Source organism: Nonomuraea sp. NPDC054003 (assembly GCF_055585125.1).
In genome coordinates this window covers 1-224,751 of record NZ_JBVJKR010000011.1, presented here as the reverse complement: position 1 = coordinate 224,751, position 224,751 = coordinate 1, and the positions used below count along the sequence as shown (strand labels likewise).

General features: G+C 70.6%; 226 protein-coding genes and 2 pseudogenes (1 of these 228 only partly in view). 91 read left to right on the top strand and 137 right to left on the bottom strand.

The window, feature by feature from the left end; translation table 11 throughout:
- The 3 genes in view from ACZ6YG_RS28560 to ACZ6YG_RS28550 are tightly spaced (each overlapping or abutting the next) and all read left to right on the top strand, a layout consistent with a single transcriptional unit that may run on beyond the window.
- Positions 1-100 carry the final stretch of an ArsR/SmtB family transcription factor gene (locus ACZ6YG_RS28560; RefSeq protein WP_148036966.1) on the top strand. The gene continues 230 nt to the left of window position 1, outside the view, so the window shows 100 of its 330 coding nt (coding positions 231-330); its start codon lies beyond the left edge, outside the window; it ends in the stop codon at positions 98-100.
- Positions 97-567, top strand: coding sequence for an SRPBCC domain-containing protein (locus ACZ6YG_RS28555; RefSeq protein ID WP_466019679.1), 471 nt, complete (start codon positions 97-99; stop codon positions 565-567). Before ACZ6YG_RS28560 ends, ACZ6YG_RS28555 begins: the two co-directional genes overlap by 4 nt.
- Positions 564-1,190 (top strand): dihydrofolate reductase family protein, encoded by a 627-nt coding sequence (locus ACZ6YG_RS28550; protein ID WP_397198530.1) that lies wholly within the window; start codon positions 564-566, stop codon positions 1,188-1,190. The genes ACZ6YG_RS28555 and ACZ6YG_RS28550 overlap by 4 nt, the downstream gene beginning before the upstream one ends.
- A 20-nt stretch (positions 1,191-1,210) precedes the next feature.
- Here ACZ6YG_RS28550 and ACZ6YG_RS28545 read toward each other — a convergent pair whose 3' ends face one another.
- Positions 1,211-1,825: a TetR/AcrR family transcriptional regulator gene (locus ACZ6YG_RS28545; protein ID WP_397198531.1), complete on the bottom strand. Its 615-nt coding sequence runs from the start codon at positions 1,823-1,825 to the stop codon at positions 1,211-1,213.
- Between the two features lie 102 nt (positions 1,826-1,927).
- On the opposite strand from ACZ6YG_RS28545, the gene ACZ6YG_RS28540 reads away from it, so the two are divergent.
- The 7 genes from ACZ6YG_RS28540 to ACZ6YG_RS28510 all read left to right on the top strand — a co-directional run bounded on the left by ACZ6YG_RS28540 (position 1,928) and on the right by ACZ6YG_RS28510 (position 9,696).
- Entirely contained in the window at positions 1,928-2,929 is a 1,002-nt protein-coding gene (locus ACZ6YG_RS28540; protein ID WP_466019678.1) for a hypothetical protein, read from the top strand.
- A gap of 394 nt (positions 2,930-3,323) precedes the next feature.
- A complete protein-coding gene (locus tag ACZ6YG_RS28535) occupies positions 3,324-4,334 on the top strand; it encodes an NAD(P)-dependent alcohol dehydrogenase (protein WP_466019677.1) in 1,011 nt (336 codons plus the stop codon).
- A 48-nt stretch (positions 4,335-4,382) separates the two neighbouring features.
- Positions 4,383-6,182 carry a glycoside hydrolase family 15 protein gene (locus tag ACZ6YG_RS28530; RefSeq protein WP_466019676.1) on the top strand — a complete coding sequence of 600 codons (1,800 nt, stop codon included), beginning with the start codon at positions 4,383-4,385 and terminating at the stop codon, positions 6,180-6,182.
- Entirely contained in the window at positions 6,179-7,666 is a 1,488-nt protein-coding gene (locus tag ACZ6YG_RS28525; RefSeq protein ID WP_148036959.1) for a glucose-6-phosphate dehydrogenase, read from the top strand. The genes ACZ6YG_RS28530 and ACZ6YG_RS28525 overlap by 4 nt, the downstream gene beginning before the upstream one ends.
- Positions 7,569-7,823 carry a dihydroxy-acid dehydratase domain-containing protein gene (locus ACZ6YG_RS28520; protein ID WP_466019675.1) on the top strand — a complete coding sequence of 85 codons (255 nt, stop codon included), beginning with the start codon at positions 7,569-7,571 and terminating at the stop codon, positions 7,821-7,823. Before ACZ6YG_RS28525 ends, ACZ6YG_RS28520 begins: the two co-directional genes overlap by 98 nt.
- Before the next feature lie 245 nt (positions 7,824-8,068).
- On the top strand, positions 8,069-9,043 hold the full coding sequence (locus ACZ6YG_RS28515) for an NAD(P)/FAD-dependent oxidoreductase (protein WP_466019674.1): 975 nt from the start codon (positions 8,069-8,071) through the stop codon (positions 9,041-9,043).
- 17 nt (positions 9,044-9,060) lie between these two features.
- Positions 9,061-9,696, top strand: a complete 636-nt coding sequence (locus tag ACZ6YG_RS28510) for a class I SAM-dependent methyltransferase (RefSeq protein WP_466019673.1) — start codon at positions 9,061-9,063, stop codon at positions 9,694-9,696.
- Here the strand turns inward: ACZ6YG_RS28510 and ACZ6YG_RS28505 are convergent.
- Positions 9,666-10,238 carry a dihydrofolate reductase family protein gene (locus ACZ6YG_RS28505; RefSeq protein WP_148036955.1) on the bottom strand — a complete coding sequence of 191 codons (573 nt, stop codon included), beginning with the start codon at positions 10,236-10,238 and terminating at the stop codon, positions 9,666-9,668. The two genes, ACZ6YG_RS28510 and ACZ6YG_RS28505, sit on opposite strands and share 31 nt — an antisense overlap.
- A 52-nt stretch (positions 10,239-10,290) precedes the next feature.
- Positions 10,291-11,685 (bottom strand): NAD(P)H-quinone dehydrogenase, encoded by a 1,395-nt coding sequence (locus tag ACZ6YG_RS28500; RefSeq protein WP_148036954.1) that lies wholly within the window; start codon positions 11,683-11,685, stop codon positions 10,291-10,293.
- Positions 11,686-11,756: 71 nt separating this feature from the next.
- On the opposite strand from ACZ6YG_RS28500, the gene ACZ6YG_RS28495 reads away from it, so the two are divergent.
- From ACZ6YG_RS28495 to ACZ6YG_RS28460, 8 genes are all read left to right on the top strand, one after another.
- Positions 11,757-12,209 (top strand): gamma-glutamylcyclotransferase family protein, encoded by a 453-nt coding sequence (locus tag ACZ6YG_RS28495; protein WP_148036953.1) that lies wholly within the window; start codon positions 11,757-11,759, stop codon positions 12,207-12,209.
- Positions 12,210-12,291: 82 nt separating this feature from the next.
- Positions 12,292-13,596 carry a M20/M25/M40 family metallo-hydrolase gene (locus ACZ6YG_RS28490; RefSeq protein WP_397198534.1) on the top strand — a complete coding sequence of 435 codons (1,305 nt, stop codon included), beginning with the start codon at positions 12,292-12,294 and terminating at the stop codon, positions 13,594-13,596.
- 1 nt (position 13,597) lies between these two features.
- Complete coding sequence (locus ACZ6YG_RS28485) at positions 13,598-14,401, top strand: purine-nucleoside phosphorylase (protein ID WP_397198535.1); 804 nt, start codon at positions 13,598-13,600, stop codon at positions 14,399-14,401.
- Positions 14,398-16,032: a phospho-sugar mutase gene (locus ACZ6YG_RS28480; RefSeq protein ID WP_466019672.1), complete on the top strand. Its 1,635-nt coding sequence runs from the start codon at positions 14,398-14,400 to the stop codon at positions 16,030-16,032. The genes ACZ6YG_RS28485 and ACZ6YG_RS28480 overlap by 4 nt, the downstream gene beginning before the upstream one ends.
- Positions 16,033-16,109: 77 nt before the next feature.
- Positions 16,110-17,507: an ATP-binding protein gene (locus ACZ6YG_RS28475; protein WP_466019671.1), complete on the top strand. Its 1,398-nt coding sequence runs from the start codon at positions 16,110-16,112 to the stop codon at positions 17,505-17,507.
- A gap of 192 nt (positions 17,508-17,699) precedes the next feature.
- Positions 17,700-18,374 (top strand): TetR/AcrR family transcriptional regulator, encoded by a 675-nt coding sequence (locus ACZ6YG_RS28470; RefSeq protein WP_148036950.1) that lies wholly within the window; start codon positions 17,700-17,702, stop codon positions 18,372-18,374.
- Positions 18,367-19,857 (top strand): AMP-binding protein, encoded by a 1,491-nt coding sequence (locus ACZ6YG_RS28465; protein ID WP_466019670.1) that lies wholly within the window; start codon positions 18,367-18,369, stop codon positions 19,855-19,857. The genes ACZ6YG_RS28470 and ACZ6YG_RS28465 overlap by 8 nt, the downstream gene beginning before the upstream one ends.
- Positions 19,854-20,585, top strand: a complete 732-nt coding sequence (locus ACZ6YG_RS28460) for an enoyl-CoA hydratase/isomerase family protein (RefSeq protein WP_466019669.1) — start codon at positions 19,854-19,856, stop codon at positions 20,583-20,585. The genes ACZ6YG_RS28465 and ACZ6YG_RS28460 overlap by 4 nt, the downstream gene beginning before the upstream one ends.
- Positions 20,586-20,682: 97 nt before the next feature.
- Here ACZ6YG_RS28460 and ACZ6YG_RS28455 read toward each other — a convergent pair whose 3' ends face one another.
- The 8 genes from ACZ6YG_RS28455 to ACZ6YG_RS28420 all read right to left on the bottom strand — a co-directional run bounded on the left by ACZ6YG_RS28455 (position 20,683) and on the right by ACZ6YG_RS28420 (position 26,515).
- Positions 20,683-21,171 (bottom strand): PIN-like domain-containing protein, encoded by a 489-nt coding sequence (locus ACZ6YG_RS28455; RefSeq protein ID WP_364225424.1) that lies wholly within the window; start codon positions 21,169-21,171, stop codon positions 20,683-20,685.
- The gene (locus ACZ6YG_RS28450; protein WP_148036948.1) at positions 21,104-21,772 is read right to left on the bottom strand and encodes a DUF433 domain-containing protein; all 669 of its coding nucleotides are present in this window, start codon (positions 21,770-21,772) and stop codon (positions 21,104-21,106) included. The genes ACZ6YG_RS28455 and ACZ6YG_RS28450 overlap by 68 nt, the downstream gene beginning before the upstream one ends.
- A gap of 220 nt (positions 21,773-21,992) precedes the next feature.
- Positions 21,993-22,838, bottom strand: a complete 846-nt coding sequence (locus ACZ6YG_RS28445; RefSeq protein ID WP_397198540.1) for a hypothetical protein — start codon at positions 22,836-22,838, stop codon at positions 21,993-21,995.
- A 141-nt stretch (positions 22,839-22,979) separates the two neighbouring features.
- The gene (locus ACZ6YG_RS28440; protein WP_397198541.1) at positions 22,980-23,486 is read right to left on the bottom strand and encodes a hypothetical protein; all 507 of its coding nucleotides are present in this window, start codon (positions 23,484-23,486) and stop codon (positions 22,980-22,982) included.
- A 397-nt stretch (positions 23,487-23,883) separates the two neighbouring features.
- Positions 23,884-24,495, bottom strand: a complete 612-nt coding sequence (locus ACZ6YG_RS28435) for a hypothetical protein (RefSeq protein ID WP_271278907.1) — start codon at positions 24,493-24,495, stop codon at positions 23,884-23,886.
- Positions 24,492-25,565: an adenosine deaminase gene (locus ACZ6YG_RS28430; RefSeq protein WP_466019668.1), complete on the bottom strand. Its 1,074-nt coding sequence runs from the start codon at positions 25,563-25,565 to the stop codon at positions 24,492-24,494. Before ACZ6YG_RS28430 ends, ACZ6YG_RS28435 begins: the two co-directional genes overlap by 4 nt.
- A 16-nt stretch (positions 25,566-25,581) precedes the next feature.
- Positions 25,582-25,935 (bottom strand): cupin domain-containing protein, encoded by a 354-nt coding sequence (locus ACZ6YG_RS28425; protein ID WP_148036943.1) that lies wholly within the window; start codon positions 25,933-25,935, stop codon positions 25,582-25,584.
- 4 nt (positions 25,936-25,939) lie between these two features.
- A complete protein-coding gene (locus ACZ6YG_RS28420; protein WP_466019667.1) occupies positions 25,940-26,515 on the bottom strand; it encodes an AMIN-like domain-containing (lipo)protein in 576 nt (191 codons plus the stop codon).
- Between the two features lie 166 nt (positions 26,516-26,681).
- Between ACZ6YG_RS28420 and ACZ6YG_RS28415 the strand changes: the two genes are divergently transcribed.
- On the top strand, positions 26,682-27,071 hold the full coding sequence (locus ACZ6YG_RS28415) for a MarR family winged helix-turn-helix transcriptional regulator (RefSeq protein ID WP_148036941.1): 390 nt from the start codon (positions 26,682-26,684) through the stop codon (positions 27,069-27,071).
- 32 nt (positions 27,072-27,103) lie between these two features.
- Entirely contained in the window at positions 27,104-28,102 is a 999-nt protein-coding gene (locus ACZ6YG_RS28410; RefSeq protein WP_466019666.1) for a hypothetical protein, read from the top strand.
- Between the two features lie 44 nt (positions 28,103-28,146).
- Here ACZ6YG_RS28410 and ACZ6YG_RS28405 read toward each other — a convergent pair whose 3' ends face one another.
- From ACZ6YG_RS28405 to ACZ6YG_RS28380, 6 genes are all read right to left on the bottom strand, one after another.
- The gene (locus tag ACZ6YG_RS28405) at positions 28,147-29,421 is read right to left on the bottom strand and encodes a thymidine phosphorylase (protein ID WP_466019665.1); all 1,275 of its coding nucleotides are present in this window, start codon (positions 29,419-29,421) and stop codon (positions 28,147-28,149) included.
- A complete protein-coding gene (locus ACZ6YG_RS28400) occupies positions 29,421-29,816 on the bottom strand; it encodes a cytidine deaminase (RefSeq protein ID WP_148036938.1) in 396 nt (131 codons plus the stop codon). The genes ACZ6YG_RS28405 and ACZ6YG_RS28400 overlap by 1 nt, the downstream gene beginning before the upstream one ends.
- Positions 29,813-31,075, bottom strand: a complete 1,263-nt coding sequence (locus ACZ6YG_RS28395; protein ID WP_466019664.1) for an ABC transporter permease — start codon at positions 31,073-31,075, stop codon at positions 29,813-29,815. Before ACZ6YG_RS28395 ends, ACZ6YG_RS28400 begins: the two co-directional genes overlap by 4 nt.
- Positions 31,072-32,211, bottom strand: a complete 1,140-nt coding sequence (locus ACZ6YG_RS28390; RefSeq protein ID WP_466019663.1) for an ABC transporter permease — start codon at positions 32,209-32,211, stop codon at positions 31,072-31,074. Before ACZ6YG_RS28390 ends, ACZ6YG_RS28395 begins: the two co-directional genes overlap by 4 nt.
- Positions 32,211-33,755 (bottom strand): ABC transporter ATP-binding protein, encoded by a 1,545-nt coding sequence (locus ACZ6YG_RS28385; RefSeq protein WP_148036935.1) that lies wholly within the window; start codon positions 33,753-33,755, stop codon positions 32,211-32,213. Before ACZ6YG_RS28385 ends, ACZ6YG_RS28390 begins: the two co-directional genes overlap by 1 nt.
- Before the next feature lie 87 nt (positions 33,756-33,842).
- Positions 33,843-34,916 (bottom strand): BMP family lipoprotein, encoded by a 1,074-nt coding sequence (locus ACZ6YG_RS28380; RefSeq protein WP_148036934.1) that lies wholly within the window; start codon positions 34,914-34,916, stop codon positions 33,843-33,845.
- Positions 34,917-35,193: 277 nt separating this feature from the next.
- Here ACZ6YG_RS28380 and ACZ6YG_RS28375 point away from each other — a divergent pair, with 277 nt between their 5' ends.
- Positions 35,194-37,080 carry a Xaa-Pro dipeptidyl-peptidase gene (locus tag ACZ6YG_RS28375; protein WP_466019662.1) on the top strand — a complete coding sequence of 629 codons (1,887 nt, stop codon included), beginning with the start codon at positions 35,194-35,196 and terminating at the stop codon, positions 37,078-37,080.
- A 51-nt stretch (positions 37,081-37,131) separates the two neighbouring features.
- Here the strand turns inward: ACZ6YG_RS28375 and ACZ6YG_RS28370 are convergent, their stop codons facing one another.
- The gene (locus ACZ6YG_RS28370) at positions 37,132-38,367 is read right to left on the bottom strand and encodes a M20 family metallopeptidase (RefSeq protein WP_148036932.1); all 1,236 of its coding nucleotides are present in this window, start codon (positions 38,365-38,367) and stop codon (positions 37,132-37,134) included.
- 506 nt (positions 38,368-38,873) lie between these two features.
- Here ACZ6YG_RS28370 and ACZ6YG_RS28365 point away from each other — a divergent pair.
- Together ACZ6YG_RS28365 and ACZ6YG_RS28360 are read left to right on the top strand one after the other, a co-directional pair.
- On the top strand, positions 38,874-40,262 hold the full coding sequence (locus tag ACZ6YG_RS28365; protein WP_466019661.1) for a peptide ligase PGM1-related protein: 1,389 nt from the start codon (positions 38,874-38,876) through the stop codon (positions 40,260-40,262).
- 60 nt (positions 40,263-40,322) lie between these two features.
- Positions 40,323-41,669 (top strand): PP2C family protein-serine/threonine phosphatase, encoded by a 1,347-nt coding sequence (locus ACZ6YG_RS28360; protein ID WP_219545195.1) that lies wholly within the window; start codon positions 40,323-40,325, stop codon positions 41,667-41,669.
- On the opposite strand, the gene ACZ6YG_RS28355 is transcribed toward ACZ6YG_RS28360, so the two are convergent.
- Entirely contained in the window at positions 41,646-41,864 is a 219-nt protein-coding gene (locus tag ACZ6YG_RS28355; protein ID WP_466019660.1) for an SCO4848 family membrane protein, read from the bottom strand. The two genes, ACZ6YG_RS28360 and ACZ6YG_RS28355, sit on opposite strands and share 24 nt — an antisense overlap.
- 89 nt (positions 41,865-41,953) lie before the next feature.
- Here ACZ6YG_RS28355 and ACZ6YG_RS28350 point away from each other — a divergent pair, with 89 nt between their 5' ends.
- On the top strand, positions 41,954-43,072 hold the full coding sequence (locus tag ACZ6YG_RS28350) for a D-alanyl-D-alanine carboxypeptidase family protein (RefSeq protein WP_466019659.1): 1,119 nt from the start codon (positions 41,954-41,956) through the stop codon (positions 43,070-43,072).
- On the opposite strand, the gene ACZ6YG_RS28345 is transcribed toward ACZ6YG_RS28350, so the two are convergent.
- Positions 43,067-44,017 (bottom strand): YihY/virulence factor BrkB family protein, encoded by a 951-nt coding sequence (locus tag ACZ6YG_RS28345; RefSeq protein ID WP_466019658.1) that lies wholly within the window; start codon positions 44,015-44,017, stop codon positions 43,067-43,069. The two genes, ACZ6YG_RS28350 and ACZ6YG_RS28345, sit on opposite strands and share 6 nt — an antisense overlap.
- A 101-nt stretch (positions 44,018-44,118) precedes the next feature.
- On the opposite strand from ACZ6YG_RS28345, the gene ACZ6YG_RS28340 reads away from it, so the two are divergent.
- From ACZ6YG_RS28340 to ACZ6YG_RS28320, 5 genes are all read left to right on the top strand, one after another.
- On the top strand, positions 44,119-44,313 hold the full coding sequence (locus tag ACZ6YG_RS28340) for a hypothetical protein (protein ID WP_397198592.1): 195 nt from the start codon (positions 44,119-44,121) through the stop codon (positions 44,311-44,313).
- Positions 44,314-44,342: 29 nt separating this feature from the next.
- Complete coding sequence (locus tag ACZ6YG_RS28335; protein WP_466019657.1) at positions 44,343-44,771, top strand: MarR family winged helix-turn-helix transcriptional regulator; 429 nt, start codon at positions 44,343-44,345, stop codon at positions 44,769-44,771.
- Between the two features lie 127 nt (positions 44,772-44,898).
- Positions 44,899-45,366, top strand: a complete 468-nt coding sequence (locus ACZ6YG_RS28330; RefSeq protein ID WP_397198551.1) for an SRPBCC domain-containing protein — start codon at positions 44,899-44,901, stop codon at positions 45,364-45,366.
- Entirely contained in the window at positions 45,367-46,158 is a 792-nt protein-coding gene (locus tag ACZ6YG_RS28325) for an SRPBCC domain-containing protein (RefSeq protein ID WP_271276607.1), read from the top strand. It abuts the gene before it with no gap.
- Between the two features lie 283 nt (positions 46,159-46,441).
- Positions 46,442-46,582 carry a hypothetical protein gene (locus ACZ6YG_RS28320; protein ID WP_364225385.1) on the top strand — a complete coding sequence of 47 codons (141 nt, stop codon included), beginning with the start codon at positions 46,442-46,444 and terminating at the stop codon, positions 46,580-46,582.
- Positions 46,583-47,065: 483 nt separating this feature from the next.
- Here ACZ6YG_RS28320 and trpS read toward each other — a convergent pair whose 3' ends face one another.
- Both trpS and ACZ6YG_RS28310 read right to left on the bottom strand, forming a co-directional pair.
- On the bottom strand, positions 47,066-48,070 hold the full coding sequence (gene trpS, locus ACZ6YG_RS28315) for a tryptophan--tRNA ligase (protein ID WP_148036924.1): 1,005 nt from the start codon (positions 48,068-48,070) through the stop codon (positions 47,066-47,068).
- 14 nt (positions 48,071-48,084) lie between these two features.
- Entirely contained in the window at positions 48,085-49,398 is a 1,314-nt protein-coding gene (locus tag ACZ6YG_RS28310; protein WP_271276609.1) for a hemolysin family protein, read from the bottom strand.
- 86 nt (positions 49,399-49,484) lie between these two features.
- On the opposite strand from ACZ6YG_RS28310, the gene galE reads away from it, so the two are divergent.
- On the top strand, positions 49,485-50,432 hold the full coding sequence (gene galE, locus ACZ6YG_RS28305; RefSeq protein ID WP_466019656.1) for a UDP-glucose 4-epimerase GalE: 948 nt from the start codon (positions 49,485-49,487) through the stop codon (positions 50,430-50,432).
- 59 nt (positions 50,433-50,491) lie between these two features.
- Positions 50,492-50,641 carry a hypothetical protein gene (locus tag ACZ6YG_RS28300; RefSeq protein WP_271276611.1) on the top strand — a complete coding sequence of 50 codons (150 nt, stop codon included), beginning with the start codon at positions 50,492-50,494 and terminating at the stop codon, positions 50,639-50,641.
- Positions 50,642-50,686: 45 nt separating this feature from the next.
- On the opposite strand, the gene ACZ6YG_RS28295 is transcribed toward ACZ6YG_RS28300, so the two are convergent.
- From ACZ6YG_RS28295 to ACZ6YG_RS28285, 3 genes are all read right to left on the bottom strand, one after another.
- Positions 50,687-51,661 carry a malate dehydrogenase gene (locus ACZ6YG_RS28295; protein WP_148036921.1) on the bottom strand — a complete coding sequence of 325 codons (975 nt, stop codon included), beginning with the start codon at positions 51,659-51,661 and terminating at the stop codon, positions 50,687-50,689.
- Positions 51,662-51,716: 55 nt separating this feature from the next.
- Complete coding sequence (locus ACZ6YG_RS28290; protein WP_466019655.1) at positions 51,717-53,789, bottom strand: serine/threonine-protein kinase; 2,073 nt, start codon at positions 53,787-53,789, stop codon at positions 51,717-51,719.
- Positions 53,790-53,897: 108 nt separating this feature from the next.
- A complete protein-coding gene (locus ACZ6YG_RS28285; protein WP_271276613.1) occupies positions 53,898-54,440 on the bottom strand; it encodes a hypothetical protein in 543 nt (180 codons plus the stop codon).
- Between the two features lie 254 nt (positions 54,441-54,694).
- Between ACZ6YG_RS28285 and ACZ6YG_RS28280 the strand changes: the two genes are divergently transcribed.
- Both ACZ6YG_RS28280 and ACZ6YG_RS28275 read left to right on the top strand, forming a co-directional pair.
- The gene (locus tag ACZ6YG_RS28280) at positions 54,695-56,227 is read left to right on the top strand and encodes a hypothetical protein (protein WP_466019654.1); all 1,533 of its coding nucleotides are present in this window, start codon (positions 54,695-54,697) and stop codon (positions 56,225-56,227) included.
- Positions 56,224-57,282, top strand: coding sequence for a hypothetical protein (locus ACZ6YG_RS28275; protein ID WP_466019653.1), 1,059 nt, complete (start codon positions 56,224-56,226; stop codon positions 57,280-57,282). The genes ACZ6YG_RS28280 and ACZ6YG_RS28275 overlap by 4 nt, the downstream gene beginning before the upstream one ends.
- Here ACZ6YG_RS28275 and ACZ6YG_RS28270 read toward each other — a convergent pair.
- The 4 genes from ACZ6YG_RS28270 to ACZ6YG_RS28255 all read right to left on the bottom strand — a co-directional run bounded on the left by ACZ6YG_RS28270 (position 57,279) and on the right by ACZ6YG_RS28255 (position 61,123).
- Complete coding sequence (locus ACZ6YG_RS28270) at positions 57,279-58,280, bottom strand: polysaccharide deacetylase family protein (RefSeq protein WP_466019652.1); 1,002 nt, start codon at positions 58,278-58,280, stop codon at positions 57,279-57,281. The two genes, ACZ6YG_RS28275 and ACZ6YG_RS28270, sit on opposite strands and share 4 nt — an antisense overlap.
- Positions 58,281-58,433: 153 nt before the next feature.
- Positions 58,434-59,648: an NADP-dependent isocitrate dehydrogenase gene (locus tag ACZ6YG_RS28265; protein ID WP_148036915.1), complete on the bottom strand. Its 1,215-nt coding sequence runs from the start codon at positions 59,646-59,648 to the stop codon at positions 58,434-58,436.
- Between the two features lie 51 nt (positions 59,649-59,699).
- Complete coding sequence (locus tag ACZ6YG_RS28260; RefSeq protein ID WP_148036914.1) at positions 59,700-60,005, bottom strand: DUF3017 domain-containing protein; 306 nt, start codon at positions 60,003-60,005, stop codon at positions 59,700-59,702.
- On the bottom strand, positions 60,002-61,123 hold the full coding sequence (locus tag ACZ6YG_RS28255) for a citrate/2-methylcitrate synthase (RefSeq protein ID WP_148036913.1): 1,122 nt from the start codon (positions 61,121-61,123) through the stop codon (positions 60,002-60,004). Before ACZ6YG_RS28255 ends, ACZ6YG_RS28260 begins: the two co-directional genes overlap by 4 nt.
- Before the next feature lie 181 nt (positions 61,124-61,304).
- On the opposite strand from ACZ6YG_RS28255, the gene ACZ6YG_RS28250 reads away from it, so the two are divergent.
- Entirely contained in the window at positions 61,305-61,946 is a 642-nt protein-coding gene (locus tag ACZ6YG_RS28250; protein WP_148036912.1) for an FHA domain-containing protein, read from the top strand.
- On the opposite strand, the gene ACZ6YG_RS28245 is transcribed toward ACZ6YG_RS28250, so the two are convergent.
- Entirely contained in the window at positions 61,920-63,041 is a 1,122-nt protein-coding gene (locus ACZ6YG_RS28245) for an anhydro-N-acetylmuramic acid kinase (protein WP_466019651.1), read from the bottom strand. The two genes, ACZ6YG_RS28250 and ACZ6YG_RS28245, sit on opposite strands and share 27 nt — an antisense overlap.
- A gap of 4 nt (positions 63,042-63,045) precedes the next feature.
- Positions 63,046-64,575 carry a glycoside hydrolase family 10-like protein gene (locus ACZ6YG_RS28240; protein ID WP_148036910.1) on the bottom strand — a complete coding sequence of 510 codons (1,530 nt, stop codon included), beginning with the start codon at positions 64,573-64,575 and terminating at the stop codon, positions 63,046-63,048.
- A gap of 88 nt (positions 64,576-64,663) precedes the next feature.
- Here ACZ6YG_RS28240 and ACZ6YG_RS28235 point away from each other — a divergent pair, with 88 nt between their 5' ends.
- Together ACZ6YG_RS28235 and ACZ6YG_RS28230 are read left to right on the top strand one after the other, a co-directional pair.
- A complete protein-coding gene (locus ACZ6YG_RS28235) occupies positions 64,664-66,094 on the top strand; it encodes a glycoside hydrolase family 3 protein (protein ID WP_466019650.1) in 1,431 nt (476 codons plus the stop codon).
- Positions 66,091-66,960 carry a MurR/RpiR family transcriptional regulator gene (locus ACZ6YG_RS28230; RefSeq protein ID WP_148036908.1) on the top strand — a complete coding sequence of 290 codons (870 nt, stop codon included), beginning with the start codon at positions 66,091-66,093 and terminating at the stop codon, positions 66,958-66,960. Before ACZ6YG_RS28235 ends, ACZ6YG_RS28230 begins: the two co-directional genes overlap by 4 nt.
- Positions 66,961-66,982: 22 nt before the next feature.
- Here the strand turns inward: ACZ6YG_RS28230 and ACZ6YG_RS28225 are convergent, their stop codons facing one another.
- From ACZ6YG_RS28225 to ACZ6YG_RS28215, 3 genes are all read right to left on the bottom strand, one after another.
- Positions 66,983-67,765: an IclR family transcriptional regulator gene (locus ACZ6YG_RS28225; RefSeq protein WP_466019649.1), complete on the bottom strand. Its 783-nt coding sequence runs from the start codon at positions 67,763-67,765 to the stop codon at positions 66,983-66,985.
- 97 nt (positions 67,766-67,862) lie between these two features.
- A complete protein-coding gene (locus tag ACZ6YG_RS28220) occupies positions 67,863-68,837 on the bottom strand; it encodes a DUF8094 domain-containing protein (RefSeq protein WP_466019648.1) in 975 nt (324 codons plus the stop codon).
- 129 nt (positions 68,838-68,966) lie between these two features.
- Entirely contained in the window at positions 68,967-69,818 is an 852-nt protein-coding gene (locus ACZ6YG_RS28215; protein ID WP_148036905.1) for a bifunctional methylenetetrahydrofolate dehydrogenase/methenyltetrahydrofolate cyclohydrolase, read from the bottom strand.
- Between the two features lie 115 nt (positions 69,819-69,933).
- On the opposite strand from ACZ6YG_RS28215, the gene ACZ6YG_RS28210 reads away from it, so the two are divergent.
- The 3 genes from ACZ6YG_RS28210 to ACZ6YG_RS28200 are packed head-to-tail and all read left to right on the top strand — an operon-like array spanning position 69,934 to position 76,036.
- Entirely contained in the window at positions 69,934-74,325 is a 4,392-nt protein-coding gene (locus tag ACZ6YG_RS28210) for a glycoside hydrolase family 38 N-terminal domain-containing protein (RefSeq protein WP_466019647.1), read from the top strand.
- Positions 74,322-75,110, top strand: coding sequence for a DUF7158 domain-containing protein (locus tag ACZ6YG_RS28205; protein ID WP_466019646.1), 789 nt, complete (start codon positions 74,322-74,324; stop codon positions 75,108-75,110). Before ACZ6YG_RS28210 ends, ACZ6YG_RS28205 begins: the two co-directional genes overlap by 4 nt.
- Positions 75,107-76,036, top strand: coding sequence for an ROK family protein (locus ACZ6YG_RS28200; RefSeq protein WP_466019645.1), 930 nt, complete (start codon positions 75,107-75,109; stop codon positions 76,034-76,036). The genes ACZ6YG_RS28205 and ACZ6YG_RS28200 overlap by 4 nt, the downstream gene beginning before the upstream one ends.
- Here the strand turns inward: ACZ6YG_RS28200 and ACZ6YG_RS28195 are convergent.
- The 3 genes from ACZ6YG_RS28195 to purN form a co-directional block, all read right to left on the bottom strand.
- Positions 76,015-76,197: a hypothetical protein gene (locus ACZ6YG_RS28195; protein ID WP_148036901.1), complete on the bottom strand. Its 183-nt coding sequence runs from the start codon at positions 76,195-76,197 to the stop codon at positions 76,015-76,017. The two genes, ACZ6YG_RS28200 and ACZ6YG_RS28195, sit on opposite strands and share 22 nt — an antisense overlap.
- A gap of 118 nt (positions 76,198-76,315) precedes the next feature.
- A complete protein-coding gene (gene purH, locus ACZ6YG_RS28190; RefSeq protein WP_466019644.1) occupies positions 76,316-77,857 on the bottom strand; it encodes a bifunctional phosphoribosylaminoimidazolecarboxamide formyltransferase/IMP cyclohydrolase in 1,542 nt (513 codons plus the stop codon).
- Positions 77,854-78,483 (bottom strand): phosphoribosylglycinamide formyltransferase, encoded by a 630-nt coding sequence (gene purN, locus ACZ6YG_RS28185; RefSeq protein ID WP_261809073.1) that lies wholly within the window; start codon positions 78,481-78,483, stop codon positions 77,854-77,856. Before purN ends, purH begins: the two co-directional genes overlap by 4 nt.
- 76 nt (positions 78,484-78,559) lie before the next feature.
- Here purN and ACZ6YG_RS28180 point away from each other — a divergent pair, with 76 nt between their 5' ends.
- Positions 78,560-78,979, top strand: coding sequence for a hypothetical protein (locus tag ACZ6YG_RS28180; protein ID WP_261809072.1), 420 nt, complete (start codon positions 78,560-78,562; stop codon positions 78,977-78,979).
- Here the strand turns inward: ACZ6YG_RS28180 and ACZ6YG_RS28175 are convergent, their stop codons facing one another.
- The 3 genes from ACZ6YG_RS28175 to sucC form a co-directional block, all read right to left on the bottom strand.
- Entirely contained in the window at positions 78,980-80,605 is a 1,626-nt protein-coding gene (locus tag ACZ6YG_RS28175) for a cell division protein PerM (protein WP_148036898.1), read from the bottom strand.
- A 165-nt stretch (positions 80,606-80,770) separates the two neighbouring features.
- On the bottom strand, positions 80,771-81,646 hold the full coding sequence (gene sucD, locus ACZ6YG_RS28170; RefSeq protein WP_466019643.1) for a succinate--CoA ligase subunit alpha: 876 nt from the start codon (positions 81,644-81,646) through the stop codon (positions 80,771-80,773).
- A gap of 3 nt (positions 81,647-81,649) precedes the next feature.
- Positions 81,650-82,831, bottom strand: coding sequence for an ADP-forming succinate--CoA ligase subunit beta (gene sucC / locus ACZ6YG_RS28165; RefSeq protein ID WP_148036896.1), 1,182 nt, complete (start codon positions 82,829-82,831; stop codon positions 81,650-81,652).
- Positions 82,832-83,101: 270 nt separating this feature from the next.
- On the opposite strand from sucC, the gene ACZ6YG_RS28160 reads away from it, so the two are divergent.
- Positions 83,102-83,926: a hypothetical protein gene (locus ACZ6YG_RS28160; protein WP_466019642.1), complete on the top strand. Its 825-nt coding sequence runs from the start codon at positions 83,102-83,104 to the stop codon at positions 83,924-83,926.
- 350 nt (positions 83,927-84,276) lie between these two features.
- A complete protein-coding gene (locus tag ACZ6YG_RS28155; RefSeq protein WP_466019641.1) occupies positions 84,277-85,236 on the top strand; it encodes a L,D-transpeptidase in 960 nt (319 codons plus the stop codon).
- Between the two features lie 9 nt (positions 85,237-85,245).
- Here ACZ6YG_RS28155 and pcrA read toward each other — a convergent pair whose 3' ends face one another.
- On the bottom strand, positions 85,246-87,468 hold the full coding sequence (gene pcrA, locus ACZ6YG_RS28150) for a DNA helicase PcrA (RefSeq protein WP_148037301.1): 2,223 nt from the start codon (positions 87,466-87,468) through the stop codon (positions 85,246-85,248).
- A 124-nt stretch (positions 87,469-87,592) separates the two neighbouring features.
- Here pcrA and ACZ6YG_RS28145 point away from each other — a divergent pair, with 124 nt between their 5' ends.
- On the top strand, positions 87,593-88,312 hold the full coding sequence (locus ACZ6YG_RS28145; protein WP_219545169.1) for a PIG-L deacetylase family protein: 720 nt from the start codon (positions 87,593-87,595) through the stop codon (positions 88,310-88,312).
- A gap of 6 nt (positions 88,313-88,318) precedes the next feature.
- Here the strand turns inward: ACZ6YG_RS28145 and ACZ6YG_RS28140 are convergent, their stop codons facing one another.
- From ACZ6YG_RS28140 to ACZ6YG_RS28100, 9 genes are all read right to left on the bottom strand, one after another.
- Entirely contained in the window at positions 88,319-88,747 is a 429-nt protein-coding gene (locus tag ACZ6YG_RS28140) for a PIN domain nuclease (protein WP_148036891.1), read from the bottom strand.
- Entirely contained in the window at positions 88,729-88,953 is a 225-nt protein-coding gene (locus tag ACZ6YG_RS28135) for a type II toxin-antitoxin system VapB family antitoxin (protein ID WP_148036890.1), read from the bottom strand. The genes ACZ6YG_RS28140 and ACZ6YG_RS28135 overlap by 19 nt, the downstream gene beginning before the upstream one ends.
- Positions 88,954-89,148: 195 nt before the next feature.
- Positions 89,149-90,135 carry a DUF2804 domain-containing protein gene (locus ACZ6YG_RS28130; protein ID WP_148036889.1) on the bottom strand — a complete coding sequence of 329 codons (987 nt, stop codon included), beginning with the start codon at positions 90,133-90,135 and terminating at the stop codon, positions 89,149-89,151.
- Positions 90,135-90,845, bottom strand: a complete 711-nt coding sequence (locus ACZ6YG_RS28125) for a CPBP family intramembrane glutamic endopeptidase (protein ID WP_466019640.1) — start codon at positions 90,843-90,845, stop codon at positions 90,135-90,137. Before ACZ6YG_RS28125 ends, ACZ6YG_RS28130 begins: the two co-directional genes overlap by 1 nt.
- Before the next feature lie 43 nt (positions 90,846-90,888).
- Positions 90,889-91,146: a WhiB family transcriptional regulator gene (locus ACZ6YG_RS28120; RefSeq protein ID WP_219545166.1), complete on the bottom strand. Its 258-nt coding sequence runs from the start codon at positions 91,144-91,146 to the stop codon at positions 90,889-90,891.
- 75 nt (positions 91,147-91,221) lie between these two features.
- Positions 91,222-91,875, bottom strand: coding sequence for a neutral zinc metallopeptidase (locus ACZ6YG_RS28115; RefSeq protein WP_148036886.1), 654 nt, complete (start codon positions 91,873-91,875; stop codon positions 91,222-91,224).
- Between the two features lie 5 nt (positions 91,876-91,880).
- Positions 91,881-93,344 carry a glutamate-cysteine ligase family protein gene (locus tag ACZ6YG_RS28110; RefSeq protein ID WP_148036885.1) on the bottom strand — a complete coding sequence of 488 codons (1,464 nt, stop codon included), beginning with the start codon at positions 93,342-93,344 and terminating at the stop codon, positions 91,881-91,883.
- Between the two features lie 156 nt (positions 93,345-93,500).
- Positions 93,501-94,133 (bottom strand): response regulator, encoded by a 633-nt coding sequence (locus tag ACZ6YG_RS28105; protein ID WP_148036884.1) that lies wholly within the window; start codon positions 94,131-94,133, stop codon positions 93,501-93,503.
- A complete protein-coding gene (locus tag ACZ6YG_RS28100) occupies positions 94,130-95,338 on the bottom strand; it encodes an ATP-binding protein (RefSeq protein ID WP_148036883.1) in 1,209 nt (402 codons plus the stop codon). Before ACZ6YG_RS28100 ends, ACZ6YG_RS28105 begins: the two co-directional genes overlap by 4 nt.
- 112 nt (positions 95,339-95,450) lie before the next feature.
- On the opposite strand from ACZ6YG_RS28100, the gene ACZ6YG_RS28095 reads away from it, so the two are divergent.
- The 8 genes from ACZ6YG_RS28095 to ACZ6YG_RS28060 all read left to right on the top strand — a co-directional run bounded on the left by ACZ6YG_RS28095 (position 95,451) and on the right by ACZ6YG_RS28060 (position 106,337).
- On the top strand, positions 95,451-97,730 hold the full coding sequence (locus tag ACZ6YG_RS28095; protein ID WP_466019639.1) for a PspC domain-containing protein: 2,280 nt from the start codon (positions 95,451-95,453) through the stop codon (positions 97,728-97,730).
- Entirely contained in the window at positions 97,720-97,923 is a 204-nt protein-coding gene (locus ACZ6YG_RS28090; RefSeq protein ID WP_148036881.1) for a hypothetical protein, read from the top strand. Before ACZ6YG_RS28095 ends, ACZ6YG_RS28090 begins: the two co-directional genes overlap by 11 nt.
- A gap of 75 nt (positions 97,924-97,998) precedes the next feature.
- On the top strand, positions 97,999-98,481 hold the full coding sequence (locus ACZ6YG_RS28085; RefSeq protein ID WP_148036880.1) for a (2Fe-2S)-binding protein: 483 nt from the start codon (positions 97,999-98,001) through the stop codon (positions 98,479-98,481).
- Positions 98,478-100,805, top strand: coding sequence for a xanthine dehydrogenase family protein molybdopterin-binding subunit (locus ACZ6YG_RS28080; RefSeq protein WP_466019638.1), 2,328 nt, complete (start codon positions 98,478-98,480; stop codon positions 100,803-100,805). The genes ACZ6YG_RS28085 and ACZ6YG_RS28080 overlap by 4 nt, the downstream gene beginning before the upstream one ends.
- A complete protein-coding gene (locus tag ACZ6YG_RS28075; protein WP_148036878.1) occupies positions 100,802-101,656 on the top strand; it encodes an FAD binding domain-containing protein in 855 nt (284 codons plus the stop codon). The genes ACZ6YG_RS28080 and ACZ6YG_RS28075 overlap by 4 nt, the downstream gene beginning before the upstream one ends.
- Positions 101,657-101,729: 73 nt before the next feature.
- Positions 101,730-102,425 (top strand): SRPBCC family protein, encoded by a 696-nt coding sequence (locus tag ACZ6YG_RS28070; RefSeq protein ID WP_271274739.1) that lies wholly within the window; start codon positions 101,730-101,732, stop codon positions 102,423-102,425.
- An 88-nt stretch (positions 102,426-102,513) separates the two neighbouring features.
- Positions 102,514-105,276 carry a bifunctional glycosyltransferase/CDP-glycerol:glycerophosphate glycerophosphotransferase gene (locus tag ACZ6YG_RS28065; RefSeq protein WP_466019637.1) on the top strand — a complete coding sequence of 921 codons (2,763 nt, stop codon included), beginning with the start codon at positions 102,514-102,516 and terminating at the stop codon, positions 105,274-105,276.
- The gene (locus ACZ6YG_RS28060) at positions 105,273-106,337 is read left to right on the top strand and encodes a glycosyltransferase (RefSeq protein ID WP_148036876.1); all 1,065 of its coding nucleotides are present in this window, start codon (positions 105,273-105,275) and stop codon (positions 106,335-106,337) included. The genes ACZ6YG_RS28065 and ACZ6YG_RS28060 overlap by 4 nt, the downstream gene beginning before the upstream one ends.
- Before the next feature lie 80 nt (positions 106,338-106,417).
- Here ACZ6YG_RS28060 and ACZ6YG_RS28055 read toward each other — a convergent pair whose 3' ends face one another.
- The 3 genes from ACZ6YG_RS28055 to ACZ6YG_RS28045 form a co-directional block, all read right to left on the bottom strand.
- A complete protein-coding gene (locus ACZ6YG_RS28055) occupies positions 106,418-107,464 on the bottom strand; it encodes a sulfotransferase family protein (RefSeq protein WP_219545158.1) in 1,047 nt (348 codons plus the stop codon).
- Between the two features lie 21 nt (positions 107,465-107,485).
- Positions 107,486-108,292: a CDP-alcohol phosphatidyltransferase family protein gene (locus ACZ6YG_RS28050; RefSeq protein WP_187281624.1), complete on the bottom strand. Its 807-nt coding sequence runs from the start codon at positions 108,290-108,292 to the stop codon at positions 107,486-107,488.
- A gap of 98 nt (positions 108,293-108,390) precedes the next feature.
- A complete protein-coding gene (locus ACZ6YG_RS28045; RefSeq protein WP_466019636.1) occupies positions 108,391-110,037 on the bottom strand; it encodes a hypothetical protein in 1,647 nt (548 codons plus the stop codon).
- A 254-nt stretch (positions 110,038-110,291) separates the two neighbouring features.
- On the opposite strand from ACZ6YG_RS28045, the gene ACZ6YG_RS28040 reads away from it, so the two are divergent.
- The gene (locus ACZ6YG_RS28040; RefSeq protein WP_219545156.1) at positions 110,292-111,473 is read left to right on the top strand and encodes an acyl-CoA reductase; all 1,182 of its coding nucleotides are present in this window, start codon (positions 110,292-110,294) and stop codon (positions 111,471-111,473) included.
- Positions 111,474-111,571: 98 nt separating this feature from the next.
- The gene (locus tag ACZ6YG_RS28035) at positions 111,572-112,246 is read left to right on the top strand and encodes a polysaccharide deacetylase family protein (protein WP_466019635.1); all 675 of its coding nucleotides are present in this window, start codon (positions 111,572-111,574) and stop codon (positions 112,244-112,246) included.
- Here the strand turns inward: ACZ6YG_RS28035 and ACZ6YG_RS28030 are convergent.
- The 5 genes from ACZ6YG_RS28030 to ACZ6YG_RS28010 all read right to left on the bottom strand — a co-directional run bounded on the left by ACZ6YG_RS28030 (position 112,237) and on the right by ACZ6YG_RS28010 (position 122,170).
- Positions 112,237-113,118, bottom strand: a complete 882-nt coding sequence (locus tag ACZ6YG_RS28030) for a hypothetical protein (protein ID WP_466019634.1) — start codon at positions 113,116-113,118, stop codon at positions 112,237-112,239. The two genes, ACZ6YG_RS28035 and ACZ6YG_RS28030, sit on opposite strands and share 10 nt — an antisense overlap.
- Positions 113,119-113,232: 114 nt before the next feature.
- Complete coding sequence (locus tag ACZ6YG_RS28025) at positions 113,233-113,709, bottom strand: ester cyclase (RefSeq protein ID WP_466019633.1); 477 nt, start codon at positions 113,707-113,709, stop codon at positions 113,233-113,235.
- A gap of 404 nt (positions 113,710-114,113) precedes the next feature.
- Positions 114,114-118,022 carry a S8 family peptidase gene (locus ACZ6YG_RS28020; protein ID WP_466019632.1) on the bottom strand — a complete coding sequence of 1,303 codons (3,909 nt, stop codon included), beginning with the start codon at positions 118,020-118,022 and terminating at the stop codon, positions 114,114-114,116.
- Between the two features lie 206 nt (positions 118,023-118,228).
- Entirely contained in the window at positions 118,229-121,132 is a 2,904-nt protein-coding gene (locus tag ACZ6YG_RS28015) for an ATP-binding protein (protein WP_466019631.1), read from the bottom strand.
- A gap of 84 nt (positions 121,133-121,216) precedes the next feature.
- The gene (locus ACZ6YG_RS28010) at positions 121,217-122,170 is read right to left on the bottom strand and encodes a LysR family transcriptional regulator (RefSeq protein ID WP_466019630.1); all 954 of its coding nucleotides are present in this window, start codon (positions 122,168-122,170) and stop codon (positions 121,217-121,219) included.
- A gap of 114 nt (positions 122,171-122,284) precedes the next feature.
- Between ACZ6YG_RS28010 and ACZ6YG_RS28005 the strand changes: the two genes are divergently transcribed.
- The 3 genes from ACZ6YG_RS28005 to ACZ6YG_RS27995 all read left to right on the top strand — a co-directional run bounded on the left by ACZ6YG_RS28005 (position 122,285) and on the right by ACZ6YG_RS27995 (position 127,011).
- Positions 122,285-124,465, top strand: coding sequence for a M9 family metallopeptidase (locus ACZ6YG_RS28005; RefSeq protein ID WP_466019629.1), 2,181 nt, complete (start codon positions 122,285-122,287; stop codon positions 124,463-124,465).
- A gap of 201 nt (positions 124,466-124,666) precedes the next feature.
- The gene (locus ACZ6YG_RS28000) at positions 124,667-125,668 is read left to right on the top strand and encodes a zinc-binding dehydrogenase (RefSeq protein WP_466019628.1); all 1,002 of its coding nucleotides are present in this window, start codon (positions 124,667-124,669) and stop codon (positions 125,666-125,668) included.
- Positions 125,669-126,363: 695 nt separating this feature from the next.
- Positions 126,364-127,011 carry a hypothetical protein gene (locus tag ACZ6YG_RS27995; RefSeq protein ID WP_466019627.1) on the top strand — a complete coding sequence of 216 codons (648 nt, stop codon included), beginning with the start codon at positions 126,364-126,366 and terminating at the stop codon, positions 127,009-127,011.
- 91 nt (positions 127,012-127,102) lie between these two features.
- Here ACZ6YG_RS27995 and ACZ6YG_RS27990 read toward each other — a convergent pair whose 3' ends face one another.
- Entirely contained in the window at positions 127,103-127,939 is an 837-nt protein-coding gene (locus ACZ6YG_RS27990) for a PhzF family phenazine biosynthesis protein (protein WP_466019626.1), read from the bottom strand.
- A gap of 156 nt (positions 127,940-128,095) precedes the next feature.
- On the opposite strand from ACZ6YG_RS27990, the gene ACZ6YG_RS27985 reads away from it, so the two are divergent.
- Complete coding sequence (locus ACZ6YG_RS27985; protein ID WP_466019625.1) at positions 128,096-128,503, top strand: archease; 408 nt, start codon at positions 128,096-128,098, stop codon at positions 128,501-128,503.
- Positions 128,504-128,512: 9 nt separating this feature from the next.
- Here ACZ6YG_RS27985 and ACZ6YG_RS27980 read toward each other — a convergent pair whose 3' ends face one another.
- Both ACZ6YG_RS27980 and ACZ6YG_RS27975 read right to left on the bottom strand, forming a co-directional pair.
- Positions 128,513-128,965 (bottom strand): ATP-binding protein, encoded by a 453-nt coding sequence (locus ACZ6YG_RS27980; RefSeq protein WP_466019624.1) that lies wholly within the window; start codon positions 128,963-128,965, stop codon positions 128,513-128,515.
- Positions 128,962-129,219 carry a hypothetical protein gene (locus tag ACZ6YG_RS27975; RefSeq protein WP_466019623.1) on the bottom strand — a complete coding sequence of 86 codons (258 nt, stop codon included), beginning with the start codon at positions 129,217-129,219 and terminating at the stop codon, positions 128,962-128,964. The genes ACZ6YG_RS27980 and ACZ6YG_RS27975 overlap by 4 nt, the downstream gene beginning before the upstream one ends.
- 286 nt (positions 129,220-129,505) lie before the next feature.
- Here ACZ6YG_RS27975 and ACZ6YG_RS27970 point away from each other — a divergent pair, with 286 nt between their 5' ends.
- The 4 genes from ACZ6YG_RS27970 (at position 129,506) to ACZ6YG_RS27955 (ending at position 132,545) form a co-directional block, all read left to right on the top strand.
- On the top strand, positions 129,506-130,363 hold the full coding sequence (locus tag ACZ6YG_RS27970) for a helix-turn-helix domain-containing protein (RefSeq protein ID WP_466019622.1): 858 nt from the start codon (positions 129,506-129,508) through the stop codon (positions 130,361-130,363).
- 38 nt (positions 130,364-130,401) lie between these two features.
- Positions 130,402-130,638: a DUF397 domain-containing protein gene (locus ACZ6YG_RS27965; RefSeq protein WP_466019621.1), complete on the top strand. Its 237-nt coding sequence runs from the start codon at positions 130,402-130,404 to the stop codon at positions 130,636-130,638.
- Positions 130,639-130,984: 346 nt separating this feature from the next.
- Complete coding sequence (locus ACZ6YG_RS27960; protein ID WP_219545142.1) at positions 130,985-131,833, top strand: hypothetical protein; 849 nt, start codon at positions 130,985-130,987, stop codon at positions 131,831-131,833.
- 94 nt (positions 131,834-131,927) lie between these two features.
- On the top strand, positions 131,928-132,545 hold the full coding sequence (locus ACZ6YG_RS27955; protein WP_466019620.1) for a protein-L-isoaspartate(D-aspartate) O-methyltransferase: 618 nt from the start codon (positions 131,928-131,930) through the stop codon (positions 132,543-132,545).
- Between the two features lie 15 nt (positions 132,546-132,560).
- Here the strand turns inward: ACZ6YG_RS27955 and ACZ6YG_RS27950 are convergent, their stop codons facing one another.
- The gene (locus tag ACZ6YG_RS27950; RefSeq protein ID WP_466019619.1) at positions 132,561-133,535 is read right to left on the bottom strand and encodes a CapA family protein; all 975 of its coding nucleotides are present in this window, start codon (positions 133,533-133,535) and stop codon (positions 132,561-132,563) included.
- A 124-nt stretch (positions 133,536-133,659) separates the two neighbouring features.
- Between ACZ6YG_RS27950 and ACZ6YG_RS27945 the strand changes: the two genes are divergently transcribed.
- The gene (locus ACZ6YG_RS27945; RefSeq protein WP_148036854.1) at positions 133,660-134,094 is read left to right on the top strand and encodes a CBS domain-containing protein; all 435 of its coding nucleotides are present in this window, start codon (positions 133,660-133,662) and stop codon (positions 134,092-134,094) included.
- Between the two features lie 100 nt (positions 134,095-134,194).
- On the opposite strand, the pseudogene ACZ6YG_RS27940 reads toward ACZ6YG_RS27945, so the two are convergent.
- From ACZ6YG_RS27940 to ACZ6YG_RS27910, 7 genes and pseudogenes are all read right to left on the bottom strand, one after another.
- Positions 134,195-134,527 (bottom strand): annotated as a pseudogene (locus ACZ6YG_RS27940) (GMP synthase (glutamine-hydrolyzing)); the annotation flags it as partial.
- 81 nt (positions 134,528-134,608) lie between these two features.
- Positions 134,609-135,463, bottom strand: coding sequence for a nucleotidyl transferase AbiEii/AbiGii toxin family protein (locus ACZ6YG_RS27935; protein WP_466019618.1), 855 nt, complete (start codon positions 135,461-135,463; stop codon positions 134,609-134,611).
- Positions 135,460-136,062, bottom strand: a complete 603-nt coding sequence (locus ACZ6YG_RS27930; RefSeq protein ID WP_466019617.1) for a type IV toxin-antitoxin system AbiEi family antitoxin domain-containing protein — start codon at positions 136,060-136,062, stop codon at positions 135,460-135,462. Before ACZ6YG_RS27930 ends, ACZ6YG_RS27935 begins: the two co-directional genes overlap by 4 nt.
- A gap of 134 nt (positions 136,063-136,196) precedes the next feature.
- Complete coding sequence (gene guaA / locus ACZ6YG_RS27925; RefSeq protein WP_396991028.1) at positions 136,197-137,768, bottom strand: glutamine-hydrolyzing GMP synthase; 1,572 nt, start codon at positions 137,766-137,768, stop codon at positions 136,197-136,199.
- Positions 137,769-137,777: 9 nt separating this feature from the next.
- A complete protein-coding gene (locus ACZ6YG_RS27920; RefSeq protein ID WP_466019616.1) occupies positions 137,778-139,268 on the bottom strand; it encodes a DUF885 family protein in 1,491 nt (496 codons plus the stop codon).
- Positions 139,269-139,278: 10 nt separating this feature from the next.
- Positions 139,279-140,025 (bottom strand): N-acetyltransferase, encoded by a 747-nt coding sequence (locus tag ACZ6YG_RS27915; protein ID WP_466019615.1) that lies wholly within the window; start codon positions 140,023-140,025, stop codon positions 139,279-139,281.
- 12 nt (positions 140,026-140,037) lie between these two features.
- Positions 140,038-140,511, bottom strand: a complete 474-nt coding sequence (locus tag ACZ6YG_RS27910) for an Lrp/AsnC family transcriptional regulator (RefSeq protein ID WP_148036850.1) — start codon at positions 140,509-140,511, stop codon at positions 140,038-140,040.
- 64 nt (positions 140,512-140,575) lie between these two features.
- Between ACZ6YG_RS27910 and ACZ6YG_RS27905 the strand changes: the two genes are divergently transcribed.
- Positions 140,576-141,931 (top strand): pyridoxal phosphate-dependent decarboxylase family protein, encoded by a 1,356-nt coding sequence (locus ACZ6YG_RS27905; protein ID WP_466019614.1) that lies wholly within the window; start codon positions 140,576-140,578, stop codon positions 141,929-141,931.
- Here ACZ6YG_RS27905 and ACZ6YG_RS27900 read toward each other — a convergent pair.
- Together ACZ6YG_RS27900 and ACZ6YG_RS27895 are read right to left on the bottom strand one after the other, a co-directional pair.
- Complete coding sequence (locus ACZ6YG_RS27900) at positions 141,921-143,597, bottom strand: FAD-dependent oxidoreductase (protein WP_466019613.1); 1,677 nt, start codon at positions 143,595-143,597, stop codon at positions 141,921-141,923. The genes ACZ6YG_RS27905 and ACZ6YG_RS27900 overlap by 11 nt on opposite strands.
- Positions 143,579-145,081 carry a succinic semialdehyde dehydrogenase gene (locus tag ACZ6YG_RS27895; RefSeq protein WP_466019612.1) on the bottom strand — a complete coding sequence of 501 codons (1,503 nt, stop codon included), beginning with the start codon at positions 145,079-145,081 and terminating at the stop codon, positions 143,579-143,581. The genes ACZ6YG_RS27900 and ACZ6YG_RS27895 overlap by 19 nt, the downstream gene beginning before the upstream one ends.
- A 118-nt stretch (positions 145,082-145,199) precedes the next feature.
- Here ACZ6YG_RS27895 and ACZ6YG_RS27890 point away from each other — a divergent pair, with 118 nt between their 5' ends.
- Positions 145,200-147,125: a beta-propeller domain-containing protein gene (locus ACZ6YG_RS27890; RefSeq protein WP_466019611.1), complete on the top strand. Its 1,926-nt coding sequence runs from the start codon at positions 145,200-145,202 to the stop codon at positions 147,123-147,125.
- Here ACZ6YG_RS27890 and ACZ6YG_RS27885 read toward each other — a convergent pair.
- Positions 147,120-148,850: a glycerol-3-phosphate dehydrogenase/oxidase gene (locus ACZ6YG_RS27885; protein ID WP_466019610.1), complete on the bottom strand. Its 1,731-nt coding sequence runs from the start codon at positions 148,848-148,850 to the stop codon at positions 147,120-147,122. The two genes, ACZ6YG_RS27890 and ACZ6YG_RS27885, sit on opposite strands and share 6 nt — an antisense overlap.
- Before the next feature lie 44 nt (positions 148,851-148,894).
- On the bottom strand, positions 148,895-149,665 hold the full coding sequence (locus ACZ6YG_RS27880) for a DeoR/GlpR family DNA-binding transcription regulator (protein WP_148036845.1): 771 nt from the start codon (positions 149,663-149,665) through the stop codon (positions 148,895-148,897).
- Positions 149,666-149,792: 127 nt separating this feature from the next.
- On the opposite strand from ACZ6YG_RS27880, the gene ACZ6YG_RS27875 reads away from it, so the two are divergent.
- Genes ACZ6YG_RS27875 through ACZ6YG_RS27860 form a run of 4 tightly spaced genes read left to right on the top strand, consistent with a single transcriptional unit; the run spans position 149,793 to position 153,538 of the window.
- Positions 149,793-150,665 (top strand): SIS domain-containing protein, encoded by an 873-nt coding sequence (locus ACZ6YG_RS27875; RefSeq protein ID WP_466019609.1) that lies wholly within the window; start codon positions 149,793-149,795, stop codon positions 150,663-150,665.
- Positions 150,662-151,795: an N-acetylglucosamine-6-phosphate deacetylase gene (nagA, locus tag ACZ6YG_RS27870; protein ID WP_466019608.1), complete on the top strand. Its 1,134-nt coding sequence runs from the start codon at positions 150,662-150,664 to the stop codon at positions 151,793-151,795. The genes ACZ6YG_RS27875 and nagA overlap by 4 nt, the downstream gene beginning before the upstream one ends.
- Positions 151,795-152,697, top strand: coding sequence for a 1-phosphofructokinase family hexose kinase (locus ACZ6YG_RS27865; protein WP_466019607.1), 903 nt, complete (start codon positions 151,795-151,797; stop codon positions 152,695-152,697). The genes nagA and ACZ6YG_RS27865 overlap by 1 nt, the downstream gene beginning before the upstream one ends.
- A gap of 13 nt (positions 152,698-152,710) precedes the next feature.
- On the top strand, positions 152,711-153,538 hold the full coding sequence (locus tag ACZ6YG_RS27860; protein ID WP_219545128.1) for a class II fructose-bisphosphate aldolase: 828 nt from the start codon (positions 152,711-152,713) through the stop codon (positions 153,536-153,538).
- A 22-nt stretch (positions 153,539-153,560) separates the two neighbouring features.
- Here the strand turns inward: ACZ6YG_RS27860 and ACZ6YG_RS27855 are convergent, their stop codons facing one another.
- Positions 153,561-154,523, bottom strand: coding sequence for a DsbA family oxidoreductase (locus ACZ6YG_RS27855; RefSeq protein ID WP_466019606.1), 963 nt, complete (start codon positions 154,521-154,523; stop codon positions 153,561-153,563).
- A gap of 57 nt (positions 154,524-154,580) precedes the next feature.
- Here ACZ6YG_RS27855 and ACZ6YG_RS27850 point away from each other — a divergent pair, with 57 nt between their 5' ends.
- The 9 genes and pseudogenes from ACZ6YG_RS27850 to ACZ6YG_RS27810 all read left to right on the top strand — a co-directional run bounded on the left by ACZ6YG_RS27850 (position 154,581) and on the right by ACZ6YG_RS27810 (position 158,872).
- Positions 154,581-155,147: a TetR/AcrR family transcriptional regulator gene (locus ACZ6YG_RS27850; RefSeq protein WP_466019605.1), complete on the top strand. Its 567-nt coding sequence runs from the start codon at positions 154,581-154,583 to the stop codon at positions 155,145-155,147.
- A gap of 5 nt (positions 155,148-155,152) precedes the next feature.
- On the top strand, positions 155,153-155,527 hold the full coding sequence (locus ACZ6YG_RS27845; protein ID WP_364225226.1) for a VOC family protein: 375 nt from the start codon (positions 155,153-155,155) through the stop codon (positions 155,525-155,527).
- Between the two features lie 53 nt (positions 155,528-155,580).
- The gene (locus ACZ6YG_RS27840) at positions 155,581-155,928 is read left to right on the top strand and encodes an ArsR/SmtB family transcription factor (RefSeq protein ID WP_397199766.1); all 348 of its coding nucleotides are present in this window, start codon (positions 155,581-155,583) and stop codon (positions 155,926-155,928) included.
- A complete protein-coding gene (locus ACZ6YG_RS27835; protein ID WP_364225220.1) occupies positions 155,925-156,374 on the top strand; it encodes an SRPBCC family protein in 450 nt (149 codons plus the stop codon). The genes ACZ6YG_RS27840 and ACZ6YG_RS27835 overlap by 4 nt, the downstream gene beginning before the upstream one ends.
- Positions 156,375-156,376: 2 nt before the next feature.
- Positions 156,377-157,162 (top strand): alpha/beta fold hydrolase, encoded by a 786-nt coding sequence (locus ACZ6YG_RS27830; protein WP_466019604.1) that lies wholly within the window; start codon positions 156,377-156,379, stop codon positions 157,160-157,162.
- A 29-nt stretch (positions 157,163-157,191) separates the two neighbouring features.
- Positions 157,192-157,428 carry a hypothetical protein gene (locus tag ACZ6YG_RS27825; protein ID WP_148036834.1) on the top strand — a complete coding sequence of 79 codons (237 nt, stop codon included), beginning with the start codon at positions 157,192-157,194 and terminating at the stop codon, positions 157,426-157,428.
- Positions 157,314-157,631: pseudogene (locus ACZ6YG_RS27820) on the top strand (Clp protease N-terminal domain-containing protein); the annotation flags it as partial. The gene ACZ6YG_RS27825 and the pseudogene ACZ6YG_RS27820, both read left to right, overlap by 115 nt.
- 72 nt (positions 157,632-157,703) lie before the next feature.
- Positions 157,704-157,895 (top strand): hypothetical protein, encoded by a 192-nt coding sequence (locus ACZ6YG_RS27815; RefSeq protein ID WP_466019603.1) that lies wholly within the window; start codon positions 157,704-157,706, stop codon positions 157,893-157,895.
- Positions 157,892-158,872: a serine hydrolase domain-containing protein gene (locus tag ACZ6YG_RS27810; protein ID WP_466019602.1), complete on the top strand. Its 981-nt coding sequence runs from the start codon at positions 157,892-157,894 to the stop codon at positions 158,870-158,872. Before ACZ6YG_RS27815 ends, ACZ6YG_RS27810 begins: the two co-directional genes overlap by 4 nt.
- Before the next feature lie 12 nt (positions 158,873-158,884).
- Here the strand turns inward: ACZ6YG_RS27810 and ACZ6YG_RS27805 are convergent, their stop codons facing one another.
- Positions 158,885-159,994 carry a GuaB3 family IMP dehydrogenase-related protein gene (locus tag ACZ6YG_RS27805; protein WP_148037296.1) on the bottom strand — a complete coding sequence of 370 codons (1,110 nt, stop codon included), beginning with the start codon at positions 159,992-159,994 and terminating at the stop codon, positions 158,885-158,887.
- Between the two features lie 15 nt (positions 159,995-160,009).
- Positions 160,010-161,491: an IMP dehydrogenase gene (gene guaB, locus ACZ6YG_RS27800; RefSeq protein WP_148036831.1), complete on the bottom strand. Its 1,482-nt coding sequence runs from the start codon at positions 161,489-161,491 to the stop codon at positions 160,010-160,012.
- A gap of 397 nt (positions 161,492-161,888) precedes the next feature.
- Between guaB and ACZ6YG_RS27795 the strand changes: the two genes are divergently transcribed.
- Both ACZ6YG_RS27795 and ACZ6YG_RS27790 read left to right on the top strand, forming a co-directional pair.
- Positions 161,889-162,902 carry a helix-turn-helix transcriptional regulator gene (locus ACZ6YG_RS27795; protein WP_148036830.1) on the top strand — a complete coding sequence of 338 codons (1,014 nt, stop codon included), beginning with the start codon at positions 161,889-161,891 and terminating at the stop codon, positions 162,900-162,902.
- Between the two features lie 36 nt (positions 162,903-162,938).
- Positions 162,939-163,316, top strand: a complete 378-nt coding sequence (locus tag ACZ6YG_RS27790; RefSeq protein WP_148036829.1) for a DUF5319 family protein — start codon at positions 162,939-162,941, stop codon at positions 163,314-163,316.
- Here ACZ6YG_RS27790 and ACZ6YG_RS27785 read toward each other — a convergent pair.
- From ACZ6YG_RS27785 to groES, 4 genes are all read right to left on the bottom strand, one after another.
- Entirely contained in the window at positions 163,277-163,432 is a 156-nt protein-coding gene (locus ACZ6YG_RS27785; RefSeq protein ID WP_187281617.1) for a hypothetical protein, read from the bottom strand. The two genes, ACZ6YG_RS27790 and ACZ6YG_RS27785, sit on opposite strands and share 40 nt — an antisense overlap.
- Positions 163,429-164,064 carry a sigma-70 family RNA polymerase sigma factor gene (locus ACZ6YG_RS27780; RefSeq protein ID WP_148036828.1) on the bottom strand — a complete coding sequence of 212 codons (636 nt, stop codon included), beginning with the start codon at positions 164,062-164,064 and terminating at the stop codon, positions 163,429-163,431. Before ACZ6YG_RS27780 ends, ACZ6YG_RS27785 begins: the two co-directional genes overlap by 4 nt.
- 348 nt (positions 164,065-164,412) lie before the next feature.
- A complete protein-coding gene (gene groL / locus ACZ6YG_RS27775) occupies positions 164,413-166,032 on the bottom strand; it encodes a chaperonin GroEL (RefSeq protein ID WP_148036827.1) in 1,620 nt (539 codons plus the stop codon).
- A 72-nt stretch (positions 166,033-166,104) separates the two neighbouring features.
- Complete coding sequence (gene groES, locus ACZ6YG_RS27770) at positions 166,105-166,416, bottom strand: co-chaperone GroES (protein ID WP_148036826.1); 312 nt, start codon at positions 166,414-166,416, stop codon at positions 166,105-166,107.
- A 306-nt stretch (positions 166,417-166,722) separates the two neighbouring features.
- On the opposite strand from groES, the gene ACZ6YG_RS27765 reads away from it, so the two are divergent.
- The 3 genes from ACZ6YG_RS27765 (at position 166,723) to ACZ6YG_RS27755 (ending at position 170,266) form a co-directional block, all read left to right on the top strand.
- Positions 166,723-167,895 (top strand): class I SAM-dependent methyltransferase, encoded by a 1,173-nt coding sequence (locus ACZ6YG_RS27765; RefSeq protein ID WP_219545117.1) that lies wholly within the window; start codon positions 166,723-166,725, stop codon positions 167,893-167,895.
- Positions 167,896-168,086: 191 nt separating this feature from the next.
- Positions 168,087-169,706, top strand: a complete 1,620-nt coding sequence (locus tag ACZ6YG_RS27760; RefSeq protein WP_466019601.1) for a hypothetical protein — start codon at positions 168,087-168,089, stop codon at positions 169,704-169,706.
- A gap of 95 nt (positions 169,707-169,801) precedes the next feature.
- Complete coding sequence (locus tag ACZ6YG_RS27755; protein WP_466019600.1) at positions 169,802-170,266, top strand: hypothetical protein; 465 nt, start codon at positions 169,802-169,804, stop codon at positions 170,264-170,266.
- 14 nt (positions 170,267-170,280) lie between these two features.
- On the opposite strand, the gene tsaD is transcribed toward ACZ6YG_RS27755, so the two are convergent.
- From tsaD to ACZ6YG_RS27695, 12 genes are all read right to left on the bottom strand, one after another.
- Positions 170,281-171,312 (bottom strand): tRNA (adenosine(37)-N6)-threonylcarbamoyltransferase complex transferase subunit TsaD, encoded by a 1,032-nt coding sequence (tsaD, locus tag ACZ6YG_RS27750; protein ID WP_466019599.1) that lies wholly within the window; start codon positions 171,310-171,312, stop codon positions 170,281-170,283.
- A complete protein-coding gene (rimI, locus tag ACZ6YG_RS27745) occupies positions 171,305-171,736 on the bottom strand; it encodes a ribosomal protein S18-alanine N-acetyltransferase (protein ID WP_466019736.1) in 432 nt (143 codons plus the stop codon). Before rimI ends, tsaD begins: the two co-directional genes overlap by 8 nt.
- 11 nt (positions 171,737-171,747) lie before the next feature.
- Positions 171,748-172,392, bottom strand: coding sequence for a tRNA (adenosine(37)-N6)-threonylcarbamoyltransferase complex dimerization subunit type 1 TsaB (gene tsaB / locus ACZ6YG_RS27740; RefSeq protein ID WP_466019598.1), 645 nt, complete (start codon positions 172,390-172,392; stop codon positions 171,748-171,750).
- A 51-nt stretch (positions 172,393-172,443) separates the two neighbouring features.
- Complete coding sequence (locus tag ACZ6YG_RS27735; RefSeq protein ID WP_466019597.1) at positions 172,444-173,373, bottom strand: phosphotransferase; 930 nt, start codon at positions 173,371-173,373, stop codon at positions 172,444-172,446.
- Between the two features lie 31 nt (positions 173,374-173,404).
- Positions 173,405-173,938: a class F sortase gene (locus ACZ6YG_RS27730; RefSeq protein ID WP_187281616.1), complete on the bottom strand. Its 534-nt coding sequence runs from the start codon at positions 173,936-173,938 to the stop codon at positions 173,405-173,407.
- 2 nt (positions 173,939-173,940) lie between these two features.
- A complete protein-coding gene (locus tag ACZ6YG_RS27725; RefSeq protein WP_466019596.1) occupies positions 173,941-174,618 on the bottom strand; it encodes a hypothetical protein in 678 nt (225 codons plus the stop codon).
- 164 nt (positions 174,619-174,782) lie between these two features.
- A complete protein-coding gene (gene tsaE, locus ACZ6YG_RS27720; RefSeq protein ID WP_148036817.1) occupies positions 174,783-175,241 on the bottom strand; it encodes a tRNA (adenosine(37)-N6)-threonylcarbamoyltransferase complex ATPase subunit type 1 TsaE in 459 nt (152 codons plus the stop codon).
- Entirely contained in the window at positions 175,238-176,326 is a 1,089-nt protein-coding gene (locus ACZ6YG_RS27715; protein WP_466019595.1) for an alpha/beta fold hydrolase, read from the bottom strand. The genes tsaE and ACZ6YG_RS27715 overlap by 4 nt, the downstream gene beginning before the upstream one ends.
- The gene (alr, locus tag ACZ6YG_RS27710; protein WP_466019735.1) at positions 176,323-177,453 is read right to left on the bottom strand and encodes an alanine racemase; all 1,131 of its coding nucleotides are present in this window, start codon (positions 177,451-177,453) and stop codon (positions 176,323-176,325) included. Before alr ends, ACZ6YG_RS27715 begins: the two co-directional genes overlap by 4 nt.
- 120 nt (positions 177,454-177,573) lie before the next feature.
- Entirely contained in the window at positions 177,574-179,061 is a 1,488-nt protein-coding gene (locus ACZ6YG_RS27705) for an NAD(P)H-hydrate dehydratase (protein ID WP_466019594.1), read from the bottom strand.
- Between the two features lie 10 nt (positions 179,062-179,071).
- The gene (locus tag ACZ6YG_RS27700; RefSeq protein WP_148036814.1) at positions 179,072-179,422 is read right to left on the bottom strand and encodes a holo-ACP synthase; all 351 of its coding nucleotides are present in this window, start codon (positions 179,420-179,422) and stop codon (positions 179,072-179,074) included.
- Positions 179,423-179,461: 39 nt separating this feature from the next.
- Complete coding sequence (locus tag ACZ6YG_RS27695) at positions 179,462-180,874, bottom strand: alkaline phosphatase PhoX (RefSeq protein WP_466019593.1); 1,413 nt, start codon at positions 180,872-180,874, stop codon at positions 179,462-179,464.
- Positions 180,875-181,046: 172 nt separating this feature from the next.
- Between ACZ6YG_RS27695 and coaA the strand changes: the two genes are divergently transcribed.
- The 6 genes from coaA to ACZ6YG_RS27665 all read left to right on the top strand — a co-directional run bounded on the left by coaA (position 181,047) and on the right by ACZ6YG_RS27665 (position 186,855).
- Entirely contained in the window at positions 181,047-181,964 is a 918-nt protein-coding gene (coaA, locus tag ACZ6YG_RS27690) for a type I pantothenate kinase (protein WP_148036812.1), read from the top strand.
- Positions 181,965-182,072: 108 nt separating this feature from the next.
- Positions 182,073-182,981, top strand: a complete 909-nt coding sequence (locus tag ACZ6YG_RS27685; RefSeq protein ID WP_466019592.1) for an ABC transporter ATP-binding protein — start codon at positions 182,073-182,075, stop codon at positions 182,979-182,981.
- Positions 182,974-183,831, top strand: coding sequence for an ABC transporter permease (locus tag ACZ6YG_RS27680; RefSeq protein WP_148036810.1), 858 nt, complete (start codon positions 182,974-182,976; stop codon positions 183,829-183,831). The genes ACZ6YG_RS27685 and ACZ6YG_RS27680 overlap by 8 nt, the downstream gene beginning before the upstream one ends.
- Complete coding sequence (locus ACZ6YG_RS27675; RefSeq protein WP_148036809.1) at positions 183,828-184,742, top strand: ABC transporter ATP-binding protein; 915 nt, start codon at positions 183,828-183,830, stop codon at positions 184,740-184,742. The genes ACZ6YG_RS27680 and ACZ6YG_RS27675 overlap by 4 nt, the downstream gene beginning before the upstream one ends.
- A 1-nt stretch (position 184,743) precedes the next feature.
- Positions 184,744-185,460, top strand: coding sequence for an ABC transporter permease (locus ACZ6YG_RS27670; RefSeq protein WP_148036808.1), 717 nt, complete (start codon positions 184,744-184,746; stop codon positions 185,458-185,460).
- Positions 185,461-185,499: 39 nt separating this feature from the next.
- On the top strand, positions 185,500-186,855 hold the full coding sequence (locus ACZ6YG_RS27665; protein WP_271274684.1) for an AAA family ATPase: 1,356 nt from the start codon (positions 185,500-185,502) through the stop codon (positions 186,853-186,855).
- A gap of 32 nt (positions 186,856-186,887) precedes the next feature.
- On the opposite strand, the gene ACZ6YG_RS27660 is transcribed toward ACZ6YG_RS27665, so the two are convergent.
- The 4 genes from ACZ6YG_RS27660 to rplM all read right to left on the bottom strand — a co-directional run bounded on the left by ACZ6YG_RS27660 (position 186,888) and on the right by rplM (position 189,799).
- Positions 186,888-187,124, bottom strand: a complete 237-nt coding sequence (locus tag ACZ6YG_RS27660) for a hypothetical protein (protein ID WP_466019591.1) — start codon at positions 187,122-187,124, stop codon at positions 186,888-186,890.
- 236 nt (positions 187,125-187,360) lie between these two features.
- Positions 187,361-188,713, bottom strand: a complete 1,353-nt coding sequence (glmM, locus tag ACZ6YG_RS27655; RefSeq protein WP_466019590.1) for a phosphoglucosamine mutase — start codon at positions 188,711-188,713, stop codon at positions 187,361-187,363.
- A 1-nt stretch (position 188,714) separates the two neighbouring features.
- Positions 188,715-189,236, bottom strand: coding sequence for a 30S ribosomal protein S9 (rpsI, locus tag ACZ6YG_RS27650; protein WP_148036805.1), 522 nt, complete (start codon positions 189,234-189,236; stop codon positions 188,715-188,717).
- 119 nt (positions 189,237-189,355) lie between these two features.
- The gene (gene rplM, locus ACZ6YG_RS27645) at positions 189,356-189,799 is read right to left on the bottom strand and encodes a 50S ribosomal protein L13 (protein WP_148036804.1); all 444 of its coding nucleotides are present in this window, start codon (positions 189,797-189,799) and stop codon (positions 189,356-189,358) included.
- A gap of 388 nt (positions 189,800-190,187) precedes the next feature.
- On the opposite strand from rplM, the gene ACZ6YG_RS27640 reads away from it, so the two are divergent.
- A complete protein-coding gene (locus ACZ6YG_RS27640) occupies positions 190,188-190,877 on the top strand; it encodes a CAP domain-containing protein (protein ID WP_148036803.1) in 690 nt (229 codons plus the stop codon).
- Between the two features lie 24 nt (positions 190,878-190,901).
- A complete protein-coding gene (locus tag ACZ6YG_RS27635) occupies positions 190,902-192,359 on the top strand; it encodes a hypothetical protein (protein ID WP_466019589.1) in 1,458 nt (485 codons plus the stop codon).
- A gap of 467 nt (positions 192,360-192,826) precedes the next feature.
- On the opposite strand, the gene ACZ6YG_RS27630 is transcribed toward ACZ6YG_RS27635, so the two are convergent.
- A complete protein-coding gene (locus ACZ6YG_RS27630; protein WP_148036801.1) occupies positions 192,827-193,075 on the bottom strand; it encodes a hypothetical protein in 249 nt (82 codons plus the stop codon).
- A gap of 1,768 nt (positions 193,076-194,843) precedes the next feature.
- Between ACZ6YG_RS27630 and ACZ6YG_RS27625 the strand changes: the two genes are divergently transcribed.
- Positions 194,844-195,701: a hypothetical protein gene (locus tag ACZ6YG_RS27625; protein WP_219545102.1), complete on the top strand. Its 858-nt coding sequence runs from the start codon at positions 194,844-194,846 to the stop codon at positions 195,699-195,701.
- Here ACZ6YG_RS27625 and truA read toward each other — a convergent pair whose 3' ends face one another.
- From truA to ACZ6YG_RS27425, 40 genes are all read right to left on the bottom strand, one after another.
- Complete coding sequence (gene truA / locus ACZ6YG_RS27620; protein WP_271274681.1) at positions 195,702-196,565, bottom strand: tRNA pseudouridine(38-40) synthase TruA; 864 nt, start codon at positions 196,563-196,565, stop codon at positions 195,702-195,704.
- A 67-nt stretch (positions 196,566-196,632) separates the two neighbouring features.
- Entirely contained in the window at positions 196,633-197,157 is a 525-nt protein-coding gene (gene rplQ, locus ACZ6YG_RS27615; RefSeq protein ID WP_148036799.1) for a 50S ribosomal protein L17, read from the bottom strand.
- A 181-nt stretch (positions 197,158-197,338) separates the two neighbouring features.
- Positions 197,339-198,355 (bottom strand): DNA-directed RNA polymerase subunit alpha, encoded by a 1,017-nt coding sequence (locus ACZ6YG_RS27610; RefSeq protein WP_055506403.1) that lies wholly within the window; start codon positions 198,353-198,355, stop codon positions 197,339-197,341.
- 105 nt (positions 198,356-198,460) lie between these two features.
- A complete protein-coding gene (gene rpsD, locus ACZ6YG_RS27605; RefSeq protein ID WP_148036798.1) occupies positions 198,461-199,087 on the bottom strand; it encodes a 30S ribosomal protein S4 in 627 nt (208 codons plus the stop codon).
- A 23-nt stretch (positions 199,088-199,110) separates the two neighbouring features.
- Complete coding sequence (gene rpsK, locus ACZ6YG_RS27600; protein WP_020542285.1) at positions 199,111-199,515, bottom strand: 30S ribosomal protein S11; 405 nt, start codon at positions 199,513-199,515, stop codon at positions 199,111-199,113.
- Positions 199,516-199,558: 43 nt separating this feature from the next.
- Positions 199,559-199,939, bottom strand: coding sequence for a 30S ribosomal protein S13 (rpsM, locus tag ACZ6YG_RS27595; RefSeq protein WP_148036797.1), 381 nt, complete (start codon positions 199,937-199,939; stop codon positions 199,559-199,561).
- Positions 199,940-200,157: 218 nt separating this feature from the next.
- Positions 200,158-200,271 carry a 50S ribosomal protein L36 gene (rpmJ, locus tag ACZ6YG_RS27590; RefSeq protein WP_003956441.1) on the bottom strand — a complete coding sequence of 38 codons (114 nt, stop codon included), beginning with the start codon at positions 200,269-200,271 and terminating at the stop codon, positions 200,158-200,160.
- A gap of 23 nt (positions 200,272-200,294) precedes the next feature.
- Positions 200,295-200,516, bottom strand: coding sequence for a translation initiation factor IF-1 (gene infA, locus ACZ6YG_RS27585; RefSeq protein ID WP_012887858.1), 222 nt, complete (start codon positions 200,514-200,516; stop codon positions 200,295-200,297).
- Positions 200,517-200,826: 310 nt separating this feature from the next.
- A complete protein-coding gene (locus tag ACZ6YG_RS27580; protein ID WP_466019588.1) occupies positions 200,827-201,240 on the bottom strand; it encodes a hypothetical protein in 414 nt (137 codons plus the stop codon).
- A gap of 109 nt (positions 201,241-201,349) precedes the next feature.
- On the bottom strand, positions 201,350-201,775 hold the full coding sequence (locus ACZ6YG_RS27575) for a DUF1707 SHOCT-like domain-containing protein (RefSeq protein ID WP_148036795.1): 426 nt from the start codon (positions 201,773-201,775) through the stop codon (positions 201,350-201,352).
- 20 nt (positions 201,776-201,795) lie between these two features.
- Positions 201,796-202,599 (bottom strand): type I methionyl aminopeptidase, encoded by an 804-nt coding sequence (gene map, locus ACZ6YG_RS27570; RefSeq protein WP_148036794.1) that lies wholly within the window; start codon positions 202,597-202,599, stop codon positions 201,796-201,798.
- Positions 202,600-202,708: 109 nt separating this feature from the next.
- A complete protein-coding gene (locus ACZ6YG_RS27565) occupies positions 202,709-203,359 on the bottom strand; it encodes an adenylate kinase (RefSeq protein WP_148036793.1) in 651 nt (216 codons plus the stop codon).
- Positions 203,359-204,669, bottom strand: a complete 1,311-nt coding sequence (secY, locus tag ACZ6YG_RS27560) for a preprotein translocase subunit SecY (RefSeq protein ID WP_148036792.1) — start codon at positions 204,667-204,669, stop codon at positions 203,359-203,361. Before secY ends, ACZ6YG_RS27565 begins: the two co-directional genes overlap by 1 nt.
- A 167-nt stretch (positions 204,670-204,836) precedes the next feature.
- Entirely contained in the window at positions 204,837-205,292 is a 456-nt protein-coding gene (gene rplO, locus ACZ6YG_RS27555; protein ID WP_148036791.1) for a 50S ribosomal protein L15, read from the bottom strand.
- A 2-nt stretch (positions 205,293-205,294) separates the two neighbouring features.
- Positions 205,295-205,477: a 50S ribosomal protein L30 gene (gene rpmD, locus ACZ6YG_RS27550; protein ID WP_080043226.1), complete on the bottom strand. Its 183-nt coding sequence runs from the start codon at positions 205,475-205,477 to the stop codon at positions 205,295-205,297.
- Positions 205,478-205,479: 2 nt separating this feature from the next.
- Positions 205,480-206,109, bottom strand: a complete 630-nt coding sequence (gene rpsE, locus ACZ6YG_RS27545; protein ID WP_132509678.1) for a 30S ribosomal protein S5 — start codon at positions 206,107-206,109, stop codon at positions 205,480-205,482.
- Positions 206,110-206,134: 25 nt separating this feature from the next.
- On the bottom strand, positions 206,135-206,518 hold the full coding sequence (rplR, locus tag ACZ6YG_RS27540; protein ID WP_148036790.1) for a 50S ribosomal protein L18: 384 nt from the start codon (positions 206,516-206,518) through the stop codon (positions 206,135-206,137).
- Positions 206,519-206,520: 2 nt separating this feature from the next.
- Positions 206,521-207,063 (bottom strand): 50S ribosomal protein L6, encoded by a 543-nt coding sequence (gene rplF / locus ACZ6YG_RS27535; RefSeq protein ID WP_148036789.1) that lies wholly within the window; start codon positions 207,061-207,063, stop codon positions 206,521-206,523.
- Positions 207,064-207,079: 16 nt separating this feature from the next.
- On the bottom strand, positions 207,080-207,478 hold the full coding sequence (gene rpsH, locus ACZ6YG_RS27530; protein ID WP_148036788.1) for a 30S ribosomal protein S8: 399 nt from the start codon (positions 207,476-207,478) through the stop codon (positions 207,080-207,082).
- 186 nt (positions 207,479-207,664) lie between these two features.
- Positions 207,665-207,850 carry a type Z 30S ribosomal protein S14 gene (locus ACZ6YG_RS27525; protein ID WP_132337023.1) on the bottom strand — a complete coding sequence of 62 codons (186 nt, stop codon included), beginning with the start codon at positions 207,848-207,850 and terminating at the stop codon, positions 207,665-207,667.
- A 5-nt stretch (positions 207,851-207,855) separates the two neighbouring features.
- Positions 207,856-208,431 (bottom strand): 50S ribosomal protein L5, encoded by a 576-nt coding sequence (gene rplE / locus ACZ6YG_RS27520; protein WP_148036787.1) that lies wholly within the window; start codon positions 208,429-208,431, stop codon positions 207,856-207,858.
- A complete protein-coding gene (rplX, locus tag ACZ6YG_RS27515) occupies positions 208,431-208,730 on the bottom strand; it encodes a 50S ribosomal protein L24 (protein ID WP_219545196.1) in 300 nt (99 codons plus the stop codon). Before rplX ends, rplE begins: the two co-directional genes overlap by 1 nt.
- A gap of 8 nt (positions 208,731-208,738) precedes the next feature.
- Positions 208,739-209,110: a 50S ribosomal protein L14 gene (gene rplN / locus ACZ6YG_RS27510; protein WP_148036785.1), complete on the bottom strand. Its 372-nt coding sequence runs from the start codon at positions 209,108-209,110 to the stop codon at positions 208,739-208,741.
- Positions 209,111-209,368: 258 nt separating this feature from the next.
- Positions 209,369-209,668 (bottom strand): 30S ribosomal protein S17, encoded by a 300-nt coding sequence (gene rpsQ / locus ACZ6YG_RS27505; protein ID WP_148036784.1) that lies wholly within the window; start codon positions 209,666-209,668, stop codon positions 209,369-209,371.
- The gene (rpmC, locus tag ACZ6YG_RS27500; RefSeq protein WP_080047279.1) at positions 209,661-209,897 is read right to left on the bottom strand and encodes a 50S ribosomal protein L29; all 237 of its coding nucleotides are present in this window, start codon (positions 209,895-209,897) and stop codon (positions 209,661-209,663) included. Before rpmC ends, rpsQ begins: the two co-directional genes overlap by 8 nt.
- On the bottom strand, positions 209,897-210,316 hold the full coding sequence (gene rplP, locus ACZ6YG_RS27495; RefSeq protein ID WP_148036783.1) for a 50S ribosomal protein L16: 420 nt from the start codon (positions 210,314-210,316) through the stop codon (positions 209,897-209,899). Before rplP ends, rpmC begins: the two co-directional genes overlap by 1 nt.
- A gap of 2 nt (positions 210,317-210,318) precedes the next feature.
- Positions 210,319-211,152, bottom strand: a complete 834-nt coding sequence (gene rpsC, locus ACZ6YG_RS27490) for a 30S ribosomal protein S3 (protein WP_148036782.1) — start codon at positions 211,150-211,152, stop codon at positions 210,319-210,321.
- A complete protein-coding gene (gene rplV, locus ACZ6YG_RS27485; protein ID WP_148036781.1) occupies positions 211,152-211,505 on the bottom strand; it encodes a 50S ribosomal protein L22 in 354 nt (117 codons plus the stop codon). The genes rpsC and rplV overlap by 1 nt, the downstream gene beginning before the upstream one ends.
- A 29-nt stretch (positions 211,506-211,534) precedes the next feature.
- Positions 211,535-211,813, bottom strand: coding sequence for a 30S ribosomal protein S19 (gene rpsS, locus ACZ6YG_RS27480; RefSeq protein WP_030451498.1), 279 nt, complete (start codon positions 211,811-211,813; stop codon positions 211,535-211,537).
- 11 nt (positions 211,814-211,824) lie between these two features.
- Complete coding sequence (gene rplB / locus ACZ6YG_RS27475; protein ID WP_148036780.1) at positions 211,825-212,658, bottom strand: 50S ribosomal protein L2; 834 nt, start codon at positions 212,656-212,658, stop codon at positions 211,825-211,827.
- Between the two features lie 187 nt (positions 212,659-212,845).
- On the bottom strand, positions 212,846-213,148 hold the full coding sequence (rplW, locus tag ACZ6YG_RS27470; protein WP_148037290.1) for a 50S ribosomal protein L23: 303 nt from the start codon (positions 213,146-213,148) through the stop codon (positions 212,846-212,848).
- Between the two features lie 38 nt (positions 213,149-213,186).
- The gene (gene rplD, locus ACZ6YG_RS27465; RefSeq protein ID WP_148036779.1) at positions 213,187-213,843 is read right to left on the bottom strand and encodes a 50S ribosomal protein L4; all 657 of its coding nucleotides are present in this window, start codon (positions 213,841-213,843) and stop codon (positions 213,187-213,189) included.
- Positions 213,840-214,493 (bottom strand): 50S ribosomal protein L3, encoded by a 654-nt coding sequence (gene rplC / locus ACZ6YG_RS27460; RefSeq protein ID WP_148036778.1) that lies wholly within the window; start codon positions 214,491-214,493, stop codon positions 213,840-213,842. The genes rplD and rplC overlap by 4 nt, the downstream gene beginning before the upstream one ends.
- Positions 214,494-214,507: 14 nt before the next feature.
- Positions 214,508-214,816 carry a 30S ribosomal protein S10 gene (gene rpsJ / locus ACZ6YG_RS27455; protein ID WP_030912931.1) on the bottom strand — a complete coding sequence of 103 codons (309 nt, stop codon included), beginning with the start codon at positions 214,814-214,816 and terminating at the stop codon, positions 214,508-214,510.
- 261 nt (positions 214,817-215,077) lie between these two features.
- On the bottom strand, positions 215,078-216,271 hold the full coding sequence (tuf, locus tag ACZ6YG_RS27450) for an elongation factor Tu (RefSeq protein WP_219545096.1): 1,194 nt from the start codon (positions 216,269-216,271) through the stop codon (positions 215,078-215,080).
- Positions 216,272-216,381: 110 nt separating this feature from the next.
- Positions 216,382-218,430: an elongation factor G gene (fusA, locus tag ACZ6YG_RS27445; RefSeq protein WP_378525323.1), complete on the bottom strand. Its 2,049-nt coding sequence runs from the start codon at positions 218,428-218,430 to the stop codon at positions 216,382-216,384.
- Between the two features lie 90 nt (positions 218,431-218,520).
- Complete coding sequence (rpsG, locus tag ACZ6YG_RS27440) at positions 218,521-218,991, bottom strand: 30S ribosomal protein S7 (protein ID WP_055505082.1); 471 nt, start codon at positions 218,989-218,991, stop codon at positions 218,521-218,523.
- 2 nt (positions 218,992-218,993) lie between these two features.
- Positions 218,994-219,368: a 30S ribosomal protein S12 gene (gene rpsL, locus ACZ6YG_RS27435; RefSeq protein ID WP_020542315.1), complete on the bottom strand. Its 375-nt coding sequence runs from the start codon at positions 219,366-219,368 to the stop codon at positions 218,994-218,996.
- A 509-nt stretch (positions 219,369-219,877) separates the two neighbouring features.
- Positions 219,878-223,753, bottom strand: a complete 3,876-nt coding sequence (locus tag ACZ6YG_RS27430; RefSeq protein WP_148036775.1) for a DNA-directed RNA polymerase subunit beta' — start codon at positions 223,751-223,753, stop codon at positions 219,878-219,880.
- A gap of 17 nt (positions 223,754-223,770) precedes the next feature.
- Positions 223,771-224,751: DNA-directed RNA polymerase subunit beta (locus ACZ6YG_RS27425; protein WP_466019587.1), on the bottom strand; the 981-nt coding region annotated here is incomplete at its 5' end.

Below are 224,751 nucleotides of genomic sequence, written 5' to 3'. Positions count from 1 at the left end.
GCGGCTCGCCCTCGTCGACGACTGGCTCGCCGAGCAGCGCCGCGTCTGGGAGGAGCGCACCGACCGCCTCGAACGGTTCGTCACGGAGGACGACCAGTGAACCCCGATCTCGACCTCGCCCTGGAACGGATCATCCGGGCCCCGCGCGCGACCGTGTGGAGCGCCTGGACCGACCCGGCCAAGCTCGCCCGCTGGTGGGTCCCGGCCCCGTCCCGCTGCCGCGTGGACCGCCTGGACCTACGGCCCGGCGGGGCGTTCGTGACACGGCTCAGCGACGACGGCGCCGTTTTCGTACCGCATCTGGACGCGTGCTTCCTCGCCGTGGACGACCTGGAGCGGATCGTGTTCACCAACGCGATCACCAGCGCGTGGCGTCCCGCGAACCCCGACCCGGTCGCGATGACGGCCACGATCACGCTGGCCGACCACCCTGACGGGACCCTCTACCGGATGCTCGTCCGGCACGGCGACCCGGCGTCCCGCGCCCATCACGAGAAGATCGGCTTCGCCGCCGGCTGGGGCACCGTCGCCGGCCAGCTGGCCGCTTTCACGGAGGCACCGCAATGAAGATCACCCTCACCGAGTTCGTCACGCTCGACGGCGTCAGCCAGGGCCCCGGCTCGCCCGACGAGGACACCAGCGACGGCTTCACCCGCGGCGGCTGGCTGGTGCCGCACATCGACGGGACGTTCGTCCGCCGCGCCTCCGACTGGCTCGACCTCGCCGACGGCCTGCTGCTCGGCCGGCGCACCTACGAGGCGTTCGCGCGTGACTGGCCGAAGATCACCGACCCCGCCGACCCGTTCGCCGGGCGGATGAACGCGCTGCCGAAGTACGTGGTCTCGAACACCCTCACCGAGGGCGGTTGGGACCCCACGACCGTGCTCACCGGTGACCCGGTCCGTACGGTCGCCGCGCTCAAGTCACGCCCGGGACGGGAACTCCAGATCCACGGCAGCGCCCGCCTGGGCGACACGCTGCTGTCGGCCGGGCTGGTCGACACGCTCCGTCTCGTGGTCGCCCCCACGGTGCTCAGGACCGGCCGCCGTCTCCTGACCGGTGACGGCGACGCGTCCGGTTTCCGCCTGACCCATCACGAGGCGACGCCGAACGGCCTGCTGCTCCTCGAATACCGGACGACAGGCCAGGCGCCCCGGGCCGAGTACGCCGGCGTCACGGCCTTCATCTAGGAGGACGCGGCCGCCCCTCATCAGGCGGGGCCCCGGCTCCGCAGGAGCGGCAGGTAGACCTCGTCGACGATCTCGACCAGGACGTCGTCGGGCACGGTCGTGAGCCCTCGCGTGACGTACTCGTTGCGCAGCAGCGCGAGGGCCACGGTGACGACCCTCGGATGCAGGGCCTCGGGCGGCACCTCGCCGCGCGCCACCGCACGGCCCACGATCGTCAGCCAGACGCCGGACCCGCCGTCGGCGACGGCGTCGTGCAGCCGCGCCAGCAGCTCCGGCTCGTCGCCGACGCCCGCGAGCAGGCCGCGGAGGATCTCGGCCTGCGGCGAGGACAGGTCGCAGTTGACGCGGCGCAGCAGCGCCAGCGCGTCGTCACGGAGCGCTCCGGTGTCCGGCGGCCGCAGCTTCTCCGTGGCGAGCCGCTGGTAGGCGGCGACGCCCAGCGCGGCCCGGTTGGGCCAGCGGCGGTAGATCGCGTTCTTGTTGGTGCCGGCGCGGCGGGCGACCCGGTCCATGGTCAGCCCCTGATAGCCCGACTCGGAGAGCTCCTCCACGGCCGCGCGCAGGATGGCGCTCTCCAACTCGGCGCCACGACGCCTGCTCGCGGGCTTCGCCGCTGACTCTCCGGCCGCACTCACCCGCGTAGGGTACCTCACGTACCCCATTCCCGGAAATGTCTGGACTCTCGGGAGAAATTTACGGTACGTTGCGTACCCTATCGAGGGAAAGGACATACCGGCATGCGAGCCAAGGGCATCGGTTACGACACCGGGATCATTCTCGACGGCGTCGAGAACAGGCCGTTCGACCGGACGATCATGGAACGGGAGCTCCAGATCATCCGCGACGACCTCCACTGCACCGCCGTGCGCATCTTCGGCACCGAGCCGGACCGGATCGAGTTCGCCGCCCACCACGCGGCCGGCCTGGGCCTGGAGGTCTGGTTCTCGCCGTTCCCGCATCACCTCGACCGGGGAGAGCTCCTCGACCTGCTCGCCGACGCGGCCGAGCGCGCCGAGCGGGTCCGTCGCGGGGGCGCCGAGGTGGTGTTCGTCGCCGGGGCGGAGGTGAGCCTGTTCAACCGCGGGTTCGTGCCCGGTGACACCATCCAGGAGCGCGTGGGCGCCCTCCTCGCCCGGGGGCCGGAGCTGGGCCGGCTGTCCGCCCAGGTCAACGACTTCCTCAGCGAGGCCGTGTCCGTGGTGCGCGAGCGGTTCGGTGGCAAGGTCACCTACGCCTCGGTCCCCCTGGAGAACGTCGACTGGACGCCGTTCGACATCGTGTCGGTGGACGCCCACCGCTCGAAGGAGGTCGCCCACCTCTACCAGCAGGGCATCCGCTCGCTGGTCGCCCAGGACAAGCCGGTCGCGATCACCGAGTTCGGCTGCACCGCCTACCGCGGCGCGGCCGACCTCGGCGCCCGCAGCGGGGAGATCATCGAGTACGACGGCGTCATCCCGGTGGGGATCAACGGCGACTACGTCCGCGACGAGGAGGAGCAGGCCACCTACCTCCGCGAACTGCTGGACGTCTTCACCGAGGAGGGCGTCGACGCCGCCTTCGCCTGCACCTTCGTCTGCTACGGCCTGCCGCACCGCCCCGACCCCCGCAAGGACCTCGACCTGGGGAGCTGGGGCGTGGTCAAGGTCCTGGACCACGGCTCCGGCGAGACCTACCCCGGCCTGCCTTGGGAACCCAAGGCCGCCTTCGCCGCCCTCGCCGGTTACTACGGCGGGCACTGACCCACGGGCGCACATTGACTAAATGCATCGTGCATCTAGTCAACCCTGCGTCGGCGGGTGCGCGGTGTCCCTGGTCCCCACCGCGCACCCGTCCTCCGGGACGAGAGGGACCTTCCGTGAGCAGGAACCGCAGGATCTCGACCGTGACGGTGGGGGCGCTCGCGCTGACCGCCGTCATCCCGGTGACGGCGCCCGCTACGCCGCCATCTGGACGAAATGACACGACCGCGGACGATCTTCACGCGTCCGTCCGCAGGTGAGGCCCGGTTAAACCCCGAAGTTCGCAGGGTACGCCGTTGCGTGTTTCCGGCGTTCTACGCGACGCCGACACGGGGGAGCAATCGGGGGCACGATGCAAGCGTTCGTGATGAAGGGGATCGGACAGGTCGGCTTCATGGACAAACCCGTCCCCCGAGCCGGTCCCCTCGACGCCGTCGTCAGGACCACCACCGCCCTCATCTGCACCTCTGACTCCCACACCGTCGCCGGCGGCATCGGGCCACGGGAGAACCTCACCCTCGGCCACGAGGGCGTCGGCGTGGTGCACGAGGTGGGCAGCGAGGTGAAGATCTTCCGGCCGGGCGACCGCGTCCTGGCCGGCGCCATCACCCCCGACTGGGGCGATGTCGCCTCCCAGAACGGTCACCCGTCACAGTCCGGCGGACCGCTCGGCGGGTTCAAGTTCGCCAATTCCAAGGACGGCGTGTTCGCCGAGTACTTCCACGTCAACGAGGCCGACGCCAACCTGGCGAAGATCCCCGACGACGTCCCCGACGAGATGGCCGTCTACTGCGCCGACATGCTCTCCACCGGGTTCATGGGCGCGGAGCACGGCGACATCCCCATCGGCGGGACCGTCGCCGTGCTCGCCCAGGGCCCGGTGGGCCTCATGGCCACCGCGGGCGCCAGGCTGCGCGGCGCCGGCCTGGTCATCGGGGTCGAATCGGTGCCCGGCCGGCAGAAGCTCGCCCGCTACTACGGCGCCGACGAGATCGTCGACTTCACCACCGAGGACGTCGTCGAGCGCGTCCTCGACCTGACCGGGGGGCAGGGCGTGGACACCGCCATCGAAGCCCTCGGCGCGGACGGCACCTTCCAGACCGCCATCAAGATCACCAGGCCGGGCGGGACCGTATCCAACACCGGCTACTACGGGGAAGGCGAGTTCGTGCGCATCCCCCGCGTCGAGTGGGGCGTCGGGATGGCCGACAAGACGATCGCGACCGGGCTGTGCCCGGGCGGCCGGCTGCGCATGGAACGGTTGCTGCGCATCCTGGAGAACAAACGGCTCGATCCGACCCACCTGACCACCCACACGTTCCGCTTCGACGAGATGGAGCGTGGCTTCGAGGTCTCGGACAAGAAACTCGACAACGTGGTGAAAGTGCTGATCACCTTCGCGTGACGGAAGCCGGTCCCGGACATGCTCGATCTCGATCCACCCTTTCGCCCGGTGCACCACCGCGACGGCTACCTGGCGCTGGAGGACCTGGGCCTCATCGGCGACGGCACGACGGCGGCGCTGGTCGGCGTCGACGGTTCGATCCCGTGGCTGTGCCTGCCCCGCTTCGACAGCGAGCCCCTGCTGTGCGGCCTGCTGGATCACGCGCGCGGCGGCCACTTCACGCTGACCGTGGACGACCTGCGCGAGGCCCGGCAGTTCTACGAGCCGGACACCGCGGTGCTGGTGACCGAGCTGCGCGGTCCGACCGGCCTGGTCCGGATCACCGACGCGCTGGCCCTGCGGGCCGGCGCCGACCTCAGCGACGACGCGGGCAGCGGCCGGTCCGAGCTCGTCCGGTCCGCGGTCGTCCGGTCCGGGACCGTGCGCCTGCGGGCGGAGCTGGAGCCGCGCGGTGGCGGGCAGGCGCGAAGCTCTCACAGCGGTCTGGAGGTGCGCGCCTCCCGGCACCCCGGCCTGCGGCTGCACCTGCGGTCCAACCGTCCGCTGACCGGCATGCGCACCGCGTACGACCTTCAGGAGGGTGACCGCCTCGACCTGGTGCTCTCCTGGGGACGCGTGCACCGCCATCACCGGTTCGACGCCGGGACGATGCTGCGGCAGACCGCCGAGGCCTGGCGGCGCTGGATGCGCAAGTGCAGCTACCGCGGCCCGCAGGAAGCGCTGGTCCGGCGCTCGGTGATCACGCTGAAGCTGTGCGACGACTGGGCCAACGGCTCGCTGGTCGCCGCGCCCACGTCCTCCTTGCCCGCGCCGATCGGCGGGGTGCGCAACTGGGACTACCGCTACACCTGGATCCGCGACGCCGCCTACGCCGTGTTCGCGCTGCGGCGCGTCGGCATCGGGGAGGAGGCCGACGCCTTCCTCGGCTGGATACTCGACGCCTTCGAGCAGAGCCGCCGTCCACGCATCATGTACACCCTCGGCGGCGACCCCGTACCGGAGGAGATCCACGACACCGACCTGGAGGGCTACCGTCGCTCGGCGCCGGTGCGGTGGGGCAACGGCGCCGCCGACCAGCGCCAGCACGACGTCTACGGCGAGGTGCTGGACTGCGCCGACCAGTGGCTGCTCCCCGGCCGCGATCTCGAACCGGCGCTGTGGTCCGGCCTGTCGGAGCTGGCCGAGGCCGCCGCGCACACGTGGTGGCAGCCGGACCAGGGCATCTGGGAGGTACGCAGCGAAGGCCGGGTCTTCACTTATTCGACCGGGATGTGCCAGGTGGCCCTGGACCGGGCCGCGGCCATCGGTGAGCGGCTCGGCCTGTCCGGGCCGATCGCCACCTGGCGCGCCACCGCCGAGAAGCTCCGCCGGCTCATCCTGGACCAGGCGTGGAACGAGGACACGCAGGCCCTCAGCGAGCACCTCGACGGGGCCGGCGGCCTGGACGCCAGCCTGCTGGCGCTGCCGCTGCGCAAGGTCATCCCGGCCTGCCATCCCCGCATGACGGCCACGACCGCGGCCATCGCCGAACGCCTGTCGGCCGGTGACGGGCTGCTCTACCGCTACCTGCACGAGCACTCCCCCGACGGCCTGCCCGGGGATGAGGGCGCCTTCTTGCTGTGCAGCTTCTGGCTGGTCGACAACCTGATCCTGCAAGGCCACGCGGACCGGGCCGAGGACCTGTACGCGTCACTGTGCGCCCGCGCCAGCCCGGTCGGGCTGCTGCCCGAGCAGATCGACCCGTCCACGGGCGCGTTCATGGGCAACTTCCCGCAGGCGTTCAGCCACATCGGGATCATCGCCAGCGGCGTCAACCTCGCACGCATGAGAGCAGGAACCACCACATGATCAACCGACTCGTCATCCTCGGCGCGACCGGCGACCTCAACGCCCGCTACCTGCTGCCGGCCCTGGTCGCCCTGCGCTCCGCCGGGCACCTCGGCGACGGGTTCGAGCTGACCTGCGCCGACCGGTCGGACTGGTCCGTCGAGGAGTTCCGTGACTGGGCGTCCGACCAGCTCGCCCGGCACGCCGCGGACCAGCCCGGCGAGGGCGTGCGGGAGATCGCCGGGTCCATCCGGTACCGGCAGGCGGACGCCACCGACCCGGCCGACCTCGCCTCGCTGATCGCCGGTGAAGGGCCCGTCGCCCTCTATCTCGCCCTCCCACCGGCGATCTTCCCCGGCACGGTCGCCGCCCTGCGCGACGCGAACCTGCCGCCCGGCAGCCGGATCGCGCTGGAGAAACCCTTCGGCGAGGACCTGGACAGCGCGGCGGAGCTGAACCGCCTGCTGGAGGCGGTCGTGCCCGAGCAGGCGGTGTTCCGGATCGACCACTTCCTGGCCATGACCACCGTCCAGAACGTGCTCGGCGGCCGGCTGGCCAACCGCGTGCTGGAGCCCATCTGGAACAGCGCGCACATCGACGAGGTGGAGATCGTCTGGGACGAGTGCCTCACGCTGGAAGGCAGAGCGGGCTACTACGACGGTGTCGGCGCGCTCAAGGACATGGTGCAGAATCACCTGCTGCAGTTGCTGTGCCTGGTGGCCATGGAACCACCGATCAGCATCGGCGAGCGTGAGCTGCGTGACCGGAAGGTCGATGTGCTGCGCTCGGTGCGGCCCTTCACCGAGCAGGACGTGCTCCGCCGCACCCGCCGCGCGCGCTACACGGCCGGCCGGGTCGGTGATCGCGTCGTGCCCACCTACACCGACGAGGAAGGCGTGGATCCGGGGCACCGCACCGAGACCTTCGCCGAGGTGGAGCTGGAGCTCGACAGCTGGCGCTGGTCGGGCACGACCTTCCGGCTTCGCAGCGGCAAAGCGCTCAGGAATGACCGCAAGGAGATCGCGGTACGCTTCCGGCCCGTGCCTCACCTGCCCTTCGGCCACGGCGAGGCGCTGCCCAACATGCTGCGGTTCGGGCTCGACCCGGAGGGTTTCGCGCTGGATGTCACGGGCGTCGGTTCCCACGCCCAGACCCTTGTCCCGCTCACCCTGGCCGCCCAGATGGACGCACCCAGCCTGCCGGCCTACGGTCAGGTGCTGCTCGACATCCTGAGCGGGAACGCCACCCTGTCCATCCGCGGCGACGAGGCCGAAGAGGCTTGGCGTGTCCTCACACCCGTGCTGTCAGCCTGGTCGAAGGACCTCGTTCCGCTCCAGGAGTATCCGGCGGGATCCGACGGGCCCCCGAAGCAGCCAGGCCTGGTGGGACAACACGGGCAATCCGGCGATGACCGCTCGCTACCTGGAGCGTTTTCTCAACTACGGCCTCACCTCGGCGGAGCTCCAGTCGGGCCGGCCGATCATCGGCATCGCCCAGACGGGTAACGACCTGGTTCCCTGCGACCGGCACCATCTCGCCCTCGCCGACCGGGTCAAGGCCGGGATCCGTGACAGCGGCGGCATCCCGCTCGAGTTCCCCGTCCATCCCCTGCAGGAAACCGGCAACGTCCGGGCAACCCCCTCTTCGAGCTGCCCCATGTGATCGTCACACCTCATGCCGCCGAATACTCCGAGGAAGCCATCGGGACGGTGCGCCGCATCGCCGCCGAAGAGGCCATACGGGTCCTGACGGGGCAACCGGCGCGTTTCCCGGTCAACGACGTGACCGTGGGCTCCCACTCCCCGAAGAGCCCAGAGCGGGCGCCCCTCACCGCGATTTGCCGGATCAGCAAAGGCATTTGCCACGACGACGTGACCGCCCGCATAGTGTGCGCGGAGGTGGTCACGATGACCGAGCAGCTGAACGACAGCTATGACGTGGTGGTGGTCGGCGGCGGCGCCGCGGGGCTCAACGGGGCGCTGATGCTGGCGCGGGCCCGGCGGACGGTGCTGGTGGTCGACGCGGGCAGCCCGCGCAACGCCCCGGCCGAAGGCGTGCACGGGCTGCTGGCCCGGGACGGCATGCCGCCGGGTGAGCTGCTGGAGCGCGGCCGGGCGGAGGTACGCCACTACGGCGGCCAGGTGGTGACCGGCGAGGTCGAGGCCGCGGTCCGCGACGACGACGGGTTCGGGGTGACGCTGACCGACGGCCGGACGTTCCGGGCGCGCCGCCTGCTGGTCACCACCGGGCTGGTGGACGAACTGCCCGACGTGGCGGGGCTGCGGGCCAGATGGGGCCGGGATGTCGTGCACTGCCCGTACTGCCACGGCTGGGAGGTCCGCGACCGGGCCATCGGCGTGCTGGCGAGCGGGCCGATGTCCGTGCACCAGGCGCTGCTGTTCCGGCAGTGGAGCGACGACGTCACGTACTTCGCGCACACCATGCCCGCCCCCACAGGCGAGGACGCGGAGCGCCTGGCCGCGCGCGGCATCAGGGTGGTGGAGGGCGAGGTCGCGTCCCTGGAGGTCGTCGAGGACCGCCTGGTGGGAGTACGGCTGAGCGACCGCACCCTGGTGAGCCTTGAGGTCCTGGCGGTGGCGTCCCGCATGGAGGCGCGGGCTGGTTTCCTGGCCACGCTCGGGCTGCGGCCCGTCGAGCACCCGGGCGGCGCCGGTGAACACATCCCCGCCGACGCGACCGGCCGCACCGAGGTGCCGGGGGTCTGGGTCGCGGGCAACGTCACCGACCTGGTCGCCCAGGTCGGCACCGCGGCGGCGGCGGGCGCCGGCGCGGCGGCCCAGATCAACGCCGACCTCGTCGCCGAGGAGACCCGCGAGGCGGTGGCCGCCCACCGCGAGCTGACCTCGGCCGGATCCCGCTGACACCGAAAGGAACGACTGTGTCCGAAACCTTCGACAAGGCGTACTGGGACGAGCACTACGACGCTCACGCCCCGGCCGGGGCCGGTCGGCCCAACCCCTACCTGCTGGCGGCGGCCCGGGACCTCACGCCCGGCACGGCCCTGGACGCCGGCTGCGGCGAGGGAGCCGAGGCCATCTGGCTCGCCGCCCACGGCTGGCAGGTGACGGCGGTGGACATCGCCGACACCGCCCTGCACCGGGCGCGCGAGCACGCCGCGGCCGCCGGCGTCACGACCGGGATCGACTGGATCCAGGCCGACCTGACCACGTGGACGCCCGCCGAAGAGCGCTTCGACCTCGTCTGCTCCCACTACGTGCACCCGGCGGCGGCACCCGGCGACCTGTTCCGGCGGCTGGCGGCAGCGGTCGCGCCCGGCGGCACGCTGCTCCTCGTCGGCCACCACCCGTCGGACCACCACACCGCCACCACCCCTGAGGCCCACGTCGAGATCGGAGAGCTCGCCGCCGTCCTCGACCCCGGCCGATGGGACATCGCCGTCGCCGGGGACCGGTCCCGCGTCATGTCCCACGGCGGCCGCGAGATCCCTCTCCACGACACCGTCCTCCAGGCCCGCAGGCGCGGTCAGGCGGCGGGCGGGCGCCTCGGACGGTAGTGCAGGGAGACGATGCCCGAGGCGTAGGGCCTGGCCTCGGTCAGTTCCAGGTCCAGCCGGTTCAGGTCGTCGGGGAAGAGCTTGCGGCCCTCGCCGACGGCGACGGGGATCACGCGGAGCTGGAGCTCGTCGAGCAGGCCGGCGCGGATCAGCGAGCGGGCGAGAGACAGGCTGCCCCAGAGCATCATGTCCCCGCCCGGCTGCCGCTTGAGCGCGGCGACCTCCTCGGCCGCGTCGCCGCGCACCACCCGCGCCGCCTCCCAGTCACCCCACGGCGCCTCGTCCAGGGTGGCGGAGAAGACCACCTTGGGCAGGGTGTTCACCGTCTTGGCGACCGTCTCGTCGGCGGTGGGCCAGTATTGGACGAACATCCGGTACGTCTCCGCCCCCAGCAGGACGGTGTCCACGTCCGCCAGGATCCGGAGGTTGTCCTGGTCCACCTGGCTGTAGTCGGTCACGGACTCGAAGAAGCCGAGGTCCCCGTCGGGCCCGGCCACGTAGCCGTCGACCGAGACGAGCTCTTGGATGATGAGTTTGCGCACGTTTGATCAGACCACACCAGCCGACCGAAATCATCGGCCGGGCGGAGGAGAGTCAGATGTCGAGGGAGGTCTCGGGCTGCATGAGGCGGCGGGCGGCCTCGGTGATGGAGCCGGACAGCGACGGGTAGACCGCGAACGTGTGGGCGAGCTGGTCGACGGTGAGCCGCTGCTGCACCGCCACCGACACCGCCAGGATCAGCTCCGACGCCCGCGGCGCCACCACCACGCCGCCGAGCACGATCTGCGTGTTGGGGCGGCAGAACAACTTGACGAAGCCGTCGTTGAAGCCCTGCATCTTGGCCCGCGCGTTGGTGGCCAGCGGCAGCTTGACCACCTTGGCCTCGATCTCGCCCGCCTCGATGGCCCGCTGCGCCACGCCGACGGCGGCGATCTCCGGATCGGTGAAGATGTTGGACGCGACGGTGGCCAGCCGCAGCGGCTGCACGGCCTCGCCGAGGGCGTGCCAGACGGCGATGCGGCCCTGCATGGCGGCGACGGACGCGAGCATGAGCACGCCGGTGCAGTCGCCGGCCGCGTAGACGCCGGGCGCGGACGTGCGCGAGACCTTGTCGACCTTGATGAACCCGTGGTCGTCGAGCTGGACCCCGGCCTCCTCCAGGCCGATGCCGGAGGTGTTGGGGATCATGCCGACCGTCATCAGCGCGTGGGAGCCCTCGGCGGTGCGGCCGTCCTCCAGGGTCACGACCACGCCGTCGGCGGTGCGTTTGACGGAGGCGGCGCGGCTGCGGCCCATGACGTTCATGCCGCGGCGGCGGTAGACCTCTTCGAGCACCTCGGCGCCGTCGGCGTCCTCGTTGGGCATCATGCGGTCGCGGCTGGAGACCAGCGTGACCTCGGCGCCCAGCGAGCGGTAGGCGCCGGCGAACTCGGCGCCGGTGACGCCGGAGCCGATCACGATGAGGTGCTCGGGCAGCTTGTCGAGGTCGTAGAGCTGCCGCCAGGTGAGGATGCGCTCGCCGTCGGGCTCGGCGCCGGGCAGGATGCGGGGGGTCGCGCCGGTGGCCACCAGCACCACGTCGGCCCGGATCGTGCGGTCGCCGGCCTTGACCACCTGCGGGTCGACCAGCCGGCCCTGCCCCTTGATGATCTCCACGCCCTCGGCCTCGACCCGGGCCCCGATGTCGGCGGACTGGGCCTGGGCCAGCTCCTTGACCCGCTTGTTGACGAGGGGCAGGTCGACATGCGCCACGCCGACCTCGCCGTCGAGCCCGCCGTCGAAGCCGACGCCCAGCGACGGCGCGTCGAGCAGCGCCTGCTTGCGGACCGAGGTGGTGATCAGCGTCTTGGACGGCACGCAGTCGGTCAGCACGCACGCCCCGCCGGGACCGTCGCGCTCGATCATCGTGGTCTGCGCGCCTAGCTGGGCGGCCACCAGCGCCGCCTCGTAGCCGCCGGGTCCGCCACCGATGATCACGATCCTCGTCACGTACCTATTGTCCCGCATCCTCTGAGCTGCTGACGAACGGGGCGGCCACGGTCACGCTACTCTTGCATGCTGTGCCTGTTTACGCCGCCTACGGCAGCAACATGGACCCGGAGCAGATGGCCATGCGGGCCCCTCACTCTCCCGTGCGGGGCGTGGGCTGGCTGCCCGGCTGGCGCCTGACCTTCGGCGGGGAGACCCTGGGCTGGGAGGGCGCGCTCGCCACCATCGTGGAAGACCCGACGGATCACGTCTTCGTCGCCCTCTACGACGTGCCGGAGTTCGACGAGCAGTCCCTCGACCAGTGGGAGGGCGCGGCCCGCGGCCTCTACCACAAGGTCCGCCTGCGGGTGCAGACGCTCGACGGCGAGGTGGTGGCCTGGTTCTACGTCCTCGACGGCTACGAGGGCGGCCTGCCCTCGGCCCGCTATCTCGGCATCCTGGCCGACGCCGCCGAGCGCGCCGGCGCCCCCGACGACTACGTCAAGGAGCTGCGCGGACGCCCCTGCAAGTCACTCGGCGACTGACCCGGCGCATACCCCGACCCGCCCGGGTAGTGCAGACTCTCATCCAGGTCGTACCGGCCCGTTCAACCCTGGAGAAGAGATCATGACCCCTGCCGAACTCGAAGTCGCCGACCTGTGCGTGGAGCTGATCCGGGTCGACAGCAGCAACTACGGCGACGGCAGCGGCCCGGGCGAGCGGGCCGCCGCCGAGGTCGTCATGGCCAGGCTCGCGGAGGTCGGCATCGAGGCCACCTACCTGGAGAGCGCGCCCGGCAGGGGCAACGTGATCACCCGCGTCGAGGGCACGGACCCGTCGCTGCCCGCCCTGCTCGTGCACGGCCACCTGGACGTGGTCCCGGCCAACGCCGCCGACTGGACGGTCGACCCGTTCTCCGGCGAGGTGCGCGACGGCTACATCTGGGGCCGCGGCGCGGTCGACATGAAGGACATGGACGCCATGATGCTGGCCGTGCTGCGCCAGCTCACCCGCGACGGCCGCAGGCCCCGCCGCGACCTGGTGTTCGCCTGGCTGGCCGACGAGGAGGCCGGCGGCACCTTCGGCGCCAAGTACCTCACCAAGCACCACCCCGGCCTGTTCGAGGGCGTGACGGAGGCGATCAGCGAGGTCGGCGGCTACTCGCTGGAGGTCGACCCGTCGCTGCGGCTCTACCTCATCGAGACGGCCCAGAAGGGGCTGGCCTGGATGAAGCTGGTGGCCGACGGCACCGCCGGCCACGGCTCCATGCTCAACTCCGACAACGCCGTCACCGAGGTCGCCAAGGCGGTGGCCAGGATCGGCTCGCACGACTGGCCGCTCGCCTACACCCCGACCGTGCGCCGCTTCCTCGCCGAGATCGCCGACGCGTACGCGCTGCCGTTCGACGAGGACGACCCGTCGGTGCTGCTCGACCGGCTCGGCCCGCTGGTGCGGTTCGTCGGCGCCACGCTCCGCCACACCGCCAACCCGACCCAGCTCGACGCCGGCTACAAGTCCAACGTCATCCCCGGCCAGGCCAGCGCCGTCATCGACGGCCGTTTCCTGCCGGGCTTCGAGGACGACTTCTTCAAGACGATCGACTCGCTGATCGGGCCGAAGGTGCGCCGCGAGTTCGTGCACCACGACATCGCGCTGGAGACGACGTTCGACGGCGCCCTGGTCGAGTCGATGATCGCGGCGCTGAAGGCCGAGGACCCCGCCGCGCGCGCGATCCCGTACTGCATGTCAGGCGGCACCGACAACAAGACGTTCTTCGCCGACCTCGACATCCGCGGGTTCGGGTTCGTGCCGCTGCGGCTGCCGGCCGGCATGGACTTCGCCTCGATGTTCCACGGCGTCGACGAGCGGGTGCCGGTGGACGCCCTCCAGTTCGGCGTGCGGGTGCTGGAGCGCCTCCTCCTAGACTACTGACGTGAGCACCGACCCCTATTCCCTCGCCGGCGAGGCGGCCGCCGCTCTGAAGGCGGCCGCCGGTCTCGACACCTTCGACGTGGCCCTCGTGATGGGGTCGGGCTGGGTCCCGGCCGCCGACGCGATCGGGCAGGTGGTGGCCGAGGTCCCGTTCACCGACCTGCCCGGGTTCGCCGCCCCCGCCGTGGCGGGCCACGGCGGCCGCATCCGCGTCGTCCGCACCGACGCCGGCCGCCACGCGCTGATCTTCCTCGGGCGCAGTCACCTGTACGAGGGGCGCGGCGTCGACTCGGTGGTCCACGGCGTCCGCACCGCCGCGGCCGCCGGGATCCGCACGATCGTGCTGACCAACGCGGCCGGCGGGCTGCGGCCCGAGACGCAGCAGGTCGGCGACCCGGTGCTGATCAGCGACCACATCAACCTGACCGGCGCCAACCCGATCACCGGCACCACGTTCCTCGACCTGACCGAGGTCTACTCCAAGCGGCTGCGCGACCTCGTACGGGAGATCGACCCGAGCCTGTCCGAGGGCGTCTACGTCGCCTTCCGCGGCCCCACCTACGAGACGCCCGCCGAGATCCGGATGCTGCGCACGCTCGGCGGCGACCTGATCGGCATGTCCACCGTGCTGGAGGCCATCGCGGCCCGCGAGTCCGGGCTGGACGTGCTGGGCGTGTCGCTGGTCACCAACCCGGGCGCGGGCCTGGCGGGCGACCCGCTCGACCACGAGGAGGTGCTCCAGGTCGGGCGCGCCACCGCCGCCCGCATGGGGGTGCTGCTCGCGAAGGTGGTCGACCGGCTTTGACCTCTGTCGTGAGCGTGGAGGAGCGCGCCCGCGCCTGGCTGGCGCAGGACCCCGACCCCGACACCCGCGCCGAGCTGGCCGCGATGCTGGAGCGCGGCGACGCCGAGGGGCTGCGCGACCGGTTCGGGGCCAAGCTGGAGTTCGGCACCGCCGGGCTCCGCGGTGAGCTGGGCGCCGGGCCCAACCGGATGAACCGCGTCACCGTCATGCGCGCCGCGGCCGGGCTGGCCCGGGTGCTCGGCCCCGGCCGGCACGTGGTGATCGGTTACGACGCCCGCCACAAGTCCGACGTGTTCGCCCGTGACACGGCCGCCGTGCTGGAGGGCGCCGGGCTGCGCGCCTCCGTGCTGCCGCGCCCGCTGCCGACCCCGGTGCTCGCCTTCGCGGTCCGCCGTCTGGGCGCCGACGCGGGCGTGACGGTCACGGCCAGCCACAACCCGCCCCGCGACAACGGCTACAAGGTCTACTGGGGCGACGGCTCGCAGATCGTGCCGCCGATCGACGCCGAGATCTCGGCCGCGATCGACGCCGTGGAGTCCGTCTCCGAGCTGCCGCTCGGCGGCCCGGGGACCCTTCTGGACGATTCCATCGTCGACGCCTACATCGAGGCCGTCACCGCGCTGCCGCTGGGCGACGCCCGTGACCTGCGGGTCGCCTACACGCCGCTGCACGGCGTCGGCGCGGCCACGCTCGCGCGAGCCTTCGAGGCCGCCGGGTTCGAGCCTCCGCTGCCCGTGGAGGAGCAGCGCGAGCCCGACCCCGACTTCCCGACCGTGGCCTTCCCCAACCCGGAGGAGCCGGGCGCGATGGACCTCGCCGTCGCCCTGGCCGCCAAGACCGGCGCCGACCTGGTGCTGGCCAACGACCCCGACGCCGACCGGTGCGCGGTGGGCGTCCCGCTGCCCGGCGGCGGCTGCCGCATGCTCACCGGCGACGAGGTGGGCGGCCTGCTCGCCGAGCACGTCATCACCCACACCTCGGGCGAGCGCATGGTGGCCACCACGATCGTGTCCTCGACGCTGCTCGGCAAGATCGCCGGCGCCCACGGCGTCGGTTACGGCGAGACCCTGACCGGCTTCAAGTGGATCATCAAGGCCGGCCCCGGCCTGGTCTTCGGCTACGAGGAAGCCATCGGCTACAGCGTCGGCGGCGCCGCGGGGCTGCCGGTGCACGACAAGGACGGCATCGGCGCCGCCCTCACCGTGGCGGCCATCGCCGCCGGCGCCAAGCGCGCCGGCCGCACGCTGCTGGACCTCCTCGACGACCAGGCCCGCCGCTACGGCCTGCACGCCACGGCCCAGCTGTCCTTCCGGGTGAGCGACCTGGCCCTCATCACGGAGGCCATGACCCGCCTCCGCGCCACCCCGCCGGCCCGGCTCGGCGGCCGCGAGGTGACCCGGATCGACGACCTGAGCCGCGGCGACGGCGGCCTCCCCCCGACGGACGGCCTGCGCTTCCTGCTGTCGGGCGACGCCCGCGTGGTGGTCCGGCCCTCCGGCACCGAGCCCAAGCTCAAGTGCTACCTGGAGGTGGTCGTCCCGGTCACGGACGAGGTCACGCCCGCCCGCGCCCGCGCCTCCCAGGACCTGGAAACCCTGAAAGCCGACCTGACCACCGTCCTGCGGCTCTGACGGGCATCTAGGATAGGACCAAATTTGGACCCTCCACTTTTGGTGGGTCCAAATTTGGTTCTACCAGGAGGTGCAGCGTGTTCATCGGGCGTAGCCGCGAGCTGGCGGCGCTAGGGCGTTTCTTCACCAGGGTGGGCACCGGTGATCGGCCGGGGCGCGCCGTCCTCATGCGGGGTCGCCGCCGGGTCGGCAAGTCGCGGCTGGCGGAGGAGTTCATCCATCGGTCCGGTGTGCCGTCCGTCTTCTACACCGCGGCCACGGAGCCGATCAGCGAGCAGCTCGCGAGCTTCAGTGCCTCCGTCGCCACATCCGACTTGCCGGGGGCGGCGCTCTTCGGCGAGATGGTCCCTACGTCCTGGGACAGCGCGCTGAGACTCCTGGCGCAGGCGGTGCCCCAGGACTCGCCAAGCATCGTCGTCATCGACGAGCTGCCGTACATGATCGCTCAGGACCCGCATCTGGAGGGCAGACTGCAGCGGCTCTTCGACCGCGAGTTCTCCCGGCGGCCGATGCTGCTCATCCTGATCGGCTCCGATCTTTCTGTCATGGAGGCGATCAACCAGTACGACCGCCCCTTCTACATGAGGGCGTCGGACATGGTGATCCATCCGTTGACTCCGGCGGACGTGGCCGAGCGGCTTCGACTGCCGCCGGCCGAGGCCATCGACGCCTATCTCGTGACCGGCGGACTGCCGATGATCCTCGACGAGTGGCCCACGGGTGCCTCTCTCTGGGAGTACCTCGACGGCGCCATCCCCGACCCCATGTCGGCGCTCACGGTGAGCGGCGTGCGCGCCATGGCAGCGGAGTTCCCGCCTGAAGCGCAGGCCACGATGCTGCTCAAGGCCGTCGGGCCGGGGCAGCGCACGTTCTCGTCCGTCCTGCGGGCCACAGGCGGCATGCCGGCGACTTCAGCGAAGCGCGGCATGCAGATCCTGCTGGACAAGCGCATGGTGACTGCCGAGCTGCCCCTGTCCACGAAGCCCTCCAGAGAGACCCGCTACCACATCGCGGACACTCACCTCCGGTTCTGGCTGTCCTTCGTCGAGCCCGGACTGACCGAGATCGACCGGGGCCGCGGCGACCTGGCCCTGAAGCGCATCGAACGCTCATGGACCGCCTGGCGGGGGATGGCCGTGGAGCCCGTCGTCCGGGAGTCGCTGCGGCGCATGGACGACCTGCCCGAGGAGACGGGCGCCGTGGGCGGTTACTGGACGCGGACCAATGACCCGGAGATCGATCTGGTCGGCGCCGACCGGGAGCCGGTGGCCAAGCGGGTCACCCTGCTCGGGTCGATCAAGTGGCTGGAGAACCGGCCGTTCGACCACCACGACCTGACTGAACTGATCGTGCACCGGTCGAAGATGCCCGGCGCCGACGCCGACACACCGCTGTACGCGGTCTCCCGGGCGGGGTGCACCGTGGACGGGGTCCGGCACGTCACACCGGAAGAGCTCATCGAGGCGTGGCGCTGAGCCTGGACTTTGGTCTCATCCGTGAGACCGAACTCGGCGCGAGGTCTCACGGTTTCACTTGGTGAGACCAATCTTTTCGTTGGTCTCATCCGTGAGACCAAACCGCAGGCACCCGCGCTGCCACTCTAGGCAATACGGCTTTTGTCCTTTATCGTGCGGAATATCGGATCAACCGAACGTTCGGTAGGCGACATGACCCCCCTCTCCACCTACCTCACCGACCGCCACGCCGACGCCGGCCTGCGCATCAGGACGGCGGCGGTGCTGCTGTTCGCCCGCCAGGGGTACGCGGCCACGACCATCCGCGACCTCGCCCGTACCGTCGGCATGACGAACGCCGGCATCTACCACCACGTCACCAGCAAGGAAGCCCTCCTCGCCGACCTGCTCATATCCGGGCACCGCGGGCTCATCGAGGCCGCGGAGCAGGTGCTCGACGGGGTGAAGGACGCCGCCGAGCGCTTGGCCCTGCTGATCAGCTCGCTCACCGCCATCCACGCGCTGAACCCGATGACCACCCGCGTCATGGACGGCGAGCTGCGCGCCCTCACCCCCGGCTCCGCAGCCCTGGCCGAGGTCATCGCGCTGCGCGACGCGTACGAGGATCTCTGGCGGGGGGCGGTTGCCGACGGGGTCGGCGCGGGCGTCTTCCACGTCGCCGACCAGAAGCTGACCCGGCTCGCGCTCATGACCATGTGCACCGGCACCAGCGAGTGGTACCGCCCGGACGGCGACTCGACGCTGGAGCAGGTGTGCGCGGAGTTCGTGGCCATCGGGCTGGCGGCCGTCCGCGCCCCGGCCCGCCCGCTGCCGATCGCCGACTTCTCCCTGTTGCCCGAACTGCCCTGGGAGCCGCCCCGTGACTGAACCGTACCGAACGATCCCCGAGCTGGTCCGCCACGCCGCGCAGCGGTACGGCGGGCGCGAGTTCCTGCGTTTCCCCGAGGCGTCTCTGAGCTTCGCCGAGGCGGACGCCGAGTCCGACCGGCTGGCCGGGGCGCTGGCCGCGAAGGGCGTCCGCCCGGGCGACCGGGTGGCGATCATGATGGAGAACGTCCCCGGCTGGCCGCTCAGCTGGCTGGCCGTGCTCAAGGCGGGGGCGATCACCGTGCCGGTCAACGTCCGCTACCGGGCCGCCGACCTGGAGCACGTGCTGCGCGACTCGGGCGCGGTGGTGACGCTGACGACGCCGGAGCACGTCCCGCACATCCCCGGTCCCGCGTACCCTCTGGACGCCCTGGCCGGCCCGGCCGTCCCGCCCGACATCTCGCCGGACGCGGACGATATCGCGAATTTTCAGTACACCTCGGGGACCACCGGCTTCCCCAAGGCCTGCCTGCTCACCCACGACTACTGGATCCGCTGCGCCCGCATCGTCGCCGACCACGTACGGCTCCGCGACGACGACGTCATGATCATCGCGCAGGCGTACTCCTACATGGACCCGCAGTGGACCACGCTGATGTGCCTGATCGGCGGCATCCCACACGTGGTGCTCCCCCGCTTCTCCGCCTCCGGCTTCTGGCCCGCCGTCCGCGAGCACGGCGCGACGCTCACGTACGTGCTCGGCACGATGCCGCTGCTCCTGCACAAGCAGCCGCCGCACCCGCTCGACCGGGAGAACCGCATGCGCCTGGTCCTGTGCTCCGGCATCGCCCCGAACCTGCACCGCACGTTCGAGGAGCGGTGGGGCGCGCCCTGGCGGGAGCTGTACGGGTCCACCGAGAGCGGCCCCGACCTGCTCGCCGCCGTGGACGCCGCCGACACGGTGGGCACCGGCGCCATGGGCCTGCCCCCGGACGGCAAGGAGGTCAAGATCGACGAGAGTACGGGCGAGATCCTGGTCCGCGGCACGCCGATGATGAAGGGCTACTGGAACCACCCGGAGGCCACCGCCGAGGCCCTCCGCGGCGGCTGGTACCACACCGGCGACCTGGGCTTCCAGGACGAGCACGGCTACATCCACCACTCCGGCCGGCTGAAGGACATGGTGCGCAGGGGCGGCGAGAACATCTCCTGCGCCGAGGTCGAGCGCGTGCTCGGCGAGCACCCCGCCGTCCTGAACACCGCCGTCGTGCCCGTGCCCGACGACCTGTGGGGCGAGCTGCCCAAGGCGTTCGTCCAGCTCAGGCCGGACCATCCGGCCTCCAGGGAGACGGCCGTGAGCCTGGCCGAGCACGCGCGGGAACGCCTGGCCCGCTTCAAGGTCCCCGCGTTCGTGGAGTTCGTGGACGGCTTCCGGCTCACCCCGTCCGCCCGCGTCGAGAAGCGCCACCTGCTCCGCCCCGACCAGCGTGCCGGAGCGTTCGCCATCGAAGCCGCCGAAGCCGCCGAAGAGGAGAGATCATGATTGACATCACGGTCCGCGACGAGGTCGCCGTCATCACCCTGAACCGCCCCGAGAAGCTCAACGCCCTCACCGCCGGCATGCGCCGGGACCTCGCGGCGGCCGTACGCGCCCACGGCGACGGCTCGGCCCGGGGCATCGTGGTGACGGGCACCGGGCGGGCGTTCTCGTCCGGCGAGGACATCAACCAGGCCGTCGACCGGTCACTGCTGGACGAGGTCGAACTGTTCCACGACCTGACCAGGGCCGTCCTGGAGACCCGGGTGCCCGTGGTGGCCGCGGTCAACGGCCTGGCCGTGGGCGGCGCCGCCGAGTGGACGCTCTGCTTCGACGCCCGCGTCGGCACCCCCGGCGCCGAGTACTTCTGGCCGGAGAACCACATCGGCCTGTCGGTCTCCAACGCGTCGAGCCTGCTGCTGAGCCGCCTCGTCGGCGGCGGGCGGGCGCTCCGGCTGGTGCTGGACTCGTCCCGGATCAGCGCGGAGGAGGCGCAGCGGCTCGGCATCCTCGACGAGATCGTCGCCCCCGACGCCCTCCTGGACACCGCCATCGGCCTCGTCCACCGCTGGACCCTCCCCGGCACGGCCACCGGAGTCCACCTCCGCCTCCTGCGCCCGTCCCTGGAGGAGGTGGAGCGCGCCTTCGCGGCGGAGACGGAGGCGGCCAAGGAGGTCGAAGGCTCCGGCATCGCCAAGGCCGGCATGGACCGCTTCGTCAACCGCGACCGCTGACCTCAACAGAACCACGTCCCCGCTGCACATGGCCCGTAAGAGGCTCTCTTGGCCGCCTCCCCGGGCCATCGTGCGCAACAGCATGGTTCGCCATGCCTCACGTGTCGCGGCTCCTACCTCGCTTCTTACGAGCTGCCGGCGCGGTGTACGGCTCCGCGCCGCGCGTGGTGAGTCGCCATACACCGGCCCCTCTCTGACTGGCAGCGCTGCACATCGACGGCAAACACGCTGCTATCAGCTCGACGCGCTCATCGATTTTCGACTCCGCCGGCATCAAGAAGACCGACACACCGGCCTTGAGATACGCCTCGTACTCGTGCGGACGCTCGAATATCCGGAAATCCGTCGCGAGCACAGTCCAGCCTCGCTGACCTACCTTCGGCAGCCAGTCATCATCATCGGCCCCCAGCGCCTGATCCCTCGACCCGTACAACTCCGCAGGACTGTGAACGCGATAGCCGAGTCCGGTGAGCAGCCTGCGGATGGTTCGGCTGACACTGTTCTCGTCGAGGTAGAACTCAGGCGGCGTGGCCCACGAAGATGCGGGCGGCGGTTCGGACGTCCTCAACGGTGACTCCGAGCTCATCGGCTATCACCTCGAAGTCCTCCCCGGCCCTGACCATCGCGGCGACATCCGACACTCGGGTACGAGACTCCTCGAAAATAGGTTGCCCGAAAGATCTCAGCGGATCGACGACGATCTTCGAAGGCGCCCAGTGCCGCAGACGGAGCATCGCAGGGTAGCCGTCTTCCGCTCGCACGATGTACTGCAGATAGTCGGTCACGATCTCGCGGATCACCCGCTGCCCCGTGGTGCCCTCGATCAGCCCTTCCCCTTCCGGCGAAGTCTTCGAAAAGTCCCAGAGAACGTCGATGCCGTCCGTGGCCAGCTCCGGGGCGACGAGAACGTACTGCCCGAACTCTCGCTGGAGCCGCTCCAGCGCAGGACGGATCTTGCGTGGCTTCACTCCTGCGGCCCGCAGCGCATCCAGGACGTATGCCTCTGCCATGGCCACGAAGGGAACGGTGGCCATGCGATGCTCGATCGGCTGCGGAAGAACGTGCAGCAGGGGACGGCCTCTTTCGTAGCCGCGCGCCCAGTGGTTGAACGTCTGCTGGGGGATGCCGAGGAAGCGGGCGGCGTCGCTCTGGTTGAGCAGACCGGTCCGAGTCCTGATGTCGTCCATGCCGCGCACCTCCTCTTTTGCTCGCAGTCATCTTCTCTCACCGACTCGGTGGGCGCACAAGGGCCCGCCGGTTGAACTCGTTCAGGGCCGCAACATTAGCCGCACTTTCGAGGGCACCGATGGCGATTGTGGTTATCCAGTGCGCGCACGGCATCACTTTCCGTAGGGAACACGAAGGCACCGGCGCCCTCCTGGACACCGCCACAGCTCCTGAAACTGGCTATCGCACCGGCTTCAGCGCCGCCTGGAGATGCACGACGCCCTCGCCGTACTTGTCGTCCAGCCGTTGCTGCAGTTCCTCGTCGGCCACCCAGACGCCCACGACCACCTGCTCCTTCATGATGTCGACGGAGGTCGAGGTGAAGCGCTGACCAAGATCGTCGCCGATGAACTCCTGGATCTGCCGGAGCGTTTCCTCGCTGCGCTGGGCCTGGCTGACGCAGAGTGCGCCGCCCCAGCTCTCCCGGACCCACGCCTCCCGGCCGGTCAGGTCGCCCGTGAACTTCACGTTCAGCACCAGCTTGGCCGGGTCGTTGGCGTACTTCTCCGACCACTCCCGCTTACTGCCGTCGTAGCCGGGGATCGAGTCCAGATAGCTCTGGTCGAGCCACACCCCGCCCACGGCTTCCTCGTTATCCAGCCGCTGCTTAGTCACCTGGAGCGCTTCCCGGGTGGCCTTGGCGGGATCGGCCGGCCGCCAGCCACCCTCCGGGACGGGGCACGGGCTGTCCAGGCTGTGCTCCTCCGATGCGCGCTCGACCGCCGCCCCTGGTGGTTCGGTCAGGGTCAGCCGGGAGCCGTCCCAGGTGCCGACCACCCGATACCAGCCCCACTTCGTACCCCGGACGCTCTCGTGCCGCACCTTGGACCAGTCCCAGCCGACGATGTCCGGCCCGCCGCACTGGGGTGGCAGCGACGTGGCCATCTCAGCGCACAGCTGCGGCCCGTGCTCGGGGCTCTCCAGGACGGAGACGGCGTCGGCCGCGTACGTGACCGGATTGTCGGCCGCCACCCCCGTGCCGCAGGCGGCCAGCACGAAGAGGGCGGGAAAGGCGACGAAGCGCATGACCTTCAGACGCGCGAGTACGCCGCGAGGTTCGAACGGTACGGTTGTCGGCTAAATCGGTGGTGGCGCCAGGTCACCTGGCTCCCCGTCTGGGCTGTGCCGAAGATCGAGCGTCTCGCGAGGCGGCAAGCCACGTGGCCATCAGCGGGACTCAAGCGTCTCCCGGAGAATCCGCACGGCCTTCGGCCCGACCCCGTGCAGCGCGTTGAGTTCCGAGTCCGAAAGCCCGGCGACCTGGTCGAGCGTGGTGATGCCGACGTTCGCCAGCGCCCGGGTGGCCGGCCGCCCGATCGCCTTGGGCAGGTCACCGACCTCGCCCGCGCCGGCCTTGTCGGCAGTGGACGCACGGGCCGCGACCTCCGGCGGCGCGCACGCGAGCCAGGCACGCCGCACCCAGTAGTTGAGAGCCTGTCCGTTGATGTCTTTGACAGGCAGGCGCACGAAGTCACCCGTCCGCTCGGCCGTCGCGTGCTGGGACACCATGTCCTCAGCCTCGGCTCCCGGCAACCGAAGGCACACGCGGGCATCCGCATCCAGCAAGGCGAACTCCTTGCCGTCCACGGCGAACACCGGCGCGCCGTCGACAGCACTTTCGACCACGTCAGAGTTGGAAAGCGCAGCCTTGCGGAACTGGGAGACCGTTGTCACCCCTCCACCTTGGCACACCGGGCGCCGCGGAAAGCTGCCCGAAAGCCGGCTGCGCTGCTCACCCGCCAGGCCGTGTCTCCCGGGCTGTTGGCAGGTCGCAAAGACCTTCCGTGGTGGCAGCCGAGGGCTCCTGACGGGAGTTGACCCGGAGTTCGAATCAGCTGGGTTCCTGGGCAATCGGGCAGGGACCGGGGTGCGCGAGGGGGCGGTAGCTCCCTCGCCCGGGGGTGCGGGGGCCTGCCCCCGCACAGCACAGCCCGAGCCGCGTCGCGCGAAGCGCGTCCGACCGCGAGGACGATGCCGTTGTACGCCGGGGCCCGCCCGCCACAGCACACCACGAGAAGGATGCCGTTGAACGCGGGAACCACCCACCACAACGCGCCCCCGGGAAGGGCACTCAGGGCACGAGCACGGCGGCGACGATCAACCCCACCGCCACGACGAAAGCCACGATCGAGTCGTACGCCCAGGTCACGCGGACCTGCCCCACCTCGTCCTTGCGGAGTCTCGCCTGCTCGGCCCGGGAGGTGATCTGCTCCCCCACCCAGTCGGCGTGGGTCTTGCCCGCCATCGCCTCGGCCGCCGCCTGCTCGCCCTTGGTGAGCACGGGCTCGGTCTGGTAGCGGCCGTGACGGACCGGGGCGGCGCCGCGGCGCACGGCCTTGGCGCGTTCGCGGGCCGAGGTCATCGGGGTCCACAGGCGCAGCAGTTGCGAGCCGGAGTGGGAGACGTTGATCGAGTGGGACACGGTGACGTCCTCGACCGAGGCCCACGGCACGAACGTGGACCGCAGCGGGGTGCGGCCCACGAGGCCGGGCTCGGTGAGGACGGTGGCCGGGCGGATGGCGACGACGTAGACGACGGCGGTGAGCACGCCCAGCACGGCGAGCGCGACCATGGACGGCTTGCCGCTGTAGCGGAGGGTCAGGTCGATGACGTTGGCCGCGACGAACGCCACCCAGATCCAGCCGAAGACGAAGGCGGTCTTGGAACGGAAGACCTGTTTCACGGCTGCCACTTGAGTTGCGCGAATCCGGGCTTGATGACGCCGTTGATCAGCGCGAGGCGTTCGTCGAACGGCAGGAAGGCCGACTTCATCGCGTTGACCGTGAACCACTGCAGGTCGTCCCAGCCGTAGTCGAACGCCTCGATCAGCTTGGCGAACTCCTGCGACACGGTGGTGGAGCTCATCAGCCGGTTGTCGGTGTTGACCGTGACCCGGAAGTGGAGGCGGCGCAGCAGCCCGATCGGGTGGTCGGCGATGGACGCGGCGGCGCCGGTCTGCAGGTTGGAGGTGGGGCACATCTCCAGCGGGATGCGCTTGTCGCGCACGTACGCGGCCAGCCGGCCGAGCTTGGCGGTGCCGTCGCCGGAGACGGAGATGTCGTCGATGATGCGCACGCCGTGGCCGAGCCGGTCGGCGCCGCACCACTGGATGGCCTGCCAGATGGACGGCAGGCCGAAGGCCTCGCCGGCGTGGATGGTGAAGTGGGCGTTCTCCCGCTGGAGGTACTCGAACGCGTCGAGGTGGCGGGTGGGAGGGTAGCCCGCCTCGGCGCCGGCGATGTCGAAGCCGACGACGCCGACGTCGCGGTAGCGTACGGACAGCTCGGCGATCTCCATCGAGCGGGCCTGGTGGCGCATGGCGGTGAGGAGCGTGCCGACGCGGATGCCGCGCCCTTCGGACCCCTGGCGGAAGCCCTCCAGGACGGCCTGCACCACCTCGTCGAGGCTCAGCCCGTTGGTGGTGTGCTGCTCGGGGGCGAAGCGCACCTCGGCGTAGACGACGCCGTCGGCGGCCAGGTCCTCGGCGCACTCGGCGGCGACGCGGGCGAGCGACTCGGGGGCCTGCATGACGCCGACGGTGTGCTGGAACGTCTCCAGGTAGCGCTCCAGCGAGCCGGAGTCGGACGCCTCCTCGAACCACTGGCGCAGGTTGTCCGGGTCGGTGGTGGGCAGCCGGTCGTAGCCGGTGTCGCGGGCCAGGTCCACGATGGTCTCGGCGCGGAGACCACCGTCGAGATGGTCGTGCAGCAACACCTTGGGCGCGCGCCGGATCTCGTCAATCGTGGGGCTCATCCGCCCATGATACGAGTCACTCGTCGCGGTTGGCCGAATCAGGGCTGAAGGCGGGCAGGCACACCGCGACGTACTCGGCGCCTTCGTCGCCCACCCGGTAGCGGACCTTCTCGCCGGGCTCGGTCACGACGGTCTGACCGGCGGACACCTCGGTGGTGCCGCCGGCGTGCTCGACCAGGACGGTGCCGCGCAGCACGAGCGTGTATTCGGTGAAGGCCGGGGCCTGGGCGGGCTCGTCCCAGCCGGGCGGGGCGACCATGTGGGCGATGGAGATCGCCTCGTCGCCGCTGTTGACGCGGCCCACGTGCTCGTCGATGAGCTTGCCGCCCGGCACCGGGATGCGTGAAGGTCCTTCGATCTTTCTCACCACCTGGTCAGTGTGCCACGTCGACCACCAGTCTGGGCGGGGCGGCGAGCTCGGTGACCTTGAAACCCGTGACGCCGGGCGCCAGCAGGGCGATGCCGACGACGCCTTCGAAGTCGCCGGTCTTGGCGATGCCGGTGATGCCCCCGGACGCGGGCACGGTGGTGCCGTTCCAGGTGGGGGTGCCGTCCTCGGTGTGGGCGTTGGCGGGCACGAGCCGGATGTGCAGGGCGCGGCCGCCCTTCAGGTCGATCGGCCGGCCCGAGCCCTCCTCGTGCGACTCGCGGACCCAGCGCACGGTGTAGCCGGGGACGCCGCCCTGGAAGTCGACGACCACCCGGTCGAACGAGGGATGCCGGCCGAACCGCACCCCGGTGACCAGGGCGGGTTCGGCGTCGTTCCGCTCGACCCGGACGGGGGCGGTGGCGGTGGGGCCGGGGACGGGCGTGGCCGTGTGCGGCTCGGTGGCGGGCCCGGGGGACGCGGCGCTCTCCGCCGGGGTGTCCGCGGGAGGCGCCGTGCCGCAGGAGATCAGGACCGCGCCACACGCGAGGAACGCGACGGCGGCCCGTACGAACGGGGTCATGTGCACTGGATGCCCGGCGACCGCGCGTCCGATGCGCCGGCGACCTGATCGGCATCGGGGGACGCCCGGGAACCGCCGGGCACGATAGGTTCGGCGGTTTCGCGACCCTCCCGCCTGGATGCGCGTGCATCTAACCATGATCTTTACGGCGTGGTAACCTCCGCGCATGGACGAGCGGTTCGTGGTCGACACCTGGCATGACGTCCTCTCCAAACACGCCAGGGCCATGTGCGCGCTGGAGCGCGAGCTGGGCGACAAGCACGGGCTGGGGCCCAGCGAGTTCGAGGTGCTCGACCGGATGGTCAGCCATGACAGGAAGCTGCGCATCCAGGAGCTCTGCGACGAGGTCCACCTGAGCCAGAGCGCGCTCTCGCGGGTGGTGGCCCGCCTGGAGAAGGCCGCGCTCGTGTCGCGCGGCGTGTGCGACTCCGACCGGCGGGGCGTGTTCGTGCGCATCACGGAGGAGGGCCGGGCCCGTCACGCGGCGGCGCTCCCCACCCAGCGCGCCGTCCTGGCCGAGATCTTCGACGACGCCGCCACGCCACTGAGCACCTGACTCCGGCTGTCAATCGTCGCTACTCTACGGCGATGCTCCTCATTCACGGATCATTGACGCTCGCGGTGGCCGCCGCGCTCACCGTGGCCCCGGCCACGACGGCGCACGAAGCGACCAGGACCGCGGACCAGGTCTTGCGGGTCTACACCAACAACATCGAGAACCTGGTGAGGAACAACGCCGACGGCTCCTGCACCCGGATCTCGGGCCCCGACCACCTCACCTCGATGCTGGTCGACGACAACGGCAGGACGGGCACGTCCGGCGTGCGGGCTCCCGATCTCCTGATCGTGCAGCAGGTGCGCGGCACCGGCCAGGCCACGGCCTACGCCGACCAGCTCTCGGCCAAGTTCGGCTATCCGGCGGGCACCTACAGGGCGATCGTGGCCTGGGACGACCCCGAGCAGTGGGGCGGCTCCCACCACTGCAGCCAGCAGTCGCTGGGGGACCTGAAGAAGCGCCAGACCAACGGGATCATCTACAACACCAGGACGCTGGGCCTGGCCGAGACCTCCAAATACTGGAGCGCGGGCTGGCTCAAACCCGGCACGTCCTACTCCGGCGGGGCCGGGTGCACGCTCTACAAGCCGCCGAGCAACGACGACGCCGCCGCCAACAAGCACAAGTGGAAGCGCACCAGCGCCATCGCCGCGAGGTTCACGATCAAGGGGACGGGGACGTCGGTCTTCGCCGCCTCCATGCACCTGCCGGAGCAGAACGGCAAGAACGCCTGCGCGGGGCCCGGCGACCCGGGCATCGCGAACTCCGGCATCAAGGTCGGCGCGGACGCCACGAGGCTGATGAACGCCTCGGCCGTCCGCGTGATCGGGATCGACGCGAACCGCACCGGCATCGCCCGCACCACCCTCGGCGGCTTCGGCATGACCGGCTACGGGGCGAAGGCCACCATGGGCACCAGGAAGATCGACCACCTGTTCGTCAAGGGCGCCGTGCGGCCGTCACCCGTCGACCACACGGTGAACAGCACGAAGTCCAACCACCTGGCCCTGTACGCGTTCATCACGGTCTGAACCCACCCGAGCCCTGGACGGCGACGCGGCGGATCACCCGGCCGTCACGCGGTGACGCGGCCGATCACGAGGGGCAGTTGCTCCCCCGCGGTCTCGCCCACCTCGTAACCGCCGTCCAGGGCCGCCAGCGCCCGCTCGAACCGCGCCGCCTCGTCGGCGTGCAGCGTCATCAGCGGCTGCCCCCGGCGCACCGGATCGCCGGGCTTGGCGTGCAGGGTGATGCCCGCGCCCGCCGACACCGGGTCCTCCTTGCGCGCCCGGCCCGCGCCGAGCCGCCAGGCCGCCAGGCCCACCGCGTAGGCGTCGAGCCGGGCCAGCACCCCGGACGCCGGCGCCTCGACGGTCATCGTCTCGCCCGCCCGGGGCAGCGGCGCGTCCGGATCGCCGCCCTGGGCCGCGATCATGCGCCGCCAGGCGTCCATCGCCGACCCGTCGCCCAGCGCGTCGGCGGGGTCCTTGCCGGAGATCCCGGCCGCCTCCAGCATCTCCCGCGCGAGCCGTACGGTCAGCTCCACCACGTCGGAAGGCCCGCCGCCCGCGAGGACCTCGACCGACTCCTCGACCTCCAGGGCGTTGCCCACGGCCCGGCCCAGCGGCCGGTCCATGGCGGTGAGCAGCGCGACCGTGCGCACGCCCGCGTCGGTGCCGAGCGCCACCATGGTCTCGGCCAGCTCGCGGGCGCGTTCCGGGGTCTTCATGAACGCCCCGGAGCCGACCTTCACGTCGAGCACCAGCGCGCCCGTGCCTTCGGCGATCTTCTTGGACATGATCGACGAGGCGATGAGCGGGATGGACTCGACGGTGCCGGTGACGTCGCGGAGCGCGTACAGCTTCTTGTCCGCGGGCGCGAGCCCGGACCCGGCGGCGCAGACCACCGCGCCCGCCTCGCGGAGCACGCCGAGCATCTCGTCATTGGACAGCGAGGCCCGCCAGCCGGGGATCGACTCCAGCTTGTCGAGCGTGCCCCCGGTGTGGCCGAGGCCGCGCCCGGAGAGCTGCGGCACGTAGGCCCCGCAGGCGGCGACCAGCGGCGCCAGCGGCAGCGTGATCTTGTCGCCGACGCCGCCGGTGGAGTGCTTGTCGGCGGTCGGCCGGTCGAGCGCCGACCAGTCCATGCGCTCGCCGGAGCGGATCATCGCCTCGGTCCAGCCGGCGATCTCGCGCCGGTTCATGCCGTTGAGCAGGATCGCCATGGCCAGCGCGGCCATCTGCTCGTCGGCGACCGCGCCCCGGGTGTAGGCGTCGATCACCCAGTCGATCTGGGCGGCCGTCAGCTCGCCGCCGTCGCGCTTGGCGACGATGACCTCGATGGCGTCCATCACGCCATCCGGGACAGGTCGTCGGGGCCGAAGGCGTACGGCAGGATCTCGGCCATCCGCTTGGGCCCGTCGACGGTCTCGACCAGCAGGTCGGCGCCGCCGAACTCCCACAGCAGCTGACGGCAGCGCCCGCACGGCATGAGCAGCTCACCGTGGCCGTCGACGCAGGTGAAGGCCACCAGCCGGCCGCCGCCGGACGCCTGCAGCGCGGACACCAGCCCGCACTCGGCGCACAGCCCCACGCCGTAGGACGCGTTCTCCACGTTGCAGCCGGTCACCACGCGCCCGTCGTCGACCAGCGCGGCGGCGCCGACCGGGAACTTCGAGTATGGAGCGTAGGCGTGGTGCATGGCCTCCGCGGCCTCGGCGCGCAGTGACTCCCAGTCGATGCTCAATGCTGTTCCCCCCGTCGGTAGCGTACGCCGTCGGCCTTGGGCATCCGCAGCCGCTGCGACGCGACGAGGAGCACCAGCAGCGTGAGCACGTGCGGCGTGATGAAGACGAACTCGTTCGGCAGCCGGTCGACGGTCAGCCAGAGCCAGAAGAGCACGGCCGCGCCCACGACGGCGGCCCCCATCGCCGTGTAGTCCTTGACGGTCAGCGCCGACAGCCCGTCCGCCCGGCGGGCCCTGACGCCGAGGTAGATCAGCAGCAGGATCGCGCCCAGGAGCAGGAAGGACGTGATCGCCCCCTGGCTGCGCAGCTGCAGGCCGTCGGCGTACCCGAAGAGCGCGGCGCCGGCCGCGAGCCCGCCGGGCCGCCAGTTACCGAAGATCATCGCGGCGAGGCCGATGAAGCCGCGCCCGGCCGTCTGCCCCTCGACGTACTTCGTGCTGACGAAGACCAGGAACACGCCGCCCAGCCCGGCGAACGCGCCGGAGATGACCACCGCGATGTACTTGATCCGGTAGACGTTCACGCCCAGCGACTCGGCCGCCCACGGGTTCTCGCCCGCGGAGCGCAGCCGCAGCCCGAAGGAGGTGTGCCAGAGCACGAAGAACGTCAGCGGCAGCATCAGCACGGCCAGGATGACCAGCACGTTCACGTTGTGCGTGAGCCCGCGCAGGATGCCCGCCACGTCGCCGATCAGGAACCACCTGGTGCTCTCCAGGCTGCCCAGCCAGTCGGGCCCGTCCGACAGCAACGGCAGGCTCAGCTCGGGCGCCGCGGACGACATCGCGGGCGAGGTGGTGATGCCCGCGCCCGCCTGGTTGGCGGGGCTGCCCTCCTTGTAGAGCACCTCGGACAGGAACCGGGTGACGCCGGGACCGAGCAGGTTGATCGCCACGCCGCTGATGATGTGGTCGACGCCGAAGGTGACGGTCGCGATGGCGTGGATGAGGCCGCCGATCGCGCCCGCGAGCAGCCCGGCGACGAGCGCCGCGTAGGGGCCCCACTGGTAGCCGGCCCAGCCGGCGAACCACGTGCCGAGCACCATCATGCCTTCGAGGCCGATGTTGACCACGCCCGCGCGCTCGGCCCACAGGCCGCCGAGCCCGGCCAGCCCGATCGGCACCGCCAGCATGAGCGCGGCCGCGAACGTGCCGGACGAGGTGATCTCGTTGGCTCCGGTGATCAGGCGGATCAGCGCCACGAGCAGGATCGCCGCGGCGACGCCGACGAGCGCCAGATGGTACTTGCGGGTCCTGGTCATGCTGCCACCTCAACGGGAGTGTTCCTGCCGAGCGCCTGGGCGGCCCGCCGTTCCTCGCGCCGCAGCGCGATCCTGCTGGTGATCTCGTTGGCGATGACCACGAGGAGGACGATGGTGCCCTGCATGATCGTGATGACCGAGGGCGGCACGTCCGCGAACTGCAGCGGCCCCTGCGCCCGGTCGAGGAAGCCGAACAGCAGCGCGGCCACCGCGATGCCCGCGGGCTTGTTGCGGCCCAGCAGGGCCACGGCGATGCCGAGGAAGCCGAGGCCCGGGGTGAAGTTGGAGCCGAACGCGTGCTCGTCGCCGAGGATCTCGGGCAGGCCGATCAGTCCAGCGACCGCCCCGGAGAGCACCATCGCGGAGATGACCATCCGCTTCGGGTCGACGCCGGAGGCGAGCGCGGCCGGCGCGTTGAGGCCGCTGGCCTTGACCTCGAAGCCGAACCTGGTGCGCTCCAGCACCAGCCAGATCCCGACGCCGAGCAGGATCGCCACGATCAGGAAGCCCCACAGGCCGTCGCCGCGCGGCGCGGGCAGGCCGAACATCTCCAGCAGCACGTTCACGTTGGGGAACCACGCCGACTCGGGCAGCACGGGTGTGCTCGTGGTGAGCTGGCCCTCCGCCCGCTCGCCGGCGAACGGGCCGCGGACGAGGAACGCGGCCAGGTTGATCGCGATGTAGTTCAGCATGATCGTGGAGATGACCTCGTTCACCCCCCGGGTCACCTTCATCACGGCCGGGATCAGCGCGTACAGGCCGCCGGCGACCGCCGCCACGATGATGATCACCGTGATCTGGATCGGCGCGGGCGCGACGAACGTCGAGCCGACGAAGGCGGCGCAGATGGCCGCGATGCGGTACTGGCCCTCGACGCCGATGTTGAAGAGGTTCATCCGGAAGCCGATGGCCACCGCCAGCCCGGCGATGAACAGCGTCACCGCCCGGTTGAGCATGTCGGCGATGCTGGTCGACACGGCCTTCTCGGTGGCGCCGAAGTTCAGGAAAGCGGCGAACGCGTCCGCCGGGCTGGCGCCCACGGCGACGATCGCCACACTGGAGATGCCGATGGCCAGCACGATGGCCGCGACGGCGCCGGCGACGGTGAGCAGCGCCCTGAAGAGCCCCGCGGGCATCACGCCTCCTCAGTGCCGGTGATGGCACCGGTCATGTATCCGCCCAGCCGCTCTGGCGTGACGCCGGACGGGTCGAGCCGGGCGGCGAGCCGCCCTCGGTAGATCACGTACAACGTGTCGGACAGGCCGATCAGCTCGTCGAGGTCCGCCGAGATCAGCAGTACGGCCAGCCCGGCCGCGCGGGCGTTGCGCAGGTGCTCCCAGATGGCGGCCTGCGCGCCCACGTCGACGCCTCTGGTCGGGTGGGCGGCGATGAGCACCTTCGGCTCGCCGCTCATCTCGCGGCCGACGATGAGCTTCTGCTGGTTGCCGCCCGACAGGGCCAGGGCCAGCGTGTCGACGCCGGGCGTGCGGACGTCGTACGCCTCGACGATGCGCTGGGTGTCGGCCCTGGACGCGCGCCGGTTGATCCAGAACCCGCGGCGGGCCGGGGGCCTGGTCTGGTGGCCGAGCACGCGGTTCTCCCAGAGGGACGCCTCCAGCAGCAGGCCCTGGCGGTGGCGGTCCTCGGGGATGTAGCCGATGCCCGCCTCGCGGCGGCGCAGCGTGGGCCAGGCGGAGATGTCCTCGGCGCCGAGCGTGAGCCCGCCGCGCGCCTGGCGGATGCCCATGATGGCCTCGATCAGCTCGGACTGGCCGTTGCCCTCGACGCCCGCGATGCCGACGATCTCGCCCTTGCGGATCTCGAACGACACCTCGTCCAGCAGGCGCCGCCCGCCCTGCGCCTCCAGGGTCAGGCCGGACACCTTGAGCATGACGGTGTCGGTCACCGTGGACTCGCGGGTCTCCGGGGTGGGCAGCTCGCTGCCGACCATGAGCTCGGCGAGCTGGCGGGCGGTGGTGCCCGCGGGGTCGACGCCGGCGACCGTGGTGCCGCGCCGGATCACGGTGATCGCGTCGGCGATGCTGAGCACCTCGTCGAGCTTGTGCGAGATGAAGATGACGGTGAGGCCGCCGGCCTTGAGCTCGCGCAGGTTGTCGAAGAGCTCGTCGACCTCCTGCGGCACGAGCACCGCGGTCGGCTCGTCCAGGATGAGGATCCGCGCGCCGCGGTAGAGGACCTTGAGGATCTCCACCCGCTGGCGGTCGCCGACGCCCAGGTCCTCCACGAGCCGGTCGGGGTCCACCCGCAGCCCGTGGCGCTCGGCCAGCTCGTTGATGCGGCGGCGGGCGCCGGCCTTGTCGAGCACGCCGGCCGTGCCGGGCTCGGCCCCCAGCACGATGTTCTCCAGCACCGTGAAGTTGTCGGCGAGCATGAAGTGCTGGTGGACCATGCCGATGCCGACGGCGATGGCGTCGCTGGGGGTGCGGAAGGCGACCTCTTCGCCGTTGACCCTGATCGTGCCCTCGTCCGGCTTCTGCATGCCGTAGAGGATCTTCATCAGCGTCGACTTGCCGGCGCCGTTCTCCCCCACGATCGCGTGCACCGTTCCGGCGTCGACGGTGAGGCTGACGTCGTGGTTGGCCACGACACCGGGGAAGCGCTTGGTGATGCCCTCCAGCTGTACGGCTGGTGGAACCGCGGCGACGGTCTCGGCGTTCATCGGCCGCTCATTCGATCTCTCCTTGGCAGATACAGGCCGAAGGCCCGGGTCAGGGGACGCCGGGCCCTCGGGGAGGCATTCCTCAGATCACGGCTTGGTCGGGACCGTGATCTTGCCGTCGACGATGTCCTTCTGAGCGGCTTCGATCTTGTCCGCGATGTCGTCGATCTCACCGCCGGTGGTGGACAGGCCGACGCCGTCCACCTTGAGGTCGTAGATCACGTCGGTGCCGCCCTTGGCGCCACCCTGGAAGGCCTTGACGAACTCGAACACGCCCACGTCGACGCGCTTGAGCATGGAGGTCATGATGACCTCCTGGAGGTTGGTCTCCTTGACCGTCTGGCGCTGGTCGGAGTCGACGCCGATGGCCTTCTTCTTGGCCGCGGCCGCCGCCTGGAACACGCCGAGGCCGGAGTCGCCGGACGCGTGGTAGACGATCTCCGCGCCGTCCTGGTACATCTTCTCGGCCGCGACCTTGCCCTTGTCGGGGGCGCGGAAGCCGGTGAAGTCACCGTCGGGCGTGAGGTACGTCACGTCGATCTTGGCGTCGCTCTTGACCGACTTCACGCCGGCCTCGAAGCCCGCCTGGAACTTCTTGATCAGGTCGTTCTCGACACCGCCGACGAAGCCCACGTGGCCGCTCTCGGCCTTGAGCGCCGCCGCGACGCCCGCCAGGTAGGAGCCCTGCTCCTCGGCGAAGAGCAGGCCCGTCACGTTGGTGGCGTTGGAGGCCGAGTCGACGACCGCGAACTGGATCTCCGGGTACTCCTCGGCGGCCTTCTTGATGTCCTCGCCGTAGGCGAAGCCGACGCCGATGATCGGGTTGTAGCCCGCGTCGGCCAGCTGGGTCAGCAGCTCGCCGCGGTTGGAGCCGTCGGACGCCGGGCTGAGTTCCTTGATCTCCGCGCCGAGCTCGGCCTTCGCCTTCTCCAGGCCCGCGTAGGCGGCGTCGTTGAACGACTTGTCGCCGCGTCCGCCGATGTCGAACGCGAGACCGACCTTGAGCGCGCCACCCGCGGGGGCGCTGCTGCTGTCCGCGGACGGCGCGGTGCTCGCCGTCGTCTCCCCGCCGCTGCCGCTGCCGCCACAAGCCGCGGCCGCCATGAGCATGGCACCGGCCAGCGTGCCGGTCGCCAACCTGCCGAATCGCTTGCTGAGCAAGGCGACTCCTTCCATTTCCCCGGCCGTCAAACTTCATCGCAGGCGCGAAGAAATGCACGGCAACCCTGCACGGAAGATAGTTGGTTGACCAGGCCATACCAAACCGGCACACAGGGTCGCAACCGCTCCGTTATCGACCTCAAGCGGGACTGTGACCTGGCCGCGCCCTCACCCACGTCCGGAAGCTTTGCCCAATTTTGGGCCTCGCCATCCGGTCCGAGGGGATCGATCATGACAGGGCATTCCCCCAACCGGGGCAACCACTCAGGAGTCCTGCATGCACCCCTGGAAGGCAATCGCCGTGCCGCTGGCCGCGGCCATGGTGCTCACCATGGCGTCCGCGCCGCCCGCGGCATCGGCGGACACCCCCGCCGTCAAGGTCGAAGGAGGCGCGACCCAACCGGTCTTCTCCCGCGCCGACGCGATCAAACAGACGGTCTTCGTCGAGGTGGCCGGCACCGACAGCGACGACGACGGCAGCCCCGACCGGGTCGCCGTCGACATCCTGCGGCCCAAGGAGACCGACCAGGGACTCAAGGTCCCGGTCATCATGGAGGCCAGCCCGTACTACGCGGGCGGCAACGACGTCGCCAACCACGTGGTGGACGTCGACGAGCACGGCAACCCGCTGCCCAGCACCCTGCGCGGGCAGTCCAAGCTGTCGAGCGAGCCGTTCGACTCCTACTACGACAACTACTTCGTGCCCCGCGGCTACGCCGTCGCCCTGGTCGAGAACCTGGGCAGCGGCCGCGCCACCGGCTGCCCGACCACCGGCGACCGCAACGAGACGGCCGGGCCCAAGGCCGCCATCGACTGGCTCAACGGCCGCGCCAAGGCCTTCGACGCCGCCGGCAACCCGGTCGAGGCCACCTGGTCCACCGGCAAGGTCGGCATGATCGGCGTCTCGTACAACGGGACCCTGCCGAACGCGGTGGCCGCGACCGGCGTCAAGGGCCTGGAGACGATCGTGCCGATCGCCGCGATCTCCTCCTGGTACGACTACTACCGGGCCAACGGCGGCGTGGTCGCGCCCGGCGGGTTCCAGGGCGAGGACGCGGACGTGCTGGCCAAGTACGTGCTCACCAGGGAGAACGGCCAGGAGGTGTGCGGGCCGGTCATGGACCACCTGACCGCCGCCCAGGACCGGGTCACCGGCGACTACAACGACTTCTGGGACGACCGCAACTACCTCAACGACGTGCGCAAGGTGCGGGCCAGCGTCTTCCTCGTGCACGGGCTCAACGACTGGAACGTCAAGACCAAGCAGGCCGCCCAGTGGTGGTACGCGCTGGCCGAGCGGAAGGTGCCGCGCAAGATCTGGCTGCACCAGGGCACCCACATGAACCCGTTCAGCCTGCGCACCGCCGAGTGGCTGCGCCAGCTGCACGGCTGGTTCGACCACTGGCTGTACGGGATCGACAGCGGGATCATGCGTGAGCCTCAGGCCGACGTGGAGATCGCGGCCGGTCAGTGGGGTCAGCACAGGTCGTGGCCGCTGCCGGGCACCGCGCCGGTGCGGCTGTGGATGGGCTCGGACGCGAAGCTGGGCCTGCTGCCGCGACCGCTCTCGGCGCGCGAGTCGTTCGTCGACCAGAAGACCCGCACGGCGGAGCAGCTGGTGGAGAACGCCCCGGCCGCCGACCCGAACCGGCTGGCCTACCTCACCGGGACGCTGCCTACGGACGTGCGGATCTCCGGCACACCGGAGGTCACCGTGCGGGCCTCGCTGAAGAACGGCTCCTCGCCGTTCCTGACCGCGCTGCTCGTGGACTACGGCACCGACACGCGGCCCGACGGCCGGCTGCTGTCGACCGGCGAGGAGTACTGCTACGGCCAGGGCGTGCCGGGTGACACCGGCTGTACGGTGCTGCGCCGGCTGGGCACGGCCGAGACCGCGTACAAGATCGTCACCCGGGGCTGGCTGGACGTGCGCAACCGGAACCGGGCCGACCGGACGGAGCCGGTCCGCGCGGGCAAGGAGTACAGCTTCACCTGGGACTTCCAGCCCCAGGACTACCTGTTCAAGAAGGGGCACAGGATCGGCGTCGTGATCATCTCGACCGACCACGACTACACCCTGCGCTACCCGGCGGGCACCGAGGTGACGCTGTCGCCCGGCCGCTCGTCGCTGCGGCTGCCGGTGGTCTTCGGCCGGATCTCCTGACATGGGACGGCGGCGGGAGACCGGAGTCTCCCGCCGCCGGACCGTGTCTCGTCAGGCCAGCGCCGAGGTGATCTCGTCAGCGGCCGGCACGTGGGTGCTCTCGAACAGCGCGGTCAGCGCGGTCGTGGCCATGACCCGCACGCCCATCGCGATCGCCCGCTCGTCGATGTCGAACGTGCCCTGGTGGATGTCGTAGGTGACGCCGCTCTCCGGGGACCGGGTGCCGAGCCGGGCGAAGGCGCCCGGGATCGACTCGAGGTACCAAGCGAAGTCCTCGCCGCCGAGCGACTGGTGGGTGGACACCACGGCGCCCGCGCCCAGGGCGCGCTCGGCGGCCTCGGACAGCATCTGCACGCAGCCCTCGTCGTTGACCACCGGGGGCACACCGCGGGTGTATTCCATCGTGGCCTCGATGCCGTACGCGCCCGCGACCGACTCCAGCAGCGTCTTGATCAGGTCAGGTGCGGCGTGCCAGGCGTCCTCGTCGAGGCAGCGGACCGTGCCCTCGGCCACGCCGCCGTCGGGGATCGCGTTGGCGGCCGTGCCGGCCTCGACGCGGCCCCAGACGAGGCTGAGCGAGGAGCGTGGGTCGATCCGGCGCGACAGCGCGGCGGGCAGCTCGGTGAGCACCTTGGCCAGCGCGAAGACCAGGTCGGCCGTGAGGTGCGGGCGGGCGGTGTGACCGCCGGGGCCGGACACCCGGATGACGACCTTGTCGCAGGCGGAGGTGATCGGGCCGCTCTTGAGACCGAGCTGGCCGACGTCGACGCGAGGGTCGCAGTGGAGGCCGAAGATGCGGTCGACGCCGCTGATGCCGCCCTGGGCCATGACCTCGAGCGCGCCGCCGGGAAGCTCCTCGGCGGGCTGGAAGATCAGCCGCACCCGGCCGGGCAGCAGCCCCGCGGCGGCCTGCTGGGCGAGGAAGAGCGAGGCGCCGAGCAGGATCGTGGTGTGCACGTCGTGGCCGCACGCGTGGCAGGCGCCGGGGACGGTCGAACGGTAGGACACGCCCTTCTCGTCCTGCAGGGGCAGCGCGTCGATGTCGGCGCGCAGCGCGATGGTGGGGCCGTCGCCGCTTCCCACGTCGCAGATGAGGCCCGTGCCGCGCGGGAGCACCGTCGGGGTCAGCCCGGCGGCCACGAGCCGCTCCGCGACCCGCTGGGTCGTGCGGTATTCGGCGAAGGCCAGCTCAGGATGCATGTGCAGGTCGCGGCGGAACGCCACGAGATCCTGCTCGGTCTCCACCAGGAACGCGTCGAGTTCCCCTCGAAGCTCACGCCCCTGCATCAGTCACCATCCCGTCCCGTGCCGTGCGCCGTCGACTACCCGGAAATCACACGGCCAATAGCGCCGTATCGAGTACTTGTCCCAACTGTGGTCGGCTGTTCGATCGGAGCAGCCGTCCGGCGAATCGAGATTGCCGCACACCCGGAGGTCTTCGGGGATCGTCAGCGCGGGGCACGACTCTCGGTCGCCTGTTGAGGACAACCGCCACAGCCCGGATCACAGCGGTCGGCCGTGGAACCTGGCGATGCTCCGACTTTATCCCTCTCACGAGGCTTCGCGCTGACGACTACACCAAAAGTTAGCCGACGGCATGCCCGTAACCATGGACGGTCACGGAGAGTGACAGGTCAACTGACCTGAAAATAGTCACAAGGGATCACTAGATCATGACCCGCGGCCGCCACTCCCAAACGTGGTGACCGATTCCGAATCGCGTCACCTTCAGCCATGGCGATAACACTACCGCGCTGGCTGCATTTGGGAGAATTGCGTGTTTCACTCGCTATATGATCACTAACATCCCGTTCGGGGAGAAGTATGCCGGGTTGAGCATCTTCGAGCCGGGCCAGGGCACCCTGGTGGTCGTACCTTCGCTCTCCCTGCCCCAGGATGAGCTCCGCCGCATCACGGGCGCGCGATGCTACGAGGAGCGTCTGCTCTTCTTGTTGCTGACGCTGCGCGAGCCCGGGGTCGACGTGATCTACCTGTCGTCCGCGCCGATCGATCCGGCCATCGTCGACTACTACTTGGGATTCCTGCCCGATCCGGAGGAAGCCGCCAAGCGGCTCACGCTGATCAGCCTCGATACCCCGGACGCGCAGCCCCTCACCCGGACGTTACTCTCCCGTCCCGATGTCCTGGAGCGGCTGCGCGCCGCGATCGACGGCGACGCCTGGCTGGTCCCCTTCGTGCTGAGCGAGCTGGAGGAACGGCTCGCCTCGCTACTCAGCGTTCCCCTCTACGGCCCGGCCACGTCGCTGGCCTACTACGGCTCCAAGAGCGGCTCCCGGGAGATCGGAGCCGAGGCGGGAGTGCCGATGGCCCGGGGCTTCCGCGACCTCTACACGCTCGCCGAGATCGAGGACGCGATCGAGTCGCTGCCGGGCGAGCGCCTGATCGTCAAGCTGAACGACGCCTACTCCGGCCTCGGCAACGCCATCGTGCCCAGGGGCGACCTGCGGGGCACCAGCTTCGCGGCCGAGGGCGAGACCTGGGCCACCTTCGCCGCCAAGGTGCGCGAGCGCGGCGCGGTCGTCGAGGAGTTCATCGAGCACCGCCCGCTCTACCACCCGAGCGCGCTGGCCCGCATCTCCCCCGGCGGCGACTACGAGGTGGTCGCCACCCACGACCAGGTGCTCGGCGGCCCGAACAACCACGTCTACCAGGGCTGCATGTTCCCGGCCGCGCCGGAGTACCGCTCCGAGGTCGGCGACTGCGCCGGGCGCATAGCCGGAGCGCTGGCGGCCAAAGGCGTGATCGGCCTGTTCGGCATGGACTTCTTCGCCATGAAGACCGACGCCGGCTACGCGGCGCTGCTGTGCGAGATCAACCTGCGCATCGGCGGCACCACCCACCCGTACGGGGCCGCGCTGCTGACGACCGGGGCCACGTACGACCCCGGCACCGGGCTGCTGATGGCCGAGGGCCGGCCCAAGTACTACACGGCCACGGACAACTGCGCGGCCGACTGCCTGCGCGGGCGCACCCCCGGGCAGGTGCTGCGCCAGGCCGAGCGGCTCGGCCTCGGCTTCGACCACGACAGCCGCACCGGCAACGTCTTCCACCTGCTCGGCGCCATCCCCGAGCACGGCAAGCTCGGCTTCACCTCGATCGCCGACTCCCGCGAGCAGGCGGACGAGCTGCACCGCCGGACCCGACGCGCCCTCTGTGGCTGATTCCGCACCGATTCTGTGCATTAATAAACGAAGTCACGTATGGGCTGGAGGGGCGCTCCGGTGAATCCGTACTTCGTCATCAAAGACCCGCGCAGCCGCGCCGGTCTGCGTCTGAGCGCGTCCGCCACGTCCCAGGAGCGGCTGGCCTTCCTCAACGAGGCGAGCAGCCGCATCGGCAGCACGCTCGACCTCCAGCAGACGTGCCGCGAGCTGATGGACGTCGCGATCCCCCGGCTGGCCGACACCGGCGGCGTCATGGTGCAGGAGCGGCTCATCACCGAAGGCGAGTTCCCGGCCCGCGCGAAGGACGGCTCGGCCCTGGTCAGACGCGTGTCCACGGCGGTGGCGACGCACAACCCGTGGGAGTGGGACGACGCGTTCCCGGTCGACGAGGTCTGCGTCTATCCCCCGTACCTGCCGCAGGGGCAGGCCATGGCCACGGGCGAGACCGTGCTCGTGCCCAGGCTGGACCGCACCGTCGGCGAGGAGAACGCACAGGCGTTCCAGCGGCCGATCATCGCCAGGCTGCTGCCCGGGAGCTCCTTCCTCGTGGCGCCGCTGCTCGCCAGGGGCAACGTGCTCGGGTTCCTGGTGCTGCTGCGCCGCGACTGCAGCGAGCCCTTCCAGGAGTCGGACGTCCCGCTGGCCGAGGAACTGGCCGCGCGGACCGCGATCTGCATCGACAACGCCCGGCTCTACGAGCGCGAGCGGCGCACCGCGCTCATGCTGCAGCGCTCCCTCCTGCCGACCGGCCTGCAGCGGTCCCCCGGCCTGGAGATCGCCTACCGCTACCTGCCGGCGAGCGACCTGGCCGAGGTGGGCGGCGACTGGTTCGACGTGATCCCGGTGACCCCGGAGCGCACCGCGCTGGTGGTCGGCGACGTGATGGGCCACGGCATCCGCGCCGCGGCGACCATGGGCCAGCTCCGCACCGCCACCCAGACGCTGGCCAGCCTGGACCTCGACCCGTCCGAGCTGCTGTTCCGGCTCAACCACGTGGCCCAGCAGCTCAGCTCCGACCAGATCGCGACCTGCCTGTACGCGACGTACGACCGCACGTCCGGCAAGATCGCCATGGCCAGCGCGGGACACCTGCCGCCGGTGCTGGTGGAACCCGCCGGGCAGGCCGCGACCGTGCCCGTCGTCCCGGGCCTGCCGCTCGGCGTCGACGTCGAGACGTGGGAGACCTGCACCGTCGACCTGCCTCCGGGCGGCCTGCTCGCCCTCTACACCGACGGCCTGGTGGAGAGCAGGGAGCAGAGCATCGACCAGGGCCTGTCGGGTCTGTGCACGCTGCTCAGCGGTCCGCCCCGGGGGATCGAGCGGATCTGTGACCTGATCATCAACGCGCAGCGGCCGACGGACAAGCGCGACGACATCGCGCTACTGCTCGCCAAGGCCTCCTGATCGGCTCCCGCGCAGACCGCGCCACCCGATGACGCCCAGCACGATCGCCAGCACGATGTTGACGGCGATCAGGATGCCGTGCACCACGTAGAAGCCGGTCTCGTGCCCGTCCTGGAGGTTGAATCCCAGGTTGATCCACTCGAAGATCATGAACGCGGCGAGCGCGATGAGGAATCCAGCGATCTTTCGTGACATGACCATCTCTCTAGCGTCTGAAGCGGATCTTCAGGGGATGTGTCGGCACATGAGCGACAACACGAAGCTACGCTGAGTTCGCGATGTGGATGAAACTGGTGCCAGTCACGGCACTCCTCGTGGCGGTGACCTTCACCGGGGCGGCCCAGGCGTCCCCGGCCCCGACCCAGACCCCGACCCCGCCGCCGGTCGGCGGTGACCTGCTGGCCGGTCGTGGCCTGATCAAGCCCGTCGGGTTCAAGGCGCCCCCGAAGACCAAGGCGACCGCGTACGTGATCGCCGACCACGAGACGGGGCAGGTGCTGGCGGCGAAGGACCCGCACGGCCGCTACCGTCCGGCCAGCACGCTCAAGATGCTCACCGCGGCCACGCTGATCCCCAAGCTCGACAAGACCCTCAAGGTCAGGCCGAGCCGCAACGCCGTCAACCAGGAAGGCAGCGCCGTCGGCCTGCAGACCAGGCCCATCTACACGGTCGACGACCTGTTCAAGGCCCTGATGATGTCGTCCGGCAACGACGCGGCGATGGCGCTGGCCGAGGCGAACGGCGGCCTCGACAAGACCATGCGCGACATGAACGACGAGGCCAAGCGGCTGCAGGCGAACGACACCGTGGCCAAGACCCCCAGCGGCCTGGACAAGCCCGGTCAGAGCAGCTCCGCCTACGACCTGGCGCTCATCGCCAGGTCCGGCCTGTCCGACAAGGACTTCCGGCGGTACGTGAGCACCAAGACGGCCAAGTTCCCCGCGCCGAAGAAGTGGTACGAGATCAGCAACCACAACAAGCTGCTCTGGCGCTACAAGGGCATGATCGGGGTCAAGAACGGCTGGACGACGAAGGCGCAGAGCACGTTCGTCGGCGCGGCCACCCGCGACGGCCACACGATCATCGTGTCGATCATGAAGCACGAGGGCTACTTCTGGGAAGAGGTGGCCGACCTGCTCGACTGGGGCTTCGCCGCCCGGGGCAAGGCGACGCCGGTCGGCCGGCTCGTCGACCCGCTGCCCGACGAGCCGGTCCAGCAGGCGGCGCCGGTCGCCACGTCCCACGCCACTCCGTCGCCCAGCCGGAAGCCGATGATGGACGCGGCCGCGTCCGAGCAGGACGCGAGCACGCGCACGATGGGTTCCGTGGTGATCGGCGGCGGGCTGCTGTTCGGGCTGGTCTGGCTCGGCTACGGCATCCGCCGCAGGCGCAGGAGGCTATGACGGCCCGGCCGGCTCCGGCGTGCCCGCCGAGGGCACGGGCGAGGGCGCGGGCGGCGGAGCGCCTCCGGCCGTGGCGGTCCACGCGGCCACGTACAGGATGAGCCGGGTGGAGAAGTTGATCCACAGCAGCAGGCCGACCATGACCGCGAACGCGCCGTAGATCGGGTTCGACAGCGTCCTGGCGAGCAGCAGCGAGGCGAGCTGCTTGAGCACGCCGAACCCGATCGCGCCGAGCAGCGCTCCCCGGGCGAGCACCCGGAACGGCTGGACGGGCCTGGCCACCCAGCCCAGCGCGATCATGAACAGCACCCAGTCGGCGGCGACGCTGCCCGCCAGGCCGACGAGCCCCGTCAGCACCGTCACCACCGGCGAGCTGCCGCCGAACAGGAAGTTCGCCACCATCGTGGTGGCCTGCGTCGCCAGCCCGCCGACCAGCACCGACACGATGAGCGTCACGCCCAGCATGAGCAGCGACGCCAGGTCGCGCAGCTTGGCCCTGACGAACGAGAACGCCGGCGAGGTGGTCATGGAGATCTCGCGCAGCGCCCCGCGCAGCGCGTCCACCGCCCCGAGCCCCGCGTACAGCAGGCCCAGGAGGCCGATGACGCCCGCGGTCGTCTTGGCGTCCTTGATCGCCGTCAGGTCGAGCTGCCCCGCCAGGCCGGGCAGCCGCTCGGTGATCGCCGTCTCCAGCGCCCCCGCCACCGTCGCGCTGACCGTCACCACATACCCCAGCAGCGCGAACGCCAGCGCGATCAGCGGGAAGAAGGACAGGAACGCGAAGTACGTCACCCCGCCCGCCAGCCGGTCGCCGGACTGCGCCTGGTAGCGCTGGACGGTCTTGATGAGGTGGTCGACGGACGGCCTGCGCACGCGCCAGCCTTCCACCATCCGCCTGGCCCGGTTCTTGATGGACCGGATCCGCTCGGTCAGGCTCACACTCACGCCCCAGACCTGCCCTGGAGCCGACGTTCGTATCCTTTCGGCGATCATTCCGCGCCGGGGGATTTCCCGTTGGACGGACCTCTCAGGGACCTGGCGGGCCTTTGTCGATCTTCGGCGGATTGCAGGCGGCGGAGACCGTGCGCAGCGACGACTTCCGCGGCCTCCGCCTCCTGCGGCGCCGTCTGGGCGACCGGATGAAAGCGGGGTTCGTCCTCTACTGCGGGCCCGAGTCGCTGAGCTTCGGTGACGGCATGGCCTGCCTGCCCGTCTCCGCGCTGTGGACCACTCCGGCTTGACACGGGCCGCAGGGCGGGAAACTGGAAGGGTGACCACCGAGAAGGGCTCTCCGCCGCCCATCAGCCCCTCCATCATCGTGCTGACGCTGGCGCGCCGGGTCGAGACCGAGCTCGGCGCCGCTCTCGCGCCGCTCGACCTCACCGTCACCCGGCTCGGGCTGCTCGGGCACATCGCCGCCGTGCCGGGCGTGTCGTTCAGCGACCTGGCGCGCATGTCGGGCACCGCCGTGCAGAGCGTGCACTCCGCGGTGAAGGCCCTGGTCGCCGCCGGCCTCGTACGCGACAGCAACGCCCGCGCCGGCTCGGCGTCCACGATCGAGCTGACCCCCGAGGGGCGGCGGCTCCTGGCGGCGGCCGAGCAGGTCATCGGCGACGTCGACGACCTGCTGTTCGGGCCGTCGGCGGACCCGATCCAGCGACAGCTCGCCGCCGCCATCCGCGCCGCCTTCGCCTCCTGACGCGCGTTATGCCGCTGGTCGATGGCGGGGTCCGTGCGGCGGTCGCGCTCAGCTGCAACGAGAGATGAGTCGGTACGCGCGAAGGTCGCCTTGAAATATTCGCCTAGACGAATGTATTCTCCATGGCATGACCGAGAACATCGAACGAATCGTTGCCGCATCGCCTGCCCGCGTCTGGGAGCTCTGGACGACCGCGGAGGGCATCTCGTCGTGGTGGGCGCCAGAGGGCTTCCGCACTGACGTCACGAAGCTTGACCTCACGCCGGGCGGTGAGCTGGTCTACACCATGACGGCGGTGGCGCCGGAGCAGATCGCCTTCATGGAGCAGCACGGGATGCCGCTCTCGACCGAGTCCCGCAAGTACTTCACCGAGATCGCCGAACCTCACCGTCTCGCCTACCAGTCGGTTGTCGACTTCGTGCCCGACCATGAGCCGTACGAGCATCTGACGGTCGTCGAGCTCTCGTCCGTCGAGGGCGGCACGCGTATCGTCATGCAGGTCGAGCGGATGCATGACGAGGTGTGGACGCAGCGGCTGCTCGCGGGGCGCGCCAACGAGCTGGACAATCTGGCGGCCCTCGTCGCGGAGAGCTGAATGAGCGAGGGCATCCAGCCCATGCTCGCGGCGATCGCCGAGCCCACACGGTTCCGCATCGTGGAGCTGCTGTCGACGCGCGCGTGTACGGTCGGCGAAGTCGCCGAGGGCATCGGCGCGCTGCAGCCTCAGACGACCAAGCACATCCAGGCGCTCGAGGCTGCCGGCGTCATCCGGGTGCACAAGCTCGGGCGCAGGCGGGTCGCTCGACTCGACCGCGCATCCATGTCCATGCTCTCGTCGTTCTTCGGGCGGCTCGCCGTGCCCGACCCGGATGACGCCGTGCTTGAGAGCTACGAGGCGTCGATCGGGCGGGAGGAGGCTCGCCGGCCTGGCGACGACGGTGCCCGTGTCCTCACCTTCGAGCGGAAGCTGCCGTTTCCCGCGGCGGTGGTGTGGGATGCCTGGACCGACGCCGAGCAGGCCGCACAGTGGTGGGCGCCTCGTCATTTCCACGTCGACGTGTTCGACATCGCGCCGCAGGAGGGCACGCCGATCCGCTTCGTGCTGCACGAGGGGGATGGGGCGACTTACGAGTCCGTGGGCCGGGTCGTGGAGGTGCGGCCGCGCCGGCAACTGGTGTTCACGCTCGCCCCGGTCGACGCCACCGGAGTGCCGCTCTTCTCGGCCCGTCACACAGTGTCGCTGACAGAGGAGGACGGGATGACGACGGTCCGCCTCCGTATCGTGGTGTCCGAGGTCCGCGCTGAGGCGGCCCCGATGACCGCAGGGCTTGAGCCGGGGTGGAACCAGCTGCTCGACGGTCTGCGACGCTCGCTCGCCGCACGTTGACGGCTCGGTACGGTCGAGGAGGTGTGACGTGGCGACGATCGACGACGTTCGCGCACTCGGCTCCAAGCTCGGGCCTTCCTCCCGGGCTACGTGTGCAGCCGTCCGAAGTTCCGGGTCAGGCAGGTCGTCGACGTCGTTCTCCCTCGATGGACCCGTCAGGGGCTTGGATTCCCGCCTGAGGAGTGCGCGGCGTTCCCACGGGGTGCGCGCCCCCTTCGCGTATCCGCCGGAGGGGCGTCGTGCGTGCATCTGTGCTGTGCCCGCACGAACGGAGAGACCCCTGATGGGTCGCCACCGATACAAGCGCACCCCCGACCAGCCGCCTGCGCACCGCGAGCGGGAGGTGCCCGTGGTGCTCCCGCACGTCGTGATGACGATCGCCGACGACGGAGCCATGACCGTGACAGTCGATGGGCAGACGTAAGCGCTGGAGCCGTATGCGCCGCCGTGGAGTCAGGAAGCGTTCGCCGTGCTCATCGACCAACTCCTGAACCTGCGGCAGTGCCCGATCCGCGTCGAGGTCCGCGAAGCAGACGGCACCGGTCGTCCATGCCCGGCGATGACACGCGCCTGGTGACGTATCTCTCGGCCGTGGGCGCAGGTTCACTTCCGGCCTCAGGACATCAACCGACTTCTGCTGCCCGTCCCCTGCCAGGAAACCCCGATCCCAACGCCTCTGGGCAGGGAGGGGCGACAGCTCCTGGGAGGGCGCCCGAGCTGTGGAGGCGCGGACCTTTCGCGCGCCGGAGGCGCGCTTGGGAAGGACAGCCTGAGCTGGTCGCCGCGAAGCGGCTGTCGGCGAAGCCCTTGTCGCGCCGGAGGCGCTTGATGGTTTGGGCCGGGGCGTCGCGGAGCGACCGGGGGGTGAAGCGCCGGAGGCGCCCCGGGAAGAGCGGTGGGGTGCCGGCTAGGCGCCTGGGAGGAAGCCGACCCGGTCGCGGACTTCGGCCATGGTGCGCCGGGCCACCGCACGGGCGCGCTCCGCGCCCGAAGCCAGCATCCGGTCCAGCTCGGCCTCGTCGGCCAGCAGCTTCTCGGTGCGCTCGCGGATCGGGGTGAAGGCGTCGATGACCGCTTCGGCGACGTCCTTCTTGAAGGTCCCGTAACCCTGCCCGGCGTAGCGGGCGACCAGGTCGGGGATCGGCGTGCCGGTCAGCGCGGACTGGATGCGCAGCAGGTTGGAGATCCCCGGCTTGGCCTCCTCGTCGAAGCGGACCTCGGTCTCGGTGTCGGTGACCGCCCGCATGATCTTCTTGCGCAGCGGCCCCGGCTGCTCCAGGACGTCCAGGATGCCCGCGGGGCTGGAGGAGGACTTGGACATCTTGGCCGACGGGTCCTGCAGGTCGGTGATCTTCTCGACCTCTTTGAGAATGAACGGCTCGGGGATCGTGAAGGTGTCGCCGAAGCGGTGGTTGAAGCGCTGGCCGAGGTCGCGGGTGAGCTCCAGGTGCTGCTTCTGGTCGGCGCCGACGGGCACGCTGTTGGCCTGGTAGAGCAGGATGTCGGCGGCCTGCAGGATCGGGTAGGTGAACAGGCCGACGCTGGCCGCGCTCTCCCCGAACTTGGCCGACTTGTCCTTGAACTGCGTCATCCGCGCGGCCTCGCCCATGCCGGTCTGGCAGTTGAGTATCCAGGCCAGCTCGGAGTGCTCGCGGACGTGGGACTGCACGAACACGGTGGAGCGTTCCGGATCGAGCCCGGCGGCGAAGAGCTGGGCCGCGGCGACGCGGGTGCGGCGGCGCAGCGCGGCGGGCTCGGTGGGCACGGTGATCGCGTGCAGGTCCACCACGCAGTAGAAGGCGTCGTGGGTCTCCTGCAACGTGACCCATTGACGAACCGCACCCAGGTAGTTGCCCAGGTGGAAGGAGTCCGCGGTGGGCTGGATGCCGGAGAGAACACGAGGTCTGGCCATGACAGGTAATTGTGTCAGGTATCGGCTTCGGGCGGCGACTCCACGACAGGGCGGCGTTTCACCCGCACCTTGGCGATCCGGCGGCCGTCGAGCTCGATGACGGTCAGGTCGAAGCCGCTCGCCTCGACGACGTCGTTCACCTCGGGCACGTGCCCGAGCATCGCCATGACGAAGCCGGCCAGCGTCTCGTACGGGCCGTCGGGCAGGCGGATGCCGGTCTCGTCGGCGAAGTCGTTGAGGTTGGTGAGCCCGTCGATCTCCATCACTCCGGCGGGCAGGATCACGGACTGGTCCTCGACGTCGTACTCGTCCCTGATGTCGCCGATGAGCTCCTCGACCAGGTCCTCCATGGTGACGATGCCCGCGGTGCCGCCGTACTCGTCGATGACGATGCACATGTGCTGGCCCTCGTCGCGCATCTCGGAGAGCGTGTTGAGCAGCCGCTTGGACGCGGGCACGAACTTGGCCGGCCGGATCGGCACCAGCTCGCTGAGCGGCTCGGTGCGGCCGGTGAGCACGGGGTCGAGCAGGTCCCTGACGTGCACGAAGCCGATGACCTCGTCGTAGGACTCGCGGTAGACGGGGAAGCGCGAGTGGGGCAGCGCGGCGGCCAGCACCGCCGCCTCGGCCAGCGGCGTGTCGGCCTCCATGAACTCGACCTCGGTGCGCGGCAGCATGAGCTCGCGGAGCTGGCGCTTGCCTGCGGCGAACACCTCGGCGATCAGGTTGCGCTCGTCGGGGGTCAGCTCGGCGTGGCCGACGACCATGTCGCGCAGTTCCTCGGTGGTGACCTCCTCGCGGTCGGCCTGCGGGTTGCCGCCGAGCAGCCGGACGACGCCGTCGGTGGACTTGGACAGCGCCCAGATGACGGGCCGCGACAGGGCGGCGAGGCGGTCGAGGAACGGGGCGACGACCAGCGACAGTCCTTCGGCCCGCTGGAGCGCGAGTCGTTTGGGGGCGAGTTCTCCGAGCACGAGGGAGACGTACGAGATGGCCAGGGTGACGAGCACCAGGGCGAGCACGCCGGCGATGGCGACGGGCACGCCCCAGCGTTCGAGCAAGGGGCTGAGCTGCCCGCTGAGCCGGTCGGCGCCGAACGCGGCCGAGAGCATGGTGGCGACGGTGACGCCGATCTGCACGGCCGACAGGAAGCGGTTCGGGTCGCGGGCGAGCTTGGCCACGCGTTCGCCGCGGCGGCCTTGTTGGGAGAGCTTGCGCACCTGGCTCTCGCGTAGCGAGACCATGGCTATCTCGGCGGCGGCGAAGAACCCGCCGATCAGGATGAACAGCAGGACCACGGCGATGTTGGCCGCGACGGTGTCAAACATGGTGGTTGGCAGCGTATACGGGCCTCTTGCCGCGTATGCTGAACGGCAAGCCGTACAAAATCAAACATATTCGAACTGGAGTCAACATGAGGCTGCTGGTCACCGGAGGGGCAGGATACGTCGGCAGCGTCGTCGCGGCGCAGCTCGTGGAGGCGGGCCACGAGGTCGTCGTGCTCGACGACCTGTCCACCGGCCACGCGGACGCGGTGCCGGACGGCGCGACGTTCGTGCGGGCCTCGATCGAGAACGCGGGGCCGGCGCTCGACGGCGTCGACGCGGTGCTCCACTTCGCCGCCAGGTCGCTGGTCGGCGAGTCGGTGGAGAAGCCCGGACTCTACTGGGCCCACAACCTCGGCGGCACGCTGGCGCTGCTGGAGGCGATGCACGAGCGCGGCGTCCGCAAGATCGTGTTCTCCTCGACCGCGGCCACGTACGGCGAGCCCGAGCAGTCGCCGATCAGGGAGAGCGACCCCACGCGCCCGACCAACCCGTACGGCGCCTCCAAGCTGGCCGTCGACACCGCGCTGACGGCCTTCGCCGGGCTACGCGGGCTGGGCGCGGTCAGCCTGCGCTACTTCAACGTGGCCGGCGCCTACGGCCGCTACCGCGAGCGTCACGCGGTGGAGACCCACCTCATCCCGAACGTGCTCAAGGTGGCCACCGGCGAGCGCGAGTCGGTCAGCGTGTTCGGCACCGACTACCCGACGCCCGACGGCAGTTGCGTGCGCGACTACGTACACGTCGCCGACCTGGCCAGGGCCCATCTGCTGGCGCTCGGCGCCTGCCGGGAGGGCGAGCACCAGATCTACAACCTGGGCAACGGCACGGGGTTCTCGGTGCTGGAGGTGATCGAGGTCTGCCGCGAGGTCACCGGCCACGAGATCCCCGCCGTCGTCGGCCCGCGCCGGGCCGGCGACCCGGCCGTCCTGGTGGCCTCGTCGCAGCGGATCCAGCGTGAGCTGGGCTGGAAGCCGGAGCGCACCGAGCTGCGGGACATCGTCGTGGACGCCTGGGAGGCGCTTTCCGGGATTTGACCCCTATCGGCGGTCGATATGTGCTGTGATACCGAAATGTGAGGAGCTTTTCACCAAGGGTGACGAAGGTACTCTTCGGCGCCGTGCTCGTGGCGGGTTGCGCGACGGCCGCGGCCGGAGTGGTGTTCGCCACGCCGAAGCCCGTGCCGGAGCCCGTGCCGGCCATACCGGCGTCCTCGGCGAGCTGCCCGGCGCCTACCGGAGAGTGACCCGGGCGCGCGCCCGCACGGACGCGCGCCTTCTCGTGGTACGGATCAGATCAGGCCCAGCGACTTGACCGCGTCGCGCTCCTCGGCGAGCTCCCGCACCGAGGCATCGATGCGCTCACGGGAGAACGCGTCGATCTCCAGCCCCTGGATGATCTCGAACCTGCCGCCGGCCGCCCGCACCGGGAACGACGACACCAGGCCCTCGGGCACCCCGTAGGAGCCGTCGGAGACGATCGCGGCCGAGGTCCACTCGGTGCCGTTGACCCAGTCGTAGACGTGGTCGATGGCGGCGTTGGCGGCCGAGGCCGCGGAGGACGCGCCGCGGGCCTCGATGATGGCCGCGCCGCGCTTGGCGACGGTCGGGATGAACGTGTCGCGCAGCCACTCCTGGTCGACCTGCTCGGCGGCGACCTTGCCGCCCACCTCGGTGTGGAACAGGTCGGGGTACTGGGTGGCGGAGTGGTTGCCCCAGATGGTCATGTGCTTGATCTCGGTGACCGGCACCTGGAGCTTGGCGGCCAGCTGCGAGATCGCGCGGTTGTGGTCGAGGCGGGTCATCGCGGTGAACCGGTCGGCCGGCACGTCGGGGGCGTGCTGCTGGGCGATGAGCGCGTTGGTGTTGGCGGGGTTGCCGACGACGAGCACCCGGATGTCGTCGGCGGCGTGGTCGTTGATGGCCTTGCCCTGCGGCCCGAAGATGCCGCCGTTGGCGCCGAGCAGGTCGCCGCGCTCCATGCCGGCCTTCCGCGGCATGGCGCCGACCAGGAGGCCGACGCTGGTGCCGTTGAACGCCACGTTGGGATCGTCGGTGATCTCGATGCCGGACAGCAGCGGGAAGGCGCAGTCGTCGAGCTCCATGGCGGTGCCCTCGGCGGCCTTGACCGCCTGCGGGATCTCCAGCAGGCTCAGCTTGACCGGGACGTCAGGCCCGAGTAGCTGGCCCGACGCGATGCGGAACAGCAGCGCGTAGCCGATCTGTCCGGCAGCACCGGTGACGGTCACCTTGACGGGCGTGGCCATGGCCTTTCCCCTAACTCGCAAGCTGATGCGTTGACTTTCGGATGTTACCCGGTCGTCATTCGCAGGCTTCCATCGCGGGCACCTTCGTCTCCGGCTCGAACTCCACGTTGCCGAAGTGTTTCGCGAGCAGCTCCTTGACCACGCCCTTGCGGTAGAGGTCGGCCAGCACGCCGGAGATCGCCTTGCACGTCCGCGCGTCGCCCTTGCGCAGGCCGACGCCGTAGCGCTCGTCGCTGAGCCCGGCGCCGAGCAGGCGGAAGCGCACGTTCTCCCGGCCGGCGAACCCGGCCAGGATGAGGTCGTCGCCGGGCACCGCGTCCACGGTGCCGTCGAGCAGCATGTTCATGCATTCGGCGTAGTTGCCTGCGGGCACCGGGTGGACCTTCACCTTGTCCTGCACGGCGCCCACCGACGGACTGTTGACCGCGCAGATCTTCTTGCCCTTCAGGTCGCCGAGCGAGTCGATGGGGCCCCGGTGGACCAGCACGTCCCGGTGGGCCAGGTAGTAAGGGCCGGCGAAGGCGACCTCGGGGTCGTCGACGATCGAGTAGGTGGCCACCACGAGGTCCACGCTGCCCTCGGCCAGCGCGCGGACCCTGGTCGCCGGGGAGACGGCGACGAACTCGACGTCCCGGGCCCCCAGCCCTTCGGCGACGCGGCGGGCCACGTCGACGTCGAAGCCCTCGAACGCGTCGCCGCGCCGCAGCCCGACGCCCGGCAGGTCGGCCTTGACCCCGATCACGATCTTCCCGGTCGCGGCCACCTTCTCGGCGACGCTCGCGTACGAGGGCGGCAGCGGGTCCTCCGTGGAGCCGGGATCCGGGCCGAGGGCGTTCAGCGGCCAGCCCTTGACCACCGTCATCGCGGCGATCGTCGCGACCACGGCCAGCGCGGCGGCGAACGCCACCCACCACTTCGCCCGTCCCCGCTTCCTGGGCGGCGCGGGCGCCTGACCGCCTCCGGCCTCCCGCGTCGGGACCCCGACGCCCTGCGCGCCCGTGCCGCCATGGGCCGGAAGACCCTGCGCGCCCGTGCTCCCCTGAGTTCCGTGCGCGCCCGTGCCTTGCGCCGGTCCGTACGTCCCCGTAACCCCCGGAGTCCCGTACGCGCCCGTACCTGAGCTGTCGTGACCCTGGACCGCGCCGGCGGCGGCGTGGCCGGGCGGGTCCTGCGCGCCCGTGCGGCCGGAGACGGCGGGGAAGCCGGTGACGGCCGAGGCCGTGCCCGGGGCGGGGACCGAGACGCGGCTGAACGGGGTGGTGTCGTCGCCGGCCACCTGCACCCCCCGGGTCAGCAGCGCCGTGGACGCCCCCACCGTCTCGGGCTGCCCGAGCAGCCGCAGCAGGATCTGGTCGGCGGACGGCCGGTCGGCGGCCGACTTGGACAGCGCCCCCCGCACCACGCCGCGCAGCGGCTCCGGCATCATCCCCACGTCCACCTCGTGGGTGAGGATCCGGTTGAGCACGGTCGCGATCGAGTTGCCCTCGAACACGGCGACCCCGGTGGCCGCGAACGCGATCGTCGCCCCCCACGCGAACACGTCGGTGAACGGCCCGATCTCCTCGCCGGCGATCTGCTCGGGAGCCATGTAGGCGGGGGTGCCGATGGCCCGGCTGGTGATCGTCCCGGTCGAGTCGATGATGCGGGCGATGCCGAAGTCGACCACCCGCGGCCCGTCGGCGGCGATGAGGACGTTGTCGGGCTTGAGGTCGCGGTGGATGATCGAGGCGTGGTGGATGGCGGTCAGCGCGGTGGCGGTGCCGATGGCCAGCCGGTCGAGCACGGTGCCGGTGAGCGGCCCGTCGGTCTCGACGATCTCGCGCAGCGCCCGCCCGTCGATGTACTCGCTGGCGATGTATGGAGTGTCGCCGTCGAGGTCGGCCTCCATCACCCTGGCGGTGCAGAACGACGCCACCCGCTTGGCCGCCTTCAACTCACGGGCGAAGCGGGAGCGTGCGCTCTTGTCGCCGGTGAATTTCACGTGCAGCAATTTGACGGCGGCCCGCTCGCCGTGCTGGTCGACTCCGAGAAAGACGATGCCCTGCCCGCCCTCGCCGATCCTTCCGGTCAGCCGGAACGAACCCAGCTGGGTGGGATCGCCGGCCACGAGCGGCGAGATCTGCGGCATTCCACTTCCCCACGTGTCCAATGAAGCCCGACGAGGCAAACTTTACGACGTTGCGGAACTTCCCAGAGAACCGTTAACCGTTCGTGACGTCACGTTTCGCGGACACATTCACCTGTCGCAGGCCGACCGGAGGTGGAACTCCCAGCTGGACTCGCCGAAGAGCGGGTCTTCACCGGAGGAACTCGTGGTCTGGCTCCCCCACCAGCGCTCCACCCGCAGCACCAGTTCGGGGACCGTCGCCTGGGCCCGGTCGCAGTCGACGACCTCCAGGCCGAGCGTCATCGAGAGCTTCTCCCCGGAGCCGACGGTCACGGGAAAGGCGGGGCTCTCGACCTCGGCGAGCCGGATCCCGTCCGCGCGCAGGCCCACACCGGTGACGGTGACGGGGAACCAGCCGTCGTTGACGACCGTGTGCCGCAGCCGCATGCTCGTGTACCGGATCCGGTCGGCGTCGTCGCTGAGCACGGAGATGTGGGGGTCAGGTGCGCCGTGCGTCAGCCTGGGCACGGCCAGCCCGCTGACCGACGCGCCCAGCACCAGCAGCACCACGGCAGCGAGGGCGCCGAACGCGGCACTCATCCGCCGGACCTCGCGCTTACCGGCCGTCCCCGCGCTGTGATCCAGCCGGTCCCACACGTCGTCGGATATCACTCATGCACCCCTGTCACCTCGATGGGCATTCTGCTACTTTCTCCCGGGGTGACGAGGGGTATTTCGTGGGGTTAATTCTTTTTCTGGTGTTCCTGGCGGTCGCGGTCCCGCTCACACTCCGTGCCCAATCCGGGCCGGTGACCCGGGAGGCGATGAACCGTTTCTCCCGCGTACACCAGGTTGAAGTCACTCCTTACAACGGCACGGCGATTCTGCGTTATCTGCATGTCACACAAGGTCTGATGTGGGCCGGAATGGGCGTCGGATTCGCCGTCATGTTCGCGCAGGCCCCCGGAGAATCGTTCACCGTCAGCCCTTTCTGGCCGGTCACCGGATGGTTCTGCGGTTTCGCCGCGGCCGAAATGGTGCTGGCTCGCCGGGGCGGGCCTCTGGGGCGTCCGCTCGGCCTGCGGCTGGCGCCGCCGCGGGCGACCGGGCTGTGGGTGTTCGCCGCCATGGTGTCCGGCGCGATCGCGCTGGCCTCCGTGCTGCGCTCGTTCCGGACCGAGGTGGATCTCGCCGAGCGCGGCTGGGCGGTGTTCACGCTCGCCGTGGTGCTGACGGTGAACCTACTCGTCATGGGGCTGCGGCGGCGGCCGCTCCGCGCGGGGCCCGCCGACCTGGTGTCCGCCGAGCTGGCCATGCGGTCCCGGTCCGCGCGCCTGCTGCTGGCCGGCGGGACGATCGTGGCGATCTGGTCGGCGCCAGGTGGCGGCTGGTCCTCCGATCCGGAGATCATCCGCTCGCTTCTCAGCCTCGTCGTGTCGCTGCTGGCCTTCTCCATGGCGCTGCCGCCCGAACGCCTCACCCAGGCGGGCCGGCCGCTCCGGTGGCAGGTGGTCGCCGCCGTGCTGCTCACGCCCGTCCTCGCGGCCGGCTGGAACGCCGCCGCCGTCGAGCCGGACGAGCAGCCGAAGTCGCCTCTCACCGAGCCCTACGCCAACGCGGCCCTGTTCGCCTACGTCACCCCGGGTAGCCCATGGGAGATCGCCACGATGCCGGACGGCCGCGAACCGGACGACGAGTGGGACGAGAGCACCTGGGACTTCGGCGGGTTCTCGCTGGACAGGGCCGTCACCCGGCTCGCCACCGGCGACGGAGGCAGGCAGGAGGGGCCGCTGGCGCTCAGCGGCGACGGCCACCACGTCGTCTACCTCGACTCCGTCACGGACCGCCTGGTCGTCCAGCACCTGTCAGAGGCCACCCGGCGCGACCTCACGGGGCCGCTGCCCGCCCACGCCGTCCCCCGGCCGCTCCTCTCCCACCACGGCCGCCTCGCGGCGCTGGTCTCCGCCACCGGGACCGAGCTGGTCGACACCGCCACGGGTGACAGGACCGCCCTGCCCGGCGTCAGGCGCGTGCTCGGCCTCGGCCCGTACGGCGTGGTCGGCACCACCGGCCACCGCGCCCTGCCCGGCGCGCCCGGCACCGAGCTGGTCACCCTGGACCCGCGGGGCCGGGTGCGCGGCCGGGCGCCCTTCGACCCCACCCTCCCAGCCCTGGCCACCCAGGACGGACGCTCCCTGATCGTGTTCACGGACGACGAGGCCGTCACCATGGACGCGCGCACGGGCCGGGTGACCGATCGGGCGGCGTTGAAGCTGCCCCGTCACCACGGCCCGCCGGAGCCGCTGGGCTGGTCGGCGGAGGGCAGGCTCGCCGTGCTGATCGAGCCCGACGGCGACGACGGCCACTACCACCTGGTCGACCCGGGCACCGGCAGGTCGAGCCCGATGAAGGGTGTCATGGACAAGCTCGACCACGGCGTGTTCGGGCTGATCCCGTGAGCGCGCTCTGGCGGCTGTGCGTGGCCGCGGCGGCGGCGCTCGCCGCGGCGTGGCTGATCTACGGCGGCGGCCCGCCGCCGGTGGAGTTCCTGAGCCCGGAGCCGGCCCCGCCGGCCACCCCCGCCCCGGCCGCGGTGAAGCTGACCGGGCCCGCGCCCGCCCCCGTCCGGTACGCGTACGAGCCGCACTGCAACGACGGGACCGACGGCTGCCGGCACCACATCCTGGTGTCGGCGACGGGTCAGCAGTGGTGGGTGGAGGGCGCCCACGACGACGCCCCGTTCGCGCTCTCCTCCGACGGCACCCTGGTCGTCCACCCGTTGGGCGACCGGTTCGTCGCCAGGGACCTGACCACCGGCACGGTCACGAAACTGCCCGTCAAGACGGAGGAATCGGTCGGGGAGATCTTCGGCGCCCAGCAGCCGCTGCTCTCCCTCGACGGCCGCCACCTGCTCGTCCGGCACGACCACCTGGACGAGGACGTCGAGGTCGTGCTGGAGCGCCCGATGATCGTCGACATCCGGCGCGGCACCGTGCGCCGCCTGCCGAAGGGCGAGCGGGTCGCCGGCTGGACCACCGAAGGGCTCGCCCTGGTGACCGACCACCCCGCCCGCGACCTGCCCGGCTATGCCACCTCTGCCGCGTACGTGATCCGCCCCCCCGGCGGCCGGGTGGTGCGGCGCTTCACCGTGCCCGGCAACCTGGCCCACGGCCTGCCGTCACCGTCGGCCCGCACGCTGGCGACGCTCGCGAAGGAGATCGCCCCGCACGACGTGGTCAGCACCGGCATCCTGCTGACCGGCACCGAAAACGGAAAGACCCTCCGCACGATCGTGCCGCGGCTCCCGGAGGGCCTGCGGGCCGACGCCCTCATCCGCTGGGAAGGTGAGGACGCCCTGCTCGTCCGGGCCGAGGACCGTCACGGCAAGATCTCCTACCACGTCGTGGACCTCGCCACCGGGGCCGCACGGGACCTCCGCGTCGCCATGGCCCCGGTCTCCGACTACATGCTCGCCCCGGCGGAGCTCTCGGTGCTGATCGGGTCGGTCCGCTAGTAGGCCAGCGCCTTCGCCTTGTACGAGGCGCGCAGGAACGGGTTCTTGAACTTCGGGTACGCGACCGTCGACGGGTCGCCGTCGGAGGTGTAGCGCATGTCGGGGTTGGCCTTCAGCCAGTCGAGCCAGGCCGTCGAGCAGAACTGCGCGCAGTCGCCCTTCTTGTCCATCGCCCTGATGCGCGGGATGCCCAGTGCGTCGAACGACTTGCTGAACGGCGACGCCGCGGGCGTGTAACCGGCCAGGAAGACGCCCTGGTGGTGGTACGACTTGCCGCGCGCCGCCCACTCCTTCTTGCGCGGCTGCACCCCGTACGGGAGCGCGATCGTCACCGGCTTGACCCCGGCCAGCTCGTTGATCTCCTTGCCGATCGAGCCGATCTGCTCCTCGACCTGGTCGTGCGTGCGGGCGCGCAGGTTGTAGTGGTCGCGGGTGTGGTTGCCCAGGTCGAAGCCGTTCGACTTGAGCCACAGCAGCGTCTGCGCCTGCTCCTCGCGGACGTGCTTGCCGAACATGTCGCGGGTGATGTAGAAGGTCGCGACCGGGCGGAAGCCGGAGTGCTTGGCGGCCACCTCGCGCATGATGGCGACGGCGGTGTTCGCCTTGGGCGTGCCCATCGCGTCCAGCGTGAGCTGGGACGGGGAGGAGTCGTCGAAGGTGAGCACCACCGGGTGCTTGCCGGCCGGGATGTCGATCTTCCCGGTGACGAACTCGGCCGCGGTGACCGGCACGTAGTTCTCCTTGGCCAGCCGTTCGAGCTCGGTGCGGAACTGGGCGGGCGTGCGGTCGTCGGTGGTCCCCGGCTTGTCGACGATCCGGTGGTACATGAGAACCGGGACCTGGCCCAGCTCGTTGGCCTTGACGGCCGCGGCCGCCTTCGCCTGGGCGGCCTTGAACAGCTGCTGCTTGGCGGCGCTGTCGGCCTTGGCGTCCTTCACCTGGGTGACCGGCTCGGAGCCGCACCCCGACACGATCACGGCGACCGCGACCGCACCCACGCCACCGATGAAACGCAGTCGCATTCGAACCCCCCGAGACGCGCACGACTGTTATGGAGGGCTCTTACCCAGCTGATCAACCGCGGCGCACCAAGGGATCGTCCGGGAAGCGGAAAGGGCCGCCCGGAGGCGGCCCTTCACGTGAGACGGCGGTCAGGCCATCTTCTTCTTCAGGTTCTCGTCCAGGGCCGCGAGGAAGTCCTGGGTCGTGAGCCACGCGGCGTCGCCGCCGACCAGGAGCGCGAGGTCCTTGGTCATCTGGCCGCCCTCGACCGTCTCGATGCAGACCCGCTCCAGCGTGTCGGCGAACTCGGTCACCGCGGGGGTGTTGTCGAGCTTGCCGCGGTGGGCGAGGCCACGGGTCCACGCGAAGATCGAGGCGATCGGGTTGGTGGAGGTGGGCTTGCCCTGCTGGTGCTGGCGGTAGTGGCGGGTCACGGTGCCGTGCGCCGCCTCGGCCTCGACGGTGCGGCCGTCGGGCGTCATGAGCACGGAGGTCATCAGGCCGAGCGAGCCGAAGCCCTGCGCCACCGTGTCGGACTGGACGTCGCCGTCGTAGTTCTTGCACGCCCAGACGTAGCCGCCCTCCCACTTGAGCGCGGCGGCGACCATGTCGTCGATCAGGCGGTGCTCGTAGGTGATGCCGGCCTTCGCGAAGTCGTCCTTGAACTCGCTCTCGAACACCTCGGCGAAGATGTCCTTGAAGCGCCCGTCGTAGGCCTTCATGATCGTGTTCTTGGTCGACAGGTAGACCGGGTAGTTGCGGTCCAGGCCGTAGCGCATGGAGGCGCGGGCGAAGTCGCGGATCGACTCGTCCAGGTTGTACATCGCCATCGCGACGCCCGAGCCCGGGAAGTCGTACACGTCGAGCTCGATCGGCTCGGAGCCGTCCTTCGGGGTGAAGGTGAGGGTGAGGGTGCCCTCGCCCGGCACCTTCAGGTCGGTGGCGCGGTACTGGTCGCCGAAGGCGTGACGGCCGACGACGATCGGCTTGGTCCAGCCCGGGACGAGCCGCGGCACGTTGGACATGATGATCGGCTCGCGGAAGATGACGCCGCCGAGGATGTTGCGGATCGTCCCGTTGGGGGACTTCCACATCTGCTTGAGGCCGAACTCCTCGACCCGCGCCTCGTCCGGGGTGATGGTGGCGCACTTGACGCCCACGCCGTGCTTCCTGATGGCGTTGGCGGCATCGATGGTCACCTGGTCGTCGGTGGCGTCACGGTGCTCGATGCCGAGGTCGTAGTACTTAAGGTCGATGTCCAGGTAGGGAAGGATCAGCTGGTCCTTGATGAACTGCCAGATGATCCGGGTCATCTCGTCGCCGTCGAGTTCGACGACCGGGCCCTCCACCTTGATCTTGGGCATGCGAACGGTTCCCCTTCATGAATGAATGCGTTGAGGCTATCGGACGCCTCGTCAGCGAGAGAAAAGGGACTCGATCAGGGCCTTCGCGGCCGGGTTGTCGAGCAGCAGCGAAGTCAGCACCAGCATGAACCCGGCCAGCCCGAGCGTGACCGCGTCCGCCTTCCGGCCGCGCACCGCGAGGGGCCCGCCGAATCCGGAGAAGCGCAGTGCGGCACCGATCATGATGACACCGCCCAGGGCGAATCCGCCCCAGCGCGGGTCGATCAGGAACACCAATCCCACGGCGACGGCCGCACCCGCCAGAATCAGCGGGTACGGCCCCCAGCCCTCGCGTTCGACGTCGTCACGCAGGCTCATCGCTCGTCGATCGGCTTCCACTTCTGGTCGGTCTCGCCGATGTACTCGCTGTCCGGGCGGATCAGCCTGTTGTCGGCGTGCTGCTCGATCACGTGCGCCGTCCAGCCGGACATGCGGCTGATCGAGAACACGGGAGTGAACAGGTCGGTCGGGATGCCAAGGTAGTGGTAAACCGAGGCCGCGTAGAAGTCGACGTTCGGATAGAGGCCCTTCTCCTCGAAGACGACCTCCTCCATCTCCTTGGACATCCGGTAGTAGGTGTCGTCGCCGGCCGACTCGGCCAGCTCCTGCGACATGCGGCGCAGATGGGTGGCGCGCGGGTCCTCGGTCTTGTAGACCCGGTGGCCGAAGCCCATGATCTTCTCGCCGGCGCCGAGCTTGTCACGGACCGCCTGGGCGACGCCGGTCGGCGAGATCGACTCCAGGGTCTTCATGACCTGCTCGTTGGCGCCGCCGTGCAGCGGGCCCTTGAGCGTGCCGATGGCCGCGACGATGGCGGAGTGCATGTCCGAGAGGGTAGCGGCGCAGACGCGGGCGGCGAACGTGGAGGCGTTCATCGTGTGGTCGGCGTGCAGCACCAGGCAGGTGTCGAAGATCTCCACCTCGCGCTGCGAGGGGACGCGCCCGGTGATCTGGAACAGGAAGTTCGCCGCGGTGCTCAGCGAGGGGTCGGGATCGGGGGCGGTCGCGCCGGTGCGGGCCGCGTGGTAGCGGGCCACCAGCAGGGGCTGCTGGGCGGTCAGGCGGGCGGCCTTGCGCAGGTTGGCGTCGGGGGCGTTCGAGTCCTTGTCAGGGTCGTCCGCGCCGGACAGCGACACGTAGCTGCGCAGCGCCTCCATCGGTTTCTGTTTCTCGGCGATCTCGGAGATGTTCGCCGAGACCAGCTCGCCGAGGTCACGGCCGCGCACGAGGTCGTCGCCGTACTCCTGGAGCTCGGCGCGGTCGGGCAGCTTGCCTCGTTGCAACAGGTACGCGGTCTCCTCGAAGGTCGCGCGGCCGGCCAGATCGTGGATGTCGTATCCCCGGTAGAACAGCCGACCTGCTTTTCCGTCGATGTCGCTGAGCGCTGTGGACGCGGCGACGACGTCAGCCAGGCCTTTGGTGGGCTTGTCCGCCATGAGTGTTTCCTCCGCTTATCTTCGCCCGAAGTCTACCCGTGAGCAGGCAAAACCGTCCGCAGAGGTCCAGACCAATTTCACGCGCGATTCTGCTTTCGGCAAAGGCGATTCCGCATCCCCACGTTTGGGTAAGCCGGAGCTGTAGTAAGAGTTACGGCGGGCTACCTGGGGAGGAACTGCCGTGGAGGGGCCGTTCATACGCATCGAGGACACAGGCGAGGTGATCCCGTTGCGCCCCGAGATCACGACGGTGGGAAGGGGCCGCGGTGTCGACATCCGGCTCACCGATCCCAGCGTCTCTCGGCTCCATGCCGAATTCGTCAGGCGAGGGCCTTACCTGTACGTCGTTGACCTGGGCCTGTCCCGCAACGGCACACGGGTGAACGGCAGGCCGATCGCCCGGAGGGTGCTCGACGACGGCGACGTCGTCTCGTTCGGGGCCGCGCGAGGACGGGTCGGCGGAGTCCCCCGTGAGGACTTCGCGCCCGAAGTGGAGCTCCGCAGGGCGGCGGCGCCCGAGCTGACCAGGCGCGAGGTCGACGTGCTCACCTCGCTCTGCCGGCCGGCCCTGTCGGATGAGGCGTTCGTCGCTCCGGCCACCGCGCGGGAGATCGCCGACGACCTGGTCGTGACCGAGGCCGCGGTCAAGCAGCACCTGCTGCGGCTTTATCAGAAGTTCAGGATCCCCGAAGGCACCAACCGGCGCACGCGACTGGCCAACGAGGTCGTCGCGCTCGGCCTGGTGCGTCCGACCCCCGTGGTTCCCCCGCAGCGGGCGGGCACCACCGCGGAGCCGTCAGCGGCGGGCCGCAGGGCTTCCTGAGAAGCGGATCGCGACCGGGGCTTCGGCGAGGGGTTCCGGCAGCGTCAACGGACCGGAACCCGGCGTGATCGTGCCCAGGATCCGGGCGCCCGACGCGCCCGTGCACCCGGGCACGGTCGCCGCCAGGCCGTGTGCGGTGAGCCAGCCGAACAGCGAGAAGGCGATCGCCTCCTTGCTGTCGGCCGGCACCCCGAGTTCGTCGCTGGTCAGAAACCTGGCCGGCGTCGCGCGCAGGCGGAGCATGCTCATCAGCGCTGGGTTGCGGGCGCCTCCGCCCGACACGATCACGGTGTCGAGCCGGTGCCTGCGGATCTCCGCGGCGACCGTCTCGGCGGTCAGCGCCGTCAGCGTCGCCACCAGGTCCGTCAGGGGCAGCTCCGCCTTCACGTAGTCCGGCGTGAACAACTCCTTGCCGGTGGACTTCGGCGGCTCCTGGAGGTAGTAGGGCTCCGCGAGCAGCCGGTCGAGCAGGTCCCGGTCGACCGTGCCCGCCGACGCCAGCGCGCCGTCCCTGTCGTACGGCGGCGCGGCGGCGTCGATCAGGGCGCAGCCCGGCCCGGTGTCGTAGGCCAGCGGAGGCTCGCGCACGGTCAGGTTGGCGATGCCGCCCAGGTTGAGCGCGCCGGCGCGACCCGGCAGCCCCGCCATGAGCAGCAGGTCGAGATACGACACCAGGGGCGCGCCCTGGCCTCCGGCGGCCACGTCGCGCGCCCGTACGTCCGACACGACAGGAACGCCGGTGCGCTCGGCGATCCAGGCCGGCTGGCCGAGTTGCAGCGTGCCGCGCACCCGGCCGTCCTCCACCCAGTGGAACAGGGTCTGGCCGTGCGAGCAGACCAGCTCGCATGGCGGCGCTCCGGCGGCGGCGCCGGCGAACGCCTGCCCGATCAGCGTGTCCAGGGCGCACACCTCGCCCAGGTCGACGCGGTGGGGCGGCAGCGCGGCCCGGATGCGGGCTCTCAGCTCCGGCTCGTACGGTCGCTCGCCCGTGTGCTCGATCCTGCCGGTGAGCACGCCGGCGTCGAGCGTCCAGTCCACGACGGCGCTGTCGATGCCGTCGTGGGACGTGCCCGAGATGAGGCCGAGAACCCGCATGATCTCAGATCACCGGGAACCCGTTGCTGGGCTTGCTGGTCCGGTTGGCCCGGTCGACCGCCACCACGTGGTAGTGGTCGCCGCGCTTGCCGTCGGGGTCCTGCCAGACCACCTGCCGGTCGCCGGGGACGACCGCGACCAGGTGGCGGGCGTCGGCGAACTGCGCGTCCCGCGCCCTGCCGGGGAAGCGGAAGATGGCGAACTGGAACGGCTCCTGCCTACCGGTCGCCACCGCGCGCACCTCGACCCCGCCGCGCTTGCGCAGCGCGTAGGCGAGCACGGGACGGTTCGGCGCCTTGCCCGTCGCCAGCCTCGGCAGCACCGGGGCGAGCGCGGGCCGGACGTAGTGGTCGGCGACGGCGGTGCTCACCGACGCGATCCGGTCCTGGCGCAGGTCGTTGGCGTTGTACCAGATGTCGCCGCTGATCTGCGGGTGGTCGCGGTTGAGCGTGAGGTGGTCGGACAGCTCCTTCGGGTCCTGCCACTCGGGCGCCTGCGCGGGGTCGCCCGCCTTGTACGCGGCCTGCCCGATCCACAGCATCGTCTTCGTGCCGTCGGCCACGTCCGACCACCAGGGCACGAGCTTGGAGTAGTCGGCCGGCGGCTGGCCGATGTACCAGTAGAGCTGCGGCGCGATGTAGTCGAGCCAGCCCTTCTTGACCCAGCCGCGGGTGTCGGCGTGCAGGTTGTCGTACGACTGGCCGCCGTTGGTCTCGGAGCCGAGCGGGTCGGTGCCCTTGTTGCGCCAGATGCCCGACGGGCTGATGCCCCAGGCCGCCTCCGGCTTGACCTCGCGGACCCGCTGCTGCATCTCGGAGACCATCAGGTCGACGTTGTTGCGCCGCCAGGCCGCCAGGTCGGGGAAGCCCGCGCCGTACTTGGCGAACTCCTCGGCGTCGTCGAAGGCCGTGCTGTTGGTCGGGTAGAAGTAGTCGTCGAAGTGCAGGCCGTCGATGTCGTAGCGGGCCAGCGCGTCGAGCATCGCGTCCTGGCAGAACTTCCGCACCTCCGGCATGCCGGGGTTGTAGTAGAGCTTGCCGCCGAACGGGAGGATCCAGTCGGGGTTCTTGCGTCCGGGGTGGTCGGGGTGCAGCTTGTTCGGGTCGTCCTGCATCGACACGCGGTACGGGTTGAACCAGGCGTGGAAGGCCAGGCCGCGCTTGTGCGTCTCCTCCACGAAGAAGGCGAGCGGGTCGTAACCGGGGTCCTGTCCCTGCACGCCGGTGATCCAGTGCGACCACGGCTCGAACGGCGACGGCCAGAACGCGTCGGCGGTCGGCCTGATCTGCATGAACACCGAGTTGAGCTTGCGCTGCTCGGCCAGGTCGAGCCAGGCCAGATACTCGGCCTTCTGCTCCTCGACGCTCAGGCCCTGCTTGGAGGGCCAGTTGATGTTCACCACGGACGCGATCCACATGCCGCGCATCTGGCGGAGCGGGGGAACGTACTCGGCGGACGCGAAAGCGGGCAGGGGAACCGCCGTGGCGGCGGCGGCAAGGGCGAGACCCTTCAGGAGAGTCCTTCGGCTGGGCATGGGGGGTGGCCTCCCGGAAGCGGTTGTGTCGAGGGCGACGATGACAGAAAATTACCTTCAGTTCAACAACCGTGAAGGAAAATGCCGCATGACCCCAGACCTGTCCCGCCTGGCCATGACCGTGCTCCAGCCGGGGTACGCGGGAGCCTCGCTTCCCGACTGGATGCGCGGGGCGCTCGATCAAGGGCTCGGCGGCGTCGTGCTGTTCGCGCGCAACCACCCGCTCGACCGGGCCGCCCGGCAGATCCGCGCGCACAGCCCGGACGCGATCGTCGCCGTCGACGAGGAAGGCGGCACCATCACCCGCTTCGAGGTCGAGCACGGCAGCTCCGTCCCCGGCAACCGGGCGCTCGGCGTGGTCGACGACGTGAAGCTCACCGAACGCGTCGGCCGGCAGCTCGGCCGCATGCTCGCCGGCGCCGGCGTCACCCTCGACTACGCGCCGACCGCCGACGTGAACGCCAACCCGGCCAACCCCGTCATCGGCGTCCGCTCCTTCGGCCCGGACCCGGACCTGGTGGCCCGCCACACCGCCGCCTACGTGGCCGGAGTCCAGGGCGCCGGCGTGGCCGCCTGCGCCAAGCACTTCCCCGGCCACGGCGACACCACCACCGACTCCCACCTGGCGCTGCCCACCGTGCACGCCTCCCGCGACCTGCTCGCCGAACGCGACCTGCCGCCGTTCCGCGCCGCCGTCGAGGCCGGCGTGCGGTCGATCATGTGCGGCCACCTGCTCGTGCCCGCCCTCGACCCGGACCTGCCCGCGACACTCAGCCGCGCCGCCCTCACCGAGCTCCTGCGGGGCGAGCTCGGCTTCGACGGCATGCTGGTCACGGACGCCATCGAGATGCGGGCGGTGGCCGCCATGTTCGAGCCCGGCGAGATCGCCGTACGCGCCCTCGCCGCCGGCGCCGACGCCGTCTGCGCCGGCCACGTCACCGAGGACGGCCTGTACGCGCTACGCGACGCCATCGTCGAGGCCGTCCGCTCCGGCGCGCTGCCCGAGGAACGCCTCGCCGAGGCCGCCGCCCGCGTCCGCGCCGTCTCCGCCTGGTACGCCGGCCAGGCCGCGCTCCGCGCCCAGGCACTCGCCGAACCGGACGACCCCGCCGGTCTCGAAGCCGCCCGCGCCGCCCTCACCGTCACCGGCGCCGCCCGGCTCACCGGGCCGCCGCTCGTGGTCGAGGTCAACACCCGTCACAGCCAGGCCGTCGACCAGGTCAACCCGACCGGCGTCACCGCCGCCCTGGCCGCCGCGCTGCCCGGCACCCGCCGCGTCCCGCTGGAGCCCGGCGCCGCGCTCCCGCCCCTCGGCACCGGCCCCGCCGTCCTCGTCGTGCACGACGCCGCCCGCCACGCCTGGGTACGTGAGCGCATCGAGCAGGCCGTACGGGAGCGTCCCGACATCGTCGTCATCGACACCGGCATCCCGGCCGAACCCGCCGGCGCCGCCCACCTCGCCACCCACGGCATCTCCCGCGTCTCCGCCCAGGCGGCGGCCGAACGGCTGACCTCGTGACCGGCACCACCGAACCGGCCAACCCGGTCGCCGCGGTCCGCGCCGTCCTGCCGTCGCTCACCCCCGCGGCCCAGGCCATCGCCCGCATCATCCTGGACGACCCCGGCCTCGTCGTGCGCAGCACCATCACCGAGTTCAGCACGGTGTCGGGCACCAGCGAGGCGACGATCGTCCGTACCGCCAGAGCGCTCGGCTTCACCGGCTACTCGCAGCTGCGCTTCGCGCTGGCCGCCGCCGTCGCCAAGGAGCCCGAACGGCTCGTCCCCGGCGACCTCGCCCCCGACGACCCGCTCACCGACGTCATCGCCAAGGTCGCCCGCGCCGAGTCCGAAGCCCTCGCCGACACCGCCGCCCAGCTCGACCCGGACCGGCTCGACGAGGTCGTCACCGCCATCGTCGGCGCCCGCCGGGTCGACGTCTACGGCGTCGCCGCCTCCGGCCTGGTGGCCGCCGACATGTCGCAGAAGCTCCTGCGGATCGGGCTGTCGAGCCACCCGTTCAGCGACGCCCACCTGGCGTTGACGAGCGCCGCCCTGCTCAAACCCGGGGACGTGGCGGTGGCGATCAGCTGCAGCGGCGAGACGCCGGACGTCCTCGTCCCGGCCCGCACGGCGGCCGAGACGGGGGCGCTGCTGGTCGCCATCACCAACAACCCGCGCTCCTCCCTGGCCGCGCTCGCCCACCACACCCTGGTGTCGGCGGGCAGGGAGACCGCGTTCCGGCCCGGCGCGCTGGCCAGCCGGATCAGCCAGCTGCTGATCGTGGACTGCATCTTCGTGGGGCTGGCGCAGCGGACCTACGACAAGGCGGACGCGGCCATCCGCGCCACCCGCCAGGCCACCGACCGCTACCGTCAACGCACGTGACCGTCGTCTGCCGGCCCGCTGGTCAGCTCGTGTCCCTTGTCGCCGGAGAGGCGAGCGAGGACAGGTCGCCTTCGATCTTGGCGGCCGTGGCCAGCAGCGGCGGGAGGAGCGTGCGTCTGGCCTGCTGGAGGGTGGTGCGGCTGGCGTGGGTGGAGACGTTGACGGCCGCGACGACCGCCCCGGAACGGTCCCGGATCGGGGCGGCGATCGAGCGGAGGCCCTCCTCCATCTCCTGGTCGACCATGGCCCAGCCCCGCTCGCGGATGCCGTCCAGCTCGTCGCGCAGCGCCGACGGGACGGTGATGGTGCGGGAGGTCAGGCGGCGCAGGTCGGCCTGGTCCAGGTAGGCGTCGAGGTCCGCCGGGGGTAGGCCGGCCAGGAGGACGCGGCCCATGGAGGTGCAGTAGGCGGGGAAGCGGGTGCCGATGCTGATCGACACGCGCATGATCCGGGCCGTGGCGACGCGGGCCACGTACACGACGTCCTCGCCGTCCAGCACCGCGACGGAGGCGGACTCGCGCACCTCGGCGGCCAGGCGTTCCAGGTGGGGCGCGGCGACCTCGGGCAGCGACAGGCTGGACAGGTAGGCGTACCCGAGCTCCAGGACACGCGGCGTGAGGGAGAACAGCCGCCCGTCGTTGCGCACGTAGCCGAGGTCGGCGAGCGTGAGGAGGAAACGGCGCGCGGCGGCGCGGGTGAGGCCGGTCGCGCGGGCCACCTCGCTCAGCGTCAGCCGGGGGGCGGTGGCGCTGAAGGCGCGGATCACGGCCAGGCCGCGGGCCAGCGACTGCACGTGTTCGACCATGAGGTTCCCTTGACACCGGCGGGCAGAGGCGCAGCTCTCCGAAATGTTCGGCTAGTGAATAAGTGTACGCATGCCGAACACGCCTCGCGGTGGCGGGCTAGCGTCCGCTGCCGGAGATGATGCCGCTGTAGGAGCCGAGCACCTCGACCTGGGCGGGTTCGGCGGTCTTCGGCGGGATGTGCGCGACGACCTGGATCAGCGCGGTGGACTTCATGTACGTGTAGAACTTGCCGCGCAGGAACCCGTTGTTCTTCTGGAAGACGTACTTGCGCCCCGGCCCCTGGTGCACGTCGTAGCGGATGGTCCGTTGGAGGGTGGTGAAGGCGAGCGCCCCGCCGTCGGCCGTGCGCAGGGCGTAGGAGGGATACGCCGTGGCCGGGCGGGCGCTCTCGACGACCTTGGCGTACTCCTTCATCTTGACGCGGTTGGACGCGGCGCCGGTGGTGAGCCGGTCGGCCGCGAAGCGGGTCCTGGACGCCGCGGTGCCCTTGTTCACCAGGTGGGCGGCGTAGCTCTTGGCGAACGCGGCGGGCGACATCATCAGCCCGGCGGCGTCGGAGTGGGCCACCTCCTCGGCCGTTCCCGAGGCGTCCGCGACGATCTCGGGGAGTTCGGCGGCCTTGCCCTCGAAGACGTCGGGGGCGTACACCTGCTTCCAGGACTCTCCGTCACGGGTGAACAGCAGGTAGGTCGGCTCCTTGGCGGTCCCGGTCTTGCCCTTCCAGTGCGTCGTGGCCAGGAACCAGCGTCCCTCCTGGCCGACGGGCACGGTGTGGACCGGCTCGGTGTAGCCGAACGGCTGGTAGGCGGCCTGGCGACCGCCCAGCTTGCGGAGGGACGCGTAGCCCGCCTTGTCGATGGCCAGGCTGGAGCCGCCTTCGTAGCCCGCGAGCAGCTTGTCGCTCACGGCCTTGTTGGCGGCGTTGTTGCGCTTGACGTAGTCCTCCAGGACCGAGGCCACCTCCTGGGCGGTGACGGGCGCGGCCGCGGGTGTCGGGGTTTCGGTGGCCGCCGTGGACGGCGCCTGCTCCGAGCCCGCCCCCGGCAGGACGGAGCATCCTGCCAGAGCCAAGCACCCGACCATCCACACAAATCTCCGCATCTAGACCGCCTCACGATATTTCTGGACTAAAGCGGCCAAAGATATCAACAGCGGTTGTCGAACGTACGAAGAACCCAGCCCCGGACCCCGTACGAGCCCCTAGGCGTGCAGCCGCTCGGCCGCCTCCACGACGTTGGCCAGCAGGAGTGCGCGGGTCATCGGGCCGACCCCGCCGGGGTTGGGGGTGAGGAAGCCCGCGACCTCGGCCACGTCGGGCGCCACGTCGCCGGCGATCTTGCCGTTGACCCGGGAGACGCCGACGTCGAGCACGGCGGCGCCGGGCTTGACCATGTCCTTGGTGATCAGGCCGGGCACGCCCGCGGCCGCCACCACGATGTCGGCGCGGCGCACGTGGCCGGCCAGGTCCTGGGTGCCGGTGTGGCAGAGGGTCACGGTGGCGTTCTCGCTGCGCCGGGTCAGCAGGAGGCCGAGCGAGCGGCCCACGGTGATGCCCCGGCCGACCAGGGCCACCTCGGCGCCCTTGATCGGGACCCCGTACTCCTGGAGGAGCAGCACGATGCCGTGCGGCGTGCAGGGCAGCGGCGCGTCGACCATGTGGACCAGGCGGCCGAGGTTGACCGGGTGGAGGCCGTCGGCGTCCTTGGCCGGGTCCATGCGCTCCAGCAGGGCCATGGTGTCGAGGTGCTTGGGCAGCGGGAGCTGGACGATGTAGCCGGTGCACTCGGGTGAGGCGTTGAGCTCGTCGACGGCGGCCTCGACCTCGGCCTGGGTGGCGGTGGCCGGCAGGTCGACACGGATGGAGGCGATGCCGACCTCGGCGCAGTCGCGGTGCTTGCCCGCGACGTAGATCTGGCTGCCGGGGTCGTCGCCGACGAGGACCGTGCCGAGCCCGGGGGTGATGCCGCGCTCTCTGAGGGCGGACACCCGGGCCGTGAGGTCTGCCTTGATCTTCGCCGCGGTGGCCTTGCCGTCGAGTCTGACTGCGCTCATGCTTCCAATCCTTCCATGGCTCCGCCGGCGCGCGTTTCCCGGCCGATGACATCGTTGTCATGGACCCACGGAAGGCATAGTGTGGCCGTCGCCGGTCTGGGTGTTAGGGGTTGATTTGTCTGTTCGCCTGCTGTCCGCGGAGCCGACCGATCTGTTCGTGGGGCCGGCGGACCGGCCACGCCAGGTGCTGAAGGTCACCGTCGCGCGGGACGGACGCGAGGCCGCGCTGGAGGTGCGCGGCGACGGCGTGCGCGGGCACGCGACCGTGCCCGCCGGGGACGGTCCGGTCACGCTGGAGGTGCCGCTCGACGCCGAGACGCCGCCGGGCGCGGTGGTGCCGTGCGTGGTGACCCTGGAGGGCGAGACGCTGGACGTGACCGTGACGGCCGAGTCTCCCGGCTGGACCATGTTCATGGTCTCCCACTTCCATTACGACCCGGTCTGGTGGAACACCCAGGCCGCCTACACCAGCCCGTGGGAGCTGCTGGCCGCCGACGCGACCACCAGGCCGCTCTGGGAGTTCAACGCGTTCGCGCTGGTCGAGGCGCACATCGAGCTGGCCCTGCGGGACCCGGACTACCGGTTCGTGCTGGCCGAGGTCGACTATCTGAAGCCGTTCCTCGACACCCATCCCGAGCGCCGCGCCGACCTGCGCGCCCTGCTCGCCGAGGGCCGGGCCGAGCTGGTCGGCGGCACGTACAACGAGCCCAACACCAACCTGACCGGGGCCGAGACCACCATCAGGAACCTCGTCCACGGCATCGGCTACCAGCGCGACATCCTCGGCGGCGACCCGCGCACCGCCTGGCAGCTCGACGCGTTCGGGCACGACCCGCAGTTCCCCGGCTACCTGGCGGCGGCCGGGCTGACCGGGAGTGCGTGGGCGCGCGGGCCGTTCCACCAGTGGGGGCCGATCGACAAGAACTTCGGCGCGGCCGGGAACGACGCCACCCTGATGCAGTTCCCCAGCGAGTTCGAATGGATCGCGCCGTCCGGGCTGGGGGTGCTGACGCACTACATGCCCGCCCACTACTCGGCCGGCTGGTGGATGGACTCGGCGCCGACGCTGGAGGCCGCCACGGCGGCGGTGTACGAGTTGTACCGGTCGCTCAAGCCCGTCGCCGCCACCCGGAACATCCTGCTGCCCGTCGGCACCGACTACACCCCGCCCAACAAGTGGGTGACCGAGATCCACCGTGCCTGGAACGCGCGGTACGTGTGGCCGCGGTTCGTGTGCGGGACGCCTCGGGACTTCTTGGACGCGGTTCGTACCGAAATTTCGGCCTTAAGCCCGCAATCACGGGACATGAACCCGATCTATACCGGCAAGGACGTCTCCTACATCGACACCAAGCAGGCCCAGCGGGCCGCCGAGGTGGCGACGCTGGACGCCGAGCGGCTCTCGGCGCTCGCCGCGCTGCTGGGGCTGGGCCGCTACCCGCACGCCGCGCTGGACAAGGTGTGGCGGCAGCTCGCGTACGGGGCGCACCACGACGCGATCACCGGCTCCGAGTCCGACCAGGTCTACATCGACCTGCTGACCGGCTGGCGCGAGGCGTACGACGTGGCGGCGGACGCCCGCGACCGGGCGCTCGACGCGCTGATGGGCCAGGTGGCGGTGGACGGGCGCAGCGTCGTGGTGACGAACACGCTGCCGTTCGCCCGCGACGGCCTGGTGCGCGTGCGCCTCGGGCCCGGACTGCGCGTCGCCGACCCGGCGGGCGTGGAGATCCCGGCGGTCTCCGAGCACGGCACGCTGACGTTCACGGCCAAAGACGTGCCCGCGACGGGCTGGCGCACGTACCGGATCGTCGAGGGCCGGGCCGACCCGTGGCAGGAGCTGCCCGGCACGACCATCGAGAACGAGCGCTGGCGGATCGTCGCCGACCCCGCCAGGGGCGGCGCGCTGGCCTCCGTCACCGACCTGGCCACCGGCCGCGAACTGCTCACCGGCCTGGGCAACGAGCTGCGCCTGTACGAGGAGTACCCGCAGCATCCGGACATGGGCGAGGGGCCGTGGCACCTCATGCCCACCGGCAGCTCCCTCGGGTCCGGCGACGCCCCCGCGGATTCCGTACGGGCGGAGACCTCCCCCGTCGGGCAGCGGATCATCGTCACCGGGCAGGTGGGCGAGGTCGCGTACGAGCAGGTCGTCACCCTCCTGGCGGGCTCCGACCGGGTGGACCTCACCACCCGCGTGGTCGACTACACCGGCGCCGACCGCCTGCTCAGGGTCCGGTTCCCGGCGCACGTCGAGGGCGCGCTGCCGGTGTCGGACGTGGCGGGCGCCGTCGTGGGGCGCGGCTTCGCGCTGCCGGACGTGGACTCGGCCGAGCACCCGTGGACGCTCGACAACCCGGCCAACACCTGGTTCGGCCTGTCCTCCACCGCCCGGGTGGACCTCGGCCCGGCCGGCGCGCGGGCGATCGGCGTGGCCGAGATCGTGGTGCCCGGCCCGTCGGACGCGCCGCGGGCTCGCGAGCTCGTCGCGGCGCTGGCCAGGGTGGGCGTCACCGCCACCACCTCCACCGCCTCGGGCACCCGGTACGGGTGGCTGCACGTGGACTCGAACCTGCCGGACACGCGCATCGTCCTCGGCGGGCCGGACACCAACCCGGTCGCCGCCGAGCTGCTGTCCCGCTGCGACCCGGTCTTCTCCGAGGCTCTGACGTCGGGCGCGCCGCGCGTGTGGGTGCCCGCCGAACGGCCGCTGGCCGAGGTGTGGCGGCCCAGCGCGGACCTGCGCGACCTGCGTTCCCTGCCCGCCCTCATCGTCGCCGGGCCGGTGGACGAGCTGGTGGACGACCTGGCCGGCGCCGTCATCCCGGCGGTCTGCCCGGCCGGCTCCGAACGGCTCGACGACCGGACGGTGGCGCTGCTGGCGTACGGGCTGCCGGGCTTCGCGGTGGACCCGTCGGGGGCTCTGCACCTGTCGCTCATGCGGTCCTGCACGGGCTGGCCCTCCGGCATCTGGCTCGACCCCCCGCGCCGCACCGGCCCCGACGGGTCGGCGTTCCAGCTCCAGCACTGGACCCACGAGTTCTCGTACGCCCTCGTGGCCGGACCCGGCGACTGGCGGGCGAACCGGCTCCCCTCCTCGGGCCAGGAGTTCACCACCCCGCTGCTGCCCCGCGTGGTCACCCCGGCGAACAGACCTCCGACGCACGCGACCAACCCAGCGAGCGAGCCACCGCACGCGACGGACAGGCTGCTGATGGGCGCGACCGGTCCGGCGGGAGTGGCGCCGCACGCGGGCGCGTCCCCACCGCACGCCACGGCCAGGCCGCTGACGGTCGCGAGTGGTCCGGTGCTACCGCAGGTGTGCTCGTTGCTGCGTGTGGAGCCTGCTCGTGACGTGCTCCTGGGCACGCTCAAGGCCACCGGCAACCCGCACGCCCACGGGCGCGCCCGTCACGACGCCGAGACGGTCACCCTGCGCCTGGTGGAGGCCACTGGTCTCGGCTCTGAGGCCAAGGTCCACTCCCCTCTTCTGCCCTCCGCTCTGACGCCCGCCGACCTGCTCGAACGTCCTCTCCCGTCGACAGCGCCCCATCCCGCCGCGGGAGGCTTCGACGGGTCGGTGCTGCCGAAGCGGGTGAGAGGTTCGAGGACGCGCCGGCCGCTCTTCGATCCCGAGGGGAACCACCCGGGGGCCGTGAGGCTGGGCGGGGCCGAGGTGGGCACGTTTCTGGTCGCCGCCGAGCCCATGGAGACGGGGCCCGAGCTGGGGGCGGTGAGAGAGACCGCGCAGCCGGTGTACGCGCGTTACTGGCTGCACAACAAGGGCCCGGCGCCGCTCGGCTACCTGCCGGTGTCGGTCACCCTGACTCCCGGCCTGGTCACCCCGGACGGGCCGTTCGAGGTGGACGTCGTCGTGTCGTCGCAGTTGACCGACGCGGCGCACGAAGGCGTCGTGGAGCTGCACGTACCCGATGGGTGGACGGTGCTGCCGGCGCGGCGGCCGTTCCGCGTCGAGCCGGGCGGGCACGTCCGGTTCCCCGCCACCGTCACCCCAGCACCCGGCCGGGGCCTGCACTTCGTGTCCGCGCGGACGGGCGTCGGCGGGCAGGTGATCGAGGACGTGGCCACGGTGGCGCTCGGCGACGCCCCCGAACTGCCCGTGCCCGGCCCCGCGCCCGCCCCCGTCGACGCCGTCCGGGGCACCACGGCCGACGAGGCCCGCCCCACCGGCCTGTCGGTGACCACGCTCGCGGACGCGCTCACCCTCCGCCCCGGCGACCGCGCCGCTCTGACCGTACGGCTCGCGAACGGCACCCACGGAGAGATCCGGGGCGAGGCCCAGCTCGCCGCCCCGTGGGGGACGTGGGAGCTGCTCCCCTCGGTCATCATGGGGTTCACGGTGGCCGCCGGAGGGACCTGTGACGTGACGTTCCCCGTGGAGGTCCCGCCGGACGCGACGGCCGGGCACTTCTGGGCGCTGCCCAAGGTCATGTGGTTCGGCCGCTGCCAGTACGCCGCCACCGTCCGCCTGGAGGTGACCCGGTGACCGCCGTTCCTGCGGAGATCGGGTACATCGGTGACAGGCCCGTGGGGCGGGAGGCGCTCGACCGGCGGATCGCCGAGCTGCGGGCCGGGCCGTCACGCGCCGCGCTGCCCACGCCCGGCAGCGCCGAGGACCGCCAGCTGGCCCGGTGGCTGACCCAGGTGATCCTCACCGAGGCGCTGTGCGAGGACGAGGCCGCGCGCCTCGGGCTGGCCCCCGTGGACGGGCCGCCGCTCGACCGGATCGCCGCCGTCGAGCTGGGGTCCGTCAACGCCGCCGCCTATCACGGCAGCCCGTGGGTGCGCGCGATGTACCGGCACGTGACCGCCACCGCCGAGGTGCCCGCCGCCTGGCGTCCCTCCCCCGTACGGGACGATCGGGAGACCCGCTACCTGGTGCTGCACGGGCTGTTCGAGGACAGGGAGACCGCCCGCACGGCCACCCCGGCCGACCTGGAACCGCTGGGCGCGGTCACCCTGGAGTCGCTGCCCGCCGCCCTCGCCGCTGCCCTGCGCTCCCGGCCTCCCGGAGAGATCACCGGCCCCGTACGAGATGCCCTGGGGTGGCATGTCGCGGTGGCGGAGCGCTCGGAGCTGGACGTCGCGGCCCTCGACGGCGAGACGCCCGCTTCGGAGAGCGGCGCCGGGGCACCCCGGCTCGACGCGGCGCGGCGGCTCGCCTTCGCGCGGTGGATCGATGAGAAGCGGGCCGCGACGGTGCGGCTCGTGCCCGGACTTGAGCATCCTGGCGACCCTCGCCAGCCCGACAACCACCACAAACACTCATGAATCACGTAGTTGCCATTGACATCGGCGGGACCAAGCTCGCCGCCGCGCTCGTGGACGCGAGCGGATCCGTGCTGCGTTCCGGCACCCGGCCCACGCCGGGGCAGGAGGTCATGGCCGCGCTGCGCGGCCTGATCGAGCAGGTGACCGAGGGCGGGCCGGAGCCGGGGGCCGTCGGGATCGGGTGCGCCGGGCCGCTGGACCTCGCCGCCGGGACCGTGAGCCCGGTGAACATGCCAAGCTGGCGCGGCTTCCCGCTCCGCGACGAGGTGCGGAAGGTGACCGGCCTGCCCACCGTGCTCGCCGGCGACGCGCAGTGCATGGCGCTGGGCGAGCACTGGCTGGGCGCGGGCCAGGAGACCCGCGCGCTGCTGGGCATCGTGGTCTCCACCGGCATCGGCGGCGGCCTGGTCGTCGGCGGCACGCCACTGCTCGGCCCCACCGGGAACGCCGGTCACGTCGGCCACATGAGCGTGGACCCCTACGGGGAGCGCTGCGAGTGCGGCGGACGCGGCTGCGTCGAGAGGTACGCGAGCGGCCCCAACATGGCCCGCTGGGCGCTGGAGAACGGCTGGACCCCCGGCCGGGCATCGACCGGCGACCCCGTGGTCGCGGACGCGCGGACGTTGGCGGGGGATGCCGCCGCAGGTGATCCCGTGGCGGTGGCCGCGTTCGAGCGGGGGGCGCGGGCGCTGGCCGGGATGATCGCCTCGACGGCCGCCGCGGTCGAGATCACCACCGTGGTCGTCGGCGGGGGCGTCTCCCAGGCGGGGCCGGTGCTGTTCGGCCCGTTGGAGGCGGCGCTGGACGACGTCGGCGGGCTGGGGTTCGTCAGGGCCGTCGAGGTGCGGCCGACCACGCTGGGGGTGCGGGCCAGCCTCGCCGGGGCGGCCAAGCTGGCCTGGGACTACTCCCGCTCGGCGAGCTGAGCCTCACGGCGCTCGATGATCCTGCGGGTGAACGGGATCAGCTCCATGGCCCGGCCGCCGAGGTAGGCGCCGATGAAGGCCAGCAGGATGAGTACGAAGGGGCTGGTGGCGAATCCGTTCACGGCCAGGAGGACGTTCAGGGATGCGTCGAGCAGCGTCATGGAGACACTCCGAGGGGAATGAGACACGCAACGCGCATCAGATTAACCGGACAAGCGGCATGCCGCCGCACTTTTCCGGCAAATCGGCGGCCCGGGGTCCGGGCCGCCGAGCCGTCGATCAGTGGAAGAAGTGCCGCGTGCCGGTGAAGTAGAGCGTGACGCCCGCCTTCTCCACCGCGTCGATGACCTCCTGGTCGCGTACGGAGCCGCCGGGCTCGACGATGGCCTTCACGCCGCCCTCGATGAGCACCTGCGGCCCGTCGGGGAACGGGAAGAACGCGTCGGACGCCGCAACCGCGCCCGTCGCGCGCTCGCCCGCCCGGCTGACCGCGAGGCGGCAGGAGTCGACCCGGTTGACCTGCCCCATGCCCACGCCCACGGTGGCGCCGTCGCTGGCCAGCAGGATCGCGTTGGACTTGACCGAGCGCGCGGCCCGCCAGGCGAACGCCAGGTCGGCCAGCATCTCCGGGGAGGCCGGCTCGCCCGCCTTGAGCTGCCAGGTGGACGGGTCGTCGCCGGCCGCGTCGACCCGGTCGACCTGCTGGACGAGCAGGCCGCCGTCGATCCGGCGGAACTCGGCCACGTTGGCCGGGCCGGCGGGGCAGACCAGCAGGCGAAGGTTCTTCTTCCTGGTGAGGATCTCCAGCGCCTCGGGCTCGAACGCGGGCGCCACCACGACCTCGGTGAACACCTCGGCGATCTGCCGGGCCAGGGACGCCGTGACCGGCCCGTTGACGGCGATCACGCCGCCGTAGGCGGAGACCGGGTCGCACGCGTGGGCCTTGCGGTGTGCCTCGGCCACGTCGGCGCCGACGGCGATGCCGCACGGGTTCTGGTGCTTGATGATGGCCACGCACGGGTCGGTGAAGTCCCACGCGGCCCGCCAGGCGGCGTCGGCGTCGAGGTAGTTGTTGTAGGACATCTCCTTGCCGTGCAGCTGCTCGGCGTTGGCCAGCCCGTCCGCTCCCGAGGTGTAGAGGGCGGCGCCCTGGTGGGGGTTCTCGCCGTAGCGCAGCTCGGCCTTGCGCCGCCAGGTCGCGCCCATGAACGCGGGCCACTCCTCCTCGGCCGCGTACGCGCTGCCGAACCACGAGGCCACGGCCACGTCGTAGGCGGCGGTGTGGGCGTAGGCGATGCCCGCCAGCCGCTTGCGCTCGGCCTTGCTGAACCCGCCCTGCTCCAGCGCGGCGGACACCTCGCCGTAGAAGCCGGGGTCGACCACGACCGCGCAGGTGTTGTGGTTCTTGGCGGCGCCGCGGATCATGGCGGGGCCGCCGATGTCGATCTGCTCGACGCACTCCTCCGGCGACGCCCCCGAGGCCACCGTCTGCTCGAACGGGTAGAGGTTGACCACCACGAGCTGGAACGGGTCGATCTCCAGCTCCTCCAGCTGCTGCACGTGGTGCGGCTTGCCGAGGTCGGCGAGCAGCCCGGCGTGCACCCTCGGGTGGAGCGTCTTGACGCGCCCGTCGAGACACTCGGGGAAGCCGGTGAGCTGCTCGACCTTGGTCACCGGGATGCCGTAGGACGCGATGGCGGCGGCCGTGCCGCCCGTCGACACGATCTCCACCCCCGCACCGTCGAGAGCCCTGGCCAGCTCTTCCAGCCCCGACTTGTCGTACACGGCGATCAGGGCACGCCGGATGGCGATGCGGGTCACGAGTTTTCCCCTCCAATGTTGTTGCCGATGCGGACGACGCGTCCGCTGACCGTCCAGCCCTCGCGGACCATCCGGCCGACAGTGTCGACGAGCAGCCGGCGCTCGACGGTCTTGATGCGCTCGTGCAGCTCGGACTCGTCGTCGCCCGGCAGCACGCGCACGGCCTCCTGGGCGATGATCGGCCCGGTGTCGACGCCGGCGTCGGCCAGCATCACGGTGCAGCCCGTCACCTGGACCCCGTACGCGAGCGCGTCGCGCACACCGTGAGCCCCCGGGAACGACGGCAGCAGCGCGGGGTGGGTGTTGACGACCGGGAACGAGTCCAGCGTCGGAGCGCCGAGAATCTTCATGAAGCCGGCCGAGATCACCAGATCGGGCTTGTGGGCCGCGATCTCCGCGGCGATCGCGGCATCCCAATCCTCACGATTCGGATAATCACGCAAATTTCGCACAAAAGTGGGTACGCCTGCGCGTGACGCCCTGGCCAAACCTTCGATCCCATCGCGGTCGGCGCCGACGGCCACCACGCGGGCCCCGTACGAAGGATCGGCGGAAGCGTCCAGCAGGGCCTGTAGGTTTGTTCCAGAGCCGGAGACGAGGACGACGAGCCGCCCAGCCTTAGACACGCACTCTCCCATGGACAATCGTGGGGTGGGGCTGCAAGCGTATCCGTTACTCGCCCGGTGACGCAGAGGAGGTCAGGTGTCGACACCGGTGCAAGCACCGGCCGGTCAGCAGCCCGCGGAGTCCGCGGGCCGCCGAGCGATCTGGTTGTCCATCGCAGCGCTGGCCATGACGTTCATGCTGCCGCTGGCCGGGCTGGTCATGGCGGTGTTCGCGCTCGTGGCCGGCATCCGCGCGCTCCCGCTGCTGAGAGGCGCGGGCAAACCCACCGGCGTGGCGTCGGGCGGCATCGCCGTGGCGACCGCCGCGCTGCTGCTCTCCGCCGGGGCCACCGGCATGCAGGTCTACCTGATGGACGAGAACTCCGCCTACCAGGAGTGCATGAAGGGCGCCGGCACGGTTCAGTCGCAGGGCGAGTGCTTCGTGCAGTTCAGGGAGGCGGCCGAGAAGAAGCTGCCGCCCGACGTGCTGGAGCTGCTCGGCGCGGCGCAGCCCTGATCAGTCGCGGTCCCAGGCGTACGGGTCCACGTAGATCACGTGGCCGCCCTTGTCGTCCGACTCGTCCACGATGTCCTTGCGGCTCCGCGGCGCCTCGTCCAGCGGGGCGCGCGGCCGCGCCTGGGCCAGGGTCTCGGCGGCGGCCGACGCGTGCTCGTCCTGCCAGTCGTCCCTGATGACCGGGATGGGCTGCGTGTCGGCCTCGGTGGCGTCCATCCAGTGGCCGGGCAGCGGGCGGGCGTCCGACTCGGCCAGCCCGACCTTGCTGGCCGCCCTGGCGATCGCCGCCCCCGCCTTCCGCACCGGCGCGGCGGCCTTGTCGAGCGGTGCGCGGGCCTTGCGGCTGAGCAGCAGCAGGTTGGTCACGCCGGCGGAGATGCCGGCGGCCACGCCCACCTCCAGCCCGACCGACAGGGCCACCTCCCACGCCGGCGGCCCGACGACCGTCAGCCTGCCGCCGCCGATCGGCCCGCCGGACAACGCGGCCAGCGCCGCCGCCACCAGCCCGGTCGTGACGCCGGTGAGGAAACCCCAGAGCGGCGCGGCCTCGTACGCGGGAGAGGGCGAGATCCTGGCGACCACGACGCCCGCCACCGCGCCCGCCGCGAACGGCAGCGCGATCACCGCCATCATCCAGACGGGCGCCGGGCCGCTGTCGGGCAGCGCGCCCAGCATCGGCAGGCTCGGCACCGTGCCGAGCTGCACGCCCGTCGGCGCGACCAGCGTGTCCGCGCCGACCGCGAACCCCGGCCCGGCGATGTAGGACAGCCCCCAGATGACCACGTTGAACAGGTAGAGCAGCTGCACCAGCAGGAGCAGCACGCCGCCCACGAACCCCGGCGCGAGCACGTCGGACAGCTCCCGCACCTGGTCGAAGTTGAGCACGATGGCGACCAGCACGAGCACCAGCCCGGCCGCGAGCATGATCGCGGTGGCCACCGCCGTGCCGACGGTCACCGCCCGCACCCGCTCGGGCAGCAGCCTCGGCATCACCCGCCACGGCCCGATCGTGCGCGCGACGGCGAGCGTGCCGGCCAGGAAGGCCAGGAGGAAGTGGCTGATCAGCGCCTCGCCGATGGACGGCTTGGTGAGGTCGTTGGTGGTGGCCAGCGCGATGCCGCCGGCCAGCATGGCGTAGGGGGCCGCGAGCGAGACGCCCGCCTGCACGACCAGCACGAGCTGGGCCCGGCGCCGCGCGTTGGCCTTCTCCTTCGGGCTGTTCTTCGGCAGCCGGGCCGGCAGCCGCAGCCGCAGGTCGGCGTCGCGGGCCATCCACCGCCCCGCCTTGTAGAGCAGCAGGGCGGGCAGCACCATCAGGCCCAGGGGCAGCAGCCCGACCCGGCCGCCGGGGATGTCGAAGCCCGCGTGGTGGGCGGCCAGCCAGATCTGCGCGGCCGTGCGGAACACGCCGGGCAGCCCCTGGCCGAGCGCGCCGCGCGGGGCCGCCATCCAGCCGACGATGGTGAGCGTGGTGAGGACGGCGAGCCCGGCGCCCAGCGCGATGGCGGCGGCGAGCATGCCGGACACGGGCAGGGGCCGGCGGGACTCGTCGTCACCCGAGACCCCCGGCAGCTTGCCGAGAACCGACCGGGGGGCGGTGCGGAGCTGGTCGAGTATCGCCGTCACAACAAGTGATTTTCTCAATCTTTCCCGACCGGCGCTTGGTTGACGCGCCGCACACCCGCCCGGTTTATACGGTGTTTCCGCGACGGGCACGGGCTTTCCGAGCCCCGGACACGCGGAAGGCCCCGCCCGGACGAACGAGCCGTCCGTGGGGGCCTTCGCCGCTGTCTAGCGTGACTGCATGATCTCCCGCATCAGGCGGGCGGTCTCGGAGGGGGTCTTGCCGACGCGCACGCCGACCTTCTCCAGGGCCTCCTTCTTCGCCTGGGCGGTGCCGGCCGAGCCGGAGACGATGGCGCCGGCGTGGCCCATGGTCTTGCCCTCGGGCGCGGTGAAGCCCGCGACGTAGGCGACGACCGGCTTGGTGACGTGCTTCTCGATGTAGGCGGCCGCGCGCTCCTCGGCGTCGCCGCCGATCTCGCCGATCATCACGATCGCGTCGGTGCCGGGGTCTTCCTGGAACGCCTGGAGGCAGTCGATGTGCGTGGTGCCGATGACCGGGTCGCCGCCGATGCCCACGGCGGTGGAGAAGCCGAAGTCACGCAGCTCGTACATGAGCTGGTAGGTCAGCGTGCCGGACTTCGACACCAGGCCGATGCGGCCCGCGGTGGTGATGTCGGCGGGGATGATGCCGGCGTTGGAGGCGCCGGGCGAGGCGATGCCGGGGCAGTTGGGACCGATGATGCGGGTCTTGTTGCCCTTCTCGGTCGCGTACGCCCAGAACTCGGTGGTGTCGTGGACCGGCACGCCCTCGGTGATCACCACGCAGAGCGGGATCTCGGCGTCGACGGCCTCCTTGACGGCGTCCTTGGTGAACGCCGGGGGGACGAAGACGACGGACACGTCGGCGCGCGTCTTCTCCATCGCCTCCTTGACCGTGCCGAACACGGGCAGGCCCTCGTGGGTGGTGCCGGCCTTGCGGGCGTTGACGCCGCCCACGACGCGGGAGCCGGCGGCGAGCATGCGGCGGGTGTGCTTGGTGCCCTCCGAACCGGTCATGCCCTGAACGATGATCTTGCTGTTCTCGGTCAGCCAGATTGCCATGTGTCACGCACCTACCGCAGCGAGCTCGGCGGCCCGCTTGGCCGCGTCGTCCATCGTGTCGACCAGCTCGACGCGCGGGAGCGCGGCGTCGGCCAGGATCTGTCGCCCGAGCTGGGCGTTGTTGCCGTCGAGGCGGACCACCAGCGGGTGGTTGACCGACTCGCCGCGGCTCTCCAGCAGCTTGAACGCCGAGACGATGCCGTTGGCCACGGCGTCGCAGGCGGTGATGCCGCCGAACACGTTGACGAAGATCGACTTGACCGACGGGTCGGACATGATGATCTCCAGGCCGGCCGCCATGACCTCGGCGGACGCGCCGCCGCCGATGTCGAGGAAGTTGGCCGGGGCGGGCTTGCCGGGGAAGGCCTCGCCCGCGTAGGCGACCACGTCGAGCGTGGACATGACCAGGCCGGCGCCGTTGCCGATGATGCCGACGGTGCCGTCGAGCTTGACGTAGTTGAGGTCCTTGGCCTTGGCCGCGGCCTCCAGCGGGTCCTCGGCTGCCTGGTCGACGAAGGCCTCGTGGTCGGGCTGGCGGAAGGAGGCGTTGTCGTCGAGCGTGACCTTGCCGTCGAGGGCCTTCACCTGGCCGTCGGCCGACAGGATCATCGGGTTGACCTCGACGAGGCTGGCGTCCTCGTCGACGAACGCGCACCAGAGCTTCTCGATGAGCTCGGCCGCGCCGTCGAGCGCCTTCTCCGGCAGCCCGCCGGCCGCCGCGATCTCGCGGGCCGTGGCGCGGTCGACGCCGGTCAGCGGCGAGACCGGCACCTTGGCGACCTTCTCGGGGGTCGAGTGGGCGACCTCTTCGATGTCCATGCCGCCCGCGGCGGAGCAGATGGCCAGGAAGGTGCGGTTGGCGCGGTCGAGCAGGAAGGAGAAGTAGTACTCCTCCGCGATCGCGCTGGCCTCCTCCACGAGCACCTTGTGCACCGTGTGGCCCTTGATGTCCATGCCCAGGATGGCCTGGGCCTTCTCGACGGCGTCGGCGGCGTCGTCGGCCACCTTGACGCCACCGGCCTTGCCGCGGCCTCCGGTCTTCACCTGCGCCTTGACGACGACGCGACCGGTGAGCTCCTCGGCGGCCGCGCGTGCCTCCTCCACGGTGTGGGCGACGATGCCGCGTGGCACCGGGATGCCGTAGTCGGCGAAGAGTTCCTTCGCCTGATGTTCGAACAGGTCCACGAGGGTCCGTCCTTGCTTCTCCGACTGAATGTTCGACGGCCCGGGCCACCCCGTACGTCCGTGCCGGGCGTTTCCGCCAGTGAAGCCTAGCCCCAGACTTGACCCTTCCCGGTCACCGGGTCGCGGTTGTGCCTGGATGTGACGGTGATCTCACTCCGCCTGCACGAAATGTGCACCGAATCATCAGCTCTTGTCCGCCTATTGAGATATCGCTGTGATCTTCGATCGGCAAGATACCTTTTTCCCCTTCCTTTTCAACCGAGGACAACGATGAGAAGAGTCATTGCCGGGCTGGCATTGGCCACCGCGGCGACGCTGGTCACGGTGGCGCCAGCGCAGGCCGCACCGGCGAATCCGGTCAAAACGCTGAAGCAGCAGTTCAAGCCCGGACACGGAGTGCGCGTTTCCGAAACTGCGCGTAGTTACGTCGACGGAAAGGCCGCCGAAACCCTTCGTACGACAGGAAAACTCGCCTTCGGTAAGAAGGGAGTGATCGCGGCCGACCTGACCAGCCGCGCGAAGTCCAGCGGTAAGGGCAATACGCGCACCTCCCTGTCGGCGCTGGGCTCCAACCGCACCATCAGCACGGGCGACCACAGGTACCTGCAGGGCGGCATCTTCACGGACATGCTGCCCGAGGGCAAGAAGTGGCTGCGTTACCCCGGCTTCTCCCACCAGTCGAACCAAATGGTCGACATCTTCAACCCGAAGGTGCTCAAGGGCCTGGTCGCCAAGGCCGAGAACGTCAAGGGCGACTACAAGGGCACGGTCACCCTCAAGCAGCTCGCGGCGTTCCAGGACACGAAGATCCCCGGCAAGCTCGGGAAGATCAAGGTCAAGTATCTCCTCGACACCAACGCCAGAGGACTGGTGACCCGCGTGGTGAGCGAGTGGACACTCGACTTCGGCCTCATGGGCAGCAGCCGCACCGTCACCGACACCCGCTACACCGGCTGGGGCTCCAAGGTCACGATCAAGGCCCCGGCGAAGTCGCAGTGGCTCGACATCGCCGACCTGTTCGCCGAGACGCCGGACGCCGACATCCCGTCGGAGATCCCGGAAGACGCCATCAGCTCACTCGGGGTCGGCGGCTAGCTTTCTCCTCTTCCGTACGAATGAGGACCCTCATGCCCTCGGGCATGGGGGTCTTCCCAGTCCCACAAGACCGAGACATCGCATGAAGCGTCTCACCGCGGCCCTCGCCTCGACCTTCGTCCAGGCCGTCCCCGCGCAGGCCGGGCCCAAGGATCCGCTGGCCGCCATGAAGAAGCGGGACCGTCAGAGCGGCGGGCCGCTAAGGTCAAACGCTGATCCACGGAGGCCGGTTTCGTGCTCCTTTGGACCGTTACAACATCGTGACGAGCCATTCGCCGTCGAAACACGCGTCCCAATTGTCACACGTACAGACGCGCAACGCGGAGAACCATAGCTCAGGAGTACGACCCGTGAATGTCTTCCCCCGGATTCTCGCCGCCGCCGCGCTGGTGACGGCGGTGGCCTGCGCGGCGGAGGGCGCCCCCGTCGCTCAGCAGGCCGCCCGGCCGCAGACGGTGCAGGCGGCTCAAACCGTCACGAAGGCGAAGAAGAAGTTCAAGATAGGCATCGCCGACATCACCCCCATGGGCGAGAAGACGGAGAAGGTGGGCGTCGGCTTCCCCATCATCGTCACCTTCGACCGCGACGTGCCCGACAAGGCCGCCGTCGAGTCCGTGCTCCAGGTCGAGGCCGAGCATCCCGTCGAGGGCGCCTGGCGGTGGGTGTCGCCGCGCAAGGTCATCTACCGCACCAAGACCTACTGGAAGCCCTACCAGAAGGTGCTGTTCAAGGCCCTGCTCAGCGAGATCCCCGGCAACGAGAAGGCGAAGAACGTCAGCCGCCGCTTCGCCGTCGGCGCCAAGCACGTGTCGCTGGTCGACACCCGCAAGCACGTCATGAAGGTCTACCGCAACGGCAAGCTGGCCAAGAAGATCCCGATCAGCGCCGGCCGCGGCGGGCTGGTCAGGAACGGCGTCGACGTCTACCTGACCACCAGCGGCGTCCACCTGACCATGGGCAAGAAGGCCGTGGAGACCATGACCTCGTCGTGGATGGGGGTGACCGACCCGAAGGACCCCCGCTACTACAAGGAGGAGATCCCGTGGGCGGTGCGCATCTCCGATAGCGGCGAGTACGTCCACCAGAGCTTCGGCGACTACCAGTATCTCGGCCGGTCCAACCAGAGCCACGGCTGCGTGCGCGCCACCCCTGCCGGGGCCAAGTGGTTCTACCAGATCAGCCAGCGCGGCGACGTCGTCAAGATCGTCGGCACCAAGCGCAAGCTCCAGTGGAACAACGGCTGGAGCTACTGGCAGCTCAACTGGACCCAGTGGAAGAAGGGCAGCGCCCTGCGCACCGCCCAGAGCTGACGCACGAGGTCAGAGCTTCTCCAGCGGCGCGTACGCGAGCAGGAGCGTCTTCTCACCGCCCGAGCCGAAGTCGATCTTGACCTTGGTCTTCTCGGCCACGCCGTCGACCGACACCACGGTGCCGAGACCGAACGCGTCGTGGGTGACCCGGTCGCCCGGCGTCAGCGACGGGACGGCCCGGCCGCCGGTCTTCTTCGGGGCCGCGGCCGGGGCAGGCTCGCGGCGGGTGGCGGCGCTCCACGCCGACTTGTCGGGGTCGGTGCGCCACTCGACCAGCTTGGCCGGCACCTCGTTGACGAACCGCGAGGCCGGGTTGAACGACGGCGCGCCCCACGAGCTGCGCACCGCCGCCCGCGTCAGGTAGAGCCGCTGCTGGGCGCGGGTGATGCCGACGTAGGCCAGGCGGCGCTCCTCCTCCAGCTCCTTCGGCTCGCCGATGGAGCGGATGTGGGGGAAGACGCCGTCTTCCATGGCGGTCAGGAACACCACGGGGAACTCCAGGCCCTTGGCGGTGTGGAGCGTCATCAGCGTCACCACGCCCTGGCCGCCGTCCTGCTCGGGGATCTGGTCGGCGTCGGCCACCAGCGATACCTGCTCCAGGAACTCCACGAGCGTGCCCTCGGGATTGGCCTCCTCGAACTCGCCGGCCACCGAGACCAGCTCCTGGAGGTTCTCCAGACGGGACTCGTCCTGAGGATCTTCGGACGCCTCCAGCTCGGCGCGGTAGCCGGTGGCCACCAGCACCTCCTCGGCCAGCGCGGACGGCGGCACGCCCTCGCCCTTGGCGATCAGCTCATCGATCATCGCGACGAACTCCCTGATCGCGTTGAGCGAGCGGGTGGCCATGCCCGGCGCCTCGTCGGCCCGCCGCAGGCCCTCCCAGAACGGGATCCGCTCGCGCGCCGCGAACGCCTCCACCATCGCCTCGGCCCGGTCGCCGATGCCGCGCTTGGGCACGTTGAGTATGCGGCGCAGCGACACCACGTCGAGCGGGTTGGCCAGCACCCGGAGGTAGGCCAGCAGGTCCTTGACCTCCTTGCGCTCGTAGAAGCGCACCCCGCCGACGACCTTGTAGGGCAGGCCGGTGCGGATGAAGATCTCCTCGAACACGCGGGAGGCGGCGTTGGTGCGGTAGAAGACCGCGACGTCGCCCGGCCTGACGTCCTCCTCGTCGGCCAGCCGGTCGACCTCCTGCGCCACGAACACGGCCTCGTCGTGCTCGTTGTCGGCGACGTATCCCACGATCTTGGGCCCGTCGCCCTGGTCGGACCAGAGGTTCTTCGGCTTGCGCGACTCGTTGCGGGAGATGACCGCGTTGGCGGCGGCCAGGATGTTCTGGGTGGAGCGGTAGTTCTGCTCCAGCAGGATCGTGCGGGCGTCGGGGTAGTCGCGCTCGAACTCGAGGATGTTGCGGATCGTCGCGCCGCGGAAGGCGTAGATCGACTGGTCGGCGTCGCCGACCACGCACAGCTCCGACTGGCTGGTGCCGGAGCGCACCTGGTCGCCGTCGGCGGTGCGCAGCTCGGGGAACCCGACCAGCTCTCTGATCAGGATGTACTGCGCGTGGTTGGTGTCCTGGTATTCGTCGACGAGGACGTGGCGGAAGCGCATCCGGTAGTGCTCCGCCACCTCGGGGAAGAGCTGGAAGAGCGTCACCGTGTTCATGATGATGTCGTCGAAGTCCATCGCGCCGGCCTCGGTGAGCTTGAGCTGGTAGCTCTTGTAGGCCTGGGCGAGCGTCTTCTCCAGGTGGGAGCCCGCCCGCTCGATCGCGGTCTCGTAGTCGATCAGCTCGTTCTTGAAGTTGCTGACCTGGGCGGAGAACGACCGGGGCGGATAGCGCTTGGGGTCGAGCTCCATCTCGCGGCAGACCATGGCCATGAGGCGCTGGGAGTCGGCCTGGTCGTAGATGGAGAAGCTCGAAGGGAAGCCGAGCCGCTTGGCCTCGCGGCGCAGGATGCGCATGCACGCGCTGTGGAAGGTCATCACCCACATCGCCCGCGAGCGCGGGCCGACGAGCTTGTCGATGCGCTCCTTCATCTCGCGGGCGGCCTTGTTGGTGAACGTGATGGCCAGGATCTCGCCCGGATGGACGTCGCGCTCGGCCAGGAGGTAGGCGATGCGGTGGGTGAGCACCCGCGTCTTGCCGGACCCGGCGCCCGCGACGATCAGCAGCGGGCTGCCGTGGTGGAGCACGGCCTCGCGCTGCTGAGGGTTGAGGCCGTCGAGCAAAGGGTGGTCAACAGAGACTTGGGTGGGCACGCCCCTAGGTTAGGCCCCCTCACCGACAATCGGCGCCCGGAATGCCGGGGACCGGGCTCCCGTTGTGCGGACAGACGCCTCAGAAAGGGGAGCCATGCTGCCGGAGAGTGAGATCACCAGGGTCCTCGTCGTGACTGCGCACCCGGACGACGCCGACTTCGGCGCGGCCGGCAGCGTGGCGCTGTTCGCCGACAAGGGCGTGGAGGTGACCTACCTGCTGGTCACCGACGGCGACGCGGGCGGCAACGACCGCTCCCTGGACCACTCCGGCATGGCCGAACTTCGCCGCGCCGAGCAGGCCGCGGCGGCCAAGTGCGTCGGCGTGACCGACCTGCGCTCCCTCGGCCGCGCCGACGGGACCGTCGTCCCGTCGCTGGATCTGCGCAGGGACATCGCGCGCGTCATCAGGCAGGTACGGCCCGAGCTGGTGATCACCCATCACCCCGAGCGCAACTACGAGTTCATCGCCCCCAGCCACCCCGACCACCGGGCGGTCGGCGGCGCCACCCTGGACGCCGTCTATCCCGACGCGCGCAACCCGTACGCCTTCCCGGAGCTCGTGGAGGAGGAGGGCCTGGAGGCGTGGACGGTGCGTGAGGTGTGGCTCATGGGCGGGCCCACCCGCAACCACTGGGTGGACATCACGCCGGTCGTCGACCGCAAACTGGCGGCGCTGCAGTCGCACGCCAGTCAGGTGGGTCACATCGAGGGGTTCGCGGAGATCGTCAGGGACCGTTTCGCCGCCTGGGCGCGGCAGGCCGGCTTCCCCGACGGGCACTACGCCGAGGGCTTCCAGGTCGTCAACACGACATAGGCCGGCTTACGGCACCGAACCGGGCGGCACCACCCACAGCGACGGCTGCCCGGTGACCTCCGCGATCCGGTCGTAGTCGCGGTCGTAGTGGAGCACCGTCGCGCCGTACACCTCGGCGCAGGCGGCGATGAGCAGGTCCGGCGGGCTGACGCCGCGATGCTGCGAGGCCTCGATCAGCTTCAGCTGGACCTCGCGGGCGCGCGCCCAGACTTCCGGCCCGGCGGACAGCCTGATGACCTGGTGCTGTGCGCGGATGATGCGCTTGTAGTGCGCGTGGTTACGGGCGCTGTAGCCGACCTCCAGGTCGATGATGTCGCACGTGGCCACGACACGAGCCGCGTAGAGCGGGTGGAGCGCCTTGGCGACGACGTCGCTGGTCCTGATGCGCGCCAGCGCGCTCGTGTCGAGCAGGTAGATCACTCCTGTCGCCGCCACGCGTGCTTCATGACCTCCGGATCCAGCAGATCCGGGCTCCCCTCCGTCCGCCAGAACTCGAACGCCTCGATCGCGTCCGCCGTCTCCTCGTCCCGGTCGAGCACCGCCTGCAGGGCCGAGTGGACCGTTTCCTTCATGCTGCTCGTCCCCAGCCTGTCCTGGACCGCCTGGACGAGTTCCTTGTCGATGTCGATGACCGTTCGCATGGAACACCACCTCCGTTACCTCCAGCGTATATCACGAAGTGTGATCTTGATATACGCACTCTCCGTGTCCGATCGAACACGTTGAGGCGCGGAAGTGACTTTAAAGCAGCGGCAAAGAGCATGAACGCAGGCCAGGGCCGCGAGGTGAAGGATCCTCACCCCGGGGCGGAAAGCACCCTCACCACCGGGAGAACATCACCAGCGCTGCCGGGCCTCCTCCGCCCACCCCGTCAGCCCGTCGAGCTCCACCCAGGTGCCGTCGTCGGCCTGGGCGCGGCCGGCGAAGTGGCCGAAGCACTGGTGGGTCTCGGAGCCCACCACCACCAGCTCGGTGCGGGCCACCCGCTCGTAGAACGGCGTGAACTCCACCTGCACCCGGGGACCGGTGATCCGCCACGGCCGCATCCAGTCGGCGCGGTCGTAGCTCCACGCCAGCTCCTCGCCGATCTTGTGCAGCCGGCCGCCGATGAACAGGGCGTTCTCCGTCATCCCGGTGCCGGCCGTCCACCGCCCGCCGAGCTGGATCGCCTTCCCGGGCGCGCTGCCCGCCGCCCAGTTCCAGGCGATCGAGTACGGCCAGCGCCCCCGCCCGTGGTCGAGCACGGCGAACGAGTCTTCCTCGCGCACCTCGTACGGGACCGAGCCGAGCACGAGCCTGCCCCGGACCGGGCGGCCGACGTCCTTGACCGTGTACTGGAAGCGCCGCGGGCCCCACGGCACCACCACGCCGAGCGACTCGTGGCCCTCGCGCGACGGCATCTCCAGGTCGACCTCGATGCCCTCCGCGCGGGCGCGCAGCGCGGTGGCGCCGGGGGTCTGGGTGATCCGGATGTCCAGCCCGCCGCCGCCCTTCGCGACGGCGGTGCCCTCCCCGCTGCGGTCGGGCATGACGGTGCCGCGGGCGAACGGCACCACGACGTCCCTGCTGATCTCCTCGCCGGCGGCGCGGTCGAGGACGTAGAGGCCGTGCACGCCCGCGTAGTCGAGCGAGGACGCCACGACGCCGATGATGTGGGACGGGGTGACGATGCCCCAGTATTCCCAGCGCTTGGTGCGGCCCCAGCCGCGCAGGTTGGCCCGGTGGAGCGGCCGTCGCGTCCAGCCGACGGCGGCCGGGTTGAGCCGGCCGTCGGGCAGGCAGAGGTCCACGGGCTCGGTGATCTCCCGTTCGCGCGTCGTCATCAGAGGGAGGCCTCCTGCTGGACGGGCTCGGTCCTGGTCGCGGCGAGGCGGGCGAAGAGGTAGCCCAGCGAGTTGGTCGCCAGATGCAGCATCGAGGGCGCGAGGAGCCCACCCCGGCGGCGCAGCTCGGTGAACAGGACCCCGGCGGCGGCCGTCGAGAGCACGCTGCCCGCCACGACCCGCGCCGTGTCGAGCCGCCCGGGGGACTCGCCCGCGACGACGGCTCCCAGCGCCGGGTTGGCGCGCGCCATGTCGACGGCCGGCAGGATGTGCCAGAGGCCGAACAGCGCCGACGACACCGCAGTGGCGGTGGCCTGCCCGTGGGCCCGGCGGAGCATCGCGTGCAGCGCCCCGCGGAACCCGACCTCCTCCAGCAGCACCGTGCCGAACGGGACCTGGAGCAGGGCCTCCTCCAGGACGCGGGCGCGGGTGAGCGACAGCGCCCGCTCGTCGTGGAAGAGCGGGCGGGTGCGAGGGAGGGTGATGCCGACGGTGTAGACCGCGGCCACGCCCGCCACCAGCACCCCGCCGATGACGGCCCCCCGGCGCCCGTGCTCGAACCCGAGCTCCTCCCACGTGACCCCCGACCGGCGGGCCATCGCCACCAGCGCCGCCGTGGCCGCGGCGGAGGTGAGGGGGCCGAGCCGTGGCGCGACGCGGTTGTTGAGCACGTTGGCCGCCGTCAGCACGGCGATCGAGCGAAGCAGCACCCTTGAAGATTAGTCGCGCTCACTCTTAACCCACGCCGGAGGGTCACGAGGCCGCGGGGCGGCGCACACCTTCGGGAACGCGGGAGCGGCGGCGCTCCTCCGGGGTGAGCCCACCCCAGATGCCATCGGCCTCGCCCGCCTTCAACGCGTACGAACGACACTCGGTGAGGACCTGGCACGTCGCGCAGACGGCCTTGGCCCGCGCCTCCTGGACGGGTGAGGGGGCGAGGGGGAAGAAGAGCTCCGGGTCGCTGGATCTGCAGGCCCCCCTGCGCAGCCAGCCGATCTCCTCCAATGGCATGGGCTAACGCTATGACGTGTACAAGATCAGTCGCATCATCCTGGGGATTGACACGCGACTACATCGCGGGAGGTGTCAGCAGGCGCTCACGCCGCGGGTGTAGCCGACGGCGAACGACCGCTGGCGCTGCTCGGCCGTACCGTGGGCAGCCGGGTCGAGCCAGTCGTCGGTCGGGTCGCCGGCGGCGGCGAGGTTGAGCAGGAGCTCGTCCTCGTCGCCCGGCTCGGCCACCAGCGCTCCCGAGTCGATCAGGGCGCGCAGCGTGCCGCCCGCGTAGCAGTCGGCCTGCAGCTCCATCTCCACGTTGAGGCGGAAACTGGTGCGGAGCTGGGCCTGCACGGCGTGGCCGAACTCGTGCGGGATGATCAGATAGACGGAGCCGTCGCCCATCCGGCTCCACAGCGCCCGCATCCACTCCTCGTCGTAGGCGATGAAATGTCCCGCCGAGCAGTAGAAGGCGTTGTTCGGCACGGACGGCTGCCCGCCGCAACGCGGCCCGTTCGTCCCCGAGTAGGGGATGAACCGGTTGACCGGGCGATAGGTCATCCCGGACGCCGCGAACTGCTGTTTCCAGAACTCCTCCGACAGCGTCCTGGCGCCCCACACGTCGTCCTCGAACGAGTCGAGCCCGCGCCGGTCCCTGGACGGCACGTCGATCACACCACAGGCGGAGACGGGGGCCAGCAGCAGCACGACGAGCAGGAGGCGCACGACGAGGGGAGGCGTCACATGCCTCAGACTGCCCAGGTATGTACGGGTTCATTCGCGTGCATACGGTCGAGGTACTCCAGCGTCATCGCCCGCAGCGCCTCATGCCGGTCGCCGCCGATCGCCCGTACCTTCTCGACCTGCCAGGTGGCGCCCGTGCGGCCCGTCAGGCAGCGGCCCTCGATGACGCCCAGCAGGCGGGCGGAGACGTCGTGGTCCACACCCCGCAGGTTCAGTCCCTCGTACGCCATGGGCAGCAGGCGGCGCAGGATCAGCTCGTCCGCAGGCACCTCGCCGAGCCCCGGCCAGTACAGCCGGGCCTCCAGGCCGTGGCGGGCGGCGTTGTAGAGGTTCTCCTCGGCGGCGGCGAACGACATCTGGCTCCAGACCGGCCGCTCCGCGTGCGGCAGCACGCTCATCAGGCCGTAGTAGAAGGCGGCGTTGGCCGCGATGTCGAGCACGGACGGGCCGGCCGGGAGCACCCGGTTCTCCACGCGCAGGTGCGGGCGGCCGTCCACCACCGCGTACACGGGACGGTTCCACCGGTAGACGGTGCCGTTGTGCAGGGTCAGCTCGTGCAGCTGCGGGACGCGGCCCTGTTCCAGCTCGGCCCTCGGGTCCTCGTCATCGCAGATGGGCAGCAGGGCCGGGTAGTAGCGGACGTTCTCCTCGAACAGGTCGAAGACGCTGGTGATCCAGCGCTCGCCGAACCACACCCGGGGCCGCACGCCCTGTGCCTTCAGCTCGTCCGGACGGGTGTCGGTGGCCTGCTCGAAGAGCGCGATCCTGGTCTCGCGGTGCAGCTCCTTGCCGAACAGGTACGGGGAGTTCGCGGCGACGGCGACCTGGGGGCCGGCGATGGCCTGGGCGGCGTTCCAGTGCGCCGCGAAGGCCGGCGGGCTGACCTGCAGGTGCAGCTGGACACTGGTGCAGGCGGCCTCGGGGGTGATGCTGTCGGCGCGCGTGTCCAGCAGTTCGACGCCCTCGATCCGCAGGTGCAGGTCCTCGCCCCTGGCCGCGAATATCTGCTCGTTCAGCAGCTTGTAGCGGGGGTTGGCGGAGAGCGTGCCCTCGCCGATGTCCCGCTCGCGCAGCGTGGGCAGGATGCCGACCAGCATCAGACGGGCGCCCTGCGACCGGGCGCGCTCCTCGGCGTGGTTGAGCCGGGCGCGCACGTCGTCCTCCAGCCGCCTGGCCCCGCCGTCGCCGAGCTCCTGCGGCTCGATGTTGATCTCGACGTTGAACTGCCCCAGCTCGGTGGCCCAGTCAGGCCGCGCGATGGCGGCGAGCACCTCGGCGTTGCGCATGCACGCCTCGCCGGCGCCGTCCACGATGTTGAGCTCGATCTCCAGACCGGCGAGCGACCGGTCGACCTCGAACTTCGACTCCCGGAGCAGCTCCGCGAAGACGTCGAGGCAACGGTGGACCTTCTCGCGGTACTTCCGTCGGTCGTCCCGGCTGAACACGACGATCGGCACATCCCTGCCCATACCTGGAATGTCGCACGCCGTCCCTTGTTAGACCACCCCACCACGCCCAGCCTTCGTCCTGGGCTGAGGCAAGGCGCCTACGCTCCGACTTCCCGGTGCCGCCAGCCCCGCCCACGCCCAGCCGGAGTCGTTCATGGACGACTTTCTCCCCGGCGGTCAGACGAGGCGGCGGGCGGTGGCCCAGCGGGAGAGCTCGTGGCGGTTGGAGAGCTGGAGCTTGCGCAGCACCGACGAGACGTGGGTCTCCACCGTCTTGACCGAGATGAACAGCTCCTTGGCGATCTCCTTGTACGCGTAACCGCGGGCGATCAGCCGCAGCACCTCGCGCTCGCGCTGCGTCAGCGAGTCGAGCTCGGGGTCGATCGGAGGCGCCTCGGAGGAGGCGAAGGCGTCGAGGACGAAGCCGGCCAGACGCGGCGAGAAGACCGCGTCACCGTCGGCGACCCGGCTGATGGCGTCGGTCAGCTCCTTGCCGCTGATGTTCTTGGTGACGTAGCCGCGGGCGCCGCCGCGGATGACGCCGATCACGTCCTCGGCCGCGTCCGACACCGACAGGGCGAGGAAGCGCACCTGCGAGCCGGCGCCGAGCACGCGGCGCAGCACCTCCTGGCCGCCGCCGCCGGGCATGTGGACGTCGAGCAGGACGACGTCCGGCTGCAGCTCGGCGATGGCCTTGACCGCCGAGTCGACGTCCTCCGCCTCGCCCACGACCTCGATCGAGTCGCCCAGCTCGGCCCGCACGCCGGAGCGGAAGAGCCGGTGGTCGTCCACGATCAGCACCCGCGTCATTGCTTTTCCACCTTCATCGTCAGCATCACTTCAGTGCCCTCGCCAGGCTCGGTACGCACCCTGGCGGCGCCGCCGTGACGTTCCATCCTTCCGATGATGGACTCCCTGATCCCCATCCTGTCGACCGGCACCGCGTCGAGGTCGAACCCCTTGCCCCGATCCTTCACGAAAATCGTGACCTCTTCACCCTCTACTTCCGCGTACACGGAAATGGACGGACTCTCAGAGTATTTCGCGGCGTTGACCATCGACTGCCGGGCCGCCTTGAGCATGGCCCCGAGCCTGCCGCCGGAGTCGAGGTCGATGTCGCCGACGCAGACCACCTCGATCGGCACGCCGTGCGCGTCCTCCTCCTCGGCCGCGATGCGCCGTACGGCGGCGGCGAGGGTGGCGTCGGCGTCCTGGGCCGGCTGGTAGAGCCAGTTGCGCAGCTCGCGCTCCTGGGAGCGGGCCAGGCGGGTGACCTCGCGCGAGTCGTGCGCGACGCGCTGGATGAGCGTCAACGTGTGCAGGACGGAGTCGTGCACCATCGCGGCGACCTCGGCGCGCTCCTCCTGACGGATGCGCTCGCGCCGTTCGAGCTGCAGCTCCTTCCACAGGCCGGCCAGCCACGGGGCGGCGATGACCGCCAGCCCGCCGACCACGACCGTGGTGAACAGCAGGCCCTGGCCCGCCTCCTGGAGCTGGCCCTCGACCACCAGGAAGCCGATCCCGCCCGCCACCACGAGCATCACGCCGAGGAGCGTGCGCACCCGGTTCTTCCTGATGCTCTTGGTCGCGCCGCTCACCCAGTTCTTGCGGCGGTCGGGATCGGCCTGCTGCCACAGGATCAGCCCGCCGATGCCGCCCACCGCGAACGGCAGCATGCCGATGCCGCCCCGTGAGGCTCCCGTCAGGAACCCGAACGCGAGCAGCGCCACCCCGATCGCCGTGAACGCGGCGAGCTGGCTCCAGTCGCGGGCGGGCGGCTCTCCCCTGTACGGCTCGCGCGGCGTGATCATCCACAGCACCGCGTACGCCACACCGCCGACCCCGCCGACCACGCTGAGCAGCACGAACACCAGCCTGATCACGACGGGGTCGAGCTTGAGCTGCGCGGCCAGGCCCTGCGCGACGCCGCCGACGAGCCGGCCCTCCATGGGGCGCATCATGCGGCGGTACGGCCCGCTGGTCTCGGGCTCGGCGAGTGTCTTCTGGTCTGTCATAACACCGCCATCGTCACATGTCGCAGCGTTGGGGGCATCAGGGAACAACCCCCGGGTCGGGTCAGGGGTCTCCCCGATGCGTGCCCCCTTGGGGGTGGGTCACGATGGTTCCATGACAGAAGCACCGCCCAGGGAACCGGCCGCGCCCCCGAGCGTGCTGCGCCGCAGCAGCGAGGGACGATTCCTCATGGGGGTGTGCGCCGGGCTCGGCAGGCACACCGGCATCGACCCCGTGGTGTTCCGCGTGGGGTTCGTGATCCTGCTGTTCGGGTCCGGTATCGGGCTGTTTCTGTACATCGCGGCTTTTCTGCTGATGAAGGAGCCCAGTGGGCGGCCGGGGCTCATCGAGCAGTGGACCCACCGCGACTTCGACGCCGACACGGTGATGGCGCTGCTGACGGCGGTGCTGGCGCTGGGGCTGGGCATCAACCTGTCGACCGTGTGGCTGGACACCGGGACGCTGGTGGCGGGGCTGTTCCTGGCCGTCGCGCTGCTGGCGGCGCACGCGCACGGGGTCGACCTGCTGGGGCTGGTGCGCTCGATGCCCGAACGCCTCAACCGGCGGCCCCGGGCGATGGACCTGGACGGGTACCAGGAGACCCCCCGCGTGCCTCCGTACGCGCAGGCGACTCCTCCGATGGGTCACCGGCCCCCGGGGTCCCGCGCCGGAGGCCCCCCGCCCTCGGACCAGCCCCACCGTACGGACGAGTCCGGTACGTGGGAGGACGCGTCCCACCCGGCGGCCGAGCCCGGCCAGGGCCCTCGCGCCGTCCCCCTCACCGACGCCGGACCCAGCGCGGTCCACGCCCACGTCTCACCGAAGACCCCCCACCGTACGGAACCGAACCAGGACGAGACGGCCGACGGCCTGACCGAAGCGGGGCAGGCCCAGGCGGCGACGCCCACGGGCGTCTCACCCGACGCGGCGGAATCGCCCACGCAGGACGACCAGCCCGAAACGGGGAGGGACGAGGCGGCGACGCCCACGAACATTCCACCCGACGCGGCCGCACAGGACGGCCGGCCTGAAACGGGGCGGGACGAGGCAACCGCGCCGCCCGCCGCAGCCGCACACGCCGCTGCTTCCCCCGACGCGGGGGCGGACACGGCCGCCGAGGGCGACCGGGCGCAGGCGGACCGGGGCGACGAGACGGTGGCGCAACCCGCCGTTGAGCTGCCGCGGCAGGGTGCGCCGGGTGAGGAGCCGGCGGAGGCCGGCTTCCGAGCAGAGGCCGGTACGGGCGAAAGGACCGATCAGACCGGTACGAGGACCGGCGACAAGGCCGGGACCGGCGAAGGGGCCGGGATCGGGTCCAGGTCCGGGACCGAGGAAGGGGCCGGGATCGGGTCCAGGTCCGGGACCGAGGAAGGGGCCGGGATCGGGTCCGGGATGGGTTCCAGGACCGGGTCCGGGGCCGGTTCCAGGACCGGGTCCGGGGCCGGTTCCAGGACCGGGTCCGGGGCCGGTTCCAGGGCCGGTTCCAGGACCGGGTCCGAGGCCGGTTCCAGGGCCGAATCCGCGACCGGCGAAGGGGCCGAGGGGGATCGGGTTCGGTCGTATGGGGTGCAGGAGGAGTCGGTGTTCGCGGCGGGTGAGACGCGGGAGATGCCCGCGTACCGGCCGCTCGCCGGGCACCGGGAGACCCGGTACGGCTCGTACGGGGAGCCGTTCGCGCCGCACGGGCCGTACCAGCCGCTGGATCCGGCCAAGCGCGGCGGAGGTTACTCGCCGTACGACCCCGCGTTGTACGGGGTGCCGCTGCCGAAGCGGCAGAAACGGCCGAAGTCGTTCATCGGCGCCATCACCATCCTGCTGGCAACCATCATTGGAGGGATCCTCGTGGCCGTGCAGGCGGCATCGCCTTCGGGCGTGCAGCCCACGATCGTCGGCGGCGCGGTGCTCGTCACCATCGGGGCCGGGCTGCTGATCGCCGCCTGGTGGGGCAAGGGCGCCGGGCTGGTGGCCGCGGGCACCACGGTGGCGCTGCTGATCGGCATCGGGCTGATGTTCGGCGGGCTCCCGGCGAAGGTGGGGTCGGCCGTGTGGCAGCCCCTCACCGTGGAGGAGACGCGCCAGGTGTTCGACGTGGGCGTGGGAGACGGCGAGCTGGACCTGTCGAAGCTCGCGCTGAAGCCGGGGTCGACGGTCGAGGTGCGGGCCGCGGTCTCGGTGGGGACGCTGGACGTGGTGGTGCCGCCCGACGCGCGGGTGGAGGTGCACGCGACCAACAAGGTCGGCGACATCCAGGTCGACCAGTCGCTCCGGGGCGGCCTGGAGGTCCGGCTGGACAGGGTGATGGAGCCGGAGGTCGCGCCCGAGGGCGAGCCGGCCACGATCGTGCTGCACATCCGGGGCGGCGTCGGAGACCTGGAGGTGCGGCGTGCCGCGTGACGTCGACCGGCCGCGGCGCCTGCACAGGACCGACTGGATGGCGCTGCTGAGCGGGACCCTGTTCGTCGTGCTGGGCATCCTGATCATGACGCGGTCGATCACGGATCCGCTGGTCCTGTTGCCTGTGCTGGTGACGGGCCTGGGCTTCGCGGGGCTGGTGGCGATCCTGGCGAGGGTTATTCGTGGTAAGTAACCCTTGACTACCGAGACAAACACGGGCATACGTTGGCCTTGTCCGCCTTTCCCCTGCTCCTGTGAGGGAGGACGTATGCCCCGGATATCCGTCAAAGTGGACGGAATCGCCTACGAGGAGGACGTCGAACCGCGACTTCTTCTCGTTCACCTACTAAGAGAACGGCTGGGCAAGACCGGCACCCCCGCCGGCTGCGACACCAGCAACTGCGGCGCCTGCACCGTGATGCTCGACGGCAAGACCGTCAAGAGCTGCTCGGTGCTCGCGGTGCAGGCCGACGGCTCCGACATCGTCACCATCGAGGGCCTGGCCGCGAACGGGTCGCTGCACCCGATGCAGCGGGCCTTCCACGAGGAACACGCGCTGCAGTGCGGATTCTGCACGCCAGGCATGGTCATGGCCGCGATCGACCTGGTGAGAGACACTCCGGACCCGTCGGAGGAGGCCATCAGGGAAGGGCTCGAAGGCAACCTCTGCCGGTGCACCGGCTACTGCAACATCGTCAGAGCGGTGAAACGGGGCGCCCAGGAGATGGGTCAGGCGGTGAAGTCGTCATGACCGAGGTGGGCAAGGCGAGAAGGCGCAAGGAGGACGCCCGGCTGCTGACCGGGCGCACGCGGTGGACGGACAACCTGCAGCAGCCGGGGATGCTGCACGTGGCCTTCCTGCGCAGCCCGATGGCGCACGCGCGGATCACCGGGGTGGACGTGTCGGCGGCGCGCGAGCTGCCCGGCGTGGTCGCGGTGTTCGCCGGCCAGGACGTCGCCGGCGAGCAGGGCAGCCTGCCGTGCGCGTGGCCGGTGTCGGACGACATCGTCATCCCCGAGCACCCGCCGATGGCGGTGACGGAGGTGCGGTACACGGGCGAGATCGTGGCCTGCGTGGTCGCCACCGACCGGTTCAAGGCGGCCGACGCCCTGGAGGCGATCGAGGTCGACTACGAGCCGCTGCCGCCGGTGATCGACCTGGAGACGGCGCTCTCGCCGGACAGCCCGAAGGTGCACGAGACGGGCAACCAGGCGTTCTCCGTCAAGATCACCTCGGGTGACCTCGACGCGGCCTTCAGGGACGCCCCGGTGGTCATCGACCGGACGTACGTGCAGCAGCGCCTGATCGGCGCGGCCATGGAGCCCAGGGCGGTGCTGGTCTCCACCGACGGCGACACGTTCACGATGTGGACGTCCACGCAGATCCCGCACGTGCTGCGGGTGATGCTGGCCATGGTCACCGGCGTCCCCGAGCACCGGCTCCGCGTGATCGCGCCGGACGTCGGCGGCGGGTTCGGCACCAAGCTGCAGGTCACCGCCGAAGAGGTGCTCTGCCTGCTGCTCTGCCGGAAGCTGGGCAAGCCCGTCAAGTGGGCCGAGTCGCGCACCGAGGGCAACCTGGCCGTCCACCAGGGACGCGGCCAGCTCCAGCACATCAGGCTCGCGGCCGACGCCGACGGCCGCATCCGCGGGCTCCAGGTCGACCTGCTCGCCGACATGGGCGCGTACCTGATGCTGGTCACCCCGGGCGTCCCGATGCTCGGCGCGACCATGTTCAACGGCATCTACAAGATGGACGCGTACGAGTTCGCCTGCAAGGGCGTGTTCACCACCAAGATGCCGACGGACGCCTACCGGGGCGCGGGCCGTCCCGAGGCCACGTTCGCGATCGAGCGGATCATGGACGAGCTCGCGGCGGAGCTGCGGCTCGACCCGATCGAGGTGCGGCGGCGCAACTGGATCAAGCACGAGGAGTTCCCGTACACCACGATCGCGGGCCTGACCTACGACTCGGGGAACTACGAGGCGGCGACCGACAAGGCGCTGCAGTTGTTCGGCTACGACAAGCTGCGCGCCGAACAGGCCGACCGGCGTGACCGTGGCGACCCGGTGCAGCTCGGCATCGGCGTCAGCACGTTCACCGAGATGTGCGGGCTGGCGCCGTCGCGGATGCTGGGCGAGGCGAACTACGGCGCGGGCGGCTGGGAGCACGCGTCGGTGCGGATGCTGCCGACCGGCAAGGTGGAGGTCGTCACCGGCACGTCGCCGCACGGGCAGGGCCACGTGACGTCGTGGAGCCAGATCGCGGCCGACGCGCTCGGCGTCCCGTTCGAGGACGTCACGGTGGTGCACGGCGACACCGCGATCTCGCACAAGGGCATGGACACCTACGGCTCGCGCTCGCTGGTGGTCGGCGGGGTCGCGGTGCTGCAGGCGTGCGAGAAGGTGCGCGAGAAGGCACGCAAGCTGGCCGCGCACCTCCTGGAGTGCTCGCCGGACGACCTCGACTTCGCCGGCGGCGCGTTCAAGGTGAAGGGCACCGACTCCCAGACGACGATCCAGGAGCTGGCGCTGGCCGCGTTCGCCGCGCACAACCTGCCCGAGGGGGCGGAGGCCCGGCTGGACTCGGACGCCACGTTCGACCCGGTCAACTACTCCTTCCCGCACGGCACCCACCTGACGGCGGTGGAGGTGGACACGGAGACCGGACACGTCAAGATCCGCTCGTACGTCGCGGTCGACGACGTGGGGAAGGTGGTCAACCCGCTGATCGTCGAGGGCCAGGTGCACGGCGGCATCGCGCAGGGCATCGGGCAGGCCCTGTACGAGGAGGCCGTCTACGACGCGGAGGGCAACCTGCTCACCGCCACGCTGGCCGACTACCTGCTGCCGTCGGCGGCGGACCTGCCGGACTTCGTGACCGACAGGACCGAGACGCCGGCCACCAGCAACCCGCTGGGCGCCAAGGGCGTCGGCGAGGCGGGCACCATCGCCTCGACGCCCGCGGTGGTCAACGCCATCGTGGACGCGCTCCGGCCGCACGGCGTGCGGGACGTGCAGATGCCGTGCACGCCCGAGCGGGTGTGGCGCGCGCTGGAAGGAGGGCGGGCATGATCCCGGCATCGTTCGACTACGTGCGCCCCGGCTCGCTGGCGGAGGCCTGCCAGGAGCTGGCGGCGGACGAGGACGCCAAGGTGATCGCGGGCGGGCAGTCGCTGCTGCCGCTGCTGCGGCTGCGGCTGGCGTACCCGACGAAGCTGGTCGACGTGGCGCGGCTGCCGGAGCTGGCAGGTGTGCACGACCGCGGCGACCACGTGTTCATCGGCGCGATGACCACGCACGACGAGGTGATGCGCTCCGGCGTGGTGGCCGCGGGCGCCCCGCTGCTCGCGCTGGCGACCGCCATGGTGGCGGACCCGGCGGTGCGGCACCGGGGCACGTTCGGCGGGTCGCTGGCGCACGCCGACCCGGCGGGCGACCTGCCCGCGGTGGTGCTGGCGCTGGAGGGCGTGCTGGTGGCCCGTTCGGCGCAGGGCGAGCGGGAGATCCCGGCGGCCGACTTCTTCGTCGACTATCTGGAGTCGTCGCTGCGGCAGGGCGAGGTCCTGGTGGGCGTGAAGATCCCGAAACTGGGCGACGGCTGGGGCTTCCACTACGAGAAGTTCCACCGCACCGCTCAGGCGTGGGCGATCGTCGGCGTGGCGGCGGCCGTCAGGCGCTCCAACGGCTCGATCCAGGAGGCCAGGATCGGGCTGACCAACATGGGGACGACACCGGTGCGGGCACGGGCGGCCGAGACCGCGCTGGAGGGTCTGGAGCTGGGTGACGGGCTCCGGCAGGCGTGTGAGGAGGCGGCGGCGGACACCTCGCCGCCCGCCGATCTGCACGCGCAGCCGGACTACCGGCGGCATCTGGCCAGGGTGCTGACGCACCGGGCGGTCCGCACCGCGGCCGGAGCGCCCTGATCAGGCGGGGGCGCCCCTCTTCCGGGGCGCCCCCGCGGCACGTAGTCTCGCAGCAGCGGGAAGGAGCGAATCGATGGCGATGCGGTTCGAGCACGAGTTCACGGTCCCGGTCCCCATCGAGCAGGCCTGGGCGGTCCTGCTGGATGTCGAGCGAGTGGCCCCGTGCCTGCCGGGGGCGGCTCTCGACAGCGTCGAGGGTCAGCAGTTCACGGGCAGGATGAAGGTCAAGGTCGGACCGATCACCGTCACCTATCGGGGTTCGGCCGCGTTCGAGGACGTCGACAAGGACTCCCACACGCTCACCATCCAGGCCTCGGGCAAGGAGGCGCGCGGCTCCGGCACCGCCGCCGCGACGGTCAAGGCGCGGCTGACGCCGGTCGACGGCGCCACGTCCGTGACGGTCGAGACGTCGTTCAACGTGACCGGGCGGCCCGCCCAGTTCGGCCGCGGGGTGATGGCCGAGGTCGGGGCGAAGCTCATCGACCGGTTCGCGGCGAACCTCGCCGACCTGTTCGCCGAGCCCGCGCAGGAGCCGCAGCAGGAGGCCGCCGCCGAGGAACCGGCGGAGCGCCACCTGGCCGCCGTGCCGGCGCCCGGCGAGGACGCCCACCCGGCGGGCACCATGCGCACGTCACGCACGCCCGACGAGGAGGCGCTCGACCTGCTCGACATCGCGGGCGCTCCGCTGCTCAAGCGGCTGGCGCCGGTGCTGGGCGGAGTCGCCGCGCTACTTGTCATTGTTTGGGTGATTCGTCGCCTTATTCGATGATTTTGGGCAAAAAACACTGCCATTCGGTCGTACCTCCTGAAGTGCCGGGAATGCCTACTCCCACGTCGTGACGCACGGGGGGGTAGGCATGGCGGATTGCACGGTTGTCGTGATCACCTACAACGACGCCCCCCGGCTGCCCAGAGCGGTCCGCTCGGTGCTCGGCCAGACACTGCGCGACCTCGAAGTGATCATCTCCGACGACGCCAGCACCGACGACACCCCCGAGGTCGCGGCCGGGCTGGCGGTGTCCGACCCGCGCGTCCGCTACCTGCGCAGAGAGCGCAACAGCGGCGGCTGCGGCGCCCCGCGCAACGACGGCCTGGACGCCGCCGCGGCCCCGTACGTGATGTTCCTCGACAGCGACGACGAGCTGCCCCGGCACGCCTGCAAGAGCCTGCTGGCCGAGATCGAGCGGACCGGGGCCGACTTCGTGTCCGGCCAGATCTCCCGGCTGTACGAATGGAACGGGCGACTGCGCCCGTACTACCCGACGCTGTTCGCCCGGCGGCGCGTGGTCGAGGGCATCCGGGAGGAGCCGGAGCTGTTCCTGGACTCGTTCAGCACCAACAAGCTGTACGACGTGCGCTTCCTGCGCGAGAGCGGGGTGCGCTTCCCCGAGGACATCCACTACGAGGACCACGTCTTCGCCACCGAGCTGTACGCGCACGCGCGGCGGTTCGCGATCGTGCCGTGGGTGGTCTACCACTGGCACCGGGCCCGCGGCGCCTCGTCCATCTCGCTGTCGATCGAGGAGATGGACAACGTCCGCCACCGCGTGACCGCCGCCAGGCTGAGCGACGAGGCGCTGCGCCGGCACGGGGCCGCCGATCTGGTGCCCGAGCGGCAGCACCGCTTCCTCCGGCAGGACCTGTGCGTCTACCTCAACCCGCTGCCCTCCAGGGACCTGGTGTGGGTCAAGGAGTTCGCCGCCGTCGTCCGCCCGTACCTGGAGGGGATACCGGCCGAGGTGTACGAGCGGGTGGACCCGCTGGTCAAGGTGTGCTGCCGGCTCATCATGGACGACCGGGCCGAGGACCTGCGCGTCGCCGCCGGATGCCTGACCGGGCCGCGGGCCGTGCCGCGCGCCGCCGTGCAGCTCGGCGGGCGCACCTACTGGGGCACCACGGTCTCGCCCGGCCTGGACATCACCCCGCTGCGCCTGGCCGAGCTGCCGTTCTCGGCGTCGCGGCTGCGGCACGAGGTCACCGAGATCGCCGGCGACGGCCGCCGGGTGCGGATGACCGTGCGCACGTACGATCCCTTCGGCGTGCTGCCGGTGGACTGGGAGGCGTTCCTGAAGCTCGGCGGGCGGCGGGTCCCGCTCCGGCCGCACCCTTCGGGCGACGGCGGCTACGTCACCGAGGTGACCTTCACCCCGGACGGCTCCTGCGAGCCGCGCATCGGCTTCACCCGGCTCGCCGACGGCCTCACCACCACCGACCGGCTCATCGTGGACCCGAAGATGACGCCGATCGAGCTGCCTGGAGCCACGGTCGGCTGCGACGGCCACGCCGCCTACCTGCGCGTGCGACGCTCCCCCCGGCGGCGGGCGCTGCCCGGACGGGTCAAGCGGGCGCTCATCAGGAGGATCAGCACCCCGGCGACGAAGCTGCGCGCGTACAAGCTGCTGATCAAGATGCTGCGGCCGCGCCGCGACCTCGCGCTGTTCGAGTCGGACGTCGGCAAGGGCTGCACCGGCAGCCCCAGGGCCCTGTACGAGGAGCTGCGCCGGCGCGGCCTGCCCGTCGAGGTGGTCTGGTCGGTGGCCAAGGGCCGCGGCAAGGCGCCGACCGGCGCGCGCGGGGTCCGGCGCGGCGGCTGGAAGTACGTCTGGACGCTGGCCAGGGCCGGCTACTGGGTGGACAGCCACGGCTTCCCGCTGGACTATCCCAAACCGCGCGGCACCCGCTACCTGCAGACCTGGCACGGGCAGGGCATCAAGTCCATCGGCTTCGACGCGCCCGACCTGCGCGGCGACTTCGACGGGCCACGCGCGCGGTGGCGGGCCGCGGTCGCCCGCTGGGACGCGCTGATCTCGCCCAGCGCCGAGTTCTCCCGCCGTTTCGTCCCGTCCAACGGCTACACCGGCCCGGTCTACCGGCACGGCACGCCGCGCTGCGACGCGCTGGTCAGGGGCGAGCTCTCGGGCGACCCGCGCAGGCAGTTGGAGCTGCCCGCCGGCAAGAAGGTCCTGCTGTACGCGCCCACGTACCGGGACCGGGCCAAGAGCAGCGGCCGCTCGGTCCGGGCGGACCTGGAGCGGATGGCCGAGGAGCTGGCCGGCGAGTGGGTGGTGATCCTGCGCACCCACCCGGTCGAGCGGTACCGGCCGCCCGAGCACCTGCTCCACTTCGTGCGGCCGGCCGCGACGTACCCGGAGATCAACGACCTGATGCTGGTCTCGGACGCGCTGCTCACGGACTACTCGTCCGTGATGTGCGACTACGCGATCACCGGCAAGCCGATGCTCTTCCTCATCGACGACTGGGACGAGTACCGGCTCACGGAACGGGGCGTCTACCACGACCTGCCGTCCATCGCGCCGGGACCGTGCGTCACCACCACGGAGGAGCTCGTCGACCGGCTCCGCGACCTGCCCGCCGGTCACGCCGCCCACGCCGCGCGGTACGCGGCCTTCCGCGAGCTGTGGTGCGCCGACGAGCACGGCGACGCCGCCGCCAGAATCGTCACGGACTTCTTCGCCGCGGGCCCTTCCAAGGACGCGAGCCCGTCCGGGAACGCGAGCCCGTCCGGGAACGCGAGCCCGTCCGCAAACGCCGGCACCCCCGCGGACGCGGCGAGCGCCGGGCCCGCGCCGGACGCGGATTCCGCGGGGAACGCGGCATGAACGTCGTCTTCGCGTGTCTGGACGCCGACACGCTCGGCGGCATCCAGCAGGTCACGCACACCCTCGCCCAGGGCCTGGCGCGGCGCGGGCACGAGGTGCACGTGATCGGCCTGCACCGGGCCGCGTCGCCCTTCCCCTACGTCGAGCACCCGCGCTACCACCGGCACCTGGTCAGCAGCGCGCCGGTGGGGCAGGAGGGCGGGATCGCGCGCCGGCGGTCCCGCCGCAGGCTGCGGGAGCTGCTGGGCACGATGCGCCCCGGCTACGCGGTGCTCACCTCGCCGGGAGTGGTCACCAGGACGGCCGGGCTGATCCCGGAGCACCTGCGGGCGATCGGCCAGTATCACGGCTCGTACGAGCACGCGAGCGGCTGCTGGCACCTGGGCTCGATCAAGAAGCACTACCCGGAGCTGGAGCAGGCGGTGTTCCTCAGCGAGGACGACGCGTGGCGCTTCTCTGAGCAGGCCCTGCTGCCCAACGCCTGGGCTCTGCCGAACCCGCTGGCGCACTGGCCCCGCCGGGTGTCGGAGCTCTCGGCGCCGCGCGTGCTGGGGGTGGGACGGCTGGAGGGGGTCAAGCGGTTCGACCGGCTGATCACCGCCTTCGCCCGGTCGGGCGCGCCGCCGCCGTGGGAGCTGCACCTGATCGGCGACGGCGCGGAGCTGGACCGGTTGCGCGCGCACGCCGCCCGGGAGGGGGTGACGGACCGGGTGGTGTTCCGCGGGCGGGTGCCCGCCGGCGAGATGCCGGCCGAGTACCGCGCGGCTTCGCTCCTGGCGATGAGCAGCGAGCACGAGGGGCTGCCGATCGTGCTGCTGGAGTCCGCCGCGCACGGGGTGCCGGCGGTGGCATTCGACGTGTCGGGCGGGGTTCGGTCGGCGCGGCCGGTGCTCGTGCCGCCCGGTGACGTGGACGCGCTGGCGGAGCGGCTGGGCTCGCTCACCGGATCGGACCGCGAGCGGCGCCGGCTGGGCGCCGCCGCCCGCGAGCGCGCCGAGGCCTTCCGCCTCGACCGCGTGCTGGACCGCTGGGAGTCCCTGTTCGCGCACCTGGAGCGCTGAACCACACAGGGCCCGCCGGCGGTGACCGGCGGGCCCTTCGCGCTGACGGCGCCGCGCCCCCGCGCCGGCGCCGTCGGTGATCAGTTGTGCTCGGCCAGCTCGGGCGACTCGTTGCGCTGCTGCGGGACGCCCGCCAGCACCCGCTGGCCGCTGGTGAGCAGGGCCGCCACGGGGCTGGGCTCGCGCATCCTGTTGATGCGGTCGCGGAAGCCCTTGCGCAGCCGGCTGGTACGCCGCCTGGCCATCGTCTTGTTGCAGGCCGCCACGTGCTCCTTGGCCGCGCTGGGCGCGCCGGACAGCTCGTAGCCGTTGGCTTCGAGGCGCTCGCCGAACACGTGCTCGCACAGCGAGATCTCCCAGGAGTCCAGCCGCTTGGCCCAGCTCCCCACCCTGCTGCGGGTGACCTCGCCGTGCGTGTTGCTGTGCCATACCTTGTGCACCGGCACGGCCATGCTGGCCGCCTCGCGCGGCGAGACCATGGCGGGCGAGAAGTCCTCGTCCAGGAACACGCAGAGCTTCTTGAGCTCGGTCTCCGGATCGTCGGTGAGGTCCTCGTACCGCAGCTCGAAGTAGGTGTCCTCGGGCAGCGTCCGGCGCAGCCGCTCCCCCGCGTCCATGGCCTCGGCCCAGGTGGCGATCGCGTGGAAGGAGTCGGCCGTGTACCAGGGCATCTCCTTGAGCGAGGCGACGCAGTCGCGCCCGTCCCTGATCAGGTGGATGAACTGGGCGTCGGGGAAGAGCCTGAGCAGCAGGTCGGTGTGCTTGACGTAGCTGGGCCGCTTGTCGCCCCAGCGGGGCTTGTCGAAGCGGTCGGCGTACATGCGGAAGGCGGTCCCGATGACGGAGCCGAGCGAGCCCGGCCCTTCCACGGCCTCGCGGACGAAGTCGGCCTTGGCGATCTTCAGCTCGCGGAACTTGGTGCTGCGGTCGCCGGCGATCCACTCGGCCAGCGGGCGGCGGCGGGCGGCGTCCCGCAGGTCGCCGAAGACCCGGCGGCGGTAGTAGGCGGGAAGGACGAACTTCGTCTCCGGCGCCACCGCCAGCCGAGGGTGGGAGTGGAGCATGAGCTGGAGCATCGTGGTCCCGGAGCGCGGGCACCCGATGACGAACACCGGCCTGTCAGACATTTCGTACTAACCCCCGAAAACTTAGACGAGAACGTGCTCTCGGCTCTCCTGAGCGGCTCCGTGCCTGCGGGCGAAGAGCCACATCCGGTAAACCAGGAAGACCTCGTTGGCGAGAAGCAGGAAACTGGCCGCCGCCGCCACCGGGATCAGCGCCACCACCCCGATCAGGGGCGCGATCACGAACACGGCCGCGTGGAACTCGATCCCGCTGATCAGGTGCGATCGCACCCGGTGGCGGGCCAGGAACGCGTTGAGCCGCTGCAGGAAGCCCGTCGGCACGGGCGCCTCGGCGTCCTCCTCACGCGGCGCCGGCACCAGGTCCGGCGGGGCCTCCTCGGCGTTCCGCTCCCCCCTGATGGCGGCGTGGACCCGCTTCATCTGCGGCGCGTTGACGTACCTGAACAGGTCGAGCACGGCCACGGCGGCGCCGAGCAGGATGTACGCGACCTCCCCCGTGCGCTCGTACTGCCCGTAGGCGAGCCCGGCGGCGCACAGCACCACCCGCACCCGGTCGCCGACGTAGTCGAGCCAGAGCCCGAAGGGCGTCCCCGTGCCCTTCAACCTGGCGATCTTGCCGTCGACACAGTCGATCATGAAGCTCAGGTAGAAGAGCAGCGCGCCGGCCGCCAGCTCGCCCGCCGCCAGGCACACGGCTGACGCCGCGCCGAGGACCAGCGAGAACACCGTGAGGTTGTTGGGCGTGATCTGGGTACGGTTGGCGACCACGAGCGCGACCCGGCAGGCGATCGGGTCCACGAAGTACACCGTCCACCAGGAGTCTCTCCGCTTGCGTGTCTCGTGGACGTCATCGAGCGAATAGGTCCTCATGGACCAACAGCATGACGACCTGCCGTGTTTGAATCTTTACTCTCTGCTACTACTAGAGGATGTCCATGCCTGTTCTTGACCATCTGCCGCCGCAGACGTCATCCGTACAACAGGCGCATGACCCGGCGAGCGGCCCGGCGGGGGCCGGAGAGCCCGCGTGACAGCCGGTAGCCGAGCGTCCTGCGGTAGGCGGAGGCGTTGTGGCGGCTGCGCCGCAGGCGCGAACGCGCCCTCGCCAGCGCGCGCTCGCGGTGCTTGAGCCGGCTCTCCAGCCGGGAGACCCTGGCCAGCGCGACGGCGAGCTGCTCGGCGAGCCGGTCCCTGGCGCGCAGCAGGTCGCGGTACGTCGGCGCCGGATCGTCCGGCCCGGCGGGCGGGCCCAGCTCGGCGTCGAGCCTGCGGGCCAGCTCCAGCTCGGCGCGGTCGCACGGCCTGCCCGCCATGCCGCACAGCGTGAGCGTGAGCTGGTCGCTCTCCAGCGGCCACGGCCACGGATGGTGGTGCCCGGCGGCCAGCAACCGCACCGCGAACCGCCACAGCATCCGGCAGAGCACCACGGCCGGCGGCGGCCCGGCGCCCCCGGGCTGCGGGACGGGGCCGGGAGCGACCGGGTGGAAGGACTCCCCGTCCCAGACCAGCGCGTCGGCCGTGGCGGTGACGTCGCCGCCGTCCTCCACCCACTGGGCGAGCGCGGTGAGCAGCACGCGGACGGCCCGGACGTCCTCGCGGGCGCAGGCCTCCACGAGCATCTCCTCCACGACCCGGCCCGCCGGCACCGGCCGCGCCTCGCCGCCGGGCAGCCGCAGGGCGATCATCGGACCCGTGCCGTCGCGTACCAGTTCGTGCACGGACGCCCCCTCCTCGACCAGGCCGAGCGGCAGGTCCGCGGACGAGGGCTCCCCCCGGGTGGCCACGGCCAGCCAGAGCGGGGCCAGCTCGTCCCCCAGCCGGTGGCGGAACACCAGCCGGGTCAGCCGCAGCGGGTCGGCCGCCGGCATCCGCTCCGCCTCGCTCCCGCTCAGCGGGAAGGTGAGCGCCTCCGGCAGCTCCATGCCGAGCAGCTCGCGGGCGAGCACGGCCCGGGGCGCCCGGCCGTCGGGGTAGGCCGCGTAGCAGCGTTCGGCGCGGAGCCCCGCCGACGCCAGCGCGGCGTCGAGGGTGACCGGCCCGCTCGGGTAGGTGGGGTCGCAGCCGTGCGGCTCCCACTGGCCGTCGCGGTCCGGCGGGCGCGCGTCGAGCAGCCGGTCCACCCCGAGGTCGTTGCGCACCCCGAGCACCAGCCGCCCGCCCGGGGCGGCGAGCCCGGCCAGCGCGGCCAGCGACCGTCGCCACGGCACGGCCGGCGCCTCGGCCGAGTGCGTGCGGGCCAGCCCGTCCAGCGCCAGCACCAAGTCGTACGGCTCGTCGGGGTCGAGCAGATCCAGGCGTCCGCAGTGGACGTCGATGCCCGGATGCCGCTCGCCCAGCGCGCACGCGTCGGGGAACGAACGCAGCACCGCCGCCACCGAAACGGCCCGCCCGGCCACCCGGTCGACCAGCTCCATCGGGTGCGGGCCGACCAGCAGGACCCGCGCGGCGGCGGGCAGCAACCGGTCCAGGAGCTCCAGCGCGGCGGCCCGCCAGCAGGTGATCTCACCCGTGTCCGACCACAGCAGCATCGCGCCGCCGATCAGCCGGACGTTGCCCGGCGCCTCGCCCGGGCCCGCTCTCAGCTCGACGCCTTCGGCGCCGTCGATCACGCGCATCGGACCCGCTTCCGGCCGGGAACGCGGGAGTGACCGTACCAGTGGTTGGAATCGTGCATGGTGTCCCTCCGTGCGGTTGGCGCGCCCCGTCGAACCTTCGCAGTCGCCGATCAGCGCCACGCGTCCTTATACGCTTCCCTTACTCGCCCAGGGGACGCGGTTTCAGTTGACGCCTGGCTCAACTACACTTTGTTGCGTTCTCAACACGGAGAGTGCATGCACGTGGTGGGTGTCAGCGGCCGGGCGGTGACGTGATGCTCGACGTCAGGTTCCCCGCCGGTCCGCCCGTCACCGTCGACCACCTGCTCGACGAGGTCATGGCCGGGAGCCGCCTGTCCGTGGGCGACGACCGCATCCTCGACTTCCTGGTCGCGTTCGGCCGGCTGCTGCTGCGCCCGGCGCTCGCGCGCCGCCATCCCGAGCTCGGCACGCTCGGCTCCTTCCTGCGTCCCGGCGAGCTGCTGCGCACCATCGACGCGCTGCGCGGTGATCACGTACGGATGCCGCGCGGCCTGGCGTTCCACGTCCCGCCCGCCGACGTCGACACCGTGTTCGTCTACTCGTGGGCGCTGTCGGCGCTGACCGGCAACCGCAACGTCGTGCGGCTGTCCCCGCGCGCGGGTCCCATGGCCGCCACGATCGTCGACGCGCTGCAGGAGGCGCTCGACGACGCCGACCCGGTGGTGGCCGCCACCCAGCGGATCATCTGCTACGACCGCTCCCCCACCATCACGGCCGCCCTCTCCTCGGCCTGCGACCTGCGCGTCATCTGGGGCGGCGACCGCGCGGCGCACGAGATCCGCCGGCATCCGCTGGCCCCGCACGCGCGGGAGCTGACGTTCCCCGACCGGTCGTCGTTCGCGGTGGTGCGGGCCTCGGCGTGGCTGGGCGCGCCGCGCGCCGCGCGGGCGGCGGTGGCGGAGGGGTTCGTGAACGACTCCTACTGGTTCGACCAGGCGGCCTGCTCCTCGCCGCGCACGGCGTTCTGGGTCGGGTCGCGCGCCGACTGCGACGCGGCCCGCGCCGCCTTCGCCGCCTGCCTGGCGCTCGCGGTCGAGCGGCGCGGGTGGGCGGTCGACGCGGCCATGGCGGTGCAGCGGCGGGTGGCCGCCTACGAACGGGCGGCCGACCTCCACGACGACGCCCTCGCGCTCGCCACCGCGATCACCGCGCCCCGGCGCTGGCTCGGCGCCGGCACGTTCGCGCACGCCAGGCTCGGCTCCCTGGCCGAGCTGATCCCCCTGGTGGGACGGCGCGACCAGACGATGACCCACTTCGGCTTCTCCCGCGAGGAGCTGATGGAGCTGGCCCACGCCCTGGCGGGGCGGGGCGTCGACCGCATGGTGCCGTTCGGCGACGCGCTCAGCTTCCACCGAGTGTGGGACGGCATGGACGTCGCGAGCGAGTTCACCCGTCTGGTGACGGTGTTCGCCTGACACGGTGCGATAACGAAAAACGGTCCAAGAGTCCGCGACCTGCGCCTTCTCCCGAGCATGATCGAACACGCCGGGGCATGGGCCGTAGGGTGTTGGCTGTGCTGATTCATGGCTTGCTCGCCGGGTCGCTGGCGCTGAGCGGCACCCCCGCCACCACCGCCCAGGCGAAGATCGACTGTGCCGAGGTCAAGTGTCTGGCGCTGACCTTCGACGACGGCCCGGGCAAGAGCACGGCGAAGCTCCTGCGCGTCCTCAAGAAGGAACGCGCCAAGGCCACGTTCTTCCTGACGGGCAAGTACGTCGACCAGCGCCCGGCGCTGGCGAAGCGGACGCTCGCCGAAGGACACGCGATCGGCAACCACACCTACTCCCACTTCTCGCTGACGCCCCGGCTCGACGACGAGATCTTCGACGACATCAAGGCCGGCCAGCAGGCCATCAAGAAGGCCACAGGCTTGACGGCGACCATGTTCCGGCCGCCGTTCGGCCACACCGACGAGCGCGTGCTGCGCATCGCCGACGAGCTGGACCTCGCCGAGGTGAAGTGGACCGGCACGACCCACGACTGGGCGCTGAAGGACAAGAAGAAGATCAAGGCCAAGGTGCTCAGCCTGGCCAAGCGCGACGGCATCATCCTGATGCACGACACGGTGCCGCAGACCGTCCAGGCCATGCCGGAGGTCATCAGGGAGCTGAAGAAGCGGGGCTACCACCTGGTCACCGTGCCGCAGCTCTACAGCGGCAAGCTGAAGTCCGGCGTCAGCTACCCGTAGGCCCTCTTCTCCACCTCCAGAAAGACGATCTGCCCCAGGTTGTCGGTGAAGACGCGGATCTTTTCGACGTCCTTGTCCGGCAAGGTCTCGGCGAGCTTGAGCATCTGCGTCTCGGTTCGATACAGCAACCACCAATCCACGTACGCCTCCATGTAGGCGGCGCTGGTGCAGGTGGGCATCACGTTGGCGATCAGGAAGCGCCCACCGGGACCGAGCATGCGCAAGAGGCGCTCGCAGAGCCGTTGCGCCACCGGTTCGGCGAGGTAGTCATACAGACCGGTCGCGTAGACCAGGTCGAAGCCGGTCAGAACCACGTCGCCTCTGAGGATCTCCCGAACCGAGGCCGCCAGCGGGACGACTCCCCATGGCGCCAGTTCGCGTGAGACGACGGCCAGACTCTCCTTGTCCTGGTCCACGGCGAGGAACCGGCCCAGACTCCCCTGCCGGAGGGCGGGGCAGTATCTGGCTTCGCGCAGATGCCCGCAGGCCAGGGAGAGCACCGACGGCGCTGAGTCGCCGGCCGCACACCGGTTCAGGGTGTCGATGATCACGCGTCGGCGAGACCGGGCAGCCCGTGCTCCCTGCGAACAGGTGGAGGTGTAATGGCAGATCTGCTTGCCCAGCAGGGAGCCGGTTTCCCATTCCGGCGGCGTCGACGAGTCCTCAGCCGCATACATGAAGTCGAGCAGCACCGCATCCCCCGCATAGCCACGTGGTTTGCTGAACGCGCGGAAGGTGAACAGATCTTGATGGAGAAGATGTACGAGGGGATGGCGGCGGCAGGCGTCGACCACCACTTCTTTCCAGAAGTCAACAGCCACTTGCCCACGTATCGTGAACAGTTCGAGAAAGAGCACCTCCATCGTCTCCACGGCGGCTCCATGCGCCTGAAGTGTTGCCGCGGTCCGGTCGAGCACCGTCTCCAGATGGGCGAGAGATCGGCTTTCTGATGCGCCCATAAGCCGTTCCTGATCTCCTGTGACCGGCTAGAGCGGAGAAGAAGGCATGGCCGGCGGCACGCCGAGCTGTTGGAGCAGACCCATGAGGTCGAAATACTGGTGGAAGCTGCTGACCTTCCCATCGGCGAACCGCTGCACGTTGCAGAAGCGCACCTCCGCCCGACGCCCTGTCGCGGCTATCACCCCGGCGGGACCGAGCAGCGGGCCGGTGTTCGTCCCGCGTCCGATGAACTCGACCACGCCCTGGTCATCGGTCGAGAACAGATTCGTGATCTCGACCGTACTGTCAGGGAAGGCCGCCACCCACGCCTGAATGAACCGGGCGTACCCGGAAGGCCCGTGAGAGGTGGCGCCGAGCGGAATATTGACGACGTCGCAGTCATCCGTGAGCACGGCGAGAGATTTCTCCAGCCAGTCCGGGTCGGACTGGTGAAGGCCATAGAGGTCCAGCAGTATGCGATTCAGAGTCGTCGCGTCCGCCATCACGATTCTCCACGGCAGCACGGGCTGATGTTGGACCTCCAGATTGTCAACAACCCTCCGCCGGTTCAAGACCCGGTTCCTTCGCGTACAGGATTCACGACAGCGCCCGCGTTGATGAAGTTGTAGACCTTCCGCCATCCGCACCTGTACATGGGGCGGTGTGCGTCCCATCACCGTCTCCCACGGTTATACATGCGAAACCATTGAAGTCCTCGGTCTCGCAGAAATCCAGGAAATCCACTCGGGCGGCACCGGAATTCAGCGCGATCTTGGGCCCGCCGGAGTAAAGCGGAACGACCCGAGGGACCCAGCCAGAGGTTCCGGTCGCAGCTGCTGCCGGCGATCGTGCCGGCCGTCGTCTGCGTGCACCCGGCTCCTGCGGGCCCGGCTGGATGCGGAGCCCGCAGGAGCGTCGGTTCACCCGGCTAGCGGAGGGTGAAGGCGCGCAGGGTGGTCTGGGTGACGCGGTTGCCCGCGGCGTCCCAGCCTTCGGCCCGCAGGCTCACCGCGCCCTTGGTGGCGGACAGGCGGGGATACTTGGCCGAGACGGTGTAGGCGCCGCCGCGGCCCCGGCGGACGTCGGCCGGAGCCCAGGTCACGCCGTCGTCAGTGCTGGTCCACAGCTTGAGACCGGCTACGGCGGGCGTGCGGGCGGTCGTCGGCGAGTGGTAGACGTCGGCGTCGAAGGTGTGCCGCCTTCCCGCCGGCACGCTGTTGTCCAGCCCGATGCTGTCGCTCAGGTCGTAGGCGACGAACACGACCGCCTCCGGCCGGCACGGGTCCATGACGCCGGCCAGCGCGCCCAGGCAGTCGTAACCGGGCAGCTTGGCCTCCTCGGTGACCGTCCGGGAGCGGAAGGTCCACTCCGCCGTCGTCCTGGCCTCGGCGTCGTCGAGGGTCAAGCGGTAGTCGCCCGCCTCCTTGGGGAGGTTGAACGCGGGCAACTGAGCGGCGATGCCGAGCGGGATCTCCGTGCCGCCCTTGTAGAGGCGCATGCCACCGATCACGGGCTGTCCGAGCTGGCCCTGCGCCCCGGTACGGGTGTAGAGAGGCCACAGGGCGTCCCCCTGCCGGCAGACCGAGCAGATCCCGACGCTCTGCCCGCTGCCGGCGGGGTCGATCGTCCGGTAGACGTCGTCCGGCACGACGGACGCGCTCGGGGTGAAGGGGCCGGCGTTCCAGTGGTGGGTGAGGCGGGCCGGCCTGCGGAAGACGTGCATGGCGCGGAGCAGGGACCACTGCTCGCTGCTCGTCTGGCGTACGACGACCGCCTCGGGGTCGATGGGGCCGACGTACTCGACGCGCGTGCCCGGGGCGGCGATCTGCGGAAGCACGGCCGGGATGGGCACGACGTCCGACTTCGCCACCGGCCACGACTCGCTCTGGTAAGCCGTGGGCGTCTCGGAGTGGTAGCGGGCGTCGATGGTCGCGAACTGCCGGCCGGTGAGCCCGTACGACAGCTTGGCGGGCACCCGGCCCCGCTCAGTGTGGTGCAGCCCGTAGGCGTAGGGCGAATGCGGCCTGCCGTGCACGTCGATGCTGACCGCGCCCTTGGCGAGCCGCTCCCGCAACGCGCGGGCCTCGGTGGGAGACACCGACACGTAGGGGATGCCGATCTCCGTCACGCCGTCATCGGGCTGGATCCACACCGGCTGGGGGATGAACGGCCCCAGGCCGCAGGAGTAGAGAGGCCCCGACGGCCACATCAGGATGCCGGCCGCCCCCGCGTCGCGGATGGCGTGGAAACGCTCCGGACGCCCGCCGCAGTTGCCTTCGTCGTCGAGCAGCACCAGCTTGCCGCGCAGGTCGAGCCCCGCCAGCTTCTCCGGAGTGCCGATCCCGACGTCGACCAGCTTCGCGGTCAGTTTCCCTGTGAAGGGGACGTGCTCCACCCCGTAGTTCCTGACGATGTTCCCTACGTGAGGGAAGACCTCGGGGTGCAGGGCGAACCCGTCACGTCCGCGCACCTTCATGGTCACCTCGGGAGCCGCCTGCCCCACGCTGGTGGTCAGCGAGACCTTGCCCTTGGTGGTCTTCTTCGTGGGCGTCGCCCAGTGACGGACGAACGGGGCGGAGCTCGTCCCGTGGTACCAGATGCTGCCGTCCGCCAGCGTCTCCTGGACGTAGGTGTACCGCTGGGATTCCGGTGACGGGACGGACGGTTCCGGCGTGCCGAAGCGGATCTCGCGGGCGTCACGCGCGTCGAGGGTGATCTCGGCGTCCCCGGAGACCTCGAACTCCGGCGCCAGCAGCCAGGCGCTGTGCGTCAGGTACGTGGACGGGTCGACCCAGGCCAACGCCCCGGTGACGCTGTAGACGCTACGCGGCACCATGGCCGTGAAGACGCCGGGCGACTCCGCCCGGAGGCGGCGGCCGAGCGAGCCGCGGCCGCCCGTGACGTCCAGCATGCCGAGAACCGCCGGAGCCGCCGGTGCGCCCTCACGGTCGAGGACTCGGATGGTGAGTTGGACCTTCGGCGGCTCGCGGAGCAGGCCGACGGGGATGGTCAGCCGGGTGCCGCCGCCGTCGGTCGCGGTGACCGCACCCGTGTAGGCGCCCTCGGCGAGATCGGCCGCGTTCATCGTGACGGTGGCCGTGGCCGTCTGGCCGGCCGGGATCGTCAGCGTCGCGTCCACCGCCAGGATGCCCTCCGGGACCGCCTCACCGGCGGTGTTCGCCAGGTCGGGGGTCAAGGTGAGGGTCACCGGCTGATCCGACGCGTTGACGTACGAGATCTCCTTGCTGATCGGCGCGGTGCCCGCCTCGACGTAGCCGTAGTCGAGGTTGGGAGTGGTGGCGTGGACCCGCTGGGTGATCGCGGTGGCGAGGTCCAGCCGTCCGGATCCCAGCTCGTAGACGGTCCCGCCCACGTCCTCGGCGGTGCTCATCAGCGCGGTCTTGAGCCGGCCCGCCTCCCAGTCCGGGTGCCGCTGGGCGAGGACCGCCGCCGCACCCGCGACGTGCGGCGTGGCCATCGAGGTGCCGGACGCGGAGGTGTACGAGTCGCCGGTGGGTGTGCCCATGCTGGTCCCCGCAGCGCGGGCCGCGACGATGTCCGCGCCGGGGGCCGCGATGTCCGGCTTGAGCGCGCCGTCGGACCGCGGGCCGCGGCTGGAGAACGGGGCCAGTTTGTCGTCCCTGTCGGTGGCCGCGACGGTGAGCGCGGACCGGGCCACGCCCGGCGTGCCGACGCTCTCGGCCTCGCCGGAGTTGCCCGCGGCGACGACGAACAGCGTGCCGGTGCCGGCCGTGAGGGTGTCGAGCGCTTGGCTGATCGGGTCGGTGCCGTCGGTCGGATCGCCGCCCAGGCTCATGTTCACGACGTCGGCCCCGCTGGACGCGGCCCACTCCATGCCCTCGATGACGCCGCTCCACTCGCCGCTGCCGCCGTCGTCGAGCACCTTGCCGACGACCAGTTCCACGCCGGGCGCGACGCCCTTGTGCTTGCCGCCGGAGGCCGCCCCGGTGCCGGTGATGATGGAGGCGACATGGGTGCCGTGGCCGTGGCCGTCCTTCGCGGTCTCGGCTCCGGGGACGAACGACCGGGCCTCGGTGACCTTGCCGGCGAGGTCCGGGTGCGTGTCGTCGATCCCGGTGTCCAGGACGGCGACCTTGACGCCGGTGCCGTCGAAACCGGCGGCCCACGCCTGCGGCGCCCCGATCAGCGGCACACTCCAGTCGAGGTCGGCCTCGACCTTGCGGTCGAGCCACACCTTGGAGAGGCCCGCGCTGAGGGTGCTCGCGGCCCGTCCCTCGGGCGTACGGTCCAGCACGGCGGTCCAGAACGCGGCGGTACGGTCATGCGGCACGGCCAAGGCTGCGCCGTTGATGCTGTCGAGCGTGGCCGTCGGCGCGCTGGCCGGGAGCGCGTCGGCCGCGGCCCGGCGGTTCTCGGCGGCCTCGGGGTACTGCACGATCACCGGGGTGGAGGTGTCGTCCGCGTAGCCGTGCTCGGCCAGGTACTTCACGTCGAACAACGCGCGGTCGACGCGACCCGACTCGATCGCGGGCAGCACGTCGTCGGGGTAGACGTAGAAGGCGTCGGGCCCGCCCTGGCCGTGGAAGGATGGCATGGCGCCGCCGGGCCTGGGCGCGGCCTCCGTCTGGAAGCGGTAGCGTCCGCCGCCCTCGTCGGTGAACGTGACCTTGTCACCGGTGATGAGGGTGATCTCGTGCTCGCCCGGCTCGACGCCGTCGAGGGTGACCGGCGCGGCCGGCTCCTTCTGCGCCTTCTCGGCTGCGGCCGGCGGCACGTGCACAGCCGTCGCGGCCATGGCGAGCGCCGCGAGGGCCGCGACCGGCCATCGTCGGCGCACGCCTATGGAAATCTTCATGGGGGTTCTCCTGGGGGGTGTCAGAGCGGTTCGTACTCTTCGCCGGCTTCTTCGCCGGTCTCGTCTTCGGGCGGCGCGTCCTCATCGTCCGGAGAGTCATCCCGAAGGTCGCTCGGAGAGGACTTCACGCTGTGAGCTTCGGTGAGTCCACAACCCTTGTCATGGGTTGGATGACCTAATAAATGACGGAAGACGGCAGGTCGCTGTCAGGACACGAGCCCGGACTCGACGGCGCCGACCGCGAGTGCCGTACGGGAGTTGACACCGAGCTTGCGCATGGCCGAGTTGACCTGTGCCGCGACCGTCCTCGGGGATCGCGACAGGACGGCGGCGATCTCCCTGTTGGTCTTTCCGGTGGCGAGCAGGCGGACGACCTCCAGCTCGCGGGGCGAGAGCTGGTCGCCGTAGCCCCGTCGCCCGCGCCCGCGCACCTCCACCTGGTGGACGCGGAGCAGACCGGCCAGCCGCTCCGCCGCCGCGCGGGCGTTCAGGCCGGTCAGCCCTTGGAGCACCTGCCGGGCGAGGGGAAGCGCCGTCTCGGCCTCACCGGCGGCCAGCAGGCAGGCGACCTGCCGCTCCTGGGCGAGCAGCGCGTCGTAGGGCCGGGGAAGCCGCTGCCAGGCGTCCGCCGCGCGACCGTACGCGGCCGCGGCCTGTCGCGGCTCGGCACGCGCTTCCGCGAGGATCGCGCGGCACAGCGCCAGACCGGCCCGAGGCGCCGGCGCGTCCCGCCCGCGCACCCAACCGGCGAACGCGGCGACGAGGTCGGCGGCCTCGTCCGGTCGTCCGGCGGCGACCAGCGCCGCGGCTCGGGCGGGGGCGAGGTCGGCCGCCCACAGCCAGGTGCCCTTGTCCGCGACCTGTCGCATGGGCTCGTCGGTCACCCGCAGGGCTTCCCCGGTCTCTCCGCGCGCGAGCAGCAGTCGGCACAGGGCAGCCGCCGGCTCGGCCAGGAGCTCCACGGCACCGTGGCGGCGGCAATCCGACAGCACGTGCTCGAACCGTTCCTCCGCCTTGGCGTCGCCCGCCGCCGCGCGCAGCAGCGCGGCCACCAGGACGGCCTCCAGCCTCGTCACCGGCTGCATCTCGTCGTGCTCCGCCAGGGCGGCGGCCCGCCCGGCCAGCCCTCGCCATCGGCCCTCGAACCAGTCGAGGTGAAGGCGCGTCACCCGGACGAGTTCTCTGATGCGACGGAACCGGTGACGTTCGGCCAGCCGCGCGGCCTGCGCCAGATAGCGGGCCGCATCGCTGTGGCGTCCCCAGCGCACCCCCGCGTCTCCCAGGTTCAGCAGACCTTTCCCGATGTGCCGGGACTCCTCCGCGTCGGCCGGCTCACCAGGTATCCGGGATGCCTCCGCCCACCCCTCCTCCTCCCCCATCAGCAGCAGCGCGCTGACGCGCTCGACGAGGAGGTTGAGGCGGTCGCTCGCCGGCACCGACTCGGCGGCCGCCGCCGCGCGGCGTAACCAGCGCAGATGCGTGGAGACCGGGGTGGACGGCCCGCGTGGCCAGCCGAGGTAGGTCATGATCAGCGCGGCGCTCAGGGAGCCGGGCGGCAGGTGCGCGACCGCCTTCTTCATCTCGGCCCGGCCGGCCTCGTACTGTTCCATGATCACGAGTACCCGGCCCAGCTGGTGCCGGGTCTCCGCAGCGTCCGCCGGGGGCATCGCGTCCCACTCCAGAGCGGACCGCAGGCTCCGGACCAGCCCGTGGAAGCGGTCGTCACCGGTGAACGAGGGGAACGGGATCTTGGCGACCAGCCGGGCGGCGTCCGCCGGGGGCGACTCGGGATGGGTGAGCAGGTCGTACAGCAGCGACGCGGCGCCGGCCTCGTCGGCGGTGGCCAGCGCGAGATCGGCGGCCCGCTCGGCGTAGCGCCTCCAGTTCGCCACGTCTCCGGCTTCGCGGGAATGCCGGGCGAGCTGGGACACGGGGAGCGGCGTCCGCGCGGCCAGCACGCGAGCGGCCCGCAGGTGCATCGCCCGGCGGTCCGGAGGGGGGATCGCCTCGTACACCGCCCTGGAGGCGAGCACGTGCCGGAACGACAGCGACCCGTCGTCCTCGCGCAACAGCCCGCACGCCAGCGCCTCGGCCAGACCGCCCGGAGCGGTGAAGCCGTCCCGAGCCGGCGCGTCCGGATGCCGGGCCGGGGCGGCGAGCAGGGCGCCGAGCGTGGCCTCGTCCGCCGGGGCGGACAGCACCGCCGCCGCCCGGAGGACGGACCGCGCGGCCGGGCTCAGCCGCGCGACCCGTTCGAGAACCGCGTCACGCACGGTCGGGGGCACGTCGATCCTCGCCAGCCTGCGGCGGGCCCACTCCCCGTCCCTGCGGGTCAGATCCGCGCGCTCGTACAGCAGGCGCACGGACTCCTCGACGGCCAGCGGGACCCCGTCGGTGTGCCGGTGCAGCAGCATGGCGAACGCCGGGGAGACGGGCTCGTCGTCCAGCATCGACGACACGAGGGCGCCGGTGCGCGCCACGTCCAAGGGCTCCAGCGTGAGCCGCAGCCCCGTCGCGGGCAGCCGGGACGACAGCCGCAGCAGCAACGAGGTCTGCGGCACGTCGTCCGGGCGGTAGGTCACGACCAGGCCGGTACGCAACGGGTGCCGGGCGGCCAGGAACAGCAGGAACTCCAGCGTGGCCTCATCGGCCCAGTGGGCGTCCTCCACCGCCAGCACCGACACCCGCAGCCGGTCCAGCACCTCGTCGAGCGCGCGGAAGAGCAGGTGGCGGGCGGCGCGGGCGTCCTCGGGCGGCTCAGGCGCAGGTGGCAACTCGTCCGCCCACTCGGGGAACAGCGGCCGCAGCGCCCCGGCGAGCGCGCTCAGCCCCAGCCCCGCGACGCTGCCGGCGGCCTGGCGGACCGCGTCGACGATCGGGCCCAGCGTGTACGGCTCGCGGAAGGGCGGGCAGAAGGCCACCAGGCCGCGATCCAGGACTTCCCGCAGCAGGCGGCTCTTGCCGACCCCGGCCTCTCCCTCGACGAGCACGATCGCCGGCTCCCCGGCCAGCGCCCGCCGGCACGCGGCGAGCTCGGACTCGCGGCCCACGAACGCGGGCACCGCCATCAGCCGCGGCGCGCCGGCGCCGGGAGTCGCCGCACCAGCCACAGTCGGGTGCTCCCTACCGTGAAACGACAGGCTGGACCTGAGCTAGATCATCATAGTCGTCAGAGAGCACACGACGCCAGGTCCTCACAGCAGCGGATGGGCCTCCGGGTGGGCGTGCCACCAGGCGCTGAAGACCGGGTTGTCCTCGACGTGGTCGATGAAGGCGCGGGCCAGGCCGCGATAGACGGCGGTGGCGGCGTCGCGGCTGAGACGGTCCCGCCGCCACGCCACGACGAGCCTGGCGACCTGCGGCTCGCCCGCCAGAGGACGGACGACGGTGCCTTCGGCGGCGGGCCAGGTGGGGTCCACGAGCCGGACGCCGTGCCCGGCCGCGACCAGGGGGCGACCGGCGCCGCTGGGCGCGTCGTAGCGGACGTCGGGCTCGAACCCGGCGGCCCGGCAGGAGGCGCGCAGCGCGGCCAGCGACCCGTCCTCGGCGCCCGGCGGGCTGATCCAGCGCTCGCCCCGCAGGTGCGCGAGGTCGATCTCGTCCTGCCCCGCGAGCCGGTGGCCCGCCGACAGCGCCACGAAGATCGGGTGGCGCGGGATCAGCGTGCGGGTGACCACGGGGGCGGTCATGGGCACGTCGAAGCCCTCGATCATGCCCATGAGCGCGGCGTCCAGCCGCCCGTGTGCCAGTCCCTCGGCGAGGAGCACGGCGGACGGCTCGATCCGCAGCGAGATGGACCGGCCGGGGAGTTCCTCGGCGACCCGGTCCACGACGCCGGCCACGCACGCCAGGTGGATGCAGCCCAGCTGGAGCCCCGCGGTCTCGCCGGCGTCGCGCAGGTCGCCGAAGAGGGTGTCGAGCTCCGACAGGACGATCCTGGCGCGGGCGACGACCTGGCGGCCCAGCGGCGTCGGCTCGACGCCCGCGTGGCTGCGGACGAACAGCTCGCCCCCGACGATCGCCTCGACCTTCCTGAGCTGGTTGGTCATCGCGGGCTGGGACAGGCCGAGACGCGCCGCCGCCCGCGTCACACTGCCCGTGTCGGCGATCGCGCAGACCATCCGGAGGTGCCTGAGATCGAGGTCCATGTCCAGAAATTAGGGCATACGCAACTCTTATGCCCGGCTGTATGACCGCGGCTCGGCAACGGCTTTCACACTCAGGGCGGCCTCGCATCCACGCGTCACCCCCCGGAGGTTCTCGTGCGAAAGCTGTTAGTCCTGGCAGCCCTGCTGCTGCCCTTCGCGGCGCCCATGCCGGCGAGCGCGTCGGTCACGGCCGAACCGCCGCCGGCCGCGGCCACGACGACGACCATCGACGACCACGTACGGAAGGAATCCCTGGCCGTCGAGGACCGGGCGCCGCTGCCCGCGTCCAAGGACGCGCTCCGCCGCGATTACGACGAGCCGGCCGCCAGGACCCTCAAGGCCGCCGCCTGCTCCGTGAGCGACTTCACCGGCCGCACCGGCGGCGCGCTGGTGCGGCAGATCAAGGCGTCCACCACCGAGTGCGTGAACACGCTCTTCTCCCTGACGGGCGCGGACGCGTACCACGCCTTCCGCGAAGCGCAGATGACCAGCGTCGCGTACGCCCTCAGGGACGACGGCGTGAACTACCCGGGCGACAACAGCGCCGGGACCGCCCAGCTCGTCCTCTACCTGCGGGCCGGCTACTACGTCCAGTGGTACAACCCGTCGGACGTCGGCGCGTACGGCCCGTCCCTGCGGACCGCCGTCATGGCCGGGCTGGACGCGTTCTTCGGCGCCCCGCGCGCCTTCACGGTGAGCGACGCCAACGGCGAGGTGCTGGCCGAGGCGGTCACGCTGATCGACAGCGCCGAGCAGAACGACCGCTACCTGTGGGTGGTCAAGCGCCTGCTCGACGGCTACGACAGCACGTACGACGCCTCCTGGCCGATGCTGAACGCGGTCAACAACGTCTACACCGTGCTGTTCCGGGGCCACCAGCTGCCGGCGTTCGTCAGCGCCGTCCGGGCCGACCGCGGCGTGCTCGACACGCTGTACGCGTTCGCGACACGACACCTGTCACTCCTCGGCACGGACCGGTCGTACCTCGTCTCGAACGCGGGCCGCGAGCTGGGCCGCTTCCTCCAGCACGCCGACCTGCGGACGACCGTCCGGCCGCTGGCCAGGGACCTGCTCGGCCGCTCGTCGATCACCGGCGCCACCGCCCCCCTGTGGGTGGGCGTCGCCGAGATGGCCGACTTCTACGACCGCGCCGACTGCTCGTCCTACGGCACCTGCGACCTGCGGAACCGGCTGGCGGCCGAGGTGCTGCCGATCACCCACGCCTGCAGTTCCGGCATCCGCGTCCGCGCCCAGCACATGACGTCCGGGCAGCTGTCCGCCAGCTGCGCCAGCCTGGCCGGGCAGGACGCGTACTTCCACAACCTGGCGCGTGACAGCGGCCCGGTCGCGGACGACCGCAACACCACGCTGGAAGTGGTGGTGTACGACTCCAGCACCGACTACCGGACGTACGCGGGCGCCATGTTCGGCATCGACACGAACAACGGCGGCATGTACCTGGAAGGCGACCCGGCGGCGGCGGGCAACCAGCCGAGGTTCATCGCGTACGAGGCCGAATGGCTGCGTCCGGACTTCCAGATCTGGAACCTCAACCACGAGTACACCCACTACCTGGACGGCCGCTTCAACATGTACGGCGACTTCACCGCCGGGATCAGCACGCCGACCATCTGGTGGATCGAGGGCTTCGCCGAGTACGTGTCGTACGGGTATCGCAAGCTGACCTACGACGCCGCCGTCACCGAGGCGGCCAAGGGCACGTACGCGCTGTCCACGCTGTGGAACACCACGTACGCGCACGACTCCACCCGCGTCTACCGGTGGGGCTACCTGGCCGTCCGCTACCTGTACGAGCGGCACCCGGCCGACGTCCAGACCGTGCTGCGCGCGTACCGGACCGGGGCGTGGAACACCGCGCGGACCTTCCTGACCAGCACGATCGGCAGCCGGTACGACGCGGACTGGCGCACCTGGCTGGGCTCGGTCGGCGGCGGCGGTGGTGGCACCGAGTGCGCCGGCGCCGACCCGCGCGAGCTCGGCCAGAACTGCCGGCGCGGCGGCCTGTCGGCGACGACGGGCGACTACGCGTACCTCTACCTGTACGTGCCGGCGGGGACGGCGAGACTGACCATCACCTCGTCGGGCGGCACCGGCGACGCCGACCTCTACTACAGCGGCACCTCCTGGGCCACCGCCTCGTCCTCCACGCAGCGGGCGACGGGCGCGGGCAACGCCCACACCCTGACGGTCACCAACCCGGCGGAGGGCTACCACTACGTGAGCCTGCACGCGGCCCAGTCGTTCACCGGAGCGACGGTGCTGACCGAGCACTGAGTCCGACGGCTACCGCAGCCGGCCGGGTCTGTCCCGGCCGGCTGCGCTGGTCGCGGGCACTGCATAGCCGGCTCCACACCACGAGGCGTCGCCCTCTTGCCCCGCTCCGATAGCGCGGAGACTCACCGGTTTGACCTCAACTTTGGTCGAGGTTGCAGGCTGTCGGAGACAGAGACCGGGAGACAGAGCGGAGCGAGTGGCATGCGAATCATCGAAGTGTCCAGGTTCGGAGACCCCGAGGTGCTGGTGGCGCGGGACGCGCCGGATCCGGTCGCCGGGTCCGGGCAGGTCCTGATCGAGGTGGTCGCCGTGGACGTGCTGTTCCTCGACACCCAGCTCAGGGCGGGCTGGGGGGAGGGGTTCTTCCCGGTGGAGCCGCCGTACGTGCCGGGTGACGGAGTGGCGGGGACGGTCGTGGCCGCCGGGGAGGGCGTGGACCCGGGATGGACCGGCCGGCGGGTCGTCGCCCGTACCGGGAAGCCCGTGCACGAGGGCAGCCCGATCCTGGCTCCGGTCGGCGGGTACGCCACGAAGGCGGTCGCCCGTACCGAGACCCTGGTGGCGATCCCGGACGCGCTCGGTCCGCACGAGGCGCTGGCGCTGCTGCACGACGGGCCGACCGGGATGGGGGTCGTGGACCGGGCCGGGATCCGGCCGGGCGACCCGGTGCTGGTCACGGCGGCGGGCGGGAGCCTCGGCGTCGTCATCACCCAGCTCGCGACCGCCGCCGGAGCACGGGTGATCGGGGCGGCGCGCGGGCACGCCAAGCTGGACCTGGCGCGCAAGGCCGGCGCCGAGGAGGCGGTGGACTACACCGAGGAGGGCTGGGCCGACCGGGTCCGCGACCTGACCGGCGGCGTCCAGGCGGTGTTCGACGGGGCGGGCGGCCCGCTCGGCCGCCAGGCGCTGGATGCGACGGTGAGCGGCGCCCGGTTCTTCGCGTACGGCGCGGCCGGCGGCACGTTCGCCGACTTCACCGCCGAGGAGGCCGCCGCCCGCGGCGTGCGGTTGATCGGGATCACGGACGGTGCGCCGGAACCCGTCCGGGTACGGGAGCTGATCGAGCGATCGCTGGCCGAGGCCGCGGCGGGACGCCTTCGGCCGCACATCGGGCAGACGTTCCCGCTGGAGCGCGCGGCCGACGCGCACGCGGCCATCGCCGCCCGCACCGCGCTCGGCAAGACTCTCTTGACCTGCGTCTGACGCACCTTCACGGCGCCGGAGGAAAAGGAAAGCGGATCGCCGGTAAAGACACGCTTGTGGAACGGGCGCCGTCCGCGCGATTCATGTTTGAGCGTCGGGCCTTATTTTCGCGGCCAAGAAAATATGCCGTCCCGCGCCTTGACGTTCTTCCATTCCGGCGGGGCACGATGAGAAGGAGGCAACGAGCAACGGGGAGGCTCCATGCTCAAAGAAGCATGCGCCATCAGTGCCCTCGCGGCAGCCGCTCTAGTCCCTTCCGCCGCCGCGCAGGCGCAGAGCGCCGACAGCGCGACCATACTCAGGAACTGCGCGTCCACCAGCGCCGGCGCACCGTGCAAGTGGATGACCGAGAACAACAAGCGGTGCTATTACTGCAAGCAGTCGAAGAAGAAGGGCGGCGGCTGGAAGCGCCAGTACTGCCAGCACCAGGAACGGGAGTACTAGGAACTGCCTCCTCGGAGGAGGGTGCGGGACGCCTTCGCGGGCGTCCCGCACCGGCACCCCGGCAGGAGCGGCCCGAAGCACTCAAATGCCCGCAATTCACCCCAACCGATTCGCCATATTCTCATACGGCCATTCCGCACCGTTGACAGGACTTCTCGGCGGAACGACGATGCTGTTCGCCACCCGTCCTCTTTGATCCGAGTCATCTATCGCTCGTTCGCCCCAGGGCGGTCACACGACAGGAGAACGCCGTGTCAGAGAATCCCTCCGAGAAGCATGGAACGTACCAAGAGTCAGAGGCGGTGGACCTCGCCTTCGGCGCATGGGTAGTGGCGCGGCAGGAACTGGAAGAGCAGCTCATCAAGGCAGCCGCGGACATCCATGTACACCTGGACAATCTCGTGGGCCACTATCAGGGCCTGGCGGCCGACACGGAATATATGTCGTCGCAGCAACAGGTATTCGATGACTGGCTCACTTACATAACGACCCTATGGGACGAGTACGACAAGGCCGCCAAAGAGCTTCGCAAGCACTCGGCCAAGTACACCACGACCCAGATCGACGAAGGCACACGCATCCACCAGAACCTCGCAGATCAGACTTCCAGCTTGTCGAGGGTGCTCCTCGGGCTCAATCTCTTCTTCTGGAATGTCCGCAACTGGCACGACGCGATCAAGCTCGAATCAGCCCACGACAAGTTCCTGGCCCAGCAGTCGTCCGGCCCCAACACCACTCCCCTGTCGTCAGCCTGGTTGAAACCCAAAGGCCTGGACACCGTGCGGAACCGCAAGGTGGGGCAAGTGATCGTCAGCCACGAAGCGCAGGACCAGAGCACCGACGTCACGGATGACGACATCAAGACGGTTCGGGCGCTGGCCAAGCGCATGGAGAAGTAGTTCTCACGCCGCCGCGGCACGGTCCGGGAGTACGCACGAGCCGGCGCTGCCGCCAGAGGAAGACCTCGTCAAGCACTCCTCAAGGCGACGGTCACAGCGCCACCGCCGTCCCCGTGACCGAGATGCCGATCGCCGGATCCGCGGGTATCGACACCGTGATGGTGCTCGGGCGGCCCATGTCATGGCCCTGGTACACGGTCACGGTCGCGGGCAGCGGGAGGAGTCCGAGAGCACGCAGATAGCCACCGAGCGCCGCCGCGGCGGCACCGGTCGCCGGATCTTCCACCACACCCCCTGGAGGGAAGGGGTTCCTGGCGTGGAACACATCGACCCGCTCCCGCCACACAAGGTCGATCGTCGTCCAGCCGGCTTCGGCCATCAGCTCGGCCAGGGCTGGGAAATCGTAGGTCAGGTCCGCGAGACGTTCACGAGTCGCGGCGGCGATGATCGGATGAGAAGCGCCGGCGTTGGCCACTCTCGGGGGCAGTCCGGAGTCGAGATCGGTTGACGACCAGCCCAGAACCGACAGGAGATCCTCAAGGAGCGCGCCATCCAGCGCTTCCACGCGTGGCGGAACGCTGACGAGGGTGGCGACGGTGTGACCGGCCGCGTTCACCGAAGTCGTCACCTTGATGGGCCCGGCCTGCGTGTGCATGAGCAGGTCTCCGGGCCCGTGCACGTCCGCGAAGGCCACTGCCGTCGCGATGGTGGCATGGCCGCAGAAGGGCACTTCCACCTTCGGGCTGAAATATCGAACCGAGAGAGTCCGGCCGGTCCGTTCTGTCACGAAGGCGGTCTCCGAGTAGCCGACCTCCGCAGCGACTTCGAGCATCTTCTCGGGGCCGACCCCGCCGGCGTCGAGGACGACTCCAGCGGGGTTTCCTCCGTCAGCTCGTTCACTGAAGGCCACGTATCGCAGTAGGTCCATGGTGAAACGCTAGGACCAAAACGTGAGCGCGGCGACCTCGCGGGCGAAGCGGGCCCGGACACACCGGCGGAATTGGGATGAACTCTTGAAGGTCAGGGGATTCCCGGCGGCGCGGGCACCTGCTGGAGTGGCGTTATGAGCCGGGGTGGTCATCGCGTGGTGCGGCATCCCGCCGACGTCGCGGTGGAGGCTTGGGCGGACTCCAGGGAAGGCTGCCTGGCCGAGGCGATGCGTGGCCTGGTGGAGAGCTTCGCCGACATCGAGAGGGCGCGGCCCGACGACAGCGTGACCTTCGTGGTGACCGAGGAGAGCGACGAAGAGGTGCTCGTCGCGGTGTTGCAAGAGGTGATCTACCAGATCGAGACGTTCGGCCGCCTGGCCGTGGACATGTCGATCGACGAGCCGACCGAGTTCCCGGTGGAGCGGGTGGAGGCGCGGCTGGCCACAGTCCCGCTGGAGACGGTGGAGCGGATCGGCGCGATGCCGAAGGCGGTCGGCACGCACAACCTGCGGTTCGGTTGGGTGGACGGGGTATGGCGGGCGCAGGCCGTGGTGGACGTCTAGGCGTCCGGCTCAGCCTGGTCGGCGTCGGGGCGATGAACCGAGGTCAGGCGTGTCGAGCATGTCCAGCGTGGACACCTCGGCCCACACCAGGTTCCACCGCCGCGGCACGGTCCGGGTTCCCCAGTTGATCGCCGTCTGCTGAACCAGCCACAGCCCCCGGCCACCGCAGTCATCGTCATCCGACCGACGGGGAAGAGGAACGGTCGCCGCCCCCTCGTCGATCACCTCGACCCTGGCCGTCACGGCGCTGACCTCGAAGACCTTCACTCTCACCAGCCCACCCGGCCGCCCGGACCCGGTGTGCAGCACGGCGTTCCCCACCAGTTCGCTCGCGACGAGCCGGGCGCCGTCCACCTCGCGATGCCCCGCCACCGTCAGGGCGTCTGCCACCCAGCGGCGAACCAGGCAGACCCAGGCCGCGCTCCCCGGAACCGTCAGGTCCACCAGTGCCCGCTCCCTCACTGCGCCACCTCCCACACCCGCTCGCACGCGGCCTCGTCCCGCGCGTCCACGCAACGGTCCCGGCCTCGCCCCCACGAGAACACCCACCTTTCGCCCTGAAGAGAGGCCCGTACGAGCAACGGCCCCGACACCCGCTGGACCGCGACGCACGGCTCATCGCGCCTCGGCAACTGCACCGAAACGGCCAGGCCGCGCCTCGCCAGGCCCCACGCGAGTCGGGTCAGGTGGTGGAACTGCTCGTGTTCCCGGGTCACCGTCGGCTGCGTGTCTCGGGTTCGCTTGCGTCGCATCGATCCAACCGCCCTTCATGTGCGGCACCGATCCAGCAGGTCGGGGGTACTGACACACGTTGTACGTCGTGCTGATCCACAACAACCGTGCCCTCGCGACGAAGGAAGCCGGGCGGAGAAACCTGGCCCTGTTCAAGCATTGCCCCTCGCAGAGTGTGCCTTGATGACTACTCTAAGTGCAAGATAGTTGGCAGGATGCACGCCGATCAGTTTTGCCCCAAAGATCGATAACGTTTCTTCCGGAGACGAGATGACAGCTCAGCGCAGCCCATCAGCACGACAGCGCCGCCTGGCCTCGGTATTGCGCGGCTTGCGCAAGGAGAAGGGGATGTCCCGCGAGACGGTCGCGGAGCTGATGGGGTGTTCGGCACCAACCATCACCCGCATCGAGGCAGCGACGGTGGGAGCGCGGATCGCTGATGTCACCATGCTGCTGGAGATCTACGAGGTGCCGGCGCACACAAGGGAAGTGCTTCTCCAACTCGCTCGCGATGCGCGGAAACGCGGCTGGTGGGACAAGCTGTCCGACACGATCCCGGAATACTTCCAGAGCTACGTGGGCCTCGAAGAGGACGCGTCATCCATCACCGGTTACGAGACCGAGTACGTACCCGGCCTCTTCCAGACGGAGGAGTACGCGCGCGCGATCATGAGCGCGGAACCGGCCCTGCCTTCTGAGGAGGAGTTGGCCCTCAGCCTCGCGATCCGGATGAAGCGTCAAGAGGTACTCAAGTCCGCATACCCACCCGAGATGTGGATGGTGCTGAACGAGGCGGTCATTCGGCGCGTGGTGGGCGAGGAAGGACTCATGCATCGTCAATTGCGCCACCTGCACGAACTGTCGTCGCAGAACTCCATCAACATCCAGGTGCTGCCCTTCTCCAGCGGAGCTCATCCCGCAATGAACGGGGGCTTCAGCATCCTGAAGTTTCCAAAACTCTCAGATCCAGACGTTGTGTACCTTGAGTATTGGAGGGGGAGTATCTACCTGGAAGAGCCTCACGACGTAAACGCCTACAATCGACTATTCGATCACCTTCGCGCACGGGCGCTCGGGCCAGATCAGACCCGACGTCTGATCGAGCAAGTGACTGGAGGGACGAGATGAGCCACCAGCGGGACACTGGGCCAGAGCGACCTTCCCCTTTGACCTGGCGAAAGTCCACGTTCTCGAACGGCACGGGCGGAAACTGTGTCGAAGTAGCGCTGTTAGACGACGATGACACCCAGGCGCTCGAAGCCGATCACAAAGCCGGCCACGGCCCCCTCGTCGCACTGCGCGACTCCAAAGACCCTGATGGACCCAGGCTGTACTTCACCCGCAGCGAGTTCGCCGCGTTTCGACACGGAATTATCGCAGGGGAGTTCGACGACATCGTTTGAGAGATCACTCCTGCAGAGGACGGCACACCCCGTCGGACGACCAAGCCGAGACCCGAGAACACCTCTCGTCCGAACGTCGCAGCGACTCCTACACCTGAAGGGGGGCATGATGACTGCATCTCCCGAGCTGAACGCCGCGTGGCGTAAAAGCAGCCTGAGCGGAAGCGGGTCTGATCGGCAAGCCATCCTTTACGGCCATCCACCTACTCAGGTTCAAGGTCCAGACCTTCTAGCCTTCCACCTATAAGGTCTCTCTTTCGCAACTCGCGTCGGAAGCTGTCAACGCCTCTCTTTCTTCGAACGTCACCCTTGCACTTGTTGCTGCTCCCTGGAGACTGTCGTGGCTATGAGAGACGGTGGCAACTCACGCAGATGGCTGTTGGTACTCGCCTCGCTGACCAGCCTGGTGATGGGAGGCGTCGCCGTTCTCATCGGCCTGGAGGCGATGAGCTGGGTCGCCTCGGGTGTAGCCGCGGTGTTCGGCGTAATCACTGCATCCAATGAGATCGCCCGCGCCGGCGGGGATGGCCCTTCGGACGCCCGCACTGGAGGAGAAAGCTCCCCGAACAGGCCGCGCCGCCTGACAGGCCAGGCGTGGACGGCCGTACTCGTAGGTGCGATGGCCGTGGTCTTCGGCGCGGCTGTTGCCTTCAGGCTCATCGTCAATCCGGTCGGATCGGAAACCCTCACCTGCCCGAAGCCTTCAGACCCGATTACCCAGGCCAAGGTGACGTCAGCCTCGACAGCCGCCTATCCCGACCTGAAGATCGAGTCGTTCGTTTACAACGTCACCTATAACGGCACGGACTTCATGCACCTGGAGGCAACCGGGCGGATCACCGGCAAAGTGCCGGAGGATCAGTTGTTGTATCCCTTCGGGTCCGCGGATCCCAGGACTCGCGACGCCTACGGCAATGCCGGCGTCGAAGGCCTGTTCTGGGGCAAGGACGAACTGATCGTGCCTGATCAGAACGGGTGCTGGTCCAAACCGCAACGCAGGTTCGGCGGCTATGCCGGCGCCCGGGGCCTTACGTTCTACTACCACCTGGGGCTCGTCCCGCACTCCCAGATCTCGTGTCTGGACAAGGTCCTCTCGACCAAGGACGCCGAGGACAATGGTGTGGAGGCTGCGGACCTGACCAGGTGCGGCGTCACTTTGCTCGGTTACGCCCACATCCCGACCGATCCCGTGTGAGCCATACCCCGGGTTCGCCAGGCGGGCCCATGCTCGTGAGCTGTTAGCGGCTCATGGGCCGGGGTAGCCGCGAGGCAGGGAGGAGGGCTCGACGATGCGCACGCTGGTGGAGGTCGTTCGGGAGAAGGGGATGACGGATCCCCGCCTGCTGGCCGCCTTCGCCGACACGCCGCGCCAGCGGTTCGTGCCTCCGGGCTCCGCCGCGCGCGCCCAGTTCGACGAGCCGATCCCGATCGGTCACGGGCAGCCGACCTCGCAGCCGTCTCTGGTCGCCCAGATGATCGACTCGTTGGGGCTCGCGGGCACGGAGACCGTCCTGGAGATCGGCAGCGGGTACGGCTATCAGACCGCCCTGCTGGCCCGACTGGCCAGGTGGGTCTATTCGCTGGAACGCCATGCCGACCTGGCTGAACACGCCCGCGCCAACCTGGCTGCGGCCGGTGTGACCAACGTCGAGGTGCTGGTCGGCGACGGCACCGCCGGCCTGCCCGCCCACGCGCCCTTCGACGCCGTCATCGTGTCGGCCGCCGCTCCGACGGTGCCCGCGCCACTGGTCTCGCAACTGGCCGAGGGCGGGCGGCTGGTCATGCCGATCACGGGTGAAGCGGCCGACATCGTCACGCTGTACACCAAGCGGCAGGGTCAGTTGGCGTGGCTGCGCCTCCTGACACCCGCCCGGTTCGTCCCTCTCATCGGCGAACACACGCGGTAAGCGATCATGCGGGCGTCATCCTCTCCGCAGGTCCACGATGAGCAGGTCGTCCTCCCAGACGGCCGCCGTGCCGAGCGCCTCGCACGCGCTGATGAAACGCCGGGCGAGCCAGGAGCGTTCCGCGCCCTCGGCCAGGACCGTGCGGCAGTAGTCGAGTTTGAGCGGCACGGCGCGCAGCCGTACCGGACCGAGCTCGTCGACGGTCACCAGGAACAGCAGCGACAGGTCGTTGCGCAGATCCGGGTCCACCGCGTAGTCGTCGATGAAGTCGCCCATGTCGTACAGGACCGGCGGCGCCACGCCGTGCGGGACGTGCGCGGAGTGGCCGGCGATCAGCGTCGCCCCGGCGTCGGTGAGGATCCTGGCCGCGCCGAGGATGTACGGCAGCGGCCCGGTCGTCATGTTGGGACCCCAGTGGGGCATGACCAGCACGGCGTCCGTTTCCGTACGCATCCTCGCCACCATGTCCGTCAGCCAGGCGGGGACGCCGGAGCGCAGGTCGGCGTAGGCGACGCCGGGCCGGTCGGGGGCGGCCGCGTAGTCGTCCGGGTGGTCGGTCACGGAGATGACGGCGATGCGCAGCCCCCGTGTGGCGAGAATGACCGGCTCGCGCGCCTGGTCCAGGGTGGCGCCCGCACCCGCCGCGCGGATCTCCACGCGTTCGAGATGGGCACGGGTGTCGAGCAGCGCGTCGTAGCCGTAGTCCAGCGCGTGGTTGTTGGCCAGCGTGACGCAGCTGACGCCGAGCTCGGCGAGCAGATCGACGGCCTGCGGCGGGGCGCGGAAATGGAAGACCTTGCCCGGCGCGAACATCGAGTCGCCGCGACTGGAGACGCAGCACTCCAGGTTGAGCAGGATGGCGTCGGCCTCGGACAGGTACTCGCGGACGCCGTCCGAGACGAACGCGTCCGGGGCGTTGTAATCGGCCAGCAGGTCCCCGACGCCACGACCGAGCATCGTGTCGCCCGCCAGCGCGAGCGTGACAACCACGAGGTTCCCCTGCCCTCGACGACGTGCTCAAACGCCCGGAAAACACCGCCGCCACCTGCAATGATCCGCCATCTGGGGGTAGGCGTCAGGTGGAAGCGCAAGCGACCTTCTCGGGGAGGCAGCGATGAGCACACCGGGAATCGGCAAGAAGGTCCAGGACGTGATGCACCAAGGGGTCGAGTGCATCGGCGAGCACGACAGCCTGCGCAGAGCCACGCAGATGATGCGTGACCTGTCGGTCGGCTCACTGCCGATCTGCGGGGACGACGACCGGCTCAAGGGCATCATCACGGACCGGGACATCGTGATCAAGTGCTGTGCCGAGGGCAAGGACCTCGACAGCACCACGGCCAGCGAACTCGCCCACGGCCTGGTGTGGGTGGAGGCCGACAGCAGCGTCGAAGAGGCGCTGGAGAAGATGGAGCAGCACCAGATCAGGCGGCTGCCCGTGATCGAGGACAAGCGGATCGTGGGCATGGTCAGCGAGGCCGACCTGGCCAAGGAACTCCCCGACAACAAGCTCGCGGAGTTCGTCCACCGGGTCTACGCGTCCTCCTGATCCTGCCGGGCGCGGGGGCCGTTCACACGGCCCCCGGTGCCTCGTTCACCGGAGAGCTCGCAGCGTGGGTTGACCGATGGCGGCCGTCGGAGGTGACCCGTCACTCCCACTCGATGGTGCCCGGGGGCTTGCTGGTGACGTCCAGCACCACCCGGTTGACCTCGCGCACCTCGTTCGTGATCCGCGTGGAGATCCGCGACAGCACGTCATAAGGCACCCGCGACCAGTCAGCCGTCATCGCGTCCTCGGACGTCACCGGCCGCAGCACCACCGGATGCCCGTACGTACGACCATCCCCCTGCACCCCCACAGACCGCACGTCGGCGAGCAGCACCACCGGGCACTGCCAGATCTCCCGGTCGAGCCCCGCCCGCGACAGCTCCTCACGAGCAATCGCATCGGCTTCACGCAGCAGGTCGAGACGGTCACGGGAAGTTCACCCCCGATGCGGACTCCTGATCAAGCCAGGCGCGGGCCCCTTGGTAGCCGGCAGGTGCCCTCCGCCAGTTGCGTCTCATGAAGCACTCCTCCGCGCCCAGAACGCGCGGAGCAGGTCGAGCGCACTGGCGAGATCTGGACTCGCGAAGGTCAGACCTTCGGCGATCTTCGGGTAGTCGGCCTTCCAGACAGGAGGCGGGTCCGGGATGAGCAGCGGAATGGGGTGGGTGCCTCGCACGGCGAAGACATGCTCCACCACCTTCACCAGCCCTTGATCGCAGGCAAGCCCATCCTCGATCAGCAAGATCAAGTCCACGAGGTCTTTCACTCTGGTGTTCGGTCGCGCATCGTAGTCCCGGGTGAGGGCGTGCAGTTTTTCGGCGAAGTGTTGGCGACGGTCCACTGATTCCATCATCCGCGGCGGGACGTCAGCGAATGCGAGCACACCCGGCAGGGTGATCCGCTCGGTAGCAGCCAACTCCTCACCGCGAAGGACGATGTCCAGCCGGATCTGAGCGAAGGTCTTCCCCGCGAGCGCGCCATCAACAGAGAACCGCCAGCCGGGCCGTCCAGCCGCATCGGCATTCAGCGCAAGAGGGCGCTGGACGGAGAACACGAAACTGTCACCATCGACGTCGGTTCCCAGTGTCTCGATCAACTCTTCCCGCACGACTTCGCCATCGATCAAGGAGTCCCGAAGTGCCAGATCCAGGTCCTTGGTTGCCCGTGCACGACCCTTCAGGCGGAACTCCAGGGATGCGCCGCCCTTGAGCACCCAGCGGTCCCCAGCGACGGAGAGCCTGGCGGAGATTCGGTCGAACACCGCGATCCTGCGCAGGCGACCGAGGTCGGTTCCGCTCTGGTCGGACTCTTGCCTGAGCCGCGACTCCAAGGCGCGACGGAGATCTACCGGGGTCGCATAGCGCTTCATGAACGCTCCGCGCGCAGGGCTCGCTCCACAGCGAGTTCGGCTCGGGGACCGGCTTGCTGGGCAGCCCTCAGGAGTTGACTCTTGGTCGCGGCGCCGCGATCGAGCAGGTCGGCGATGGCCGAGTCGATCACATCCTGATCGGCGCCGTCAGCAGCGGACTCCGCGATGGCGCGCACGGGTTTCGTCACCAGGAATCCCTCGTGCTCTTCGATCTGGTCTTCCGGGATCGTGGCCGTATGGAGGACCACCGCAGGACTTCGCCGGCGGAACCCGGGCGGAACCGTCAGGTGGGTCTTCGCGGGATTGGCAACGCCGAGATCGTGAACAGTGAGTGCCGTGACATGGGATACCACCGCGCGCCCCTGACTCCATAGCGCCCACCTGACGAGATGATCCTCTTCGCCGGCGGGAAGGTCGATGAACTCCCGGAAGCGGTAGACACCACGATCGACGCGGAGCCAGTTGCCACGGCGAACGTGGAAATACTGCGACTGGTAGGAGTAGCCGTCCTCAAGGGCCTGGGCCGCGGTGAAGTAACCCCGCTGACGCGCTGCGCGGCGCCACAGCCGTCCACGAGGCTTGTCCTGATGGGAGTGCACCCCACCAGCCTAACCACCCTAACAAAAAGTTGTAGTTCCACGGCGGCCTTGTCCGAAAAACTACAACTTCCTCTTAGTTTGAGCAGCGTGCGCCCGTCGCGGGTTGACCGATGGCGGCCGTCGGAGGTGACCCGTCACTCCCACTCGATGGTGCCCGGGGGCTTGCTGGTGACGTCCAGCACCACCCGGTTGACCTCGCGCACCTCGTTCGTGATCCGCGTGGAGATACGCGACAGCACGTCATAAGGCACCCGCGACCAGTCAGCCGTCATCGCGTCCTCGGACGTCACCGGCCGCAGCACCACCGGATGCCCGTACGTACGACCATCCCCCTGCACCCCCACAGACCGCACGTCGGCGAGCAGCACCACCGGGCACTGCCAGATCTCCCGGTCGAGCCCCGCCCGCGACAGCTCCTCACGAGCAATCGCATCGGCTTCACGCAGCAGGTCGAGACGCTCGCGCGTGACCTCGCCCACGATCCGGATCCCGAGACCCGGCCCAGGGAACGGCTGGCGCCACACCATCGCCGACGGCAGCCCGAGCTCCTCGCCGGCCCGCCGCACCTCGTCCTTGAAGAGCGTGCGCAGCGGCTCCACCAGCTTGAACTGCAGGTCCTCAGGGAGCCCGCCCACGTTGTGGTGGGACTTGATGTTGGCCGTGCCCGTGCCCCCGCCGGACTCCACCACGTCCGGATAGAGCGTCCCCTGCACCAGGAAGTCCACCGGGCCGTCGGCCATGATGGCGCGCTGCTCGTCCTCGAAGACCCGGATGAACTCCCGGCCGATGATCTTCCGCTTCTCCTCCGGGTCGGAGACCCCTTCGAGAGCCTTCAGGAAACGGTCCGAGGCGTCGACCACCCGCAACCGCACCCCGGTGGCGGCGACGAAGTCACGCTCAACCTGCTCCGCCTCCCCCTTGCGCAGCAGCCCGTGGTCGACGAAGACGCAGGTGAGCCGGTCGCCGATGGCGCGCTGGACGATGGCCGCGGCCACCGCGGAGTCGACGCCGCCGGACAGGGCGCAGATGGCGCGGCCGTCGCCGACCTGGCGGCGGACCGCCTCGACGGACTCCTCGACGATGTTGAGCATGGTCCAGCTGGGGCGGCAGCCGGCCGCTTCCAGGAAGTGCTTGAGCACCTGCTGGCCGTGCTCGCTGTGGAGGACCTCGGGGTGGAACTGCACGCCGTAGAGGCCGCGCTCGGGGTGCTCGAAGGCGGCGACCGGGGTCTCGCGGGTCGAGGCGGTCACCAGGAAGCCCTCGGGGGCGGCGGCGACGCTGTCGCCGTGGGACATCCAGACCTTCTGGGCCGACGGGAGGCCCGCGAAGATCACGCCCTCGTCGAGGACCTCCAGGGAGGTGCCGCCGTACTCGGCGACGCCCGTGCGGGCCACCTCGCCGCCCAGCGCCCTCGCCATCGCCTGGAAGCCGTAGCAGATGCCGAACGTGGGCACCCCGGTCTCGAAGAGGCCGTGGGGCACGTCGGGGGCGTTGTCGGCGTAGACGGACGAGGGACCGCCGGACAGGATGATCGCCTTGGGGTTCTTCGCCATCATCTCCTCGACCGTCATGGTCGACGGGACGATCTCGGAGTAGACGTGGCACTCGCGCACCCGCCTGGCGATGAGCTGCGCGTACTGCGCGCCGAAATCGACCACCAGGACCGTGTCGAACTCAGACACCGAAGGAACCCCCCAAAGGCGAATGCGGTGCACTCAGTCTATCGACAGCAGACCGAGCGGCGGCGACCCGAGGTCGAGCAGGACCTTGTGGAAGCGCTGGAGGGTGAAGCCCGCGCCCCACGCCTGCCTGGCCTGCTCGCGCAGATCCATGATGATCAGCTTGCCCCAGGTGTAGCGGCCGTACGTGGGATCGAAGGTGGCCCGCCTGGCCTCGGCCATCGCGGCGGGGCCCGCCAGGTGGGTGTGGGAGGCGAAGCGGGCGGCCGCGTCCTCGACGGTCATCGCGCCGGTGTGCACGCCGATCGCGCAGGCCAGCCGGGTGACGCGGATGAGCGCCTCCACCCAGACGCCGATCTCGAAGCGCGGGTCGTCCGCCTCGAACCCCTCCTCGACGCAGAGCTCCTCGGCGTAGTGCGCCCAGCCCTCGGCGAACGAGAACGACTGCAGCAGCCGCCGCACGTCCGACGGCGCCCGGCGCAGGGCCAGGCCGTGGGAGAAGTGGCCGGGCGCGACCTCGTGCACGTTGATGGCGGGCAGCGTGGTCTCGCTGAAGACCTCCAGCCACTCGTCGACGTCCTGTCTCGGCCAGGACGGGTCGGGCGGGGTGATGTGGTACCAGGACGGGCCTTCGGGTTCGCCGGGGGCGTTCCACGACATCATCGCCATCGCCCAGCGGCGTGACTCGGGGGCGAGGCCGACCAGGCACGTGCCGTCGTGGTAGGGCACCAGGTCCTTCTCGCGGGTGAACGCGATGGCCTTCTCGGTGCCGATCCTGGCCGCCTCGATCACGCCGTCGGCGTCGGGGTGCTGCTTGACCAGCTCGCGGACCACGTCCAGCGGCGGCCTGCCGCCCTGGCCGAGCCGGTCGCAGGCGTCGGCGAGGCGGGCCGTCAGGCGGTCGCGCTCGGCGTCGGCGCGCTCGGCCAGCCTGCCCAGGTCGACGTCCAGGCCCTCGACGGTGCCCATGAGCCGGGCCAGGGCGTCCGCGCCGAGCGCGGCGTCCGGGTCGCCGGTCTCCGCCGCCCGCTCGACGTGGGCGACCAGGCGGGCGTGCGCCTCCAGAGCGGCCTGGTCGGTGACGCCTGCGGCCAGGCCCTTGACCGCGCCGAGCAGGGACTGCGCCACGGGGGCGCTGACCTGGTCGAGCGAGGCGGTCGCGTGCCGTACCGCTTCCGGCCAGAGCGCCAGGTGGGCGGCCTTGGCGGCGGCGCGCTGCTCCTCGGGGCCGTAGTCGCGGTCGTAGCAGGCGAGGTCCAGGTTGGACAGGTGGAGCAGCGGGTTCTTGCGGTGCAGCGCGAGCTCGCCGAGCTCGAAACGCAGGCCCTCCTCGAAGACCTGGAGGTGGCGGGCGTCGTGGGGGTCTTCCGGCAGGTCGCCGTCGCCGAGCCGGGTCAGGCCGGCGCGCACGCCCTCGGGAGACAGGTCCTGGATGGCGCCGTCGTACTCGTGCCGTCCGCCTGACTCGCGTGCTTCCGGGACCATCAGGTCGGTGATGGCCCGCAATCTGGGCTGAAGTTCCGTCATGCCGGAAACGCTAGCGGCCGAGTGGGTGGCTGACCCAGACGTTGGGCTCGACGTAGACGGCGTGATCGTGGCCGGGTTCGACGTGGACGGGGTTGAGCGCGCCCGGCACCTCCGCCGGGCCCGGCCGGTCGAACGGCAGGCCGGTCCACCCGCGCCACTCGGCGAGCGTGCCGGCGATCGTCATCGAGCGCGGCGCCACCTTGACGATCTCGCCGCCCGCCCGTACGTGGACGCGCAGCCACGGGTCGTGCGGCAGGCCGTCGGGGCGGGTGCGGAAGGCGTACTCCGCCATGGGGGTGTGAGGCTCCAGGTGCTTGTGGTTGGGGCGGACCGGCGCTACCAGCTCGCCGAAGCCGAGGCGGGCGGCGTTGGCGCGCATGGCGGCCACCATGAGCGGCGAGACGCCCTTGCCGAGCAGGTCGCGGCGGACGGTGATCTCCAGGGCGGAGATCCGGCCGGGGCGCTCGCCGCGCTCGCGGGCCAGCCAGGCGCGCCTGATGACGCCGTCCCAGCCGTCGTCGGGCAGCTCGCCGTCCTTGAGCGTGAACGGCATCGTGCAGCCCCGGGCGGCCAGCCGGCCCGGCTCGGCGTCGTCGTCGGCGACCAGGACGTAGTCGGTGTAGGCCGTGTCGGCGACCGCGTAGAAGAAGTCGGCGATCGGGTCCTTCATCATGAACTCCGGCCAGGAGTGGTCCATGTCCCACAGGGTGGGGATGAACTCGGGGCGCTCGGAGAGGGTGGTGATCCGCAAGGCCATGGGCGGATATTTTCACATTTCGGAGGGCCGCTGGACGGGTTGATCCTCACTCTTGAAGATCAAGGTGGTCTGCAGGTGCACGATCTCGGGCCGTACCAGGAACCTCTCCAGGCAGAGCCGGTGCAGGTGCTCGGCGTCGGCCACGGCCACGTGCACCAGGAAGTCCTCGGCGCCGGCCACGTGGAAGAGCGTGATCGTCTCGGGCAGCGACAGCACGAAGCTCCGCAGCGGGTCGACGAGCTGGCTGGTGTGCGGCCGTACCCGCAGCGCGAGCAGCGCCTGCAGCGGCCGGCCCAGCTTGGCGATGTCGACCGAGGCGCGGAAGCCGGTGATGATCCCGCGCCGCCGCAGCGCGCGCACCCGTTCGAGCGCGGTGGAGGGCGCGACGCCGAGCCGCTCGGCGAGATCCTTGTTCGGCAGCCGGGCGTCGCGCTGCAGTGCCGCCAGGATGGCCAGGTCGATCGAATCCAGTTCGGCGTTATGCATGGAAATTGCCCTCCAATTCGGCAACACTAGCCGCAAGCCGACGATGTCCTCACTATTTCGAGATATGTGGAACGTTGAGGAGTTCACCGAGTCGGCCGGCATCACGGTCGAGGAGCTGTCCGCCTACGTGGCGGAGAGCCAGCGGGGCGAGGCCCCCGTGCTCAGGCGCACGCCGCCGCGCGAGCTGGCGGACCGGCTGGGCCTGCGTGAGCTGATCGTCAAGGGCGGCATGACCCCCGCGTCGTACCGCGGCTTCCTGCGCGCCTTCCTCGCCGAGAGCACGCGGCTGCACCACCCGGCGTTCCTGGCCCACCAGACCGCCTCCCCCGACTTCCCCGCCGCGCTGGCCGACCTCGTGCACGGCGCGATCAACAACCCGATGAACATCTACGAGATGGGCGCCTCGGCGGCCACGGTCGAGTTCGAGGTCCTGCGCTGGATGCTGGACAAGGTGGGCTTCCCGGCCGGCGGCGGCGTGCTGACGCACGGCGGCTCGCTGGCCAACCTGACGGCGATGCTGGCGGTCAGGGCCCGGGTGGCGCCGGAGGCGTGGGAGGAGGGCGTGCCGGGCGACCTGGTGATCCTGGCCTCGCCGTCGGCGCACTACTCGATCTCCCGCGCGGTCTCGATACTCGGGCTCGGGCAGCGCGCGGTGGTGCCGCTGGAGACGGACGAACTGGGCCGGATCGACCCGGCCAGACTGCCGGACATCTCGGGCAAGCGGGTGATGGCGCTGGTCGCGGCGGCCTGCGCCACCGGCACCGGACTGTACGACGACCTGCGGGCGATCGGCGAGTGGTGCCGCGAGCGCGAGGTCTGGTTCCACGTCGACGGCGCGCACGGCGCCTCGGCCCTGCTGTCGGACCGGCACGCCCACCTGCTCGACGGCATCGGGCTGGCCGACTCGGTGATCTGGGACGCGCACAAGATGCTGCGCACCTCGGCCCTGTCGGCGGCGGTGCTGGTGCGCAGGGAGAGCGACCTGGACGCGGCCTTCAAGCAGGAGGCCAGCTACCTGTTCTACGGCGACCAGGGCTTCGACCAGATCGCCCGTACGGTCGAGTGCACCAAGGCCGAGCTGGGGCTGAAAGTGTTCATGAACCTGGCCTGGCGCGGCGAGCGCGGCCTCGGCGACTACGTGGCCTCCCGGTACGACACCGCCCACCGGTTCTGGGAGCTGGCCCGCGAACGCCCCGGGTTCACGGTGCCGTACGAGCCGGAGAGCAACATCGTGTGCTTCCGCCACGGCGACGGCGACCAGGTCGCGATCCGCGAACGGCTGATGCGCGACGGCACCTTCTACCTCACCTCGACCGAACTGGCCGGGGTCCGCCACCTGCGGATCACGGTGATGGCCCCGGCCACGGACGACGCCACGCTGACGGCGCTCCTGGACGAGATCGAGGCGGTCAGCGGGTGATCAGCCGGAGCGCGGCGGGGGCCGTGGCGGGGACCGCTGGGGAGCGCGGGGGGATCGGGGGCAGGGGCCGGTAGGCCGTGCCGAGCGGCGGGCGGGCGTCGGGCTCGCCCGCGTTCGGCCAGAGCGCCATGGCCCGCTCGGCCAGCGCGGTGATGGTCAGCGACGGGTTCACGCCCAGGTTGGCGGCGACGGAGGACCCGTCCACGACGTGCAGGCCCTCGTACCCGTAGAGCCGGTGGTACGGGTCGATCACGCCTTCCCCCGGCGAGGCGCCGATCGCGCAGCCGCCGAGGAAGTGGGCGGTCGCGGGGATGTCGAACAGGTCCAGCCACGACCCGCGCGGCTCGCCGCCGACCTCCTCGGCCCCGATCCGCACCGCCTCGTGGCCCGCCGGGATCCAGGTGGGGTTCGGCTCGCCGTGCCCCCGGGTGGAACGCAGCCCGAACCGGCCGCGCCGTACCGTGATCGAGTTGTCCTTGGCCTGCATGACCAGCGCGATCAGCGACCGCTCGGACCAGCCGCGCAGGTCGAGCAGCCCGAGCGCGCGCAGCGGACGGCGGGCGGCCTCGCGGGCGAACGCCTTCCACCGGTTCTGGCCGCCGTCGATCAGCAGCGTGCGCAGCAGGCCCATCGCGTTGGAGCCGTCGCCGTAGCGGACCGGCTCGATGTGCGTCTCGGCGTCCGGGTGGAAGGACGAGGTGATCGCCACCCCGGCGTTGAGCTTCTCGCCGCCGCGCGACGGCCGCTCGAAGCCGAGCAGCGCCTCGGAGTTGGTACGGGTGAGCGTGCCCAGCCGGGGCGAGATCCGGGGCAGCGTGCCGTCGTCGCGCAGCCGGTGCAGCAGTCGTTGCGTGCCCCAGGCCCCGGCCGCGAAGATCACCTGCCGGGCGGTGAAGACCCGGCGCCGCCTGGCCGAGCCGGTCCGCCGGGCCAGCACCTCGTAGCCGCCGGACGGCAGCGGGCGCACCGAGGTGACCGTGCACTCGGCGTAGACCTGGGCGCCGGACCGCTCGGCCAGGTAGAGGTAGTTCTCGGTGAGCGTGTTCTTGGCGCCGTGGCGGCAGCCGGTCATGCACTCGCCGCACTGGACGCAGCCGCGCCGTTCGGGGCCCGCGCCGCCGAAGTACGGGTCGGCGCCGTCGGGCCCGAAGTAGACGCCGACGGGGGCCGGGCGGAACGTGCCGCCCACGCCCATCCGATCGGCGATCTTCAGCATCACCGCGTCAGCCGGGGTGTGCGCGGGGTTGGGCGTCACCCCGAGCATCCGCTTGGCCTGGTCGTAGTAGGGCGCCAGCTCGGCCTTCCAGTCGGTGATCGAGGCCCACTGCGGGTCGCGGTAGAACGGGTCGAGCGGCTCGTACAGCGTGTTGGCGTACACCAGCGACCCGCCGCCCACGCCCGCTCCGGCGAGCACCATCACGCCGGTGCCCTTCTCACCGCGGAGCAGGTGGATGCGCTGGATGCCCTTCATCCCCAGCCACGGCGCCCACAGGAAGTCGCGCAACCGCCAGGAGGTCGCGGGCAGCGAGGACCGGTCGAAGCGCCGCCCCGCCTCCAGCACCGCGACCCGGTAACCCTTCTCGGCCAGCCGGAGCGCCGAGACGCCGCCGCCGAACCCGGAGCCGATGACGACGACGTCGAACCCGCTCACTTGACCCTCAGCCACTTCATCACCTTGAGCGTGGTGGTCAGCACGTCCGCCCACGTCTCCTGGGCCAGGTCGAACGGCGGCTCGATGCGCAGCCAGGACGCCTGGGAAGCCACGGTCTGCGACTCGGTGTAGCGCAGCAGGCCCTCCGTGCCGTGCCTGCGGCCCAGGCCGGACGCCTTCATGCCGCCCATCGGGGCGTCGTAGGAGGCGTACGCGGCGCCGTACCCCTCGTTGATGTTGACCGTGCCGGTCTTGATCCGGGCGGCGAGCGCGCGGCCGCGGGAGGTGTCGGAGGTCCAGATGGAGGCGTTCAGGCCGTAGGCCGTGTCGTTGGCCAGCTCGACCGCCTCGTCGTCGGAGGCGAACGGGTAGAGCGACACCACCGGGCCGAACGTCTCGTCGCGGCAGAGCTCCATGTCGTCGGTGACCCCGGTCAGCACGGTCGGTTCGTAGAACAGCGGCCCGAGGTCCGGCCTGGCCTTCCCGCCGGCGAGCACGGTCGCGCCGCGGGCCACGGCGTCGTTGACGTGCCGGGTGACGGTCTCCAGCTGGTGGCGGTGGGTCAGCGAGCCCATCTGGACCGACCAGTCGCGGCCGGGGGCGAGCTTCATGTTGCGCACCTGGCGGGCGAAGCGGTCGGCGAACGCCTCGAACAGCGACGTGTGCACGTACAGCCGCTCGATCGAGACGCACAGCTGGCCCGCGTTGGCGAAGCACGCGCGGATCGCGCCCTGCACGGCCAGGTCCAGGTCGGCGTCGTCGAGCACCAGCATCGGGTTCTTGCCGCCGAGCTCCAGCGAGCAGCCGACGAGCCGCTTGGCCGCCTCCTCGGCGATCTTCCTGCCGGTGCGGGTGGAGCCGGTGAAGGCCACGTAGTCGGCGCCGTCGAGCAGCGCCTCGCCGATCTCGTCAGGCTCGCCGGGCACGACCTGCCAGAGGTCGCGCGGCATGCCGAGCTCCACCAGCAGGTCGACGGCCCACCGGGTGGACAGCGTGGTCTGGGTGTCGGGCTTGTGCACCACCGCGTTGCCGGCCAGCAGCGCGGGCACGGCGTCGGTGACGCCCAGCGACAGCGGGTAGTTCCACGGCGAGATGAGCGCGACCACGCCCTTGGGCCGGCGCAGCTCGCTCACCCGGGTGGCGATCGGGAACACGCCCTTGCGCCCCTGCGGGGCGAGCAGCCCGGGCGCCCGGCGGGCGTAGTAGAGCACGCAGCCCGCGACGTCGAGCACCTCCTCGAAGGCGTGCGAACGGGCCTTGCCCGTCTCGTCCTGGAGCAGGTCGAGGATCTCCTCGCGCCGGTCCAGGATCACGTCGTGCAGCCGCAGGAACGGCTTCACCCGCTCCTGCGCGGGCCTGGCCGCCCACTCCTCCTGCGCCGCCCGCGCTCTGCGGTACGCCTCGCGCACATCTTCCGCGCCGGCCAGGGGGAGTTCGGCGAGGGGTTCGCCGGTGAACGGAGCGATGATCTGCCGGGTTCTGCCGGTGGTGACGTGCATGCCAGAAGGATATTCGGGTTGGCTACCGACCGGTAGTTATCGGCAACGGACGTCGGCGCACCGCGGAGAGCCGATCTTCACCCTTGAACCGGCCGCCGGGCTGATCCGTTGTGAGGGCATGAAGACGCTCACCCGGCCGATCGCGGCTGCCGCCGCGCTCGTGGCGGCTCTCGCCGCCTGCACCTCGGCACCTCCTGACAAGGTGCCCAGCACCCCGCTCGGGCAAGTCCGCCTGGTCTCCTACAGCGACTGCGACGAGCTGCTGGCCGGGTTGCGCGACAAGGCGGCCGCGAACGTGGGCCCGTGGGGCTTCGGCGGCCCGCAGATCATGTACATGGAGGACGCGACGGCGGCCAGGGACAGCACGGCCAAGGCGACCCCCGACCACTCCACCACGAACGTGCACGAGGCCGGCGTGGACGAGCCCGACCTGGTCAAGACCGACGGCGACCGCGTCTTCACCGTCAGCGGCGGCGTCCTCCGGGTCATCGACACCGCCACCAGGAAGGTCACCGGCTCGCTCGACCTGAAGGGCGACGACGGCGGCTACTCCCCCGCCGACCTGCTCGTCTCCGGTGACCGGGCGCTGGTGCTGCTCCAGGGCGGCGGCATGGCCACCACCCGGATCGCCGACGGGTTCGCGCCGCCGGGCCAGACCCGGTACGTGCTCGTCGACCTCGCGGGCGAGCCGAAGGTGATCGGTTCGATCAAGCCCGAGGGCGCCCACGTGGACGCCCGCATGGTCGGCTCAACGGTCCGGCTCGTCACCCGCGGCCAGCCCGCCATCGCCTTCCCCGAGGCCAAGGAGAACGTCGGCGAGGCCGAGCGCAAGGCCATGAACCAGGCCGTGGTCCGCGGCGCCCCGCTGACCGCCTGGCTGCCCGAGATCGAGATCACCGACGCGTCGGGCGCCGTCAGGAAGGCCACGGTGCCGTGCGAGCGGGTCAGCCACCCGGCCGAGTACACCGGCACCTCGATGCTCACCCTGCACACGCTCGACCTGGCCCAGGGCGTCACCGCCGCCGGGTCGGACCCGATCGCGCTGGCCGCCGACGGCGACATCGTCTACGGCACCGGCCAGAGCCTGTACGTGGCGAGCAACCCGCGCTGGTGGTGGCCGGTCCAGCCGGTGGACGTCGAGCAGGCCCCGGCGACCGAGCCCTCACCGGACGAGCCCACCCCTGGAGGGCCGCCGCCCGAGGAGACCGAGGTGCACCGGTTCGACGTCTCGGGGCCGGGCGCGCCCTCGTACGCGGCCTCCGGCAAGGTGCCGGGGCGGCTGCTGAACCAGTACTCGCTGTCGGAGCACGACGGCCACCTGCGCGTCGCCACCACGCTCGGCTCCGCCGACGGCAGGAGCAGCTCCAGCAGCGTGCACGTGCTCGACGCCGCCGGCATGAAGACCGTCGGCCAGGTCGGCGGGCTGGGCAAGGGCGAGCGGATCTACTCGGTCCGGTTCATCGGCCCGGTCGGCTACGTCGTCACGTTCCGCCAGGTGGACCCGCTCTACACGCTGGACCTGCGCGACCCGGCCGCCCCGAAGGTCACCGGCGAGCTGAAGATCACCGGCTACTCGGCGTACCTGCACCCGGCGGGCGACGGGCGGCTGATCGGCGTCGGGCAGGAGGCCAGCACGGAGGGCCGGACGCTCGGCACGCAGATCTCCCTGTTCGACGTCGCCGACCCGGCGAACCCGCGCAGGCTCTCGCAGCTGTTCCAGAAGGACTCCGGCTCCGAGGCCGAGTGGGACCCGCACGCGTTCCTCTACTGGCCGAAGACCGGCACCGCGGTCATCCCCCTCAGCAGCCACGCCGACGGCACGTTCGAGACCGGCGCGACCGTACTGAAGATCACCGACTCCGAGGTGACCAGGACGGGCACGATCCAGCACCCGAGCCGCACCGAGCAGGGCCTCGCCTACCAGCCCGGCATCCAGCGCTCGATGGTGATCGGCGACGCGATCTGGACGTTCTCGTACGAGGGCGCGCAGGTCAACGACCTGGCCACGCTCGCGAAGCAGGCGTGGATCCCGCTCACCTCATGACGAGGGCTCGACCGGCACGATCTCGGGGGCGCCGAGCCTGATGGCGTCGGCCTCCTGGTCGGTGTCCTGCTCCTGCGACAGGCGCTCGGCCTCGATGCGCTTGGTGTAGTACTCGACCTCGCGCTTGACCTGCTCGTCGTCCCAGCCCAGCGGGCCGGCGAGTAGTTCGGCCGCCTCCTGGGCGACGGCCGTGCCGCGGTGGAAGGTCTCGATGGAGATGTGCGTGCGCCTGGTCAGCACGTCGTTCAGGTGGCGGGCGCCCTCGTGGGTGGCGGCGTAGACGATCTCGGCCCGCAGGTAGTCGTCGGCCCCGTGCAGCGGTTTGCCCAGCGACGGGTCGGCCTCGATCAGCGCCAGCACCTCGTCGATCATCGAGCCGTACCGCTGCAGCAGGTGCTCGATCCTGGCCACGTGCAGGCCGGAGTCGTACGCGATCCGGTGACGCGAGTTCCACAGCGCCTGGTAGCCCTCCGCCCCGGCCAGCGCGATGCGGTCGGTGCACGAGGGCGGCACCCGCTGGTCGAGCCCGTGGGCGACGGCGTCGACGGCGTCCTTGGCCATCACCCGGTAGGTGGTGTACTTGCCGCCCGCGGTCATCACCAGGCCCGGCACCGGGTGCGCGACCACGTGCTCGCGCGACAGCTTGGACGTCTGGTCCGACTCGCCGGACAGCAGCGGCCGCAGTCCCGCGTAGACGCCCTCCACGTCGTCCCTGGTCAACGGCACCGACAGCACCTCGTTGACGTGGTCGAGCAGGTAGTCGATGTCGGCACGGGACGCGGCGGGGTGCGCCTTGGTCAGGGTCCACTCGGTGTCGGTGGTGCCGATGATCCAGTGGCGGCCCCACGGGATGACGAACAGCACGGACTTCTCCGTACGGAGGATGAGCCCGGTGCGCGAGTGGATGCGGTCGCGCGGCACCAGCAGGTGGATGCCCTTGGAGGCGCGCACGTGGATCTGGCCGCGCCCGCCGACGAGCTCCTGGATGTCGTCGGTCCAGACGCCGGTGGCGTTGACCACCTGCTGCGCGCGCACGTCCAGCTCGTCGCCGGACTCCAGGTCGCGCACCCGCACGCCGGTGACCCGCTCCCCCTCGCGCAGGAACCCGACCGCCTGGGCGCGCGGCGCCACGTGGGCGCCGTAGGTGGCGGCGGTGCGCAGCAGCGTCATCACGTAGCGGGCGTCGTCGACCTGCGCGTCCCAGTACTGCACGGCGCCGGTGAAGGCGGACTTCCGCAGCGCCGGGGCCAGCCGCAGCGCCCGCTTCCTGGACAGGTGGCGGTGCCCCGGCACGCCCCTGGTGAGCCCGGAGGCGAAGCCGAGCGTGTCGTAGAGCATCACGCCCGCTCCCACGTACGGGCGCTCCCACCCGAAGTGGGTCAGCGGGAACAGGAAGGGCACCGGCCGGACCAGGTGCGGGGCGATGCGCTGCAGCAGCAGCGCCCGTTCCTGCAACGCCTCGCGGACCAGGTCGAAGTTGAGCTGTTCGAGATAGCGCAGGCCCCCGTGGATCAGCTTGGACGAGCGCGAGGAGGTGCCCGACGCGAAGTCGCGGGCCTCGACGAGCCCGACCTCCAGCCCTCGCGTGGCGGCGTCGAGCGCGATGCCCGCGCCGACCACCCCGCCGCCGACCACGACCACGTCCAGCTCGCGCGACGCCATCGCCGCCAGCGCCGCCCCCCGCTCGACGGGCCCGAGCCGGGCCACGCACTTACCCGCGGCCATCCGCATTCCCCCTGCGTTGTGAGACTTGGGTCCATACCTACCCGTTATGCGCGAATCACCTTCACGCCCGCCTCGGCGAAGCGGGCGGCGTCGGCTTCGGGCAACCGCTGGTCGGTGACGAGGGTGTCGATCTCCTCGATGGGGCAGATACGGGAAAATGCCCGCTTCCCCAGCTTCGAGGAGTCCGCCACCACGGCGACCTGCGCCGCCCGGCTGATGAGCAGGTGGTTGACGCTCGCCTCGCCCTCGTGGTGCGCCGAGGCGCCCAGCTCCACGTCGAGCGCGTCGACGCCGAGGAAGGCTATGTCGAGCGTGACCTCCTCCAGCACGCCCGAGGCCAGCGGTCCTATCAGCTCGTACGACTGCGGCCTGGCCACCCCGCCGGTCACCACGATCTTCACGTGCTGCCGGACCACCAGCTCGGCCGCGATGTTGAGCGCGTTGGTGACGATCGTGAAGCCCGACTCCAGCGTCGCCTGCGTGGCCAGCGCGCGGGCCAGCTCGGAGGTGGTGGTGCCGCCGTTGAGCCCGACCACGGCGCCGGGCCGCACAAGCTCGGCGGCGGCGGCCGCGATGCGGTGCTTCTCGTCGGCGTGCCGGGCGGTCTTGTAGCGCAGCGGCAGGTCGTAGCTGACGCTCTGGGCGACCGCGCCTCCCCGCGTGCGCATGAGCATCTGCTGCTGGGCGAGCTGGTCGAAGTCGCGGCGGATGGTCGCGGTGGAGACGTCGAGCGCGCGGGCCGCGTCTTCGACGGAGAGCCTGCCTTCTTGCGCGAGCAGCTCGAGGATCGCGTTCCACCGGTCGTATCGGGACACGATCACCCTCCTTCGGAGATCCGTCAAGGGGGCAAGCGTGGCATACCCTCGCATCGGTAGCCACCAGTGCCCAATTTTGCACTTTTATGCTATAAAAAATGCAGAAACAAGCATTACGGAGGTAGCGGTGACCACCCATACCGAAGCCGAGATCGCTTCCCAGCCCGACTGCTGGCGCCGAGCGGTCGCCGGCGTCCCCGCCGGCGCGCTGCCCCGCCCGGGAGAGCGGGTCGCCGTCGTCGGCTGCGGCACCTCCTGGTTCATCGCGATGGCGTACGCGACCCTGCGGGAACGCGCCGGGCAGGGCGAGACCGACGCCTTCGCCGCCTCCGAGGCGCCCACCGGGCGGCGCTACGACCGGGTGCTGGCGCTGAGCCGCTCCGGCACCACCACCGAAGTGCTCGACCTGCTGTCCAGGCTCGACACCGCGTCCACGGCCATCACCGCCGACCCGGAGTCGCCGATCATGCGGGCCGCCGGGCAGGTGGTCGTGCTCGACCACGCCGACGAGCGCTCGGTCGTGCAGACCCGGTTCGCCACCACCCAGCTCGCCCTGCTCCGCGCCAGCCTCGGCGAGGACCTGGAGCCCGTCATCGCCGACGCCGAGCGGGCCCTGGCCGAGCCGCTGCCCGACGAGCTGATCACCGCCGAGCAGGTCACCTTCCTCGGCTCGGGCTGGTCCGTCGGACTGGCGCAGGAGGCCGCGCTGAAGATGCGCGAGGCGTCCCGCTCGTGGACCGAGGCCTACCCGGCGATGGAGTACCGCCACGGCCCGATCAGCATCGCCGGCCCCGGCCGCGTCACCTGGATGCTCGGCACCGCCCCCGAGGGGCTGCGCGCGCAGGTGGAGGCGACCGGCGGCACGTTCACCGAGAGCGACCTGGACCCGATGGCCGAGCTGGTCCGCGCCCAGCGGGTGTCGGTGGCCAGGGCGTTCGCCCGCGGGCTCAACCCCGACGAGCCCCTCCACCTCACCCGATCTGTGATCCTTTCTCCATGAGCCTTACTCTCGCCGACGCCCGCATCGTGACCCCCGACGCAGTTCACGAGGGGTGGCTGACCATCGAGGACGGCCGCATCACGCATGTCGGCCACGGATCCGCCCCCCGTCCCGGCCACAGCCTGGGCGGGCGGCACGTCGTGCCCGGCTTCGTCGACATGCACAACCACGGCGGGGCGGGCGGGTCCTTCCCCACCGGCGAGCAGGACAAGGCGCGCGACGCGGTGGCCCTGCACGCGCGCCACGGCACCACCACGACGGTGGCCAGCCTGGTCACCGACACCCCCGAGCGCCTGGCCGCGGCCGCCGCGTCGCTGGCCGAGCTCTGCGACGAGGGCCTGCTGGCCGGCATCCACTTCGAGGGCCCGTACATCGCCAGGGCGCGCTGCGGCGCGCACGACCCCGAGCTGCTGCGCGAGCCGTCCCCGGCGGAGTTCGCCGCGCTGGTCAAGGCCGGGCGCGGGCACGTGCGGATGCTGACGATCGCGGCCGAGCTGCCGGGCGCGCTCGACACGATCCGGATGGCCGTCGCCGAAGGCGTGGTCGCCGCGCTCGGCCACAGCGCTGCCGACTACGAGGGGACGCTGGCCGGCATCGAGGCGGGCGCCACCGTGGCCACCCACCTCTACAACGCGATGCCGCAGCTCGGTCACCGCGACCCCGGCCCGATCGCGGCGCTGCTGCAGGACGAGCGGGTCACGGTCGAGCTGATCAACGACGGCGTGCACGTGCACCCGGCCATGCTCCGGCTGGCCTGCGCGGTGGCCGGGGCCGACCGGGTGGCGATGATCACCGACTCGATCTCGGCGACCGGGCTGAGCGACGGCGAGTACCTCCTCGGCCCGATGCGGGTGCGGGTGGTGGACGGCGTGGCCCGGCTGACCGAGGGCGGCTCCATCGCGGGCTCCACGCTCACCATGGACACCGCCTTCCGCCGGGCCGTCCGCGAGCTGGGCCTCTCGCTGCCGGAGGTGTCGCGCATGACGGCGCTGACCCCCGCCCGCGTGCTCGGCCTGTCCGGCCGGACCGGCTCGATCGCCGTCGGCAAGGACGCCGACCTGGTGGTGCTCGGCGACGACCTGGAGGTGGCGGGCGTGATGAAGCGCGGCGCCTGGATCGCGGAGCCCTGATGATCCTCACCGTGACGCTCAACGCCGCACTCGACGTCACCTACGAGACGCCACAGGTCTCCTGGGACGGGGTGAACCGCGTCGCCGCGGTCCACCGGCGCGCGGGCGGCAAGGGCGTCAACGTGGCCCGCGTCCTGGCCGCCCTGGGCCAGGACGTGCTGGTCACCGGCCTGGCCGGCGGCCCCACCGGCCGGGCCATCGAACGTGACCTGGACTCCGCGGGCCTGGCGCACGCCCTGGTGCCCGTCGCGGGCGAGACCCGCACCACGCTCGTCGTCGCCGAGCCCGCCGCGCACACGCTCTTCAACGAGCCGGGGCCGACGGTGGGCGAGGACGAGTTCGCCGACTTCCTGCGCACGTACGAGGCGCTGCTGCGCGAGGCGCGGGCCGTCGTGCTGTCGGGCAGCCTGCCGCGGGGGCTTTCCGCCACCACGTACGCCACGCTGGCCGCCTTCGCCCGTGACCGGGGCGTGCCCGCGATCGTCGACGCCGACGGCGAGCCGCTCCGCCACGCGCCCGACGGCCGCCCCGCGATCATCAAGCCGAACGCCGAGGAGCTGGCCAGGGCCGTCCCGCACGGCAGCCCGGAGGAGGGCGCCGAGGCCCTGCGCGACCGCGGCGCCGGGGCGGTGATCGTGTCGCTGGGCGCGTCGGGGGCGCTGGCGGTCACGGCCGACGGCACGTTCCGCGCCCGCATGCCGTACGCGGTCGACGGCAACCCCACCGGGGCCGGCGACGCGCTGGTGGCCGGGCTGGCGCTCGGCCTGGTCGCCCCGGGGCCGTGGCCCGAGCTGCTGCGCCGGGCGGCCGCGCTGGGCGCCGCCGCGGTGGCCGCGCCGGTCGCCGGCGCCTTCGACCCGGGCGTGTACGAGGCCGTCCACCCGCTGATCGAGATCGTCTGAAGGAGCCCCCGTCATGCCCCTCACCGGAATCGGCGACGTCATCCGCCAGTCCCCCGCCGGGGTGGGCGCGTTCAACGTCATCCAGCTGGAGCACGCCACCGCCATCGTGGCCGGGGCCGAGGCCCTGGGCGTGCCCGTGGTGCTGCAGATCAGCGAGAACTGCGTGCGCTACCACGGCGCGCTGGAGCCCGTCGCGCTCGCCGCACTCGCCGTCGCCCGCGCGGCCTCGGTGCCGGTCGCCGTGCACCTGGACCACGCCACCGACCGCGCGCTGGTCGAGGAGGCGGTGGCGCTCGGGCTGGGCTCGGTGATGTTCGACGCCTCCGCGCTGCCCGACGAGGAGAACGTGGCCGCCACCGCCGAGGTGACCGCCTGGTGCCGCGCGCGCGGCGTCTGGGTGGAGGCCGAGCTGGGCGAGGTCGGCGGCAAGGACGGCGTGCACGCCCCCGGCGCCCGCACCAAGCCCCACGAGGCGGCGGACTACGTGGCCAGGACCGGTGTGGACGCGCTGGCCGTGGCCGTGGGCACCTCCCACGCGATGACCACCAAGGACGCCGTGCTCGACCTGGCGCTCATCGCCGAGCTGCGGGCCGCGCTGCCGGTCCCGCTGGTCCTGCACGGCTCCTCGGGGGTGCCCGACGACACCCTGCGCGAGGCCGTACGGAACGGCATGAAGAAGATCAACATCGCGACCCACCTCAACAAGGCGTTCACCGGCGCCGTCCGCGACCACCTCACCCGCGACGCGGCGGTCGTCGACCCCCGCAAGTACGTGAAGTCCGGCAGAGACGCCGTCACCCGCGAGGTCACCCACCTCCTGTCCGTCCTCACGTCGTCCTGACCGCCCGGAGTACGCCTGGTCGTCAGGCGTACTCCGGTGCCATCACCGCCGCCATCCGCAGGTGCGGACCGGCCTCTTCCGCGTGGCCCTGGCGCTGGAGGGTGCGGCCGAGCAGGTGGCGCGCGTACGCGTCGTCCGGCGTGGCCGCGACCAGCCGCTCCAGCACCGCGCGGGCACGGCCGAGCTGCGCCGACAGGTAGTAGCAGCGCCCGGCGAGCATGAGCACGTTGCGGTCGTCGCCGTGCGCGTCCAGCAGCGGCCTGAGCAGCGCCAGCGCGCCGAGCGGGTCACGCTGGTCGAGCAGCGACTCCGCGTGGCGGTAGCGCTCGACCTCCTCGGGCAGCCGGCGCGCGGGCCGCGCCGCCAGCACGAACTCCCTGATCACCTCCGCCGACTGGGCCCCGGCCAGCGCCTCGGACCCGGCGACGATGGTCGGCGAGGTCCTGACGCCCATGGCCTTGCCCTTGAGCAGCAGCTCCCGTACGAGCTCGTCGCCCGCGCCGGCGTCGAGCAGCGCGCCCCCGCCGGCGAAGCCCGCGTCGGCGGCGAGCCGGTGGAGGGTCGCGCGGTCGCTGATGTCGAGCCGGTCGAGGAAGTGGGCCTTCATCACCCGCTCGGCCACCGCGTCCTGCAGGGCGGGGCCGCCGTGCTCCAGGGCGAGGGCGATCAGCCGGTGGGCGTCGTGGCTGTCGGCCCGCCAGGCGGGACCCCACGTCCAGCCGAAGCCTTCCTCGGCGGCGACGAGAGCCACGCGCACGCGGTTCTCGCCGGGGGTGAGATCGGGCGCGCACCGGCGCAGGGCGGCGTCGACCGTCGGGTCGGCCATGGCCTCCTCGTGCGGGACCGCCTGCGCGGGCGCCATCGGGTCGATGCGGAACGGCCGCCACACGACCTCGACGTCCAGCCCTTCGAGCGCTCTCTCCACTCGCCGCTTGCCGATGTAGGCCCAGCCGCAGACCACGTCGGCCCAGATCTCGATTCGCATGCCGACAACCTATGCGACAACTGTTGATTAAGCAACATCTGTCGTATAGTGACCATCGTGAACCCCGACGATCCACGCGCCCGGCGCACCCGGGCGAGCCTGCGCGCCGCCGTCCTCGACCTCGCCACCGAGCGCGACCTGGGCGCCATCACGATCTCCGCCGTCGCCAAGCGGGCCGGGGTCAACCGGGCCACGTTCTACCTGCACTACCCGGACGTCGACGCGCTGGCCGCCGACGCCATGGAGGAGGCGGTCGCCGAGGTGGCCAGGGCCGCCGCCCTCTGCCCGCTGGACGCCCCGCGCGACCGCGCGCCAGAGCCCCTGACCACGCTCTTCGCGCACATCGACGGCAACGCCGAGCTGTACGCGTGCATGCTCGGCACCCAGGGCAGCCCGCGCTTCTGCGCCCAGCTCAGAGAGCGGCTCACCAGCGAGCTGGAAGCCCGCTTCGCCGCCGGCGCCCGGCCCGCCGGCTTCGCGGACGTGCCGCCCGGCACGCACGCCGCCTACCTCGCCGGCGCGCTGACCGGCGTGATCGCCCACTGGGTGATCGACTCACGGGACACGCCGTCGGCCGACGTCGCGCTCGCCTTCTGGCGCCTCTTCCGCCCGGCTGGTAAGTGATCTCCATGCACAGAAGCCGCGTCTACGCACTCCTCATCGACACCCCGGCGGACGAGGCCGAGCGGGCCACCGCCTTCTGGTCGGCCGCCCTCGGCGTCCCCGCCCGGCCGCTGCCCGGTTACGAGCAGTTCACCAGTTTCCCCGGCGCCGTCTCCGGACTCGACCTCGCCGTCCAGTCCGTCGACGACGCCCCGCGCTACCACCTGGACATCGAGACCGACGACGTCGACGCGGAGACGGCCCGGCTGGTGGCCCTCGGCGCCACCGAGGTCTCCCGCTGGCAGGAATGCCGGATCCTGCGCGCACCCGGCGGCCACCTGCTCTGCGTCCTGCCCGCGGAGAGCGACCGCTTCGACGCCGAGGCCACCACCTGGCCCTGACCTCTCACAACCAGATGGTTGTGCAAACGAATGGTTGTGGCTAGGGTCGGCGTGTGACCGTAGCCGAAGACGAGCTGTCCCTGGTGTTCACGGCCCTCGCCGACCCGACCAGGCGCGCGATCCTGGAGCGCCTGGCCGAGGGCGACGCGACCGTGAGCCAGCTCACCGAGCCGTTCGCGATGACCCAGCAGGCCGTCTCGAAACACCTGAAGGTGCTCGAACGCGCCCGCCTGATCACCCGCACCCGCACCGCCCAGTCGCGGCCGTGCGCTCTCGACACCGAGCGGCTCGAAGCCGCCGCCGACTGGATCGCCCGCCACCGCCAGGTCTGGGCCGACCGCCACGACCGGCTGGAGCGGCACCTGGCCGCCCTGCGCGACCGGGACGGGGAGACACCATGACCGAGACCGGCGAGATGACCTACCGGCGCGTCCACCGCGCGTCGCCGGAGCTGCTGTTCGACTGCATGACCACGCCCGAGCACCTCACCCGCTTCTGGGGCCCGGCCGGCACCACCACCCCGCTCGACGGCATCGTGGTCGACCTGCGGCCGGGCGGCGCCTTCGAGACCACGATGGTCGGCGACGACGGCGGCACCTACACGATGAAGGCCACCTACGCCGAGGTGCGCCGCCCCGAGCGGCTGGTGTGGATCGAGCCGGGCGTCGAGGGCGGCATGAAGACCACGATCACCTTCCGCGACCTGGGCGACGGCCGCACCGAGGTGGTCACCCACCAGACCAACGTGCCGGCCGCCTACCTCAGCGCCGAAGCGCGGGCGGGCTTCGCCACCAGCCTGGACCGCTTCGACGCCTATCTGGCCGGCCTGAACCGGGAGGACACCTGATCATGCCGACACTCACCTCACCCGACGGCACCGTGATCGGCTACGAGCGCTCCGGCGACGGCCCCGCGCTCGTCCTGGTCGACGGCGCCATGTGCCACCGCGCCGCGGGCCCGATGCGGCCGCTCGCCGCCCTGCTGAGCTCGTCGTTCACCGTCCACGCGTACGACCGGCGCGGGCGCGGCGAGAGCACCGACACCCCGCCGTACGCGCCCGAACGCGAGATCGAGGACCTGCGGGCGCTCATCGCCGAGGCCGGCGGCGAGGCGTACGTCTACGGCATCTCCTCAGGCGCCGCCCTCGCCCTGAGAGCCGCGGCGACCGGCCCCGGCATCACCAGGCTCGCCCTGTACGAGCCGCCGTACATCGACGACCCCGGCAACGGGGCGTACACCGCCCGCCTGCGCGAGCTGCTCGCCGCCGGGATGAGAGGCGAGGCCGTCGCGCTGTTCATGGCCCACGTCGGGATGCCCGCCCAGGCCATCGACGGCATGCGCGGTCAGCCGATGTGGGCGGCGCTGGAGGCGATCGCGCCCACTCTCGCGTACGACGACGAACTGCTCGGCGGCGGCCGGGTGCCGCACGACCTGGCGTCGGCGATCACCATCCCGGCCCTGGTCCTGTCCGGCGGCGCCAGCCCGAACGGGCTCCAGGGCGCCGCCGAGGCCACCGCGGACGCCATCCCCACGGCCGAGCACCGATCCCTCGACGGCCAGACCCACGACGTCCAGCCGGACGCCCTCGCCCCGGTGCTGGCCGCCTTCTTCGCCAGAGCAACCTATGTTGACTAACTTCCGATTAGTCAACTAACGTTGCTTGCATGCCCGTGAGTGAGATCCCCCCTCCCCAGGAGCCCGGCGACGCGCTGGCGGCCGTGGTGGCGCTGCGGCGCCTGGCCGACCAGCTGGAGGACGCCGCCGTCGAGGAGGCGATGCGTGCGGGCTGGAGCTGGCCGCAGGTCGCCGAGGCACTCGGTGTGACGCGTCAGGCGGTCCACCGCAAGCACGCCAAGCGACTCATCGCCGCGGGCGTCAAGCTGAGGAGGCGTTCACCCTGAGACCGTTCGACGCGTACCTGCACGCGATCCTCACCGAGGGAGAGGCCGAGGCCCGGCGGGACAGATCGGCGACGATCGAGGCGCAGCACCTCCTGCTGGCCGTCGCGGCCCAGGAGGACACCGCGCCGCAGCGCGTCCTCGCCGAGGCCGGGCTCGGTCACCAGGCCGTCCGCGCCGCGCTCGACCGCGAGTTCGAGCACAGCCTGAGCGCCGTCGGCGTGTCCGCCGCCTTCGGCCTCCCCCGGTCGAGCGTCCTACCCGGACGCCGGCCTGGCATGGGCGCCACGGGCAGGCTCGCCCTGGAGCGGAGCTTCGCGTCCGCGGCACGCAAGAAGGACCTGCGACCGGCACACGTGCTGGTCGGGATCCTGCACGCCGAAGTGGGCACGGTCCCGCGCGCCCTCGCCCTGGCCGGCGTCGACCGCGCCGCCCTGCTGTCCCGAGCCCTGGAGCTGATCGCCGAATGAACGCGGGAATCCAGCACGTCCTCGACCGGGCGGTGGCCGACGGCGGGGTGCCCGGGATCGTCGCCGACGTACGCGACGCCGACCGGTCGTGGTTCGGCACGGCGGGCGTGGCCGACCTGGCGACCCGCCGGGCGCGCCGGCCGGGCGAGCACTTCAGGATCGGCAGCCTCACCAAGGCGTTCACCGCGGTGGTGGTCCTGCGGCTGGTGGCCGAGGGCGGGCTGACGCTGGACGACACGGTGGCGACGTGGCTGCCCGGCCTGGCCGAGGAGCAGCTCGGCGCCGACGGCACGACGATCACCGTCAGGCGGTTGCTCAACCACACCAGCGGCCTGCCGGACGTCATCCCGGGCATGGAGACGCCGCCCCTGGAGGAGCCGGGCGGCTTCCGCTACTCGAAGGTCAACTACAACCTCGCCGGGATGGTCGTCGAACGGGTGACGGGCTCGACGCTCGCCGAGGAGATCGCGCGGCACGTCACCCGGCCGCTCGGCCTGACCGGCACGTACCTCCCCGGGGACGACCAGACACTCCGCGAGCCGCACGCGCGGCACTACGCGAAGCAGCCCGACGCGGAGATCCACGACGTGACCGCGACGGACCTGAGCTGGGCCTGGGCCGCCGGCGGCATGGTCTCGACGACCGCGGACCTGCACGCGTTCCTGCACGCGCTGCTGCGCGACCGGCTGCTCCCGCCCGGCCTGCGGCGGGAGATGTTCACCACGGTCTCCACCGAGGGGACGGGGTGGGTCCCGCACACCCGTTACGGCCTGGGCGTCTACTCCCAGCGGCTCTCCTGCGGCGTCACGGTCTGGGGAGGGGGCGGAGCCGTGCCCGGCTCGTGGAGCTACGCCATGGCCGACCGCGACGGCTCGCGCGCGGTGGTCGCCAACGCGAACGGCGACTGGGGCGACCTGATGGCCACCTTCGGCGATCTCCTGGACGCCCGGTTCCGCATGGCCGGAACCGGGCCCTGACCGCTGGCGGGGTCAGCTCTGGACGGGCGAGACCACGACCTCCACCCGCTGGAACTCCTTGATGTCGGAGTAACCCGTGGAAGCCATCGTCCGCTTCAGCGCGCCCATGAGGTTCATCGACCCGTCGGCCACGCTCGAAGGACCGTGCAGGATCTGCGCCAGCGAGCCCACGGTGCCGAACTCGACCCGGCGCCCGCGCGGCAGGTCGGGGTGGTGGGCCTCGGAGCCCCAGTGGAAGCCGCGCCCCGGCGCCTCGACGGCCCTGGCCAGCGGCGAGCCCACCATGACGGCGTCCGCCCCGCAGGCGATGGCCTTGGCGATGTCGCCGGAGGTGCCCATGCCGCCGTCGGCGATGACGTGCACGTAGCGGCCGCCGGACTCGTCCATGTAGTCGCGCCGGGCCGCCGCCACGTCGGAGATCGCGGTCGCCATCGGCACCGCGACGCCCAGCACGTTGCGGGTGGTGTGGGAGGCGCCGCCGCCGAAGCCGACCAGCACGCCGGCCGCGCCGGTGCGCATCAGGTGGAGGGCGGCGGTGTGGGTGGCGCAGCCGCCGACGATGACCGGCACGTCGAGCTCGTAGATGAACTGCTTGAGGTTGAGCGGCTCGGCCCGGCCGGAGACGTGCTCGGCGGAGACCGTGGTGCCGCGGATGACGAAGATGTCGACGCCGGCGTCGATGACCGCCTTGTGGTACTGCACGACCCGCTGCGGCGAAAGCCGGACGGCGGTGGTGACGCCCGCGGCCCTGATCTCCTCGATGCGCCGCCCGATCAGGTCCTCCTGGATCGGGGCCGTGTAGATCTCCTGAAGGCGCTTGGTGGCCGCCTCGGCGCTGAGGGAGGCGCACTCCTCCAGCAGCGGGGTCGGGTCCTCGTAGCGGGTCCAGAGACCTTCGAGGTCGAGCGGGGCCAGCCCGCCGTGCCGGCCGATCTCGATCGCGGTGGCCGGCGAGACCACGCTGTCCATCGGGGCGACGACGACGGGCAGCTCGAACCGGTACGCGTCGATCTGCCAGGCGATCGAGACCTCTTCCGGGTCGCGGGTGCGCCGCGACGGCACGAGGCCGATCTCGTCGAGCGAGTAGGCCCGGCGGCCCGACTTGCCCCGGCCGATCTCCACCTGCTGAGTCATGGATTACCTTCTGTGATAGTTAGGAGCTTCCACGGTCATCTGGATGTCGTGGGGATGGCTCTCCTTGAGACCCGCCGCGGTGATGGGCATCAGCTCGCAGTCGGTGTGCATCTGCTCGATGGTGCGGCAGCCCGCGTACCACATGCCCTGGCGCAGCCCGCCGACGAGCTGGTGGGCGACGGCGGCGGCCGGCCCGCGGTAGGGCACCTGACCCTCGATGCCCTCCGGGATGTACTTGTCCTCGCCATCGACCCCGGCCTGCGCGTAGCGGTCCTTGCTGAAGGAGGTGCCGCCCCGCTCGCGGTTGCGCACCGCGCCGAGCGAGCCCATGCCGCGGTAGGACTTGAACTGCTTGCCGTTGATGAAGATCAGCTCGCCCGGCGACTCCTCGCAGCCGGCCAGCAGCGAGCCGAGCATGACCGAGTGGGCGCCGGCGGCGATGGCCTTGGCGATGTCGCCGGAGTATTGCAGCCCGCCGTCGCCGATGACCGGCACGCCCGCCGGTGCGCAGGCCAGTGACGCCTGGTGGATGGCGGTGATCTGGGGCGCGCCCACGCCGGCGACCACCCGGGTGGTGCAGATGGAGCCGGGGCCCACGCCCACCTTGACGGCGTCGGCGCCCGCGTCGACCAGCATCTGGGCGCCGGCCCTGGTGGCGATGTTGCCGCCGATGACGTCGACCTTGGCGTTGGCCTTGATCTTGCCGATCATGTCGGCCAGGCCCTTGGAGTGGCCGTGGGCGACGTCGACCACGATGACGTCGACCCCGGCCTCGATCAGCGCCCTGGCCCGGGTCTCGGCGTCGCCGCCGACGCCCACGGCGGCGCCGACGACGAGCCGGCCGTCGGCGTCCTTGGTGGCCAGGGGGTACTGCTCGCTCTTGGTGAAGTCCTTGACCGTGATCAGGCCGCGCAGCCTGCCGTCGGGGTCGACCAGAGGCAGCTTCTCGATCTTGTTACGCCGCAGGAGGGCGAACGCGTCGTCGCGCGAGACCCCGACCGGGGCGGTGACCAGCGGCATCTTCGTCATGACGTCGCGTACGGGACGCGTGTGGTCGGTCTCGAAGCGCATGTCGCGGTTGGTCACGATGCCGACGAGGATGCCCGACGGGTCGGTGACCGGCACGCCGGAGATGCGGTAGGTGGCGCACAGCCGCTCGACCTCGGCCAGCGTGTCGTCGGGGCTGCACGTCACGGGGTTGGTGACCATGCCGGCCTCGGACCGTTTGACCAGGTCGGCCTGCTGGGCCTGCTCCTCGATCGACAGGTTGCGGTGGAGGATGCCGATGCCGCCCTGGCGAGCCATGGCGACGGCCATGCGGGCCTCGGTCACGGTGTCCATCGCGGCGGAGACCAGCGGGATGTTGAGCGTGATGCCGCGCGAGAGCCGGGTGACCGTCTCGGCCTCGCCCGGCTGGAGATCCGAGTAGGCCGGCACGAGCAGCACGTCGTCGAACGTCAGACCCGTCTCCGTGAACTTGGACATGCCGCGGCCCCTCCCTGCCTCGCCTGATGACGCCAAGTCTAGAGGGTGTGCGCAAAACGTATGGATGCCGGGAGGACGAGGACCCCCACGGTTCGTCGTGCTCCCGGCATCGAAAGAGCCGGAGGGCGGAACGATCTGCCGTCCGCCCCCCGGCCACCGGCATCCGGGCCGGGAGCGCGCCGTGGCCACCGAACCCCCCTCCGCGTCCTGATGGCCTGCGTCGCTCCGGCCGCCTGGGCTGCCGACGCTCTGTTAAGCCTGGGTCACTCTTCGGCATGCCGCAACGTGAAAACGTGCAATTGCACGAAGTTGCACCCCTCCGGCCCAACCTGCGGACAACCGCCGGATGCCGGGTTATCCTCAGGCACGCCGTATCCCCCCAACGGAGCACGCCACGATGCGCAACGAGCAGCGGACCCTGGCCGATCCGCTCGAAACGCTGGGCCTCGACCCCACCCAGACGGCCCTCTACACGGCTGTGCTGCGCCTCCACCGGGCCACCCGGAGCGAGCTCGCCGAGGTCATGAACGGCCCGGTCGACACCTTGGCCGGCCAGCTCGACGACCTGGTCAGGCTGGGAGTGGTCGACGAGCAGTCGGGCGAGTACCTCGCCAGGCACCCCGCGGCCGCCCTGGGCAGGCTGGTGGCGGACCGCCTCGACCTGCTCGCCGAGGAGAGCCGCAGGATCGACAGCGCGCTGGGCTCGATCCGCACCCTGATCCGCGACTACGACATGGGCCGCGACTACCGGAGCGGCCCGTTCCCCGTCGAGCTGGTCAGCGGCGCCGACGTGCTGTACGAGAGCGTCATGGGCATGGCGGTGCAGGCGCCGCCGCTCACCCTGCTCGTCGCGATCCCCGACGGGCGCACGATGACGGACTTCGCCCGCAAGTTCGCCGACCCGTGGATCGACGCCCAGGAGCGGGGCCTGATGGTGATCCGCGCCGTCGTGCCGGTCGACGCGCTGACGTTGCCGGGGGTGCGCGACGCGATGACGCGCGTGATCGCCACCGGGGGCAGCATGCGGACCCTCGACAGGGTGCCGAGCTGGTTCATGACGGCCGGGGCGGAGGCCGCCGGCCTGCCCGCCCGGTGGGGCGGCAACCTGCCCGAGGTGGCGTACAACTTCTACCTGCTGCGCACCCCGATCGTGGTGGGCATGCTGAGCTCGCTGTTCGAGGAGCTGTGGAGCAGGGCGGTCCCGCTGCCGTGGGGGCGCAGGGGCGACGCCATGGCGCAGGTGGTCCGCCTGGCCGCGCAGGGCCTGTCGGACGAGGCGATCGCCCGCCACCTCGGCGTGTCAGTCCGTACGGTGCGCACGAGGTTCGCCGAGGCCATGACCGAGCTGGGGGCGCAGTCGCGGTTCCAGGCGGGTGTGGAGGCGGCGCGGCGCGGATGGCTCGACCAATGACCACCATGGGCGCCGCCCCGGTCTTATGGTGGGAAGGTGCCGGAAGACGTCCCCCGCGACCCGTTCGCGGATGATCCCGACGACCCGTCCTCGGCGATGGGCGGGTTCGACGACGCCGAGCCGCTGACCGCCGCCGAGCGCGACGAGGCGATCACCGACCTGGCCGACGTGGAGGTCTTCCGTTCCCTGCTCGAACCGCAGGGCGTGCTGGGGCTCGTGCTCGACTGCCCGGAGTGCGGCGAGCAGCACTTCTTCGACTGGGACCTGCTGCGCGGCAACCTACGCCAGATGATCGAGCAGGGCCGGCCGCAGGTGCACGAGCCGGCGTTCCATCCCGACCCGGCCGACTACGTCACCTGGGAGTACGCCCGAGGCTACGTCGACGGCGTCATCGACACCGAGGAGCGCCGCTGATCGAGGACGTCCGCGACCAGCACGGCGAGCACCCGCGCCGCGGGGTCGTGGTGGTCGGGAAGCCCTCCGGCGGCGAGCGCGTCGAGCAGCGCGTCGCTCTCGTCCTCTGGCGTCAAGCGGACTCCAGCTCGGCCATCTGCCTCAGCCTGGCGAGCGCCCGGTGCTGGGCGACGCGTACGGCGCCTGGTGACATGCCGAGTACATTACCGGTCTCCTCGGCGGACAGCCCGGACACCACACGCAACAGCAGCAGCTCGCGCTGGTTGCGCGGCAGCCGGGCGAGCAGCCTGCGGGCGTGCTCCACCTCGATGTAGCGGACGACGGTCTCCTCCGGCCCCGGCCCGTCGTCGGGCCCGTCGGGCAGGTCCTGCGTCGGCACGGCCGAGCGCACGGAGCTGCGCAGCGCGTCGGCCACCTTGTGCGAGGCGATGCCGAACACGAAGGACGCGAACGGCCGTCCCATGTCGCGGTATCGCGGCAGCGCGGACAGGACCGCGATGCACACTTCCTGGGCCACGTCATCTGCTATGTGATATTGCCCCGACACCCTGCCCAGCCTGGCGCGGCAATAGCGCACCACCATCGGACGCAACTCGCCGAGCAAGGATTCGATCGCGGTGCGATCGCCCTGCACGGCGAGGGTTGTCAGTTCTCTTAGGTCGGAGTCATCCGTCCGTGCCGGAAGTCTCGACGCGAGCCTTACCCCAATTTTGGCGTCGGCGACGCTTCCCTCGCTCACGATAGGCATGATGCCCGCGTTGATCCGGCATGTCGTCATGGCGAACGGCTACGGATTGGTCACATTGACGCGACGATAACTCTCGGTAATCGGGTGACAACACTAAGCCTTTGGCTGTGGCGCAATATTTCACCGAATAACCCGATACGCACGACATTTGTCAGACGTGGACGCTTACCGCCTGCTTGAGGTTTACCGAATTAATCCGACATTCTCCATCAAGATTCGCCGCCCGCTACATGACATACCACTGGCGTTTCGAAAGCAGGTACGACTGCGAAACCGGTCCGGGCGGTGACCGAAAACCACGACGGCCCGCACCGGAGCCGGTGCGGGCCGTGAGGAGCCGGACGTGGGTCAGTGGCCGTGGCCGTGACCGTGGCCCTGGCCGGCGGCCGGAGCCTCCTCCTCGGGCTTGTCGACGACGAGCGCCTCGGTGGTCAGCAGCATCCCCGCGATCGACGCGGCGTTCTGCACGGCGGAGCGGGTGACCTTGACCGGGTCGATGACGCCCTGGGCGAGCAGGTCGCCGTACTCGCCGGTGGCGGCGTTGAGGCCGTTGCCGGCGGACAGCTCCGCCACCTTGTGCGTGACGACGTAGCCCTCCAGACCGGCGTTCTCGGCGATCCAGCGGGTCGGCTCGACCAGCGCGCGGCGCACGATGGCCACACCGGTCGCCTCGTCGCCCGTCAGGCCGAGGTCGTCGACCTCCTTGGCGACGTGGATCAGCGCGGAGCCGCCGCCGGAGACGATGCCCTCCTCGATGGCCGCGCGGGTCGCGGAGATCGCGTCCTCGAGACGGTGCTTCTTCTCCTTGAGCTCCACCTCGGTGGCGGCGCCGACGCGCAGCACGCACACGCCGCCGGCCAGCTTCGCCAGGCGCTCCTGGAGCTTCTCGCGGTCCCAGTCGCTGTCGGACTGCTCGATCGCGAGCTTGATCTCCTTGACGCGGTCCTCGATGGCCGCGGCGTCACCGGCGCCGTCGACGATCGTGGTGCTGTCCTTGTCGATCACGATGCGGCGGGCGGTGCCGAGCACCTCCAGGCCGACGTTCTCCAGCTTGAGGCCGATCTCCTCGCTGACGACCTGGCCGCCGGTGAGGATGGCCATGTCCTGCAGCATCGCCTTGCGGCGGTCGCCGAAGCCCGGGGCCTTGACGGCGACGGAGGTGAACGTGCCGCGGATCTTGTTGGTGACCAGGACGGCCAGGGCCTCGCCCTCGACGTCCTCGGCGACCACGAGCAGCGGCTTCTTGGTCTGGGCGATCTGCTCCAGCAGCGGGAGGAAGTCCGCGATGGAGGAGATCTTGCCCTGGGTGAGCAGGATGTAGGCGTCCTCCAGGACGGCCTCCATGCGCTCGGTGTCGGTGACCATGTAGGCCGACAGGTAGCCCTTGTCGAACTGGAGACCCTCGGTGAACTCCAGGTCCATGCCCATGGCGTTGGACTCTTCGACGGTCAGCACGCCGTCCTTGCCGACCTTGTCGAACGCCTCGGCGATCAGCTCACCGATCTTGGCGTCCTGGGCGGAGATCGTCGCGACGTTGGCGATCTCCTTCTTGTCCTCGACCGGCCGGGCGGAGGCGAGCAGCTTGTCGCTGACCTCCTTGGCGGCCTTGTCGATGCCGCGCTTGAGCGACAGCGGCGAGGCGCCGGCCGCGACGTTGCGCAGGCCCTCGCGGACCATGGCCTGGGCCAGGACGGTCGCGGTGGTGGTGCCGTCACCCGCGATGTCGTTGGTCTTGGTGGCCACTTCCTTGGCGAGCTGGGCGCCGAGGTTCTCGTAGCGCTCCTCAAGCTCGATCTCGCGGGCGATGGTCACGCCGTCGTTCGTGATCGTCGGAGCACCGAACTTCTTGTCGATGACGACGTTGCGGCCGCGGGGGCCGAGGGTTACCTTCACGGCATCCGCGAGGGCGTTGACGCCGCGCTCGAGCGCGCGCCGGGCGTCCTCGTCGAATTCCAGGATCTTGGCCATTTTGCTGAAAGTCCTCTCCTAGCGTCGAAGGCCCCGGGGGCTCTAGAGCGCCCGGGGCCCGACACAACCGGCTTACTTCTCGATGATCGCGAGAACGTCGCGGGCGGAGAGCACGAGGTACTCCTCGCCGCCGTACTTGACCTCGGTGCCGCCGTACTTGCTGTAGAGGACGATGTCGCCCTCACTGACGTCGAGCGGAATCCGCTTCTCGCCGTCCTCGTCCCAGTTGCCGGGACCCACCGCGAGGACCTTGCCCTCCTGCGGCTTCTCCTTGGCGGTGTCGGGAATGACCAGGCCGGAAGCGGTGGTCTGCTCTGCCTCAAGCGGCTGAACCACGATGCGGTCGCCGAGCGGCTTAACGGGAACCTTGGTGGCGGTCGTCACGATCGGACCTCCCCTTCAGATGTGACTGATTAGAAGAGGCGACCAGCTGGGCCTGCCGTCGCGGGTGCCAGACCTGCCTCGTCGCACGTTGGCACTCTCAAGGGGAGAGTGCCAACAGGAAACATATGCAAGAGGGGCTTGACAGTCAACACGAACTCGTCTGCTCACAGCGATCGTGGGCAAGCTTTCACGAGGTCGACCCGGACTCCGGAGCCTCCTGGAGCTCCAGCCTACGTCCGCGCGGGCCCCCCACGGGCCGACACGCTGGCCCGGAAGCACTCCGTACGGGCGCTACCGTCGTATGCCGTGGATCTCGACGCCTTCACCGCGCTGCTGACCCCGCGCGGCCGCGAAGCCCTGGCCGAGGCGCAGGAGCTCGTCGGCGCCGACCCCGTCGCCGCCGCCACGCGGCTGCGCAGGACCCACGACGCCGCGCTCACCTCGGCCGCGCTCACCCAGGCCCGGCTGCGCGAGCGGGCCAAGGCCAAGTTCGGCGCCGACGCCGGGCGCATGTTCTTCACCCCGCACGGCCTGGAGCAGGCGACCAGGGCCGAGGTGGCCGCCCACCGGGCGCGGCGGCTGGGCGCGGCTCCCGGACACCGCGTGGCCGACGCCTGCTGCGGCGTCGGGGGCGACCTGCTGGCGCTGGCGCGGGCCGGCTGCGCGGTCGACGCCGTGGACACCGACCCGCTCTCGGTCGCCGTGGCCAGGGCCAACGCCGAGGCGCTCGGGGTGGCCGACCGGGTGACCGTACGGGTGGGCGACGCCGCCGAGGTGCGGCCGGAGGCCTACGACGTGCTGTTCGCCGACCCCGCCCGGCGCACCTCCAGGGGCAGGACGTTCGACCCGCTCGCCTACTCGCCGTCCTGGCCCGTGGTGCTCGGCCTGCTGGGCAGGGCGCGGGTCGGCTGCGTGAAGGTCGCTCCGGGCATCCCGTACGAGTTCATCCCGGACGACGCGGAGGCCGAATGGGTCTCGTACAAGGGCGAGGTGAAAGAGGCCACCCTGTGGACCGGCCGCCCGCCGGAGGGGGCGCGGCGCGCGACGCTGCTGCCGGGCGGGCACACGCTCACCGCCACCGGCGCCCGCGCGGCCACCGGGCCGGTCGGGCGGTACGTGTACGAGCCGGACGGGGCGGCCGTCAGGGCGCATCTCGTGGGCGAGGTGGCCGAGCTGGTGCGCGGGTGGCTGCCCGACCCGATGATCGCCTACATCTCGGGGGACGAGCCGGTCGACACCCCGTGGGCCACCCGCTACGAAATACAGCACGTGCTGCCGTTCTCGCTGAAGCGGCTCAGGGCCGCGCTGAGGGAGCGCGGAGTGGGCAACGCCGTCATCAAGAAACGCGGCTCGGCGGTCGATATAGAACGCCTGCGGGCCGACCTCAGGCTTTCCGGCGACAGGACCGCCGTGGTCATTCTGACGCGTGTATCCGATAAGCCCACTGTCCTGATCTGCGACCCCAGCCCACCTGCGTGAATGACAAATCAGGGCGATTCACCGATAAGCGCGACGTTTTTCTTCGCCCCTGACGGACCTTGATCGAAAGGCTAAGGTGGGCGGGCGGGAGTCCTCCCCCCTCTTGCGGTGAGCCGCGTTCTCCTTCTTATCTGCAAATCGGACCATCCCACCGCTACGCGGCAGACCGTCGACAGCGAAGGAGCCTTTCGGTGGACCATTCCAACCACACCACTCTGCTGCAGGCGGCGGGTGGCCAGACCGCCATCTCGGAGCGGATGCGGGAGCTGCTGGCGCGTGCCGCCCAGGATCACGTGTACGAGCAGCGCACGCAGGGAGCCGTGCTCGACGAGATCCGCCAGCGGCTGGAGGGCATGGAATGGCTCCTGCGCGAGGTGCGCGAGCGCGAGCTGGGCGGCCTGAGCGGCACCCTGGAGACCGTCAGCGGCCGGCTGGACGACATCGCCGCCAAGCCGCCCCTGTGGGCCGAGGGCCTGGCCCAGCACGTCGAGGCGGTGCGCGACCACGTCGACGCGGTGGGCGAGCAGGTCGGCGGCGTCGACTCGGCCGTGGAGTCGGTCGGCAAGCGCGTCCACCCGGTCATGGAGCTGCCGAAGCTGCGCGCCGACGTCACCGCCGTGTGCGAGGGGATGGAGGAGACGCTGGGCCGGCTGCAGACGGTGGTCGACTTCACCGACGACATGGCCAAGCGGATGGGTGACGTCACGGCCAGGCTGGCGCAGGTGAGCGCGGGCATGGAGGTGGCCGCCGGCCGGTTCACCCGGCTCGACAAGTCGCTGGCCGAGCTCAACTCCCGCACCGACCGCGTCGAGGGCGTGGTGCTCGACCTGTCCGACACCTTCGACGAGCGGGTGGCGAGCGCCGCCCGCGAGGTGCGGGCCCGGGTCGACGAGGTCGGCGAGCACCTGTCCGGGCGCTTCGACGGCGTCGACGGCCGGGTCGACCGGGTCGAGAGCCGGCTCATGGCGCTCGACACCCGGTTCGAGACGGCCGAGGAGAGCCTGGCCGACGTCGACGCCCGCCTGCGCGGCGTGGACGCCCGCGTGACCTCCCACACCGGCCGCTTCGACGCCCTCGACGCCCGCCTGGCCTCCCACGCGGGCCGCTTCGACGCCATCGACGAGCACCTCGACACGCACACCGGCCGCTTCGACGTGATCGACGAGCGGCTCACCGCCCACGCCGACCGCCTCGAGGCCGCGGACACGCGGGTGACCGGCCGCTTCGACACCGTCGACCGGCACCTCGTCACGCACGCCGACAGGTTCGACGCCATTGACGAGCGGCTGACCGCCCAGGTCGGGCGGTTCGACACGGTCGAGGACCGGCTGACCGCGCAGGACGAGCGCCTGGAGGCCGTCGACGGCCGCCTCGGCAAGGCCGCGGGCCGCCACGAGGACCGCTTCGCCGGCATCGACGACCGCCTGACCTCGCTCGACGGGCGCCTGGGCGAGGCCGAGGAGCGCCTGGCCCACCGGGTCGAGGGCCTCGACGCCCACCTGACCGGCCTCAACACCCGCGCCGAGCAGGCCGGCGAGACCCTGGAGGCGGTCGGCCGCCGCATCGACGGCCTGCCCGCCGCCCTCGGCATCGGCGAGCTGCTCGACACCCACGGCGAACGGCTGACCGAGGCGGCCGCCTCGCTCGCCGAGATCGTCCGCTCCCGCCCCGACCGCGACACGCTCGCCGAGACCGTCTCGGACATCGTCCAGCCCGCCACCACCGACCTCAACAAGCGCCTGGGCGCCCTGGAGGAGACCATGCTGGCGCTCGCCGAAGCACTGCTGCGGCCGAGCCGCGCCAAGGACTGACGCGGCTCCCCCGTACGCGAGCCGGCGGAAGGGCGCTGAGCGACGCACGGCGAGTAGGCTCACCATGATCGCCAGCGACAGCGGAGGAGCCGCTCATGACCACCGACCCCACGATGGCCCGGATCGCCCAGGGAGTGGAGTTACATCACCACCAAAGGCAGCGTGATGCCGCTCGTGACCTGTTCGCGCAGATCTGGGACGACATCGGCGGCGAGCAGGGCGACCCGCTGCATGTCTGCGTCCTCGCCCACTCGATGGCCGACGTGCAGGACGACGTGCACGAGGAACTGACGTGGGACCTGCGGGCGCTCGCCGCCGTCGGCCAGGTCACCGACGAGCGGGTGGCGGAGGCCGGGGTGCCGCTGTCGGTGGCCGGCCTGTATCCGTCGTTGCACCTGAACGTGGGTGAGTGCTACCGGAAGCTGGGCGATCTCGGCCGCGCCCGCGAGCACCTCCAGCAGGCGCGGGCCGAGATCGGCGCACTCGGCGACGACGGCTACGGCCGGCTCATCAAGGGCGGGCTGGAGCGGCTGGCCGAACAGCTGGACGAGACCGTCTGAGCGCGCCCGCGCGGTCAGACGTTGACGGTCGTGATCGGCAGGGACGAGTCGGCGGGGATGTCCAGCGCGGAGGGCGCGGTCCCGGCAGCCACCAGGTCGGAGCCGAGCGCGGCCACCATGGCGCCGTTGTCGGTGCACAGCCCCGGGCGGGGCACGCGCAGCCGCACGCCCGCCGCGTCGCACCGCTCCTGGGCCAGGGCGCGCAGCCGTGAGTTGGCCGCCACCCCGCCGCCGATGAGCAGGTCGTGCACGTCGTACTTCCGGCACGCCTGCAACGCCTTGCGGGTCAGCACGTCGACGACCGCCTCCTGGAACGAGGCCGCCACGTCGGGCACGTGGATGCGCTCGCCCGCGGCCTCGCGGGCCTCCACCCAGCGTGCGACGGCGGTCTTGAGCCCGGAGAAGGAGAAGTCGAGCGTGCCGTCGTCGATCTTGCCGCGGGGGAAGGCGACCGCCGTGCCGGAGCCGTCGCGGGCCGCCTTGTCGATGTACGGGCCGCCGGGGAACGGCAGCCCGAGCACCCGCGCCACCTTGTCGAACGCCTCCCCCGCCGCGTCGTCCACGGTGGACCCGAGCGAGATCACGTCCGCGGCGACGTCGGGCACCAGCAGCAGCGAGGAGTGGCCCCCGGACACCAGCAGGGCGATGCACGGCTTGGGCAGCGGCCCGTGTTCGAGCTGGTCGACGGCGACGTGCGCGGCCAGGTGGTTGACGCCGTAGAGCGGGACGCCCAGGCCGAGGGCGTACGACTTGGCGGCGGCCACGCCGACCAGCAGCGCCCCGGCCAGCCCCGGCCCGGCGGTGACGGCCACCGCGTCGACGTCGGAGAGCTTCACCCCGGCCGCGGCCAGCGCCGCGTCCACGGTGGGCGTCATGGCCTCCAGGTGGGCGCGCGAGGCGACCTCGGGCACCACGCCGCCGTAGCGGGCGTGCTCGTCCATGCTGGAGGCGATGGTGTTGGCCAGCAGCGTGTGGCCCCTGACGAGGCCGATGCCGGTCTCGTCACAGGACGTCTCGATGCCCAGGACCAGGGGTGCGTCAGCCATCCTGCTTCCTTCTCATCATGATCGCGTCGGTGCCGTCGTCGTAGTAGCGGCGGCGGGTGCCGATGCTCTCGAACCCGAATCGCTCGTAGAGGCCGCGCGCCACCGGGTTGTCCTCCCGCACCTCCAGGAAGATCTCGCGAGCCCCGCGGCGGCGCGCCTCGGCCAGCAGCTCGGTGAGCATGGCGGCGCCGACGCCGGTGCCGCGGTGGGCCGGCAGCACCGCGATCGTCTGCACGTCGGCCTGGTCGGCGGCGACCGCGACCCCGGCGTAGCCGACGATCACGTCGTCGGCCACGGCCACCACGTAGTGTCTGGTGCGCGGCTGGTCGGCCAGCTCGCCGCGCATCATGCCCTCGCTCCACGCGTCGAGCGGGAACGTGGCGCGCTCGATCGCCATGACCTCCGGCAGGTCGCCCTCGGTCATCTGGCGCAGCCTCACGCCGTCACCCGCTTGGGCGCGCCCGGCACGGCCGCGTCGGGGCGGCGCAGGTAGATCGGGCGGGCCTCGTCGAGCGGCACGCCCGCCGCGATGCGCTCGGCCGCCAGCGCGGCCAGGAACCCGGCGTGCGGGTAGGCAGGCTCGCGGGCCGGGCCGAGCTCGCCGGGGTAGAGACCGGCTCCGGCACCGACCACCGGCAGGCCCTCGACGGGCACCTCGGCGGGCTTGTCGACGGAGGGGCCGTCGAGCCTGGTGCGCCGGTCGGCGTAGCGGGCCCAGAAGACCTCCTTGCGCCGCGCGTCGGTCGCCACCAGGAACGGCTCGTCGAGGCCGCTGCCGTACGCCAGCGCGTCGAGTGTGCAGATGCCGTGGGCGGGCACGCCGAGCGTGGCCGCCAGCGCCTGCGCGGTCATCAGCCCGACGCGCAGGCCGGTGTAGGGGCCGGGGCCGCGCCCTGCGACGACGGCCGTCACCTCGCGCAGCGGCACGCCCGCCTCGGCGAGCACCCGCTCGACGGCCGGCGCCAGCAGCTCGCCGTGGCGGCGCGCGTCGATCGTCGTGGATTCGGCGAGCACCCGCTCGCCGTCGTGGACAGCGGCGGTGACGGCGGGCGTCGCGGTGTCAAAGGCCAGGACCAGCACGACTGTTTAGCCTACCCGCGGCTCACACCCCACCGCGCCCGTACGCGCTCCTCAGGCCCAGCCCGTGCGGTGGCGCAGCCACTCCAGCGCCTCGACGCCCTGCGCGTGCTGGAAGGCGCGCAGGGTGGGCAGCCCCGGCGGGGCCGGCTGACGGCTCTGCCGCAGGAAGAAGCCGGTCAGCCCGGCCAGCGCGGCGGTGATGGCCGGGGCCGGGTCGGGCAGCAGCTCCTGCGGCGCCGGTCCGCCCTGCATGGCCACCGACGGCAGCATGGCCATGAGGTCGAACCAGGCGGCTCCCGTGCACGCCCACGGCCAGTCGACGACGTACACCCGGTCACCGGCCACCAGCAGGTTGTCGGCGCGCAGGTCGGAGTGGAGCAGCGTGTCGCCCGCGGCCCCCTCGGCCCAGCCGGACTCCAGCTCGGCCAGCGCGGCGAGATGGCGCAGCGCCCACGGGTCGAGCCCGGCGGTGTCCTCGCCCAGCAGCCTGCGCCAGCCGCGGAACGAGTCACCGAACCGCTCCGCGATGGGCGGCGCGTCGATCGGCGACGGCGTCAGCTCGGCGCCCATCCGGCGCACGGCGGCGAGCACCAGGTCCAGCTCGTCGCGGCGCCACGGCGTCACCGGATGGCGCCCCTCGATGTCCTCGAACACCAGCGTCACCCAGCCGTCGAGCTCGAAGGAGGTGAGCAGCCGGGGAGCGGGCACGGCGGCGGGCAGCGCGGCGGAGATCGCGGCCTCCGCCCGGTAGATGAGGACGGAGTCGGGGTTCTGCTCCGGGCTCACGGTCTTGACGAAGGCCCGGCGGCCCCCGTCGGTGCGCAGCCGCACCGCCGCGGCCGGGGAGAAGCCGCCGTCCTGGGTGACCGCCTCAGCCACCCGGCCGCCGAGGAACTCCTCCACGGCGGCGCGCACGCCGGCGTGGACGTCCTGCCAGGGTACGCGCACGCCGGTCGCCGGCGGGTTCGTCCGAGTGCTCATGCATCCATGATCGGGTGCGGGGCAACCGGTTTTAGGCGCGCGACGCGTACACGATGATGTTGTCGACGTACTCGCCCTGGGCCGCGTCGAACCTTCCGCCGCAGGTCACGAGCTTGAGCCCGTCCTCGACGTACACCTTCCTGAGCGGGAACTCGTCCTTGTGCACCTGCTCGACGGCGTCGACCTTGTACGTGACGGTCTTGCCGTCGCTCCGCTCGACCCGTACCTTCGAGCCCTTGCGCAGGTGGCGGAGCTTGTAGAACACGGCGGGAGCGGTCTTGGTGTCGACGTGGCCGATGATCACCGAGGCGCCCTTCTCGCCGGGCACCACGCTGCCGGTGTACCAGCCCGCCATCTCGGGCTTCTCGTAGGGCGGCAGCTCGACCTCGCCGTTCTTCACGCCGAGCTTCATCAGCGGCGCCTCGACGTCGATCGACGGGATGCCGATGGTCTCGGGCACGACCGCGGCCGCGGCCTGCTCGGGCTGCTGCATGCTCTGACCGAAGGCGACCAGCACCAGGCCCGTGACGGCGCCCGCGAGCACCACCCGTCCGGAACTCGCCATGACTAGGACCGGCGGCGCTTGACCGCCACGCCGACGCCGACGGCGAGCGCCAGCCCGATGGCCGCGCCGACGCCGCCGAGCGGGATCGACGTGCCCTCGTCGACTTCCTTGCCGAACGTGCCGCCGCCGCCCGCCCTGGGCGCCCTGGTGGGCACGTCGCTGGGCAGCGGTTCCGCGCGGGCCACGCGCAGGGTGGCGCGGCCCGAGTGGTTGGTGCCGTCGCACTTGACGTCCACGCGGTACGAGCCGCGCCGGACCGTTCCGGAGATCTGCGCCTGACCGCGCACCCAGTCGCCCCCGGCGTTGCCGGTCGGGCTGGGCGTGCCGCCCGAGGTGGTCGGGTTGAGCGTGACCCCGCTGACGAACGCCCTGGACGTGGCGGTGCCGGTGTGGGCGGGCCCGCCCTGCGGCGCCGGGCAGTTGGCCAGGATCCACACGGTGGAGCTCTCGCCCGCCGTGACGCGGTCGGGGTTGAGCTGGACCGAGATGGAGGAGACCGCCGGAGTGGCGGTCGCCGTGGCCGTCGTGGTCGCGGTGGTGGTGGCGGTCGGCTGGCCCGTGCCTGTCGGGCTGCCGGTCGGCGTGGAGCTCTCCGCCGGTGTCTGCGCCTCCGCCGCGCAGCCCATGAGGCCGATCATGAGGATGGCCCCCGCATAAGCGACTCGCCTGACCCTGAGCACCGCCGCACCCCACTCCGCCGCTCTTTTCCTAGCATCCACCGGTTTCGTGGATACCGCCCTCCTGATACCCAGATTTTCTGGGCCAACCCTTACCAATGATCATGTTTCTCGTCATGGCGAAGGTACGTCAAGGGTGTCAGCATGACCCGGAGTTGGCGCGGGTTTTACTCTTGTGCGGCGTCAGTCGGCGTGTCGGCCCAGCGCGGGCCGACACCTCGCAGGGTCACGGTGCGGGCGTCGTCGCCCGACTCGCGGTCGATGTGGATCTCCAGGCGGTCTTCTGCGAGCCCTTCGACCAGGCCCTCACCCCACTCGACGACCGTCACCGACTCCTCCAGCGAGGCGTCGAGGTCGAGGTCGTCCACCTCCAGGTCGCCGCCGAGCCGGTAGGCGTCGGCGTGGACCAGCGCGGGGCCGCCGCACAGCGACGGGTGCACCCGGGCGATGACGAACGTGGGCGAGGTGATCGGCCCCCGCACCTTGAGCCCTTCGGCGATGCCCTGCACGAGCGTGGTCTTGCCGGCGCCGAGCGGGCCCGACAGGACCAGCAGGTCGCCGGGGCGCAGCAGGGATGCCAGGCGCGTGCCGTACGCGCGCGTCTCCTCGGCGGTGCGCAGCCTCACACGCCCACCCTCTTGATCAGGTCGCGGAGCGCGTCGGTGACGGCGCCGGGACGTTCGAGCTGGATCAGGTGCGAGGTGTCGGGCACCTCGGTGAACTGGGCCTTGGGCAGCGCCTCAGCCATGGCGCGGCTGTGGTCGGGGGGAGTCAGCCAGTCCTGGTCACCGACCATGATCGCGGTCGGCACCGGGTCGAGCACATGCAGCGCGGACAGCTTGTCGTGGTTCATCAGCGCGGGGTAGAAGTCGGCGACCACCTCGGTCGGGGTCGCCCTGATCATGGACTCGGCGAAGTCGACGAGGGTGGGGCTGACGTTCTTGGAGTCGCCGAAGGCCATGTAGCGGGTCAGCAGGAAGGCGATGTCGCTGCCCGCGTGGCGGGTGCGGTCGACGAGCGAGCCCCGGCGGCCGAGCATCGACACCGTGGTCGGGGCGACCTTGTGGACGGCCTTGGACACAAGGGCGGGCAGCCCGAGCGTCAGCTCGGCCAGCTTGCCCGCGGAGGTGGCGATGAGGGCGACGCCGCGCACCCGGTCGCCGAACAGCTCCGGGTGGCGGTCGGCGAGCGCCATGATCGTCATGCCGCCCATGGAGTGGCCGACGAGCACGCACGGCCCCGGCACGAACTGGTCGAGCACCTCGGCCAGGTCGTCGCCGAGCCGGTCGATCGAGGTGTCGCCGGAGACGGCGCGCTGGGAGCGGCCGTGCGAGCGCTGGTCCCACACCACGACGCGGTGGTGCTCGCGCAGGTCCCTGCGCTGGTAGTGCCACGATTCGAGACTGAGACAGTAGCCATGGCACAGCACGACGGTCAGCGGCGCGTCGTGTCCGTCGTCGCCGCCTTCCTCCTGGGGCCTTCGCTCCTTCGGCCCGTCGACCTCGACGTGCAGGGCCACGCCGTCGGAGGTGATGAGCGTGTGGGAGCTGCCGCCCAGCTCGCCGAAGGGCTCGCTGGCCTCCAGGTCGGGGCGGAGGCGGATGCGGCCGACCGCGTAGCGCTTGGCCATGGCCGCGGCCGCGATGCCCGCGGACGCCGCGCCGACGAGCGCGCCGGCGATCCCGAACCTGCGGCGTGTTGTCGTCGTCATGTCCTCTGTCCCTCGTAGACCCTCGGCACGCGCGCCCCGATCCTCGTCACGATCTCATGCGTGATCGTGCCGAGGGTATCCGCCCACTCCTGAGCGGTCGGCTCGCCCTGGTCTCCCGGTCCGAACAGGACGACCTCGTCGCCTGCCCGCAACGGGTCGTCACCCACATCGATCATGAACTGGTCCATGCACACGCGGCCGGCCACCCGCCTTCGCCTGCCGCCGGCCAGCACCTCCGCGCGGTCGGTCGCGTGACGCAGGATCCCGTCGGCGTAGCCGAGCGGGACCAGGCCGAGCGTGGTCTCGCGGCCGGTCACGTAGAGGTGCCCGTAGGACACCCCCGAGCCCTCCGCCACCCGTTTGACCATGGCGAGGCGCGCGACGAGCGTCATGGCCTGGCGCAGCCCGAAGTCGCCCAGCTCGGGGACGGGGCTCAGGCCGTAGACGGCGATGCCGGCGCGCACCATGTCGAAGTGCGTCCTGGGCAGGGTCATCACGGCGGCCGAGTTGGCGAGGTGCCTGATCACGTGGGAGCCGGCCACGCCCGCCTGCTCGGCCAGTTTGAGCGCGGCCTCGAAGGCGTCGGTCTGGGATTCGACGGCTGGATGGCCGGGGATGTCGGCGCAGGCGAAGTGTGACCAGATGCCGACGACCTCGACGGCGCCTTCCGCCTGCAGCTCCAGCGCCCTGCGCAGCAGGCCGGGCCAGGCGGCCAGCGGCGCGCCGCCCCTGCTCATGCCGGTGTCGGCCTCCAGGTGGACGCGGGCGGTGACGCCGGTGGCGCGGGCGGCGGCGGCGATCTCGCCGAGCAGCCGCTCGTCTGAGGCCGACACCTCGACGTCGGCCCCGATCGCCTCGCCTATCGGCTCGCCGGGCGTGATGAGCCAGGCCAGGATCGGCGCGGTGACGCCGGCGGCGCGCAGGTCGAGCGCCTCCTGGACGAACGCGGTGCCGAGCCGGCCCGCGCCGGCCTCCAGCATGGCCTCGGAGGCGGGCACCAGCCCGTGCCCGTAGGCGTCGGCCTTGACGGCGGTCATCAGCTCGGCGCCGGACGCCCGCTCGCGCAGCAGCGCCACGTTGTGCCTGATCGCGGTCAGGTCTACCCGCGCCTCCGCGGGCGTCGCCATCGGGGAGCTCATCCTTCTAGTTTGGCAGCTCCTGAACGTGGTCGAGCGCGATTTCCGCCGCTCAGAACCCCGATGACGGCACTCAGCCCTCGGAGGCGGCCGGGCCCACGATCTCGCCGCTCACGGCACCCGGCTCCGCGGGCTTTCTTCGTCCAGCGCCCGGATGGCGGCGGGGAGCGCCTCGGCCACCGCGGCGGCTGTGAGCGGCGCTCCGTCGGCGGCGATCCTCCCGGCCAGGCCGTGCAGGTAGGCGGCGCACGAGCCCGCGTCCCGCGCGCCGAGCCCCTGGGCGAGCAGCGATCCCGCGATGCCGGACAGCACGTCGCCGGTGCCGCCGGTGGCCAGCCACGGCGTGCCCGTGCCGTTGACCCGGGCCGGCTCGCCCTCCTCGGCGACGACCGTGGTGGACCCCTTGAGCAGCACGGTGACGCCCAGCTCGGCCGCCGCCGCCCGCGCGTGCGCGAGCGGCGCCGCCTCGATGTCACCGCGCGCCGCCCCGGTCAGCCGCGCCAGCTCGCCCGCGTGCGGGGTGATCAGGACCGGCGCGGTACGGCGGAGCAGCGAGACGTCGTGGGCCACGACGTTCAGGCCGTCGGCGTCCACCAGCACGGGCACGTCGGTGGCGAGCACCCGGAGGACCAGCTCGCGGGCCCATCGGCCGGTGCCGAGCCCGGGCCCGAGCACCCACGCCTGCACCCGGCCCACGTCGTCGATCGACGGCTCGTCCAGCTCGGTCACGACCGCCTCGGGCCAGCGGGCCCGCACCTGTCCGACCGGCCGGGAGGGCCCGGCGTAGCGGACCATGCCCGCCCCTGCGTGCAGCGCGCCGCCGACGGCGAGCACCGCGGCGCCGGTGTACTGGTCGCTGCCCGCGACGACGCCGACCACTCCCCTGCGGTACTTGTCGGAGGCGGCCGCCGGTTGCGGCAGCGTGGCCCGTACGGACGCGCGGGTGAGCGCGGTGACGTCAGGACCTGGCAGGTACGGGCCGAGCCCGATGTCGATCAGCTCCACCCGGCCCGCGTGGGCGGCGCCCGGGTCGACCAGCAGGCCGGTCTTGAGCGCCCCCATCGTCACCGTCACCGCCGCCCGGACCGCGCCCCCCTCGACCCTGCCGGTGGAGGCGTCGACGCCGCTGGGCACGTCCACGGCGACGACCGGCGCGGCGGCGTGACCGGCCGTCTCCGCCAGCCCGGCGTACGGCTCGCGCAACGCCCCCGACGCCCCGATCCCGACCAGCCCGTCGACGATCAGGTCTGCGCCCTCCACGGCACGGCGGACGTCGTCCCCGCCACCGGGCTTCCGGGACACCCCGCCCGCGGCCAGGAGCGCGGCCAGGCCCGCCTCGTGGACGCGGGAGCCGGCGACCACCGCCGTCACCCCCGCGCCGCGCCTGGCGAGGACCGCCCCGGCGTGGAGGGCGTCGCCGCCGTTGTCGCCGCTGCCCACGAGCAGCACGACGCGGCTCCCGTACACGCGGGGAAGCATGGCGGCGCAGACGGCGGCCAGCCCGGTCGCGGCGCGCAGCATGAGCGTGCCCTGCGGCAGGGTGGCCATCAGCGCGCGCTCGGCGGTCCTGATCTGGTCGGCGGTGTAGGCGGTGAACACCCTGACCAAACTATCCTTCGGCGATCACGTAAGCCATCGCGACGCCGCCGTCGTGGCTCAGCGAGACGTGCCAGCGCTGGACCCCCAGCCGGCGGGCGACCTCGGCGGCCTCGCCGGTGACGCACAGCTCGGGCCTGCCGCTGCGGTCGCGGCGCACCTCGGCCTCCAGGTGGCTCAGCCCGCGCGGCGCGCCGAGCGCCTTGGCCACGGCCTCCTTGGCGGCGAACCTGGCGGCCAGCGACTGGATCGCGAGATCCCGCTCGACCTCGGTGAACAGCCTCTCGCGCAGCGCGGGTGTGCGCTCCAGAGCGTCGCGGAAGCGTGCGATGTCGACCACGTCGACCCCGATGCCGAGGATCATCGCCCCAGGTTACCCCAGAAGATCCGCTCGACGGGGACGTCAGAAGGCGCCTCGTGCCCAGGGACCCCAGATGGCGATCGTGCGGCCCCGCTCCGCCTGGACGTTCACGTACAGGGTGTGCCCGCCGGGCCCGAACGTGGTGCCGGCGAACTCGGCGCCGGGATCGCCCGGGATGGGCTCCAGGCGGCAGAAGTCGAAGATCTCCCCGTTCCTGGTGAGCCCGCGCAGGTAGTTGTCGCCGTCGCCGTCCTCGCAGAGCACGAGCGTGCCGCGGCCGCTGACCGTCACGTTGTCGGGCAGGTCGAGGGCGGCGGCGCGGGGCGACTGGTAGACGAGCCTGAGCGTGCCGCTCCACGTCTCGTACGCCCAGACCTGGCCGCGTCCGTCGCCGAAGCCGTCGGGCGGGTCGTCGTCCGGGGCCGCGTCGCCGCCCTGGGTGGAGACGAAGTAGATGGTGCCCCGGTGGTGGACGGCGCCTTCGAGCCTGGCGAAGACCGCCGCGCCCGCGGCCCTGCCCTGCCCGCCGACGGCCTTCCCGGCCTGGGCCCTGGACGTCCCGGCGGGCAGTGCGGGGTCGGGCTCCTCGATGTCCACCCAGGTGGTGGCGAACGTGCCGCCGGTGCGGTGTCCCACGGACAGGTCGGCGCGCGGCTCGCCCTTGACCGCGAGCATCTGCAGCTTGCCGCCGTCGAGCAGCCGCCCGGCCCGCATCGGGTGCTCCGGCGCGACGTACCGGTAGAAACCCGAGGGATGGTGGTAGTTGTCCTCGGTGAGATAGAGCGTGCCGGTGGCGGGGTCGAAGGCGGCGGACTCGTGCGCGAACCGTCCCGCGGCCCTGATCGGCCGGCCGCTGGCGGCGCCCTTCAGGGGAACCTCGAAGACGTAGCCGTGCTTCCTGGTCAGCCGGTCGTTGCCGACGCCTGCCACGTCGGGGCCGTCCACGGTCTCCTCGCAGCTGATCCAGGCGCCCCACGGCATGGGGCCGCCGGAGCAGTTCCGCAGTGTGCCGCTGAGTGATGGGCGGCTCCTGAGCACCTCGCCTTCGCGGGTGACCCGCAGGGTGAAGGTGCCGCCGCCGGCCATCCTGTCGTAGGCGAGGTCAGGGTCGCCGAACGCGCTGACGGGGCCGCCGACCTCGTGGTTGCGGACGAGGATCGCGGTGTCGCGCGGGCCGCGGAACGCTGCCATGCCGTCGTGGCTGCCCGGCACCACGCCGCCGCCGGGTAACCGTTCACCGGCCGCGCCGAACGAGCGGTAGCGGAAGCCCTCGGGCAGGTGGAGCCGGACCTCGCCGTCGGCCAGGTCGCGCACCGGTCTCAGCCGCCCGTAACCTCCGCGCGGCCCGTCGCCCGTGACGGGCACGGCGCCGCCGCGCGCGCCCGCGCACGCGACCCCCGCGAACGGCCCGGCCGCCAGCACGGCCGCCCTGGCCAGGAAGCTGCGACGGTCCACACGACCTCCGAGACGGCGACGACTACCCGCACGATAACCCCAGGTATCCCCACCATTCCGGCGAATTCTGCATCCTTCCCCGAACTGGTTATCGGTAATCCCCCGTTTTCATCCACAGCCTGTGGATACCCCGGCTGATGGGCGAGCTGGACCGCGTCGTTACGCTGCCAAGGTGAACAACGGTTACGTTGAACTGAGCAGGGAGCAGTGGAGCGACCTCCGCAAGAACACGCCCTTGACTCTCACCGCGGACGAGCTGGAAGAGCTGCGCGGCGTTGACGACCCCATCGACCTCACCGAAGTGACCGACATCTATCTGCCGCTGACCCGGCTGCTCAACCTCCATTTCACCGGATCCAAGCAGCGCAGCAGCGTGCTGAGCGCCTTCCTCGGGCATCACGAGCGGCGCGTGCCGTACGTCCTGGGCATCGCGGGCAGCGTCGCGGTCGGCAAGTCGACGACGGCGCGGCTGCTCCACACGCTGCTGGCGAGGTGGCCGGAGCATCCGCACGTGGAGTTGGTGACGACGGACAGCTTCCTCTATCCGAACGCGGTGCTGGAGTCCAAGGGCATCATGCATCGCAAGGGCTTCCCCGAGAGCTACGACCGGCGGGCGCTGGTGCGGTTCGTGGCGGAGGTGAAGGCGGGGGCGGCCGAGGTGCACGCGCCGGTCTACAGCCATCTGGAGTACGACATCGTCCCCGGCGCCTCCCAGGTCGTGAAAAATCCAGACATCCTCATCATGGAAGGGCTCAACGTCCTCCAGCCCGCCCCGCCCACCTCCCTCGCCGTCAACGACTACTTCGACTTCTCCATCTACGTCGACGCCAAGGTGGAACACGTCCGCACGTGGTACGTCGACCGCTTCCACAAGCTCCGCCGCACCGCCTTCGAAGACCCCAAGTCCTACTTCAAGTACATCGCGGACATGCCGTACGACGAGGCGACGAAGTTCGCCGTCAACGTCTGGCGCGACATCAACGAACGCAACCTGATCGACAACATCGCCCCCACCCGCGGCCGCGCCGACCTGGTCATGCACAAGGGCCGCGACCACTCCGTCCGGCGGGTGGTGCTGCGCAGGACCTGATCCCTGAGGAGGACCCTGGCCGGGGCCCCGATGCCGGACTCAGGGATGACACCCATTCATCCCTTGGGACGACGATTCGCGGCATCCCCGGCCGGTAGGGTCCGGGGCATGCACATCCTCGCCATCGAGGGGCTGACCAAACGCTTCCCCACCGTCACGGCGCTCGACCGGCTCACGGTCACCGTCGGTCCCGGCGTCACCGGCCTCGTCGGGGCGAACGGCGCGGGCAAATCGACGCTCATCAAGATCCTGCTCGGCCTGCTGCCGGTGTCCGAGGGCCGGGCCGCCGTGCTCGGCCTCGACGCCTTCACCCAGAGCGCCGAGATCCGCAGGCTGGTCGGCTACATGCCGGAGCACGAGTGCCTGCCGCCCGACGTGTCCGCGACCGAGCTGGTCGTCCACCTCGCGCGGATGTCGGGGCTGCCGCGCACCGCCGCCCGCGAGCGCGCCGCCGACGTGCTGCGCCACGTCGGCCTCGCCGAAGAGCGCTACCGCCCGATCGGCGGCTACTCCACCGGCATGAAGCAGCGGGTCAAGCTCGCCCAGGCGATCGTCCACGACCCCAAGCTGATCTTCCTCGACGAGCCGACCAACGGGCTCGACCCCCGGGGCCGCGACGAGATGCTGACCCTGATCCGGCGCATCGGCACCGAGTTCGGCATCAGTGTGCTCGTCACCTCCCACCTGCTCGGCGAGCTGGAGCGGGTCTGCGACCACGTCATCGTGATCGACGCCGGCCGGCTGCTGCGCTCGTCCGCCATCACCGAGTTCACCCAGGCCACCGAGACCATCACGGTCGAGGTCGAGGAGGGCGCCGACGCGCTGGCCGGGCGGCTGACCGAGCTGGGCCAGACCGTCACCCCGCACGGCCGCATGCTCCTCGTCAAGGTGCGCGGCCCCGAGACCTACGACGCCGTCCGCGACGCCACCGCCGACCTCGACCTGTGCCTCATCCGCCTGGAGCAGGGCCGCAACCGCATCGAGGACGTCTTCAGGGGGGAGGCCGCCCATGTCTGAGATCTACGACATCGGCTACCGCCACTACGACGGCCCCCGGCTGGGCCGCCACCACACCGTGCTGGCGCTGGGCGTCCACAGCCTGCGCGGCGTCTTCGGCCTCGGCAGGCCCGCCCGATCCAAGATCATGCCGTTCTCGCTGGCCGCCATCATGATGTTCCCCGTCGTGGTGTCGATCGCGACGATGGCGATGATCCAGCAGCGGGTCGGCGACTACAGCGGCTACGCCGTGGTCATGCAGGCCGTGGTGGCCATCTTCCTGGCCTCCCAGGCGCCCACCGTGGTCGCCCCCGACCTGCGCCACCGCGTCCTGCCGCTCTACCTCTCCCGCCCGGTCACCATCACCGAGTACGTCGGAGCCAAGGTCGCGGCCATGACCGTGGCGCTGTTCCTGCTGGTGGCCGTCCCGCTGACGGTGATGTTCGTCGGCGACCTGCTCGTCGACATGCCCGGGCCGCCGCCCACCGGCGAATACCTCGGCGCGGTGACCATGGCCGCGGTGCTGGCCGTGCTGCTGTCCACCGTGGGGCTGGCGCTGGCCGCGCTGACGCCCCGGCGCGGGCTCGGCGTCGCCTCGGTGATCACCGTCTACCTGCTGTCCACCGGCGCGGCGCCGATGATCTACGCCGCGCTCTACGAGTCCGGTTACCGGTCGGAAGGCGCCTGGGGCTGGCTGATCAATCCGTTCTGGCTGGTCGACGCCGCGCAGGTGTGGCTGTTCGGCAGCACGGCCCACGTCCCCGACGGCGCCTACCCCGGGGGCCCGGCGCCGATCCTGATCGTGCTGGCCCTCATCGCCGCCGCCGTGGCGGTCCTGTCTGCGCGCTACCGGAAGGCGGCCTCGCAGTGAAGATCGAGCTCTCCCAGGTCTCCCGCTGGTACGGCAACGTCGTCGCGGTCAACGACGTCACCATGACGATCGGGCCCGGCGTCACCGGCCTGCTCGGGCCCAACGGAGCCGGCAAGTCGACGCTCCTCCACATGATGGCCGGGTTCCTGTCCCCCTCCGGCGGCACCGTCACCCTCGACGGCGCCGCCGTCTGGAAGAACCACCACGTCTACCGCGACATCGGCCTGGTGCCCGAGCGCGAGGGCGTCTACGGCTTCCTGACCGGCTGGCAGTTCGTGCTCTCGGCGGCCAGGCTCCACGGCCTGCCCAACCCCGAGGAGGCCGCCCGCAAGGCGCTGGCCACGGTCGAGATGGAGGAGCCGAAGGACCGCCGGGTCGAGACCTACTCCAAGGGCATGCGCCAGCGGGTCAAGGTCGCCGCCGCGCTCGTCCACGACCCCGGCGTGCTGCTGCTCGACGAGCCCTTCAACGGCATGGACCCACGCCAGCGGCTCCACCTGATGGACCTCATCCGGTCGATGGGCACCGCCGGCAAGACCATCCTGTTCAGCTCCCACATCCTGGAGGAGGTCGAGCGGGTCGCCCAGCACATCGAGGTGCTGGTCTCGGGCCGCCACGCCGCCTCGGGCAACTTCCGCGACATCCGCCGGCTCATGACCGACCGGCCCCACCTGTTCAGGATCCGCTCCAGCGACGACCGCAAGCTCGCCGCCGCCCTCATCCGCGACGACTCCGCCGGAGGGGTCACGCTCAGCCTCGACGGCCTGGAGGTGCAGGCCACCGAGTTCCGCCGGTTCGCCAGGCTGCTCCCCCGCGTGGCCCGCGACCAGGGCGTGCGCCTGCACGAGGTGTCACCCGCCGACGAGGACCTGGAGAGCGTCTTCTCCTACCTGATCAACAGGAGCAGCTGACATGAACACCGTCGTGGCAGGCATCACCTACCGGGCGCTGCTGGGCAGGCGCAGGGTCGTCCTGCTGCTCCTGCTGCCCCTGGCGCTGATCGCCCTGGCCCTCATGTTCAGCTTCTTCGGCGGCGGCGACCAGCGCACGGCCGTGCTGCTGATGCAGAACTTCGCCATCGGCACCCTCCTGCCGCTGCTCGGCCTCATCGCCGGCACAGGAGTGATCGCCCCCGAGATCGACGACGGCACCATCATCCACCTGATGTCCAAGCCGATCTCCCGGCCGCTCGTCGCGTGGACCAAGTTCGCGGTGGCTGCCTCACTGGTGGCCGTGTTCGCGGCCGTGCCCACCTACCTGGCGGCCTGGATCCTCGTGGGCAACGAAGACGGCATCGCCGCCGGCTTCGCCCTCGGCACCCTCGTCGCCGGCATCGCCTACGCGGCCGTCTTCCTGCTGCTCGGCGTCGTCACCCGCCACGCGGTCACGATCGGCATCATCTACGCCCTCGTCTGGGAGTCGCTGGTCGGCAGCCTGGTGCCGGGGGCCAAGCGCTTCTCCATCCAGCAGTGGGGCCAGACGGTCGCCGACCAGGTCGTCACCTCGCCGTTCTTCGAGGCGGAGGTCACCCTGGCCTTCGCCGTCCCCGCCCTGGTCGTCGTCACCGTCGCCGCCGTCTTCTGGGCCGGCCGCCGCCTGCGGGTCTTCTCCCTGACGGGCGACGAATAGCGACCAGGCGACTGATCGACCCGCGTGTAACGTTGTGCCATGCCCGCACGCCTGGCCCAGCTGAGTCTGACGAGCTTCAAGACCTTTCGCGACGCTCGCCTCCCGCTGGGTGACATGACGTTGCTCATCGGCCGTAACAGCAGCGGAAAATCCAACGCTCTCGACGGGCTGGAGGTGCTCTCGCGGCTCGCAGAGGGTGGCGACATCGTCGACTCCCTCGACAGCAGGCGGGGGGACGAAGGCCCGTTGCGGGGGGGCATCACGGGCTGCCCTCCCCATGGAGAGGACACGTTCCGGCTGGGTTGTCAGGTGATCAACTTTGATCGCGTCGAACACGGCGCGTACGTCGGGATCATTTTCGATGTCGAGATCCGCGTGCGCCCCGAGCCTGAGATCATCAGCGAATCGCTTCGAGGATTCTCCGGCAAGCTCCGGCGGACCAACGATCTGGCCGGGCGTGCGTTCCATACGCTGCTGCATGGCGTGAGCTCTTCCGAAGGAAGCGGAAGCATCGAAGCGCGCTACTACAACGGGCGGCCGGGCCGCGATCCGAAGGCCACCTTCCGCTCGTCCCGGCTGCTGACCGCGCAACTGCCTCTCAGACTGGACCTGACGACTGATGCGGAGCGTCATGTGGCCGCAGCGGCGCAGGATGTCCTGGACACTCTGCGCGGCGTCTTCCATCTGGACCCGGTCCCGCATCTGATGCGCCAGTACGTTCCCAGCCGGGACATCCGCCTGCGCAGGACCGCGGAGAACATCTCCGCGGTCGTCGGGCACCTCAAGCACGTCGACCCCGCGGCCTACGAGCGGTTGCTGCGGCACGCCCAAGCTCTCGTCGACCACGAGATATCCGGCATCGAGCTCATCCGCTCCGAGCTCGATGACCTGATGCTCGCGCTGCGAGAAGACGGTGCCACGACGCCGGCCCGCGAGATGAGCGACGGTCTGCTGCGGTTCATCGCCATCGCCACGACGCTGCTCCGCCAGGGCAGAGACCTCGACCTCAACCGGCGTGAGCCCACGGACGGAGCGGCGATCCCCTTGCTGGTCATCGAGGAACTGGAGAACGGCCTGCATCCGTCGCAGGCCTCGCAGCTCCTCAAGCTGGTGAAGAGCGCTACTGAGGAACGCACCGCCCAAACGGTGTTCACCACACACAGCCCCGCGCTGCTGTCGGCCCTTTCGCGAGAGGATCACCGGAACGTGGTGGTCAGCACCCGGGATCGCGAGACAGGTCTCTCCCGGCTCACCAAGCTGCCGGATCTTGCTGGTTACCCGAGCCTGATGGCACAAGGCGACCTCGGAGCCGTCATCACCTCGGGGCTGCTGGAGCAGAGTCCTCCTGAGAACGACGACCACACCGAGTTCGACCGCCTGATGGGGCTTGGGTGACCATGAGCCGCCGGGTCGAGTTCGTCGACACCTCAGTCCTCTGCAACCTTCTCGACATCCCCGGGAAGAACCAGGACCGCGAGATGGTCTCCGGCCAGCTTGCGGACAAACGCAGCCGCTGCAGGCTGATCCTCCCCGTGACAGCGGTGATCGAGACCGGTAATCACATCGCCCAGCTGGCCGACGGCCGGCTGCGCCGCCAGTATGCCGACAAGCTCTCCCAGCTCCTGCGGCTGGTCATCGAGGGCAAGGCGCCGTGGGTGCTTCACTCCGTGGAGTGGGGGCCGGAGTTCCTGCGAGCGCTCATCGACGGGGCAGGAACCGGAGTCCCGCTGACCGATCACGTCATGAGCAAGCTCGGGTTGGGTGATCTGTGCATCCTCGCCGAGCGCGAGCTTTATCAGAGACGGGTGAGCGGGTCGAGGCAGGCATCTGGACTCTCGACGACCAGCTCAGGTCTCACGCCTGACCTCCGGGCACGGCGATCCCGTACCCGGAGGCGCGTTCAGGCGCAGACGGTGCGGACCACGTCGGCGAGGCGCTCCGCGACCTTGGATGCTTCCTCCTCCGAGGAGGCCTCCACCATGACGCGGATCATCGGCTCGGTCCCGCTGGGCCGGATCAGCACCCGGCCCGTCTCGCCCAGCTCGACCTCGGCCTCGGTCACGGCCGACTTGAGCTCCGGCGCGGCGGCCTTGCCCCGGTCGACGCCCTTGACGTTGATCAGGATCTGCGGCAGTGCGGTCATCACCGACGCCAGCTCGCGCAGCGACCGGCCGGACCTGGCCACCACCGACAGCAGGTGGAGCGAGGTGAGCAGGCCGTCGCCCGTGGTGGCGTGGTCGAGCATGATGACGTGGCCCGACTGCTCGCCGCCCAGGTTGTAGCCTCCGGCCTTCATCCGCTCCAGCACGTAACGATCGCCCACCGCGGTCTCGATCACGGTGATGCCCGCCTCGCGCATGGCCAGCTTGAAGCCCAGGTTGGACATGACGGTCGCGACCACGGTGTCCTTGGCCAGCGAGCCCTGCTCGTGCATGTCCACGGCCAGGATGGCCATGATCTGGTCGCCGTCGACGACCGCGCCGGTGTGGTCGACCGCCAGGCAGCGGTCGGCGTCGCCGTCGTAGGCGATGCCGACGTCGGCGCCGCGCGAGACCACGACCTGCGTCAGCTTGTCGAGATGGGTGGAGCCGTAGCCGTCGTTGATGTTGAGGCCGTCGGGCCGGGCGCCGATGGCCTCCACCCGCGCGCCGGCGCGCAGCAGCGCCTCGGGCGCCACCATGTGGGCCGCGCCGTGGGCGCAGTCGACCACGACGTGGAGCCCGTCGAGCCGGGCGCTGACGGTGTCGAGCGCGTGGCTGATGTAACGGTCGGCCTCGCCGTACGCGTCGCGCACCCGCCCCACGGACGAGCCGACGGGGAAGCTCCACTCCTCGCCGAGCCGCCGCTCGATCTCGTCCTCGACCGCGTCGGAGAGCTTGAAGCCGCCCCTGGCCAGGAACTTGATCCCGTTGTCGGGCGCCGCGTTGTGCGAGGCCGAGAGCATGACGCCGAGGTCGGCGCCGAGCGCGGCCGTGAGATGGGCGACGGCCGGGGTGGGCAGCACGCCGAGGCGCAGCACGTCCACTCCGGACGACGCGAGGCCGGCGACCACGGCGGCCTCGAGGAACTCCCCCGAGGCTCGCGGGTCCCGGCCTACGACCGCCACCGGCCTCCTGCGGCTGGAGCCGGTGGCGAACACGCCTGCATCGCCGAGGACATGAGCCGCCGCGACCGAAAGGTCCATGGCGAGCTCGGCCGTGAGGTCGCGCCCGGCGACCCCACGCACCCCGTCGGTGCCGAACAGCCGCGCCAAGTCAGCGCTTGCTGTACTGCGGAGCCTTACGGGCCTTCTTGAGGCCGTACTTCTTCCGCTCCGTGGCGCGGGCGTCACGGGTGAGGAAGCCGGCCTTCTTCAGCGGCGGGCGGTTGACTTCCACGTCCAGGAGCGCGAGCGCGCGGGACAGGCCCATGCGCAGCGCGCCGGCCTGGCCGGTCACGCCGCCGCCGTCGATGCGCGCGATGACGTCGAACGCCTCTTCGGCGCCGAGCACCACGAAGGGCTCGTTGACGATCTGCTGGTGGACCTTGTTGGGGAAGTAGGTGTCCAGCGAACGACCGTTGATCGTCCACTTGCCGGTGCCGGGGACGATGCGCACGCGGGCGATCGCCTCCTTGCGGCGGCCGGTGCCGTACGAGTTGCCCGTGGTGACGGGCTTGCGCACGGGAGCGTCGGCGCTGGCGGCGGATTCGGTGGTGTACTCGGACGGGAACTCCTCGGTGGAGAAGTCCTCCTGCTCGGCCTCGACAGCCGTCTCGACACCGGTGGGCTCAGCCACGGTTCTCCTCTGAATCTTTCGCTTGCCCCATCGGGGGCAAGGCGTGGGGTTTCCCCACGAAAATCAAACTCGGTTCACTGCCCCTTGAGGGGCATGCGGGGGGACATCCCCCCGCAGGTCTACTGGGCGATCTGGGTGATCTCGAACGGCACCGGCTGCTGGGCCTGGTGCGGGTGCTCGGGACCCGCGTAGACCTTCAGCTTCTTGATCATCTTCCGGCCCAGGGAGTTCTTCGGCAGCATGCCCTTGACGGCCTTCTCGACGGCCTTGTCGGGCCGCTTCTCCATGAGCTCGCCGTAGCTGACGGAACGCAGACCGCCCGGGTAACCCGAGTGGCGGTAGGCCTTCTTCTGCTCAAGCTTGTTGCCACTCAGCGCGATCTTGTCGGCGTTGATGACGATGACGAAGTCACCGGTGTCGACGTGGTTCGCGAAGATCGGCTTGTGCTTGCCGCGGAGCAGGATCGCGACGTGGCTGGCCAGCCTGCCCAGGACGACATCGGTCGCGTCGATGACGTACCACTGACGCTGGACGTCGGCGGGCTTCGGTGAGTACGTGCGCACGGTCGTAGCCTTCTTTATGCTCGCGTCTTCGGCGCGCCGCCGGACACGGCAGCGCTATGGGGTCGGTCGGTGCGGGCACACGACGGCCCGGACCTTCCGTCTCCCGGCCCCGAGAGGGCTGTGATAGGAGATGACGCCGGACGCGCCGCGCATCGGTCTCGCGGACCTATGCACACAACGAACGAGAGGTTACCCGCCCCCGAGAGGGCAGTCAAAAGACCGATAACCTGTCGCGATTCTACCTGACCACAGAACGAATAGATTTCGGTTCCCGGCATTCCCTTCTTTACCAGGACCCGACATCTCTATCGTTGGTGGCGGTATGTGGCAGAGTTCTCACACCCGGCACACCCAGCGGCCCATCCGGCGCCGAAACCACCTGGGTGCCGTGGGCCTGCTCGCGACGGCCCTGCTCACAGGTGTGCTGCTCGGCCGGGTGTCCGGCGACTCGATGCCCGACGACCACATCTTCCTGAACGAGACCACGCCGCCCACGACGGCCCAGGCCGCCCCCAAGACCACGCCGCAGAAGGCCCAGCCGCACGCCGAGCGGATCCCCCGGCAGGTTGTCACCACGACGCCGCGCGGCAAGACGGACGTCCGGCCCACCAAGAGCCCCACCGGGGAGATAGCCGGCTTCACCGACCAGGACCCGGTCTCGGTGCTCGGCGACGACGACGGCCAGTCGATCAGGAGCATGCCGGGCATGGCCGCCGACGTCGTCCGGCTCACCAACGCCGCCAGGGCGAGGAACGGCTGCCGCCCGCTCAGGACCGACGCCAGGCTCACCCGGGCGGCCCGCACCCACTCGATGGAAATGGCCCGCTCGGGGCAGTTCACCCACGAATCACCCGACGGCGCCTCACCCTGGGACCGGATGGAACGGGTCGGGTACGTCAACGGCACCGCCGAGAACATCGGCCGCGGCTACGCCTCCGCCAAGGAGGCCGTCCAGGGCTGGCTCGCCAGCCGCGACCATCGGCGCAACATGCTCAACTGCGACTTCAACGCCATCGGCGTCGGCGTCGTGTCCGGCCCCGGCGGGCCGTGGTGGACGCAGGATTTCGGACGTTCGTGACCACCTTCACGGTAATGTCTCCGCATGGGTTTTCCCGAGGAACCGCAAACCGGCACGGACGGCACCCCGCGTCGTTCTCGTAGAGACCGCCAGCCCCAGACCGACTCCGGCTTCTTCACACCCGCCCAGCCGAGTGCCGACGGGCAACCGCCATCGGGGCCGTTCTCCCAGGCCGGCGACGCTTTCACCCCTCGCCAGCAGGGCGCGCCAGGCCGGCCGGGCTCGTCCGACCCGTTCGCCTCCGGCCCCGCCACGGGCCCGCTGGGCGCGGCAGGCTCCTTCTCCGGCCCGCCCACCGGCCCGCTGGGCACGGCAGGCTCCTTCTCCGGCCCACCGACCGGCCCGCTGGGCGCGCCCGACCCGCGCGCCACCGGCCCGCAGGGGCCCGGCGCCTTCCCTCAGGGCCCGCGCACCGGCCCGCAAGCGGCGGCGGACCCCTTCTCCACCGACCCGCAGAACCCGTCCGACCCCTTCGCCGCCGGCGGCCCAGGAGCGCCCGGTGGCCCAGGAGCGTCCGACGCGTTCACGCCGAGCAACAGGAAGCCCCCGCCCGGCGCCCCGCAGCCCGCCGCGAACGCGCAGCCGCCGTCCGGCCCTCCCGGTGACGCGCCCGGCGACGACCCGGCCGCCAAGGAGACCGGCCGCGGCAGGCGCGGCAGGGCCAAGTCCAGCAAGCCCGATAAGACGGACAAGGCAGAGCAGGCGGATAAGCCCGACAAGTCCGCCGAGAAGACCGCCACCCCCCGGCAGACCTGGAGCCCCTACGACGAGGGCCCCCGCTCCCGCGGCCCGCTCTGGGCCTCGCTCGCCGGCATCGGCGTGCTGGCCCTGCTCGGCGGTGGCCTGGCGGTGATGTTCAACGCCGACGACCCCGCCGCCGTGTCCAGCTCGGAGCGCCGCACCTCCGCCCCGCTCCCGTCGGCGCCCCCCGGCGAGTTCGGCTACGCGGGCAGCCGCAGCACGGACCCGGAGCCGCTCACCGTGAAGGAGCTCTTCAAGTCCAAGAAGATCACCGCCTCGGGCCGCGCCTACGAGATGACGATCACCAGCAAGGACAAGAAGTGCGACGACGGCGTGCTCGGCGACAAGCTCAAGAAGGCCCTCAAGTCCGGCAAGTGCACGCAGATGATGCGAGCCAGCTTCCGTGACAAGAAGGGCGAGACCATCGGCACGGTCGGCGTCGCCAACCTCAGCACGACCAAGAACGCCGCCAGGGTCGCCAAGGCCGGCGACAAGTCCAACTACGTCAAACCCCTCGCGGGCAAGGACGAGGTGACCAAGTTCCTCGGCTCGGGCAGCGGCGGCGCCAAGGTGTGGACGCACGGCCACTACGCCGTCCTGGTCTGGTTCCAGAACAAGGACGGGTCCGATCCCGACAAGACGGCATCCAAGCGACTCTTCCAGGCGGCCGAGGACATCACCAAGGCGACGGTCTTCAAGGCCCTCGACGTTCGTGCGCTGACGGGCGCTCGCGCGGCCTGAATTCTCACTTCGTACGCGAAAATCCCGCAAAAGTGACGATCGATCAGCGCGGGAACACTCATACCGGGGGAACGATCTAGAGACACTCGCTACGCTCGCCTTATGCGTGGCCAGGGACCCGGGTCAGAGCACGAGCGCAGGGAAGCGGGCAGCGCACCTCCGACGCCCCCGCCGAGCTTCGGTCGCCAGCCCCCCAAAGAGCAAGGGGGCCCACCGGCATACCCGGACGACCCCTCGGGACAAGCCTGGCTCACGGTCGAAGGCGAGCCACCCCGCGACGACACCTGGCAACCCGCAGGCGCCGCCCCCGCCGAGGACTGGCTCTCCGTCCAGGAGTCCGGGCCCGATCCCGCCGCGTCGCGCCCCGCGCGTCCTTCGGACGTACGAGAGCCCGCGAGCGGCGAGCAGCCTGTTCCGGTCTACCCCGGTGCGCAGCCCTGGGAGGTGCAGGACGCGGACGGCGCGGCCTACGACTGGTACGCCGAGGACGACGAGCCGGCGGGCGTGCCCTTCACCCCGCCAGGCGTCCCCTGGCCCCAGCCGCCGAAGAGCTCGTGGGGTGAGCCCGCCGTCCCCGGCGCCCCCCGCTGGGAGCCTCCCCCGGCGTTCACCGCCGCGGCGGCCGGCATGCAGGTGTGGCCGGCCCCGGTCACCGGCTCCCCCGCCATGCCGCCGTGGCCCGCCGCCACCGGCGAGCTGGAGCCCGACGACGACACCCACGCTCCCCAGCGCAGCGAGCACGGCGACCCCCCGCGACCCGAGGGACCGTCCGAGCCTCCGCTGCCATCAGAGTCCTGGCCCGCCGAGCCCGCATCAGCGACCCCGCCGTCGTCCGAGCCCACATGGCAAGACTGGCCCGCCCAGCCCCCGTCGGAAGGCCTCAGAGCCTTCCCGGCCACACCACCCCCCACGCACTCCGACCCCATGTGGCGACACTGGCCCGCCCAACCCTCCGCGGAAGACCGGACCACGCCTCCACCGGCCGGATCCGAGTCGCCGGACCTCGCCGATGGCTGGGGTCCCGAGCCCGTGGCATCAGGTCCGTCGCACTACTTCGACCCGAACACCATGGCTCCGCGCCCCGTCCCGCTCAGCGCGCCGACGCCCGCCGACCACGATGCGCCTCCGCCTCCCGCACGCGAAGGCCAGCCTCCGTACGGGTCCTCCACGGACGATCCGAGACCTCCGTACGGCGTGGAGCCGACCCGCCCCACGTACGGCGAACAGCCGGACGACGTCGAGGGCCCCACCCGCCCGGGCCAGGTGCCCCCGTTCGCCAGGAAGGGCGGGCCGGGACTCGGCGCCGGCATGCCGGTGCCGTCACCCGGCCCGAAGGGACCGCCGGCACCCCTGTTCGACCCCAAACTCTCCCCCGCCGCCCAGCAAGGCACCACCAACCCCGCCCCAGAGACGGCAGGCCCTCCGATCACCGGCAACCCTCACCCCCCGGGACCCCCCAGCCAGAGCGGGCCCCCGGGAATCCCCAGCCAGAACCCGAGCGGCACCCACCCCACGAGCCCTGCCGGCGGCGATCCGCACACCACCGGAGCCTCCCGTGCCGTGAGCACTCCGCACGGCACCAACACTCCGCACACCGCAGGTGGCCCTCAGGCCGAAGGCACTCCTCACCTCGCGGACAACCAGCACACCGCCGGAGGCCTCCGGGCCGAGAGCGCCTCTCACGGCATCAACACTCCGCACACCGCAGGTGGCCCTCGGGCCGAGGGCGCCCCTGCCGGCGCGGCCGGGGCTCATGGCACGGGTGGCCCGCCCGGCGCTCCCAGGGAGCAGGCCGGCCGCCGGGCCGAACCGAGTGATGTGCCCGTGTGGCCGCCCGCTCCGCAGCGCGAGGAGCCGGAGCGCGACCAGCTCGACCTGCCGTTCGCCCCGGAGGTCTGGGGCCGTCGGCCCGCGTCCTCCGCGGAGCGTGAGGAACACCCAGTGACCGCGTCCTCTGAGGTGCGCGAGGAACGCCCGGTTACCCCGTCGCCCGGGGAACGCCAGGAGCACCCGGTTACCCCGTCGTCCGGAGAGCGCCCGGTGACCGCGGAGCCGGTCAAGGACGGGCTCCTCCAGGGCGAGGAACCACCGGCCTCTCCAGGCAGTGACCCCGAGGCACAAGCCGGAGCCGGCCCTCAGAACACACCCGAAGGTGTCACACCACCTGACGCCGGGCCACACCCTCCGGGCAGCGTGATCCAGGGAGTGCCGGTCCCACCTCCGGGAGGTTTCGGCAATCCCCAGCCGCCCCAAGGCAACGCGCCGTACACGACCGGCTCCGCTCAAGGCCCGGCACGCGGCGGACCGCACGACACCCAGGGCCCGCCCCAGAGCGGCCTCGTCCCACCCCAGAGCCCACCACGCGGCGGTCCCGTCACACCCCTGACCAGGCGCTCCCCCAACCCGGCAGACCCCGCCGGACGGGTACCCCAGCAAGCAGACCCCGCCGGACGGGTACCCCAGCAGGGAGACCCCGGCAGACGGATGCCCGGCCACGGAGACCCCGCCGCACTGGTCCCCAGCCAAGCGGACCCCCCGGGACGGCTGCCCCGCCAAGGGGAGCTGGCCCCGTCCGGTGGCCCCTTCAGGCAGCCGCCGTTCGCGGCCATCCAGGTCCAGGAGCCCCCGAAGAGCAAGCGGGCGCTGTTCGCCACGCTCGGCGTGCTGGTGCTCGCCGGGGTCGCCACGGGCGGCTTCTTCGCCGTACGGTCCGCCAACACGGCGGCGCCGGCGAACACGGCCGCGAGCGCCCCCACGGCGAGCCCCACCTCCGCCCCGTCCGTCACCCCTTCCGCCGAGCCGTCCGGGACCTCCATGCTCAACTCGGAGATCACCGACCCGAAGACGCTGTCGCTCAAGGAGGCGTTCCCGGACAAGAAGGTGGACGCCGCGGGCGCCGCCTTCACCAGGGTCAAGTCGACCGTGGCCGACGACTGCGAGGACGCCGCGTCGGGTCCGTTCGCCGAGGCGCTCAAGGAGCAGCAGTGCAGCCGCGTGCTGCGCGCCACGTACGTCGACCGCAAGCGCCGGTACGCGGTGACCACCGGTATCGCCGTCCTGCCCAGCAAGGACGCCGCGCTGGAGGTCGACCAGGCCAAGAACCTGAGCCGCAACCTGTGGTTCCGCGGCCTCGCCGGCCCTGAGGGGTCCGGTGGCGACCGGGTGCACATCGCCGGCGGCTACGCGGCCGGGCTGGTGTGGGGCCGCTACATCGTCTTCAGCTACGCCACCCACGCCGACGGCCACACCCCGGGTGACAAGGAGAAGACCCTGGTCAAGGTGAGCAGCGAGTTCCGCGACGAGACCGCCAAGGTGCTGGAGCGCCGCATCACCGACAACTGATCAGACTTCCAGGGTGCGCACCCGTCTGGTGGCGCTGGCCCGGTCCGCCAGCTCCGCGTCGGCCGGGTAGCGCACCTCCTCCAGGCAGAGCCCGTGCGCGGGCGCCACATGCACCCCCGTGTCACGTACGCCCGCCGCGAGCACCTGCCCGGGCCACTCGACCGGCCGCCGGCCGTCGCCCGCGGCCAGGAGCGAGCCGACGAGGGCCCGTACCATCGAGTGGCAGAACGCGTCGGCCACCACGGTCGCGACCAGCACCCCGCCGGGCTCGCGCGCCCAGTCCAGCCGCTGCAGCTCCCTGATCGTGGTGGCGCCCTCGCGCTTCTTGCAGAACGCCGCGAAGTCGTGCTCGCCGAGCAACCGGGCGGCGGCGGCGTTCAGCGCGTCCAGGTCGAGCGGCCGGTTGTGCCACAGCACCTCGTGCCGCCGCAGCGGGTCGCAGCCGCCCGCGGCGTCGCTCACCCGGTACGCGTACCGCCGGGACAGAGCGGAGAATCGGGCGTCGAAGCCCTCAGGAGCCACCGAGACACGAAAAACACGGACATCTGGAGGGAGAACCCCGCCAAGCCTCCGCACGAGCACAGAGAGCCTCTCGTCCGTCCCCAGCGCGTGCGGCCGGTTCCCGTCAAGCCGCACCAGCACCTCGCCGGGCACGTCGACGTGCGCCACCTGCCCGCGCGCGTGCACGCCCGCGTCGGTGCGCCCCGCGACGGTCAGCACCGGCTCCGCGATCCGGAGGATCCGGCCGAGCGCCTGCTCGATCTCTCCCTGTACGGTGCGCAGCGCGGGCTGACGGGCCCACCCTGAGAAGCCGCTCCCGTCGTACCCGAGATCCAGCCGCAGCCGTACCACGATCACCTCCATGCAGACACGCGGACGAAAAAGGGCCCGGACCCCGATGAGGAGGTCCGGGCCCGTCAAGCCTGATGTCTCAGGCCTCGTCCTTCTTCGCCTCGGGCGCCTCGGCGGCACCCTCAGCGGCCTCGTCGCCCTTGGCCTCGGCGGAGACCTCGGCGCTCTCCTCGGCCTTCGCCTCGGCAGGCTCCTCCGCGGGAGCGGCCGGAGCAGCCGGGGCGGCGGTGCGCGTGACCGTGTTCAGCGGCTCGCTCACCAGCTCGATGACGGCCATCGGGGCGTTGTCGCCCTTACGCGCGCCGATCTTGGTGATGCGGGTGTAACCGCCGGGACGCTCGGCGAACGTCGTCGCGATCTCCGTGAAGAGGTGGTGGACGACGCCCTTGTCCTTGACGACCGTGAGCACCTGGCGACGGTTGTGGATGTCGCCCTTCTTCGCCTTGGTGATCAGGCGCTCCGCCAGCGGGCGAAGACGCTTGGCCTTGGTGACCGTGGTGCGGATCCGGCCGTGGCGGAACAGATCGGTGGCCAGGTTGGCCAGGATCAGCCGCTCGTGCGCCGGGCTGCCGCCAAGACGTCGGCCCTTGGTGGGCTTGGGCATTGCTCTCTCCTTGTGAGTTAACCGCCCCGGCCGTGCCAGGTACCGGGGTCGGGCGGAAGGCCACCAGCGGCCTGCCGCGATGCGAAGGCCGCGCCGGCGAGATCCGCCGGCGCGCCCTCAACGGAAACCATCCGTGATTCCCGCCAACCGCGAAGGGCCCCAGCGAGGGACCCCGCGCGGGTCAGTACTGCTCGGTCTCGACGTACGCGCTGTCGTCGTCGTCGTAGCCGCCGCCGGCCACCGCGCTCGGGTCGAACCCGGGCGGGGAGTCCTTGAGCGCCAGCGACATCTCGTGCAGCTTCTGCTTGACTTCCTCTATCGACTTGGCGCCGAAGTTGCGGATGTCGAGCAGGTCCTGCTCGCTCCGCGCGACCAGCTCGCCCACGGTGTGGATGCCCTCGCGCTTGAGGCAGTTGTACGAGCGGACGGTGAGGTTGAGCTCCTCGATCGGCAGCGCCAGGTCGGCGGCCAGGGCGGCGTCGGTCGGCGACGGGCCGATGTCGATGCCCTCGGCCTCGACGTTGAGCTCACGGGCCAGGCCGAAGAGCTCGACGAGGGTCTTACCGGCGGAGGCCACCGCGTCGCGGGGCTTCATGGCCGGCTTGGTCTCGACGTCGAGGATGAGGCGGTCGAAGTCGGTGCGCTGCTCGACTCGGGTCGCCTCGACCTTGTAGGTGACCTTGAGAACCGGCGAGTAGATGGAGTCGATCGGGATGCGGCCGATCTCCTGGCCGGGCTGCTTGTTCTGCGCGGCGGAGACGTAGCCGCGGCCGCGCTCGACCGTCAGCTCCATCTCGAGCTTCGCCTTGCTGTTGAGCGTGGCGATGCGCAGCTCGGGGTTGTGCACCTCGACACCGGCGGGCGGCGCGATGTCGGCGGCGGTGACCTCACCCGGGCCCTGCTTGCGCAGGTACATCACGACCGGCTCGTCGTGCTCGGAGGAGACGACGAGCTCCTTGAGGTTGAGGATGATGTCGGTGACGTCTTCCTTGACCCCGGGAACGGTCGAGAACTCGTGCAGCACTCCCTCGATCCGGATGCTCGTCACGGCCGCGCCCGGGATGGACGACAGCAGCGTGCGGCGGAGCGAGTTGCCGATGGTGTAACCGAAGCCCGGCTCCAGCGGCTCGATGACGAACCGGGAGCGCGTCTCGTCGATGGACTCTTCGAGAAGAGTCGGGCGCTGAGCGATCAGCATGTGCGGGTCTCCCCTTTTTCGTGTGGCGCCCGCTATATGACGCCACCCCGATGAAACAGCCTAGTTCTCGTACGGGATCCGTACGAGAACCAGGAAGGCGAGTGACTACTTCGAGTAGTACTCGACGATCAGCTGCTCCTGCACCTGGGTGTCGATCTGCTGCCGGACGGGCAGCTGGTGCACCAGGATGCGGAGCTTGTCGGGCACGACGCCCAGCCAGGCCGGGACCGTGCGCTCGCCGGCGGTGGCGCGGGCGACCTCGTACGGCATCAGGTTGCGCTTGGTCTCGCGCACCTCGACGATGTCGTGCTCACGAACGCGGTAGGACGGGATGTCCACCTTCTTGCCGTTGACCATGACGTGGCCGTGGCGGACCTGCTGGCGGGCGGCGTCGCGCGACTGCGCGAAACCGGCGCGGTAGACGACGTTGTCGAGGCGGCTCTCCAGGATCTGGAGGAGGTTCTCGCCCGACTTGCCGCTCTTGCCGGCGGCTTCCTCGTAGTAGTTGCGGAACTGCTTCTCGAGGACGCCGTAGATGCGGCGGGTCTTCTGCTTCTCGCGAAGCTGAAGCTGGTACTCGGACTCCTTGGGGCGTCCGCGGCCGTGCTCACCCGGCGGGTAAGGACGGATCTCGATGGGGCACTTGGCGGACTCACACTTGCTGCCCTTGAGGAAGAGCTTGGTCTTCTCCCGGCGGCAGAGCTTGCAGTCCGCGCCCGTGTAACGAGCCATTTCTCTGTATCTCCTGGGCTAATTCAGACGCGGCGGCGCTTCGGCGGCCGGCAACCGTTGTGCGGAACCGGGGTGACGTCCTGGATCGAGCCCACCTCGAGGCCGGTGGCCTGGAGGGAGCGGATCGCGGTCTCACGGCCGGAGCCGGGACCCTTCACGAAGACGTCGACCTTGCGCATGCCGTGCTCCATGGCGCGGCGGGCGGCGTTCTCGGCGGCCATCTGAGCGGCGAACGGGGTGGACTTACGGGAGCCCTTGAAACCCACGTGGCCCGCGCTGGCCCAGGAGATCACGTTCCCGTTGGGGTCGGTGATCGAGACGATCGTGTTGTTGAACGTGCTCTTGATGTGGGCGTGCCCGTGAGCGACGTTCTTCTTTTCCTTGCGGCGCACCTTCTTCGGCGCGCCCTGACGGCTCTTAGGAGGCATTGCTTGCCTTCAACTCCTGAGGTCTTCGGTCCGCGGCTGTGGACTACTTCTTGCCAGGCTTCTTCTTGCCGGCCACGGTCTTCTTCTTGCCCTTGCGGGTGCGCGCGTTGGTCTGCGTGCGCTGACCGTGGACGGGCAGGCCCTTGCGGTGCCGAATGCCCTGGTAGCAACCGATTTCGATCTTGCGACGGATGTCGGCCTGGACCTCGCGGCGCAGGTCACCCTCGATCTTGAAGTTCGCCTCGATGTAGTCACGCATCGGGACGAGCTCTTGGTCGGAGAGCTGGTGCACACGCAGGTCGGGGCTCACACCGGTGGCCTGGAGAATCTCCTGGGCGCGGGTGCGGCCGATGCCGTAGATGTAGGTGAGAGCGATCTCCAGCCGCTTGTCGCGGGGGAGGTCGACGCCAACCAGGCGAGCCATGGCGGGCATTCTCCTTCGTTGTGGCGGAGGTCTTGCGCGCCACTTCCCCTCCCCATGCCCGGGGTGGAGGGCCCCGGCCTCCGACCGGGGGTCTCCCGAGTGGTCCAGGTCTCTGACGAGACCTGCCTGCCCGGGTGTGACACGCGCTTACGTTGCAGACTTCTCATGCGTCGAGCCCGCACCCTGATCGGGGCGGACTCGGAGAAGCCTTGCGGCGACTAGCCCTGGCGCTGCTTGTGGCGCAGGTTGTCGCAGATCACCATGACGCGACCGTGCCGGCGAATAACCTTGCACTTGTCGCAGATCTTCTTGACGCTCGGCTTTACCTTCATTGTCCTTTATGTCCTCAGACGTCTTATTTGTATCGGTAGACGATCCGCCCACGACTGAGGTCATAGGGGCTCAGTTCCACGACTACCCGGTCGTCCGGCAGAATCCGGATGTAGTGCATCCGCATCCGTCCGCTGATGTGGGCCAGGACCTTATGGCCGTTGTCGAGTTGCACCCGGAACATGGCGTTCGGGAGCGACTCAACCACAGTGCCCTCGATCTCGATGGCGCCGTCTTTCTTGGCCAAAATCCCTCGCGTTTCACTGATCGATCGTCTGAGGCTCCGGTTCACTAGCAGCCGCGACCTCACGCTTCGGAGAGAGCGGCGACCGGCAAGGGCCGCCGACGCGTGACAGTCTTAGTGAGCCGACAAAGAAGTGTACGGCACCATGGCGGAAAACGCGAAAACGCGTGCCAGATGTCCCGACACAACCACTCGCCAGTCTACCCGACCCTCCTACCGCCTCGGGCCGTCTTCCCCTCGCGCGCCCGTACGTGATGACCCCCGGCACGACGGAAGGCCCGCCGGGGAGCGGCGGGCCTTCCTGGGCGCACGGTCAGTAGATGCGGTGCACCGCGCCGCAGTACTTGCTGGGGCCGCCCCAGCAGGTGTAGGTGTAGAGCTTCTTGATGTCCCGCTTGCTCCAGATGTGCTTGTGGGAGCCGTTCCAGCGGTAGAAGTGCTTGCCGATCTTGCCGCTCTTGTACTCGTAGCGGAACCAGACGTAGCCGTGCTTGGACGTGGACTCCTTGCCGTACCACTTCGTGTGGACCTTGCCGCCCGACTTCCAGGTCTGGCCGTAGGTGTAGGCCTTCCTGTTGCTGGAGTAGTACTTGCCCCAAGTGCCGGCGGTGGCGGAGGCCGCCTGCGTGGTGGCCGGCGCCGAGGCCGCCTGGGCGGCGGGAGCGAGGGCGAGACCGGTGAGGGCCATCGAACCGGCGAGAGCGGCTGCCGCAAAGACCTTGCGCATTTCGTTTCCTCCGTGAGTGGTGTTTCTCGACACCGTTCACGTTAGGAATCCGCGCGGTTTCGTTCTGTGGACGAATACGCAGAGCGCACTAGTGCACAGATGGAGGCGTCTACTTCCGCTGCTTGCCGTCTCCGAAAATCGTGCTCACCAGCAGAATCGCGCCCCAGGGACCCATCACCCACAGCGGCCACGGGTAGACGAAGTCACCCGACGTGACGCTGACGATGAGCCAGATGACCCAGTTGATCGAGCTGGCGGCGGCCCACGCGCTCCAGGCGGCCATCATCCCGGGATGCATGCGGCGGGCGGGGACCTCCTGCTGAGAGATCTTGGCGGGGAGGTTGCGCAGGTCGACGTCGGGCAGGTCGGCGGTCAGCTTGGCCAGGTCGCCGTAGGTCCTGCTCTTGTAGAGCTCCTCCAGCCGCTCGTTGAACTCGTCCATGGTGATGCGGCCCTGTGCGGTGTGCTCGCGCAGCAGGGCTGCCACCCGGTCACGGTCGACGTCGGACGCGCGCATCTCGGGGCTCTGCGCCATTCCCACTCCCGGGCTCGGGTCTACGGCTGCGAAAGGCGCTCTTTGCCCCCATCAAGAGCAGTGAGCACCCAAGGACCATTATGTGTCACCGCGACGCTGTGTTCGAAGTGCGCGGACGGCTTGCCGTCGACGGTCACCACGGTCCAGTCGTCGCCCAGCACGCGGGTGCGCTCCGAACCCAGGTTGACCATGGGCTCGATGGCCAGGCACATGCCGGCCTCCATGACCGGGCCGCGGCCGGCCTTGCCGTGGTTGGCGATCCACGGGTCCATGTGCATCTCGGTGCCGATGCCATGGCCGCCGTACTCAGGCGGGATGCCGAACCTGCCCTGCGACTTGACGTACCGCTCGATCGCGTGGCCGATGTCGGAGAGATGGCGGCCGGGGCTGAGCGTCCTGATGCCGGCCCACATCGCCTCCTCGGTGATGCGGATCAGCTCCAGCAGCTTCGGCTCCACCTCGCCCACCGGGACCGTGACGGCCGAGTCGCCGTGCCAGCCGTCGAGGATGGCGCCGCAGTCGATCGAGATGATGTCGCCCTCGCGCAGCTTGCGCGCCTCGGTGGGGATCCCGTGGACCACCTCGTTGTTCACCGACGCGCAGATCGTCGCGGGGAAGCCCTGGTAGCCCTTGAAGGACGGGATAGCGCCCTCGTCCCTGATCGCCTTCTCGGCGATGACATCCAGGTCGAGCGGGGTCATACCCGGCTCGACCGACCGCTTCAGCAGTTCGAGTGTGCGCCCGACCACCAGGCCGGCAGCGCGCATCTTTTCCAGCTGCTCAGCGGACTTGACCTGAATTCCATGCTTGTTTCGTTTGAACACGTACGGCACCCCCAAGGGCTTCAACGGGCAACATGGGAGCCCAATTCCCCCCACAATAGCCGCGAGGTGGCACGGACAACCGTGCCACCTCCGCGAATGGTCGGCGGTGCTACCCCAGGAAAGGACGGATCGCGTCCATGGCTCGCTGGGTGACCTCCTCGACCGGGCCCGTGGCGTCCACGCCGACCAGGATGCCTTCGTCGGCGTAGAAGTTGATCAGCGGAGCGGTCTGCTCCTGATAGACCTCCAGGCGGTGCCTGACGGTCTCCTCTTTGTCGTCATCACGCTGGAACAGCGTGCCACCGCAGGCATCGCACAAGTCGTCCTGCTTGTCGTCGAACTCCACATGCCAGATGCGCCCGCACTGGCTGCACGTGCGCCGGCCCGCCAGCCGCCTGACCACCTCGTCGTCGTCGACCACGAGCTCCAGCACCAGGTCGAGACCCTGGCCCCAGTCGGCGAGCATCTTCTTGAGAATCTCGGCCTGGGGCACGTTGCGCGGAAAGCCGTCGAGCAGGAACCCGTCCTGCGCGTCGTCCTCCGAGAGGCGGTCACGGACCATGGCGATGGTGACCTCGTCGGGCACCAGGTCGCCACGATCCATGTAGGTTTTGGCGAGTTTGCCGAGCTCCGTGCCCCCGGAGACGTTGGCACGGAAGATGTCACCTGTCGAAATCTTCGGGATGGACAGGTTAGATGCGATGAACTGGGCCTGAGTCCCTTTACCCGCTCCAGGGGGCCCGACTAGAACGAGACGCACTACCGCAGGAAGCCTTCGTAATTACGCTGCTGCAGCTGGCTCTCGATTTGCTTGACCGTGTCCAGACCGACACCAACCATGATCAGAATGGTCGCACCTCCGAACGGGAAGTTCTGGCTCGCTCCGGACACCGCGAGCGCGAAAATCGGGATCATGGAGATCAGACCCAGATAGAGCGCACCGGGGGTGGTCAGACGGTTGAGCACGAAGTTGAGGTACTCGGCCGTAGGCCTCCCCGGACGGATGCCCGGAATGAACCCACCGTACTTCTTCATGTTGTCGGCCACTTCAGTGGGGTTGAAGGTGATGGACACGTAGAAGTAGGTGAAGAACACGATCAGGAGGAAGAACGTCACCATGTAGATCGGCGTGTCGCCGGTGGCGAGGTTCTGCGAGATCCACTGCACGACCGTGTTGGGCTCCTCCGCGTTCGCGAACAGCGAGACGACCAGCTGCGGCAGGTAGAGCAGCGAGGACGCGAAGATGAGCGGGATGATGCCGGCCTGGTTGACCTTCAGCGGGATGTAGGTGGACGTCCCGCCGTACATGCGGCGCCCGACCATCCGCTTGGCGTACTGCACCGGGATGCGGCGCTGCGCCTGCTCGACGAAGACGACCGCGGCGACGATGAACACACCGATCACGAGCACGGCCGCGAAGGTGAACTTGTTCGCCTGGAAGATGTTGGCCATCTCCGACGGGAAGATGGCGACGACCGAGGCGAAGATCAGCACGGACATGCCGTTGCCGACACCGCGGTCGGTGATGAGCTCGCCCAGCCACATGATCACAGACGTGCCCGCGGTCATGATGAGGACCATGGTCACGATCTGGAAGACGTTGTCGGGGTTGATGAGCACGTTCGACTGGCAGTTCGGGAACAGCTGACCGGAGCGGGCCAGGGCGATGAAGGCGGTCGACTGCAGGACACCGAGACCGACGGTCAGGTAACGGGTGTACTGAGTGATCTTCGTCTGGCCTGACTGGCCTTCCTTCTTCAGCGCTTCCAGTCGTGGGATCACGACCACCAGCAGCTGCAGGATGATGCTCGCGGTGATGTACGGCATGATGCCGAGAGCGAACACCGAAAGTTTCAGAAGGGCGCCGCCGCTGAACAGCTGCACCATTCCGTAGATGTTTCCGTTGGCGCCTTCACGGGCCTGGTCGAAGCAGGCCGCCAGATTCTGAACGTGAACGCCCGGAGTCGGAAGAACCGAGCCGAGACGGAACAGCGCGATGATGCCCAGGGTGAAGAGCAACTTCTTGCGCAGGTCCGGCGTCCGGAACGCCCGGGTAAACGCGGTCAGCACGGTCCCTCCTGCGCGCCTATAAGGCGATGTGAGTATGCGATGGAGCGGGGGTCTGCCATCTGAGTCTCAGGTCAATCGAGCAGGACAGAATCCTGCCGTCTCGCGAACTCTAACGCACTACGGGCGTGGGGGCCCATTGTCAGAGCCCCCACGCCTCGTAATTGCTCTTACAGCTCGGTCACGGAGCCACCGGCAGCGGCGATCTTCTCCTTCGCGGTGTTCGAGAAGGCATGCGCCTGCACGTTCACCGCGACCGAGATCTCCCCGGTGCCCAGCACCTTGACCGGCTGGTTCTTGCGGACAGCGCCCTTGGCCACCAGCGCCTCGACGGTGACGTCGCCACCCTCGGGGAACAGCTCACCGAGCTTGTCCAGGTTGACGACCTGGTAGGTCGTCTTGAACAGGGCGTTGGAGAAGCCCTTGAGCTTCGGCAGACGCCTCTGCAGCGGCACCTGACCACCCTCGAAACCGAGGGGGACGGTCGTGCGGGCGCGACTGCCCTTGGTGCCGCGACCGGCGGTCTTGCCCTTCGACGCTTCGCCGCGGCCCTTGCGGGTCTTCGGCTTGTTGGCACCGGGAGCAGGACGCAGGTCGTGAATCTTGAGCGGAGCCTTGTCAGTCATGACTAGTCGACCTCTTCCACCTCGACGAGGTGCGTCACCACGGAGACCATGCCGCGAATCTCGGGCCTGTCCTCCTTGACGACGACGTCGCCGATCCGCTTCAGGCCAAGCGAACGCAGCGAGTCACGCTGGTTCTGCTTGCCACCGATCTTCGAGCGAACCTGAGTGATCTTCAGGCGTGCCACGACTAGCTCACCGCCTTCGCTGCCGCGGCCTCGGCGATACCCTCGCGCTGGGCCTTGAGCATGCGAGCCGGAGCCACGTCCTCGATCGGCAGGCCACGACGGGCGGCGATCTCCTCGGGCCGGGAAAGGCCCTTCAGAGCCGCCACGGTGGCGTGCACGATGTTGATCGGGTTGTCGGAGCCGAGCGACTTCGACAGCACGTCGTGGATGCCGGCGCACTCCAGGACCGCGCGCACCGGGCCACCGGCGATCACGCCGGTACCGGCGGACGCCGGCCGCAGGAAGACGACACCGGCCGCCTCCTCGCCCTGCACCGTGTGCGGGATCGTGCCCTGGATCCGAGGCACCTTGAAGAAGTGCTTCTTCGCCTCTTCGACGCCCTTGGCGATGGCGGCCGGGACTTCCTTGGCCTTGCCATAGCCGACGCCGACCATGCCGTTGCCGTCGCCGACGACGACGAGGGCGGTGAAGCTGAAGCGACGACCACCCTTCACGACCTTGGCCACTCGGTTGATCTTCACTACGCGCTCGATGTACGAGACGCCCTTGTCGGCGGCGCCGCCGCGGCGGTCGTCACGACGGTCCCGCCGCTCGCCACCGGTGCCGCCACCGCGACGCGGAGCTGCAGCCATCAGTGGTTCCTCTTCTCAGTTGCCATCAGAACTCGAGCCCGCCTTCGCGAGCGCTGTCCGCCAGAGCCGCGATGCGGCCGGCGTAGCGGTTGCCACCGCGGTCGAACACGACAGCGGTGATCCCGGCTTCCTTGGCCCGCTGAGCGAGGAGCTCGCCGACCTTCTTCGCCTTCTCGGTCTTGTCCGCCTCCAGCGCACGCAGCGAGGGGTCCATGGTGGACGCGCTCACCAGCGTGTGCCCGACGGTGTCGTCCACGATCTGGACGAACATGTGGCGGGTCGAGCGGTTGACGACCAGGCGCGGACGCTGGGTCGTACCGACGACCTGCTTGCGGACGCGGCGGTGACGGCGGGCCCGCGAGACGGTGCGGGCAGCCGTGTGCTTGCCGAACGCAGTCTTCGGAGCCATGCCTACTTACCAGCCTTTCCGACCTTGCGGCGGATCTGTTCGCCCTGGTAGCGCACGCCCTTGCCCTTGTACGGGTCGGGCTTGCGCAGCTTGCGGATGTTGGCGGCGACCTCGCCGACCTTCTGCTTGTCGATGCCGTCCACGTGGAACAGGGTCGGCTTCTCGACGCGGAAGGTGACGCCCTGGGGGGCGTCCACGATGACCGGGTGGCTGAAGCCCAGCGAGAACTCCAGCTGCGTCGGGCCCTTGGCCTGGACGCGGTAACCGACGCCGACGATCTCCAGGGACTTGGAGTAGCCCTGCGTGACGCCCTGCACCATGTTGGCGATCAGCGTCCGCGACAGCCCGTGCAGAGCGCGGACCTTGTTCTCGTCGTTGGGACGGGAGACCTGGATGGCGCCGTCGTCGTCGCGGCCCACCTTGATGGGCTCCGCGACCGTGTGAGTGAGCGTGCCCTTCGGGCCCTTGACCTGGACATCCTGGCCGTCGATCGTGATGTCTACGCCACTGGGCACAGGGATGGGCAGCCGTCCGATACGTGACATGCTGTGTTCCTCCCCTCTACCAGACGTAGGCGAGGACTTCCCCGCCCACACCACGCTTGCCGGCCTGCTTGTCGGTCATGAGACCGTGGGACGTCGAGATGATCGCGACGCCCAGTCCGCCCAGGACTCGAGGCAGGTTGTCCTTCTTCGCATAGACCCGCAGGCCAGGCTTGGAAACCCGGCGCAGGCCCGCCAGCGAACGCTCACGGCTCGGCCCGAACTTGAGCTCCACCACGAGGTTCTTGCCGACCTTGGCGTCTTCGACGCTCCAGGCCTGGATGTAGCCCTCCTGCTGGAGGATCTCGGCGATGTGCGCCTTGATCTTCGAGTACGGCATCGACACGCTGTCGTGGTAAGCCGAGTTCGCATTACGCAGACGTGTGAGCATGTCTGCGATCGGGTCGGTCATCGTCATGGCCAGTGGCCTTCCTCGCCGCGGTTTCCAGTCGGCCGAGTGTCAGTGGAGTGCACTGCTCTGCCGGTGGACCTTCGGCGTGGTCATGGGAACTCTCGGCGAGAGCTCCCGATTTTGATGTTTACAGATATGTGCGGCGGGCGGTCGCCCGAAGGGGACGACTCACGCGCCGCCCCCCAAGGGTAACTACCAGCTGGACTTGGTGATGCCAGGCAGCTCGCCCCGGTGGGCCATCTCACGGAAGCACACGCGGCACAGGCCGAACTTCCGGTAGACGGCGCGCGGACGTCCGCAGCGCGAGCAGCGGGTGTAGGCGCGCACCTGGAACTTCGGCTTGCGCCCTGCCTTGGCGATCAGCGACTTCTTCGCCATCTGGATCAGGCCTCCTTGAAGGGGAAGCCGAGAAGCTTGAGCAGCGCCCGGCCCTGGTCGTCGTTCTTCGCGGTGGTCACGACCGTGATGTCCATGCCCCTGGGCCGGTCGACCTTGTCCTGGTCGACCTCGTGGAACATGACCTGCTCGGTCAGGCCGAACGTGTAGTTGCCGTTGCCGTCGAACTGCTTCGGCGACAGGCCGCGGAAGTCCCTGATGCGCGGCAGCGCCAGCGACAGCAGCCGGTCGAGGAACTCCCACATGCGGTCACCGCGGAGAGTGACGTGCGCGCCGATCGGCATGCCCTCGCGCAGCTTGAACTGGGCGATGGACTTGCGGGCCCGGACGACGGCCGGCTTCTGGCCGGTGATCACGGTCAGGTCGCGGACGGCGCCCTCGATCAGCTTCGAGTCGCGGGCCGCCTCGCCGACACCCATGTTGACCTTGATCTTCACCAGGCCGGGGATCTGCATGACGTTCTCGATGCCGAACTCCTCGCGAAGCTTGGCCGCGATCTCCTCGCGGTACTTCGTCTTGAGGCGCGGCGTCGGGCGCTCGGTCTCGGTGGTCGTAGCAGTCATCAGCTGTCCTCACCCGTCTCGTCGGCCTGCTCGGCCTTCTTGTCGGCGGGCTTGTCCTTCGGGCTGTCGTCCTTGAGCTTCTTCACGTTGCTCACGTGGATGGGAGCCTCCATGGTCTGCACGCCGCCAGACTTGGCGCCACGCGGACCCTGGTTGGTCTCCTTGGTGTGCTTCTTGATCATGTTGACGCCCTCGACCACCACGCGGTCCTCGCGCGGGAGCGTGGCGATGATCCGGCCCTTGGCGCCCTTGTCCTTGCCGGCGATGACGGCGACGAGGTCACCCTTCTTCACATGCAGCTTCGGCATTACAGCACCTCCGGAGCGAGCGAGATGATGCGCATGAACTTCTTGTCGCGCAGCTCACGGCCGACCGGGCCGAAGATACGGGTGCCACGAGGGTCGCCGCTGTCCTTGATGATGACGGCGGCGTTCTCGTCGAAGCGGATGTAGGAGCCGTCGGGCCGGCGGCGCTCCTTGGCGGTGCGGACGATGACGGCCCTGACGACATCGCCCTTCTTGACGCCCGTGCTGCCCGGGAGGGCGTCCTTGACAGTGGCGACGATGACGTCGCCGATACCGGCGTAGCGTCGGCCCGAGCCGCCGAGCACACGGATGCAGAGAATCTCCTTGGCACCCGTGTTGTCGGCGACCTTGAGCCGCGACTCCTGCTGGATCACGTTGACTCCTGTTAGTCGCGCCGGTTCTCGGACGGAGGCAAGCCCCCGCCCGAGCCTGGCGGAACCCGATATGGTCTTGGTCCCCCGGCCACGAACCCGCAGGGGCCGCGCCCCGGGCCCCCTGAACCCTCAGGTTCAGAAGCCCGGAGCAGCCGCTCCTGGGGCCGCACCGCAGGCGACGCGAGGCCTGACGGCCTCGCGTCCTTGGACGCCGTCATGGGGAGTGACCCCCACGAGGCGCGGTATATCCGAGAAAACCTACTTGGCCTTCTCGAGGATCTCCACGACCCTCCACCGCTTGGTGGCGGAGAGGGGGCGGGTCTCCATCAGAAGCACACGGTCGCCCACGCCGCAGGCGTTGGACTCGTCGTGCGCCTTGTACTTGGTCGTACGGCGGATGACCTTGCCGTACAGGCGGTGCTTGACCCGGTCCTCGACGGCGACGACGACGGTCTTGTCCATCTTGTCGCTGACGACCAGGCCCTCACGGACCTTACGGAAGTTGCGGTCGCGCTCGGCGTCCGTCTCGGTGGTGCCGGTGGTCTCGGTCTCAGCCATCGCTCGTCTCCTTCTCGACCGTGACGATGCCCAGCTCGCGCTCGCGCATCACGGTGTAGATACGGGCGATCTCGCGGCGGACGGCACGCAGCCGCCCGTGGCTCTCCAACTGACCGGTCGCCGCCTGGAAGCGGAGGTTGAACAGCTCCTCCTTCGCCTCCTTCAGCTTCTGGACCAGGGTGTCCTGGTCCTCCACACGCAGCTCTCCGGCGGTCAGGCCCTTAGCCATCACGCCTCACCCACTTCACGCTTAACAATCTTGCACTTCATCGGCAGCTTGTGGATCGCGCGCTGAAGCGCCTCACGCGCGACCGTCTCGCCCACGCCGGACAGCTCGAACATCACGCGTCCGGGCTTGACGTTGGCGATCCACCACTCCGGCGAACCCTTACCGGAACCCATGCGGGTCTCGGCAGGCTTCTTGGTGAGGGGACGGTCGGGGTAGATGTTGATCCACACCTTCCCACCACGGCGGATGTGACGGGTCATGGCGATACGAGCGGACTCGATCTGGCGGTTGGTCACGTAAGAGTGCTCAATCGCCTGAATGCCGTACTCGCCGAACACGACCCTGGTGCCGCCCTTGGCGGCTCCGCTGCGGTCAGGCCGGTGCTGCTTGCGGTGCTTGACCCTGCGCGGGATCAGCATGGTCAGCTCCCTTCAGCACCCGGCTGCGCGGCCGGGCCGGTCTCGGGGGCAGCCTGCGCGGCCGCCTCAGTCCTGGGGGCGCGGTCGCCACGGCCACCGCGACGGGCACCACCGGAACGACGCGGACGGTCGCCGCCGCCCCTGCGGTCGTCCCGCTCGCGGCGCTGACCGGCGCGGGCGCCGGCAGCGGCGGCCTCACGCTCGGCGCGACTGGTCGCCGCCTCGCCCTTGTAGATCCACACCTTCACGCCGATCCGGCCGAAGGTGGTACGGGCCTCGTAGAAGCCGTAGTCGATGTCCGCGCGGAGCGTGTGCAGCGGCACCCGGCCCTCGCGGTAGAACTCCGACCTCGACATCTCAGCACCGCCGAGACGGCCCGAGCACTGCACCCGGATGCCCTTGGCGCCGCTCTTCATCGCCGACTGCATGGCCTTGCGCATGGCACGACGGAACGAGACGCGGCTGGACAGCTGCTCGGCCACGCCCTGCGCGACGAGCTGGGCGTCGGTCTCGGGGTTCTTCACCTCGAGGATGTTGAGCTGGACCTGCTTCTTGGTCAGCTTCTCCAGGTCGCCGCGGATGCGGTCGGCCTCCGCGCCGCGGCGGCCGATGACGATGCCCGGACGCGCGGTGTGGATGTCGACCTGGACGCGGTCGGTCGTACGCTCGATCTCCACCTTGGAGATGCCGGCCCGCTCCATGCCCTTCTGCAGCATGCGACGGATCGCCACGTCCTCGGCCACGTACGACTTGTACAGCTTGTCGGCGTACCACCGGCTCTTGAAGTCGGTCGTGATGCCGAGGCGGAACCCGTGCGGGTTAACCTTCTGGCCCACTATCGGGTCCTTCCCTTCGGCTCGCGGGACTCCACGATCACGGTGATGTGGCTCGTCCGCTTGTTGATCCGATAGGCACGACCCTGAGCACGCGGACGGAACCGCTTCAGCGTCGGGCCCTCGTCGACCCACGCGCGGCTGACGACCAGCGTCTGAGGGTCGAGATCGAAATTGTGCTCCGCGTTCGCCACCGCGCTCGAGAGCACCTTGTAGATCGGCTCGCTCGCCGACTGGGGAGCGAACTGCAGCACGGCCTGCGCCTCCGAAGCGGGCAGCCCGCGAATAAGGTCCACCACGCGGCGGGCCTTCTGGGGCGTGACGCGGACGAACCGCGCCTGAGCCCTGGCTTCCATCGCTTACTCCTCTGACTTCTGAAGGCTGTCTATCGCCGGCTGCGGCGGTCTTCCTTGACGTGGCTGCGGAAGGTCCGCGTCGGGGCGAACTCTCCGAGCTTGTGACCGATCATCGACTCGGTGACGAACACCGGGACGTGCTTGCGGCCGTCGTGCACGGCGATCGTGTGCCCGAGCATGTCGGGAACGATCATGGAGCGCCGCGACCACGTCTTGATGACGTTCTTGGTGCCCTTCTCGTTCTGCGCGTCCACCTTCTTCTGAAGGTGATCGTCGACGAAGGGACCCTTCTTAAGGCTACGTGGCATTCTGGCTGCTCCTACCGCTTCTTCTTGCTACGCCGGCGAATGATCAGGCGGTCGCTGGCCTTGTTGGGCTGGCGGGTGCGGCCCTCGGGCTTGCCCTTGGGGTTCACCGGGTGGCGACCACCGGAGGTCTTGCCCTCACCACCACCGTGCGGGTGGTCGACGGGGTTCATGGCGACACCGCGGACGGTCGGGCGCTTGCCCTTCCACCGCATACGGCCGGCCTTGCCCCAGTTGATGTTGGCCTGCTCGGCGTTGCCGACCTGACCCACCGTCGCGCGGCAGCGCACGTCGACCATGCGCATCTCGCCCGAGGGCATACGCAGCGTGGCGTACTGGCCCTCCTTGGCGAGCAGCTGGATCTGCGCGCCGGCGGAGCGGCCGAGCTTGGCGCCGCCGCCCGGACGGAGCTCCACCGCGTGGATGAAAGTACCCGTCGGGATGTTGCGCAGCGGCAGGCAGTTGCCCGGCTTGATGTCGGCCCCGGGGCCGTTCTCGATGCGGTCGCCCTGCTTGAGGCCGGTCGGCGCGATGATGTAGCGCTTCTCGCCGTCGGCGTAGTGCAGCAGCGCGATATTGGCGGTGCGGTTGGGGTCGTACTCGATGTGAGCGACCTTGGCCGGAATGCCGTCCTTGTCATGCCTGCGGAAGTCGATGATCCGGTAGGCGCGCTTGTGACCGCCGCCCTGGTGGCGAGCGGTGACCCGGCCGTGTACGTTACGGCCGCCCTTACCGTGAAGGGGTGCAAGCAGCGACTTCTCGGGCGTGCTGCGGGTGATCTCGGAAAAGTCCGAGACACTCGCCCCGCGGCGACCCGGAGTCGTCGGCTTGTACTTACGGATGCCCATCTTTTTCGTTCATCCTTCGTCGGAATCCAGCTCCAGAGAACTGGATCTCTTGTGTCACCGCCGGTTCCCGCCCGCGGCCCCTGACCTCGGAGCCGCGGGTCTCGAACCGGCGATACGTGCAGAGCACCCCACCCGCGTCGCCGACGGCGACCCCGGGGGGATCGCGGGGAGCAGCGCCCCCCGCGGGTCAGCCGATCTGACCGAAGATGTCGATCCGATCGCCCTCGGCCAAGCTCACGATCGCGCGCTTGGTGTCGGGACGCTTACCGAAACCGGTGCGGGTCCGCTTGCGCTTGCCCTGCCGGTTGATCGTGTTCACCCCGGTGACCTTGACCCCGAAGATCTTCTCCACCGCGATCTTGATCTGCGTCTTGTTCGCGGTGTTCCTCACCAGGAACGTGTACTTGTTGTTCTCGTCGATCAGGCCGTAGCTCTTCTCGGAGACCACCGGCTTGATGATGACGTCGCGCGGGTCGGAGACCCGCTCCATGGTCGTCTTACGGGCGACCGGCTGACCGGTGTTGTCCATCAGGCGTCTTCCTTCTCAGTGCGAGCGCCCTCCGACAGCCGGGCCACGACCTGGTCGTACGCCTCCTGCGTGAAGACCACGGCGTCGTTGCAGAGCACGTCGTAGGTGTTGAGCTGCCCGGAGTCCAGCAGGTGGACCTCCGGCGCGTTGCGCAGGCTCAGCCAGGTCATCTCGTCGTCCTCATCGACCACGACGAGCACGGACCTGGCCTCGGTGATGGCGCGCAGCGCCTGCAGGGCCGCCTTGGTCTTCGGCGTCTCGCCGTCGACCAGGCTGCTCACCACGTGGACGCGGCCCGCGGCCGCCCTGTCGGACAGGGCGCCACGCAGCGCGGCGGCCTTCATCTTCTTGGGCGTCCGCTGCGAGTAGTCGCGCGGCACCGGACCGTGGACGACGCCACCGCCGGTGAACTGCGGCGCACGGGTCGAGCCCTGACGGGCACGGCCGGTGCCCTTCTGCCGGTACGGCTTCTTGCCGCCACCGCGAACCTCGCCGCGGCTCTTGGCCTTGTGCGTGCCCTGCCGGCGCGCCGCCTGCTGGGCCACCACGACCTGGTGGATCAGCGGGATGTTGACCTTCGCGCCGAAGATCTCGTCAGGCAGCTCGACGGAGCCGGTCTTGGCGCCGCTCGCGTCGAGCACGTCGATGCTGGTCACTTCGCGGCCCCCTTCTTGGCAGCGGTGCGGACGAGGACCAGGCTGCCGTTGGCGCCCGGAATCGCACCCTTGATCAGGATGAGACCCTTCTCGGCGTCCACGGCGTGAACCTTGAGGCTCTGCACAGTCGTGCGGACGTTACCCATCCGCCCCGCCATGCGCAGGCCCTTGAATACACGGCCCGGGGTGGCGCAGCCACCGATGGAACCCGGCGACCGGTGCTTGCGCTGCGTACCGTGCGACGCGCCCAGACCACCGAAGCCGTGACGCTTCATCACACCGGCGAAGCCCTTGCCCTTGCTCTTGCCCGTCACGTCGACGAACTGGCCGGCTTCGAAGGTGTCGGCCAGCAGCTCCTGGCCGAGGGTGTAGTCGCTCGCGTCGTCGGTGCGGATCTCCGCGAAGTAACGGCGCGGGGTGATGTCGTGCTTACGCAGGTAGTCGCCGAGCGGCTTGTTGACCTTCCGCGGGTCGACCTGCCCGTAACCGAGCTGGATGGCGGAGTAGCCGTCCTTCTCGGCGCTGCGGACGCGGGTCACCACGCACGGACCGGCCTCGACCACGGTCACCGGAACCAGCCGGTTGTCCGTGTCGAAGACCTGGGTCATGCCGAGCTTCTTGCCCAGGACGCCCTTGATCGTCTTAGCCATGTCAGTGCGTTCCCTCAGAGCTTGATCGAAATGTCGACGCCCGCGGGGAGGTCGAGCCGCATGAGCGAGTCGACGGTCTTGGGCGTCGGGTCGATGATGTCAATCAACCGCTTGTGCGTACGCATCTCGAAGTGCTCGCGGCTGTCCTTGTACTTGTGCGGCGAGCGGATGACGCAGTACACGTTCTTCTCGGTCGGCAGCGGCACCGGGCCCGCGACCTTCGCGCCAGTCCGCGTCACCGTCTCGACGATCTTCTTGGCCGAAACGTCGATGACCTCGTGGTCATAGGCCTTAAGCCGGATGCGGATCTTCTGTCCCGCCATAGTGGCCTCGGTGTCCTTCGCTGTCGTCAGAAAAAGTATCGTGCGGCTTGTGCCGCTGTTCAGTGCGTGGCCCCACGAGCAGACGCGTGTGATCTGCCTTTTCTTCCGTGATCCGGCAGTTACTTCGGTCGTTGCCCCGAAGCCACTGCTGAATCACGGCTTTCCCGTGGTGCCCGGGCCGGGCCGCCTCGCGGCCGCCCGCCCCGTTCGTGGTGTGGCGGCCGGCCCCTCCAGGAGGCCGGCCGCCGCCCCGCGGTCGTGCTACTTGATGATCTTCACGACCCGGCCGGCGCCGACGGTGCGGCCACCCTCACGGATCGCGAACTTCAGGCCTTCCTCCATGGCGATGGGCTGGATCAGCTCAACGCGCATTTCGGTGTTGTCGCCCGGCATGACCATCTCGGTGCCCTCGGGGAGGTTCACCACGCCGGTCACGTCAGTCGTACGGAAGTAGAACTGCGGGCGGTAGTTGTTGAAGAACGGCGTGTGGCGGCCGCCCTCGTCCTTGGACAGGATGTAGACCTGGCCGGTGAACTCGGTGTGCGGGGTGGTCGTGCCCGGCTTGATGATGCACTGGCCGCGCTCGACGTCGTCGCGCTTGATGCCGCGGAGCAGCAGCGCGGCGTTGTCACCGGCGTGACCCTCGTCGAGCATCTTGTTGAACATCTCGATGCTGGTGACGGTGGTGGTCGTCTTCTCCGGCTTGATGCCGATGATGTCGACCTGCTCGTTGACCTTGACGATGCCGCGCTCGATACGACCGGTGACGACGGTGCCGCGACCGGTGATCGAGAAGACGTCCTCGACCGGCATGAGGAACGGCTTCTCCGTCTCACGCGGGGGCTCGGGGACGTTCTCGTCGACGGCGTTCATCAGCTCGACGATGCTGTCGGCCCACTTCTCGTCGCCCTCAAGAGCCTTGAGCGCGGAGACGCGGATGACGGGCAGGTCGTCGCCGGGGAACTCCTGAGCGGACAGGAGCTCGCGCACCTCGAGCTCGACGAGCTCCAGGATCTCCTCGTCGTCCACCATGTCGGACTTGTTGAGGGCCACGACGATGTAGGGGACGCCGACCTGGCGGGCCAGGAGGACGTGCTCCTTCGTCTGCGGCATCGGGCCGTCGGTGGCGGCGACCACGAGGATGGCGCCGTCCATCTGAGCGGCACCGGTGATCATGTTCTTCACGTAGTCCGCGTGACCGGGGCAGTCGACGTGCGCGTAGTGGCGCTTCTCGGTCTGGTACTCGACGTGCGAGATCGAGATCGTGATGCCGCGGGCCTTCTCCTCCGGCGCCTTGTCGATCTTGTCGAACGGCGTCGCGGCGTTCAGCTCGGGGAAACGGTCGTGGAGCACCTTGGTGATCGCCGCGGTCAGTGTGGTCTTACCGTGGTCGATATGCCCAATGGTGCCGATGTTCATGTGCGGCTTTGTCCGCTCGAACTTGGCCTTGCCCACTGGTTCTCTCCTTGAGAATCTGACTGACTTTCGTCTGCACACTCGGGCCCGGGTGTTCCCGAACCCCTAGGCGGCGGGACGGCTCGCACCGTCCCGCCAGGGACCGGGAACTATTCGCCCCGGGCCTTCGCGACGATCTCCTTGGCGATGCCCGGGGGCACCTCCGAGTAGGAGTCGAACTGCATGCTGTAGCTCGCCCGCCCCTGCGTCTTGCTACGCAGGTCACCCACGTAGCCGAACATCTCAGACAGCGGCACGAGCGCCTTGACGACGCGGGCGCCGGCCCGCTCGTCCATCGCCTGGATCTGCCCCCGGCGACCGTTGAGGTCACCGATGACGTCACCCATGTAGTCCTCGGGCGTGGTGACCTCGACGGCCATCATCGGCTCGAGGAGCACGGCGTCAGCCTTGCGCGCGGCCTCCTTGAAGGCCATCGAGCCGGCGATCTTGAACGCCATCTCCGAGGAGTCGACGTCGTGCGCGGCACCGTCCTGGAGCGTCACCTTCACGCCCACCATCGGGTAGCCGGCCAGCACGCCGAACTCGGCGGCCTCCTGGGCGCCCGCGTCGACCGACGGGATGTACTCCCGCGGCACGCGACCACCCGTGACCTTGTTCTCGAACTCGTAACCGTCGTTGCCCTCGCCCAGCGGCTCGAGGTCGATGATGACCCGCGCGAACTGACCGGAACCACCGGTCTGCTTCTTGTGGGTGTAGTCGACCTTCTCCACCTTGCGGCGGATGGTCTCGCGGTAGGCGACCTGCGGACGGCCGACGTTCGCCTCGACCTTGAACTCGCGGCGCATCCGGTCGACCAGGATCTCGAGGTGGAGCTCGCCCATCCCCCAGATGACGGTCTGGCCGGTCTCCTCGTCACGGCGGACCTGGAAGGACGGGTCCTCCTCGGCCAGCCGCTGGATCGCGGTCGACAGCTTCTCCTGGTCACCCTTGGTCTTGGGCTCGATCGCGACGTTGATGACCGGAGCCGGGAACGTCATCGACTCGAGCACGACCTGCTTGACCGGGTCGGACAGGGTGTCGCCGGTGGTGGTGTCCTTCAGGCCCATCACCGCGACGATCTGCCCCGCGATCGCCGACGAGCGCTCCTCGCGCTTGTTGGCGTGCATCTGGTAGATCTTGCCGATCCGCTCCTTCTTGCCCTTCACAGAGTTGACGACCTGTGAACCGGCCTCGAGCGTGCCCGAGTAGATGCGGATGTAGGTGATCTTGCCCAGGTGCGGGTCGCTGGCGATCTTGAACGCCAGAGCCGAGAACGGCTCCTTCGGGTCGGCGTGACGCTCGACCGCGGTGCTCTCGTCGCCGACCGCGTGGCCCTTGATGGCGGGGATGTCGGTCGGCGCCGGCAGGTAGGCGACGATCGCGTCGAGCAGGGGCTGCACGCCCTTGTTCTTGAACGCGGTGCCGCACAGCACCGGGTTGACGGCGCCCGACAGCGTGGCGCGGCGCAGGGCCGCCACCAGCTGCTCCTCGGTGGGCTCGGTGCCCTCGAGGTAGAGCTCCATCAGCTCGTCGTCGTTCTCCGCGACGGTCTCGACCAGCTTGTCGCGCCACTCACGAGCGGCCTCGGCGTGGTCGGCCGGGATGTCGACGGTGTCGTACATCTCACCCTTGGCCGCCTCGGCGCTCCAGATGAGGCCCTTCATCCTGATGATGTCGATGACGCCCTTGAAGTCGGCCTCGACGCCCCACGGAAGCTGGACGACGGCCGGCGTCGCGGCCAGCCGGGTGATCATCATGTCGACGCAGCGGTGGAACTCCGCGCCGACGCGGTCCATCTTGTTCACGAAACAGATGCGGGGGACGTTGTAGCCGTCTGCCTGACGCCACACCGTCTCCGACTGGGGCTCGACACCCGCGACACCGTCGAAAACGGCCACGGCGCCGTCGAGGACACGCAGCGAACGCTCCACCTCGATGGTGAAGTCGACGTGGCCCGGGGTGTCGATGATGTTGATCGTGTGACCGTCCCAGCTACAGGTGGTCGCGGCGGACGTGATCGTGATGCCGCGCTCCTGCTCCTGCTCCATCCAGTCCATCGTCGCCGAGCCCTCGTGGGTCTCGCCGATCTTGTAGTTGATGCCGGTGTAGAACAGGATGCGCTCGGTCGTGGTGGTCTTGCCCGCGTCGATATGGGCCATGATCCCGATGTTGCGGACCTTGGCCAGGTCAAGTGCGGTCGTGGTGGCCACTTTCTTCGCGTCCTCGTCGTCTCGTCGAACCCGCCGGGGTTACCAGCGGTAGTGGGCGAAGGCCTTGTTGGACTCGGCCATCTTGTGGGTGTCCTCGCGCTTCTTCACGCTCGCCCCGAGACCGTTGCTGGCATCGAGGAGCTCGTTCATCAGGCGCTCGGTCATGGTCTTCTCGCGGCGGGCCCGGGAGTACTGCACCAGCCAGCGCAGCGCCAGGGTGGTGCTGCGCGCGGCGCGCACCTCGACCGGCACCTGGTAGGTCGCGCCACCGACGCGGCGGCTGCGAACCTCGAGGGTGGGCTTGACGTTGTCGAGCGCACGCTTGAGGGTGACGACCGGGTCGTTGCCCGTCTTGTCCCTGCAGCCCTCAAGGGCGCCGTAGACGATCGACTGCGCGATGGAGCGCTTGCCGTCAAGAAGCACCTTGTTGATCAGGGCGGTGACCAGCGGGGAGCTGTAAACCGGGTCAGCCATGAGCTGACGGCGGCCAGGAGAACCCTTGCGAGGCATAGTTAGCTCTTCTCCTTCTTCGCGCCGTAGCGGCTACGGGCCTGCTTGCGGTTGCGGACACCCTGGGTGTCGAGCGAACCACGGATGATCTTGTAGCGAACACCCGGCAGGTCCTTCACACGACCGCCACGCACGAGCACGATGGAGTGCTCCTGCAGGTTGTGGCCCACACCGGGGATGTAGGCCGTGACCTCGATGCCGTTGGTGAGCCGCACACGGGCCACCTTGCGCAGGGCCGAGTTGGGCTTCTTCGGGGTCGTGGTGTAAACGCGCTGGCACACACCGCGCCGCTGCGGACTCCCCTTGAGGGCAGGAGTCTTGGTCTTGGAGACCTTGTCCTGCCGGCCCTTGCGGACCAACTGCTGAATAGTGGGCACTGCCACTCCGTTTCGTGCCTGGCCGGTGTTACGTCAGTTGTGCAATTCGCAGGTGCTGCCGGTGTCATGACCTGCGAATTGTCCTTGCCTCCACGCCCCCGCGCTCGGGCGTGTCGCGCTGTTCGCACTGACACATCCACGAGGACTACGAGCTAGGAAGCCGACCTGCGCTGCCATTGAAGAGCGCACGATCGAGAGCCCGCAAACTACGGGCACGATGGTCCAGGTTACCAGGACCTCGCGACACGTCAAAACGCCGCGACTAGGCTCGGAAGCCTTGTCGCTCCGGGTGTCGCGCGGTCCATCCCACCAGAGGCCCGGCTACTGCTCGCGCCTCATGATATAGCGAGATCTGGTCTGCTGCCGACCATACCAAGAACATCCCCCGACGGGCAGATGACGACTCGGCGCTCCCCCGTACGCGCGACCCTCCGTGCGGGGGAAGAGGGCGGGAACGAGCGAGCGCCCGGGCCCTCCTTCGAGGGGCCCGGGCGCTCGCCTGTGGCTCGTTACCGGTTGTACTGACCGAAGTCGTACTCCTCCAGCGGCACTGCCTCGCCGCTGCCGGTGCCGAACGTGTAGTCGGCCGCGGAGCCGTCGTAGCCGCCCACGGTGTACATGGCGGCCTTGGCCTCCTCGGTCGGCTCGACCCGGATGTTGCGGTACTGGGGCATGCCCGTGCCGGCCGGGATGAGCTTACCGATGATGACGTTCTCCTTCAGGCCCAGGAGCGAGTCGGACTTGGCGTGGATCGCCGCGTCCGTCAGGACCCTGGTGGTCTCCTGGAAGGAGGCCGCCGACAGCCAGGACTCGGTGGCCAGCGACGCCTTGGTGATGCCCATGAGCACCGGGCGTCCGGCCGCCGGGCCGCCGCCCTCGGCGACGGTCTCGCGGTTGATGAGCTCGAACCGCGGCCGCTCGACGAGCTCTCCGGGCAGCAGGTCGGTGTCACCGGACTCGAGCACGTTCACGCGCTTGAGCATCTGCCGCACGATGATCTCGATGTGCTTGTCGTGGATCGACACACCCTGCGAGCGGTAGACCTGCTGGACCTCCGCCACCAGGTGCAGCTGCACGGCCCGCGGGCCGAGGATGCGCAGCACCTCGTTGGGGTTGACCGCACCGGCCACCAGCTGCTGGCCGACCTTGACGCGCTCGCCCTCGGAGACCAGCAGACGCGACCGCATCGACACCGGGTAGGCGATCTCCTCGGAGCCGTCGTCCGGGACGATGACGACCTTGCGCGCCTTGTCGGTCTCGTCGATGCGGACCCGGCCCTCCGCCTCGGAGATCGGGGCGACACCCTTGGGGATGCGCGCCTCGAACAGCTCCTGGACTCGGGGCAGACCGTGGGTGATGTCGGCGCCCGCCACACCACCGGTGTGGAAGGTACGCATCGTCAGCTGCGTGCCGGGCTCACCGATCGACTGGGCGGCGATGATGCCGACCGCCTCGCCGACGTCCACGAGCTTGCCGGTCGCCAGCGAGCGCCCGTAGCAGGTGGCGCAGACACCGATCTTCGCCTCGCAGACGAGCGCGCTGCGGGTGCGGACGGTCTCGACGCCGGCCTCGACCAGCTTGGTGACGTGGATGTCGTTGATGTCGACACCGGCCGCCACGACGACCTTGCCGTCGACCTCGACGTCCTCGGCCAGGATCCGGCCGTGCACGTTGGACTCGGCGTTCTCGGCCTTGACCAGATTGCCCGAGATGTCGCGCTCGCCGACGGCCAGCGGGACAGCACGGTCGGTGCCGCAGTCGATCTCGCGGACGATGACGTCCTGCGCCACGTCCACCAGACGCCGGGTGAGGTAACCCGAGTCGGCGGTGCGCAGCGCGGTGTCGGCCAGACCCTTCCGCTGTCCGTGGGTGGAGATGAAGTACTCCAGCACCGACAGGCCCTCGCGGAACGAGGCCTTGATCGGCCGCGGGATCGTCTCACCCTTGGTGTTGGACACCAGGCCGCGGATGCCGGCGATCTGACGCACCTGCATCTTGTTACCGCGGGCGCCGGAGTTGACCATCATCCAGACCGGGTTGGTCGCCGGGAAGGCGTTGACCATGTCGGTCTCGACGTCGGCCGTGGCGTGGGTCCAGATCTCGATGAGCTCCTGGCGGCGCTCCTCGTCGGTGATCAGACCGCGCTCGTACTCACGCTGCACCTTGTCGGCGCGGCGCTCGTAGTTCTCCATGATGTCGGTCTTGTTGGGCGGCGCGACGACGTCCTCGATCGAGATCGTGACGCCGGAGCGGGTCGCCCAGCGGAAGCCGGCGTCCTTGAGCGCGTCGAGCGAGTTGGCGACCTCGATCTTCGGGTAGGTCTCCGCCAGCTCGTTGACGATCGTGGACAGCTGCTTCTTGCCGACCTGGAAGTTGACGAACGGGTAGCTGATCGGCAGCGTCTGGTTGAACAGGCAGCGGCCGAACGTCGTCTCCAGACGGATCGGGTCGCCCTGCTCCCAGCCCTCGGGCGCGACCCAGTCACGCGGCGGCAGGACATCCTTGAGCCTGATCTGGATCTTGGCCTGGATGTCGAGCTCGCTGCGGTCGAAGGCCATCTGCGCCTCGGCGACGGAGCCGAACACGCGGCCCTCGCCCAGCGCGCCCTCCTTCATGGTGGTCAGCCAGTAGAGGCCGATGACCATGTCCTGGGTGGGCATCGTCACGGGCTTACCGTCGGCCGGCTTGAGGATGTTGTTGGTCGAGAGCATCAGGATGCGTGCCTCGGCCTGGGCCTCAGCCGACAGCGGCAGGTGCACGGCCATCTGGTCGCCGTCGAAGTCCGCGTTGAACGCGGTGCAGACGAGCGGGTGGATCTGGATGGCCTTGCCCTCCACGAGCTGCGGCTCGAACGCCTGGATGCCCAGACGGTGGAGCGTGGGCGCGCGGTTGAGCAGCACCGGGTGCTCGGTGATGACCTCTTCGAGCACGTCCCACACGACCGGGCGGGCGCGCTCGACCATCCGCTTGGCGGACTTGATGTTCTGGGCGTGGTTGAGGTCGACCAGCCGCTTCATCACGAACGGCTTGAACAGCTCCAGCGCCATCTGCTTGGGCAGGCCGCACTGGTGGAGCTTGAGCTGCGGGCCGACGACGATGACCGAACGGCCGGAGTAGTCGACGCGCTTGCCCAGGAGGTTCTGGCGGAAACGACCCTGCTTGCCCTTCAGCATGTCGCTGAGGGACTTGAGTGGCCGGTTGCCGGGACCGGTGACCGGGCGGCCGCGACGGCCGTTGTCGAACAGCGCGTCGACGGCCTCCTGCAGCATCCGCTTCTCGTTGTTCACGATGATCTCGGGCGCGCCGAGGTCGAGAAGCCGCTTGAGGCGGTTGTTGCGGTTGATGACCCGGCGGTACAGGTCGTTCAGGTCGGAGGTCGCGAACCGGCCACCGTCGAGCTGCACCATCGGGCGCAGGTCCGGCGGGATGACCGGGATGCAGTCGAGGACCATGCCGCGCGGCGAGTTGGTGGTGTTGAGGAACGCCGACACCACCTTGAGCCGCTTGAGCGCACGGGCCTTCTTCTGGCCCTTGCCGCTGCGGATGGTCTCGCGCAGGTTCTCGGCCTCGGCGTCGAGGTCGAAGCTGACGAGCCGGTCCTGGATGGCCTGCGCGCCCATGCCGCCCTTGAAGTAGCGGCCGAAGCGGTCGCGCATCTCGCGGTAGAGCAGCTCGTCGCCCTCGAGGTCCTGGACCTTGAGGTTCTTGAAGCGGCTCCAGACCTCCTCCAGCCGGTCCAGCTCACGCTGGGCCCGGTCACGGAGCTGGCGCATCTCGCGCTCGGCGCCCTCACGGACCTTGCGGCGCTGGTCGCCCTTGGCGCCGGCGGCCTCCAGCTCGGCCAGGTCGCCTTCGAGCTTCTTCTGCCTGGCCTCGATGTCGGCGTCGCGCCGCTGCTCGATGTGCTGCCGCTCGACGGAGATCTTCGCCTCCAGCGAGGGCAGGTCACGCTCACGCATCTCGGTGTCGACCTGCGTGATCATGTAGGCCGCGAAGTAGATGACCTTCTCCAGGTCCTTCGGGGCCAGGTCGAGCAGGTAGCCGAGGCGCGAGGGAACGCCCTTGAAGTACCAGATGTGCGTGACCGGAGCGGCCAGCTCGATGTGGCCCATCCGCTCACGGCGCACCTTGGCACGGGTCACCTCGACGCCGCAGCGCTCACAGATGATGCCCTTGAACCGGACGCGCTTGTACTTACCGCAGTAGCACTCCCAGTCGCGGGTCGGACCGAAGATCTTCTCGCAGAAGAGCCCGTCCTTTTCCGGCTTGAGGGTCCGGTAGTTGATGGTCTCGGGCTTCTTGACCTCGCCGTGCGACCACTGACGGATGTCGTCGGCCGTCGCCAGCCCGATCCGAAGCTCGTCGAAGAAGTTGACGTCTAGCATTTTGTGCGATCTCCCCCTCAGACTTCTTCCACGCTGCTCGGCTCACGCCGGGACAGGTCGATGCCGAGCTCCTCCGCGGCGCGGAAGACGTCCTCGTCGGTGTCGCGCATCTCGATGGACATGCCGTCGCTGGAGAGCACCTCGACGTTGAGGCAGAGCGACTGCATCTCCTTGATCAGCACCTTGAAGGACTCCGGGATGCCGGGCTCGGGGATGTTCTCGCCCTTGACGATGGCCTCGTAGACCTTCACCCGGCCGAGAACGTCGTCGGACTTGATGGTCAGCAGCTCCTGCAGGGCGTAGGCGGCGCCGTAGGCCTCCAGCGCCCACACCTCCATCTCACCGAAGCGCTGGCCGCCGAACTGGGCCTTACCGCCGAGCGGCTGCTGGGTGATCATGGAGTACGGGCCGGTCGACCGCGCGTGGATCTTGTCGTCGACCAGGTGGAGCAGCTTGAGGATGTAGATGTAACCGACCGAGATCGGGTACGGGAACGGCTCGCCGGAGCGGCCGTCGAACAGGCGGGCCTTGCCGGTCTCCTGGACCATCCGGTCGCCGTCGCGGTTGGGCACGGTGTTGTTGAGCAGGCCGACGATCTCCTGCTCGTTGGCGCCGTCGAAGACCGGGGTGGCGACGTTGGTGCGCGCCTCGACCTTCTCGAAGCCCTTCTCGCGCAGCCGCTCGGCCCACGCCTCCTGGATGCCGGTGATGTCCCAGCCCCGGGCGGCGATCCACCCCAGATGGGTCTCCAGCACCTGGCCCACGTTCATCCGGCCGGGCACGCCCAGCGGGTTGAGGATGATGTCGACCGGCGTGCCGTCCTCCAGGAACGGCATGTCCTCCACCGGCAGGATCTTCGAGATGACGCCCTTGTTGCCGTGACGGCCGGCCAGCTTGTCACCATCGGTGATCTTACGCTTCTGCGCCACGTACACGCGCACCAGCTCGTTGACCCCCGGCGGCAGCTCGTCGCCCTCCTCACGGGAGAACACCCGAAC

Excerpts from the sequence above, each read along its gene's own strand:
- ACZ6YG_RS27810 (WP_466019602.1), top strand. The coding sequence starts at position 157,892 with ATGAACGCGGGAATCCAGCACGTCCTCGACCGGGCGGTGGCCGACGGC.
- ACZ6YG_RS28020 (WP_466019632.1), bottom strand. The coding sequence starts at position 118,022 with ATGAAGATTTCCATAGGCGTGCGCCGACGATGGCCGGTCGCGGCCCTC.
- ACZ6YG_RS28065 (WP_466019637.1), top strand. The coding sequence starts at position 102,514 with ATGGCGGATTGCACGGTTGTCGTGATCACCTACAACGACGCCCCCCGG.
- guaB (WP_148036831.1), bottom strand. The coding sequence starts at position 161,491 with ATGTCCAAGTTCACGGAGACGGGTCTGACGTTCGACGACGTGCTGCTC.
- ACZ6YG_RS28420 (WP_466019667.1), bottom strand. The coding sequence starts at position 26,515 with ATGACCCCGTTCGTACGGGCCGCCGTCGCGTTCCTCGCGTGTGGCGCG.
- ACZ6YG_RS27715 (WP_466019595.1), bottom strand. The coding sequence starts at position 176,326 with ATGACGACGACAACACGCCGCAGGTTCGGGATCGCCGGCGCGCTCGTC.
- ACZ6YG_RS27905 (WP_466019614.1), top strand. The coding sequence starts at position 140,576 with ATGTGGAACGTTGAGGAGTTCACCGAGTCGGCCGGCATCACGGTCGAG.
- ACZ6YG_RS28390 (WP_466019663.1), bottom strand. The coding sequence starts at position 32,211 with ATGCCCGCGGGGCTCTTCAGGGCGCTGCTCACCGTCGCCGGCGCCGTC.
- ACZ6YG_RS28050 (WP_187281624.1), bottom strand. The coding sequence starts at position 108,292 with ATGAGGACCTATTCGCTCGATGACGTCCACGAGACACGCAAGCGGAGA.
- ACZ6YG_RS28055 (WP_219545158.1), bottom strand. The coding sequence starts at position 107,464 with ATGTCTGACAGGCCGGTGTTCGTCATCGGGTGCCCGCGCTCCGGGACC.
- ACZ6YG_RS27865 (WP_466019607.1), top strand. The coding sequence starts at position 151,795 with ATGATCCTCACCGTGACGCTCAACGCCGCACTCGACGTCACCTACGAG.
- ACZ6YG_RS28430 (WP_466019668.1), bottom strand. The coding sequence starts at position 25,565 with ATGAGCCCCACGATTGACGAGATCCGGCGCGCGCCCAAGGTGTTGCTG.
- ACZ6YG_RS28365 (WP_466019661.1), top strand. The coding sequence starts at position 38,874 with ATGATCACTAACATCCCGTTCGGGGAGAAGTATGCCGGGTTGAGCATC.
- ACZ6YG_RS28120 (WP_219545166.1), bottom strand. The coding sequence starts at position 91,146 with ATGCCATTGGAGGAGATCGGCTGGCTGCGCAGGGGGGCCTGCAGATCC.
- ACZ6YG_RS27700 (WP_148036814.1), bottom strand. The coding sequence starts at position 179,422 with ATGATCCTCGGCATCGGGGTCGACGTGGTCGACATCGCACGCTTCCGC.
- ACZ6YG_RS27670 (WP_148036808.1), top strand. The coding sequence starts at position 184,744 with ATGAACACCGTCGTGGCAGGCATCACCTACCGGGCGCTGCTGGGCAGG.
- ACZ6YG_RS27735 (WP_466019597.1), bottom strand. The coding sequence starts at position 173,373 with ATGAGCACTCGGACGAACCCGCCGGCGACCGGCGTGCGCGTACCCTGG.
- ACZ6YG_RS28265 (WP_148036915.1), bottom strand. The coding sequence starts at position 59,648 with ATGCCCAAGATCAAGGTGGAGGGCCCGGTCGTCGAACTCGACGGCGAC.
- sucD (WP_466019643.1), bottom strand. The coding sequence starts at position 81,646 with ATGGCAATCTGGCTGACCGAGAACAGCAAGATCATCGTTCAGGGCATG.
- ACZ6YG_RS27970 (WP_466019622.1), top strand. The coding sequence starts at position 129,506 with ATGACAGCTCAGCGCAGCCCATCAGCACGACAGCGCCGCCTGGCCTCG.
- ACZ6YG_RS28145 (WP_219545169.1), top strand. The coding sequence starts at position 87,593 with ATGCTGCCGGAGAGTGAGATCACCAGGGTCCTCGTCGTGACTGCGCAC.
- rpsK (WP_020542285.1), bottom strand. The coding sequence starts at position 199,515 with ATGCCTCCTAAGAGCCGTCAGGGCGCGCCGAAGAAGGTGCGCCGCAAG.
- ACZ6YG_RS28330 (WP_397198551.1), top strand. The coding sequence starts at position 44,899 with ATGACCGAGAACATCGAACGAATCGTTGCCGCATCGCCTGCCCGCGTC.
- rpsG (WP_055505082.1), bottom strand. The coding sequence starts at position 218,991 with ATGCCTCGCAAGGGTTCTCCTGGCCGCCGTCAGCTCATGGCTGACCCG.
- rpsS (WP_030451498.1), bottom strand. The coding sequence starts at position 211,813 with ATGCCACGTAGCCTTAAGAAGGGTCCCTTCGTCGACGATCACCTTCAG.
- ACZ6YG_RS28130 (WP_148036889.1), bottom strand. The coding sequence starts at position 90,135 with ATGACGACGCGCGAACGGGAGATCACCGAGCCCGTGGACCTCTGCCTG.
- ACZ6YG_RS27910 (WP_148036850.1), bottom strand. The coding sequence starts at position 140,511 with ATGCATAACGCCGAACTGGATTCGATCGACCTGGCCATCCTGGCGGCA.
- rplF (WP_148036789.1), bottom strand. The coding sequence starts at position 207,063 with ATGTCACGTATCGGACGGCTGCCCATCCCTGTGCCCAGTGGCGTAGAC.
- rplQ (WP_148036799.1), bottom strand. The coding sequence starts at position 197,157 with ATGCCCAAGCCCACCAAGGGCCGACGTCTTGGCGGCAGCCCGGCGCAC.
- ACZ6YG_RS27960 (WP_219545142.1), top strand. The coding sequence starts at position 130,985 with ATGAGAGACGGTGGCAACTCACGCAGATGGCTGTTGGTACTCGCCTCG.
- ACZ6YG_RS28385 (WP_148036935.1), bottom strand. The coding sequence starts at position 33,755 with ATGAACGCCGAGACCGTCGCCGCGGTTCCACCAGCCGTACAGCTGGAG.
- rpsH (WP_148036788.1), bottom strand. The coding sequence starts at position 207,478 with ATGACGATGACCGACCCGATCGCAGACATGCTCACACGTCTGCGTAAT.
- ACZ6YG_RS27430 (WP_148036775.1), bottom strand. The coding sequence starts at position 223,753 with ATGCTAGACGTCAACTTCTTCGACGAGCTTCGGATCGGGCTGGCGACG.
- ACZ6YG_RS28080 (WP_466019638.1), top strand. The coding sequence starts at position 98,478 with ATGACCGAGGTGGGCAAGGCGAGAAGGCGCAAGGAGGACGCCCGGCTG.
- ACZ6YG_RS27525 (WP_132337023.1), bottom strand. The coding sequence starts at position 207,850 with ATGGCGAAGAAGTCGCTGATCGCCAAGGCAGGGCGCAAGCCGAAGTTC.
- ACZ6YG_RS28105 (WP_148036884.1), bottom strand. The coding sequence starts at position 94,133 with ATGACGCGGGTGCTGATCGTGGACGACCACCGGCTCTTCCGCTCCGGC.
- ACZ6YG_RS27935 (WP_466019618.1), bottom strand. The coding sequence starts at position 135,463 with ATGAAGCGCTATGCGACCCCGGTAGATCTCCGTCGCGCCTTGGAGTCG.
- ACZ6YG_RS28200 (WP_466019645.1), top strand. The coding sequence starts at position 75,107 with ATGAATCACGTAGTTGCCATTGACATCGGCGGGACCAAGCTCGCCGCC.
- ACZ6YG_RS28075 (WP_148036878.1), top strand. The coding sequence starts at position 100,802 with ATGATCCCGGCATCGTTCGACTACGTGCGCCCCGGCTCGCTGGCGGAG.
- ACZ6YG_RS27955 (WP_466019620.1), top strand. The coding sequence starts at position 131,928 with ATGCGCACGCTGGTGGAGGTCGTTCGGGAGAAGGGGATGACGGATCCC.
- nagA (WP_466019608.1), top strand. The coding sequence starts at position 150,662 with ATGAGCCTTACTCTCGCCGACGCCCGCATCGTGACCCCCGACGCAGTT.
- rplW (WP_148037290.1), bottom strand. The coding sequence starts at position 213,148 with ATGGAGCGGGTCTCCGACCCGCGCGACGTCATCATCAAGCCGGTGGTC.
- ACZ6YG_RS28195 (WP_148036901.1), bottom strand. The coding sequence starts at position 76,197 with ATGACGCTGCTCGACGCATCCCTGAACGTCCTCCTGGCCGTGAACGGA.
- ACZ6YG_RS28010 (WP_466019630.1), bottom strand. The coding sequence starts at position 122,170 with ATGGACCTCGATCTCAGGCACCTCCGGATGGTCTGCGCGATCGCCGAC.
- ACZ6YG_RS28290 (WP_466019655.1), bottom strand. The coding sequence starts at position 53,789 with ATGCCGCAGATCTCGCCGCTCGTGGCCGGCGATCCCACCCAGCTGGGT.
- ACZ6YG_RS28460 (WP_466019669.1), top strand. The coding sequence starts at position 19,854 with ATGATTGACATCACGGTCCGCGACGAGGTCGCCGTCATCACCCTGAAC.
- ACZ6YG_RS27755 (WP_466019600.1), top strand. The coding sequence starts at position 169,802 with ATGACCACCGACCCCACGATGGCCCGGATCGCCCAGGGAGTGGAGTTA.
- tsaD (WP_466019599.1), bottom strand. The coding sequence starts at position 171,312 with ATGGCTGACGCACCCCTGGTCCTGGGCATCGAGACGTCCTGTGACGAG.
- rpsM (WP_148036797.1), bottom strand. The coding sequence starts at position 199,939 with ATGGCTCGCCTGGTTGGCGTCGACCTCCCCCGCGACAAGCGGCTGGAG.
- ACZ6YG_RS28550 (WP_397198530.1), top strand. The coding sequence starts at position 564 with ATGAAGATCACCCTCACCGAGTTCGTCACGCTCGACGGCGTCAGCCAG.
- ACZ6YG_RS28295 (WP_148036921.1), bottom strand. The coding sequence starts at position 51,661 with ATGGCCACGCCCGTCAAGGTGACCGTCACCGGTGCTGCCGGACAGATC.
- ACZ6YG_RS28240 (WP_148036910.1), bottom strand. The coding sequence starts at position 64,575 with ATGCCCAGCCGAAGGACTCTCCTGAAGGGTCTCGCCCTTGCCGCCGCC.
- ACZ6YG_RS27895 (WP_466019612.1), bottom strand. The coding sequence starts at position 145,081 with ATGCACGTCACCACCGGCAGAACCCGGCAGATCATCGCTCCGTTCACC.
- ACZ6YG_RS27795 (WP_148036830.1), top strand. The coding sequence starts at position 161,889 with ATGCGCAACGAGCAGCGGACCCTGGCCGATCCGCTCGAAACGCTGGGC.
- ACZ6YG_RS28110 (WP_148036885.1), bottom strand. The coding sequence starts at position 93,344 with ATGGGCAGGGATGTGCCGATCGTCGTGTTCAGCCGGGACGACCGACGG.
- ACZ6YG_RS28225 (WP_466019649.1), bottom strand. The coding sequence starts at position 67,765 with ATGGTCGAACACGTGCAGTCGCTGGCCCGCGGCCTGGCCGTGATCCGC.
- ACZ6YG_RS27680 (WP_148036810.1), top strand. The coding sequence starts at position 182,974 with ATGTCTGAGATCTACGACATCGGCTACCGCCACTACGACGGCCCCCGG.
- ACZ6YG_RS28255 (WP_148036913.1), bottom strand. The coding sequence starts at position 61,123 with ATGGCGGACAAGCCCACCAAAGGCCTGGCTGACGTCGTCGCCGCGTCC.
- ACZ6YG_RS28450 (WP_148036948.1), bottom strand. The coding sequence starts at position 21,772 with ATGGACGACATCAGGACTCGGACCGGTCTGCTCAACCAGAGCGACGCC.
- ACZ6YG_RS27575 (WP_148036795.1), bottom strand. The coding sequence starts at position 201,775 with ATGGCGCAGAGCCCCGAGATGCGCGCGTCCGACGTCGACCGTGACCGG.
- ACZ6YG_RS28245 (WP_466019651.1), bottom strand. The coding sequence starts at position 63,041 with ATGCGGGTTCTCGGCCTCATCTCGGGCACGTCCCACGACGGCATCGAC.
- rpsJ (WP_030912931.1), bottom strand. The coding sequence starts at position 214,816 with ATGGCGGGACAGAAGATCCGCATCCGGCTTAAGGCCTATGACCACGAG.
- ACZ6YG_RS28095 (WP_466019639.1), top strand. The coding sequence starts at position 95,451 with ATGACAGAAGCACCGCCCAGGGAACCGGCCGCGCCCCCGAGCGTGCTG.
- rpmJ (WP_003956441.1), bottom strand. The coding sequence starts at position 200,271 with ATGAAGGTAAAGCCGAGCGTCAAGAAGATCTGCGACAAGTGCAAGGTT.
- galE (WP_466019656.1), top strand. The coding sequence starts at position 49,485 with ATGAGGCTGCTGGTCACCGGAGGGGCAGGATACGTCGGCAGCGTCGTC.
- ACZ6YG_RS28535 (WP_466019677.1), top strand. The coding sequence starts at position 3,324 with ATGGACAAACCCGTCCCCCGAGCCGGTCCCCTCGACGCCGTCGTCAGG.
- ACZ6YG_RS28045 (WP_466019636.1), bottom strand. The coding sequence starts at position 110,037 with ATGCGCGTGATCGACGGCGCCGAAGGCGTCGAGCTGAGAGCGGGCCCG.
- ACZ6YG_RS28375 (WP_466019662.1), top strand. The coding sequence starts at position 35,194 with ATGCACCCCTGGAAGGCAATCGCCGTGCCGCTGGCCGCGGCCATGGTG.
- ACZ6YG_RS27860 (WP_219545128.1), top strand. The coding sequence starts at position 152,711 with ATGCCCCTCACCGGAATCGGCGACGTCATCCGCCAGTCCCCCGCCGGG.
- ACZ6YG_RS28415 (WP_148036941.1), top strand. The coding sequence starts at position 26,682 with ATGGACGAGCGGTTCGTGGTCGACACCTGGCATGACGTCCTCTCCAAA.
- ACZ6YG_RS28320 (WP_364225385.1), top strand. The coding sequence starts at position 46,442 with ATGGGTCGCCACCGATACAAGCGCACCCCCGACCAGCCGCCTGCGCAC.
- ACZ6YG_RS27835 (WP_364225220.1), top strand. The coding sequence starts at position 155,925 with ATGACCGAGACCGGCGAGATGACCTACCGGCGCGTCCACCGCGCGTCG.
- ACZ6YG_RS27625 (WP_219545102.1), top strand. The coding sequence starts at position 194,844 with ATGCCCGGCCACGGAGACCCCGCCGCACTGGTCCCCAGCCAAGCGGAC.
- ACZ6YG_RS28160 (WP_466019642.1), top strand. The coding sequence starts at position 83,102 with ATGAGAAGAGTCATTGCCGGGCTGGCATTGGCCACCGCGGCGACGCTG.
- ACZ6YG_RS28215 (WP_148036905.1), bottom strand. The coding sequence starts at position 69,818 with ATGAGCGCAGTCAGACTCGACGGCAAGGCCACCGCGGCGAAGATCAAG.
- ACZ6YG_RS28040 (WP_219545156.1), top strand. The coding sequence starts at position 110,292 with ATGCTCGACGTCAGGTTCCCCGCCGGTCCGCCCGTCACCGTCGACCAC.
- ACZ6YG_RS27815 (WP_466019603.1), top strand. The coding sequence starts at position 157,704 with ATGGGCGCCACGGGCAGGCTCGCCCTGGAGCGGAGCTTCGCGTCCGCG.
- rplB (WP_148036780.1), bottom strand. The coding sequence starts at position 212,658 with ATGGGCATCCGTAAGTACAAGCCGACGACTCCGGGTCGCCGCGGGGCG.
- fusA (WP_378525323.1), bottom strand. The coding sequence starts at position 218,430 with ATGGCCCATATCGACGCGGGCAAGACCACCACGACCGAGCGCATCCTG.
- ACZ6YG_RS28260 (WP_148036914.1), bottom strand. The coding sequence starts at position 60,005 with ATGAGCCTGCGTGACGACGTCGAACGCGAGGGCTGGGGGCCGTACCCG.
- ACZ6YG_RS27730 (WP_187281616.1), bottom strand. The coding sequence starts at position 173,938 with ATGGCGAGTTCCGGACGGGTGGTGCTCGCGGGCGCCGTCACGGGCCTG.
- ACZ6YG_RS27825 (WP_148036834.1), top strand. The coding sequence starts at position 157,192 with ATGCCCGTGAGTGAGATCCCCCCTCCCCAGGAGCCCGGCGACGCGCTG.
- rplC (WP_148036778.1), bottom strand. The coding sequence starts at position 214,493 with ATGGCTAAGACGATCAAGGGCGTCCTGGGCAAGAAGCTCGGCATGACC.
- ACZ6YG_RS28085 (WP_148036880.1), top strand. The coding sequence starts at position 97,999 with ATGCCCCGGATATCCGTCAAAGTGGACGGAATCGCCTACGAGGAGGAC.
- trpS (WP_148036924.1), bottom strand. The coding sequence starts at position 48,070 with ATGGCCAGACCTCGTGTTCTCTCCGGCATCCAGCCCACCGCGGACTCC.
- ACZ6YG_RS28100 (WP_148036883.1), bottom strand. The coding sequence starts at position 95,338 with ATGACAGACCAGAAGACACTCGCCGAGCCCGAGACCAGCGGGCCGTAC.
- ACZ6YG_RS28520 (WP_466019675.1), top strand. The coding sequence starts at position 7,569 with ATGACCGCTCGCTACCTGGAGCGTTTTCTCAACTACGGCCTCACCTCG.
- ACZ6YG_RS27915 (WP_466019615.1), bottom strand. The coding sequence starts at position 140,025 with ATGGCCTTGCGGATCACCACCCTCTCCGAGCGCCCCGAGTTCATCCCC.
- rpsD (WP_148036798.1), bottom strand. The coding sequence starts at position 199,087 with ATGGCTCGTTACACGGGCGCGGACTGCAAGCTCTGCCGCCGGGAGAAG.
- rplR (WP_148036790.1), bottom strand. The coding sequence starts at position 206,518 with ATGGCTCCGAAGACTGCGTTCGGCAAGCACACGGCTGCCCGCACCGTC.
- ACZ6YG_RS28060 (WP_148036876.1), top strand. The coding sequence starts at position 105,273 with ATGAACGTCGTCTTCGCGTGTCTGGACGCCGACACGCTCGGCGGCATC.
- rplE (WP_148036787.1), bottom strand. The coding sequence starts at position 208,431 with ATGACTGCTACGACCACCGAGACCGAGCGCCCGACGCCGCGCCTCAAG.
- ACZ6YG_RS27685 (WP_466019592.1), top strand. The coding sequence starts at position 182,073 with ATGCACATCCTCGCCATCGAGGGGCTGACCAAACGCTTCCCCACCGTC.
- truA (WP_271274681.1), bottom strand. The coding sequence starts at position 196,565 with ATGGAGGTGATCGTGGTACGGCTGCGGCTGGATCTCGGGTACGACGGG.
- ACZ6YG_RS28000 (WP_466019628.1), top strand. The coding sequence starts at position 124,667 with ATGCGAATCATCGAAGTGTCCAGGTTCGGAGACCCCGAGGTGCTGGTG.
- ACZ6YG_RS28490 (WP_397198534.1), top strand. The coding sequence starts at position 12,292 with ATGACCCCTGCCGAACTCGAAGTCGCCGACCTGTGCGTGGAGCTGATC.
- ACZ6YG_RS27780 (WP_148036828.1), bottom strand. The coding sequence starts at position 164,064 with ATGCCTATCGTGAGCGAGGGAAGCGTCGCCGACGCCAAAATTGGGGTA.
- ACZ6YG_RS28525 (WP_148036959.1), top strand. The coding sequence starts at position 6,179 with ATGATCAACCGACTCGTCATCCTCGGCGCGACCGGCGACCTCAACGCC.
- alr (WP_466019735.1), bottom strand. The coding sequence starts at position 177,453 with ATGGCGACGCCCGCGGAGGCGCGGGTAGACCTGACCGCGATCAGGCAC.
- ACZ6YG_RS28540 (WP_466019678.1), top strand. The coding sequence starts at position 1,928 with ATGCGAGCCAAGGGCATCGGTTACGACACCGGGATCATTCTCGACGGC.
- ACZ6YG_RS27990 (WP_466019626.1), bottom strand. The coding sequence starts at position 127,939 with ATGGACCTACTGCGATACGTGGCCTTCAGTGAACGAGCTGACGGAGGA.
- ACZ6YG_RS27920 (WP_466019616.1), bottom strand. The coding sequence starts at position 139,268 with ATGACGGAACTTCAGCCCAGATTGCGGGCCATCACCGACCTGATGGTC.
- ACZ6YG_RS27855 (WP_466019606.1), bottom strand. The coding sequence starts at position 154,523 with ATGCGAATCGAGATCTGGGCCGACGTGGTCTGCGGCTGGGCCTACATC.
- ACZ6YG_RS28070 (WP_271274739.1), top strand. The coding sequence starts at position 101,730 with ATGGCGATGCGGTTCGAGCACGAGTTCACGGTCCCGGTCCCCATCGAG.
- ACZ6YG_RS27830 (WP_466019604.1), top strand. The coding sequence starts at position 156,377 with ATGCCGACACTCACCTCACCCGACGGCACCGTGATCGGCTACGAGCGC.
- ACZ6YG_RS27635 (WP_466019589.1), top strand. The coding sequence starts at position 190,902 with ATGGGTTTTCCCGAGGAACCGCAAACCGGCACGGACGGCACCCCGCGT.
- ACZ6YG_RS28455 (WP_364225424.1), bottom strand. The coding sequence starts at position 21,171 with ATGAGCTCGGAGTCACCGTTGAGGACGTCCGAACCGCCGCCCGCATCT.
- ACZ6YG_RS28135 (WP_148036890.1), bottom strand. The coding sequence starts at position 88,953 with ATGCGAACGGTCATCGACATCGACAAGGAACTCGTCCAGGCGGTCCAG.
- rpmC (WP_080047279.1), bottom strand. The coding sequence starts at position 209,897 with ATGGCTAAGGGCCTGACCGCCGGAGAGCTGCGTGTGGAGGACCAGGAC.
- rplP (WP_148036783.1), bottom strand. The coding sequence starts at position 210,316 with ATGCTGATCCCGCGCAGGGTCAAGCACCGCAAGCAGCACCGGCCTGAC.
- ACZ6YG_RS27890 (WP_466019611.1), top strand. The coding sequence starts at position 145,200 with ATGAAGACGCTCACCCGGCCGATCGCGGCTGCCGCCGCGCTCGTGGCG.
- ACZ6YG_RS28350 (WP_466019659.1), top strand. The coding sequence starts at position 41,954 with ATGAAACTGGTGCCAGTCACGGCACTCCTCGTGGCGGTGACCTTCACC.
- ACZ6YG_RS27665 (WP_271274684.1), top strand. The coding sequence starts at position 185,500 with ATGCCCGCACGCCTGGCCCAGCTGAGTCTGACGAGCTTCAAGACCTTT.
- groL (WP_148036827.1), bottom strand. The coding sequence starts at position 166,032 with ATGGCCAAGATCCTGGAATTCGACGAGGACGCCCGGCGCGCGCTCGAG.
- rplV (WP_148036781.1), bottom strand. The coding sequence starts at position 211,505 with ATGGAAGCCAGGGCTCAGGCGCGGTTCGTCCGCGTCACGCCCCAGAAG.
- ACZ6YG_RS27845 (WP_364225226.1), top strand. The coding sequence starts at position 155,153 with ATGCACAGAAGCCGCGTCTACGCACTCCTCATCGACACCCCGGCGGAC.
- ACZ6YG_RS28235 (WP_466019650.1), top strand. The coding sequence starts at position 64,664 with ATGACCCCAGACCTGTCCCGCCTGGCCATGACCGTGCTCCAGCCGGGG.
- ACZ6YG_RS28470 (WP_148036950.1), top strand. The coding sequence starts at position 17,700 with ATGACCCCCCTCTCCACCTACCTCACCGACCGCCACGCCGACGCCGGC.
- ACZ6YG_RS28325 (WP_271276607.1), top strand. The coding sequence starts at position 45,367 with ATGAGCGAGGGCATCCAGCCCATGCTCGCGGCGATCGCCGAGCCCACA.
- ACZ6YG_RS28410 (WP_466019666.1), top strand. The coding sequence starts at position 27,104 with ATGCTCCTCATTCACGGATCATTGACGCTCGCGGTGGCCGCCGCGCTC.
- ACZ6YG_RS27610 (WP_055506403.1), bottom strand. The coding sequence starts at position 198,355 with ATGCTGATCGCTCAGCGCCCGACTCTTCTCGAAGAGTCCATCGACGAG.
- ACZ6YG_RS28515 (WP_466019674.1), top strand. The coding sequence starts at position 8,069 with ATGACCGAGCAGCTGAACGACAGCTATGACGTGGTGGTGGTCGGCGGC.
- ACZ6YG_RS27885 (WP_466019610.1), bottom strand. The coding sequence starts at position 148,850 with ATGGCCGCGGGTAAGTGCGTGGCCCGGCTCGGGCCCGTCGAGCGGGGG.
- ACZ6YG_RS28355 (WP_466019660.1), bottom strand. The coding sequence starts at position 41,864 with ATGTCACGAAAGATCGCTGGATTCCTCATCGCGCTCGCCGCGTTCATG.
- ACZ6YG_RS28280 (WP_466019654.1), top strand. The coding sequence starts at position 54,695 with ATGGGCGTCGGATTCGCCGTCATGTTCGCGCAGGCCCCCGGAGAATCG.
- rpsE (WP_132509678.1), bottom strand. The coding sequence starts at position 206,109 with ATGGCTGCAGCTCCGCGTCGCGGTGGCGGCACCGGTGGCGAGCGGCGG.
- rpsQ (WP_148036784.1), bottom strand. The coding sequence starts at position 209,668 with ATGGCTGAGACCGAGACCACCGGCACCACCGAGACGGACGCCGAGCGC.
- rimI (WP_466019736.1), bottom strand. The coding sequence starts at position 171,736 with ATGACCGAGGGCGACCTGCCGGAGGTCATGGCGATCGAGCGCGCCACG.
- ACZ6YG_RS28405 (WP_466019665.1), bottom strand. The coding sequence starts at position 29,421 with ATGGACGCCATCGAGGTCATCGTCGCCAAGCGCGACGGCGGCGAGCTG.
- ACZ6YG_RS28370 (WP_148036932.1), bottom strand. The coding sequence starts at position 38,367 with ATGCAGGGGCGTGAGCTTCGAGGGGAACTCGACGCGTTCCTGGTGGAG.
- ACZ6YG_RS27945 (WP_148036854.1), top strand. The coding sequence starts at position 133,660 with ATGAGCACACCGGGAATCGGCAAGAAGGTCCAGGACGTGATGCACCAA.
- ACZ6YG_RS28310 (WP_271276609.1), bottom strand. The coding sequence starts at position 49,398 with ATGTTTGACACCGTCGCGGCCAACATCGCCGTGGTCCTGCTGTTCATC.
- rplO (WP_148036791.1), bottom strand. The coding sequence starts at position 205,292 with ATGACTGACAAGGCTCCGCTCAAGATTCACGACCTGCGTCCTGCTCCC.
- ACZ6YG_RS27580 (WP_466019588.1), bottom strand. The coding sequence starts at position 201,240 with ATGCGCAAGGTCTTTGCGGCAGCCGCTCTCGCCGGTTCGATGGCCCTC.
- ACZ6YG_RS28395 (WP_466019664.1), bottom strand. The coding sequence starts at position 31,075 with ATGACCAGGACCCGCAAGTACCATCTGGCGCTCGTCGGCGTCGCCGCG.
- ACZ6YG_RS28445 (WP_397198540.1), bottom strand. The coding sequence starts at position 22,838 with ATGCGCTTCGTCGCCTTTCCCGCCCTCTTCGTGCTGGCCGCCTGCGGC.